185 protein-coding genes and 8 pseudogenes (2 of these 193 only partly in view) are annotated in these 230,686 nt (G+C 41.8%); 83 read left to right on the top strand and 110 right to left on the bottom strand.

Features of this window, described 5'->3' with window-relative positions; translation table 11 throughout:
• The 3 genes from AC3KVK_RS19050 to AC3KVK_RS19060 form a co-directional block, all read left to right on the top strand.
• Window positions 1-197, top strand: the final stretch of a protein-coding gene (locus AC3KVK_RS19050) for a transporter substrate-binding domain-containing protein (RefSeq protein WP_490310073.1). The gene continues 463 nt to the left of window position 1, outside the view; 197 of the gene's 660 nt are visible here — the last part of the coding sequence; the start codon falls outside the window, past its left edge; the stop codon is at window positions 195-197.
• A gap of 66 nt (window positions 198-263) precedes the next feature.
• A complete protein-coding gene (locus AC3KVK_RS19055) occupies window positions 264-887 on the top strand; it encodes a lytic transglycosylase domain-containing protein (protein WP_490310072.1) in 624 nt (207 codons plus the stop codon).
• Between the two features lie 218 nt (window positions 888-1,105).
• Entirely contained in the window at window positions 1,106-1,519 is a 414-nt protein-coding gene (locus AC3KVK_RS19060) for a DUF1801 domain-containing protein (RefSeq protein ID WP_490310071.1), read from the top strand.
• 86 nt (window positions 1,520-1,605) lie between these two features.
• On the opposite strand, the gene AC3KVK_RS19065 is transcribed toward AC3KVK_RS19060, so the two are convergent.
• Complete coding sequence (locus tag AC3KVK_RS19065; RefSeq protein WP_490310070.1) at window positions 1,606-3,333, bottom strand: amidohydrolase; 1,728 nt, start codon at window positions 3,331-3,333, stop codon at window positions 1,606-1,608.
• Between the two features lie 129 nt (window positions 3,334-3,462).
• On the opposite strand from AC3KVK_RS19065, the gene AC3KVK_RS19070 reads away from it, so the two are divergent.
• Together AC3KVK_RS19070 and AC3KVK_RS19075 are read left to right on the top strand one after the other, a co-directional pair.
• The gene (locus AC3KVK_RS19070) at window positions 3,463-4,128 is read left to right on the top strand and encodes a response regulator transcription factor (protein ID WP_490310069.1); all 666 of its coding nucleotides are present in this window, start codon (window positions 3,463-3,465) and stop codon (window positions 4,126-4,128) included.
• A complete protein-coding gene (locus AC3KVK_RS19075; protein ID WP_490310068.1) occupies window positions 4,121-5,368 on the top strand; it encodes a sensor histidine kinase in 1,248 nt (415 codons plus the stop codon). Before AC3KVK_RS19070 ends, AC3KVK_RS19075 begins: the two co-directional genes overlap by 8 nt.
• Before the next feature lie 16 nt (window positions 5,369-5,384).
• On the opposite strand, the gene AC3KVK_RS19080 is transcribed toward AC3KVK_RS19075, so the two are convergent.
• A complete protein-coding gene (locus AC3KVK_RS19080) occupies window positions 5,385-5,813 on the bottom strand; it encodes an organic hydroperoxide resistance protein (RefSeq protein ID WP_490310067.1) in 429 nt (142 codons plus the stop codon).
• Window positions 5,814-5,943: 130 nt separating this feature from the next.
• On the opposite strand from AC3KVK_RS19080, the gene AC3KVK_RS19085 reads away from it, so the two are divergent.
• Entirely contained in the window at window positions 5,944-6,381 is a 438-nt protein-coding gene (locus AC3KVK_RS19085; RefSeq protein ID WP_490310066.1) for a MarR family winged helix-turn-helix transcriptional regulator, read from the top strand.
• 59 nt (window positions 6,382-6,440) lie between these two features.
• Here the strand turns inward: AC3KVK_RS19085 and AC3KVK_RS19090 are convergent, their stop codons facing one another.
• The 3 genes from AC3KVK_RS19090 to AC3KVK_RS19100 form a co-directional block, all read right to left on the bottom strand.
• Entirely contained in the window at window positions 6,441-6,812 is a 372-nt protein-coding gene (locus tag AC3KVK_RS19090; RefSeq protein WP_490310065.1) for a hypothetical protein, read from the bottom strand.
• A gap of 14 nt (window positions 6,813-6,826) precedes the next feature.
• Window positions 6,827-9,943 carry a tandem-95 repeat protein gene (locus AC3KVK_RS19095; protein ID WP_490310064.1) on the bottom strand — a complete coding sequence of 1,039 codons (3,117 nt, stop codon included), beginning with the start codon at window positions 9,941-9,943 and terminating at the stop codon, window positions 6,827-6,829.
• Window positions 9,944-10,036: 93 nt separating this feature from the next.
• The gene (locus AC3KVK_RS19100; RefSeq protein WP_490310063.1) at window positions 10,037-10,621 is read right to left on the bottom strand and encodes a YceB family lipoprotein; all 585 of its coding nucleotides are present in this window, start codon (window positions 10,619-10,621) and stop codon (window positions 10,037-10,039) included.
• Window positions 10,622-10,803: 182 nt separating this feature from the next.
• On the opposite strand from AC3KVK_RS19100, the gene AC3KVK_RS19105 reads away from it, so the two are divergent.
• Window positions 10,804-11,883 carry an MBL fold metallo-hydrolase gene (locus AC3KVK_RS19105; protein WP_490310062.1) on the top strand — a complete coding sequence of 360 codons (1,080 nt, stop codon included), beginning with the start codon at window positions 10,804-10,806 and terminating at the stop codon, window positions 11,881-11,883.
• On the opposite strand, the gene AC3KVK_RS19110 is transcribed toward AC3KVK_RS19105, so the two are convergent.
• The 3 genes from AC3KVK_RS19110 to AC3KVK_RS19120 form a co-directional block, all read right to left on the bottom strand.
• On the bottom strand, window positions 11,870-12,205 hold the full coding sequence (locus tag AC3KVK_RS19110) for a DUF4156 domain-containing protein (protein WP_490310061.1): 336 nt from the start codon (window positions 12,203-12,205) through the stop codon (window positions 11,870-11,872). The two genes, AC3KVK_RS19105 and AC3KVK_RS19110, sit on opposite strands and share 14 nt — an antisense overlap.
• The gene (locus tag AC3KVK_RS19115) at window positions 12,205-13,551 is read right to left on the bottom strand and encodes a DUF3943 domain-containing protein (protein ID WP_490310060.1); all 1,347 of its coding nucleotides are present in this window, start codon (window positions 13,549-13,551) and stop codon (window positions 12,205-12,207) included. Before AC3KVK_RS19115 ends, AC3KVK_RS19110 begins: the two co-directional genes overlap by 1 nt.
• Window positions 13,552-13,822: 271 nt before the next feature.
• Entirely contained in the window at window positions 13,823-15,511 is a 1,689-nt protein-coding gene (locus AC3KVK_RS19120) for a pseudouridine synthase (protein ID WP_518526956.1), read from the bottom strand.
• 209 nt (window positions 15,512-15,720) lie between these two features.
• Here AC3KVK_RS19120 and AC3KVK_RS19125 point away from each other — a divergent pair, with 209 nt between their 5' ends.
• Window positions 15,721-16,206: a hotdog fold domain-containing protein gene (locus AC3KVK_RS19125; RefSeq protein WP_490310058.1), complete on the top strand. Its 486-nt coding sequence runs from the start codon at window positions 15,721-15,723 to the stop codon at window positions 16,204-16,206.
• Between the two features lie 65 nt (window positions 16,207-16,271).
• On the opposite strand, the gene efpL is transcribed toward AC3KVK_RS19125, so the two are convergent.
• Complete coding sequence (efpL, locus tag AC3KVK_RS19130; protein ID WP_490310057.1) at window positions 16,272-16,838, bottom strand: elongation factor P-like protein EfpL; 567 nt, start codon at window positions 16,836-16,838, stop codon at window positions 16,272-16,274.
• An 86-nt stretch (window positions 16,839-16,924) separates the two neighbouring features.
• Window positions 16,925-17,290: a RidA family protein gene (locus tag AC3KVK_RS19135; RefSeq protein WP_490310056.1), complete on the bottom strand. Its 366-nt coding sequence runs from the start codon at window positions 17,288-17,290 to the stop codon at window positions 16,925-16,927.
• A gap of 188 nt (window positions 17,291-17,478) precedes the next feature.
• Between AC3KVK_RS19135 and AC3KVK_RS19140 the strand changes: the two genes are divergently transcribed.
• Complete coding sequence (locus AC3KVK_RS19140; RefSeq protein WP_490310055.1) at window positions 17,479-18,087, top strand: glutathione S-transferase family protein; 609 nt, start codon at window positions 17,479-17,481, stop codon at window positions 18,085-18,087.
• 208 nt (window positions 18,088-18,295) lie between these two features.
• Here the strand turns inward: AC3KVK_RS19140 and AC3KVK_RS19145 are convergent, their stop codons facing one another.
• On the bottom strand, window positions 18,296-20,317 hold the full coding sequence (locus AC3KVK_RS19145) for an EAL domain-containing protein (protein WP_490310054.1): 2,022 nt from the start codon (window positions 20,315-20,317) through the stop codon (window positions 18,296-18,298).
• 263 nt (window positions 20,318-20,580) lie between these two features.
• The gene (locus AC3KVK_RS19150; RefSeq protein WP_490310053.1) at window positions 20,581-21,156 is read right to left on the bottom strand and encodes a TetR/AcrR family transcriptional regulator; all 576 of its coding nucleotides are present in this window, start codon (window positions 21,154-21,156) and stop codon (window positions 20,581-20,583) included.
• 161 nt (window positions 21,157-21,317) lie between these two features.
• On the opposite strand from AC3KVK_RS19150, the gene AC3KVK_RS19155 reads away from it, so the two are divergent.
• Window positions 21,318-22,505, top strand: coding sequence for an MFS transporter (locus AC3KVK_RS19155; RefSeq protein ID WP_490310052.1), 1,188 nt, complete (start codon window positions 21,318-21,320; stop codon window positions 22,503-22,505).
• 455 nt (window positions 22,506-22,960) lie between these two features.
• Here the strand turns inward: AC3KVK_RS19155 and AC3KVK_RS19160 are convergent, their stop codons facing one another.
• From AC3KVK_RS19160 to AC3KVK_RS19185, 6 genes are all read right to left on the bottom strand, one after another.
• Window positions 22,961-23,608, bottom strand: a complete 648-nt coding sequence (locus AC3KVK_RS19160; RefSeq protein WP_490310051.1) for a hypothetical protein — start codon at window positions 23,606-23,608, stop codon at window positions 22,961-22,963.
• 206 nt (window positions 23,609-23,814) lie between these two features.
• Complete coding sequence (locus tag AC3KVK_RS19165; protein WP_490310050.1) at window positions 23,815-24,804, bottom strand: DUF4097 family beta strand repeat-containing protein; 990 nt, start codon at window positions 24,802-24,804, stop codon at window positions 23,815-23,817.
• A 149-nt stretch (window positions 24,805-24,953) separates the two neighbouring features.
• Window positions 24,954-26,198, bottom strand: a complete 1,245-nt coding sequence (locus AC3KVK_RS19170) for a hypothetical protein (protein WP_490310049.1) — start codon at window positions 26,196-26,198, stop codon at window positions 24,954-24,956.
• Complete coding sequence (locus AC3KVK_RS19175; RefSeq protein ID WP_490310048.1) at window positions 26,155-26,937, bottom strand: outer membrane lipoprotein-sorting protein; 783 nt, start codon at window positions 26,935-26,937, stop codon at window positions 26,155-26,157. Before AC3KVK_RS19175 ends, AC3KVK_RS19170 begins: the two co-directional genes overlap by 44 nt.
• A complete protein-coding gene (locus AC3KVK_RS19180; protein WP_490310047.1) occupies window positions 26,909-29,236 on the bottom strand; it encodes an efflux RND transporter permease subunit in 2,328 nt (775 codons plus the stop codon). The genes AC3KVK_RS19175 and AC3KVK_RS19180 overlap by 29 nt, the downstream gene beginning before the upstream one ends.
• A 45-nt stretch (window positions 29,237-29,281) precedes the next feature.
• Window positions 29,282-30,067, bottom strand: a complete 786-nt coding sequence (locus tag AC3KVK_RS19185) for a TetR/AcrR family transcriptional regulator (RefSeq protein WP_490310046.1) — start codon at window positions 30,065-30,067, stop codon at window positions 29,282-29,284.
• 311 nt (window positions 30,068-30,378) lie between these two features.
• Here AC3KVK_RS19185 and AC3KVK_RS19190 point away from each other — a divergent pair, with 311 nt between their 5' ends.
• The gene (locus AC3KVK_RS19190) at window positions 30,379-30,807 is read left to right on the top strand and encodes a hypothetical protein (RefSeq protein ID WP_490310045.1); all 429 of its coding nucleotides are present in this window, start codon (window positions 30,379-30,381) and stop codon (window positions 30,805-30,807) included.
• Window positions 30,808-30,811: 4 nt separating this feature from the next.
• Here the strand turns inward: AC3KVK_RS19190 and AC3KVK_RS19195 are convergent, their stop codons facing one another.
• Entirely contained in the window at window positions 30,812-31,693 is an 882-nt protein-coding gene (locus tag AC3KVK_RS19195; RefSeq protein ID WP_490310044.1) for a LysR family transcriptional regulator, read from the bottom strand.
• A 118-nt stretch (window positions 31,694-31,811) separates the two neighbouring features.
• Here AC3KVK_RS19195 and AC3KVK_RS19200 point away from each other — a divergent pair, with 118 nt between their 5' ends.
• From AC3KVK_RS19200 to AC3KVK_RS19210, 3 genes are read left to right on the top strand one after another with little or no spacing between them, the layout of a single operon-like run.
• Window positions 31,812-32,900 carry an FAD-dependent monooxygenase gene (locus tag AC3KVK_RS19200; RefSeq protein WP_490310043.1) on the top strand — a complete coding sequence of 363 codons (1,089 nt, stop codon included), beginning with the start codon at window positions 31,812-31,814 and terminating at the stop codon, window positions 32,898-32,900.
• A gap of 25 nt (window positions 32,901-32,925) precedes the next feature.
• The gene (locus tag AC3KVK_RS19205; protein WP_490310042.1) at window positions 32,926-34,116 is read left to right on the top strand and encodes a pyridoxal phosphate-dependent aminotransferase; all 1,191 of its coding nucleotides are present in this window, start codon (window positions 32,926-32,928) and stop codon (window positions 34,114-34,116) included.
• A 1-nt stretch (window position 34,117) separates the two neighbouring features.
• On the top strand, window positions 34,118-34,984 hold the full coding sequence (locus AC3KVK_RS19210; RefSeq protein WP_490310041.1) for a DsbA family protein: 867 nt from the start codon (window positions 34,118-34,120) through the stop codon (window positions 34,982-34,984).
• Between the two features lie 147 nt (window positions 34,985-35,131).
• On the opposite strand, the gene AC3KVK_RS19215 is transcribed toward AC3KVK_RS19210, so the two are convergent.
• Window positions 35,132-36,070, bottom strand: a complete 939-nt coding sequence (locus AC3KVK_RS19215; RefSeq protein WP_490310040.1) for a LysR family transcriptional regulator — start codon at window positions 36,068-36,070, stop codon at window positions 35,132-35,134.
• Window positions 36,071-36,210: 140 nt separating this feature from the next.
• Here AC3KVK_RS19215 and AC3KVK_RS19220 point away from each other — a divergent pair, with 140 nt between their 5' ends.
• The gene (locus AC3KVK_RS19220) at window positions 36,211-36,867 is read left to right on the top strand and encodes a nitroreductase family protein (protein WP_490310039.1); all 657 of its coding nucleotides are present in this window, start codon (window positions 36,211-36,213) and stop codon (window positions 36,865-36,867) included.
• Window positions 36,868-36,962: 95 nt separating this feature from the next.
• Here the strand turns inward: AC3KVK_RS19220 and AC3KVK_RS19225 are convergent, their stop codons facing one another.
• From AC3KVK_RS19225 to AC3KVK_RS19250, 6 genes are all read right to left on the bottom strand, one after another.
• The gene (locus AC3KVK_RS19225) at window positions 36,963-37,178 is read right to left on the bottom strand and encodes a TIGR02450 family Trp-rich protein (RefSeq protein WP_490310038.1); all 216 of its coding nucleotides are present in this window, start codon (window positions 37,176-37,178) and stop codon (window positions 36,963-36,965) included.
• Between the two features lie 547 nt (window positions 37,179-37,725).
• Window positions 37,726-37,977: a hypothetical protein gene (locus tag AC3KVK_RS19230; RefSeq protein WP_490310037.1), complete on the bottom strand. Its 252-nt coding sequence runs from the start codon at window positions 37,975-37,977 to the stop codon at window positions 37,726-37,728.
• A 247-nt stretch (window positions 37,978-38,224) separates the two neighbouring features.
• Window positions 38,225-38,617, bottom strand: a complete 393-nt coding sequence (locus AC3KVK_RS19235; RefSeq protein WP_490310036.1) for a DUF4019 domain-containing protein — start codon at window positions 38,615-38,617, stop codon at window positions 38,225-38,227.
• 145 nt (window positions 38,618-38,762) lie between these two features.
• Window positions 38,763-39,221, bottom strand: coding sequence for a YccF domain-containing protein (locus tag AC3KVK_RS19240; RefSeq protein ID WP_490310035.1), 459 nt, complete (start codon window positions 39,219-39,221; stop codon window positions 38,763-38,765).
• 481 nt (window positions 39,222-39,702) lie between these two features.
• Window positions 39,703-40,161 carry a hypothetical protein gene (locus AC3KVK_RS19245; protein ID WP_490310034.1) on the bottom strand — a complete coding sequence of 153 codons (459 nt, stop codon included), beginning with the start codon at window positions 40,159-40,161 and terminating at the stop codon, window positions 39,703-39,705.
• A gap of 380 nt (window positions 40,162-40,541) precedes the next feature.
• Window positions 40,542-40,943, bottom strand: coding sequence for a helix-turn-helix domain-containing protein (locus AC3KVK_RS19250; protein ID WP_490310033.1), 402 nt, complete (start codon window positions 40,941-40,943; stop codon window positions 40,542-40,544).
• A 76-nt stretch (window positions 40,944-41,019) separates the two neighbouring features.
• On the opposite strand from AC3KVK_RS19250, the pseudogene AC3KVK_RS19255 reads away from it, so the two are divergent.
• The 7 genes and pseudogenes from AC3KVK_RS19255 to vioE all read left to right on the top strand — a co-directional run bounded on the left by AC3KVK_RS19255 (window position 41,020) and on the right by vioE (window position 51,029).
• Window positions 41,020-41,514: pseudogene (locus tag AC3KVK_RS19255) on the top strand (DUF2938 domain-containing protein).
• Between the two features lie 360 nt (window positions 41,515-41,874).
• Window positions 41,875-43,263, top strand: a complete 1,389-nt coding sequence (locus tag AC3KVK_RS19260; RefSeq protein WP_490310032.1) for an MATE family efflux transporter — start codon at window positions 41,875-41,877, stop codon at window positions 43,261-43,263.
• A gap of 387 nt (window positions 43,264-43,650) precedes the next feature.
• A complete protein-coding gene (gene vioA, locus AC3KVK_RS19265; protein WP_490310031.1) occupies window positions 43,651-44,937 on the top strand; it encodes a flavin-dependent violacein biosynthesis tryptophan-2 monooxygenase VioA in 1,287 nt (428 codons plus the stop codon).
• Window positions 44,938-44,974: 37 nt separating this feature from the next.
• Window positions 44,975-48,004, top strand: a complete 3,030-nt coding sequence (vioB, locus tag AC3KVK_RS19270; protein WP_490310030.1) for an iminophenyl-pyruvate dimer synthase VioB — start codon at window positions 44,975-44,977, stop codon at window positions 48,002-48,004.
• 2 nt (window positions 48,005-48,006) lie between these two features.
• Window positions 48,007-49,296: an NADP-dependent violacein biosynthesis oxygenase VioC gene (gene vioC, locus AC3KVK_RS19275; protein WP_490310029.1), complete on the top strand. Its 1,290-nt coding sequence runs from the start codon at window positions 48,007-48,009 to the stop codon at window positions 49,294-49,296.
• Window positions 49,296-50,429, top strand: coding sequence for a flavin-dependent violacein biosynthesis monooxygenase VioD (vioD, locus tag AC3KVK_RS19280; RefSeq protein WP_490310028.1), 1,134 nt, complete (start codon window positions 49,296-49,298; stop codon window positions 50,427-50,429). Before vioC ends, vioD begins: the two co-directional genes overlap by 1 nt.
• A complete protein-coding gene (vioE, locus tag AC3KVK_RS19285) occupies window positions 50,430-51,029 on the top strand; it encodes a violacein biosynthesis enzyme VioE (protein WP_490310027.1) in 600 nt (199 codons plus the stop codon). It begins immediately after the preceding gene.
• Between the two features lie 77 nt (window positions 51,030-51,106).
• On the opposite strand, the gene trpS is transcribed toward vioE, so the two are convergent.
• Entirely contained in the window at window positions 51,107-52,105 is a 999-nt protein-coding gene (gene trpS, locus AC3KVK_RS19290; protein WP_490310026.1) for a tryptophan--tRNA ligase, read from the bottom strand.
• A gap of 293 nt (window positions 52,106-52,398) precedes the next feature.
• Between trpS and AC3KVK_RS19295 the strand changes: the two are divergent.
• Window positions 52,399-53,396, top strand: a pseudogene (locus tag AC3KVK_RS19295) (IS3 family transposase); the annotation flags it as partial.
• Window positions 53,397-53,607: 211 nt separating this feature from the next.
• On the opposite strand, the gene AC3KVK_RS19300 reads toward AC3KVK_RS19295, so the two are convergent.
• Complete coding sequence (locus AC3KVK_RS19300) at window positions 53,608-54,636, bottom strand: IS110 family RNA-guided transposase (RefSeq protein WP_518526943.1); 1,029 nt, start codon at window positions 54,634-54,636, stop codon at window positions 53,608-53,610.
• 59 nt (window positions 54,637-54,695) lie between these two features.
• Window positions 54,696-55,163 (bottom strand): hypothetical protein, encoded by a 468-nt coding sequence (locus tag AC3KVK_RS19305; RefSeq protein ID WP_490313775.1) that lies wholly within the window; start codon window positions 55,161-55,163, stop codon window positions 54,696-54,698.
• 118 nt (window positions 55,164-55,281) lie between these two features.
• Between AC3KVK_RS19305 and AC3KVK_RS19310 the strand changes: the two are divergent.
• Window positions 55,282-56,402 (top strand): annotated as a pseudogene (locus tag AC3KVK_RS19310) (IS110 family RNA-guided transposase).
• Window positions 56,403-56,868: 466 nt separating this feature from the next.
• On the opposite strand, the gene AC3KVK_RS19315 reads toward AC3KVK_RS19310, so the two are convergent.
• Window positions 56,869-57,378, bottom strand: a complete 510-nt coding sequence (locus AC3KVK_RS19315; protein ID WP_490313760.1) for a hypothetical protein — start codon at window positions 57,376-57,378, stop codon at window positions 56,869-56,871.
• A gap of 530 nt (window positions 57,379-57,908) precedes the next feature.
• A complete protein-coding gene (locus AC3KVK_RS19320; protein ID WP_490313759.1) occupies window positions 57,909-58,598 on the bottom strand; it encodes a hypothetical protein in 690 nt (229 codons plus the stop codon).
• Between the two features lie 167 nt (window positions 58,599-58,765).
• Here AC3KVK_RS19320 and AC3KVK_RS19325 point away from each other — a divergent pair, with 167 nt between their 5' ends.
• Window positions 58,766-59,809, top strand: coding sequence for an IS110 family RNA-guided transposase (locus AC3KVK_RS19325; RefSeq protein ID WP_518526944.1), 1,044 nt, complete (start codon window positions 58,766-58,768; stop codon window positions 59,807-59,809).
• A gap of 540 nt (window positions 59,810-60,349) precedes the next feature.
• Here AC3KVK_RS19325 and AC3KVK_RS19330 read toward each other — a convergent pair.
• Together AC3KVK_RS19330 and AC3KVK_RS19335 are read right to left on the bottom strand one after the other, a co-directional pair.
• Window positions 60,350-60,907, bottom strand: coding sequence for an HNH endonuclease (locus AC3KVK_RS19330; RefSeq protein WP_490313762.1), 558 nt, complete (start codon window positions 60,905-60,907; stop codon window positions 60,350-60,352).
• A 335-nt stretch (window positions 60,908-61,242) separates the two neighbouring features.
• Window positions 61,243-61,716 carry a hypothetical protein gene (locus tag AC3KVK_RS19335; protein ID WP_490313761.1) on the bottom strand — a complete coding sequence of 158 codons (474 nt, stop codon included), beginning with the start codon at window positions 61,714-61,716 and terminating at the stop codon, window positions 61,243-61,245.
• Between the two features lie 331 nt (window positions 61,717-62,047).
• Between AC3KVK_RS19335 and AC3KVK_RS19340 the strand changes: the two are divergent.
• A pseudogene (locus AC3KVK_RS19340) lies at window positions 62,048-62,987 on the top strand (IS110 family RNA-guided transposase).
• A gap of 52 nt (window positions 62,988-63,039) precedes the next feature.
• Here AC3KVK_RS19340 and AC3KVK_RS19345 read toward each other — a convergent pair.
• Complete coding sequence (locus tag AC3KVK_RS19345) at window positions 63,040-63,960, bottom strand: histone deacetylase family protein (RefSeq protein ID WP_490313763.1); 921 nt, start codon at window positions 63,958-63,960, stop codon at window positions 63,040-63,042.
• Entirely contained in the window at window positions 63,957-64,403 is a 447-nt protein-coding gene (locus AC3KVK_RS19350) for a hypothetical protein (RefSeq protein ID WP_490313764.1), read from the bottom strand. Before AC3KVK_RS19350 ends, AC3KVK_RS19345 begins: the two co-directional genes overlap by 4 nt.
• 152 nt (window positions 64,404-64,555) lie before the next feature.
• On the opposite strand from AC3KVK_RS19350, the gene AC3KVK_RS19355 reads away from it, so the two are divergent.
• Complete coding sequence (locus tag AC3KVK_RS19355; RefSeq protein WP_518526945.1) at window positions 64,556-65,710, top strand: IS110 family RNA-guided transposase; 1,155 nt, start codon at window positions 64,556-64,558, stop codon at window positions 65,708-65,710.
• Between the two features lie 550 nt (window positions 65,711-66,260).
• On the opposite strand, the gene AC3KVK_RS19360 is transcribed toward AC3KVK_RS19355, so the two are convergent.
• From AC3KVK_RS19360 to AC3KVK_RS19370, 3 genes are all read right to left on the bottom strand, one after another.
• Window positions 66,261-66,674: a hypothetical protein gene (locus AC3KVK_RS19360; protein WP_490313756.1), complete on the bottom strand. Its 414-nt coding sequence runs from the start codon at window positions 66,672-66,674 to the stop codon at window positions 66,261-66,263.
• Between the two features lie 158 nt (window positions 66,675-66,832).
• A complete protein-coding gene (locus AC3KVK_RS19365; RefSeq protein WP_490313757.1) occupies window positions 66,833-67,372 on the bottom strand; it encodes a GrpB family protein in 540 nt (179 codons plus the stop codon).
• 121 nt (window positions 67,373-67,493) lie between these two features.
• A complete protein-coding gene (locus tag AC3KVK_RS19370) occupies window positions 67,494-67,805 on the bottom strand; it encodes a CPCC family cysteine-rich protein (protein ID WP_518526946.1) in 312 nt (103 codons plus the stop codon).
• A gap of 123 nt (window positions 67,806-67,928) precedes the next feature.
• Here AC3KVK_RS19370 and AC3KVK_RS19375 point away from each other — a divergent pair, with 123 nt between their 5' ends.
• Both AC3KVK_RS19375 and AC3KVK_RS19380 read left to right on the top strand, forming a co-directional pair.
• On the top strand, window positions 67,929-69,083 hold the full coding sequence (locus tag AC3KVK_RS19375) for an IS110 family RNA-guided transposase (protein ID WP_518526947.1): 1,155 nt from the start codon (window positions 67,929-67,931) through the stop codon (window positions 69,081-69,083).
• Window positions 69,084-69,754: 671 nt separating this feature from the next.
• A complete protein-coding gene (locus AC3KVK_RS19380) occupies window positions 69,755-70,705 on the top strand; it encodes an IS110-like element ISPtu2 family transposase (RefSeq protein ID WP_518526948.1) in 951 nt (316 codons plus the stop codon).
• A gap of 28 nt (window positions 70,706-70,733) precedes the next feature.
• Here AC3KVK_RS19380 and AC3KVK_RS19385 read toward each other — a convergent pair whose 3' ends face one another.
• From AC3KVK_RS19385 to AC3KVK_RS19405, 5 genes are all read right to left on the bottom strand, one after another.
• Window positions 70,734-71,039 (bottom strand): hypothetical protein, encoded by a 306-nt coding sequence (locus tag AC3KVK_RS19385; protein ID WP_490313543.1) that lies wholly within the window; start codon window positions 71,037-71,039, stop codon window positions 70,734-70,736.
• A gap of 106 nt (window positions 71,040-71,145) precedes the next feature.
• Entirely contained in the window at window positions 71,146-71,367 is a 222-nt protein-coding gene (locus AC3KVK_RS19390; protein ID WP_490313544.1) for a Tsi2 family anti-toxin, read from the bottom strand.
• Entirely contained in the window at window positions 71,360-71,836 is a 477-nt protein-coding gene (locus tag AC3KVK_RS19395; RefSeq protein WP_490313545.1) for a Tse2 family ADP-ribosyltransferase toxin, read from the bottom strand. The genes AC3KVK_RS19390 and AC3KVK_RS19395 overlap by 8 nt, the downstream gene beginning before the upstream one ends.
• Before the next feature lie 130 nt (window positions 71,837-71,966).
• Complete coding sequence (locus AC3KVK_RS19400; RefSeq protein WP_490313546.1) at window positions 71,967-72,281, bottom strand: CC0125/CC1285 family lipoprotein; 315 nt, start codon at window positions 72,279-72,281, stop codon at window positions 71,967-71,969.
• Window positions 72,282-72,404: 123 nt separating this feature from the next.
• Complete coding sequence (locus AC3KVK_RS19405) at window positions 72,405-73,496, bottom strand: putative endonuclease domain-containing protein (protein ID WP_490313547.1); 1,092 nt, start codon at window positions 73,494-73,496, stop codon at window positions 72,405-72,407.
• Between the two features lie 276 nt (window positions 73,497-73,772).
• On the opposite strand from AC3KVK_RS19405, the gene AC3KVK_RS19410 reads away from it, so the two are divergent.
• The 3 genes from AC3KVK_RS19410 (at window position 73,773) to AC3KVK_RS19420 (ending at window position 76,468) form a co-directional block, all read left to right on the top strand.
• Complete coding sequence (locus tag AC3KVK_RS19410; RefSeq protein WP_490313548.1) at window positions 73,773-74,702, top strand: IS1595 family transposase; 930 nt, start codon at window positions 73,773-73,775, stop codon at window positions 74,700-74,702.
• A 15-nt stretch (window positions 74,703-74,717) separates the two neighbouring features.
• The gene (locus AC3KVK_RS19415) at window positions 74,718-75,410 is read left to right on the top strand and encodes a hypothetical protein (protein ID WP_490313549.1); all 693 of its coding nucleotides are present in this window, start codon (window positions 74,718-74,720) and stop codon (window positions 75,408-75,410) included.
• Window positions 75,411-75,502: 92 nt separating this feature from the next.
• The gene (locus tag AC3KVK_RS19420) at window positions 75,503-76,468 is read left to right on the top strand and encodes an integron integrase (RefSeq protein ID WP_490313550.1); all 966 of its coding nucleotides are present in this window, start codon (window positions 75,503-75,505) and stop codon (window positions 76,466-76,468) included.
• A 271-nt stretch (window positions 76,469-76,739) separates the two neighbouring features.
• Here the strand turns inward: AC3KVK_RS19420 and AC3KVK_RS19425 are convergent, their stop codons facing one another.
• The 9 genes from AC3KVK_RS19425 to AC3KVK_RS19465 form a co-directional block, all read right to left on the bottom strand.
• Window positions 76,740-80,849 carry a collagenase gene (locus AC3KVK_RS19425; RefSeq protein ID WP_490313551.1) on the bottom strand — a complete coding sequence of 1,370 codons (4,110 nt, stop codon included), beginning with the start codon at window positions 80,847-80,849 and terminating at the stop codon, window positions 76,740-76,742.
• A gap of 353 nt (window positions 80,850-81,202) precedes the next feature.
• Window positions 81,203-81,925: a hypothetical protein gene (locus AC3KVK_RS19430; RefSeq protein WP_490313552.1), complete on the bottom strand. Its 723-nt coding sequence runs from the start codon at window positions 81,923-81,925 to the stop codon at window positions 81,203-81,205.
• A gap of 159 nt (window positions 81,926-82,084) precedes the next feature.
• Complete coding sequence (locus AC3KVK_RS19435; protein ID WP_490313553.1) at window positions 82,085-82,537, bottom strand: DUF2799 domain-containing protein; 453 nt, start codon at window positions 82,535-82,537, stop codon at window positions 82,085-82,087.
• A gap of 17 nt (window positions 82,538-82,554) precedes the next feature.
• Complete coding sequence (locus AC3KVK_RS19440) at window positions 82,555-83,925, bottom strand: tetratricopeptide repeat protein (protein ID WP_490313554.1); 1,371 nt, start codon at window positions 83,923-83,925, stop codon at window positions 82,555-82,557.
• Window positions 83,926-83,929: 4 nt separating this feature from the next.
• Complete coding sequence (locus AC3KVK_RS19445) at window positions 83,930-84,625, bottom strand: hypothetical protein (protein ID WP_490313555.1); 696 nt, start codon at window positions 84,623-84,625, stop codon at window positions 83,930-83,932.
• A gap of 4 nt (window positions 84,626-84,629) precedes the next feature.
• Window positions 84,630-85,037 carry an ExbD/TolR family protein gene (locus tag AC3KVK_RS19450; protein ID WP_490313556.1) on the bottom strand — a complete coding sequence of 136 codons (408 nt, stop codon included), beginning with the start codon at window positions 85,035-85,037 and terminating at the stop codon, window positions 84,630-84,632.
• Window positions 85,034-85,441: a MotA/TolQ/ExbB proton channel family protein gene (locus tag AC3KVK_RS19455; protein WP_490313557.1), complete on the bottom strand. Its 408-nt coding sequence runs from the start codon at window positions 85,439-85,441 to the stop codon at window positions 85,034-85,036. The genes AC3KVK_RS19450 and AC3KVK_RS19455 overlap by 4 nt, the downstream gene beginning before the upstream one ends.
• A 2-nt stretch (window positions 85,442-85,443) precedes the next feature.
• Entirely contained in the window at window positions 85,444-86,745 is a 1,302-nt protein-coding gene (locus AC3KVK_RS19460; RefSeq protein ID WP_490313558.1) for a MotA/TolQ/ExbB proton channel family protein, read from the bottom strand.
• Window positions 86,746-86,755: 10 nt separating this feature from the next.
• Window positions 86,756-87,526, bottom strand: coding sequence for a DUF3450 family protein (locus AC3KVK_RS19465; RefSeq protein WP_490313559.1), 771 nt, complete (start codon window positions 87,524-87,526; stop codon window positions 86,756-86,758).
• 222 nt (window positions 87,527-87,748) lie between these two features.
• Here AC3KVK_RS19465 and AC3KVK_RS19470 point away from each other — a divergent pair, with 222 nt between their 5' ends.
• The 3 genes from AC3KVK_RS19470 to AC3KVK_RS19480 all read left to right on the top strand — a co-directional run bounded on the left by AC3KVK_RS19470 (window position 87,749) and on the right by AC3KVK_RS19480 (window position 89,352).
• Window positions 87,749-87,994, top strand: coding sequence for a hypothetical protein (locus AC3KVK_RS19470; RefSeq protein WP_490313560.1), 246 nt, complete (start codon window positions 87,749-87,751; stop codon window positions 87,992-87,994).
• Window positions 87,995-88,255: 261 nt separating this feature from the next.
• Window positions 88,256-88,726, top strand: coding sequence for a DUF2753 family protein (locus AC3KVK_RS19475; RefSeq protein ID WP_490313561.1), 471 nt, complete (start codon window positions 88,256-88,258; stop codon window positions 88,724-88,726).
• Window positions 88,727-88,737: 11 nt separating this feature from the next.
• Window positions 88,738-89,352, top strand: coding sequence for a superoxide dismutase (locus AC3KVK_RS19480; protein WP_490313562.1), 615 nt, complete (start codon window positions 88,738-88,740; stop codon window positions 89,350-89,352).
• 91 nt (window positions 89,353-89,443) lie between these two features.
• On the opposite strand, the gene AC3KVK_RS19485 is transcribed toward AC3KVK_RS19480, so the two are convergent.
• The gene (locus AC3KVK_RS19485) at window positions 89,444-90,511 is read right to left on the bottom strand and encodes a DUF3083 family protein (protein WP_490313563.1); all 1,068 of its coding nucleotides are present in this window, start codon (window positions 90,509-90,511) and stop codon (window positions 89,444-89,446) included.
• Between the two features lie 206 nt (window positions 90,512-90,717).
• Window positions 90,718-91,317, bottom strand: a complete 600-nt coding sequence (locus AC3KVK_RS19490) for an outer membrane beta-barrel protein (RefSeq protein WP_490313564.1) — start codon at window positions 91,315-91,317, stop codon at window positions 90,718-90,720.
• 179 nt (window positions 91,318-91,496) lie between these two features.
• On the opposite strand from AC3KVK_RS19490, the gene AC3KVK_RS19495 reads away from it, so the two are divergent.
• The 4 genes from AC3KVK_RS19495 to AC3KVK_RS19510 all read left to right on the top strand — a co-directional run bounded on the left by AC3KVK_RS19495 (window position 91,497) and on the right by AC3KVK_RS19510 (window position 96,138).
• Window positions 91,497-93,362 carry a CHASE2 domain-containing protein gene (locus tag AC3KVK_RS19495; RefSeq protein WP_490313565.1) on the top strand — a complete coding sequence of 622 codons (1,866 nt, stop codon included), beginning with the start codon at window positions 91,497-91,499 and terminating at the stop codon, window positions 93,360-93,362.
• Complete coding sequence (locus AC3KVK_RS19500; protein WP_490313566.1) at window positions 93,344-93,817, top strand: SH3 domain-containing protein; 474 nt, start codon at window positions 93,344-93,346, stop codon at window positions 93,815-93,817. Before AC3KVK_RS19495 ends, AC3KVK_RS19500 begins: the two co-directional genes overlap by 19 nt.
• Window positions 93,814-94,692 (top strand): M48 family metalloprotease, encoded by an 879-nt coding sequence (locus AC3KVK_RS19505; protein ID WP_490313567.1) that lies wholly within the window; start codon window positions 93,814-93,816, stop codon window positions 94,690-94,692. The genes AC3KVK_RS19500 and AC3KVK_RS19505 overlap by 4 nt, the downstream gene beginning before the upstream one ends.
• Window positions 94,693-94,809: 117 nt before the next feature.
• A complete protein-coding gene (locus AC3KVK_RS19510; RefSeq protein ID WP_518526949.1) occupies window positions 94,810-96,138 on the top strand; it encodes an IS4 family transposase in 1,329 nt (442 codons plus the stop codon).
• A 12-nt stretch (window positions 96,139-96,150) separates the two neighbouring features.
• Here the strand turns inward: AC3KVK_RS19510 and AC3KVK_RS19515 are convergent, their stop codons facing one another.
• Genes AC3KVK_RS19515 through AC3KVK_RS19525 form a run of 3 tightly spaced genes read right to left on the bottom strand, consistent with a single transcriptional unit; the run spans window position 96,151 to window position 99,230 of the window.
• A complete protein-coding gene (locus tag AC3KVK_RS19515) occupies window positions 96,151-96,807 on the bottom strand; it encodes a hypothetical protein (RefSeq protein WP_490313383.1) in 657 nt (218 codons plus the stop codon).
• A complete protein-coding gene (locus AC3KVK_RS19520; protein ID WP_490313382.1) occupies window positions 96,797-97,387 on the bottom strand; it encodes a sigma-70 family RNA polymerase sigma factor in 591 nt (196 codons plus the stop codon). Before AC3KVK_RS19520 ends, AC3KVK_RS19515 begins: the two co-directional genes overlap by 11 nt.
• A 25-nt stretch (window positions 97,388-97,412) precedes the next feature.
• Window positions 97,413-99,230, bottom strand: coding sequence for a vWA domain-containing protein (locus tag AC3KVK_RS19525; RefSeq protein ID WP_490313381.1), 1,818 nt, complete (start codon window positions 99,228-99,230; stop codon window positions 97,413-97,415).
• A gap of 242 nt (window positions 99,231-99,472) precedes the next feature.
• Here AC3KVK_RS19525 and AC3KVK_RS19530 point away from each other — a divergent pair, with 242 nt between their 5' ends.
• Both AC3KVK_RS19530 and AC3KVK_RS19535 read left to right on the top strand, forming a co-directional pair.
• Window positions 99,473-103,198, top strand: a complete 3,726-nt coding sequence (locus AC3KVK_RS19530) for a response regulator (protein WP_490313380.1) — start codon at window positions 99,473-99,475, stop codon at window positions 103,196-103,198.
• Window positions 103,199-103,200: 2 nt separating this feature from the next.
• Complete coding sequence (locus tag AC3KVK_RS19535) at window positions 103,201-104,205, top strand: GGDEF domain-containing response regulator (protein WP_490313379.1); 1,005 nt, start codon at window positions 103,201-103,203, stop codon at window positions 104,203-104,205.
• 39 nt (window positions 104,206-104,244) lie between these two features.
• Here the strand turns inward: AC3KVK_RS19535 and AC3KVK_RS19540 are convergent, their stop codons facing one another.
• Complete coding sequence (locus AC3KVK_RS19540) at window positions 104,245-105,996, bottom strand: pyridoxal-dependent decarboxylase (protein ID WP_490313378.1); 1,752 nt, start codon at window positions 105,994-105,996, stop codon at window positions 104,245-104,247.
• Window positions 105,997-106,593: 597 nt separating this feature from the next.
• Between AC3KVK_RS19540 and gshB the strand changes: the two genes are divergently transcribed.
• The 3 genes from gshB (at window position 106,594) to AC3KVK_RS19555 (ending at window position 112,054) form a co-directional block, all read left to right on the top strand.
• On the top strand, window positions 106,594-107,628 hold the full coding sequence (gene gshB, locus AC3KVK_RS19545; protein ID WP_490313377.1) for a glutathione synthase: 1,035 nt from the start codon (window positions 106,594-106,596) through the stop codon (window positions 107,626-107,628).
• On the top strand, window positions 107,612-109,594 hold the full coding sequence (locus tag AC3KVK_RS19550; protein WP_490313376.1) for a flavohemoglobin expression-modulating QEGLA motif protein: 1,983 nt from the start codon (window positions 107,612-107,614) through the stop codon (window positions 109,592-109,594). Before gshB ends, AC3KVK_RS19550 begins: the two co-directional genes overlap by 17 nt.
• A gap of 123 nt (window positions 109,595-109,717) precedes the next feature.
• The gene (locus AC3KVK_RS19555; protein WP_490313375.1) at window positions 109,718-112,054 is read left to right on the top strand and encodes a TonB-dependent receptor plug domain-containing protein; all 2,337 of its coding nucleotides are present in this window, start codon (window positions 109,718-109,720) and stop codon (window positions 112,052-112,054) included.
• Between the two features lie 161 nt (window positions 112,055-112,215).
• On the opposite strand, the gene AC3KVK_RS19560 is transcribed toward AC3KVK_RS19555, so the two are convergent.
• Window positions 112,216-112,389: a hypothetical protein gene (locus AC3KVK_RS19560; RefSeq protein WP_490313374.1), complete on the bottom strand. Its 174-nt coding sequence runs from the start codon at window positions 112,387-112,389 to the stop codon at window positions 112,216-112,218.
• A 119-nt stretch (window positions 112,390-112,508) separates the two neighbouring features.
• Here AC3KVK_RS19560 and iscX point away from each other — a divergent pair, with 119 nt between their 5' ends.
• The 3 genes from iscX to AC3KVK_RS19575 all read left to right on the top strand — a co-directional run bounded on the left by iscX (window position 112,509) and on the right by AC3KVK_RS19575 (window position 120,521).
• A complete protein-coding gene (gene iscX, locus AC3KVK_RS19565; RefSeq protein WP_490313373.1) occupies window positions 112,509-112,712 on the top strand; it encodes a Fe-S cluster assembly protein IscX in 204 nt (67 codons plus the stop codon).
• A 164-nt stretch (window positions 112,713-112,876) separates the two neighbouring features.
• Window positions 112,877-113,299, top strand: coding sequence for a hypothetical protein (locus tag AC3KVK_RS19570; RefSeq protein WP_490313372.1), 423 nt, complete (start codon window positions 112,877-112,879; stop codon window positions 113,297-113,299).
• Window positions 113,300-113,450: 151 nt separating this feature from the next.
• Window positions 113,451-120,521 carry a BamB-related PQQ repeat family beta-propellar protein gene (locus tag AC3KVK_RS19575; RefSeq protein ID WP_518526950.1) on the top strand — a complete coding sequence of 2,357 codons (7,071 nt, stop codon included), beginning with the start codon at window positions 113,451-113,453 and terminating at the stop codon, window positions 120,519-120,521.
• 56 nt (window positions 120,522-120,577) lie between these two features.
• Here AC3KVK_RS19575 and AC3KVK_RS19580 read toward each other — a convergent pair whose 3' ends face one another.
• The gene (locus tag AC3KVK_RS19580; RefSeq protein WP_490313370.1) at window positions 120,578-120,934 is read right to left on the bottom strand and encodes a VOC family protein; all 357 of its coding nucleotides are present in this window, start codon (window positions 120,932-120,934) and stop codon (window positions 120,578-120,580) included.
• Window positions 120,935-121,155: 221 nt separating this feature from the next.
• Here AC3KVK_RS19580 and AC3KVK_RS19585 point away from each other — a divergent pair, with 221 nt between their 5' ends.
• Window positions 121,156-122,256: a hypothetical protein gene (locus tag AC3KVK_RS19585; protein WP_490313369.1), complete on the top strand. Its 1,101-nt coding sequence runs from the start codon at window positions 121,156-121,158 to the stop codon at window positions 122,254-122,256.
• A 310-nt stretch (window positions 122,257-122,566) separates the two neighbouring features.
• Window positions 122,567-123,220, top strand: coding sequence for a DUF1826 domain-containing protein (locus tag AC3KVK_RS19590; protein WP_490313368.1), 654 nt, complete (start codon window positions 122,567-122,569; stop codon window positions 123,218-123,220).
• Window positions 123,221-123,307: 87 nt separating this feature from the next.
• Here AC3KVK_RS19590 and AC3KVK_RS19595 read toward each other — a convergent pair whose 3' ends face one another.
• Complete coding sequence (locus AC3KVK_RS19595) at window positions 123,308-125,365, bottom strand: TonB-dependent receptor (protein ID WP_490313367.1); 2,058 nt, start codon at window positions 125,363-125,365, stop codon at window positions 123,308-123,310.
• A 241-nt stretch (window positions 125,366-125,606) separates the two neighbouring features.
• Here AC3KVK_RS19595 and AC3KVK_RS19600 point away from each other — a divergent pair, with 241 nt between their 5' ends.
• Genes AC3KVK_RS19600 through AC3KVK_RS19610 form a run of 3 tightly spaced genes read left to right on the top strand, consistent with a single transcriptional unit; the run spans window position 125,607 to window position 127,832 of the window.
• Window positions 125,607-125,933 (top strand): hypothetical protein, encoded by a 327-nt coding sequence (locus tag AC3KVK_RS19600; protein ID WP_490313366.1) that lies wholly within the window; start codon window positions 125,607-125,609, stop codon window positions 125,931-125,933.
• On the top strand, window positions 125,923-126,213 hold the full coding sequence (locus tag AC3KVK_RS19605) for a hypothetical protein (RefSeq protein WP_490313365.1): 291 nt from the start codon (window positions 125,923-125,925) through the stop codon (window positions 126,211-126,213). The genes AC3KVK_RS19600 and AC3KVK_RS19605 overlap by 11 nt, the downstream gene beginning before the upstream one ends.
• Window positions 126,210-127,832, top strand: coding sequence for a PepSY-associated TM helix domain-containing protein (locus AC3KVK_RS19610; RefSeq protein WP_490313364.1), 1,623 nt, complete (start codon window positions 126,210-126,212; stop codon window positions 127,830-127,832). The genes AC3KVK_RS19605 and AC3KVK_RS19610 overlap by 4 nt, the downstream gene beginning before the upstream one ends.
• A 67-nt stretch (window positions 127,833-127,899) precedes the next feature.
• On the opposite strand, the gene AC3KVK_RS19615 is transcribed toward AC3KVK_RS19610, so the two are convergent.
• Entirely contained in the window at window positions 127,900-129,951 is a 2,052-nt protein-coding gene (locus AC3KVK_RS19615; protein WP_490313363.1) for a TonB-dependent receptor domain-containing protein, read from the bottom strand.
• 156 nt (window positions 129,952-130,107) lie between these two features.
• On the opposite strand from AC3KVK_RS19615, the gene AC3KVK_RS19620 reads away from it, so the two are divergent.
• The gene (locus AC3KVK_RS19620; protein ID WP_490313362.1) at window positions 130,108-131,034 is read left to right on the top strand and encodes a LysR family transcriptional regulator; all 927 of its coding nucleotides are present in this window, start codon (window positions 130,108-130,110) and stop codon (window positions 131,032-131,034) included.
• 35 nt (window positions 131,035-131,069) lie between these two features.
• On the opposite strand, the gene AC3KVK_RS19625 is transcribed toward AC3KVK_RS19620, so the two are convergent.
• Window positions 131,070-131,447: a helix-turn-helix domain-containing protein gene (locus tag AC3KVK_RS19625; RefSeq protein WP_490313361.1), complete on the bottom strand. Its 378-nt coding sequence runs from the start codon at window positions 131,445-131,447 to the stop codon at window positions 131,070-131,072.
• Between the two features lie 195 nt (window positions 131,448-131,642).
• Here AC3KVK_RS19625 and AC3KVK_RS19630 point away from each other — a divergent pair, with 195 nt between their 5' ends.
• Window positions 131,643-134,567 (top strand): PKD domain-containing protein, encoded by a 2,925-nt coding sequence (locus AC3KVK_RS19630; protein WP_490313360.1) that lies wholly within the window; start codon window positions 131,643-131,645, stop codon window positions 134,565-134,567.
• 86 nt (window positions 134,568-134,653) lie between these two features.
• Here the strand turns inward: AC3KVK_RS19630 and AC3KVK_RS19635 are convergent, their stop codons facing one another.
• The 3 genes from AC3KVK_RS19635 to AC3KVK_RS19645 are packed head-to-tail and all read right to left on the bottom strand — an operon-like array spanning window position 134,654 to window position 138,427.
• Window positions 134,654-135,343, bottom strand: coding sequence for a response regulator (locus AC3KVK_RS19635; protein ID WP_490313359.1), 690 nt, complete (start codon window positions 135,341-135,343; stop codon window positions 134,654-134,656).
• A gap of 5 nt (window positions 135,344-135,348) precedes the next feature.
• Complete coding sequence (locus tag AC3KVK_RS19640; RefSeq protein WP_490313358.1) at window positions 135,349-136,899, bottom strand: ATP-binding protein; 1,551 nt, start codon at window positions 136,897-136,899, stop codon at window positions 135,349-135,351.
• Between the two features lies 1 nt (window position 136,900).
• Complete coding sequence (locus AC3KVK_RS19645) at window positions 136,901-138,427, bottom strand: cytochrome-c peroxidase (RefSeq protein ID WP_490313357.1); 1,527 nt, start codon at window positions 138,425-138,427, stop codon at window positions 136,901-136,903.
• 212 nt (window positions 138,428-138,639) lie between these two features.
• Here AC3KVK_RS19645 and AC3KVK_RS19650 point away from each other — a divergent pair, with 212 nt between their 5' ends.
• On the top strand, window positions 138,640-140,436 hold the full coding sequence (locus AC3KVK_RS19650) for a CocE/NonD family hydrolase (RefSeq protein ID WP_518526951.1): 1,797 nt from the start codon (window positions 138,640-138,642) through the stop codon (window positions 140,434-140,436).
• A gap of 247 nt (window positions 140,437-140,683) precedes the next feature.
• On the opposite strand, the gene AC3KVK_RS19655 is transcribed toward AC3KVK_RS19650, so the two are convergent.
• Both AC3KVK_RS19655 and AC3KVK_RS19660 read right to left on the bottom strand, forming a co-directional pair.
• A complete protein-coding gene (locus AC3KVK_RS19655; protein WP_490313725.1) occupies window positions 140,684-140,923 on the bottom strand; it encodes a hypothetical protein in 240 nt (79 codons plus the stop codon).
• Window positions 140,924-141,305: 382 nt separating this feature from the next.
• The gene (locus AC3KVK_RS19660) at window positions 141,306-141,755 is read right to left on the bottom strand and encodes a GNAT family N-acetyltransferase (protein ID WP_490313724.1); all 450 of its coding nucleotides are present in this window, start codon (window positions 141,753-141,755) and stop codon (window positions 141,306-141,308) included.
• 343 nt (window positions 141,756-142,098) lie between these two features.
• Here AC3KVK_RS19660 and AC3KVK_RS19665 point away from each other — a divergent pair, with 343 nt between their 5' ends.
• The 5 genes from AC3KVK_RS19665 to AC3KVK_RS19685 all read left to right on the top strand — a co-directional run bounded on the left by AC3KVK_RS19665 (window position 142,099) and on the right by AC3KVK_RS19685 (window position 148,576).
• On the top strand, window positions 142,099-142,791 hold the full coding sequence (locus tag AC3KVK_RS19665) for a response regulator transcription factor (RefSeq protein ID WP_490313723.1): 693 nt from the start codon (window positions 142,099-142,101) through the stop codon (window positions 142,789-142,791).
• Window positions 142,788-144,125, top strand: coding sequence for a histidine kinase sensor domain-containing protein (locus AC3KVK_RS19670; RefSeq protein ID WP_490313722.1), 1,338 nt, complete (start codon window positions 142,788-142,790; stop codon window positions 144,123-144,125). Before AC3KVK_RS19665 ends, AC3KVK_RS19670 begins: the two co-directional genes overlap by 4 nt.
• A 132-nt stretch (window positions 144,126-144,257) precedes the next feature.
• Entirely contained in the window at window positions 144,258-146,357 is a 2,100-nt protein-coding gene (locus AC3KVK_RS19675) for a TonB-dependent receptor (protein WP_490313721.1), read from the top strand.
• Between the two features lie 382 nt (window positions 146,358-146,739).
• Window positions 146,740-148,263: a PepSY-associated TM helix domain-containing protein gene (locus tag AC3KVK_RS19680; RefSeq protein ID WP_490313720.1), complete on the top strand. Its 1,524-nt coding sequence runs from the start codon at window positions 146,740-146,742 to the stop codon at window positions 148,261-148,263.
• A gap of 7 nt (window positions 148,264-148,270) precedes the next feature.
• On the top strand, window positions 148,271-148,576 hold the full coding sequence (locus AC3KVK_RS19685) for a DUF3325 family protein (RefSeq protein ID WP_490313719.1): 306 nt from the start codon (window positions 148,271-148,273) through the stop codon (window positions 148,574-148,576).
• Between the two features lie 19 nt (window positions 148,577-148,595).
• Here AC3KVK_RS19685 and AC3KVK_RS19690 read toward each other — a convergent pair whose 3' ends face one another.
• From AC3KVK_RS19690 to AC3KVK_RS19705, 4 genes are all read right to left on the bottom strand, one after another.
• Window positions 148,596-149,579, bottom strand: coding sequence for a questin oxidase family protein (locus AC3KVK_RS19690; protein WP_490313718.1), 984 nt, complete (start codon window positions 149,577-149,579; stop codon window positions 148,596-148,598).
• A 287-nt stretch (window positions 149,580-149,866) separates the two neighbouring features.
• Entirely contained in the window at window positions 149,867-150,214 is a 348-nt protein-coding gene (locus tag AC3KVK_RS19695; RefSeq protein ID WP_490313717.1) for a VOC family protein, read from the bottom strand.
• A 125-nt stretch (window positions 150,215-150,339) separates the two neighbouring features.
• Window positions 150,340-150,951, bottom strand: a complete 612-nt coding sequence (locus AC3KVK_RS19700; RefSeq protein WP_490313727.1) for a DUF998 domain-containing protein — start codon at window positions 150,949-150,951, stop codon at window positions 150,340-150,342.
• Window positions 150,952-151,208: 257 nt separating this feature from the next.
• Complete coding sequence (locus AC3KVK_RS19705) at window positions 151,209-152,408, bottom strand: serine hydrolase domain-containing protein (protein WP_490313716.1); 1,200 nt, start codon at window positions 152,406-152,408, stop codon at window positions 151,209-151,211.
• Window positions 152,409-153,031: 623 nt separating this feature from the next.
• Here AC3KVK_RS19705 and AC3KVK_RS19710 point away from each other — a divergent pair.
• Window positions 153,032-153,900, top strand: a pseudogene (locus AC3KVK_RS19710) (IS110 family transposase).
• Between the two features lie 38 nt (window positions 153,901-153,938).
• Here AC3KVK_RS19710 and AC3KVK_RS19715 read toward each other — a convergent pair.
• From AC3KVK_RS19715 to AC3KVK_RS19725, 3 genes and pseudogenes are all read right to left on the bottom strand, one after another.
• The gene (locus AC3KVK_RS19715) at window positions 153,939-154,793 is read right to left on the bottom strand and encodes a TIR domain-containing protein (RefSeq protein WP_490313747.1); all 855 of its coding nucleotides are present in this window, start codon (window positions 154,791-154,793) and stop codon (window positions 153,939-153,941) included.
• Between the two features lie 256 nt (window positions 154,794-155,049).
• Window positions 155,050-155,145: pseudogene (locus tag AC3KVK_RS19720) on the bottom strand (transposase); the annotation flags it as partial.
• A 365-nt stretch (window positions 155,146-155,510) separates the two neighbouring features.
• The gene (locus AC3KVK_RS19725) at window positions 155,511-156,395 is read right to left on the bottom strand and encodes a hypothetical protein (protein ID WP_490313746.1); all 885 of its coding nucleotides are present in this window, start codon (window positions 156,393-156,395) and stop codon (window positions 155,511-155,513) included.
• Between the two features lie 155 nt (window positions 156,396-156,550).
• On the opposite strand from AC3KVK_RS19725, the pseudogene AC3KVK_RS19730 reads away from it, so the two are divergent.
• Window positions 156,551-156,742, top strand: a pseudogene (locus AC3KVK_RS19730) (transposase); the annotation flags it as partial.
• A gap of 292 nt (window positions 156,743-157,034) precedes the next feature.
• Here AC3KVK_RS19730 and AC3KVK_RS19735 read toward each other — a convergent pair.
• The 7 genes and pseudogenes from AC3KVK_RS19735 to AC3KVK_RS19765 form a co-directional block, all read right to left on the bottom strand.
• Complete coding sequence (locus AC3KVK_RS19735) at window positions 157,035-158,096, bottom strand: serine hydrolase domain-containing protein (RefSeq protein ID WP_490313745.1); 1,062 nt, start codon at window positions 158,094-158,096, stop codon at window positions 157,035-157,037.
• A gap of 208 nt (window positions 158,097-158,304) precedes the next feature.
• Window positions 158,305-158,481: pseudogene (locus AC3KVK_RS19740) on the bottom strand (transposase); the annotation flags it as partial.
• A gap of 94 nt (window positions 158,482-158,575) precedes the next feature.
• Window positions 158,576-159,043 carry a hypothetical protein gene (locus AC3KVK_RS19745; protein ID WP_490313744.1) on the bottom strand — a complete coding sequence of 156 codons (468 nt, stop codon included), beginning with the start codon at window positions 159,041-159,043 and terminating at the stop codon, window positions 158,576-158,578.
• 499 nt (window positions 159,044-159,542) lie between these two features.
• The gene (locus AC3KVK_RS19750; RefSeq protein ID WP_490313743.1) at window positions 159,543-159,725 is read right to left on the bottom strand and encodes a hypothetical protein; all 183 of its coding nucleotides are present in this window, start codon (window positions 159,723-159,725) and stop codon (window positions 159,543-159,545) included.
• Window positions 159,726-159,882: 157 nt separating this feature from the next.
• Entirely contained in the window at window positions 159,883-160,152 is a 270-nt protein-coding gene (locus tag AC3KVK_RS19755; protein ID WP_490313742.1) for a Txe/YoeB family addiction module toxin, read from the bottom strand.
• The gene (locus AC3KVK_RS19760; protein ID WP_490313741.1) at window positions 160,145-160,399 is read right to left on the bottom strand and encodes a type II toxin-antitoxin system Phd/YefM family antitoxin; all 255 of its coding nucleotides are present in this window, start codon (window positions 160,397-160,399) and stop codon (window positions 160,145-160,147) included. The genes AC3KVK_RS19755 and AC3KVK_RS19760 overlap by 8 nt, the downstream gene beginning before the upstream one ends.
• Before the next feature lie 502 nt (window positions 160,400-160,901).
• Window positions 160,902-161,885, bottom strand: a complete 984-nt coding sequence (locus tag AC3KVK_RS19765) for a transposase (protein ID WP_518526952.1) — start codon at window positions 161,883-161,885, stop codon at window positions 160,902-160,904.
• Window positions 161,886-162,160: 275 nt separating this feature from the next.
• Between AC3KVK_RS19765 and AC3KVK_RS19770 the strand changes: the two genes are divergently transcribed.
• On the top strand, window positions 162,161-163,204 hold the full coding sequence (locus AC3KVK_RS19770) for an IS110 family RNA-guided transposase (RefSeq protein WP_518526905.1): 1,044 nt from the start codon (window positions 162,161-162,163) through the stop codon (window positions 163,202-163,204).
• A 510-nt stretch (window positions 163,205-163,714) separates the two neighbouring features.
• On the opposite strand, the gene AC3KVK_RS19775 is transcribed toward AC3KVK_RS19770, so the two are convergent.
• From AC3KVK_RS19775 to AC3KVK_RS19840, 14 genes are all read right to left on the bottom strand, one after another.
• Window positions 163,715-164,407 (bottom strand): hypothetical protein, encoded by a 693-nt coding sequence (locus AC3KVK_RS19775; RefSeq protein WP_490310663.1) that lies wholly within the window; start codon window positions 164,405-164,407, stop codon window positions 163,715-163,717.
• Window positions 164,408-164,418: 11 nt separating this feature from the next.
• Window positions 164,419-165,042 (bottom strand): hypothetical protein, encoded by a 624-nt coding sequence (locus AC3KVK_RS19780; RefSeq protein ID WP_490310662.1) that lies wholly within the window; start codon window positions 165,040-165,042, stop codon window positions 164,419-164,421.
• 528 nt (window positions 165,043-165,570) lie between these two features.
• Complete coding sequence (locus tag AC3KVK_RS19785; protein ID WP_490310661.1) at window positions 165,571-166,881, bottom strand: sensor histidine kinase; 1,311 nt, start codon at window positions 166,879-166,881, stop codon at window positions 165,571-165,573.
• An 11-nt stretch (window positions 166,882-166,892) separates the two neighbouring features.
• On the bottom strand, window positions 166,893-168,260 hold the full coding sequence (locus AC3KVK_RS19790; RefSeq protein WP_490310660.1) for a sigma-54-dependent transcriptional regulator: 1,368 nt from the start codon (window positions 168,258-168,260) through the stop codon (window positions 166,893-166,895).
• Between the two features lie 189 nt (window positions 168,261-168,449).
• On the bottom strand, window positions 168,450-170,858 hold the full coding sequence (locus AC3KVK_RS19795; RefSeq protein WP_490310659.1) for an ABC transporter permease: 2,409 nt from the start codon (window positions 170,856-170,858) through the stop codon (window positions 168,450-168,452).
• Window positions 170,855-171,562, bottom strand: coding sequence for an ABC transporter ATP-binding protein (locus AC3KVK_RS19800; protein WP_490310658.1), 708 nt, complete (start codon window positions 171,560-171,562; stop codon window positions 170,855-170,857). The genes AC3KVK_RS19795 and AC3KVK_RS19800 overlap by 4 nt, the downstream gene beginning before the upstream one ends.
• 33 nt (window positions 171,563-171,595) lie before the next feature.
• Entirely contained in the window at window positions 171,596-172,837 is a 1,242-nt protein-coding gene (locus tag AC3KVK_RS19805; protein WP_490310657.1) for an HlyD family secretion protein, read from the bottom strand.
• 204 nt (window positions 172,838-173,041) lie between these two features.
• On the bottom strand, window positions 173,042-175,480 hold the full coding sequence (locus tag AC3KVK_RS19810) for a TonB-dependent receptor (RefSeq protein WP_490310656.1): 2,439 nt from the start codon (window positions 175,478-175,480) through the stop codon (window positions 173,042-173,044).
• A gap of 368 nt (window positions 175,481-175,848) precedes the next feature.
• Complete coding sequence (locus AC3KVK_RS19815) at window positions 175,849-177,210, bottom strand: DUF3526 domain-containing protein (RefSeq protein WP_490310655.1); 1,362 nt, start codon at window positions 177,208-177,210, stop codon at window positions 175,849-175,851.
• On the bottom strand, window positions 177,203-178,645 hold the full coding sequence (locus tag AC3KVK_RS19820; RefSeq protein WP_490310654.1) for an ABC transporter permease: 1,443 nt from the start codon (window positions 178,643-178,645) through the stop codon (window positions 177,203-177,205). The genes AC3KVK_RS19815 and AC3KVK_RS19820 overlap by 8 nt, the downstream gene beginning before the upstream one ends.
• 12 nt (window positions 178,646-178,657) lie before the next feature.
• Window positions 178,658-180,652 (bottom strand): TonB-dependent receptor, encoded by a 1,995-nt coding sequence (locus AC3KVK_RS19825; RefSeq protein WP_490310653.1) that lies wholly within the window; start codon window positions 180,650-180,652, stop codon window positions 178,658-178,660.
• 26 nt (window positions 180,653-180,678) lie between these two features.
• Window positions 180,679-181,428, bottom strand: a complete 750-nt coding sequence (locus AC3KVK_RS19830; protein WP_490310652.1) for an ABC transporter ATP-binding protein — start codon at window positions 181,426-181,428, stop codon at window positions 180,679-180,681.
• A 115-nt stretch (window positions 181,429-181,543) separates the two neighbouring features.
• The gene (locus AC3KVK_RS19835) at window positions 181,544-184,681 is read right to left on the bottom strand and encodes an efflux RND transporter permease subunit (RefSeq protein ID WP_490310651.1); all 3,138 of its coding nucleotides are present in this window, start codon (window positions 184,679-184,681) and stop codon (window positions 181,544-181,546) included.
• The gene (locus tag AC3KVK_RS19840) at window positions 184,678-185,841 is read right to left on the bottom strand and encodes an efflux RND transporter periplasmic adaptor subunit (RefSeq protein WP_490310650.1); all 1,164 of its coding nucleotides are present in this window, start codon (window positions 185,839-185,841) and stop codon (window positions 184,678-184,680) included. Before AC3KVK_RS19840 ends, AC3KVK_RS19835 begins: the two co-directional genes overlap by 4 nt.
• A 126-nt stretch (window positions 185,842-185,967) precedes the next feature.
• Here AC3KVK_RS19840 and AC3KVK_RS19845 point away from each other — a divergent pair, with 126 nt between their 5' ends.
• The 7 genes from AC3KVK_RS19845 to AC3KVK_RS19875 all read left to right on the top strand — a co-directional run bounded on the left by AC3KVK_RS19845 (window position 185,968) and on the right by AC3KVK_RS19875 (window position 195,420).
• On the top strand, window positions 185,968-186,801 hold the full coding sequence (locus tag AC3KVK_RS19845; protein ID WP_490310649.1) for a nicotianamine synthase family protein: 834 nt from the start codon (window positions 185,968-185,970) through the stop codon (window positions 186,799-186,801).
• On the top strand, window positions 186,801-188,033 hold the full coding sequence (locus AC3KVK_RS19850) for an MFS transporter (protein ID WP_490310648.1): 1,233 nt from the start codon (window positions 186,801-186,803) through the stop codon (window positions 188,031-188,033). Before AC3KVK_RS19845 ends, AC3KVK_RS19850 begins: the two co-directional genes overlap by 1 nt.
• A 3-nt stretch (window positions 188,034-188,036) precedes the next feature.
• Window positions 188,037-188,489: a hypothetical protein gene (locus tag AC3KVK_RS19855; protein ID WP_490310647.1), complete on the top strand. Its 453-nt coding sequence runs from the start codon at window positions 188,037-188,039 to the stop codon at window positions 188,487-188,489.
• Between the two features lie 130 nt (window positions 188,490-188,619).
• A complete protein-coding gene (locus tag AC3KVK_RS19860; RefSeq protein ID WP_490310646.1) occupies window positions 188,620-190,758 on the top strand; it encodes a TonB-dependent siderophore receptor in 2,139 nt (712 codons plus the stop codon).
• 278 nt (window positions 190,759-191,036) lie between these two features.
• Window positions 191,037-191,474, top strand: a complete 438-nt coding sequence (locus AC3KVK_RS19865; RefSeq protein ID WP_490310645.1) for a GNAT family N-acetyltransferase — start codon at window positions 191,037-191,039, stop codon at window positions 191,472-191,474.
• Window positions 191,475-191,611: 137 nt separating this feature from the next.
• Window positions 191,612-192,175: an ECF-type sigma factor gene (locus tag AC3KVK_RS19870; RefSeq protein ID WP_490310644.1), complete on the top strand. Its 564-nt coding sequence runs from the start codon at window positions 191,612-191,614 to the stop codon at window positions 192,173-192,175.
• Window positions 192,175-195,420: a serine/threonine protein kinase gene (locus AC3KVK_RS19875; RefSeq protein ID WP_490310643.1), complete on the top strand. Its 3,246-nt coding sequence runs from the start codon at window positions 192,175-192,177 to the stop codon at window positions 195,418-195,420. Before AC3KVK_RS19870 ends, AC3KVK_RS19875 begins: the two co-directional genes overlap by 1 nt.
• Before the next feature lie 74 nt (window positions 195,421-195,494).
• Here the strand turns inward: AC3KVK_RS19875 and AC3KVK_RS19880 are convergent, their stop codons facing one another.
• The 4 genes from AC3KVK_RS19880 to AC3KVK_RS19895 all read right to left on the bottom strand — a co-directional run bounded on the left by AC3KVK_RS19880 (window position 195,495) and on the right by AC3KVK_RS19895 (window position 198,721).
• Window positions 195,495-196,826, bottom strand: coding sequence for a BamB-related PQQ repeat family beta-propellar protein (locus AC3KVK_RS19880; protein WP_490310642.1), 1,332 nt, complete (start codon window positions 196,824-196,826; stop codon window positions 195,495-195,497).
• A 257-nt stretch (window positions 196,827-197,083) separates the two neighbouring features.
• A complete protein-coding gene (locus tag AC3KVK_RS19885; RefSeq protein ID WP_490310641.1) occupies window positions 197,084-197,836 on the bottom strand; it encodes an MBL fold metallo-hydrolase in 753 nt (250 codons plus the stop codon).
• A gap of 89 nt (window positions 197,837-197,925) precedes the next feature.
• Window positions 197,926-198,243, bottom strand: a complete 318-nt coding sequence (locus AC3KVK_RS19890; RefSeq protein ID WP_490310640.1) for a heavy metal-binding domain-containing protein — start codon at window positions 198,241-198,243, stop codon at window positions 197,926-197,928.
• Window positions 198,244-198,322: 79 nt separating this feature from the next.
• Entirely contained in the window at window positions 198,323-198,721 is a 399-nt protein-coding gene (locus AC3KVK_RS19895; RefSeq protein ID WP_490310639.1) for a hypothetical protein, read from the bottom strand.
• A 246-nt stretch (window positions 198,722-198,967) separates the two neighbouring features.
• On the opposite strand from AC3KVK_RS19895, the gene AC3KVK_RS19900 reads away from it, so the two are divergent.
• From AC3KVK_RS19900 to AC3KVK_RS19920, 5 genes are all read left to right on the top strand, one after another.
• A complete protein-coding gene (locus AC3KVK_RS19900) occupies window positions 198,968-200,047 on the top strand; it encodes a zinc-binding metallopeptidase family protein (protein WP_490310638.1) in 1,080 nt (359 codons plus the stop codon).
• Window positions 200,048-200,116: 69 nt separating this feature from the next.
• Window positions 200,117-201,571: a circularly permuted type 2 ATP-grasp protein gene (locus AC3KVK_RS19905; protein WP_490310637.1), complete on the top strand. Its 1,455-nt coding sequence runs from the start codon at window positions 200,117-200,119 to the stop codon at window positions 201,569-201,571.
• The gene (locus AC3KVK_RS19910) at window positions 201,568-202,494 is read left to right on the top strand and encodes an alpha-E domain-containing protein (protein ID WP_490310636.1); all 927 of its coding nucleotides are present in this window, start codon (window positions 201,568-201,570) and stop codon (window positions 202,492-202,494) included. Before AC3KVK_RS19905 ends, AC3KVK_RS19910 begins: the two co-directional genes overlap by 4 nt.
• A 242-nt stretch (window positions 202,495-202,736) precedes the next feature.
• Window positions 202,737-203,609: an alpha/beta fold hydrolase gene (locus tag AC3KVK_RS19915; protein ID WP_490310635.1), complete on the top strand. Its 873-nt coding sequence runs from the start codon at window positions 202,737-202,739 to the stop codon at window positions 203,607-203,609.
• 2 nt (window positions 203,610-203,611) lie between these two features.
• Entirely contained in the window at window positions 203,612-204,724 is a 1,113-nt protein-coding gene (locus AC3KVK_RS19920) for an RNA polymerase sigma factor (RefSeq protein ID WP_490310634.1), read from the top strand.
• Window positions 204,725-204,799: 75 nt separating this feature from the next.
• Here the strand turns inward: AC3KVK_RS19920 and AC3KVK_RS19925 are convergent, their stop codons facing one another.
• The 4 genes from AC3KVK_RS19925 to AC3KVK_RS19940 all read right to left on the bottom strand — a co-directional run bounded on the left by AC3KVK_RS19925 (window position 204,800) and on the right by AC3KVK_RS19940 (window position 212,418).
• A complete protein-coding gene (locus AC3KVK_RS19925; RefSeq protein WP_490310633.1) occupies window positions 204,800-206,821 on the bottom strand; it encodes an alkyl/aryl-sulfatase in 2,022 nt (673 codons plus the stop codon).
• A 279-nt stretch (window positions 206,822-207,100) separates the two neighbouring features.
• Window positions 207,101-209,158 carry a S9 family peptidase gene (locus tag AC3KVK_RS19930; protein ID WP_490310632.1) on the bottom strand — a complete coding sequence of 686 codons (2,058 nt, stop codon included), beginning with the start codon at window positions 209,156-209,158 and terminating at the stop codon, window positions 207,101-207,103.
• Window positions 209,159-209,363: 205 nt separating this feature from the next.
• Window positions 209,364-211,505 (bottom strand): pre-peptidase C-terminal domain-containing protein, encoded by a 2,142-nt coding sequence (locus AC3KVK_RS19935; RefSeq protein WP_490310631.1) that lies wholly within the window; start codon window positions 211,503-211,505, stop codon window positions 209,364-209,366.
• Window positions 211,506-212,091: 586 nt separating this feature from the next.
• Complete coding sequence (locus AC3KVK_RS19940; RefSeq protein ID WP_490310630.1) at window positions 212,092-212,418, bottom strand: hypothetical protein; 327 nt, start codon at window positions 212,416-212,418, stop codon at window positions 212,092-212,094.
• A gap of 228 nt (window positions 212,419-212,646) precedes the next feature.
• On the opposite strand from AC3KVK_RS19940, the gene AC3KVK_RS19945 reads away from it, so the two are divergent.
• Complete coding sequence (locus AC3KVK_RS19945) at window positions 212,647-213,417, top strand: substrate-binding periplasmic protein (protein WP_490310629.1); 771 nt, start codon at window positions 212,647-212,649, stop codon at window positions 213,415-213,417.
• A gap of 19 nt (window positions 213,418-213,436) precedes the next feature.
• On the opposite strand, the gene AC3KVK_RS19950 is transcribed toward AC3KVK_RS19945, so the two are convergent.
• From AC3KVK_RS19950 to AC3KVK_RS19975, 6 genes are all read right to left on the bottom strand, one after another.
• On the bottom strand, window positions 213,437-215,017 hold the full coding sequence (locus AC3KVK_RS19950) for an ATP-binding cassette domain-containing protein (protein ID WP_490310628.1): 1,581 nt from the start codon (window positions 215,015-215,017) through the stop codon (window positions 213,437-213,439).
• 350 nt (window positions 215,018-215,367) lie between these two features.
• Window positions 215,368-216,906 carry an Ig-like domain-containing protein gene (locus tag AC3KVK_RS19955; RefSeq protein ID WP_490310627.1) on the bottom strand — a complete coding sequence of 513 codons (1,539 nt, stop codon included), beginning with the start codon at window positions 216,904-216,906 and terminating at the stop codon, window positions 215,368-215,370.
• A gap of 227 nt (window positions 216,907-217,133) precedes the next feature.
• Window positions 217,134-218,435, bottom strand: coding sequence for a S41 family peptidase (locus AC3KVK_RS19960; protein ID WP_490310626.1), 1,302 nt, complete (start codon window positions 218,433-218,435; stop codon window positions 217,134-217,136).
• A 168-nt stretch (window positions 218,436-218,603) separates the two neighbouring features.
• A complete protein-coding gene (locus AC3KVK_RS19965; protein WP_490310625.1) occupies window positions 218,604-219,041 on the bottom strand; it encodes a GNAT family N-acetyltransferase in 438 nt (145 codons plus the stop codon).
• 267 nt (window positions 219,042-219,308) lie between these two features.
• Entirely contained in the window at window positions 219,309-219,713 is a 405-nt protein-coding gene (locus AC3KVK_RS19970) for a YybH family protein (RefSeq protein WP_490310624.1), read from the bottom strand.
• A 251-nt stretch (window positions 219,714-219,964) separates the two neighbouring features.
• Window positions 219,965-220,579, bottom strand: a complete 615-nt coding sequence (locus AC3KVK_RS19975; protein WP_490310623.1) for a class I SAM-dependent methyltransferase — start codon at window positions 220,577-220,579, stop codon at window positions 219,965-219,967.
• 197 nt (window positions 220,580-220,776) lie between these two features.
• Here AC3KVK_RS19975 and AC3KVK_RS19980 point away from each other — a divergent pair, with 197 nt between their 5' ends.
• From AC3KVK_RS19980 to AC3KVK_RS20010, 7 genes are all read left to right on the top strand, one after another.
• Window positions 220,777-221,127: a DMT family protein gene (locus tag AC3KVK_RS19980; RefSeq protein WP_490310622.1), complete on the top strand. Its 351-nt coding sequence runs from the start codon at window positions 220,777-220,779 to the stop codon at window positions 221,125-221,127.
• A gap of 169 nt (window positions 221,128-221,296) precedes the next feature.
• Window positions 221,297-221,563 (top strand): hypothetical protein, encoded by a 267-nt coding sequence (locus AC3KVK_RS19985; RefSeq protein ID WP_490310621.1) that lies wholly within the window; start codon window positions 221,297-221,299, stop codon window positions 221,561-221,563.
• A 180-nt stretch (window positions 221,564-221,743) separates the two neighbouring features.
• Window positions 221,744-224,509: a family 20 glycosylhydrolase gene (locus tag AC3KVK_RS19990; RefSeq protein ID WP_490310679.1), complete on the top strand. Its 2,766-nt coding sequence runs from the start codon at window positions 221,744-221,746 to the stop codon at window positions 224,507-224,509.
• Window positions 224,510-224,578: 69 nt separating this feature from the next.
• Entirely contained in the window at window positions 224,579-225,115 is a 537-nt protein-coding gene (locus tag AC3KVK_RS19995) for an RNA polymerase sigma factor (RefSeq protein ID WP_490310620.1), read from the top strand.
• Between the two features lie 18 nt (window positions 225,116-225,133).
• On the top strand, window positions 225,134-226,171 hold the full coding sequence (locus AC3KVK_RS20000; RefSeq protein ID WP_490310619.1) for a FecR family protein: 1,038 nt from the start codon (window positions 225,134-225,136) through the stop codon (window positions 226,169-226,171).
• 83 nt (window positions 226,172-226,254) lie between these two features.
• The gene (locus AC3KVK_RS20005) at window positions 226,255-228,945 is read left to right on the top strand and encodes a TonB-dependent receptor domain-containing protein (protein WP_490310618.1); all 2,691 of its coding nucleotides are present in this window, start codon (window positions 226,255-226,257) and stop codon (window positions 228,943-228,945) included.
• 118 nt (window positions 228,946-229,063) lie between these two features.
• A protein-coding gene (locus AC3KVK_RS20010) for a TonB-dependent receptor (protein WP_490310617.1) crosses the window boundary here: on the top strand, window positions 229,064-230,686 show its 5' portion. It continues 900 nt past the right edge of the window; the window shows 1,623 of its 2,523 coding nt (coding positions 1-1,623); it begins with the start codon at window positions 229,064-229,066; its stop codon lies off the right edge, out of view.

The following is a 230,686-nucleotide window of genomic DNA, read 5'->3' on the forward strand; positions in this document are numbered from 1 at the left end:
TTGAGAAAGATCGGGTTGAGCTTGTGGTGTTACCTGAATTATTAGCATTTTTTACTGACAAAAATGTCAAACAGCTCTCTCCGCCTTTGCTGTCAGTACCACTTTATCATTTTTTACATCAACGCAACCAACACCTTGTCGCCCCATTAAGCAAAGCTCTACAAGCTGAATTTGAGCAAGAATCGGTACTTCCCTAAAACACGTTCCCTTTACATTATCATCTTGCCACGTAAAATTACGGGGTATAAAAATGAGTAGCCACTATGTATCGTTTTGTTTTAATTAGTCTGTTTCTAAGTTGCCAGATCTGTGAAGCGTCGGCTAGAAAAGTTGTGTATCAGTATATTCAGTCTGATGGCACCATAGCATTTACTGACCAGCAACCTCTGAAACAGCAATATAATGTGTTGTCTTTTGAATGCTTTGCCTGTGATCTCAGCTCGCAAGTTGATTGGTATCATACTCAGTTGTTTAATCTGCAGTATCAAAATGAAATCCTTCAAGCCAGTGTTGAACATCAGGTCCCGGTCGCACTCATTAGAGCGATGATCCACGCTGAATCCGCTTTTGACCCCAGCGCAGTCTCAAAAAAAGGCGCAATTGGTTTAATGCAATTAATGCCTGACACAGCTAATCAACTTGGGGTGCATAACCCACATATGCCTCGTGAAAATATTAAAGGCGGCGTGAAATACTTAGCTCAGCTTATCGATACGTTTAATGGCAATATTAAGCTCGCCACGGCAGCCTATAATGCAGGCCCAAGTGCTGTGAAAAAATATCAAGGGATCCCTCCTTTTGCAGAAACTCAAGCCTATGTAAAACGAGTCAATATCTTGCATAAGCGCTACCAACAAGCAACGAGCATTCATCGCAATAACAGCTAAAAACTTTTCGGTTAAGGGAAGATTCAGTTAACTACTGTATGCTCTGTCTGGTATTTAACTTATCCCTTGTAGTTTATTGCGATTGTGCTAATCACAATAAGCGCCCAAGCCAGCAACTCTCTGCTGGCTTTTTTATCTCGGTTAATTCACGCAATCAAGATCCCCGAATTACTCTACACTGTTACCTAAACCACTCTTAAATGTATCAAAAGCAAAATATGACAAAACTGAAGACAACTCCAACTCAGCAGTCAGTCGAACAATTTATTGACGCTCTGGACAACCCAAAACGACGCGCTGACTGCCTAGCATTACTGGCTTTATTTACGGCTGCAACCAAACTATCAGCAGTGATGTGGGGAGACAATATGATTGGGTTTGGGCAATATGAGTATCAGAATAGCGCAGGAAAAAACCAATGGTTTTTAACCGGTTTTTCACCTCGAAAACACGATTTAACAATTTATATTATGTGTGGATTCGAGCAACTCACACCACAACTTGAGTTACTCGGAAAACACCGCCACACAAAATCGTGCCTTTATATTAAGCAGCTAAGCGACATAGATTTGGATATTTTGCGGACAATCATTCAAGATTCCGTCGCACAAATGAAGCATCGTTATGGTTAGTTTTTCGCTACATGACGGTGGAAAATAAAAATCCGTTCACAACCGACACCGCACAGTGATACAACATGCGGTGTCAGATATTTAGATTATGGCTGCATTTGATACACAACCTCACCATCAAATACGGTCAGCGTAACTTGGGTATGTTTCAGCTGCTGGAAAGCCGTCGTGGTAATATCCCGATCAAGCACCACAAAATCAGCACGCTTGCCCACTTCGATTGACCCCACCAAATGCTCTTGTCTCATCGTGTAAGCACCATTAATTGTATAGGCACGAATAGCTTGGTCGAGCGTCAACTGCTCTGGCGCACGATTGACGGCATTATGAAGACCTAAAAATGGATTAAAGTGGCTGACACTCCAATCACTACTTAAGGTTAATCGAGCCCCCACATCAGTCAGTGATTTGATCGGCACTAAATGGTCGGCGCGCTCGTGTCCAAGCAACTCACTGTTTTCAGCCCAATGGGCTGGGTTGGTGAAGTCTCCTGCAACTTGTGCATCTGCAGTGACATTTAGTTGCGCAAAACGCTTATAATCTGCCGGATCAACCACTTCGACATGAGTAATACGGTGACGACCTTGCTCGTTGCTAGCATTTTCTACCGCATTAAGTGCCTCTGTGATTGCACGGTCACCAATTCCATGCATATGAAAATCAAATCCCAGCGGTTCAAGTGCTTTTATGTATTTTTCAATACGCGATTGGCTGAAATAGTTCAAACCTATGTTGCCGTACAGGCCGAGTAAATCGTATTGGTACGGTTCATGTAGCGCTGCAGTGCTATTAACTAAAATGCCATCAGAGTAAAGTTTTATTTGATTGATCTTGACTAATTTATCATCATTTTTTTGATAAAGTTCAGCTAACATTTTTAACTGCTTTTCATCATTCAGCTCAGGGTAAGCCCACAGGCCAAGATTCACTCGGACAGTCAATTGTTCTGCTTGTTCAGCTTTTTGCCAAACTAAATGTTGATCGCGTTGCCAATAACTACGCGCATCACTGATGGAAGTAATTCCGTATTTAGCAAATTCAGGTAAGGTGTATTCGATTAAACCTAAATACTCATTTTCTGCATTATGGCCAATGGCATTCAGCGCTTGCTGCATCACAATATTGCCAGCATTATCATATAAAATGCCATTTAATACGCCATGTTGATCTCGACCTAATACTCCTCCAATCGGATCTGGACTCGCATTGCTTAAATGTGCCAATTCCATCGCTTTAGAGTTCACCCACATAGAGTGTGATGTTTGTTCCATGATAATGACCGGCCGATTGGGGACCGCTTCATCTAAAATCTCTCTTGGTGAACGCTCGGCGTCATGCAACGTAGCAATTGAATGCCCATAGCCGATTAACCACGCAGTGCCAGGAAATGCCAAGCTTGCCTGTGCGATTGGATCGATAAAGCGCTCAGGATCTGTTTGTGCTTCATCTAAAGTAAATTGGGTGCTGTCTGAGCCACTTTCGAGAGGGTGAATATGGACGTCATGAAAACCCGGCATCAAAGTACGCCCTTTTAAATCAAAAACCTTAGTATGATCGCCAATATAGGCCTCAACTTGCGATGTCGACCCGACAAAAACAATCTTATTGCCTTTAACCGCAACTGCTTGAGCGAAGGGCTGATCTGAATTAACTGTATATACTTGTCCATCGAGATAAACCTGATCTGCAATCGTTGAGCTTGCATCTATCTGTTGGTTTTCTTGGTTTGTGTTTGATTGTTTCGTGCATGCGGCTAACGATAAACTGGTTATCGTGAGCAGCATCACACCGACGATGTGTGTCATAGTTTTCATTGCTAAACTCCCAATTAAATAAGCCTGAGTAACTTAACATAGCTAAGGTAACCGCAAGGTAACGGCTCAAAGAGCAACAGTGCTACAATTGAGACTATCGCCAACGTTTATCCATCGAGTCCCTGTGTAATGATAGTGTTACTTGCCGAAGATGAGAGCCATTTAGCCACTTTAATTATTGATTATCTTGAAGCCGAAGGTGTTGAGTGTGATTACGCACCCAATGGTCGGGTTGCACTTAATTTATTAAATAATCAACATTACGATGCTGCGATTTTAGATATCGAAATGCCCTATTATAATGGGTTCAGTGTCTGCGAACAGTTGGCAACATTAGCAACATGCCCGCCTGTGATGTTTATCAGTGCTCGCACTGACATTAAAGATAAGCTGACCGCTTTTTCGCTGGGCGCGGTCGACTATTTATGTAAACCATTCGATTTGGCTGAATTATCAGCACGGCTTAAAATTATCACGCGGGTCAAACAGCCTAAACAAACCAGCCAGTTTACCCTCGATACGTTATTGGTCGATTATGATCAGCGCCAGATTAGCCGTGGAAAAAGGGAGATCACTTTATCACCTAAACAATGGCAATTGCTTGCTCTGCTTAGTGATCACAGCCCAAATCTAGTCCCCAAAGAGCAGATAATGTCCATATTATGGCCTGATCAAAGTGACAACACAGATAAGTATAAAACCTTGCTTAATCGCTTAAGGCATAATTTACAACGTGATGGAGAAACGCTGATTTTACATACTCATCGAGGCGCAGGAGTGACATTAAGTGACTGAAAAAAATTCTTTTTTACGCTTTTTACATCAACAATTGAGCGTCATTTTTATTTTAGTCTGCGTGATTGTTATTTGTTTGCTCACCTATAGCCATTATGTTGGTTTAGATGATTCAACCCATTATTACATGCATTACGAAGCACAAACATTAAGTGAGGTGTATAAAAGTGGTGATGAAATTATCGAGTTTGATCCTGAGATCAAAGAATATTATTTTTCAGCCTCCACACTACCAATAGCATTACAGTCTTATCTCCCATTACCACTCAACGAAGTACACCTCATCGAGCGCCTCCATCAACTGGTTTATATTTTGCCTTATCAAGCCGAGACTGACACCCCGATTTTTTATGTACTCCACTACTTTGAAAATGAGGCGATCATTGCTGAAGCTCAGTGGTTAACTGTCATTTGTTTATTGATCTTACTGAGCTTTTTTATATACCTGTACTTTTTAGGCCATCATTTAGCGTCGCAACTCAATACCTTCACGCCTTGGATTAAACAATTAGCAACTCAGCATAACCCCTTACCACTGCCAAAAAATTTGCGCTTCAGTGAATTACTGACTCCCTTGCAGCTACTTAATAAAATTAAACAAGAAAATGCTGATCTCCTTATCCAACAACAGCAAGCTGCTGTACAACACACACTGTTTTTGCAATTTTTGGCTCATGAATTACGTACACCCATTGCGATTCAACAAGCTGCGTTTTCACGTTTAGCACAACTAGATGATATACATGAAGAAGTTTGGCAAACAATCTATAAAGCTGAGCTTGCGGCAGAGAAAATGAAACAATTGAGCCACCGCTTATTGCTGCTTTGGCAACATCAGCCTATCGACTCAGCTACAATCGATATACGAGCAAGTATTGAACGTACCTTGCATGGGATGCCACCCAGCCCACACAGGTTGCAGGTTAAGTATCAGCCTCACGAACAATTAGGAACCGTAGAGCACAACCCCGAACTTTGGCAATTGTTAATCGACAATATCATCCAAAATGCAGCCAAGTATAGCCAAAATGGCGTGCTAAATATTTGCCGACAAGACTCAAAACTTTGCTTTTCAAATCAGGTAGCTATGCCGAGCGATTCTCTGCAAGGCACAGCTAAAGGCGAGAGCTATGGAGTCGGTTTGTTTATCATAAAGCAAGTATGTCAGCGATTATCAATTTTACTTAGTATTGAGCAAAGCGCCGACACTTACCAAGTTAGTTTAACGATCAACAAGTAACCGGACCAACGTCCGACTATTTCAGTGATAATTCCACGCTAATATTGCCACGAGTCGCGTTAGAATATGGACACACTTGATGTGCTTGCTCAACCAATGCCTGAGCTTGATCTTTTTCCATTTCACCTAAGGACACCACCAATTTCACGGCAATACCAAAACCGGCAGGGATCGGACCAATCGACACTTCTGAGTCAATATGGGTATCTTTAGGAAGCGCAATTTTAGCTTGTCCTGCAACAAATTTTAATGCGCCGATAAAACAAGCAGCATAACCGGCAGCAAAAAGTTGTTCAGGGTTAGTGCCTTGGCCATCATCGCCACCCAAACCTTTTGGCGTCGACAAGTTCACATTAAGTCGCCCATCATCAGATTTTGCCGAACCTTCGCGACCTCCTGTTGCAGTTGCCGTAGCCGTATAAAGTACGTCATTTAATACATTCATAGTGATTCCTTAATTAACTGAGTTTTGAGTAGTGAGCAAAAAAATACTTTGCATGCAAAGTAATATACGCCGATTTTTAATGATTGCAAATACTTTGCACACAAAATAAAATATTTTTAAGGAGACGCTTATGACTTATTCACAGTTACAACTCGATAAACAGGTCTGCCATCGACTATACATGGCTTCAAATGCATTAATACGGGCATACCGGCCTTTATTAGACACGTTAGATCTCACCTACCCTCAGTACGTGGTTATGATGGCGCTATGGCAGCAAGATGAAGTGACTATTCATTCGCTGTTAGAAAAAACAGCCATAGATGGCGGGGCGATGACACTGATTTTGAAAAAAATCCAAAGCAAAGATCTGATTCAGATCGCGGCAAATAAAGACGATAAACGCCAAAAAGTGGTAAAACTTACATCTAAAGGAGCTGACTTAGCTCACCAAGCGGCAGTCATTCCTGAACAGATTAAATGTGCATTTCCCACTATTACTCAAGATAATATCAATCAGCTGATTGAGTTACTCGATAAAGTCTGCCATGACCTCAACCCGCGTTAATTCAGCATAAAAAAGGCGAGAATCTATCTCGCCTGCATAGTGTTAAACCCATATGCGCGCTATTTTAGACAATATGTCAGCATGCGCTCATTATAAGCTTTGGCGTAATCTCGGCCTTTGTTCCACCACTTTTTGTGTTCAGGGTTGGTTATCACATCTCCCATGCCCGGCATCATTCGCGTTTGGCATTGGGTTTGTGCCTGTGTGATTTGCTCATCGCTCAAGCCCGGAATTTTCATACCTCTGCCAGCTATCGCCCAAAGCCGGAAGTCTTGTTCAGCTATCGCATTTTCAAGGTCTGTATCAACATCAGCGTTTGCTAACCAATTCAATGATGCAATAGGACTCGCAGGTTCGCTGACGCTTGAGGCGGCTTGATCATCACAGCCAACTAACAGGAGTAAGTAAATAACAATGACGTAATTTTTCATACTGATCCCTTAAACTATTTTTTCATTGCGTTTGCATAGCGACGATAAACCAACAAAGCACATAGGTTAACCCACCACCAGCCTAAGCTGCCACCTCCCCCACCTTGATCAGTGTTTTCAACTGGGGTCGGTGTGGCTGTTACTGTGATGGTAACTTGTGCATTACTACTGCCGCCTTGGCCATCGCTGATGCTGTAATTCAATGTTTCAGTTCCTGTGAAACCACTTGCCGCTGTGAAGGAGACCTGAGCGCCATCATGACTAACGGCTCCGGCGCCACTCGTCGATGCACTGCTGATCTGAAGCGGATCACCATCTACATCAGTGTCATTAGCGAGTACATTAATCACCACGCTGCTATCTTGCACCATAGACACACTATCATTACCTGCGGTTGGCGCATCGTTTACAGCATTGACTGTTAGCGTAATACTGCCATTGCTACTGAGATCATCATCGCTGACCGTTGCATTAACAATCAGCTGGCCATTAAAGTTCGCAGCAGGAATGACTCGATTCCCCTCTAAAGTATAGTGTTCACCTGCTTGTAAACTCAAAGACAATTCAGCCAAGGTGTTATCTGGGTCGACAATTGAAATTAAGTTTTTATCTATGGTAATAGACGTATCTTCATCAAGCGAAATAATCGCTGAATCTTGGATCATCGGTGCATCATTGACGGCAGTCACAGTGACAACCATCGGAAAAATATTACTGTCTAACTCGCCGTCATTCACTTGGACATTCACACTTAAAAATCCTGTGTAATTTAACGCTGGGGTATAAGTCGCACCACTCAAAGTGTAATTATCACCGGCAACAATCTTCACTGTATGTTGCCCTTGGCTGGTGTCACTATCAATGATGGTGATTGCTGCAAGACCTATTTGGGCCGTAGTATCTTCATTAATAACTTGTGCTGTAATTGCTGAAATCATTGGCGCATCGTTAACCGGGTTAACCGTAACTGCCAAATTAAAAGTATTACTATTAAGTTGACCATCATTGACTGTCACTGGCACAGTTAAAACCCCACTGAAATTTGCACTGGCTGTGACTGATTGGCCACTCACGGTATAATTTTCACCCGCTGAAAGAAGCATTGTAAAACCTGTTGGGTAGTTACTGTCAGGATCGGTCACTTGGAGATCTGAAAACGCGATTTCAATGGTGCTATCTTCATCACCACTGATTGCTTGTTGACCTGTAATCACAGGCGGCTGCGCATCTGGATTCACACCTGTAATGGTAAATGCTCCTGCGTTGACAGCATAAAAAATATTGTCTGAACACTGGATTTTTAATCGCGCGTTATTGGTATTGACTTCCGGAACTTGTACATTTTCGCTGCCATCATTGGCTGTGTTTGTGGCAATAAGGTGGCTAAACGTCCCACCTCCATCTGACGACACATGAATATCCACTTCTGTACATGAAATTGGCGCATTGTGTGTGCCTGCAGGGTCCCAAGTGACTGTCGGGGTGGTATTATGCAGCCAGTTTTGCCCCTGACTTGGCACGCTCACTTTAAAAGGTCCGGCATTAGCCGTGACCGTCACTATCATGTCATCACTGGCGGTATTGCCCACACCATCTCGGGCAATTAACCGAAAGTTGAGCGAACGATTGGTCACCGCCATGGTTTCACCTATCGTTTTACTGGCATTTAAAACATCATTTAAGCGTGGCAAATAACGAACTGGGGAACTCGTTGGCAGCCACGAACGGAACAATGGACGACTGCCATCATCGACCATTTCAGCGAGACTGCTAGATTCAGTGCCTAAGTCAAATTGTTCCCATGAATACGTTAATGCATCGTTATCTGTTGCCGATCCCGTCAGTACAAATGGGGTATTCACTGGAATAGTATAATCGTTACCGGCACTCACTACAGGCGCAGGATTATTCAACGCAGTACTACTGGCACAACTACCCGATTGTGCAATGTATGCATTTATTTGTGCGACTGAATGTGAGTGGAAAAAAGCGTCACTATTATTTTGTAGGTTTTGCTCATCACAAATCCCTGCATAAGCCATAATGGTCGAGCCACTGCCCGGTTCATATGCATCGTTGGCTGAACGAGTACCACAATTACCTGATAAGCCATTAAAAGTATGCTGGCCACCAAATTGATGCCCGATTTCATGAGCAACATAATCAATTGAAAAAGCATCATTAATTGGGTTTCCTGAGCCTGTCATCCCTCCCCACTTAAGGTTACCGCAAACCACGCCTAAGTAAGCCACCCCCCCACCGCCAGTATTCATTACATGACCGATATCATAATTGCTACTGCCAATATTAGAATTCATCACAGACTCATTACTGTCTAAATCCGTGTCATCATTAGCATAGGGATCGGTATTAGCATCAGTAAACACCACACTGTCATTATTGCCAACAAGCTCTAAACGTACACCAAAATCATTCACGTACACTTGATTTACTCGGTTGATAATCGTCACAATAGCGGCGAGGCCTAATTCTTTTGTACCGCCATGAAAAGCTGTAAACTCACCGGCTGCAGCCACTGCAATCCGATAAGTTTTAAGGGTATCGTTACGTCCTTGCAAAACTGGATACTGACTCGCATGGCCATGACTAGGTGGCAAAAGCACTTCATCGTAACGCAGGCCATTATTTTGTATGAGGTTTCGTTTAAAATAACTGACATATTGCTGATTATTCCCCTTAATTAGCGGGTCGATCATCACCCACTCACCTTGATAAAAGACCATTGCATGAAAACCATGCGGGGTGATATCAAAACGGCCAACATTGCGGCTATCACCTACTTGTTGACCTGAAAAAGTCCGAATCGATGGGTAACGTTCAGCCAGTGCAGCTTGATAAACAGGATCATACGTCAATGTAAATAATTGAAAATCACCATCCGGCATAGGTAAGCGGAGAGTCAGTCTGGAAGAAACCAATAATTGCTGCTCTAACGAGCTAATATTGGCGACTAACAAGCGGTACTTTTTGGGAGCGACATTAACATTATTAATCTGTGTCAGCGGCTCGCGGCTTTCAATATCATGCCAAAGTGATGGCGTAGCATGGAGACCGGTTAAGGGGAGTGCAAATACACTAAGCAAAAAGAAGTTTAATATCAAACGAGTCATTTTATCACCGAACAAAAATTAAACAATATTCACCAGTGTAGGCGACGCTGACTCATTTAGGAGTAAAACTTAATAAAACCTTCAATCCGCCAATTAAGGAAGGCTGGGCGTCAACTCAACTAACCCGGCTTTAATCTGCATATCAAGAGGAATATTCATCAGCAGCTGCTCTGTCGAGTTACGGCCTTTCAGGGTATAAATTGGGTTTGCCTGCAAAAACTGTTCAACTAGCGCTTGAAAATTATCATCTAATGGTTTTAAGTTTCCTTTATATCCAGAAGCCTCTACCGAAGAATGTAAAATCACTAATTGTTGTAAATACACACTGTGATCTTGCTGGCGATACAGAGGCTTAGCTTCAAACGCTGAGTTCAATATTATTGGGTACCTTAACCCAAACATACTCACACTCGCTTGTGCTTCAACCGCTAAACGAACCACATCACGGCCATCTGGCCCAATGGTAAAATGTGCCTGTTTCACAACCAAAGTCACCGGGATCCCCATGATCCGCAGTTCATCGGTCAGACTCGATAGTTGAGTCGCAACTTGTTGATTAATTGTGTGTTCACTCACTTGATACAACGCCAGCGAATTGATGCTGTTACAACCAGCAAGACTCACAGCCCAACCAAGCAACATGCAATAAAAAAAACGCGTTTTAAAATAGCTTCTCATGGCCCATCTCTATTTAGGAATTGACGCTCTATCTTACCATTTAGTGTTAAGGTTTTAAGCACGCATACAACTAACCAAGCACTTTATAGAAACAATCGGAAACACTTAATTGTAATTGCTCGGTTGGTTATATGCTCTAGAAATTATATTATTATTAAAAAATACACAGACTTAAATTAAACATGCTTTCTTTAAAAAACAGTTCAACTTTAGTATGTGTGGCTCTTCTGAGTGCTTGCTCTAGCAATCACATCACTACCATCCCGACAGCGGACAATTTAGTACTTAAATCAGAGAGCCGCTACATCAACCAACATAAAGGCCATAAAGGTTACCCTGTTACTTGCTCACAAGCATGTTATAGTCCCCGTCCAGAGCTAAGTTGTGAAATCAATCAACCCGCCTCACAATGCCACTATACCGAGGCTCAAATCACGCCAAAGTTGGCCACTGGCTTTAGTGTTAAATGGCTAGGCCATGCCAGCTTTAAAATTACGACTCCCGATAACCAGCATATTTTAATCGATCCTGTTTTTGATCAATTTGATTGGCCTGTTGATGTGGCATTCAAATGGACTGGCGGTTTGTATCGACAAAAACCAAGCCAACTTAATGATGCAGAGCTGCGAGAAACAAATGCAGTGCTCTATTCGCACTTACATTATGACCATTTTAACAAAGCTGATTTACACACCATTGGCACACGCCCCACTTATTATGTGCCGCTTGATATGGCCAATTACTTCCCCGATGGAGGCTATAACATTACTCAAATGCCTTGGTATAGCCAACAAAAGCAAGGAGGGATCACCATACACTCCGTACCTGCTCATCACTTCAATAGTCGATATCTCATTCCGTTTTATAATGATAATGAACAAGCTTTATGGGGGGGCTGGATTATTGAAAGCCAGGGTAAAACACTCTTTTTTGCCGGCGATACCGGTTACTCACAGCATTTTAAAGACATCCAACAACGTTATGGCGACATCGATGTCTGTTTAATGCCCATCGCTTCCTACCATAGTGAGCAATACCCGAAGTGGTATCGTTATGTACATACCACACCCGAAGATGCACTCACAGCGGCAGCAGATCTAAACTGTAAGGTGATGATCCCCTGGGGGTATGGTAACGCGACATGGCAAATGGGTGACAAAAGTTCTCACTCAGCACTTGTCAGGCTGCTTAACATGTACGAACAAATGCTATCGCCTGTACCTCTGTATATTTTGAATGAAGGCGATGCTATTGGGCTTTAATATGCATATTTTTGCAAAAATAAGCTTGACCTATCGCTGTAGCGGATAAATTGAAATTCATCGTTTGGCGCCAGACAACCGTGTTTGCGCCCAAGCGAACTGCTTGATTATGCATATCGTTCATCATACCTTGCACCAACGCTTTATCGGAAGTAAACCAGTAGCTGAGCCAATTTCCTTGCGAGCCGATGACCTCGCCTTTTAGCTGACAATTGAGCCGCTCTTGCGCTGAAAAAACAAATTCAACAGACTGTGAGGCCTCTTTAGGAATGGTCTCACAGCCAACTAACAACAACCCAATCAAAATGACGAAATAGCGCATTAAAACCATTCACCTTTATTGAATCGATAAATCAAATTGATACTCGCTGTATCATCGAGTGTATCGTAGCGGGTGCTGATAAAGCGTTTCACTTCTGATTGCATCGCGAGTTTATTCGTGAATTGATAGTGAAGTCCAACCCCAAAACTTGAGGTGACGGTTTTACGGTCACGATCCTGATCACGCATTTCTTCACCAATGCCGACCATCACATAAGGACGTAAACGCGCTTCTTGATTGAAATAATACTGTCCATTCACGCTATAATTTTCATAGGCCAAGTTTTCACCTGTATGAACATCTTCGAGGTGAGCCCGGGCATAACTCAAGCGGGCCGAAAAAGCGCGAGAAAAATAAAGTCCTAACGAGGCTTCGATAAATGGGCCATTTTTAACCCCCCATTCAGGGTCTAACTGGGTATAACCAGTACCCAACCCAAGCCCTATGATGCTGGTATCAATCGGGTCTTGGGTATGCGAAAAGTAGTCTTGTGTATAAGGAGACGGACGATACGCTTTTCCTGAGCCGAGTTGATAATTCACCGATAATTCAAATTGCGTTTCAGTCTCACCATTGGGTGTTAACACAGTTTTGGGGCCAATATAGCCAGTGCCTGCTTGCACTATCTGTTTATCAAACAATGAATTAATTGAATCACCCAGGCCATCGACAGGGTCAAGTAAAAATAACGCGGTTTTACCTAAAAAATCCGATCCCCAAACCTGAGAACCTTCTTTCCTAATTTGTTGCTCTTTCTGAAAAGCCCACTCACCTACCGCCCAACCTAAAACTGGGGTCACCACTAAATCTTGAATAGCGGGCACTTCTGCAAACGCTTCAACACCATATTCCCAATAAAACGTCGACATGGTCAGCGCATATAAAAACGAGTCCCACTGGCGATAACCTGATTTACGAGCCACTTGATAATACACGCCACCAAAATAAGGGTGACCGATGTAGTTAATCCAAGCTGCATCGCGATCCCAGACCGGGCCTTTGGTGACATTACTGCCCCATTTGCGAAAGACTTCCCCCTCTTTATCCCAATTTGATACATCTTCAGGCAACAAATAGATAAAACCAATTACACCTAAACCATACCCAAAAATAGACTTGGTTTGAGACCATAAGCGATCACTGTTTTCACCATTTTGAGCATTAAATAAACTCACAGTGTAGGGATTTTCAAAAGCAATGGGCTGTGCTTCATTGTATTCAAAACTGGAGTTAGTAATCATAAACGCAGAGCGCTCAACCTGTTGAATCATTTCAACTTCATTGGCACTAACAAGAGGCGAGAACGTCAGTAAAATAGCCGACAGTGAAAGAGAAATCCGAAACATCAAGCGTTCCTTTGCAGTATTGAGTCTTTAGCTGATTGTGACATAAATATAAAAGATCACAATTAGCAGATTACTCTATTTTAAAATCAACAAAACAAACACTTGGTACAATTAAATGAAATTCAGCAGTCAATTTAGCGCCACTCCAACCGCCACCGACGACCTGCGTTTTCCTCACGCATGATAAGACCATTGCGACAATCAGTGAGAGCGGACACTCGTTTTCAGGCCACGAATGATAAAAAGTAACGCTCTCTTTTTAAACACACAACTAAAACTCGGCCGCCACGAAAAATGTCAGTATGGCGCCGCTGATAGGATGCACAAGTTCAAGTTGCTCAGCATGTAAGTGCAGGCGATCCGCTTTTTTACCGTATAAATCATCCCCTTTTATCGGGCTATTTAACCCTAAATGATGCGCACAATGCACTCGAAGTTGATGCGTACGACCGGTGTGAGGGTATAAATGCACACGGGTTACGCCCTGTTCATTACTGATGACCTCATAATGGGTTAACGCAGGTTTACCATGCTGCGTACAGACTAACTGCCGAGGGCGGTCATCTAAATCAACACGTAAGGGCAAGCTAATTTCGCCTTGTAGCGCTGATAAAGACCCATCAAGCAATGCCACATAGCGCTTTTTCACTGTGCGATTAATAAATTGCTGCTGCAAGCGTTGATGAGCGCGTTTATTGAGCGCAATCACCATCAGACCTGAAGTCGACATATCTAAACGATGCACAATTAACGGACCGGTAGCTTTAGGGAACAACTGGGCAATTCGAGTTTGCACTGAGTCAGTGATGGTTTTACCGGGCACAGATAAAAACTCTGCAGGTTTATTGACCACCAGCATATCGTCATCTTGATAAATAATCGGCAATGGTTGCCCTTTAGCTGGATTAATAATTAAAGGGTTGGGGTCAACCGCCATGTCGTCGAGCATGTGGTTTAAAATCGGGTGGCATTTGCTCATACACGCAGGGTAATAATTTTTATGCTGACGAACCTCTGATTTAGGCGAAGCACCCCACCAAAATTCGGCTAAGGCTAAAGGGGTCATCCCATGCCTAAATGCATAATGCAATAATTTAGGTGCCGCGCATTCACCAGCTCCAGCTGGAGGAATTGGATTATCCAAAGGCGAAAAAATATCAGCCAAGCTTTTCAATTGCTGATTACAGTTCAAAAATTGATATTGCTCGAATATCTTCTGCTGCAGTGCCGCAGACTCTTCTTTTCGAGTGTGTTGTAAGTGTGCGATTGCCTGCTCTAAGACCTGTAATTGCGAACTAACCGCATCTTTTTGTTGTTGCCAATGGAGTTTTAAGTCCCTTAATTTTAACTTTTGACTAATACTGCGTTGATCTAGTTGGTTATTTAAAACATTCAGCGCCTCAGCTTCGAATGCTTGTGCATCAAGTCGCTGTTTTTTACGAAGTTGTTTGTCTTTCGCCATTAGCGATTTGTGCGCAGCTACCTCCTCTTCCCCCAGTTGTGTGATCTGCTGTAATTGCTCACGTAAGCGAGTGAGATTGGGATCATTTTGCAAGTCTTCTAGCTGCGAGTTAAGACGGTTGATATAAGGTTGAGATTGCAGAAAAAACCCCTTCTCATCCAACAAATCAAAGACTGGCGGAACAAAGCCCGTAATGTGGTTGCTGTTTGCCAATTTGCCTGAGAAACCAGCTAAAAAGCCAATTTCCCCTTGTTGATCTCGAACCAGTAACACCCCAAACATTTTCCCAATCGCACCATCAAGCTGCCCAGTTAAACCAAAATTATGTGACCAAGTCGGCGAACTCAAATATTGCGCTTGCAGCTGCTCGGCCGCAAGTATACATAACGGGTGTGGCTCATAATAAAAAACGAAAGTGAAACGCTCTGGCAAAGTGATTTCAGCAATGGGTTGATCGAAGGGATGAAAGCAAGGGTCAGACTGTGGAATTAGGCTCATAAACATCAAAATACGCTCGTTTAGGCCAACCATTGGCCTAATACCAAGCTAGTGTAACTGTTTAAGCAATAAATCTCATTAACCTGCTCACCTTAAACAACAGATAAACCATTAGCATCAGGTTTAAAACGGTGCTGGCTTTTTTAATTATTTGAATGCTAAACTCATCAGACCAGATAACAACAAACGCAGTACAAATAGGTTTTAAGATGACAACATCACAGATCAAACCCAACAAAGTTATGGCGCTGTACAAAAAGCTCACCTCGCTTCCTTTTGGACGACGTGTGTTTACCTTGATGATCACTCGCATGGCACCTTACTTTGGCTCAATGGGACCATTAATCACTAATTTGCGGGTTAATCACTGCGAATGTCTGATCAAAAAACGCCGTAAAGTGTTCAATCACATTAAAACAGTTCATGTTATTGCCATTTGTAATGGCTTAGAAATGGCAATGGGGGTCATGGCTGAGGCATCCATTCCAAAACATTTACGCTGGATCCCCAAAGGGATGAGCGTCGATTATACCGCTAAAGCAGGAAGTGATATTCGCTGCGTCGCTCAAGTCACCCCCGAACAATGGGCCCCGGGTGATATGTTAGTGCCCGTAACAGCGTATGATGATCAAGGTACAATTGTGGTGCAAGGTCATATCAAGTTATGGATCACTGAAAAACCTAATCGCGAATAACAGAAAAAAAGCATAAAAAAACCTCACGCTTGTGAGGTTTTTTTATGCTGAAAATGGGTCGTTACTTATGCACGGCCCATGAATTTCACTTCTGCGGTGTTGATTTTTATGCGGTCACCCGTTGAAATATGCTCAGGTACTTGAATAGTCAAACCGGTCGTTAAACGAGCAGGCTTGGAACGTGCACTCGCTGAAGCTCCTTTAATTGAAGGATCCGTTTCTTCTACCACCAATTCAACACTACCTGGAAGATCAAGACCAACTGGCGCACCTGCAACAACGATGACATGTAAGCCTTGGGTGTCTTCATTTACAAATAACACTTCGTCAGCAATCGAGTCTTTGTTGAGGTTATATGGCGTGTAATCTTCGTTATCCATAAACACATACTGATCACCGTCAATGTATGAAAACATCACTTCACGACGAACTAAATCAGCAAGGTTTAGCATGTCACTGTCTTTGAAGGTTTCATCTACTTTAGCACCCGTGACGACATCGTATAAACGCATACGATACAAACTGCCACCAGCGCGGCCCTGTGGTACTGAACGGGTAATATCTTTCACAACTAGCACACGATTGTTATGCTCAATTGCATTATTTTTTTTGATTTCACTGGCCTTAGGCATAAGGAGCTTCCTATATATATTTAGCGGACAGAAACATACCATGAATCCGTTTTAGTTCAACTAGAATCTTGTGCTTTTTATTTTGTTCACACAGTTTTAGATTTTTCGCCCACAGCGGCGACAAATGCGATTTCAAGTAATAGCCGCTCATCAGCCAATTCCGCTTTCACACAAGCACGGCTTGGCGCGCACCCTGTTGGTAACCACTGCTCCCAAGCTTGATTAAATACTGCTAGATGCACAAAGTTAGTCAGATAAATAGTCACTGAAAGCAGTCGTGACTTGTCACTATCAACCGTCGACAACGACGCATCGGCTTGAGCAAACACTTGCGCAATTTGCCCTTCAATTGGCAGCGTTGCATCATCTGCCACTTCGACAAAATGAGCCATACCATTAAAAATCGTGGCATCAGACCAACGGGGGGACGGATTAATACGGGTAATATCCATTTTTACCTCTTTTGTAATGCGTTTAATTAAGGGGGTATTAGAGCCTATTTTACCTATTGCTTCTACAGCTATTACATTGCTAATAATTAAAAATCCATCAACTGAGTTTTATTTTGATCCTATCAAAGTACTTTGACGTATCAAGCTGATTGTTTAAAAACATCATTCCAACAAACTAAAGAGCGCTTATGATCACTTTACATCACCTAAATCAATCCCGTTCACAACGCATTGTGTGGCTGCTTGAAGAGCTCGGTACTCGTTACGATATTGTCCACCACCAGCGCGATCCCATCACACATTTAGCACCCGCAAGTCTGCACAAAGTTCATCCTCTCGGTAAAGCCCCCATTCTATCTGTCGACTCACTCATTTTATGCGAGTCAGCTGCTATCATCGAATATTTGCTTGATACTGAAGGAAATCACACACTCAGACCTAAGCAAGGGACTCGCGAATATTATGCCTACTTGCAATGGATGCATTTTGCAGAAGGGTCTTTAGCATTGCCCTTGATTACAAACATGTTAATGGGGATGGAAAAGCGAGAGGGTACACAACCAATGGACGGATACATCAGAAAAGAGCTCAATGTAGATGTAGCGTTTATCGAAATGACCCTGTCAAAACATGCGTATTTCTGCGGCGCGCATTTTAGCGCAGCTGACATTATGATGACTTTTTTATTAGAGATAGTAAAAAACGCTCAGCTACTTGACTCCTACCCGAACTCCCTCAGATACTTAGAAAAAATTAGGCATCGTCCTGCTTACTTGAATGCACTGCAACTTAGGTAAAACAGTTTCTGGCCTATTCTAACCAATAGATCGTACTATAGTATTTAACGGCAACTAGATCATTGCCGATAATAAAATCAGCCATTACTGTTCGAGAATTAAGCGACTAATAAAAAAACAACACCTGATAAAGCAGTTGATAGAGATAACATCACTGGAGTAACAAATAAAATGGATAAAAACACACGCTTCTAATTTTAAAACCTCCCTATATATTCACTGTATAATTCGTAACCTGTTCAAACGGCAACGCTTTTTCAAAATACCAACCTTGCCCGATAGGGATTCCCAGTTGCTTCACCCATGCAAGCTCATCTGGCGTCTCAATGCCTTCGGCAACAATTTGATAACCTAACTTGAGTAATAATTGTGTGACATGTTGGTAGAGCAATAAGCCTTCTGGCGTCTCAATTTGCATCAGAAACTGGCGGTCGAGCTTAACTTGTTTTACAGGCAAATTCGCTAGCATAAATAAACTCGAATACCCGGTACCAAAATCATCAATCACAGTATCGATGCCATGCTGATTGAGCAACTCGATGTGCTGGGCAACTAAAGCTTGATCTTCTAAGTAACTCGATTCGATAATTTCAACTTTTACTTGACCTTTAAATGGTGCAAACACCTCACATAGCTGATGCACCAAGCCGAGCTTCGTTAGCACATCAGGGTTTAAGTTTATACTCACCACAGGAGTGACACCTGCTGCTTGCCAAGCGGCTAAATCTTTTACCGCTTGCTGGATGACCCACAAGTCAATCAACTCAGTTTGATGATGCGCTAATAAAGCAGTTAAAAAATAAGGACCTTTTATCAAGCCGTCGCTCGTTTTTAAACGTAATAAGGCCTCAAAACCGCTCACTTTATTAGTCTGTAAGTCGATTTGAGGCTGATAATGCAATTGCAATTCACCCGCTGATATTTCAGCCAAGACAGATTGTAATTCAACCGTCGACTCGTGAGTTTGCTGTTGGCGAGAAATAAAACGGCTTTCGCTGTGCTCTGCAAATTGCTCAGACAATTTTAGCTTGCTCGATAGAGCCTCTACTGCGCTATGGTAGTCTGATTTCTTTGCACTCCAATGTAAAAAAGGCCAGTAAATAACCGCATTTATTGCAATTAAACTAAGTTGTAGCATCATGGCGCGCAAATCCGTACCGACTACATACCCATTAATTAATGTCGGTGTCATCCAGTTAATCGACACATCTGCGTAAACAATCCAACCAGACGATAAAAACAAGTAACTGAGTAAAAAATTAATGGTCGGGGCTAATAAAAAAGGGATCAGCAAAAGAGGATTAAAAAAGATAGGCAATGCAAATACAATAATTTCACAAAAATTAAATGCGGTGAACGGAATTGATAACTGAGCAATATTTCGCTCATGCGTGCCTTTTTTAAGCGTTAACGCTGCCAGAATCAAACCCGCGAAGCATCCCGTCCCACCAATTAAAACAAACACATCATAAAACGTTTTAGCGCTTAAGCCTGGTAAAATATCTTGGGTTAAATAACTTTGTTCAAACAACATACTAAACATATTGTCGCCATGAATTCCAACAAACCAGAGCAAATGTGTCACTAACATTCGCTTAAATGTTAATTGGGCCACCGACGAATTTTCAATGTCAGGAGATAATGCGAGTGTAATTTGCCCACCCACCCAATCAAAAAGTGGCATAATTAAAAACAAACTAAAAAATACCGCACTAAATGGCAAAATGAGTAAAAATTTATCTTTTAAAAAACCACTCAACGATCCTAACAAGCCACTAAACCGATTAAAAAATCGAACCCCGATACTAAACCACCAACTTGTCAGTGAAGGAAGCACCACGGCATAAGCACTTGATCCAGTAGGGTTTAATACAAATTGCTCATCGGTATATTGCAAAAAATGGCTATGAACACAAAAACAGAGCAACGCCAACATTGCCCCCACAATCCCATTTGCTCCTAAGTTTTTACTTAAATGAAAACCAATCGAGATGCTCACCATGATTGGAAACAACATTAAAATAATATTGGCCGCAGAAAACACAACCTCACTTAAAGACACGAAATCTTTGATCAAGGTAAGGTTACTCACCAAACTAAAAAGCAAGATCCCAAGGGCTGCACTGATAAAATATGGCAATAAAGCAATGAAAGACTCCCTTAAAGAGAGTAAATAGCGTGAGTGAAAAAAGCGCTGAATTGCGCCAAGGACTGAACGTTTAAAAGCCACCAATAGAAAAATCTTTATTGCATCATTTTTCATAGTATGGCAAAAAAAAATGGCTTTGCATTACATTGTGATTACCGAGTACCACATGAGTTAATCACAATGTAAAAGCGATTTTTAGTTGAGTTAGTCTTAACGTTATCTGTCAGATTCGAATAATAGAACTCGATCAAATCTGACAGCCATAAGCGGACATTGAAGATTTTTAATGTCTGAAGTCAAGATTTAACCCCATTCTTCTCCATTCTTGACATCTCAAAAAAGGCTTAAACCAAGAGCCCTTGCAACAACAGCTGCACTGTTGCCAACGAGCGTTCTAAGCGTCGTGCATCGTTCCGATCTTCAGCAACCCAAACAGCAGCCTCTTCGATACCGCCAAAAATAACTAACGCTAAGGCTTCAGCGTCTGCTTTTTTAATAACCCCTGCATCCATCATTTGTGCTAACTTCTGTTGCATTGTTGCAATGCACTTGGCTTGATCTCGCCCATCGCCACCGAGCACCCCACGAGCATCTCGAATAACTATTTGCTGATACTCCGTTTCCTGTGCAATTCGCAAATAGGTCTCGCAGCGGAAGCAAAAACCTTTCCAAATGGATTCAAACTGTGATTCTGCTGATTGCAAGCGCTGATCCATTTCTTCATCGAGCGTAGCGACGACTGCAGTGAGCAAGCCCTTTTTATCGCCAAAGTGGTGATAAAGCGCACCACGCGTTAAGCCAGCCTTGCCAGTTAAATCGTCCATTGAGGTTTTGGTAAAACCCAGCTCAGCAAAGCAATGACGGGCCGATGCCACCAATGCTTGTCTTGTTTCTTCTGATTCTGCTTGCGTTCTGCGCACTGTAAATCTCCATTAATATCAAATTATCGCTTTACATACGATGCGTATGGATGGAAAATCACTTACATACACGACGTATGAATAAATCATTTACATACATACGCGGCGTATTATTCCACAAAAACAAGCTATTAACATCAAACTTTATCGAAGGTAACCTTATGTCTAATCCATACCAAAACCTCTTTGCCGCTGACGAAACTATTGGCTTTTCGATAGCTGGCTTCATGGCTCGCTTACCTCTGCCTATGATCGGTATTGGGCTCATCGTTATGCTCAGTCACACCTACCAAAACTACGCGTTAGCAGGGCTCGTAGCTGCTATCTTTGTTGCAACCTACGCACTTCTTTCTCCTATGACTTCTCGCTTGGTTGACCAATATGGGCAGCGTAAAATTTTACCTATAGCCACCGCCATTAGCACATCGGGCCTTTTGCTACTGACACTTTTTGCGACCTTAAAACTATCTCCGTGGTTACTTTTCTTAGGGGCACTGTTAGCCGGGACCATGCCCAGTATTTCAGCTATGATTCGCGCTCGTTGGACTTACCTATATGAAGACAAGCCTCTACTTCAGACAGCGTTTTCACTAGAATCCGTTCTCGATGAATTGACTTTTGTTTTGGCACCGCCACTGGCCATAGGCTTAAATCTCGCGATTGCACCACAGGCCGCGATTATCTTTGCAGCGCTGCTACTCGCTTCAGGTTGCATTTGCCTATTGCGCTTTACTAACAGCGAACCGGCCATTTCCCCATCAACAACCAACGCCTCAGCACGCAGTCGCGTGATAACTCAAACCCCTGTCTGGTTAATAGCACTGCTTTTTATTTTTATGGGCATCATCGTCGGTAGCATCGATATATTTAGCGTGGCCTTTAGCAACGCTATAGACCACCCAATTAGCGCAAGTATCATTCTTTCGGCCTACGCCTTAGGCTCTTGCATTGCCGGTTTTTTCTTCGGTGTAATAAAAGTAAACTACCGACTATTACCTTTTTTACTATTAATTGGCGGCCTAGGTACCGGTTTATCTACCCTGTTGCTTTTTTCTGGCTCTACCTTAACGCTTGCCATCGCAGTCTTTGTTGCTGGTGCATTCTTCGCGCCGACCATGATCATCGCCATGTCGATCATTGAAAAAGTGGTGGACAGCGAACGACTGACAGAAGGAATGACTTGGCTATTAGCAGGTCTCAATATTGGAGTTGCGATCGGCGCTGGTAGTGCCGGAAAAGTAGTTGAACACTTCGGTGAGCTAGCAGCAGTTTACGTTGCTTGCAGCAGCGGCGCTATTGTATTGCTGCTTTCAGGTATGTGCTACCTACTACTCAAACGGCGACAATAAAGCTAATCTCGGCGCACCAATAAAAGATTAAGCCGTTGTTGACTCTTCAACACCGGCTTAAATATGGAGCAATGGGGTCACCCATTAGAAAGTTCCGGTCAAGCAGGCAGCTGAAACCAATGGAAACCAACGGGGTCTGGAAACCAACGGGGTCGGAAACCAACGGGGTCAAATCTTGACTTCATACATTATAATTTATTACTAACCGCTTTTCGCTCACACCTGCCTGTCAGATGACAGTCTAAACCTATTCATCTAAACTGTAAATCAGATATGAGCTACTACAATTTAGTGCCACATAACATGCTAAAATCAATTCACAATTTTAGACTCCCTTGCACTGCTATTGCGCTAATATGTAATATCACTGCCACATTATCGCTATCGTCCGCATAAAACCCATACGCTCACTCAGGCTGAGTAACCGTTTGAATTCAAGCAGAAACTTAAAAACGCTAGTCTAGGGTGACTTTTAGCTGAAACTCACTGGCAATTTGAAGGTTTGTTAATAAAGCATCACTTTGCACTTCTTTACCATACAAAACGTGTTCAAGTGCATCGACACCTTCGGCATTATGTCCTTTGAGTAAGGATTCTTTTTGCTCTTCTAAGTCTTGTTTTTCTTGTGAAATGCGGGTCAGCAAAGTATTTTTTTCCGCTGAGCTGAGCGTTGCAGAATGTTCAACATCTTGCTTGGCAAGACTCAGCATATCTATTTTCTCTTCGAGTTCTTTGACCTTTTCATAATCAATCCCTAAACGCGCAAATATAATTGAACGTTTCATTTCTTGAGCCGTCATCTTTATATCTATGGGTTCGCTGACTATTGCATCTAGTGTTTTAGCCATCGTCTGAAATTCTGAGCCCTGAGCGGCCTCTTGGAGCTGAGATGGTTCAACTGTGGTTTTAATGACCTGATACGACTGTTTTGCTTGAGCTGAAATATCAGTGGGCGCGTCTACTTGTTTCGAAAAAACCGTCGCTTGTCTCAGGGCAGCATTAAAAGGCGTTAATGCTCCTTGATGATTGACTTCTGGTAATTTTTTAGCTGATTTTTGTGGCTCTAAAGCAGAGTTTTCACCGCTCATAATTAAATTAAACATACACATCCCTTTACACGTTTTAAATGAGTCAAAAGTTCTGCATATAACAAGCCAATTTTTTAGTGCTAGGCTCACTGTGGGTTATTAAATTAACCTCCGTTCTGAGCCTGTTAGAGAATAAAATGACATTAATCGAAGGGCGTAGCTTCAATGCGGCCTCATTAATGATTAATGGAACCGCCTAAATACCGAACGAAACCCTTGTCTTAATTATCTAATTTAACCGGCCCATTAATATTATCGATACTAACCCCGCCGCTGCCTGATTCGATAATTGTTAAACCTTTGGTATCATTAACACGAATATTGCCAGAACCATCTTTTATGGTCACAGCCGCATCAATATGGTTAACATTGATATTGCCTGATTGATCGTTAATCACCACAGCTTTTGCAACATGCTCAACATCAATATTTCCAGAACCATCTTCGATGCTTACTTTACCCTGAACCCGCGATATACTGAGATCTCCCGAACCATCATCAATCACAGCCGATCCAGACACATCGCGTAACGATATATTTCCCGAGCCATCATTAATGACCGAATCCCCTTTAATGTGTGTCAAGCGGATATCGCCTGATTCGTCATCAATGCTCAGTGCTCCCGCAACATGGTTAAGTTCGATGTTACCAGACCCATCCTCAATCAAAATATCGCCTTGAATATTGTCGGCCTGAATTTCTCCCGATCGATCTTCAATCTTTAGACTTAAGCCGCCATTGATATCAATGTTGCCCGACTCATCTTTGACGACAATCTCATTGCTCATATTATTAATCACAATGTTTCCCGAACCATCTTCAATCATCAGCAATAAACGCGCTGGTATCCGTAATTTAACGTCAATATGCGGAGAGTCACCGTTATAAAACTGCATACCTATTGACGCATCATTTTTTGCAACTAACACCGCTTTATCATTGTTCGCATTCAAAGTTAACGTAAATGGATCCTCTTTATTGACCGTAACTATGGTGGCATCCAGCAAAATAGTGTCACGTTCTTCGCCAACGATTGTCAGCTCACCCGCCCCAGCTTCAATGACAAGTTGATTAATTGACTGCGCAGCTAAACTTAATTGCTGCTCACGTTCAACACTGGCATTACTCGGTGAGATATGTACAACACAGCCGCCAAACAAAAAAAGGCTACTGGCTAAGACGGTTTTACTGAATGATGAGAATGGTTGCATGTTTCTTGCTCTTATTAGATGGCGATTAACCAATTATCTAGCGATTATTTAAGGATGAACAGGCAAAAATTGTAACGCTAGATGAATGCCATCGCTGTGGCATGTAAAAAGCGCATTCATAAAATAAATGCGCTCACTCTGGAACTCCCTTAATGGCTAAAATACCAAAATAAATTGAGTTCAATCACATCTTGGTTTTCTAGCTGGTTCAAGTAATTATCACCTTTCGATTTAAAGTTATAGGCTGCCACTTCTAATTTGGTTTGTTCGCCTAGTCGCATTGTACCTTCCAAACGTAAGCTCTGACTCTGATCCGATAAATCATGCAATACGCCAAACACAATCTCAGAACTATCTGGATCGTTTAACGCTAAACGCAATCCTGCAAAAAGATCATTTTGCCCCAATACCTCGGAGCGATGTCGGCTGTCATATTGATATTCCAACAAATAACCTAAATCAAAACGACTCCCAAAAAGGCCAATCTGGCTATATTCAAACCCAGTAATATAAGCGTGGTTCTTCGAGCGTTTAATCGCATTTTTGGGATCACTAAGTGTTCTGCGTAGCAAAAACTCCCCTTTTAAAATCCAGGCGCCCATCAGGTATTGGGCCGTCGCCCCCAATTGTTCCATTTGGCCATAATAGGGAGTCATACCATTGTCTGTAGCTAAAAATTGTGTATCTCGGTTGGTCCCTCGAAACCCAGAAATAGTCCAATCGAGCGCTTGCCAACTTTGTGACAAGCGCAGTGCCATATCCAGGTGCTGCTGTTTTGCACTCGACTGATAAATTGCTGGACTATTAACCTCAAATGGCAACGCAAAACGATGATGCTCACCATAAAACTCTCGCTCATTGAAATATGGTAATGCAAACACTTCAACCTGACCATTTTCGACCCATTGGGTAAAATGAATCATGGCTTGACCAAGCTTATCTTCCCCATCAAGACCTTCTAGGTAATCAGTCTGATTAATCACATCCACTAGGTGTGCCGACTCAGTCACTCCCCAAAATACACGGGCGATGCCTACTTGCCATTCATATTGATCAGCAAAATTGAGCCAATATAATTCGCGTAAATCTAAATGATTGCGTTGGCTGTCACGTTGATCAGCACGCCACCACAGCTCACCTACCCACTGGTGGTTATCGCGACTGTGACTATAAAAGCTGTTCACACTCACTGCGCTGTAACTCTCAGTGTGTAACGTATTACTCGCTTCATGGATAAATTGCCGTTGCTGCATCCCCAGTTCATGGTACAGATCATGACCATGGACTGGGATGATTAGCAAACAAGAAATCAGTACTGCAATCCCTAACCTGCACATAAACACAACACCCTTACCTCGCACGTCGTAAGCTGGCTTGATTAAAGTCATGCTCATTTAAATCAATGCCAAAACGCAGTTCTTGTGTGAGTAAACGGGTACTTTTTTGCGTTAAGTGGTTTTTCATGGTCATCGAGTGTGCCCGCCAATACTGTCCCTTGTATTGCTGATAGTTCGACAAGGTCAGTGTTTTTAACAGGCTATTTTTACGGTCATAATATTGCACTTTGAACGGGCGATACTCGGCCTTATCTAGCCATACAATTTGCTTGCTATAACCTGAATATTTATCAGTCGGGATCTGCTCAATCACATACGTTGGCTGCGTTTCAAATACCGCTTCATTGAGAAAACGAAAACGGTACTTCTTCAATTCAAATGAACTCAAGTCTTCGTACGCAAACTCACTGCCCATAAACGGCCCTGATTTGTTTTGTGAAGCAATTCGCTTCACTCGCTTCAGTGCAGGTAAGAACAACCACTGATCATCGGCACCATCAACGTGACTATGGTTTAAAAAAGCGGTCCCTTTAACATCTAAAGGTTGGTCAAAAATAGTCAATCCTTTATCACCATCATTTTGTACTTCTAGGCTTTTAATTCGCAGTTGGCGAGTACTTTCATCCCCTTGTGCGTTTTGCAATATCATTTGCAAGGTTGATTCCGATGAGCCCCAGCCCATATCCCGCGCTTTTCGTTCGGTAGCAATCTTCACGCCTTGCTCTATATCGGTGTTTGCCAACACCCCATTTGAAAAGATGAATCCACTAAGCAGCAGTAACTTTAATACGTTCATGAGACGTCTCCGATTGTGTAGTACGATCAAATAACACTAAAAATGCAGGTAATAAGAAAAAGTCGACCAGTAAAGCAATTGAAATGACTAAGGCAGTCAGCTGCCCCATATCTGAGTTAAGCCTAAAGTCAGACATAGCCAAGATGCCAAACCCGGCCACTAAGACCACGGTCGTGATCCAAAGCGCTTTACCTACCGTGACAAACGCATATTGTACAGCGGCAACTGCATCGTTCCCCTTGCGTTTGGCGTATTGGTATTTCGATAAAAAGTGCACAGTGTCATCAACAATGATCCCCAGTGTCATCGAGGCCACAATCGAGAGTCCTAAATTAATTTCACCGCTGATCACCGCCCATAAACCAAAACCAGCCAAAGCAGGCACAATATTCGGCAATAAACTCATCGAGCCTAAGCGCCAATCTTTTAAGGCAAAAATCAACAACGCCGAAATTAATAACAATGCCAACGGCAATGATGTCAGCATACTTTTCATATTGCGCTCACCGATATGGGCAAACATTAGGTCTGGGCTCGAAGTTAAAAATGCATACTGACCTGCATGATGTGTCAGCCATGCTGTCATCCGTTGCTCAAATGCCATCATTTCTTTACTGCCAAGATTATTGAGCACCATCATTACGCGACTTTGTGATTTACCTATGTCGATTTGGTTATTTAAATCCAATCCGTAGGGCAAACTCATTTCATATAAAAGCAAATATTGAGCGGCTAAGTGGCGTGAATCTGCAATCGTATAAAAATCAGGATTATCGCCATTCATGCTTTTATTGAGTCGCTTCTGAATATCACTGATGCTAACGACATTATTCACTTCAGGTTGGGCACGCAACCACTGACTAAACTGGTCAACGGTATTAAGATACTCAGGTTCATTAATCCCCCCTTCTTGGCCGCTATTAATCGCAACACTTAAGGTGCTCATTCCAGAGATCCGTGCTTGCATAAAATCAGCCGCTTGGCGAAATTCGTTCGTATGATTAAAGTATTTCACAGCTTCATCATTGATTTTATTATTAGAAATAAAGCTCCCCGCAGCGATTACTAACGCAGCACTGACAACAAAAACGGGTTTTGCATGGTGCGTGATAAACCGACCGAACCGAGCTATCAACTGTGTTTTTTGTGCATTTTGGTCTTTAGGCTTGACCTTTTGTGGTAAGAAATATAACAGCGCTGGCAATAAACTAATCGATAGCAGCCATGCAATCATGACCCCTACCGCAGTTAAATTACCTAAGTCACGAATAGCTGGTACATCAGAAAAGTTCATCGTTAAAAAGCCAATTGCCGTGGTCGCGCTGGTGATAAATACCGGCATGTTGTTGACTTTAATTGCAAACGCAAGAGACTCATATTTACTATGGCCTTCGCTTAGATGGTGACGCATCGAAGCTATGATGTGCACACAATCGGCCACAGCAAGCGTCATCACTATGGTTGGCACATTGACCGATGCGGTGTTAAGGGCCATACCAAACCAGCCCGCAATTCCCAATGTACTGGCGATGGCAGCAATAAGCATCACAAAGGTCGCAACAATGGCGGTGAGCGAACGCAACAAGGCCCCCAGCACCAGCAGCACAATTAAAAACATCAGTGGAACCAAAGTGCTACTGTCTTTTTGTGCTGAGCTGAAAAAGCTATAGTTCATCATCACAATACCAGCACGATGGAATTCGACCTCCGGATATTGGGCCGAAAACTGAGCAATTAATTCTTTACTAAAGCTTTCAATTTCAAGCGCTTGCTGCGTCTTTTTCGCTTCTTCTAAATGGATTGTGACATTAATAACAGCCACATCGCCTGCAACCGACACCAAACGGTTAAGAAGTTCAGGTTGATTTAAGGCAATCTGCTGTGCTTTTTGACTATCTGCAGAGGTGATGACGTCAAATTTTGGCAATAAGTCAGCGACTAACAAATCATCCTCTACAGCCTCTGTATGTTGATAATTACTGATCGAATCGACACGTGTAGAGTAAGGCACTTGCCACGCAGCTTCGGTTAAATCTCGGATCAAAGTGAGGTATTTATCAGTGAATAACTGGTTATTAGGCGGCGCAACGATAAAAGTAAGGTTATCGTTTTTATTAAACGTACGTTCAATCGTATCAAATGCCTGTAATTGGGGATTATCGTCGGCAAAAAAAACGCGGTAGTCGCCACGAAAACTCAAGTTGCCACTGCCTGCAGCCACAATCACTGCAAAAAACGTAAACAACAATAAAAATATCCCAGGGCGTTTGAGCCAAGGGGGTAAGGACAAAGTCTCCATCTTCACTCCATAAAAGTGACGAAACGTCACTTAAGGTTAAAATATTTACAATTTATTTAACGTCTCATACTCAGCAGAAAAAATCTCTTGCTCGACACGTTGCCAAGTACGCTGGTAATCCCAAGCAGTTGAAAGCGGGTGCCAATTAAGTCCATCGAGTACACAGTTAATGCTAAACAAAAATGCATTATGATCTTTGACTCGCGTGATACTGTGACAAGCGCTGGCATTACTAAGCAACGAAATGCTACCAAAAGTCACAGCCCAATTAACGAATGACACACAATCCAAACCACTGCTCGAACTGAGCTTCAAATCACCACTTGCAAGGGCTGCACTCATTGCACCATCAATTAAATGTGCACATTGCTGCTCAAGATCTTCTTGAACCTGTAACCGTTCTTTTGATGCCTTTTGCATCACCCAGGGGGTTTTAGCTGTCATCAAACAGTTAAACAACACAGGTTCAACTTTTGCCGAAGTTACGTAAGCTATATGCAAAGCAAGTACTCGCTCACGTGAATTGCCTTCGAACGCTAACGCGCGTTTAAAGAAGCTCATTTCATGGCGTAATGCACTGGTACATAACGCAGTGATCACATCTTCTTTACTGGAAAAATGATTGTAAATAGTTCCTTTAGAGTAAGGGCTTGCAGCAGTGAGTTTATCCATAGTGAAGTTGTTAAAACCATCTTGCTCCACCAAGTGTTTAGCAATGTGTAAAAGTTCATGCTCACGATCAGCAATTTGCTGTTGTTTAGGGGTAAACCCGCGTTTAAACAAACACCCATTTGATTGCTCGAGATCGCTTTGACATAAAAATTTAAACATATTTTTCACTTCTACAAGATTCCTCCCTCTAGTTACCATAGTCATTATTATTTTTCCAGCCTTACGCGTTTGAACATCAAAACGCACACTAACAAAACGCATATTATGACGAAGCGTCATTAATGACGCTTCGTCATAATAGTTTATTTAAAAGACAATACAAGTATTATTTTCCATTAAAGGACCGACAACTTTAACTTGGTGTTCAAACCACTCAATCCTGCGTGTTAATGTTTAAAACAAATTGCAGTCTGGTTTGCAAAACGCTAAGTTAAACACATGGAGTCAGTACACACAGGTATCAAACAGTTATGTTTTGTGGACACGGTAGCTACAGTTTCACCATTGAAGCGCCAATCTTATATTTGGAGCTTTATGATGCGTTTAATGAAGAAGGGGCGCTTCAATTTCGACATGCAATGCTCGCTGAATATCAAAAACACCCCACGCTGTTACTCAACCATGCCATTGTCAACTTACATGATTGGCAATTAGGTACGCCCGAAAGCCAAGGTGAAGCACGTAAAATGTTTCAAAGCATGGCTGAACGCGGTTATAAGCAAGTCGACTATCTCGTCAATGGCAATATTATCGGTCAGTATTTATTAGCTAAACTGTGGCAAGATATCCCAGTGCAGGTCACCTTCCACTCAACGACTGAGGCATTTTGTCAACAAAACCCATTCGCAAAACAGTTAATTGTTCAACACCAGCAAGATCAAAAAAATCAGCGTAAATAAGCGCTTATAACTGGCTGGTTTGCGCTTTAATTAAACGCGTCACCGCTTGAATTTTGACGTCATCGCGCAAATCTTTATGGAACACACTCCACAAATAGTTATTATTCTTACATTCAATACTGCTCACTTTACATAACGGGCTATCGGCCATTACTTTGTTATCATCAATCGGTCCAATCCCTATGCCATGCTCAACTGCCGATTGGATATCAAAAAAGTGATTGCTTTGGTAACTAATCTGTTGAATATCGAGCTGCTGATTAATCGCTTTTACAAATGAAATATTTTTTTTACGCCCGCTTGGCATCACCCAACTATGGTATTTGTAATCTGCAATCGACTGAGGTAACCCGCGCCGTTCAACATAACTATTGGATGCATAATACGAATAATTTAATGAACTAATTTTGGTTGCAATTAAATCCGCTTGCATATCGCCAGCTTCACATGCACGAATAGACAAGTGTGCACTCCCTGTTTCTAACGGGACGATATCGTTGCTGACATCAACGAGTAAGCGCAATTCAGGGTGTAGTTGCTGGCATTTGAGTAAAACCGGATGCAAAAATGAAGAATATTCAGGTAAGGTGGTAATTTTTAGTGTGCCTTTAATTTCACTATTCAGCGCCGCCAAATTAGTATGTAATTGCGCAAATCGCAATTCAATTTCAGGCAAGCAGCTCAGGAGTTGTTGCCCCGCATCTGTCAGTTGGTAGCCCCGCTGATGTCGTATAAAAAGCTTACATTCCAATGACTTCTCTAATTGTTCAATGCGCCTTAGTACCGTCGAATAATTCACACCTAAGCATTCTGCCGCTTTGCTTAATGAACCCAGCTTTGCCGCTTGGTGGGCAATTTTAACATCGTCCCAATTAAAGTTTGCCACAATTACCTCCTCGTTAGTTATGCAATTTTGCATAACTATTATGTATGTACCCATATTACATAAATTTAATCTAATCGTTAATATAAAGTTAAGTAAAGAGCTAGAGATTGGGTGCACCATGCAACCACGGATCGTCATAATTGGCGGAGGCATTGCCGGCTTGGCATTTGCCGTGTATTACAAACAACTCGGTGGGCGAGTTGATATTTATGAACGCAGTCATATTAGCGGCCGTGAAGGTTTGGGCTTTATCATGTTAGAAAATGGTTTAAGTGCCTTAGCTGAACTCGACCTACTCGATGCTGCAAAAATGAACGGATATGCTTTGGATCACTGCCAAATAAAAGATAATCATAACCGTTCGCTTAAAAAACAAGCACTTCCAAACAGTTTCGGGACAACACGCAAAGCATTTGTTGATTGTTTGCTTGCAAAAATTCCGGCTGAGTGGCTACATTTTGATGCTCAATTTTCTCATTTTACTTACCATGAAAATGGCTTAGCTGACTGCGCCGTATTCACCAATGGTCAGCATGTTAGTGCGGATATTTTTCTGGGTTGTGATGGCGGCCGTTCACAAGTTCGGGAGCAACTTTATCCAAATGCAGCTAGCACTGGCGGCAAAGTGCATGAATTAGTATCGATTATCGACGATCCTGCATTAGTCAAAAGTTTATCTCATTCATTCGTCAAGTTTAAACAACATGCTGGCGGCCTGGCCGTCGGCATGGTGCCTGCGGCAAACAATAAGTTAGTGTGGTTTATCCAATATGCGTGTCAGATGTTTAGCGCACCTGAGCAAAGCGCCGAAAGTAAATGGCAATTTGCCCAACAAACTGTTGGTCATTGGCCTCAACCAATTCCACAGTTAATCAAATACACTAATTTTAATCATTCACATGTGTGGAAAACGCGTTATTTACACCCCCTTCCCCAATATCACCGAGGTAACGTGGTTTTATTAGGCGACGCTGCCCACACACTGTTGCCATTCACTAGCCAAGGGGTGAACTCAGCCATGGTTGATGCAATCGAGCTGGCTAATTCCTTGTGGCAAATTGATCTCATCATGCTGCCGCTTGCACTGAGTCAATTCAGTAAAAAACGCAAACTCATCGCCGATACGTATCTAGAACAAGGTATTGAGCTACAAGAAGAGTTTTTACAACCCCATCATCAAGCGCAAAAAGTACCGTTCGCGTTTTAATTAGTTAAGTCACAAGGACTTCATCATGCAAAAAACATCGTTATTTAATTGTGACGCCGTTCCTGTCGAGGTTTTAAAACAACGTGCCTTTAACTTTCGTTGGGCTGAAACCGCACTCGATGTCATCCCACTGACAGCCGCCGATCCTGACTTTCGCTGTGCGCCAGAAATTAGCCGAGCCATTACGGACTATGCCCAAGAAGGCGTATTTTCTTATGGGCCCCATCTAGGACTCAATAGCTTCAAACAGGCACTCAGTGAGGGCTTAGCACATCGAAAGGATTACCGCTTAAACCCTGAGCTTATTTTGCCCATCGACAGCGTTGCCAGTGCGATGTACATAGTGGCAAAAACCTACCTCAAACCTGGCGATGAGGCGATTATTTTTGATCCCGTCGATTTTCTATTTGAGCAAGCCGTCTTAGCTGCTGGCGCTGATGTTAAACGTTGTCGTTTCGACCCTCGGCGCGGGCAGTTTGACCTCGACTCACTGAGCGACTTACTCAGCGAGCGCACCAAATTAATTGGTGTCTGTAACCCACATAATCCGCTTGGCCGCCTGATGACCAAGCAAGAATTGACCACACTTGCCCACTTCGCCAACCAACATAATTTGATGATCCTTAATGATGAAATATGGTCTGATATTGTTTTCCCAGAGCACACCATGCACAGCTTTCATCACCTTGAGCCTGCGTTAATGCAACAAGTGATCACCGTTTATGGCTTCTCAAAATCGTTTGCTCTGGCAGGGCTAAGAGTCGGCGCTATTTTTTCACCGACAGCTCAGCATTATCAGCAAATAGTCACCACAGCTAATGTAATGACAACTGCAGGTGGCGTTTCAACAATCTCACAAGTAGCCGCCACTGAAGCGGTCTTAAACTGCTGGTATTGGGTCGATGAATTTATGATTCATTTAACAAAAATGCGCGATTACGCTGTCGAGCGTTTGAATAACATGCCCGGCGTGCAATGTGCCAGCCCACAGGCGACTTATTTGCTCTTTCCGGATATCAGCGCAACGGGCTTCAGCAGCGAGGCACTCACGCAAGAGTTATTAAAAGATAAACTCGCCGTCGTACCTGGTAGCCCACGATTTTTCGGCCCCGGAGCGCATGGGCATATCCGCGTTTGCTTTGCCACCAGCGCAACAATATTAAGTCAAGGCCTTGACCGAATGGAAGCCACCCTCTCACGATTAGGAGTGAAATAATATGCAATGTGAAACCCAGCAAGGATGTCTGCTGCCGAACCAATCCAATCAATCAGCGCATCAACCCAGTCACCTAAAACCAGCAGATATCATCTTTGTCACCGATCCAATTTGCTCACATTGTTGGGCTATTGAGCCTATGTGGCGACGCTTGAACTGTGAGTACCAATTCACCACGCGATATATTCACGGTGGTTTATTGCCCGGATGGGAAGGCTTTGGTGATGCCGGTAATAGAATTTCAGGGCCTTTAGATGTTATTCCTCACTGGCAGCATGTAGCTGAGATTTATCAGCAGCCAATTGATCCCTCCGTTTGGCAACATGATCCTATCTCCAATTCATATATTTTATGTAAAGCCGCTTTGGTGGTACGACAGTTAGCGCCTAGTCTAGAAAGTCTGTTTGTTCGCATGATGCGAGAACGGGTGTTTCTGCATGCAGAAAACCTCTCTAATGAACAGATTTTACGTCGTCATGTTGAAACATTTGGTTTTGATGCCGAAGCTTTTTTTTCCTTGCTCCATAGCGCGCAAATTAGCAGCCTCTTCAAGCGCGAGCAGCATGAGATGCATGCCTTAGGCGCTCGTGGTTTTCCTTCGCTGATATTCTTATCTGATCATCCTATCAAGCTAGTCGGTTCGGTCGGTTTTCAGGCATTAGAAGAAGCGTTACTGTCACAAAAAAAACCGACTATTAGGCCGCTTAACCTAAGTAATACTGACAAACTGCTGCGTTATAACAGCTGGACTATGCGTGAAGCGACCGAAGTACTGCAATGCGCAGCGCATACGGCACGCAACTTATTAATCGCTCAGGGCTTTTCAATGACATCTTTAGCAGATAGCGAGTTTTGGTACCGGCACTAACTTCAACGCGTTCCCAAGGCAACTCACCATTGCCACCTTTCAGCCGCTTTGCTCAGTGACACGCTGTGCCCCTAATTTGGCTGGTCAGGTGAGTACGTCCTGTACTCACCTTTTTTTCTCGCTTGGCTATTGCCATCAAGTTTAGCGCTACATCTCGATAGCACGTTTATTGATAATTCCTTTGTTAACAAGTTGATTGAGTAAGTCGCTGCTTTTTTGTCGGCACACATCACGCAACAGCCGTACAGCAGGTGTAATTGACTGTCGACTTGGACAAATTAACCATAACTCACAACTAATATGCGGGTAATCTGCCATGACTGCCACGACTTTTTCATCCAATAAGTCTTGCGCAAAATCCAAGGCTGATTTTACTGCCAACCCTTTTCCAGCAAGGCACCAACGCCTCACCAAATCGCCATCATTTGATGCACGGCGCCCCTGCATTTTCACTTTAAAAGTGGATGTTTCATCGGTGAAATGCCACACATTATTGATCCTATCTTGCAATTGATAAAACAGCCCTTGGTGATGTTGCAAATCATCAGGATGAGTCGGGTAACCAAACTCTTCAAGGTATTGAGGGGTTGCGCATAATAAACGCGGCACTTGGCAAATTTTAAACCCATACATATTTGCATCAGTGGGGGAACCGTAACGCAGTGCAATATCGACTGAATCACGATAAAAATCAATATTACTATCACTTAAGTGAGTACGAACACTGACCGCTGGGTAGCGGTCTATGATTTCATCAATCCAAGGGCTCACTATGTTACGCCCCAAATCCGAAGACAACGCCACCCGTAACTCCCCCTCAATGGCCCCCTCATCGCCTTTAAGGTTTTGTTTCGCGAGCTCAAGAACAGCGAGTGCTTGCTCACATTGCGGAATATAACGCTCACCGGCGGACGATAAACGCAAATGACGAGTCGTCCGAACAAAGAGCTCTGCACCTAATGCCGCTTCAACCCGTTTAATTGCAGCGCTTGCGGTGGCTGTTCTGATATCTAATTTCGCAGCTGCGTGGGTAATGCTACGAAACTCAGCCACTTTCAACACTAATTTTAAATCTTCAACCTGCATATTATCTAAAATTTTTTGATAATGATTCAATCATTATGAAGTTTATATTCTGTAAAGCAAACTCTACTATAACAACCAATCAGCCAACTTACGCTGAACATTCATAGGTCAAAGCGATTAAACACGCGAAGGAAAACATCATGACACACCCAATAATTCAAGATTTAAATAAGCGCTACACCACAAAAAAATATGATGCGACCAAACGCATCGCCGCTGAAGATCTGGCCATCCTTTATGAAGCTATGCGCTTATCTCCTTCATCAATCAATTCACAGCCATGGAAATTTGTGGTGATTGAGTCTGATGAGGCAAAAGAACGTATGCACTCGACCTTTGCTAATAATTTTCAATTTAATCAACCGCATATAAAAGCAGCATCGCATGTGGTTTTATTCGCGTATCAGCCAAAATATAGCCGCGACGATTACGCCAAAGTGATTGATGCTGATATTAAAAATGGTCGAACCCAAGAGCAAAATCGCGAGCAGGCCTTTGGCGCTTTTGCTTTCGTTGATTTAAACACAGACGAGCATGGTAACAATGCACCGTGGACGAAAGCGCAAACCTACATCGCATTAGGTAATACCATGCATGCAGCGGCACGTTTAGGAATCGATTCGACACCGATGGAAGGAGTGGATGCACAACTCATCAGTGACGTGTTCAAGGATGAATTAAATGGCTATGTGTGCGAAGTCGCCTTGGCCCTTGGCTATCATCTACCAGAAGAAGATTACAATGCCGCACTACCTAAATCTCGCCTTGCGGCTAAAGATGTATTACAGGTAATCTAGTCACTCCACGTTTTGCGCTTGCTGTAAAGCAAGCGCTGTTGCCCTCTTGATTCTTATCACTAAATAACCCAGTACGTGTATCGTTCTACGCTTATTTAACACCAACCTTGACGCCATATTAAAGGTTGTTTTAGCTCTCGCCAGTTGATCTCATATTGACTCTGAGTCAGTACAGCTTGTATCACACAACGAATAACTATTTTATTTTCATCTAATTCAACTTCTGTAATCGTAAAATGCTTCTCTTTATTTTGAGGCTGCTTTGCCGTCCATTTACTGTGTAACAAGGCTTTTGGATTCACGCGATTCATATTTTCATTCCTGTATGATTAAGTGGCACAAGCATAAAATTAAGTAATACATACCGCCATACTACGTTTTAAAACGCGATTAAACAGCCGTAAAGGTTTGATTTTCATTGGATCATTTAAACTGTAAAGGGGGTTGCCAGATGCAGCCTGCAACAAATGAAGCAATGCTGATACTGTAAATAATAAAGCTTTGCTGCAGCCAAGCTACTTGGGTAAAAAATACCCGCACACCTAAATAGCTAAGTTGCATTTGATGATAAGGAGGCATAGTTCTTACTCAATAAATATTTGTATTAGTCATGAATACGCGATAAAAGAAAAAGCGATCAACTCAGTCGTAAAACCAAGCCCGAAAGATTTATAAGAAACAGCGACTTTCACCCGAAAACTTGATTAGATGCACCTGTGAGCGAAAATACAAAAATGATCAGGTTAGCTGATGAATTTGCAAGAAATGAGATAACTTGCCTAGCAATTGAAACCAGCAAAAAAGTTCGCGGCCTCTACAGGAGTTAAATGTTTAAATACGAAGGGGTCATTGACCCTTTTATTTTATAAACGGGCCAAACAGTTTATTCATAAGTGACAAAAATAGAATGGGTAATACAAACCATAAAATAATCGGAGTGATCACCACTAACAATAGCGCCATCAAACCAGAAATCAGTATCCCGATTAATGGCAATAAAACGAATAACACCAAAGCAATCACGGCGCCAACCAAAGACAGCGCAGCCAGCATCATTAGCGCTATTACGATAGGGTTGTCGATTTTACGTTCATTGATTATTAGCAGCATACGTGCTCCCTTTGTGATAATTATTTATGTTTATCCCGTCACTTAGGGAGGCAGCCGCTAAACAATAACTGATGCTTAAATACACAGCTAATTCGAGTATCAATTAAAAAGTTAAAGTAAGGTCGAAAATAAGAAATCACCATTGATTGCAAACGGGTTTCACTGCGAAGTAAATACTCATCAACAAGTCGATCTAAGAATGACTATAATCCGACCTCAATACAAAAATGTCGTCAAAGCCACGCGACTACTTGATATAATAACCCGCAGCTTGCCATTGACCATCCGTTTCGGTTTGCATAAACGTGACCGTTTCTGTGGCAGTGCCTTCGGTAAACTTTGAGCTATAGATCATAACTGCATACTTGCCTGATGGGACCTTAGGCAGATTTGACACGACTTTAGAGTCAACCAACTCTCTCGAGACAAGCGTGCCGAACTGACTACGTGCAGAGCTAAGACTCGAAGCCCAGATTTTCTCTGTCACTTGAGATTGTAAATACCCCGACGATGCCTGCCAACTCTGTTGATATAAGCCATCATCAATCACAGTTAACCACTCCGTAACAGCCGATTTATCGATCTCAGCTTTAAGCATCAATGGCAACACTAATAATAAACCCAATAATACCTTTTTCATATTCACTCCATTTTTATCTTTTTTTTGTTAAATAAAATACAATACAGCACTTTATAAACATCGTCTGACGTGAGTCAGCATCTGTTTCGAGAAGTCATTAATTTACAGAAAACAACTTAACCTAATGCCAGTGCTTTACCTGTTATCAGTGCTCTCGCATTTTTTCGACCACGACTTGCGCATTCGCATTACGGGCTGCTGCCGCTACTTCTTTTGGCACAATTGTTTTACCAATCGGTGCAATTGAAATGCCGGCCAGTTTAAGGTGTTGAATCGCAAATGGGATGCCAATAATAGTGATAAAACAAGCAATCGCAGAAAGCACATGGCCGATTGCTAACCAAAGACCCGCGAATATAAACCAAATAATGTTCCCAACGACACCTAAATCCGAGGTACCAATATCCTCAGACTGCGTTAATTCATCACGGGCAATGGCTTCTTTGCCAAATGGGAAAAAAGAAAAACCAGCAATGACAAAACACGCTCTTCCCCATGGAATACCGATAATACTCACAAACGCTAACAGCCCGAACAAACACCAAGCAATGCCCATGAATATCCCACCGAATAAAAACCAAATTAAGTTACCAATAGTGCTCATACTACATCCTTATAATATTTAAAATTGAACAATAACAGCGATAAAACTCCTGCTATCTTATTGATTTAAAATCATATACCTAAAATATAACCAATACAATCGTTCAAGTAACCAAAAAGTCTGCGAACTATATAGATTCAATACAAGGCAAAAATTCCCCAGCCATCAGCTCCATCATCCACTGTATCACTAGTCAATAGCCGCATATCACTTAGCTGAGTTAATTAGTCTGAAGAATTAATTTCCAATTGAGCACGTTGATGAGGGGTTCTGAACTAAAACTCTCTTAATGGTCACAACTACATGCATATCATGATTACAAATAAGCGCACCTGATTGTTTGAGTAAGCCATATTCATCAGCGATCTTGATAAAAGCGATGCAGTTTTCTTTTAGCGTAATATACTTTTACACCTCATACGCTCTTGCCGACAATAAATAAACTTGATGAGCTCTTAGCGCACGTTTATATCCGATCAGGTCAACTCTCGTTATTCTGCTTCAATTTACCTGATTGAAATTGTGCAATGGCACCGATCGAAAAGCACACTCCAACATAGAACCACACTGAGCTGGCCACCAGCTGCCAAATATCTAAACCTGTCGGAGTTATCAAGGTTGGGAGGGCGATAAGAGCGCGTAGAATACACATGAAAGCGATGGTTATTAAAGCAGGTTTAAGTAAAGAAACCTGTCGAATAACACCAGCAGACGAAAAAGCAAACACAGAGCAAGCAAACATCAAGCATGCAACAACCACTGTGCCAATCGGTGCCAGTAACGTCCCTTGTTGCGCAGAAACAATAATTTGTTGTGGTGCACGAGCAAAAATAAACCAGCTAGGGCCGCCAACAATACACAATAAATGCCATATTGCAGACGCTGCCGCAATCAATCCAGCACTCATCATAAACTTAGATTGCCTTTTCACTAGCAACACTAACCTCCATAAAACGACTCCTTAGTTGACCCTATCGAATTGAAAACAATCACCTACAGTAATGAAAAGCTTTTAAGATGTTCAAATGATGACAACTAACTTCACTAAAGTAAACAGCTACTTATACTGACTTTAACAACTCGTTCGAGAAAAAAACTCTGTCTTATTTACCGAGAGATCTTCCCCTAAAGCTTTCAACAATATCAATTCATCAGATAACAACACGAGCAAATGTTACGAATAAAAAGCTTTATTGATACAAGCTAAGCACTCCCGATACTTGAAAAATTAGCGGCCCCATACAAATATATTTTTTAATTTAATACAATTACTTACAACAAAATTGGAGTGTAAAGGCTTATTTTTAAGTTATCTCTGCTTTACTTCAGTTTGTTCGCGACACGCATTAACTTTTTAAATTTAGGGCACTGTAAATGATGTTCTGCAGGGCATTCAGCAACATGAAGTAAACTATCTCGGGTGGCTAGCAAGCGCCTTACTTGTTCATCTATTTCCTTCGCTTTAAGTATTAATTTTGCTCTATTTATTTGTAGCTGCGCTTTATCTCCAAACATTTCTGATATTTCATCTAGCGAAAAGTTCGCCAATCGACCCAGTAAAATCAGTGTCAACTTTTCTAATACAGTACCATCAAACTGCCGGCGTAAACCTTTACGTGCCACAGCTTTGATCAGACCCCTTTGTTCGTAATATCTGAGTGTTGCAGCACTAAACCCAGATAACTTTGCAACCTCACCAATATCAAGTGTTTTATCTTTCATTATTACCTTGACTTAAAGTTAACTTTAAGTGGCATGCTATGAAAGTAAGATTAATTTTTCAACAGAGGTATATTATATGACCCTAGAAACTTTCTACTCTATTGTACTCATTGGTATTGGTGCTACGGCAAGCATGGACTTATATGCATTACTTATAAAAAAGGTCTTTGCTATCCCTTCTCTTAATTATGCACTGCTCGGCCGATGGATTTTATTCATCCCCCGCGGGCAACTCATGCATAACAATATTGGCACAACACAAAAAATAAAAGGTGAGTCAGTCATTGGGTGGTCAGCACATTATATTATCGGTATCATTTTTGCCTTTATATTTATCTATATGACTGGGTCCAACTAGTTAAATACGCCTGAGTTGTTTCCGATCTTACTGTTTTCATTTTTGACAGTTTTGCTACCCTTTTTTGTTATGCAGCCTTGTTTTGGTATGGGGATCGCTGCAGCAAAATTGCCATCAGTCAATCGCGCGAGATTAAAAAGTATTTGTACGCATATGGTATTTGGTTTGGGCGCTTATATTTGCGCACAACTACTTATTTTTATTAGCATTTAACTATTTTTAATCAAGGTAAGTCGAATGCCATCCGGCTTACCATAGGTTCAGAAGTTTGGACCTCCCAAGTTTCAAAAACAGGTTGTAACTCATAAAAATACGTTTGCTCAAATTTAAAAAATTTGTTTATTTAGCAATCGTTAAGTTGCCAGCAACTATCGAGTTGAAATTTTATCTACAATTGAGCAAACAAACTCTATCAATGCCTAACTCTTGTAACAAAGTAGTGTTTAAATGAGGCCGACGCCTATTAATAAGCTAAAAGCGTGTTGATTTATTTTCGCCTACTTAGAATAGAGTTTTACACGATAAAAATTTATGAGTACACTTGCGCTAAATTACTCATATTAGGTACAAGCAGTGACCACAAATACACTAGAGCTAGAAGTATCATCACAAAACAAACACTCGCCTTTAATAACCCGTTCTATTTTCAAGCAATTCGGATTTCTAGCGTTACCAGCTATTTTGGGCATGCTAATCAATGGCATGTATAGCTTTGTAGATGCTTTATTTATTTCTCAAGGCATTGGCGCCAATGCAATGGCTGCTGTTTCTGCTGTCTTTCCCATTCAAATGTTTTTAATCTCAATAAGTACCATGCTTGGAAGTGGTATGGCTTCGCTGGTTGCTCGTTATCTTGGCGCGAACAGGCAGCGCGATGCTGATGTTGTATTTTCAACTTCATTCTTATTATCAATAATTTGTGCTTTTATATTTTGTCTTTCTAGCTTTTTAGCTTTAGATCCTATCTATGAATTACTCGCAGTCCCCTTAACTTTGCGCGAGCAAGCAAGTAGCTACATTACACCTATTATCATTTTTTGGATCATAGGCTTTATTAGTAATCAACTAACAGAAGGCTTCAGGGCTTCAGGCAATCCAAAAGCCATGATGCAAGTGCTTTCAACAGCATCAATTTTAAACATTGTTTTAGATGCACTTTTTATATTTGTATTTGAATGGGGTGTCGCTGGGGCAGCATGGGCCACGATCATTGCAATAAGTGTGGGTTTGATGATGGCTATTGCGCTGCAAAAAAAAGGAGAAAGTGCTGTTGCGTTTTCATTTAACAACTTGATTAGTCCATTAAAAATCCATTTTAAGATGTTAAGCCTTGGTTTACCTGTTTTACTTTCTCATGGTGGCTTTTCGATTACCATTGCAGTGACTGTGTATTCAATTTCGACCGTCTTTACTGATATATCAGAGCCTTTGATCGCAGCTCATGGCATATTAATTAGGTGTTTCATGTTTTTGTTTTTACCAATTATAGGCATGATGGTCGCTTTACAAACGTTATCTGGATATAACTACGGCGCCAAGAAATATCAAAGAGTAAAACATGCGTACCTTGTTGCAATTGCAATGAGTGCAGCTTGGGGAGTCGTGGTTACAATTATACTGTGTTTCTATTCAGACATATTATTGGCAATGTTTACAAGCAACACGGACATCATAAAACTGGGAGCTAATATTGCGCCTATTTGTTTTTCTGGATTCATAACAGCGAGCTTTTGCATGATGTCTAGCGGATTATTTCAAGGCTTGGGAAAAGCATTGCCGGCTACATTATTAGACGCAGCTAGAACTTATGTTTTGCTTTTACCACTCATGTACTTTTTACCCAGCCTCATTGGGCCTAATGGTTTATGGCTTGCATTTCCTATCGCTGATGTCATGGGTGGACTATTTGCGTTCGCTTTTTCCCTTATTCATCTAAATAGTTTAATCAAACACTCAAATTAATAAAAAATTCATATTGGATAATTAAAACAATAACGTAATGGCGCTTATTATTTGTAATAGTGAGATTACGTTATTTTCGATCAAAAACAATTTTAAAAACATTAAAAAACAAACAGTTATAATTAATCACTTAAAAGCAAAGTGTTTCAGTGTTTGATAAATGAAAGATACATAACACGCTCTAATAAAACGGTTTTTTTAACTAAGCCTATAACTATTACAAAAAATCACCACTTCAGAATAGACAAGTAAGGCTAAATATCTTTTTTCTATTCCCTATTTAAGGAACATGTGTTAGTTTACATTCGTTTACACAGTACCTCATTGAGGTACCGAAGAATATAAAGTAATCATCATGCTATTTTTATTTTTCAGGGAATATGAAAGATGTCGAATCAAGAAAATACTATATCCATTGTAGGGGCTGGAGTTTCGGGAATTATGTGCGCACTCACGCTCGCTAATTTTCATTTAGGTAACAAAAAAACAATTCGTGTTTTTGAACAGAAAAAGCGGGTGGGTGGTAGAGCCCATGCAATAAAAATTCAAGAGCAATTTATCGACCTTGGGGCTGGTCGGTTTTCACCACAACTTCATAAAAATATTAATGAGCTTGTTGCACATTTTAATATTGAAAATGAAAGTTTTCCGTTTACTCAATTAACCAGACCACAAGAGCTGCATAGTCAATTAAAAGAAATTTTAAACAAATTGAAGCCCATGTGTGATGAACATAAAAATGACTCATTCATAAACTTTTTAACCGCTTATTTAGGTGAAGATCAAAGTAAAGACATCATTAACGCGCTTGGTTATGATTCTTTATCACTGCCCTTTATCACCCCTAATATTGCATACGACATAATAGAAAAGCACCCAGAGATCCAAGGGTTTTCTGATAATGCAGGTTATACCTGGCGTAACCTTAAAGAAGGGTTTTGTACTCTTCCACAAATATTGTATGACCGCGCAGTCGAATTAGGTGTTGAATTTCATTTCGATTATGAACTCATAACAATCGATAACCATTCAAAAACGCCCGCATTAACTCTAAAAAACAGCAATGATGATATTGTTCGCATCACTCACGGAGACATGATAGTCACCTTACCTCCTACTGCCATGAGTAGACTCAATTGTAATTTCCCACAAGATTGGACCCATTACACTTATGGCTCAATTCCGCTTTTTAAAGGTTTCCTTTTTTATGATAACCCCTGGTGGCAAGAGTTATCTTTAACTGATCATGTGATTATTACCAATAACCCAATCAGAAAACTCTACTTTAAAGACAATCGCTATATCTTTTTTTACACAGATAGTGATTTCGCTAATTACTGGCAAGAAACAATTCAACATGGCGAAGCCCATTACTTAAAAACCGTCAAAGAATTAATGGCTAGTGCAATTCAATGCGATATAGAACAAATCCCAGATCCGATTGAGCACACTCATAAATATTGGATACATGGCGTTGAGTTTTCAAAAGAGTGTAGCCCCACTCACCCACTGAGCTTTGTCCATAAAAAAAGCAAAATTATATCCGCTTCAGATGCATATACACCTCATTGTGGCTGGATGGAAGGCGGTGTTATGGCAGGAAAGAGCGCAGCACTTAAGTTACTTAAGCGTATTGAGGCTGAAGAAGAAAGCCAAACAGATAATCATAAATAAAAAATCAAGCAATGATCAATATAGGAAATGACATAAAATGAGTATTCTCGATTTACCCCGAGTTCATTTTAAAGGATCGGCGCGTGTTAACGTGCCCACAGCAAACAGAAATATCAAAAATACGCTTGATATCGCCACAAATACGGTTTTACAAAATGGTTCTGAATTTGATTTAAAACAACACCCAAGCAAATGCCATGAATATTTAAAGTCTTTTACTCCCAAATTTAATCATTTAGGTCAAGAAGATCCTGAGGGCGATTTTAATCAAGTAGCCGGGTATAACATGATGGGTAATAACCATTTTTCTTGGGAAAATACCTACATTACATCAGTACAGCTACATCATGGGCAACATCAAACAACCGACCCACTAGTAGGCAGCAAGTTGGGTTTATGGGGGCATTACAACGAATACTTAAGAACATCTTTTAATCGCGCTCGGTGGGTTGATAATAATCCCACACGGCGGGATTCCGCTTTAATTTATGCTGGTCAACTGACCATTAGTGATACAAATGCATCTGCAAATACAGCACATATTTTATCTGCAGATATAGATTGCACACATGGTGTTCGTTGGCTAAATCCTAGCTATATAATCGAACAGCCTAATCATTTCTTAAGTGATGAGATGGCTGAAGCAAGGTTATTTCAATTTTCTGTGTGTAAAAAGAATCAGAACTTTTTATTTAACCAGTTAAAAATCGACTCACCTTTTTTAGAACAATTGAAAATAGCACTTGAAGATCCAGATGTACTTGGCTTAACGGTGCAATATTGTGTATCGAATCTATCACCACCTCAACAACCCGATACCCCTGTGTTTTGTGATCTACATGGCACAATCGGTTTATGGCGTAGACATGAGATGGCTACGAATCCAACTGGCCGTATTTTGCAACCAGACAACCCATCTCAATTTTCACCAATTACAGTGAAGGTTCACAATGGCTGGGCAAGTTTAAATATGCCTATTAGCCTTCCACATAAAGCTTATGTAGAAGCGTTACCTGTAAAAAATGCTCAGCCGCCCAAACTCGCAGAGAAAATCTCTTTAGGAGATTTAGTTTTAAAATCAAATATGGGTGAAATTATTGCGATTTTACCTGAATCTATGTATCAACACTCAGATAACAACCATGTTTTTGATATCCCTTTAGTAACTGGCAATACACCCTTTGATCAACTGTCTCTGAGATTAGAGTCAAACCAACATACATGGCATGAATCGGATTGGCAGATACAAGCTGAACAAAACATTATCGCAATTGAGTCACCCAACCCTAACGACGACATTAAAAGCATCAAAGAAATTGATGTATTCAGTTACTTTAGGGGTAAACCTCAAGCAATTAATAATTTAATACCCTTTATAGCTTCACCGCAAACGATTAGATGTGATGCATATATTGAAACTGACCATCATGGTAAAGGAAGACTGAGGATTGAGAGTTTAGCAGCCGGTAGTGGAGAGCTTTTTTTAGGCGAACATAATAGTCCAATTCAAGTACGTATTCTCAGTGATGATTGGCATCTGCTCGATGTGGCAGATGAAGAGGTCGATTACGACTTTCTTTATCATAATGTGATGGGGTATTACGAACTACTTTACCCATTTATGGCTGACAAAGTATTTAGTATGGCCGATAAATGTAAATGTGAAACTTACGCGCGCTTAATGTGGCAGATGTGCGATCCAAATAATCGTGATAAAAGTTATTACATGCCCAGCACTAGAGAAATGTCGTCAGTAAAATCGCACCTCTTTCTAAAATACTTAAGTAATGTTGAGCAATCAGCAATTCCTAAACCCCTCCCCGAATTACAAAATCCAATCACTGTAAACGGGAGTATTAAAAATAAAACCCAATTAATTGCAAAGCTTCGTGATGCGGTCGATCTCGAGCTATCAATTATGCTGCAATATCTTTACAGCGGCTATTCTTTACCCACTTATGCAGCAGGCGAGCAACTCGTCAATTCTGGTCGTTGGACTCAAGAACAATTAGCGTTAGTCAATGGGACCAAAGACAGACGTAGAAATAGCGGCTGGCGAGGGGCTATTTTAGAAATTGCGCATGAAGAAATGATTCATTATTTGGTGATTAATAATATTTTAATGTCTTTAGGTGAACCTTTTTACCCTGGAGAGCCTATGTTTGGCCAAGCAGCAAAAGATAAGTTTGGTTTAGATACTGAGTTTTCTTTTGAGCCATTCTCGGAACATATTATTGCTAAATTTGTTCGTTTTGAATGGCCGCACTTCTTTGCTTCGGTAGGTAAATCAATTGCCGATTTTTATAATGATATTCGAATCGCGCTCAATGAGATCCCTAATTTATACACTGGTGAAATAAGTAAAAAAGGCGGCGAACATCATTTATTTTTAAATGAGATCATAAATCGTGCTTATCCTAATTACCAATTTGAGGTGTATGATAAAGAAACGGCATTATTTGCTATCGATTTTGTCACTGAGCAAGGCGAAGGGGCCAGTGCAGATTCACCTCAATTCGAATTAAGTCATTTCAATCGTTTAAGATCAATTTCTAAAAAGCTCACATTGAACGATATTCCATTTGAACCCGCATATCCAGTATTGAAAAACCCAGTCATTAGCGAACGCACGGGCTGCAATGTCGTCACCGATCCTGATAGCAGGGCTTTAATGGCTTTCTATCAAGGGTGCCATGAACTTATGTTCAAAATGATGATGCAACACTTTGCTCAAACAACACCCGTTAGTATGAGGCGATCTCGCTTAATGAATGCAGCCATTGATTTAATGACAGGAATTTTAAGGCCATTATCAGTGCATTTAATGACCCGACCTTCCGGTATTGCGGGTCGAAATGCCGGGCCTCCTTTACCGCGAGCAATCAATTTTAATGCGACCGAAGATTATCACCAAGGCTGTTTTACACTCGCACAAGAATGTAAAAACCTCGCAAAAATGGCCCAAACAGTATCGGCGACACCGCCAGAGACACAAATAGAACTACTCGAATTTTATCATAATCAAATGATCCAACTCGCAACCAGAAAATTATCAAGGGAAGGCTAATAATGAAAAAAATAATCATTGTTGGTGGTGGCCTAGCAGGCAGCCTAACAGCAATTTTTTTGGCTAATAAAGGACTTGAAGTACATGTCATTGAAAAGCGGGGTAACCCTTTACTCGATCAACATGATTACATAGATCAAGTCAGTTCAAGAGCTATCGGTGTCAGTATGACAGTCCGTGGCATTGAGGCAGTTGTTAGTGCCGGCATTCCACTTAATGAGCTGCAAGATTGTGGGATTGAGGTGTCTGGCATGTCTTTATTTGTTGGTGGTAAAAATAAAATACGAGAATTACCTCCATTAGATAAATTAAAGCCGCTCTCACTTAGTCGCAGTGATTTTCAGTTATTACTCAACAAGTATGCAGAAAAAGCAGGGGTTCATTACCATTACAACCAACGCTGTATCGAAGTTAATTTAGATAAATGTCACTTATTAACTCAAGATTTGAATAACAATTTTATTGAGCACGATGGTGACTTATTAATTGGTGCTGATGGTGCACGCTCTTGTGTCAGAGATGCCATGCAAACCCATTGCCGCCGCTTTGAATTTGAGCAGTCATTTTTCAAACATGGTTATAAAACTTTAGTGATCCCTGATGCAAAAACCGTTGGTTTAGCTCCTGATTTATTGCATTTTTTCGGCATGGATTCTAATGGACAATTTGCTGGACGAGCAGCCACTATTCCTGATGGCAGTATAAGCTTTGCCGTATGTTTACCTTTTACTGGCAAAGTGAGCTTACATACCGATGATAAAGAAGCAATGCGTGCATTTTTTGAGCGTTACTACAGTATGCTACCTCAAGAGATACGCACTGAATTACTTGAACAATTTATGGTTAAACCTAGTAATGACTTAATCAATGTCAGATCGTCTACTTTCCATTACAAAGACAAAGCCGTATTGATAGGTGACTCAGCTCATGCAACCGCGCCATTTTTAGGCCAAGGAATGAATATGGCATTAGAAGATGCCTACGTTTTAGCTGAATTATTTGATAAATGCGATGGTAATTTAACGGATATTTTACCTGAATTTACAAACTTACGAAAAATAGAAGCTGATGCAATGCAAGATATGGCGCGCGCCAACTATCAAGTATTAAGTTGCTCAAACCCTGTTTTCTTTTTACGAGCGCGCTATTTACGCTACATGGGACAAAAATTCCCTACGCTTTATCCCCCTGATATGGCGGAAAAATTATATTTCACCTCCATGAAATACAGCAAAATTAGACAGCTTCAACAAAAGCAAAATGTTTGGTACAAAATAGGAAGGTTAAACTAATGAATATTCTTGTGATCGGTGCAGGACCTGCCGGATTAATGTTTTCTAGTCAAATTAAACAGTTAAATCCTGATTGGGACATTAAGATTATAGAAAAAAACAACCAAGAAGAAAGCGTTGGTTGGGGGGTCGTGCTACCAGGGAGAGCGCCACATCACCCAGCTAATCCACTTTCATATTTATCAAATCATGAATCATTAGATGCGCAATATTTAGAGCACTTTAAACTCACTCACCACAATGAATCCGCTTTAACTAAAACAGGCGTTACATTATGTGGTGCTGAACGTAAATCAATGGTGCGCGAACTCAGGCAATTATGTATTGGATTGGGCATAGGCATCCAATATGAAAAGCCTGCATTAGCATTAAATGATTTAGAGTGTAATAACTATGATTTAGTGGTGGTGTCTAACGGCATAAATCAAACATCAACATATTATACAGACACATTAAAACCGACAGTTGAATTCGGTAAAAACCGCTATATGTGGTACGGAACAACTAAAAAGTTTGATGAAATGAACTTAATTTTCAAAACGAAAGCTAAAGGTATTTTTGTTGCTCACTGTTATAAATACTCCAGCAATATGAGTACCTTTGTTGTTGAATGTAGCGATGAAACCTATCGAAACTCAGGTTTAGGTGAAATGTCGACTCAAGATGCCGAATCCTTTATTGCAGCAGTGTTTCAAGAAGAACTCGATGGCCATGAAGTTATCTCTCCTAAGGGGTTGAAATGGCGTAAATTTATGACATTGAGTCATGAAAAAGCCTATAGCGATAATATTGTATTAATTGGCGATGCATTACAATCTGGGCACTTTTCTATTGGTCATGGCACAACGATGGCTGTTGTCGGTGCACAACTATTGGTTAAATCAGTGCATGACCATGCAAAAAACCTACCGAAGGCGCTAGAAGACTTCAATGAACAAGTCATGCCACTGATGCAGTTATTTGAACAGCATGCAAGCACCAGCCGTTTATGGTTTGAAACAGTGGAAGATCGCATGCATTTATCCACTCCTGAGTTAGCAAAAAGTTTTGCGACACGTCGAGACGCATTGCCACCTTTGCCACCCGCACTTGGACAAGCACTCGAAAAAGCGTTATCTAGAGGAGTGCAATAAATGCAACTGAGTAAAGTAACCAAAACACCACCTTTATTACCGGAACAATGGAGTAGTAGCTATATCTCATACTGGATGCCAATGCAGCCTGAGGATGATATTACTTCAGGTTATTGCTGGTTCGATTATACAAAAAATGTATGTCGTATTGATGGGATATTTAATCCTTGGTCAGAGATAAAAATGGGTAATAGATTATGGATGTCAGAAATAATGTATCCAAGTACTGACGAATCTTTTAAATCGAAAGTAGCGTATACACGTGACGATATGAAAAATACATCTGAATTTTCAGCGCAAGTATTAGATGATGCAATCGATCCGTGTCATGAATTAATACTTACACAAGATGTCTTAATTGTATGTGATGCGCAATATATGGGCATTGAAACAGTGTTAGGCCATCAAGCTGAAAAATGGTTTTTCCAACGTCCTGATAACAAAGGTCCAGCTACATATTATTTTATTAGTGGCACGAATCATCTGATACGTATGATTACCGGGGATCCAAAAGTATGTGCATCAGTCAGAGACTTTCCTAATTTTAATACTTATAAAATAGATACAAAAATTTTCAAACCAGAGCCGTTAAATAAATAACACTCTGGATGGGAATGAGGGCTAACAGCCATTAAAAATAACACATATTTAATGGCTGTTTTTATCGATTTACTCTTTCAAAATAAATTTAATCCAAAAGAGGTTTTAACACGCTGTACAACGGTTTGTGTTTGTTGATTAGCCAATTCAGTACCTGATTTTAAAATTGCAATAAGCTCACTTTGATCGGCTAAAAAATGCTCTCGCTTAACTCTTATCGGCGTTATTAAGCTGATTAAGCAATCAGCAAGAATACCTTTTAATTTACTATCTCCCAACCCACCTGCTGCATAATGGTTTTTCAATTGCGTAATAAAAGCTTTGTCTTCATAAAAGGCGTCTAAGTAAGTAAATACAACATTACCTTCAACTTGCCCTGGGTCATCAACTCTTACATGGTTGGGGTCTGTATACATCGCACGAACAGCCTTAACTATCATGTCATCCGTACTGCCGAAAGTAATTACATTACCCAATGATTTTGACATTTTAGCTTTACCATCCACTCCTGGTAACCTAGGCGTATCACTTAATAATGGCTTCGCTTGAGTTAACACAGTTTTTTGTGCAATGTTATTTAATTTTCTAACAATTTCATTAGTAATTTCGATCATAGGTAGCTGATCATCGCCTACTGGCACTAAAGTCGCGTCAAATGCCGTTATATCCGCAGCCTGACTGATTGGATAACTAAAAAAACCGGCAGGAATCGAATTGCCAAACTCTTTACTCGCAATCTCAGCCTTAACAGTTGGATTGCGCTCTAAACGAGACACTGAGACTAAGTTTGCGTAAAACATGGTCAGTTCAGATAAAGCAGGCAATGCAGACTGCAAACAAATCGTTGTTTTAGTAGGACAAATTCCGACAGCCAAGTAATCAGCTAATACATTTAAAATATTACCAGAAACCTTTTTTGGATTATGACTATTATCAGTCAACCCTTGTAAATCAGCGATTAAGATCGTTTGCGAATGTTGGTTTTGTAATTCGATTCTATTTTTTAATGAGCCAACATAATGGCCTAAATGCAGTGGCCCTGTAGGTCTATCGCCAGTTAAAATTGTGTGCTTCATGTGTATTTCCTTCAATTTAAGTAGCGACCGAAAGAAATAGTATGATATTCAACTGTTACCTTCCGGCAGCCGTTGAACAAATAGGTTCAAGTGCCGCTCTAACTAGAGCGCCACCAGCAAATTAGTGAGATAAAACAGAGTATTTTCATAGCGATAAACTAACACTTAATTTGTGAATAAACAATCTTGATGTACCTTTTTTGTGTATTTAAATTCAACTGAATAACACTGATCTGCTTTAATCAAACAGGACACTTTAATAATGGAATATAATCCAATTATTGAGGTGTTAAATGACAAAACGAACAAACAGAAGTTACACGGCAGAATTTAAACAAGAAGCTGTGGCATTGATAACCGAACAAGGTTATAGCGTACCAAAGGCAGCAGCGTCTTTAGGTATCACGGATAAGTTACTTTATAACTGGAAAGCTAAATTTGAATCAGAACAATCTGGAGCCAGTTTAAATGCGGATGAACGAGCTGAGCTGTTAAGACTACGCAAGGAAAATAAAGAGCTAAGGATGGCAAAAGAGATATTAAAAAAGGCCAGCGCCCTCCTGCTAAAGGAAACCAAGTAACGTTTAAAACGATTAAGCAGTTATCTTCAGTATTTCCCGTCGTTCAGCTCTGTAAAGTGATGAAAGTAAGCCGCAGTGCTTATTACGCTTGGCTCAAACGGCCAACTAAAATTATCACAGCGGATCAACTGAATTTATATCGACAGGCAAAGCATTTCTTCGAGAGAAGCAGAAATAGCTTGGGCTATCGGGAGCTTAGAAAGAAATTACGCAGAGAGGGCTTTAACGTCAGTGATTATGGCGTTCAAAAGTTAATGGCAACACTTGGCTTAGTGGTTACTCAACGAGTGGCTTACAAGGTAACAACCAAGCGTAAACACAGTGATGTCGTTGCTGATAACTTGTTGAACCAGAACTTTAACCCTGTGGCTCCAAATCAGGTATGGGCTGGTGATGTTACGTATCTTAGAACTGGCGAAGGTTGGATGTATCTAGCTATTGTCATGGATTTATATTCACGCCGTATTGTTGGCTGGCACATTGATAAACGGATGACGACTGACTTGGTGAGTAAAGCGATGATGAAAGCTTATAACTTACGCCAACCGACAAAAGGCTTAGTATTTCATAGCGATAGAGGCTCACAATATACCAGTAAACATTATCGTGGACTGTTAGCCAACTATGGCATTAGGGCGAGTATGGGTGACGTTGGTGCGTGTTGGGATAATGCTGTTGTAGAAAGATTCTTTGGCAGCTTAAAACATGATTGTAGTCTCTTATGTGGACTCCCATTTATCAACAACTATTTTAACTAAATATATTCGCTTTCTTATGTACGAGTTTTAAATGAGGCGCTACCTCGACTCCAAGATAATTTCGCGTGTTAGAGCACTCTTCTTGTTAACGAGCGTTTCGCTCTTGAGACTATACTGTGTCATCTAACATGTTATTAATTTAGCTAAAATTGATGTTTGAACTTTATAATAAAACAGCTCTATATTCTGTTTTATTATTGATTAAAGAAAAAGCGGTTCTAACTGTTTTATTGGCTAATGCGACAGCTGCACACTTTTTTCCTCGCCGTTCTATTAACGCCTTAAGCCAGCGCTCTTTACTCGTTTTTGCCTCTCGCTTAACGACTTGTTGGATCACAGCCATTGCACCTGTAATGAGTAAACTGCGCAATGTTGTATTTCGACGTCGGCTGATTCTACCTAAACTTACTTTGCCACCAGAGCTATGTTGAGTCGGTGTCAAACCAATACAAGCAGCAGCATCCTTGCCCGCTTTAAAGCGAGCTAATTCACCCGATGACAGATTAATAAAGAGATGAATAGCATTTAAAATCCCAACACCTTCTAATTGCATTAGTTTTTTACAGCTTGGTGTCTCATCAATCCATTTCGATAATGCTAAATCATAAGCCGCTATTGCTTCAGTTAACGTTAAATATAAATCCAATGACACTTTAAGCATTTTTCTAAATGCATCACAAAAACCATTTTCTGGATCTTCTAATGTATCTTGAATGGTACCGACAAACTGACTGATTGAGCGTCCACTGCTTATATTAAATTCTCGTAGTAAACCTGTGAGTTGATTTTTAAGCGCTACTTTTTGTTTAACACTGTGTTCTCTCAATTTGAGCATTGATTGAGCTTGTTGTTCATTCATTGATTTTGCGGTAATAAAATGTACGTCGGGTAACAGCGATGCTTGTAAAACGGCTAAAGCATCATTTTTATCTGTTTTTTGATTTTGACGAACAGACATCACTAATCGCGCTGATATTAATAAGGAATGATGACCAAGTGAAGTTGCAAATTGATGCCAGTAATTAGCACTGGCACAGGCTTCAAAAATAATCGTTGAAGGACTGAGTGATACTAAGTACTCTCTAAATTGCTGCAGTGTCATCTCATTATTTGAGTGCACTTTATTATTTGTAGAACTACAAACTTGTATTAATTTATGAGCTAAATCGACACCAATTCTTAACTTATTCACTATCGAACTCCGGAAATAATTTCTACTTCAGTGTAGAAGTTGGGAGTCCAATTATCTTGTTAGGTGTTTTGTTTGACCAAACTAGCTTTAATATTTTTTATACAGCTTAATGATAAGTCAATTGGATCCATACTATAACGAATGCCAGCGACATCACTTCTATTTGGAAAACTATAAGCTTTGATTAACTCCAATGTATCCAGATTTAACATAAATGTATATTCAATATTTTTAGCTGGATAAGTCGCTATGATATTAAAATATGGAGGTAATTTACTTCGAGTGTGATACCAAGAGCTTGAAAATGAAAGTTCACTTTTAACCAAAAATCTAGAAATACACTCAGGAATTAATAATTTTCGATTAGCTATTCGCAAACTTGAATTTTTAACTTTGAAAGTTGCAGGTAAATATTTTGAAGGTAACCCTTTCAAATTACCACTTTCATCAAGAGTAATACCTGTATCTTTGTGTGCGAAACAAAAGAAACTAGAAAACATTAATAATAGTAAGAAACTTAATCTCATCCTGAGAAATACCTAGACATAATGACTCCCACACGGTGCTAGCCTCCGCATTTTCGTGGGTTAGCTTAAAGCCAGAGCCATAATTAGTTTGTCAAATAACTAAACAGCAGAGGCTAGCATGACTAAACATAACATACTTTTCATTGGCTTAGATACTCATAAAGAGTTTGTGGAAGTGGCATACATTGAAGATAATCGCGGTGCAAAACCCATTCATTTCGGTCGTATTTCTTCTGCTAAAGTCGCTATTAAAAAGCTTATCAGGCAATTTGAGTCTAAATATCCCAGTGCAACTCTGCATTTCGTTTATGAAGCTGGCCCCTGTGGTTATTGGATTTACCGCTTAATTACTTCTCTTGGACATTGTTGTTACGTAGTTGCCCCTTCGCTTATTCCTAAAAAGCCTGGGGAGCGTGTAAAAACTGACAAACGTGATGCCCTTAAACTGGCTAAATTACTTAAGTCTGAAGACTTAACCCCTATTTATGTACCTGAGCCTGAAGATGAAGCTGTTCGTGATTTATCTCGTGCTCGAGAAGTTGCGATGAAAGACTTAAAAGATGCCAAATACCAACTAAAGGCACTGCAAACTGGTCTCTCAAACACTTACGTTGGCTCACAGAGCTGGTATTGCCACACCCCGCACAACAAATCGTTTTACAAGAGTTTATTCAAACTATAAACGAGCGAATTGCACGATTGGAGCGACTCGACAACGAACTCTCTCACCATGTTTATCAATGGCGATACTACCCTGTTGTTAAAGCCATTCAGGCTATGCGCGGTGTTCGTTTGCTTGTGGCCGCAGGTGTTGTGGCTGAGCTTGGCGATTTAACTCGTTTCGACCATCCGCGAAAACTCATGAGTTATCTTGGCCTTGTACCTAGTGAACACTCCAGCGGTGGTAAAAGGCATATTGGCGCCATCACAAAATGCGGGAATGGCCGTGCAAGGCGCTTATTAGTCGAAGGTGCTCATAGTTATCGCCATGCTGCCAACATCTCGACTGAACTACAAAAGCGACAAGAAGGCTTACCAAAACAGATTGTTGATATCGCATGGAAAGCGCAGTTAAGGCTCTGTAAGCGTTATAAAAAGCTCATTAATAAAGGCAAGCATTACAACCTCGTTGTCACCGCCATTGCCCGTGAAATGATTGCTTATATCTGGGCAATCGCAAAACAGATTGTACTCTCACCGGCAAATCCTAAATTAAGATTATCAAGAGTACCTGCTTAATATGAACGAATTAGAGTTAATGCATTGGGTCAAGCATCGGGTGTGGCACAACCACCGACGGCGTTAGGATGGCAATGTTGCTACCGTAACATTGAACCACGAACATAGACTGAAGACAGGTGCCACGTCGAGTTAAGTAAGGTCTGCTCTGCTCATGAAAGTGAGTAACCAACGACAAAATTGTCAGGAACAATTTTGAACTGCGTAGCTGATTCACGAAAGGCAGGACGCCTGTAGTCATACCAGCATGAAAACCGACGAAATTACTTGCTTCATCCTATGCGTTAACTCTCTCTAATTCGAGTGAAGAAATTATGGCTTAAAGTTAGGCAAGGATCAGTGTGTTTAACTTGACAGTGGGAGTCATACCAACGCCCACTTAAGCGGACAAAAATTGTTGGCTATAATGTGTAGCGGAGCGAAACGTAGCCAACTGTTTTTGTTCCGTTTAAAGTGCTTGTTAACTTTACAATATACCGAGTAACCCAGAGACTGCTCCACCTAGAATCGCGGCAACAGTTGGATTTGTTAGTAATGATTTAAGTTCACCTTTAGCTTTTTCCTTTTCAACAGGTGTAGCATCTGTTGAATCAATTTCAGCAGCTAACTGCTCAAATGAGTTCACTATATTTTGGACGTTACCATCACCAACTTGTACATTAGAATTATGAATATGAAATGTGTTACTTGCAGCCACTTTTTTCTCCTGCTCAATTTTTGAAGCTTTAGTTATTTGCAGAACATAGTGAGCTTTAATCATTCTCATGCCTGAGCTATATTTAACGTCCGTTACTTTAAATTGTTCTTCTCTACCATTTGGTAGTTTTTGAATGGCAAAGTCACCTTCATCTACGATCAATTTATCATTAAAAATTGTTAACTGATTAGCACCAAATTTAGTTTTAAATGGTCCACTTCTTTCACCAGATGCTTTTTCAAAAAACACATCGTCATTCATCATTTGTTGTAGAGACATTTGCACTCCGAAGTAAAGTTAACGCCGCAATAAGCGGCCAGATTATGGTTGGCTAAACTTGTTGAGGAACGAAACACCAGCCAACCGTTAGATGTCCGCTCTTAATTGCTTTGTTATTTGCCCGCTTTATACCTTGAGCTTTGCAAATATTGCTCTAGCTACCCTGAGTACAACCACATATACAATAATAAAAGTAACTAGTATTCCCGCTAGTCCCATGATGACTATTTGGGTTGGCATTTCTCTCAAAGGTTGCTCAACGTCAACGTTTAAGAGACCTCCCATATAGTGCGTAAAATAAACTACCGAGAAAGTGGCCAAAAACACAAGAATTGCATATACGATATGTCGAATTATTTTGGCCTTGAAATTAGGCGCTGCATCAATTCTATAGTTAAATTTATTCAAGAAATTCCGAATCCTTTCAGGGCATATAACGCCGCAAATAAACGGCAAAAAATAGTTGGCTAAAATTTGTGAGGTACGAACAAAGCCAACTGTTTTTTGTCCGCACTTTTTAATTTGCCTTGTTATGTTGCATTAACACAAGGGTAACCAATTTCTGAAATATCTTTTTTTAGCTGTTTTATTGATACTTCAGGGTTTACTTCTTTAACCAATTCTTCGGTTAAAGGTAAATGGTTATAAATCTTTGCAATAGTTGTAACATCCAGATCTAATTCATAATACTCTTGAGCAAATACCCTATATGTTTCAGGGTTACAGTCAAAGATTTCTAAAAGATATTCTGAACCATCAGGATCTTCGTCATCTGCAAATTCGAAGTCACCTTTATCCCAATAGTCTGCCGAATGAAGTTTCCAAATACAAAATGAAATATTATCCATAGAGAAAGCAGGTTCTTTAGAGGCAGTAACGAATTCAGAAGGCAATCCTTTTAATAAACCTGGCCATGGAACTTGCCCATCAGTACTCCAAGATGACATTGAAGATTCATGGTCAAAACCTTTAATAAAGCAGCCCTCTTGATTGAATAGTACATAGAAGTCATCACCACAACCATTCCTCATCGACCCCATTTGCTCATTAACGTCCCAATTTGAATTGAATGAATAAAAACGTTCATCCCATTCAGGGGACATAATTGCATCTAGCATTGCGAGTGATTGAAGTAGCTTTTTTAACTGCAATACTTCTGGCATTGAGTTTAAATTTTTAGTTGATATAGCATCCAATGCTGGAGACTCCTTTTGCAACATAACGCCGCCTTAAGCGGAACAAAAGTAGTTGGCTAAAATTGTTGAGGCACGAAACAAAGCCAACTGTTTTTGTTCCGTTTAAAGGCCTTGATAATCATTGAGCCTCCTCCCTAGCAAGCCGCATCAGCGGTATGCTTAAGGCAACCAAACCTACAGGAGAAAGCTCAATGAGATTTTATAATAACGCACATCCATACTACTGCGGTATCGATTTACATGCACGCTTACTTTATGTCTGCATCATTGATTCTCATGGCGAAGTAGTTGTCCATAAAAAGATTGGCGCTGATAAAAATGATTTATTACGCCTACTCGAACCTTACATCGGCAATGTGATTGTCGGCGTTGAGTGCATGCATTGTTGGTATTGGGTGTCAGACTGGTGCGCTGAACTCGGGATTGATTTTGTTTTAGGCTATGCCTTGTACATGAAAGCCATTCACGGTGGTAAAACCAAAAACGATAAAGTCGACTCATTTAAAATTGCCACTTTATTGCGCGGCGGTAACTTTCCTGTAGCTTATGATTACCCAAGTGAAATGCGCGCTACTCGTGATTTATTACGTCGACGATTGAAGATTGTCCGCCACGGGGCCATGCTCAAAGGTCATGTTGTAAACACCAACAGTCAATACAACCTGCCTGAAACTGAGTTAAATCTTAAAAATATTTCAACAAGACAAAAGCTTCGCGAGCAATATCACGACCCAATCGTGCAGCGCAATATCGATTTAGACATGGCACTCCTTGATTGTTATGCAAAAGAACTCGCACAGGTTGAATGGTTCATCGAAAAACAAGCTAAAAACCACAACCCTGTTTATTTAGAATTACTGAAAACCGTGCCTGGTATTGGCAAGATTTTATCGCTGACAATCTTGTATGAAATTGGCGAAATCCGTCGTTTTGAATCAGTACAAAAATTTGCTTCTTACTCACGGTTGGTCAAATGCAAAGCAGAGTCGGCCGGTAAAACCTACGGTACTCAAGGCAATAAAATCGGCAATGCACATTTAAAATGGGCTTTCTCTGAAGCCGCTGTACTTTATCTTCGGGGCAATGACAAAGCACGTAACTACCTCAATCGATTACAAAAACGAATGAGTAAAGCGAAAGCATTATCAGCACTGGCCCATAAGTTAGGACGCTGTGTCTATTTCATGTTAAAAAACAAAACGGTGTTTGATGAACAACGATTCTTAAAAGGATAAGTCGCGCAATAAGGTGAGCTGAACGTCTAACTAGATACTCTTGAAAAAGAGAAACGAGCATGACCGTGAATGAGGTGGCTAATGAAGCAATGACTTCTCAACATCATCACTATGCCAAATGCTATTTAAGCTACATCGCCTTGATTAGACACCTTATTGGCGCGCACTAATACAATCAACAAAGTCGTTTACACCTTAAATGAGCCTGAAACTAACTGTGCAAAAAGCACCTATGACTTGAATAGTGCCATCTTAGGGTTAACCGATAAATGTCTCGGCTTTGGCTTCCTGCGTCGCTCTACCTCCTAAATCCATTTAGTCGTAGTGCCCCTAACATTTCAATGGATTGAAAAGCGTTAGGCAGCGATAAGATCGCACTAAGAGAGCCTCTATATGTGTTTGCTGTAAACGACGATTTAACAGCTAACCGACAGACGAAGTAGATGAGTTTGTTGATTGATTTGGATTTGACCGCTTGCGCGGTCAAAAAGATAAGTAATGCCTATTGACGAGAGATCGGCTCATATGTGTTAGATTTATCTACCAAAAATTCGCAATCTTTCCAGTAGTTGTTGTTTTATAGCCACCTTTTTCTGTATTGCACTTTTGGCAGAGAATCTGCAGGTTAGTAGGGTCATTCACTCCACCAATATTTAGTGGAACAATGTGATCTACAGCTAGACTAACTCCATTAACGTACAAGCTACTTAAGTCTGTTTGGCAAATAGCACAGTGGCCTTTGTCTCTTCGGTATAAAGCTTGTTGTAGCCATGTAGGCCAATAAGTACACCTTAAGAAAACTCCATCACGCTTTAAATATTTAGGATACTCAATGAATTTAAGCTGTGATGTGTTTTTTGAGGCTTCTAAATGAAACTGTTTTAGCAATTCACGGTCTTGAAAAAGTAAATTGAAAATTTCATTTGTAAGATTTTTTACGACTTTCGTTTCGATTAAGTCTAACAGGTAACTCTCAAAATCATCGCCATGATAATCCTCACAAAAGGAGAAGTTTATCTCATATGCTTTTAGTATTTTGTAAATATCAGGATAAACAATTTCACCAGTTTTTCTCAAAGCATAATAGTAATCTTCCATGACATTTAACTCGATAAAGTCATGCAACATGCTCTGCTTGTCAGGCTTTATACCCTTTTCAAAAAAGGGGGCATAGTCATCAAAAAAATAATTTATATCGATTAAAGATCTTTCACCAAATATTCGATCTCTAATTACTGAAGAAAAAGCAAAAGCTTTTCCTGAGATGAAATCACTGAAAATGATATTTACTCCTAAAATCTAACGCCTTTAGCAGCGGCGCCTAACGCGTAGTTTGCTTTGTGTTAATTTGGAGCGAAGCGACAACACAAAGCAAACGGAGTATTGGGCGTCCTAGCGCACGTTTCTTTGTGCGCGATTGCTGCCTAAACTTGTTAGGTGTTTTTACATTCACCCTTGATTAAAATGTTTGAATCAATGGATTTAAAGCGGTTTTCCTTCGACCAGCCAATGATTTCATATGCCCACTCTTCTGCTTCACTATCTGAAGTTAACAATGAATGCGGTATTTCGATACGATTTTTCTTAAATCTATTAACGATATTAATTTTAAGCTCCGATCCTGCGTCTCCATTATAGCTACTAGAAATAGCGAAATAGCTAGGAGATAAGCCAGAGGACTTTTCTAACTCTTCAGATTGTTTCTCAGTCAGCTTAAAAATGTAAGGTGTACCGGTGTTGTCCGAGTTTGTTCGGCATAAATAGTAATAGTCAATCAAATATATTTGATCATCTGTTAATTGGAATTCTGTCTTTTCCGCTTCCGGAAAACGTCCGCTTGGATCAAACATATAACCATCAGAAAAAGCTATTGATGGTACTAATAGTAAAATGATAGAAAAGGCCAACCTCATAGGACACCTAACGCCTCGTTAAGAGGCAAAAAATTGTTGGCTAAAATTAGCGACGAAGGAGCAAAAGCCAACTGTTTTTTGTCCTTTTAAACGACTTGTATGGATAATAAACCCATCTAATTATTCTTTTAAACCGGGTTCGGGTAAGGTGAGACCCAGGCTTTAGCTGCAACTAAAGCTCTCTTTTGTGGTAGTTCGATTGAGCGATGGCTCCTCTGTTGAGAGACCGATAACAAGAATGAACGCCACAAAAGACTCCAAGCATCACACTCGAATAGTCTACTGGGTCTCGAACCCGCATTATGCAAGCAAGAGTTAGCTTATTATGAAAACAAATACTAATCAAAACATTAATGTCGGTGTCGATACCGGAAAATTTCAACTCGATATTTATATTCGCCCTCTTGATATCTATTTCACCGTTAAGAACGATGAAAAAGGGATTGCTGAGGCAATTAAAAAAATCAAAATTCACTCTCCAAAACGTATCATTATTGAAGCCACTGGCCGCCTTGAAATGCCCTTTATTATTGCATGTGCAAAGGCCAATTTACCTTTTGTCATTGCCAACCCAATACACATAAAACGCTTTGCTGGTGCCATTGGTCAACGCGCCAAAACCGACAAGCTAGATGCACAGTTAATTGCACATTATGGCGAGGCAATTAAACCCACACTCTCCACCCTAAAACCTGACATCATGCAGACTATGAGTGATTTGGTTGCCAGAAGAAATCAGCTGTTAGTCATGCAAACGATGGAAAAAAACCGCCTACAAATTTTACCAAAAGAGCTGATTTCAACCATCAAACCTATTTTAACGGCCTTTAAAAATCAGATTGAAAAAATTGAAAATAAAATTCTAAAACTCATTGAATCATGCCCTGAATATTCAGCCAAAAACACGATTCTACAAAGCATGAAAGGCATTGGTAAAATTGCCGCTGCCTCCATCATCAGTAACTTACCTGAGCTTGGCTATATGTCGAATAAAGAAGCCGGTGCATTGGTTGGCGTTGCGCCTATGAATCGCGAAAGTGGCCGCTATAAAGGGCTTCGAAAAATTCAAGGTGGGCGGCATCAAGTACGCACCGTTTTATACATGGCGATGATGTCAGCCATCCAATCTAACCCTGTTTTTACAGCGATTAGTTGCTACTGGGAAACCTAAAAAAGTAGCGCTTATTGCGTGTGTCAGGAAGATGATTGTGATCTTAAATTCGATGCTCAGAGACGGAGTAATGTGGGAAGCGCCAAAAGTTTAAAATTAGCTATTGACGCCATAGTCTCTTGTTAACTGGCTTTTGCAAAATAGAATTAAAATGAGCTCAATTCATTTATTGCACAAGATACAGCTTGAGCACTTTCTCGAGAGTAGCCACCACCACCTAGAAAAACGACAGGAATACCTAATGTTTTTAAGTGTTGCAATGTGGTCATTTCCCGTTTAACCACATCCTCTATCGTTAAACTCATGCCTCCGAGCTTATCTGTTTCTAATACATCAGTCCCCGCTACAACAAATGCGATTTTGTACTCACCAGTTAATTTATTTAAAGCATCTTGATAGCTAGCTAAATATACATCTCCAGTCACCTTTGCAGGCACTGGTACAGGTATATCAACACGCTCTCTAGTAGAATGGGTTAAAGGGTAAATAGACTCATTAAATACATCTAAAATTGTTACATTATGATTATCCATGAATGTCCGAGCATTGCCATTGCCATGATGGGCATCGGTATCAATGATGAGTAATTTATCAGAGGGATTGAGTTGATTACTTTTAATTAATTCTTGATATGTTATTCCAATATCATTGTAAACGCAGAACCCCTCCATACTATGCTGACTAGCATGGTGATAACCTCCTGCTAAATTCCAACAATTTTGACCTGCTAACGCTAGTTGAGCAGCTTTTAATGTGTTACTAACACCATAACGCATGGGCAAAAGGACTTTACGATCAATATAACTAAACTTAACAAATGGTATAGAAGGGACTTCTAATGCCCTCATTACAGGGACTTTCTCTGTAATGAGCATACCTATAAGTTCATTGGCAAATTCATCAATAACCTCTGGTGAAATAGGCGATACAGCTGAGTGAAATTTTAAATTTTTATTATCTAGTATGTCTTTGTATATTTTATAGAATTTCATCCCATCAAAGGGATGTAAGTAATTCAACAAGCCTAAGTCAATGTTTAGCTTTTCATCGTAGAATACATTTATCATGACAATTCTCTTGCGTACCTTAATACTTGTTCAGGAGTCCAAATACCATAACCTAAAATAGACCCTAATTTACCATATTCTTTAGCTGTTGGTGTAAAACTCGGCTTTACCGCACCAGCTTGTAAACATTGGGCAATTATATGAGAGCAATTATTCCGAGCCAGTTGGTATCTAGGTGTGTTAATTTGGATTTTTTTTACAAAAAGTAATATTTCTTTTTCATCTAGATTATTTAGAGTGATAGTAATTGGCTGTCTATTGCCTTCATTTCTAATATCATCGGCCAAACTAGTCATGAAAGTTCCCGGTTGGCTAGTCTTAATTTTTAAATCTTTTTTACCTGCATCTCCATCAGGCCAAAAGCTAATATAAGTTGTACCAATTGTTAAAGCTGCATGACCTACATGTTCTGAGTTTTTTGTCCATATATGTACTTTTACCACGTTATATCTTCCTTAATATTAATAAATACGAAACGATTAGAGCCAGTTAGACATAATGACTCCCACACGGTGCTAGCCCCCGCATTTTCGTGGGTTAGCTTAAAGCCAGAGCCATAATTAGTTTGTCAAATAACTAAACAGCAGAGGCTAGCATGACTAAACATAACATACTTTTCATTGGCTTAGATACTCATAAAGAGTTTGTGGAAGTGGCATACATTGAAGATAATCGCGGCGCAAAACCCATTCATTTCGGTCGTATTTCGTCTGCTAAAGTCGCTATTAAAAAGCTTATCAGGCAATTTGAGTCTAAATATCCCAATGCCACTCTGCATTTCGTTTATGAAGCTGGCCCCTGTGGTTATTGGATTTACCGCTTAATTACTTCTCTTGGACATTGTTGTTACGTAGTTGCCCCTTCGCTTATTCCTAAAAAGCCTGGGGAGCGTGTGAAAACTGACAAACGTGATGCCCTTAAACTGGCTAAATTACTTAAGTCTGAAGACTTAACCCCTATTTATGTACCTGAGCCTGAAGATGAAGCTGTTCGTGATTTATCTCGTGCTCGAGAAGTTGCGATGAAAGACTTAAAAGATGCCAAATACCAACTAAAAGCACTGCTTCTTCGCAATAATATTAACTACGCTGGTACTGCAAACTGGTCTCTCAAACACTTACGTTGGCTCACAGAGCTGGTATTGCCACACCCCGCACAACAAATCGTTTTACAAGAGTTTATTCAAACTATAAACGAGCGAATTGCACGATTGGAGCGACTCGACAACGAACTCTCTCACCATGTTTATCAATGGCGATACTACCCTGTTGTTAAAGCCATTCAGGCTATGCGCGGCGTTCGCTTACTCGTGGCCGCTGGCGTTGTCGCTGAGCTTGGCGATTTAACGCGCTTTGACCATCCGCGAAAACTAATGAGTTATCTTGGCCTTGTGCCTAGTGAACATTCCAGCGGTGGTAAAAGGCATATTGGCGCCATCACAAAATGCGGGAATGGTCGTGCTAGGCGCTTATTAGTCGAAGGTGCTCATAGTTATCGCCATGCTGCCAACATCTCGACTGAACTACAAAAGCGACAAGAAGGCTTACCAAAACAGATTGTTGATATCGCATGGAAAGCGCAGTTAAGGCTCTGTAAGCGTTATAAAAAGCTCATTAATAAAGGCAAGCATTACAACCTCGTTGTCACCGCCATTGCCCGTGAAATGATTGCTTATATCTGGGCAATCGCAAAACAGATTGTACTCTCACCGGCAAATCCTAAATTAAGATTATCAAGAGTACCTGCTTAATATGAACGAATTAGAGTTAATGCATTGGGTCAAGCATCGGGTGTGGCACAACCACCGACGGCGTTGCCTAAATGGATGTAGGTAAGGAGCGTGAGCAGGAGCGGAAGCTTTAGGATGGCAATGTTGCTACCGTAACATTGAACCACGAACATAGACTGAAGACAGTGTGTCGCTGTGAAGCAGCCACGTCGAGTTAAGTAAGGTCTGCTCTGCTCATGAAAGTGAGTAACCAACGACAAAATTGTCAGGAACAATTTTGAACTGCGTAGCTGATTCACGAAAGGCAGGACGCCTGTAGTCATACCAGCATGAAAACCGACGAAATTATTTGCTTCATCCTATGCGTTAACTCTCTCTAATTCGAGTGAAGAAATTATGGCTTAAAGTTAGGCAAGGATCAGTGTGTTTAACTTGACTGTGGGAGTCATACCAACGCCGCAATAAAGGGCGGCCAATACGTAGGCTGCTTTGTGTTAATTTGGATCGCAGCGACAACACAAAGCAACCGGAGTGTTGGGCGTCCAGCCGGTATGTCTTTACCGGCGATCTTTCATTGCCTTGTTAGCCATTTTACCGCTACAAGCTGAAATATGTAGCGAATTACTAGGTGCAATGAGATAGCTAAAAGGCAGACAATTATAGCTACAACATACTGAGATATTGTATTCCCTAAGCTAAGTCTACTATTGACCAGATACATAGCCACTGGAACAGTTGGAGCTAGGCCAATAAGCATGACGAGCAATGAGTCAAGGAAAGACCGAATCACTGTTTTTTTCTGCCACATCACCGGGCCAAAAGCGAGAAATGCTAGAAAAATACCGCCTCCAAAAGGAAGTGGGAAAAGCTGAGTGAAGATAGAGTTTGGAATTGTCTTAGTAAATACAAACTGAAATGGGAATCCAGCTACAAATAAGCTTAGTAAAATTAGGCTTGAAAATTTCGGATTGATATTTCGATTCACCAGACATTCCTTTTATGGCTAACGCCGCAATAAAGGGCGGCCAATACGTAGGCTGCTTTGTGTTATTTTGGAGCGGAGCGACAACACAAAGCAACCGGAGTGTTGGGCGTCCAGCCGGTGTGTATTTACCGGCGATCTTTCATTGCCTTGTTAGCAATTTACGCGCAAGACAAAACCTTATTTATGAATGGCCACTTTTCTAGCGTGTATTTCTCACGATCAGATTTGTGCTGTATTGCAAGACGCGATTTAAGCTCGGCATACTCGGCAGCTAAACTTATGTCGCTACGAAGAGCGTCTCGAAACTGTATACGCTCCATCCATAACGGGCCTTCATAGGGTACAAGGTGCAAGTGATGAGTTCGAAATTCGTTCGAAGGTCGGCAAAACCAATGCATTACATCTCCCTTATATGGAAAGTAACAATATCCATTGTTGCTCAGAATTTCGATAGCTGGCCTTGCTTGCTCAAGTGATTTGATACCAAACATAATATCTATTACGGGTTTAGCAATAAGACCTGGTACCGCAGTACTGCCAACGTGCTCAATGCTTCCATAATTGTATTCACCGACCAAACTCAGTAAACGGTTCTTCTCAGCTTCAAACTTAGCAGGCCATTCAGAAGAGTATTCAGATAATTCAATAGGTGCTTGCGCCATAGCCACGATTCTAGGTTTGATTGCTAACGCCGCCATCAACGGCGGCCAATACGTAGCTTCTTTTGTGTTATTTTGGAGCGCAGCGACAACACAAAAGAAGCGGAGTGTTGGGCGTCCCAGCGCGCGTGTCTTTGCGCGCTAATGTTGAATGGCCTTGTTATGCATTTTTAACCTCGCCGTTACTTGTAGCGACAAAGTCTGTTTTAGAATTCTTTAAACGTGACCCTTTTGATGGAGGCTCCAACAATTGCCACAGTGGATCTTTGAAGTACCCTTCAGTATCTACAGATTCTTTTAAGAATTCATGCTGGGCCTCACGAAGACAGATTCCGTTGGCACCACCTTCGTAGTCCGGATCTTCATTTTGCACCAAATCATCTTCCCAGCCACAGAGCTCACAAATATCGTATGTACCTTTAGCAGGCTCATCGAAAGTCTTGTAGCCGCAACAAGGGCAAGTATATTTCACCGATCTCTCCGTGATGCATAGACATAATGACTCCCACACGGTGCTAGCCTCCGCATTTTCGTGGGTTAGCTTAAAGCCAGAGCCATAATTAGTTTGTCAAATAACTAAACAGCAGAGGCTAGCATGACTAAACATAACATACTTTTCATTGGCTTAGATACTCATAAAGAGTTTGTGGAAGTGGCATACATTGAAGATAATCGCGGCGCAAAACCCATTCATTTCGGTCGCATTTCTTCTGCTAAAGTCGCTATTAAAAAGCTTATCAGGCAATTTGAGTCTAAATATCCCAATGCCACTCTGCATTTCGTTTATGAAGCTGGCCCCTGTGGTTATTGGATTTACCGCTTAATTACTTCTCTTGGACATTGTTGTTACGTAGTTGCCCCTTCGCTTATTCCTAAAAAGCCTGGGGAGCGTGTAAAAACTGACAAACGTGATGCGCTAAAACTGGCTAAATTACTTAAGTCTGAAGACTTAACCCCTATTTATGTACCTGAGCCTGAAGATGAAGCTGTTCGTGATTTATCTCGTGCTCGAGAAGTTGCGATGAAAGACTTAAAAGATGCCAAATATCAATTAAAGGCGTTGCTGCTTCGTAATAATATTAATTACAAAGGCACTGCAAATTGGTCACAAAAACATTTACGTTGGCTCACAGAGCTGGTATTGCCACACCCCGCACAACAAATCGTTTTACAAGAGTTTATTCAAACTATTAACGAGCGAACTGCACGATTGGAGCGACTCGACAACGAACTCTCTCACCATGTTTATCAATGGCGATACTACCCTGTTGTTAAAGCCATTCAGGCTATGCGCGGTGTTCGTTTGCTTGTGGCCGCAGGTGTTGTGGCTGAGCTTGGCGATTTAACTCGTTTCGACCATCCGCGAAAACTCATGAGTTATCTTGGCCTTGTACCTAGTGAACACTCCAGCGGTGGTAAAAGGCATATTGGCGCCATCACAAAATGCGGGAATGGTCGTGCAAGGCGCTTATTAGTCGAAGGCGCTCATAGTTATCGCCATGCTGCCAACATCTCGACTGAACTACAAAAGCGACAAGAAGGCTTACCAAAACAGATTGTTGATATCGCATGGAAAGCGCAGTTAAGGCTCTGTAAGCGTTATAAAAAGCTCATTAATAAAGGTAAGCATTACAACCTCGTTGTCACCGCCATTGCCCGTGAAATGATTGCTTATATCTGGGCAATCGCAAAACAGATTGTACTCTCACCGATAAATCCTAAATTAAGATTATCAAGAGTACCTGCTTAATATGAACGAATTAGAGTTAATGCATTGGGTCAAGCATCGGGTGTGGCACAACCACCGACGGCGTTGCCTAAATGGATGTAGGTAAGGAGCGTGAGCAGGAGCGGAAGCTTTAGGATGGCAATGTTGCTACCGTAACATTGAACCACGAACATAGACTGAAGACAGGTGCCACGTCGAGTTAAGTAAGGTCTGCTCTGCTCATGAAAGTGAGTAACCAACGAATACCAGCATGAAAACCGACGACATTACTTGCTTCATCCTATGCGTTAACTCTCTCTAATTCGAGTGAAGAAATTATGGCTTAAAGTTAGGCAAGGATCAGTGTGTTTAACTTGACAGTGGGAGTCATACCAACGCCCTGTTAAGGGGCTGATAATGTTTGGCTAAAATGTGTAGCGAAGCGAAACCGAGCCAAACTTTAGCAGTCCCACCTTAAACAGCTTGTATGGATAATAAACCCATCTAATTATTCTTTTAAACCGGGTTAGGGTAATGTGAGACTCAGGCTTTAGCTGCAACTAAAGCTCTCTTTTGTGGTAGTTCGATTGAGCGATGGCTCCTCTGTTGAGAGACCGATAACAAGAATGAACGCCACAAAAGACTCCAAGCATCACACTCGAATAGTCTACTGGGTCTCGAACCCGCATTATGCAAGCAAGAGTTAGCTTATTATGAAAACAAATACTAATCAAAACATTAATGTCGGTGTCGATACCGGAAAATTTCAACTCGATATTTATATTCGCCCTCTTGATATCTATTTCACCGTTAAGAACGATGAAAAAGGGATTGCTGAGGCAATTAAAAAAATCAAAATTCACTCTCCAAAACGTATCATTATTGAAGCCACTGGCCGCCTTGAAATGCCCTTTATTATTGCATGTGCAAAGGCCTATTTACCTTTTGTCATTGCCAACCCAATACACATAAAACGCTTTGCTGGTGCCATTGGTCAACGCGCCAAAACCGACAAGCTAGATGCACAGTTAATTGCACATTATGGCGAGGCAATTAAACCCACACTCTCCACCCTAAAACCTGACATCATGCAGACTATGAGTGATTTAGTTGCCAGAAGAAATCAGCTGCTAGTCATGCAGACGATGGAAAAAAACCGCCTGCAAATTTTACCAAAAGAGCTGGTTTCAACCATCAAACCTATTTTAACGGCCTTTAAGAATCAGATTGAAAAAATTGAAAATAAAATTCTAAAACTCATTGAATCATGCCCTGAATATTCAGCCAAAAACACGATTCTACAAAGCATGAAAGGCATTGGTAAAATTGCCGCTGCCTCCATCATCAGTAACTTACCTGAGCTTGGCTATATGTCGAATAAAGAAGCCGGTGCATTGGTTGGCGTTGCGCCTATGAATCGCGAAAGTGGCCGCTATAAAGGGCTTCGAAAAATTCAAGGTGGGCGGCATCAAGTACGCACCGTTTTATACATGGCGATGATGTCAGCCATCCAATCTAACCCTGTTTTTAAATCAACTTATCAGCGATTAGTTGCTGCTGGGAAACCGAAAAAAGTAGCGCTTATTGCGTGTGTCAGGAAGATGATTGTGATCTTAAATTCGATGCTCAGAGACGGAGTAATGTGGGAAGCGCCAAAAGTTTAAAATTAGCTATTGACGCCATAGTCTCTTGTTATACGTTTTTTAACTGCTTTATTATTTGGTTACAAGCAGTTACTACGTCGTTTCGATAATAAGCAATAGTTTTGCTTAACTCTCTATCTACTTTAGCAAGGTACTCGGCAGAACAGTTTGGCCTTACATGCTTAAGCGGAAGATGATCAGTTTCAGATGCAATCAGACCAAAAATGTGAAACTCGGTATCCCAAACTTGACCGTGAATATCACTTCCAATTCGCCATAATTCGATCACGTTTTCCAAATAGTTTTCATCGCTTTTCAACATTTGTTTTGCGATTTTTACTGCTTCTTCAGACATTTTAAAAACACCAAACTCTCGAAACGTATAACGCCCACAATAAGCGGCGCCGCTTGCGGCGTCCGGCCCCGTAGGGGCACGCTTAATTGTATTGTTACAAATATGTTTACACCAGATCTTCATATTCTGGAAAATTACTGCCCTCAGCGCGTTTAGACATGTAAGCTTTTTTCAAATCTCCAGCTGCCTGATCATAAGTAAGGAGCAACTCTTGAATTTCCGCTTTGTCTCTAACTGTCTCGGACTCCAACAATCCTTCAAAATACTCAATTTGCTTTTGAACTGACTGGATACTAATCATTAATGTAGATAATGCTAATTCAGACATTGGCTTGCTTCCGTTTTTGGCTAACTGCGTTTCTAGCTAATTGATCCAAGAGCTGAACGAATCGAGTTTTTGGCATATCATAATTTGGGCTAATAGAATAATGTGTAGCCTTAAAACGTTTGTTATAACTGTCTTTTGTAATGATGAGACCAGAAGGTATCTCTGTGCCCTCTGGAATTTCAAAATAAGTCCAATTATCTTCTCCGAACGCGCCGGGCCGATCAAACAAAGAAGTTCCCTGCCCCAAAACGGATTTAACTACTTCCATTCCGCCCTCTTGCTTCACTACCTCTACGTCCGGCGCCCTCAAAACTCCTGCTCTAATTTCCCTTTCTTCAAAATCAGGATATAGAGGATTTTTGCTTTTTGAACTTTTGTGTAGCGACCGCCATAGAAACAATTTCAGACTCCCTACATATATTCGATCCAGCTGACCTTTTGATATCAATAGACTTTCGATAGTTTTCATTTTGAGATTCTCCCTAATTTCGATGAATATTTGTAACGCCTACTTAAGCGGAAAAATATAGTTGGCTAAAATGTTGAACGGAGTGAAAACAGCCAACTGTATTTTTTCCGTTTGAAGTTCTTGTTAGCATTTATTTACACTGAATTTCGGCTTTTAACCAAGGATGATCTATAGAAGTAATACCACCAAGAAAAATACCACCGTCAGTTTTACCTTTATTTTCACCCATTACATCATAACCAGTGGGACACAATTCTGAAGCGCGTTTACTCCAAAATGTTTTAAGCATTTCAGTTGAAGTTGTGCCATTTCCATAGTATTCAACCATGTAATTGTTTTCGCCTAACTCTTTATCTTTGTAACCGCCAGACCAAGTATGAGCTTGATAGCCCGTTGCACATCCAGTTAATAATACACATCCTGTAATTAAGGCTAAATACTTCATTTTTACTCCATACTCGATTTGAATGCTAACGCCGCGTTAAGCGGACTAAAATAGTGGGTTATAATGTGGAGCGAAGCGAAACCTAACCCACTGTTTTAGTTCCGTTTAAACGCCTTGTTATACCTATTTTGCGATAAAGTCACGAATTCTTATAGCGCATTTTAACGGTGAGGCAACAATATCTGGTCCTGATATTCGAATACTGCGTATACCTATTTTTTCAAGTTTTTCATCTATTGCTTTGTCTTTAGCTATCGCTTCATCTGATGAGTGATGTGCAACAGAATCACAGAATATTGCAACTTTCTGTTCTTCAAAATAAAAATCTGCTTCAGAAATCATTTTACTTAAAGCTTTTGTTCTTTTGCCATTTTCCCACATTGACTGTAATGAAGGGAATGTTGTTCCGTCAGAAAAGATATTCATCTGTATTTTTGGTCTTAAAGATAAACTATTCATTGCTTGTAAGAGAAATAATTCAATTGGCGAATCACAACCCCATATTTTTACTGGTTTGATATCTGTAAATGGTTTGAAGTAACGAGAAAAACGATATTTTCTATAATCACCTAAGGCAGATTTATTATCACCAAGTAGAGATGTACACATACCAGGGTCAATTACATCATTTTTCTCATAATTGCTCGCTAAAAAATACATGTTATACACAAAGCCAACAACATCTGAACATAGATCTTCATTTAAATGGACGGGACCTGTGGCGTATAAGCCAAATGCATTAGTAAAAGGGTTAAATCCCATATAGTGAGGGGAACCATCTAATACTCTTTCTAGATTCATGTTTTTGATCCAGTCAGTATCTACACTTGCTGGCTTCCCCCTTTTTTGAGCTGGTCGTAGAGACACGTGATAAGGCAGACCAAACAATTGACCATCTATTTCCTCAAACCCATAACAACAAACAACTACATTGACCATTTGAAACTGTTCACTCCGAGCTTTATAGAACTCGATAGCATCTTCAGAAGGGTTTACTCCAATAACAGGCAGTCCATTATGTAATTCTTTTGAAAGCCCCATAATTTTACTTTCAATGGGTTGAGTTCCATCTAAATCAAAAATGTCATGTGCCAAGAACTCCCCAACAGATCCTGCTAAATCAATCTGAAAGCCCTTATCAGGTAAACACCCGTAGTTTGGTAAATCCCATAACTCTTTAGGTCTGTTTTCAATATCACTAGCAATATTAGCCATAATTATCTCTATAGGTATAACAGCTTATTCGATCCCATAATGGGGTGATACAATCCCCCAAAACGGCGTATAAAACATATCCACAATATTCACACCTTTTTTATCTTTAGTAAACAAGCAATTATGATATTTATCGTGACTGCGCTGTTATTATCCGACAAAACGGCGACTAATAATGTTATTGGACAACTCACCAAACACTGTCTATAAATGGCGCTGATCCATTTCTGTGTTGGTTTGCTATACTAAGTAAATCAAATCATGTAAGGAGCGTCTATGAATAATACTCAGTTTGCCAATCTTCAAACTACATTAGAAGAGCTAACTTTTGTTCAGTTGAAACGTCTCCGACAACACATCGAAGATATGATTTCTTCGAACCATGTTGGTAAAGCCATTGCTGTGCATGAGGAAGGCGTAGCTGAGTGTGCTCACTGTGGTAGTCACGAGTTCACAAAGTACGGAACAACTGCACGAGGTCAACAGCGATACAAATGCAAAGCCTGCACTCGGACGTTTAACTCACTTACAGGTACGCCATTATCTGGCATGAAAAAACAAGATAAATGGCATCAATATTCAGAAGGCATGTGGTTTACAGCCAAGATCAGAGAAGCAGCAAGTGAACTAGGTATTAATGTCAAAACGGCTTGGCGTTGGCGACATCAGTTATTATCTAAACCAAGACAAAGAAAGCCTTCAGAGCTTCATGGGATCATTGAAGCCGATGAAACCTTTATCAACGAGTCATTTAAAGGCAAACGCCAGTTAGATAGACCAGCACGTAAACGTGGGGTTAAGAGCCATGACATACCTAAAGTACCCGTTATGCTTGCATTAGATCGCAATGGTGCTGTCACTCACTGCGTTTTACAAAGAAACACTAGAGAAGAGCTAGAAAAATCACTAGCACCTGTATTAACGCCTGAGAGTGTATTATGTACAGATGGTAATTTGTCGTATCAAACAATCGTCAAGAATCTACCTTTTGAACTCGATCATAAACGCCTTATAGCTATTGATAATCAAAGAGTTATAGATGGCATCTACCACATACAAACACTAAACAATTGGATGATGCGCTGGAAGCAATGGCTTAGTCAGTTTAATGGTGTTGGAACTGCCTACCTTGATAATTACATTGCTTGGTTTAGGCAAATGGATCAGTCACAAGAAGACGATAGTTGGGTCGTTCTGGCGCTATAAATATTTGGAATTTTAATGAAGATACTTAAGATAATTACCACTGTTTTTATTACGTTTTTTATAGCTTCATTTGGCTACTTTAAAAAAGATGCCATTACTTGCGAACTGATAGGAATATCGCACTTCAATGAAGTGTCACCAGATTTTTATGTTGACCAAAGTATCGACAGCCCGAAGCAAGTTGAGCTATCACACTCTGTACAAGCCGCTATTAAAAGGGTTTCGGATATCTATGGCACTCCAACTTCTAACCCTAGAATCATTGCAACAGCCGAAACTAAATATGCAAAGTTCGGATTTAACCCTACAGGTATGCAAAATTCTGGTTTATTTAGAGAATGTATATTTTTAGGTCCCAAAGGACTAAACACTGACGTAATTGCTCATGAACTTGTTCATGCAGAAGTTAGATACAGAACAAACCTGTTTGTTGAACTAACTCAATTACCAGCTTGGTTTATTGAAGGGACAGGGATAAAAGCAGATTACCGCAAGCCCTTTTTATTAGAAAACATTGATGTAACAAGTGATGACGTAGCTGAGATCAAATCGGTTTTTTACCTCAGTGACTTTCCAAACACCAATGTTAAATATTATCAAGCATCTCTAGTCGCTGTAGAGCCAATGAACCCAAAGAATATGTATAGAGGCTTAGAAAGATTGAACAATGGTGAACAATTTGAAGACGTTTTTAATGAACTCTTTTAATTATTGATTAATCTTACAATTTTATTCTATCAACACAAAAATGGATCACAGCCCTATAAATACAGTGTTTATTTAAATAAAAGGTTGGTCATATGAAGTCCGCTTTTCTTATTATGATAAAAGAGCACATGTATAGCCGCCGCTACGCGAAGCGCACTATTGAGAGTTATCTATTTTGGATTGCCAGCTTTATCCGCTTCAGCGGGATGCGCCACCCTAACAACATGTCAGATCTTGAAGTAGAACAATTCTTAAGCCATTTGGTGCTCCAACAGAATGTGGCTGCAGCCACTCAAGCACAGGCCCTGAATGCATTAAGTTTTTTATACAAAGAAATTATCCAGCGCCCACTTTCCCTAAAGCTTAACTTTGTCAAAAGCAAGCGCCCAGCGAAATTGCCCGTTGTACTGACCGTTGAAGAAGTGAAACAATTTTTCCAGGCATGCTGCGCCAAGCATCATTTATCTTGCAGTCTGTTGTATGGGAGTGGTCTGCGTATTACCGAGGCGCTTCGTTTACGGGTCAAAGACATTGACTTTAATTATAAATGTATCCGCGTTTGGGACGCTAAAGGCGGGAAAAATCGCATTGTAACATTGGCTCAGGAGCTGATGCCAGCTCTGCTATCACAAATTAATATCGTTGAGCGCTACTTGGCTTTAGATCTCAACAATCCAGAATTTTCAGGTGTGTGGATGCCCCATCGTTTGCGCATAAAGTACCAAAGCCAAACGAAGGAATTAGGTTGGCAATACTTATTCCCTTCTCAGCAACTCAGCCAAGACCCTGAAAGTAAATTGATCCGTCGCCATCATATTGATGAAAAACAGATCCAACGCGCCGTTACAAAAGCCGCTTTTAATGCTCATATTAATAAACATGTTACACCGCATACTTTACGCCACTCCTTTGCCACCCACTTGCTACAAAACGGGGCGGATATTCGCACTGTGCAAGCCCAATTAGGCCACACCGATGTGAGAACAACACAAATTTATACCCATGTTTTACAGCAAGGCGCGAATGGTGTGGTTAGCCCGCTATCGAAGCTGCTTTAAAGAGATATACAGCACTATCCATCAACTTGTTACTGATCTTAAAAACTGAATTTCTAAGTTCTTTGTGGTTAAAAACCGCTCACCCAAAGGCTGTTGAATCACACTTAAACCCGACCTTATATCTCCATGACGCATACAAGCGCAGGGACAATATAGGTTCTTTCCAACTAAAAAAGCAGCACTGGGGGAGTGCTGCTTTGCATTGTTGTGTAGGAAAATGAATGGTGTAGTGGCGCGCCCTTTAAAGAAACACGCCATACACATTAGGGTGTTAGTTTACATCGACCTGCAAGGCGACCCCTGCGGCTGTGGTGTCAGCGGTAATGTAGTACCAACCCACACTAGGGTTACTGACCGTAATGCTTTGCACCGTTGTACCTGCTGTCGTCGACTTATACTGATATTGCGAGGCGCTTGCCCACGTAATATCTGAGTATAATTTCACTTCGCCTGCACCATGAGCAGTTTGAATGGTCACTTCGCTTTCGTTACCAGTAAAATAAATGTAGTAACTGTTATGGCCTTGACCGGTACAAATTGCTTTACCCGACTCAACTGCGCCATAAGTAAAGGCACTTTGCGTTGCACAGGCATTGGCAATCGCGGCGTCCACTGGCGGCTCAGTGCCACCGTTGCCTCCCCCGTCAGCCTGCCCTTCTGTGACTGTTAAACTCACTCCTTGGTATTGGCCACTCGTTTCAAGGCTGATATAACGCCATCCTCGATTTGCAGTCACGGCTAAGGTTTGCGCTGTGCCACTATTACCCGATTTCGCTTGGGCATTACTTTGTGTGGCCCATGTATCGGCATTAAAGTAAATGCCGACATCGCCCTCACCTCCTGCAGTGGCAATGACTAAGTCAGTATTGTCGTTTTCAACCCACACATAAAACGAGCCTCGGCCACCGGCTACACATTCTGTGCTGGCTAAGTTTAAACGGCCTGAACTAATGGTTGCCTCACCACAGTTGCTCACTGAGCCACCACCATTATCTGGATCGTTCGGGTAGGGATCACTGTTGTCACCTTGACCATCGCCATCAGAGTCGAGCCATTCTGACGCATCATTTGGAAAGGCGTCGCTGTTATCGCCATAGCCATCGCCATCACTGTCTTTGCTTTCGCTCGCATCCAGTGGGAAAGCATCACCATTGTCACCGACACCGTCACCATCGCTGTCTTTACTCTCGTTAGGATCAAGCGGGAACGCATCTTCTGAATCAATGACGCCATCGCCATCACTGTCAAGTGGGGTGGTGTCACCCACTGTTTCATTGGTGATCTCATAGCTATTGACCGAATTTTCTTCGCTCATGACCGCTACAGCTAAACACTGACCGGTTTCGGTCGTCACTGCTGCACGGCGATTACCAAACCATTTCCAACTGGTTGCGCTATCGTACGTATCGCCAGTATTGAGTGTTTTAAAGCCAAAGCTTTCACTCAGCTCGCCAGTTTCGTTATCAATGCGATAAATACGCACTGGGGTATTGCTGGTATTCACAAATGAAAAATCTGCTTCAAATGGGCCGGTTAAGTGTTTTTGCATCAAGTCACAGCTGCCTAACGTATTGGCGGCTGGAATGATTTCGGCTGGCTCTGCGGTGGCAACCATACTCTGATCGATTGTGAACGCTGCCGTTTGGTGATTAAGTACGCCCACACTTAAACAGTTTAAGCGCGCATCAGTCACCATAAGGCGACGATCGCCATACCAAACATCTGAGCTGTACGTTTCACCTTGCGCTAAAGTGCCATAACCAAAATCAAATCCTGTTGCTGCACTGGCATACATAGGTTTGCCGGTTAAGTTATCAATACGGAATAAACGCACAGGGGTATCTGTGGTGTTCGTAATACTAAAGCCATGCGAGGTATCTTTAATAACGTGCGGTTGCACTAACGCACAGCTGCCCATCTGGTTTTGCTCTGGGATGACTTCTGGCACGATGTTTTTAACGAGCTCTGCATCGATGTTAAAGGTGTTGTTTTGTTCACCCATAACTGCCATGCCTACACAGTTTAAATTGCCATCGCTAAGCATTAAGCGATCCCCTTCGCTCCAATTTGTGCCGCTATAGCTTTCGCCCTGATTGAGGGTTTGATAGTTTTTAGCAAAATTCGCTTTACCAGTATTATTGTTGACCCAAAACAGCGAGATCGGCGTGTTAGTGGTATTGCTAATGGTAAAATTAGTTTTTGCAGCATCCACTTTACGAACATATTGCTGGGCCAAATCACAGCTACCTATGCTATCGGGTGCAGGTAAGGTTTCTGCCTTCGGCGCAATGGCTTCTGAGTTGGCAAGTACAAATGCTTCGAAACCAGCTTGAGTTCGCGCTTCGATTGCTTTTAACGTACTCACATAATCAGTTTTGTTGCCTGAGCGCATCGCAGCGGTGAGTAAATGAATGTCGTCATTATGCTCTTCGGCTAAATAACGCATTGCAAAGTAACTCCACGGGTAGAGCTCATCATAGCCATACGCCATAAATAATAAGTTATATAAAGGGGGGATCACTTGCCCTTTTAACGATTCAAGGGTTCGAGAATGATCATTGCCGTTGGCCATGTATTCTGCCATGCCTTCTGACCACGAAACGTTGTAATCAAAATAGCCAAAAGACCCCGCTTTGATGTAACGCCCATCTAAGTAATGCACGTATTCATGGCGCAAGTTATAAATTTGATCTTCATATTGGCACGAGCCGCCGACCCAATCATCGGGGCACTGCATGGCTATAAAGCGCGCTTGATTGCCTTCGTTTTCGGGCGTGCCTTCTAAATACATGCCGCCGTTATCGGTATCGATGCCATAAAATTCAGGGGCATATTTTTTGTATTCATCAGGGCTAGCAAACGCAATCACTTCAAGGTGTGCATTTTTATCTCCTGCCACAGGATTGCCTTGGGTGTTGAAGAAGGCATGAAATTCAGATTCTTGTGTTGCCATGTCGGCGCACGATTGCGACAGGGTCGCTTGGCTAATCGAGCTTTGCGCACGAATAGTAATAAATTCATTACATTGGTGGCTAACCGTTAAAATGTCGCTTTCTTTGGGTGGCACAACACAATGGCCAAACAACGCATCACCCTGTGCGCATTCTCGCCCTGCTGATTCTAAGTAGTTTTTAGTAGTAATGGTTTCAATCGTTTCAAGGCTGAGCGAGTTTTGCAGCGTCGTTTGTGCTTCACGCACGGTACTATCAAAGCGGGCCTTGGCCTCATCAGTGGCAATACTGGCAATTTTACCCAGTGCAATAAAACTGTGTGGCACAATCCATTTACGATCCGCTTCACTCGTCCAGCGTAAATCAACAGCTGTTTCACCTAAATGCGCAAACGAACGCAGTACCGAAAGCACATCAAGCATACGATGATTAAATGCCGCCTTGGTCGGCGCATCACCATAATAAGCCGCAGAGCCCAAAGCACTTAACAGCGCCATGGTGGCATCGCCAGCATTAGTGGCTGCAAATGGATTACTTTGCATTGAGTGGTACTGAAGTGCCGCTAAAGCATGTGGCAGTAAATCTTGATAATGTTGTGCCCCTGCACCGCGTTCAAAATTATTCAGAGCTTTAGCAAACCCTTCTTGAATGACACCGCCTTTATTGGTTAAAAAATCAGTCATTTTAGCCACTGCAACCATCGCATCGCTGAGCGCTTGGGCTTCTGCCTCACTCATGGCTGGGGCATAAAATTTATACGAGCCTAAAAAGTACAACAACTGATTTAAATCAGGATCGCTAATATTATCAGCGCTTGCTAAATAATGGATGGCTTGAGTAACATCAGTCAGTGGATCGTTTGTTGCGCTGGCTAGGCCTTCAAAGTCGTCATATACCGCAGTTAAAATCGTTGGGATAATCGCGCCGTATTGGTTTTTTGAGTTAATTACCGGGCTTTTTACTGACACATTGATATCGGTATCGAACACAATGTAGTCACCCATTGGCGGTGGCACATCGCCGCCGCTGACCGTCACGAGCAGTGAAGTTTGCGCTATATTTCCGTTGATAGCGAAATAGCGATTTCCAGCGTGCGATACAAAACTGACACTTTCATCATTGGTGCCTGCATTGGCACTGCGAAGCTGTTCATTGCCACTCCAATCATCACCATCGTACAAGATAATCGTTGCATCAGAGCCTGTGAAGGTCCCGCCACTGGTGGTGATCGACACATCGCTGTTTTCGTAAGGCACATTAACATGTAAATAATGACCATAGTCGGTAATACACTGGGTTTGATTAGCGGGTACTTCGCCCTGACGGGGCAACGTTTTTTCGCCGCACAATTGCGCGGCATTGGCAGCACCAAGATTCAGCGACACTAAAATGGCACTGGCGAGGAATGATTTTCTGGTTGTTAGTTTCATAGTCATCAACTTTATCGGAATATTGCTAGGGTCGCGTTAACCAGCATATTGCTGGTCACTTCCTTTACTGCTCACTGTGATATACAACTGGGCGCAGCCCCTAAGGGATCCATCTGTCACTCAAACTTACATTTGCATTTACATTTAATTATCATTTGAGACACAACTGTTATACATTAAAATGTATACAATATCCAATGGTGATTTGTAAATTTATTACCAACATGGCTATAGAAAGGTAAATTTACATTATAAATTAATAGGTTATAATTTATTGAATTTTAATAAATACAAAAAAGCCAAGTTAAATATCAACTTGGCTAAACGTACACAAGGAAAATTGTTAAAAGGAATTAATCAATCTGGGCGTTTTTTACAACAAATGTCTGTGCCGCAAACTGTACATGATTGGACGATTGAGGAGCAATAAACACCACTTGTAGCTCGCCACTATCAGGGATTAAATGTGTGTTAATAAGTGGCTGGCTTATACTCGGTGATTCATTGGCTTTTACTATCACTAAATGGGTCTTTTCGGTTGACACCGTTATAAACCCCGTCCCCTTGCCATAGTTGAGATCTTCAGCAATCAACTTACCATTCAAGTACACATCAAGGGGAGCCAACATAGGGAAGTACGTATGTAAAACATGAAAACGATATTGATTAACCGCAATCTCATCGTTGTAGCGGTAAATAGCGCCAAGTTTGGCTTTTTGTTCACCGTCACTACTGGGATCACCATAAGCAAACACGTAATACGACTGCTGATCAGCCAATGCAAAACTGGTTGATTCGATTACTGTTTCAGTTAAGTAGTTTTGCGCATCAAACGTAAACACATTGCCTTGCAATTCATGATTCAAAAGTTTGTACTGATCGCTGATCTCACCATAACCTAGCGCATTGTCATTGAGCAGGAGATCGACCATTTTCTCTGTGTTTTTATCATGCCAACGCACAACAAGTTCATCACTGGCAACATTAACTACACTCACATTGGCGTGATAAGTTTGCTCATCACAGGCGGTTAATAGTGAGCATATTGTAATAAACAATACAATTTGGCTTTTCATTTAATAACATCATGGAGAGAAGATAGAGCCAGTTTACCGCACTGATTTGATTGGATTGTGAGGATTTGTAACCAGGCTAGCAGAAAGTGTAATTCGAGCAAGCTGGGTAAAACACGCTGAACTTAAACGACATTATGCCCTAAAGTTCAGCGTACTTGCCTAAAAGTCGCTTTGTTTACTGGTCGGAGTTTTTGCTTTTGCATTGCGCTCGTTTCGTTCAAGTTGCTCAACCATTTTTTTCTTTTCAGTAAACAGCCTTAGACCTTGATCATAACCATCGTTAAACTCGGCGCGTACTTCAAACGGGCAAACAGTCGGCATAAGCATATTCTTTTTGCCAATTTCATATCCGGTATCAAACGTACAATATTCAGTAATTCCTATGGTATACCCATCTAAGTAGTCTGATTTTGCTTGCTCAGAATAGTGAGGACAAGACTCTGCTAACTCTTCGATTTTTCTAACTGACACTCCTTTTAGCGCTGTTTCATATCCCACTTTATGCCAATCGCCACCTTGGCAAATATTGCGCTCTTGGGCGACTGTTTGATCGGTTGATTGACAACCACTCAATAAAGCTGCTGCGATCGCAAGCCACATTACTTTTTTCATCGTCTGTCCTTTTAGATTTAGATTGTTGAACTGTTTTCTAAGCGAATAATATTTTTAATGATTTCGATCTGTTCAGTTAATTGATGTAATTCTGGATACTTCAAACTGGCTTTTTGTAGTTGCTCAATGGCCGAAACATAGTCCTGCATATTAATGTACAGCTGTGCCTGACCGAGTAAGGCTTCCTTTTCAAATGCGGGCAGTGCTTGCGCGCGAATGTACATCAACTCGGCCACAATGTTATTTTTTTGTTCGCTGGCCAGCTTTGCATAATTGATCAGGGCATGGCCATTATTAGGGTTCGTCGTTAATGCCAACTTAAAATAGCGCTCTGCGGCCTGGTATTGCTCACGCTTAGCGCTTATTCGCGCCCGATGACTGTAGAGTACACTTTGATCATGCTGCGCAAGCGAATCAATCTGGGCTGATAAATTATCGAGTAAAGTAGAAGCTTGCTGCCACATTTGCAATTGATCTAACCAAATGAGGTATTCATTTACTGTGTCTATGTTCAGCTGGTTGTAGGTTAAGTCTTGTTCGATTAGCTCGATGGCACGATCATAACTTTGCTGCTGTAGATGCAGCTGTGCCGCGGTTTTTAAATTATTCGCATCGGTTTCACCCAATAAAATAGCCATTTCTAAACTCGCTAAGGCCAAGGTATCATTGCCACTATCGAGCGCTAAAATCGCTTGATTGAGCCAAAGGTTTTTATCGTTTGGATGTTTTGCAACCAGTTCGCTTAACAACGCCTGCGCTGCGGGAAACATTTTGGCTTGCGTTAACGCTAAAAAAAGTCCTTGTTGCCATTGCTCTTCATTTGGCTCTAAGCTCAGAGCCTGTTGATATGCTGCCACGGCGCTTAATGGCCCATGCAGGTTTAAATTCAAATAACCGAGTTGACCATAAATCGTGGCATCCATCGCACCAAATGAAATCGCTTTGGCGAAATGTTCACGTGCTTCAGTGTATTTTTCGGTCACTAAATACAATTGCCCTAAATCACGGTGCACGCGCACCAATTGCGGCATTCTTTTTAAAACATTTAAATAATATTTCTCTGCATTTTTATACTCTTCTATCGAAAAGTATATTTGCGCTTTGAGCGTCAGCATGGCAGGGCTCAATTCTAAATCATAAAATTTATTAAGCTCTGCAATCACTTCTTGTTTTTTATCCTCAGCAAGTAATAAGCGAAACTTTTCTGCTATTTCATATTCTTCTGGAGAGACGGACACTTCTCGTTGGCTATAAAAGCCAGAGAAATGAGGGATTTCAAACACCGGCGATTGTAATTTAAGTAAGATGGGCTTTTCTTGCCAAGCATAACTCGGTGACAGTGCTAAACAAGCAATTAAATAGAGTGAGTGAGACAATTTTTTAATCATTTCATTACCTACCGTGGTTGAAATTTAAACCGTAAATGTAAATAGCCTTTACGGGCTTACCATCTTTTTTAGGGACGGAAAACCGTGCATGTTCGACCCAGTTACGAATGGTAATTTCCATTTCAGGATACACAGGGTCAATAATCCGCTGGATAAAAGGTTTGCCTTGCTGATCAATAATTAAAGACACTTTGGTCGCAATTCGTTTAACCCCTCTTTGTGTGACGGATCTGGGCGGAGCAAAGTATTTTGAGAACACCACTTTAGGGACTTTATCAAGGCTCTTTACTTCCATTACGGGGAAATCAGAATCAAGTGTTTTACTAAAGTCTTTCATACTAAATTCAAATTTTGGCAACGATAATTGTGCGACTTTAGGTTGGCCTAAGCTGGGTTTATTACTGTAACTAATGGCCGGACCTGAACCGGCATGAGACAAGTTAATACTCGGCGCCATCGCCTCTGTTGCTGATTGCTTCATTTCTATCATCGGGGGCGGCGGAGGCGGAATGGGAAGGGCAACATCAATTTTACGTACCGTCACTAACTCCTCTTCTTGCTTGGGTGTATTCTTTAACATCAACACCCCAAGACCGAGTGCAGCAGTGAGTACAAGGCTTAAAATCCAAGGTAATATTTTTATTGTTTTGTTCGTCATCTGCGTAAAAAATGAATTCTCAGACGATAGTGAAGCAGACATAATGCTAAGGCCCTAACGTTGCGATACTAACATGACTGATCCCAGCCAATTTTGCTTGATCAATGACTTGTACCAGCAAATCCGTTTTGACTGCTTTATCTGCTTGGATAACCAGCGGTTTTGTATTGCTTTTAGTCAATTGACTCAGAGTGGTTCTAACACCTTTCACCCCAATATTTGTGCCTGCATACATCACTTCTTTATTGGCCGTAATGGCAATTAAAATAACTGACTTTTGCAATTGCTCGGTTGATACTGCACTGGGTTTATCAATATCTACCCCTGTTTCTTTGACAAACACCGTCGTGACAATAAAGAAGATCAATAAAATAAACACCACATCTAATAACGGAGCTAAATCGAGCTCTTGTCCTTTGCTCTGCTCTATCTTGGATTCAATCATGGATTTCATATGCGAGTCACTCCAAAACGTGTCACTTTACTGGTTAGCAAGCTCAGCATCAGTAAACCGGGTATAACAAAAACTAAGCCCAGCTGTGTGGTCAACATTGCCTGTGCGATTCCACCGCTGATGATTTGATCTTCGTCTAAACCTTGCTCGACTGACATACTAAAAAAGGTCACTAATAGCCCACTGATCGTGCCAAGCAAGCCCAATAAAGGTAAAGACGCTAAAATTGTTTTTAAGGTCGGGATCCAATGATGGCAGCGCCCTAACCAGAGCTGATCTTGACGGCTGACAAAACATAAATCGATTAACAGCCCATAACAAACGACTGCCACAATCAAAATGGCCCACACCACTGCATTGGTCAGTAAAAATAAGTAAGGCGTTAACTCCTGAATAATAAACATGCTTAAGCCAACTCTAACTTGCTCAATTTAATCGCATTACTTTCAAGCTTGGCGTTGTAACTTTTGGCTCTACGACTTAATAACGCGCTCATAATTAAAGAAGGGATCGCGACAATGAGACCAAGCTCTGTGGTAATGAGCGCTTCTGATATCCCCCCTGACACAGTGGACGCATCACTGGTGCCAAAGGTATTCATCATCATAAATGTGCTGATCATCCCTGAGACGGTGCCCAGTAAACCGAGTAATGGGGCAATTGCGGCACTGGTTGCGATGGCACCTAAAAAGCGCTCTATTTTATGTTTGTAATCATTTAAATAAGCCACCAGCAAGTCATCTCGTTGCTGCGAAACAGGATGAATAAGCGCAATATCAACCAGCTGCTTTTGTGCACCCGTGACCTTGTCTTCAATTGCTTTTTTAAGGCATTCATTATTGGCTTTGACTGTCTTCAAACGTTCAATGAGAGAGGCATCGATTTTTGGTAAACGTGTCAGTTGTACAGCTTTGAATAACGAAATAATAAACGAGAACACACCGAATAAAATGATCGGAATCGCCCAAGGGCCGCCTTTTTGAACATGCTGCCATAAACTTGCATCTTGCAAGAGTAACTTGTCAGCATTTCCGAGCGTCGGATCAAATAACACCGCTCCGCTTTTGTTGTTATAAAGTGCTGCAATGGCACTGACAGCTTGTTCGTCATATACATCACGATTAATTTGGAGATCTGATTCAAGTGGATTATGCAAAGGGCCGGCAATTTTGTCTTGAGAGTGATAGGCGATCACCGTTGGTCCAAGTGCCAACACATTAAAAGGAGTAAGCCGCCCGCTTTGGTTCACGACATTTTGAGTTTGCCAACTCGGCGATAAGCGTGTTTGCACATCAGCAACAATGTCTCCCAACTGAGTGGCGCTTACTTGAAAGCCTTCTTGGTTACTCAATGCTTGTTTGAGCGCATGATTGGATTCGATGTAGCTTGTTAATAACTGTTTTTGATAATGATCTTGTGATTGCCATTGCTCAACGCGTTTTTTTAATTGCTCTAAACTCAGTGCTTGCTCATCCGCGACACGCTGAATCGTGGCCGCTTGGGTACGCAAGGTAGCTATCTCTCTGAGCTGCTGATCTAATCGAGCGGTTTGCTTTTCACTGCGAGTATTTATTTGTTGTTGAATATTTTCTAGTTGTGCTTGTGAAGATGCAATGCGCTCAATTAAGACCTGTGCAGGCTCATCAGCAAAAGCATTAATCGAGCAAATTAACGCACACGCTGCCGCCATATTTTGAAGCATAGTCATGGTTCAACTCCTACTGAGACAAGGATACAGGTAAACTAAGGTACTGAGCTTGGGTGGGGTTTTCTATCACATGGCGTACAGCCAATAAGGCACTCGCATCAAGTGATAGGTTCAGCTCAGCTTCGGCACGTTCTTTATCAAACCACTGCCAACCCAATTTTTCACTGCGCCCATAGCCAACTGTTTGGCCATCGTCACTCATATACCAGCCCTGCGATAACCCAAGGTAAATTTGCGTAACAAAGATCTCTTGATCATGTTCAAGCTTCATCGATGTGCGATTGATAGCCACTCGTTGGTCAAACTCCGTAGCCAGTTTAAATAAACTTAAAATTCGCTCTAATTTTTCACTATCAGATGCACTGCTCTGAGTCAAAAGCAACATTTTTTCGCGCCATTGTAGTTGCAATGGCGGAGGCAATTGTGGAAGGAGAGAATTTAATGCATCGTGAGCCTGTTGTAATTTAACCGATATAACAGCTTGCTCGTGCTCTAAACGTGTTTGCTCTGTAGTTAATGCTAAGCGCTTTTCGTCAACCTCTGAGTTAGCCTCTTTTACTTGGTTAACACGTTCGAGTAATGCTTTTTTTTCAATGCTGAGTAGCTTTTCTTTTTGTTTTAATTGTTGCTCTTTCGTATTCCATTGGCGCTGTAGCAAACCTTTTTGTTGCTCAATGCTCAACCACTTCTCCATCAGTTGTGTTAATTGAGTGGTGTCAGAATTTGCGACACTTACAAATGACATCGCTGTCAAGGAAATTCCGAAAATGAGGAGTTTCATGGATACATCCTGTAAATAAAGCGTTAACAGTTTTTAGTTACAGTAATCTAGATGGCCAAATGCTGTCAATAGATGAAGTGTAAGTAACAGCCCCAAAATTATTAAACACGCTCATCTTGTGATAATAGGCTTAGCCCAGGGGGTAAACTTTATTTTAGGACGCCAAAAAGTACCATAAACCTGATAGCTTCTATAAAGAACCATCTTAAGGCTTACTTTCGCATGATTTCTGGCATGAAAAAGAGCGGTTCAACCCAAAAATGTTTATTTAAACCAGCTCCAAACGCCAAAAGAAAAGTTTGGAAAAATATCAATGCCCAAAGCAGATTTGATAATGTACAAAAAAAAATGCCAAATAAGGCACTGAAAATAATAAAGCCAGACACAAACAACGCCTGCACCATCAGTGCAAACTGTTTTTCTTGGCGAGAAAGCTCTCGGCGGTTTCGACCAGCAACAGATAAATAACTTCATTTGAAGATGCGCTAATATTTATCTGATAACCAACAGGCTAAATCGGCGTCCCGCTTTGACTCGAGTCTCACTGTCAATTTGTCAAAGTTCTCACCGTTTATCAGTCAAATTCACGTCCCGCCTTTAAGAGGTAAAATAAGCACAGCTGGCCACATTACCAATAAAAAAACACGCCTACAAAAGAAAATAGTTCTCATTTAGATTAAAGTAAGGTATTGTCTACGCAATTGAGAATCATTATCAAATGGAGTGGTTATGCAATCCCAGTTATCAACACAACTGCAAGCACATCAGCAACGCTTACTTGATTGGCAACAATTAATGCAAACTGCCAATAGAGCATTTATAGAACAGCACTACGAGCAAGCATTAGCGACCTATCAAAGTGCAGAGCTAGCTAGCGCCAATCAAATGAGCATGCTACTGAGCCAACCATTAGATGAATCGAGCATTGATACGTTTGCCCATTGTGCTGCAGCTTGGGTTGTGACCATGCATAACATTGCCGATTGCCTCAATGCTCAACAAAATACCGAACAAAGTATCCAACAGCTTTATCACGCCTATGAAGCGATGATGCGACTCACTCTGCATCGCAATACGGATATTGCTGAGATTGCTCGTCGTCAGAGTCGTCGTTGTTATCAACAATGGCTCTTGCACGGGGGGAATCAAGCAAAACCTTCTTCATTCCCGGCGCATCATGCACACACCGTTTTACATTAAAAAGGACGATCATGGCTTACCAATTACCCACGTTAACCTATCAATACGATGCACTTGAACCGCATATTGATGCTCGCACGATGGAGATTCACCATACGCTACACCACAACACGTATGTGAATAACATCAATGCTGCATTGGCTGGCACTGAGTATGAATCGCAAAAAATCGATACCATTTTACTCAACTTTGACTCGTTACCGGACACACTGAAGCCTGTAGTACGTGATCATGGCGGCGGCCATGCCAACCACAGTTTGTTTTGGCAAATTATGTCTCCACAAGGAGGCGGGCTCCCAACGGATGAAATTGCGGTTGCTATTGATAAAGAGTTAGGTGGTTTTAGCCATTTTAAAGACGCATTTACTACCGCTGCGTTAAAACGATTTGGCAGTGGCTGGGCGTGGTTATCAGTCACACCAGAAAAAACGCTCGTCGTAGAAAGTTCGCTCAATCAAGACAGTCCCTTGATGCATGGCAACACGCCAATTTTAGCGCTCGATGTGTGGGAGCATGCCTACTATTTGCAATACCAAAACCGCCGACCCGAATACATTAATGCGTTTTATAACGTGATTGATTGGCAAGAAGTCAATCGCCGTTACCTAGACGCAGTGGCTGCTTAAGCAGCCGACCCGAACTGTTTGGTTTCCCTTGAACCAATAGCAAACAGGCAGTGAATATACTGCCTGTTTTTTTTATCTCTTATAGCCGTTTTTAGGCGTGATAACTGACATGTTGATAAAAACGAACCGTTACATTTTGCTGTGTTGAGGGAATTTCAAGTCTATCAGCTAATCCACGCAGTGCCCCTTCAACGTTATTCATAAACTTGCCATAACCAATATCATTTTTGTCTTCATCACCTGCGGCAATAATAAAGTAAATCGTTTGCACTAATTTATCTTCATGCCAATAACCAAAGTATTGGCTGTCTTGATTGGCTGGATCAAAGCTGATTTTTTGTAGTTCACTATTTTGGTCATTGCGATCAACCTGGCTATTTCTCACTAATGGGATGTGATCATTGGCTACCATGGCGATACGATTGAGATTTTTTGCACCACAAACAGTTAAAAATGAGTCTTCAATATGACGGTATAGTTTGGCATATCCCGTGTCTGATTCTTTTAAAAACCGAGTTTTAATATTGCGTGTCAGTGGGATCCCAACTGTCACATACGTCATTTCGCTATGCGTATTGGGTAACGCACATGCTCTGGCTTGATAACGAGGCGCTAAACTGCGTAATTTGTAACCATAGCTTTCTTTGTTTCCCTTAGCATTCGCGAATAAATCATAGGTTAAATGCTGATGATCACGAATTTTTATCACTGTTGGGCAATGAGCTAATTCGGCTTTAAACAGACCAATAACTTTGGTGACTCGACGATGAAAATCAGCGGCATGCGAACGAAGCTCATCTCCTGTCGCTAAAAATACGATGCGAATTTTTCTCGCCTGATGACCCGGCTCAGTTAAACACGTATGTGACTCATGATGTTTTGGATTATAAAAAAACAACACCTGCTTTTTTGTTTGTAAACAATACGACTCTTCATGAAAACGCACAATCGGCAGTTTATCATTGGCTAAGATATGGACATTGTGAAGTGCATTTTCTTCACATAAGGTAAACAAAGTGTCAGAAATTTTCTGATAAGCCTCGCTTAGACTTGAAAAATGGTTGTAGAAGAGTTCATCGAGACGAAACTCTGCCAAAATATATTGGTTTGAACGCGCGTTGCTTGGGATATAAACACGATGCTGACTTTGAGAGGCCATGACTATTCCTTTAAAAATACATGAATAAGAAACCTGAACGCAGGGTCATTGCAGATTAGGTAATGGCGTCAGTGTATGAGCAAATTACGACGGTTTTATTGCGCTAGAACAAACTTATAGCCTAATAGTGATAAAAAAGGTGAAGCGTCATGCGTCCATGTAGCTTCACCTCTTGATTAATTCTGATTGCATCAGGCTGCTGATGCTTAAAATCGATACGCAACCCCGGATGAAAGCGTAAATGTCTCTAAATCGCCCATCCCAGTGTATTCGTAGCTCACTTGTAAGGCTAAGCCCGAATCCCATTGGTACTGCCAGCCAGCTTGTGAAATCAGGCCTATGCCGTCTTGTGACGCAACTTTTACCCCTGATTTGGCAATTTCATAATCATAGAAGTGCCCACCAATACGAACAAAAATACTATTGCGCTCACTCAGCGGGTATTGGCCTCGCACAGAAAGTGCATAGTTTTGATAATCGAGTTGGTTGGCATTTAAGTTAAACAGCAACTCATTATTTTGGTTACATTCATAACGATGGTCATTGATTCGGTCGCATTCCCAATCATCTGCCTCCATGCCTGCTTTTATCCCTGCTTCAAGCGCCAGCTCAGGCATAAATTGATAACGATAAAAACCATAAACCGCCACCACACCATCGCCATCCTTGTTCGAGCCTTTATATTCTGCTGCACCGACGGACACAGTCCCGCCTAAACTATGCGGGGTTTTGTTTTCCATTTTTGCATGTGCGCTTGCACCAGACAGCATTAACAATGCTGTGCTAATCAACGTTCTTTTAAACATGTTCATCATCCCTAGTTACGGTAAAAAGTTCTCGCAGGCAGTGTAAGCTTTGTTGCTGATTTAAACTGTCAGTAATCTGTAGGCAATTGTTAGTGAATGTAAGTTAGCTGTTCTGATATCAACACATTTTGCACCGTTGACGCCTACACTTAACGACAAAGATCTTAGCTAGAGCACTCATGAAATCTCATCAACAAAAACGACTCGTCATTATGTCTCTTAGTGCCACTTTGTGTCTTCTGAGTTCGTTAAGTGTGTATTTTAACTGGTTTAGTGCCCTCGATAACGCGTTGTTTGATTGGCAAAGCACCTTAATTCAATCAGAGTTAAAAAGTGACGAGGACATTGTGGTCATTGCGATTGATGACCTGAGTTTAAATGCCATGACCCCCATTGCTGGGCGTTGGGTTTGGCCAAGAAGTGTCCATGCGGAACTGATAGAAGGACTACAACCTTACGCTGTTCAAGCCATTGCATTTGATATTTTATTTATTGAGCCTGATATTTATCGCCCTGATGACGATCACTACTTTTATGAAGTATTGCAACACAGCCCACATGTGTTTTTACCGATTTTGGCTTTGCAAAGTCAAAGCCCTTTAGATAAACCTTTACACGAACTGACAGCCAATTTACCGCTATTTGCGACTCAGCCTTCAGCTCATTCACCAAATCATACGTTATTGTGGCCTACCCATTTTGACGTGAGCAAACAACGCTTAGGTGCAATCAATTTATTAAAAGATAGCGATGGTGTCGCCCGCCATTACGCATTGATTCATCCACTCAGCAATTGGCAAATCACGTCGTTGCCTGCGGCTATTTTAACCTATCTCAACGTCGAGTTACCGTCAGAAAAAACGCTCCGTTTACAGTGGCGAGGCAATCAGAATACGCCCTACAAAACATTCCATTACAGTGCAGTTTATCAAGCAATTTCTGAACAAAATGATGCTTATTTGCAGCAATTTAGTGGTAAAACAATTCTGATTGGCACAACATCAGCTGGCTTATACGATGCCCGCCATGTGGCCGTCAATGATAACTTACCGGGTATTTATATTTTAGCCACTGTGCTCGATAATATTTTGCATCAACATTATTACCAATCTATTTCTGGGCTTTGGATTAATGCATTATGTGTGTGCTTCATCTTTATGATGGCGCTCATTTATGGGTATTGTACGACCTATTCACAGCAAATAATTCGTGCTTGCCTATTGGTGAGTCTGATTTTGACGTTAGGCTTTTACACCTCCTTGTGGCTACTCAAACTCAGTATCTATGTGGCAAGTGGCACTGTAATGGCTCACACCTTACTGACCTTAATTTTATTCTGTGTGGTATTTGGATACATGGAATACCTCAGCCGGGCAAAAGCACAGCTATTATTTGGGCGGTTTTTAGATCCGAATGTGGTGAAACAATTATTAGATGAGGGAAAATTTAATACTGAGCAATTAAATCAAAAAAAGCAGGTTAGTATTTTGTTTTCGGATATACGTAACTTTACGACGTTATCAGAAATGCATGACGCTAACACAATATTAAATTTGCTCAATCAATACTTTAAGTCTCAGGTAAATGTCATTTTCGAACAACATGGTACGCTCGATAAATTTATTGGCGACTGTGTGATGGCTTTTTGGGGCGCACCGGTGGATGATCCTCGGCATGCGATTCATGCCGTGCATACCGCACTCGCCATGGAACGTAATTTATTGGCATTTCGAGCGTCACAGCCTGCTGCTTTTCAACAACTTGAAATTGGTATTGGCATTCATTGTGGTGACGCAATTGTAGGATTTATCGGCACTGAGCAGCGCGTTGACTATACTGTGCTTGGTGACAATGTCAATTTGGCCAGTCGCATCGAAGGGCTCACCAAAGATCACAATCGGATTTTAGTGTCCGAGCAGATCATGATGTTAGCCCGCAGTGAATTTACCTTTGAATATCAAGGCGAATTTAGCGTCAAAGGTCGACATGAAACTGTCAAACTCTATACACCTATTAGGAGTTTACCATGCTCAGAATCCCCTTAGTGGCTGCCTGTTTGTACCTATTCAGCTTCCCCCTTGTGGCGCAGATGCAACAAGGGGACACAGTCAAAGAGACCCCGGTTCATCAAGCAGCCACGATTAGCAGCCCAGTAATCAGCCACCTACCCGCAGACACACCTATTACCATATTGCAACGCCAACGAGCGTGGTACCACGTATCCCAACAAACCTCGCTCAACGGCTGGGTCAAAATGCTCAATGTGCGATTTGCCACCAGCCCAAAACGAGCGGGTGAAGTTGGGCTCGGACAATTATTACAATCCGTATCAGGGGTGCGCTCCACAGAATCCACCGGGATCAGAGGGTTTGATGCCGAATCGCTCAGTAATGCAGTGCCCAATCCAAGTGCAGTGTTACTGCTTGATGGATTCGTTATTACTTCAGCGCAGCAACACGCTTTTGTTAAACAAGGCCAATTAAAAGGTGCTAAACCATGAAACACTCACTCCCGTTGACACTGTTCGTTGCTTGCCTAATGCTGAACGGCTGTAATGCAACAGGACTTAAGATTGGCAGCCTTGATGTTGGCGCGTTAGTTAATAGCGGCACGGCACTGTGGGATGCTCACCAGATTGATGAACCTCAAGAAATTCAATTGGGCAAAAATATGGCCGCCGCATTACTCGGCACGCGTCCCCTATCTGACAATCGCGATCTGAATATTTACGTTAATCAAATCGGAACATTACTCGCCAGTCATTCAGAGCGTCCTCACCTGCCTTGGCGGTTTGGCGTCATTAATTCCAGTGCGATAAATGCCTTTGCCGCTCCAGGTGGCTATGTGTTTATCACCACCGCGATGTTGACAGAACTCAATGATGAAGCTGAATTGGCAGCGGTATTAGCCCACGAAATCATCCATGTTACGGCTATGCATCATCTCAAACACTTGCAAGATCATGCCTTGCGAAATGCGTTAACCGACACAGCGTTTGTTTCTGCTCAAGCCTATCAAAGTAATACTGGTGCTTCTTCATCTGAACAACAATATCGGCAATGGGCTCAAACAATTACTGAGTCCGCCCATGAACTTTATACCCAAGGTCTCAGTCGAGATGATGAGTTTTCGGCCGATCAACAAGCACTAACTTTGTTAGTCAAAGCTGGCTATGATCCATTTGCCATGTTAGCTAATTTACAGCGCCTTTCGGCAATCGCACCTGATGATTCTGCTTTAGCTTTGTTATATCAAACTCACCCAACACCGGATGAACGCTTACTTTATCTTGCAAAAGATGTCGCGCTATTTGAAACGCAAACAGGTCAAAGTTTAGCTGCACGCTTTGAGCAGACTGTGCGTCCGAAACCTTAACCAAGCTCGCATCAAAGAGGCCTAAGGCTAATGCCGATCAGTTAAGTAACAGATCGGTTGACCGATCAAAATGATCATGCAAAATCCGTAATCAGGTAACTGATTACGGATTTTTTTGTGAATATAGAACAAGCTCTGCATACAACTTTTGAAGAAAGCACTCGCTACCATACATTTGAAAAACTAAATGAAATACTATCGCCAGAAATAATCGAGCAAGGCTTCCAACAAGCAGGCATAGCTACACTTAGAAAGCGTCGGTTGCCATTAGAAGCTGTGCTGTGGTCAGTCATTGGTATGGCATTGTTTCGTAAAGAATCTGTCTGGAATATAGCAACTAAATTAGACATTATGCTACCAGGAAAAAATCAGTTAGTTGCACCTAGCGCGATGGTTCAGGCGCGTCAGCGGTTAGGTGAAGAATCGGTTAAACAAGTATTTAATAAAGCTGCCAAAGCTATGTACCATGAGGAAGAGTTTGAAACGTGGTGTGGCTTGAATTTATTGGCTGTTGATGGCGTTGTTTGGCGAACACATGACTCACCAGAAAACCGAGAGGCTTTTTCATCAGCCAACAATCAATATGGTGACACGGGCTTTCCACAAATTCGAATGGTTTGTCATATGGAACTTACCAGCCACCAGCTTATTACGAGTGAATTTGATAATTATAAAACCAATGAAATGAAGCTTGCTGAGCGCCTAATCGATAGAACGCCAAACCACTCAGTAACGATGTTCGATAAGGGGTATTATTCGCTTGGCCTGTTAAACCGATGGCACCAGGCTGGTGAAGAAAGACACTGGTTGATTCCCGCACGGTCAGATTTACAATATGAGGTTATCTCAACTGCTGGTAAAAACGACCAACTTATTTCGCTTCAAACTACTAAGCATGCCCAAAAGAATTTCTCGGATGTACCAGAGGTTATTGAAGCGAGACTAGTGAGTAAAACTATCAAGGGTAAGACCTATCGAATATTAACCTCTATGACAGATAGGTTGCGTTTCCCAAATAGTGAAATCGTAGATTTATATTGCCATAGATGGGAAATCGAACTTGGTTATCGAGAAATAAAACAAACGATGCTAGATAGTTCATACCACTTGAGAAGTAAACGCCCTGACATGGTTAGACAAGAAATATGGGGCGTACTTTTAGCGTACAATTTAATTCGACGGCTGATGACGATGGCTGCAACGCCTCAAGGGTTATGGCCTAACGAGCTGAGTTTTTCGAGCTGCTCTATGGCAGTAATCCAATACTTCTCCTCAATATCAATTATGAGCCCTGGGAATATTCCCATGCATTGGGAACATTTACTTAAAACTCTCGCCCTATTCAGATTGCCCGCAAGGAGGGAAGATAGGCGATACCCACGGTGCATAAAACCGAAGCCATCGAAGTATCCTAATAAAAAGAAAAATGCCAGTCAGCTTAACTGACTGGCATTAGGCCTAAGGCCTCTTTTCTTCGTCGAGGAGCTGCCGATGCTGCACTGACAAATGCGCGTTTAAATATGGGGCTTCTTTAAGCAAGGCTTTTAAGCGTTCAGCTGCCTGTATTGGCTTATTTTCAGCCAACAGCGTATCCACTTCAGCAAGAGAATCTGCATCTTTAGCTGAAAGCTCAAGTGTTTTAATATCTTGGATTTTTTCTTCTTGAAGCGCTCGGGCGCGCGATACAGGGCGCACTGCCTGCTCTTTTTTTAGCCGTAATGGCTCATTGAGTTCTCGAAGTGGCGCTTCAAGTTGAAGGGTTTCTAAAGTTGGTTTGCTCTGCTTGATTTGTCCGGCCTCATCTAAGGCTTCGTTGATTTGAGGCAATATCTGAGAAGGGGCTTCATCGGCGACGTGTGGCTCTTGGTGAAATACCGGAGTGTTTTGCCAATAGAGTAAAGCAACGAAAACCATCGATGCCACAGCCGATACGGGGGTAAACCAAGAACGAGACAGTGTTTTTAAAAACGAAGCCGTTCCTTGTTCGGCTGGAGCCGTTTTAAGTGCAGCTTTAGCTTGGCGTAAAATAGCCTGATCCAATTCAGGTGAAGGCATTTGTGTTGCACCTTGCCGATACAAAGCGGTGACTGCGTCATCCGTTAGTTTATTGCCCATAATCCGCTCCTAATTTATTGACCAAACAACGCTTCAATTTACTCATTGCATAGCGAATACGGCTTTTTACACCCTCAGGTAATTCGCCAATGATCTGTGCAATTTCACTGACACTCAGTTGCGCTTCATGCCTGAGTAAAAAGGCTTCTTTTTGTTCCAAGGGCAATAACGAAAGACAACCTTTTAGCATCTCAACGTGTTGATCTGTTTCGACTCGGTCACTGTTCGAAGGTTCATAGGCGACCAATTCAATCACATTACTGACCTGTTCCTCTGGGACCATCGACGCGACACGTTGAGTTTGTACCTTTTTTCTTCGCATTGCATCTATGAGTAGATGTCTGGCTAATTGATAGAGCCACGTTGTAAACTTAGCCGTAACTTGATAGGCACTGCGTGCTTTGATGATTTTATTCCACAGCTCTTGAAAGAGCTCCTCAGCCAAATGATGATCATCACATTGACGAGCAAAAAAACGAAACACGCTGTTTTTGTGTCGACGATATAATTGCTCAAACGCCTGTATATCGCCTTGACCATACTGCAACATCAGTGCCTCGTCTGATTGCGGATGTATCATTGAGTGTGTTGCTCCTGTCATCATATTATTGTTGCAACGCGTCAGCGTTTCGAACTAGTTGGACAAATTCACTGCGGTAGCCAAAGGGGTCGACGCCTTTGTTTGCCTTGGCCAATTCAATACAAGCTTGATACTGCCACTGCCCCGTATATTTTGCACCCTTTAATAACTGAGCAAATCCTGCGACGGCAGCGGCAAACTGAAAGTCTGAACTTGCTTGCGAAAAGTGCGATTTTGCTTCTTTGGCAAAAATAGCGTGGCTCATTAGTTTGCTGGTATCACTGTTTGGCGCTTTGTAGCGTAACTTTACAAAGGCCAGTTCATTGTGCTGCGCTGAAAAGTCTGAAGCGCTCGACATTGACTGCTTAGAAGCGGAATAGCGTAAGTCATCAATTTGTTTAGCTGTTGAGTTGGCAAGTGTAATTTCATACAACGCCGTTACAGTATGACCTGCACCAAGCTCGCCTGCATCCACTTTATCATTATTAAAATCTTCCGTTGCTAACAGACGATTTTGATAGCCAATCAGACGATATTCAGCAACCAAGTGAGGATTAAACTCTACTTGAATTTTTACATCTTTAGCTATGATCTGCATACTGCTGCTAAGCTCATCTACCAGCACTTTTCTTGCTTCATTAATAGTATCAATATAGGCATGCTGCCCATTACCTATATTGGCCAATTGCTCCATTAAACCATCATTGTAATTACCTTGACCAAAGCCTAAAGTCGTTAAAGCTATGCCCGATTTTCGTTTCTCTGCCACGAGACTTTTTAATTGTTCAATCGATTTCACCCCGACATTAAAGTCACCATCAGTGGCCAAAATCACGCGATTAATGCCCCCTTCTTTAAACTGTTTTTGAGCAATTTGATACGCCAGTTCAATCCCTTGACCCCCATTAGTTGACCCACCAGCACTGAGCTTATCTAGAGCATTAATGATCGCAGCTTGATCATTGCCTGCAGTCGCATCGAGCACAACACCCGCCGCGCCGGCATAAACGACGATTGCCACCGAGTCATCATTGTCGAGCTGTTTGGTAAGCATAATTAAACTCTGCTTGAGAAGTGGCAGTTTATCGACCGAATTCATTGAGCCCGAAACATCCAGTAAAAAGACCAAATTGGCTGCTTTTAGCTGAGATTTATCGATTTCATACCCTTTTATCCCTATTTTCATAAGCTGGCGATGTATATTCCAAGGCGCAGGTGCCACCTCACTGTGGACGTTGAATGGTAAATCTGCAGATTCCGGAGCAAGATATTGATAGTCAAAATAGTTAATAAATGCTTCTTCTCTGATCGCATCACTTGGCGGACGTTGTCCCATTTTTAACCAGCGCCGACTATTGCTATAACTGCCAGTGTCGACATCAATAGAAAAAGTCGAAACAGGCTCTACGCTTACTTGCTTAACAGGATTTGGCAATGACGATAAATAACGTTCTTGATTCTCTGGCAGCGTCAAATTCGGCGGCATTATCGGTGTTGGATGAATGGGGATTGGCATAGGAGGGTACAAAGCTGCCATTCGTTTACGCGTTTGTACACTCGTAGGAGCGGGGGCACTTTGCACGGGTGCCATCAATTGCCCATCAGCTGAGTGCCGATACTCCAAACTGCGTACAGACAGTTCACTCAATACTTGCTCCGATTTTTTTGGACTTTCTGCCGCCACTTTAGGCAACTCTTTTATCGGCTGATTTTGGCGGGTTTCTTTTTCTGGTTCAGATATGTCTGCGCGGTTACAACCAACAATGGAAGATAACGTTAACGCGATGAGTAAACCCATACGCAATGTGGGTACTTTTCGAATAATCAGTTTTTTCTTGGTCATGGGCGAATACACTCTAATTAACAAACATTATCTCTATAAACGCAGCACCTAATTAAACGGGGTTAACTATTTGAACAATATTTTCAGTAAATGAAATAACAGCTGAAAAATTTGTTTATTACACCGTATTACCACTTCTTGTTTAACTAACGTTGTAGACTAGACTTGAGAGAATAATAAAAAGTGACTGTTCAGTCATCACAACGACGAATTAGCATTTTTAAAATTCTGTTAGGAAATGTATGCAAGGAAGCACCCCAAAAGAGAGCGAGCAACAAACAGCTTTTAATTCAATCAAATTAAGAGATCGCTTAACCTCAGCCATGTTGCTGCAAATGTCTATTCGTTTAACTCTGATTGTAGTGCTCGTGTCAGCTGCTACCTATTGGCATATCACCACCATTTATGAGGGGCAGGTGGTTGAAACACTAGACAAATACATTAAAGAGCGCAGCGAAAAAGAAAGCGCTATATTTCAATTGGCGGCCGATAATCATGACACAATAAAACAACGTTTTCTCCTTGCCTATCAAAGTGGCCGTAATGTCAGCGACGCAGAATTTAATCAGTATTTTGTTAAACAAGACGATGGGACCACTCGTTTATTAACAGATGCTTTTTATGGTTTAGCTTACAACCATGGCGATCAACTTGAACACTTAACAGGTTTTGTTGGCCCTCAAGCACCAATTAATGACCAAGTATTTCGAAATAAATTAAATATCGCATATCACTTAATGGCGCAATACGGCCCAGCTTGGGTCAATCGCTTTGAGAGTGTGTACATCACCATGCCAGAAAACGTGGTGATCATTTACTGGCCAGGTTTGCCTTGGGCGATTAATACTCCAGCTTCTCTTGAAGTCACTCAAGAGCCGTGGTTTAGTATTGTTATGCCAGAAAATAACCCTGAACGCATCCCTGTTTGGACAGATTTATATTATGACTCAACGGCAAAAGATTGGATGGTTTCCTTAGAAACGCCTGTCGACTTGAATGGCGAAAACCTGATCAATATTGGCCATGATATTTTATTAAAAGACTTACTCGAACGGATCATTCATGAAAATTTAGAGGGTGCGTACAATTTTATGGTAAACCAAAAAGGCCAATTAATTGCTCACCCCGATATCGAAACCACCTTAAAAAACAGCCCAACTGACTACGCGTCCAAACTTAATCCCACCGGAGCATTAGGTGAAGCAATCAAAGCGATACAGCAAGAGTTTAAGGGTGAAAATACCATTATTTTCAATGAATCACTGCAAGCTTGGCTAGCCATTGGCCCCATAAAAGGCCCGCAGTGGTTATTAGTCACTGTGTATCCTGAAGATTTAGTCATGCAAGCGGCGCGCTCCACGGCAAGATTTGTTCTTATTATTGGCTTAGTGTCGCTCATAGTCGAAATGCTGATGTTATATGTCGTGACACTCAATAAAGTTGTGCGGCCTCTTAAAATGCTCGGCGAAGCCTCTGCCGAGATTGGTAAGGCAAATTATCAGCTCGTGGCCAATGGCCTCATTAAGTTACCCAATGATCGCAAAGATGAAGTTGGGATCTTAGCCAATGCATTTAAAGAAATGGCGACCCGTCTGTTTGACTATCACAATACCTTAGAGCACAAAGTCGCAGAGCGAACGACAGAGTTAGTCGAATCGCGTAAAAAGGCGGAGTCTGCCAGTAAAGCCAAGTCTAATTTTCTTGCCCACATGAGCCACGAAGTACGCACGCCAATGAATGCCATCATTGGCTTAAGCCAATTGATGCTCAAAACTAAGCTTAACAAACGTCAGCGTGACTTTATGGAGAAAGTGCTGTCTTCATCAGATGTATTACTCAATACCCTCAATGATGTTTTAGATTACTCAAAAATCGAAGCCAATAAACTAACTCTAGATTACGTGTCTTTTGATTTACGGGATGTCTTACGCAGAGTCACCAATATCAGTGCGTATAAAGCGCAATGTAAAGGGGTTGAATTATTACTCGATATCGATAAAAAAGTGCCTTTTTTATGGGTTGGTGACCCAATCCGCCTAGGGCAAATACTGATCAATCTTGCAAGTAATGCCGTAAAATTTACCGAACAAGGCGAAGTCATAATTCGTGTAAAACTGCTCGCTCAACAAGGTCAACAGCACACTTTACGTTTTAGTGTAATTGATACTGGCATTGGCATAGATCAGGAGCGAATCGACCAACTTTTTTCACCTTTTATTCAAATGGACTCCAGCATAACCCGAAAATATGGAGGTAGCGGATTAGGCTTAGCGATTTGCCGTCAGCTGACTGAATTGATGGGCGGGCGAATTTGGCTCGAAAGCAAGCTCAATGTCGGAAGTCAGTTTCATTTCACCTGTAAATTAACCATCAATGAAGATGATCCCATCCACGTTTGGCCAAAACAAAGCCGACTTAAAGGCAAACGCGCCCTCATCGTCGATGATAACGCGATGGCCCGTGAAGTACTCGCTGATATTCTCGATTCATTGAGTCTGCAAGTGACCCGAGTCGCTGATGGCTATGCCGCTCTCGATGAATTAGAAAAAGCCAGTCAGAAAAATACCCCCTATGATGCCGTTTTCTTAGACTGGAATATACCCGGTCTGAATGGTGTTGAGACCGCAGTGCGCATCGCCAGTAATCCAAAAATCACCTTACCCGCTGCGATGCTGATGGTTACGGCCTATGATGTCGACAAGTTTGAATCTGATGCACATGATGCCAATATCAAAAAAATCATTGCCAAGCCCGTAGACGCTTCTTCTATCCATGATTCGCTGATGGAAATTTTCTTTCAAGAAAAGGCACCCAGCACAGCGCTTGAAAAACGCGAGCTTAACTTAAAATCTAATCTAGATTTAAGCGCTTTAAGAGGCAAACAAGTATTGATCGTCGATGACAGTATTTTAAATCGTGAGGTCGCGACTGAATTTTTGAGTGACGTAGGGATTGTCGTCACCACTGCAAATAATGGGCTTGAAGCACTAGAAAAAGTGATGCAACAAGCCTTTGATTTAGTCCTGATGGATGTGCAAATGCCTATAATGGATGGATTAAGTGCCACTGCAGAAATCAGAAAAAATGCCAATTTGGCTCACTTGCCCATCATTGCTATGACCGCGCACGCATCTCCTGATGACTATAAACGCAGCTTAGATGCTGGCATGAATGACCATTTGAATAAACCCATAGATCATCAACTCCTTTATTTAACTATTACTCGCTGGATTGATGCCAGCGCCACGCTAAATCCTTTAAGTGCCGATGCTCCGATAGAATTTTCTCCTTACAATGAAACGGTTTGCTCTGATACATCAACACAATCTAACAATATCTGTCCCATCCAATTATCTGGCTTTGATACGCAATTTGGTCTCGAAAAACATCAAAACAAAATCGATCTCTACCTTAAAATGCTGACGATGTTTCACAACGAGTACCAGTACTTCGCACAGCAAATAGATAGCCTGCTCAAAATTCATGACTATGAATCTTTACATCGTTTTTTCCACACAGTTAAATCATCGGCAGCCAGCTTAGGTGAGCTCACACTCAGTGACCAAGCAGCTCAATTAGAGCAACAAAGTTTATCGCTTATAGAAGCCACCAATGAGTGTGACTTTGCACAATTTAACGCAACGCTCGCAGAGTTTTGTAAACAGTTTAATCATGCCATTGATGTTTTGACTTCTTTGCCAGATCGGAATTCTAAATTCAATCCCGCCCCAAAAACAGTAGATAACCAGCAAGATATTCAACAAATCATTTCCCAACTAAATCACTTTTTAGACGATGATGATGCCGCCGCAGAGCATTTGATAGAAAAGTTAAAAAATACCAGCCTTGGTGCTGAACATCAGGATGTGATTGATAAAATTTCAGCTAATATTCAAGAAATTGACTATCAAGCTGCCAGTCTGCACCTACAAGAACTAACCAGTAAAATGAAGGAATATGGGGTATAAATATGGATAACTCGCATCAACCACGCTCTGACCATAATCATTTAGAAATGCAGGCTGAGTCCAGTCTCACAATCGATGATACCAAAGACCCTTTTTCTTTAATGGACAACGATCCTGAGACTATTTTGATCATTGATGATGCCAAAGACAATCGCACTTTGCTCTCTGAATTATTGATGCCACAAAGAAAAATTATTTTGGCAAAAGATGGCGCTCAAGGACTCAGTCTTGCTCTAAAACACATTCCCGATTTAATTTTACTGGATGTAATGATGCCTGGGATCAGTGGCCACCAGGTGATCCGCTCTCTCAAAAGCGATGAGCGCACCATGCATATTCCAGTTATTTTCATTTCAGCTAAAATTTCCGCCGATGATGAAAAATATGGCTTAGATCTGGGAGCTGTTGACTACATCAGCAAACCTTTTCATCCTGCAATTGTAAAAGCGCGAGTCAAAAATGTTTTACGCGAACAACGCAATAAGAAGCTACTCGAAAAGCTGGCGTTGGTTGATAGCCTCACTGAAATTTATAACCGTCGTTTTTACGAACTTGATATTCGCAAAGTTTGGAATGCTTGTCGTCGTGATGAAAAACCCGTTTCAGTTGCGCTTATCGATATCGATTTTTTCAAAAGCTACAATGATGAATATGGCCATTTAAGCGGAGATGATGCCCTAAAAATGGTGGCACAACATATTAAACAGCAACTAAAACGTCCCCATGACATCATTGCCCGCTATGGCGGAGAAGAATTTGTTGTTGTTTTACCTGACACCCAGCGAGATGATGCGCAGCGCATCATGACTGAGATTTGTTTGTCAGTCGAGCAATTGGAGTTAGCACATTGCTCTTCAGCCATTTCCCATTACATCACTATCAGCATAGGAGGAGCCACGATCACACCCCAAGACGAAATCAGTCATGAAGGATTTGTAAAACAGGTCGATCAATTTTTATATCAAGCAAAAGCCCAAGGACGAAACCGCGTCTGTTGGCAACCTTAAAAAGAGTGAAACCACTGCTTTTAAGGTTGTTCCTTTACTCTAATCGCTTTGTTTAACGCCTTTTTCAGCTTGCAAATCAAACGCTTCTGGTTGAGAAATATCATGTAAAAACGCTTCTAACGTACTACTTTGTCTATCCCACAAACAGTACAAATGCACATAATGCCGATTGACCCTTTCAGATCCAACCATCACTTGCTCTTGTGCTTCGCATAATGAATATTTAAAACTAATAGCAGCATTGGTGCGACGAAACACCAAACATAAGGAAAACTGTGAACGGTGTAACCAAATATCAATGCCATCACGCTGGCGGATCATCTGTGCTAACTCGGTCATTTTTTGATGCAATGCAATCGCCATAGTAAGCGACTTAACCGCTCGAGACTGTAATTGCGCGTATCCCGCTTTGCCCAGTAAAGACCAAAGTGTTAATGCCGCCAACCCATTTCGAGACCCGGCGAGTGTTGAGTCTGCCGCACCTGTGTAGTCAGGGTTATTCATGGTAGCCAAATACTTTTGCTTACTCATATAAATACCACACGGTGTCGGCGCACCTAAAAATTTATGGCCACTGGTGACAATCGAGCTGATATAGGGCAAGTTAAAATCAAACTCAGGAAATTTCGCCCCATATTCTGCAAAATTATCCTGATTAAGCGCCCCCGACTTCATCGCCATATTAATAAATGGCATGAAAGAAGCTCCTAGTGCACCATCAACATGAATCCAATAACCTTGGCGAATATCAACATCACCAGAGTTATCACCAAAGCACACTTCTCGATTTACCAAACCATACCTGATAAAGATATCTTTAAGTGCTTTGTAAACACCTGGAATATCATCATACGCCCCTTTAAACGTGGTGCCATAGTTTAAGACGATCAGGATTGGGTGTTCTTTTTTCGCAAAAAACTCTACTAGTAGAGTCAGTTTATCAATATCTATCCGACCTGAGCCTAGTTGCCCGGTCCCCAACTCAACTGGCTGCTCCGATGGCACATGCCGCGGCCACGGACCCCCAAGCGGGCACTCGTGAGGATACAGCTCAGATCCTACATCGTAAAATGAAGCCACATTCATCGCATGAATTGCTTTGGAAATTGAATAATGCGTATCATCAGAGAAAAATGCGATTGGCGTATAATAATTGGGGTTACTTTTTCGTTTGGTTGATTTCACTAAATGATGATCATGCTGATCTACCACTAAACGATAACCCGACAAGTAATCTCGCGCATTTAATATCGCATATAAATTGCCTTCCGTACTGCCCATACTCATGACATACCCCCAATAACTTTCTGGGTGACCTGAGCGCTGTGATGGCCAATCAGCCCGCCACACCGAGGCATAAAAATCCAACACCGCTCGCTCTGCGGCTTTGCTATTGAGAGTAAAGAAACCATTAGTGAAAGGATCACCCAAGTTATTCACCATGGTATTCATTGCAGGAAACACATCACTATAGTCAGTGTTCACCACTATTTGATAACCTAAAAAATGTGTTTTTTGTTGTGCTAGGTAGGCTAATAGCTGCTGTTGAGTAGCTGTTTGCTCTTGTTGTAATCCCATAGCAGGCAACTGCATTGACAAATCATTGAGCGCATTTAATTGATGATAAAAATACTGATTTTGCTGCTGATAGACTTTGACTGGATCGGCACTGGGTGGAGTGACGAGCAGCTCGCCATTTAGGCTATAAGCTAACTCCGGAATTTGACTGATCCAAGGGTGAGACGCTTGGCCAAAAGCAATATTGACGTTACTTTTTTTATCGACATACATAAAAACATCATCCTTGTTACTGACCACTTTTTCAGTACCCAGCGTTAATTTTCCTGCTCTAAAATGTAGTCAATCGATTGCGGTTTGACAATATTAAACACTGCTATCGAATATTAATATTTCAGATATAAATTAACTGGTTAGATTCTGCTTACTTCACGCACATCACTATTTTTGATACCTTGGTTGAAGTTGATCAGCTGTTCGAGGGAAATAAATATAATGCTCGAAGTAAAATGCGCACTATTGGATCAAAACCCTTTTTTTAGATAGGACCATAAACCGAGCCATCACTTTATCAACCGCTATTACCATTACTAACATGAGAGATAGTAACCATAAAGATATTTCAAACACGGCTTTCATGTGAACCATGTAATGTCTGTGATTGAAACCAACAAAATTAAAAACGGCGCGACAAGATAAAGCGATAAGCATGCCATCGGCAACTCGAGTTATTTTCTCTCCTAGGACATATTTTTATACCTAATCTGAAAAAATCAGACTACAATCGCGAAAACTGTGTTTTTCTTAAATAGTAACTTTAAACTTAATCAGCATAATCAATAAGTTGCATAAAAACCAAGGCGTTTTGGCATGAATATTCTTTTTTTAATGTACCCGTGGGATCGCGTTGAGCCTGAAACAGACTCAACCTTGCGATTAATCCATGAATGTGTCACACGCGGCCATACAGTCGCCATCGCAACCACTAGCAATTTAACGATGCGGGACACTGAAGCAAGCGCATTTTGCCAACTATTTAAAAAAGATGTGGTACCGACCAATATCGTCAGCTTTTATAAAAAAGCGCAGTTTTCCCAAGCTCGATTACCACTGGCAGGGTTCGACACAATTATTATGCGCGTCAACCCGCCACTTGATGTCATCGCGTTAAACTTTTTAGATTCTGTTCGTGATGATGTGTTTATTTTTAACGATATCGATGGCTTACGCGTCGCCAACAATAAGCTCTATACAGCATCATTTAATGACGTGAATAACACTTTTATCCCAGTCACCCATGTCTCAAAGTCTCCGACATATTTAGAAGAAGTATTACGCGATTCTCCCAACGATAAAATGATTATGAAACCTCTCGATGGTTTTGGTGGTCAAGGCGTCATTTTAGTCGAAAAACATGCTCAAAAGAGTTTTCACTCGTTGCTCGAGTTTTATATCAACAGTGGCGAAGGGGGCAATTACGTTATTTTACAAGAATATGTTGAAGGTGCAGAACAAGGCGACGTGCGTATTTTAATGCTCAACGGTGAGCCGATTGGTGCAATGAAACGCATACCTGCTGAGGGGGATGTGCGCTCGAATGTCCATGCAGGCGGCAGTGTAGTCAAGCATGTGCTGAGCAAACAAGAAAAGGCCCTGTGCAAACACATTGGCCCTAAATTGGTGCGCGATGGTTTATTTTTTGTCGGCATCGATGTCATTAACGAAAAGCTCATTGAAGTGAACGTACAAAGTCCTGGCGGCATTGTCCGTATCAATAAACTCAACAACACCAAGTTACAAAGAAAAGTCATTGATTTTGTTGAGAATGTAATAAATGCGCGTGAAGCTTTAAGCCAACGTAAATCTGAATTTAAACAAGCGATCCAAGATGCTCATACTATCTGAACAAGAAGCCATTGCATATATCAACCAAGGGCGCTGCTTTCATGCGCTCGTTGAAGGTGCTTTTTCATTAAAAATTGATCAATACAGTCCATTAGTGTGTACTTCCCTACACAGTGGTCAGCAATTACGTGCCGAGCTAGCTAAGTCCATTAACCTAGATTTTTCCGAACGAAACCAAGATTCAAGCTTGTACTGCGATGAACTCATTTCGTCTTTTCCGATTACTTTAATCGCTCACGACAGCCATTTTGAATACGACTTAAGCCAAGTTAAATCTCGAGTGGGCAGCCAACCCGAACGAATCGAGAATAAAGTCTGGTCTAAAACCTGGTCAGCAAAACAACGCATGTTAAGTCAACAAAAGCATGATGCGTTTTACTCTGTGCTTAAAGTATTAGTCGCGCGACTAGAAAAGCAATTTAAGCACAGTTTAGTGTTTGCATTGCAAAGTCAAAGTGTTCAATCGCAGCACACAACGTTTACTATCGATTCAAGTCAGATTGATGCAGCCCGTTGGCAAAAAGTCAATCAACACTTTGAACGACAGCTCAATAAAATTAGCTTGCCAAACCTAGCGATCACCAGCGAAAGTGATGCTCAGCCAAGTATTACCAATTATCTGAGCACGCATATTTACGCGCATTTTGATAATACCTTAGCACTGCCTTTGACCGTGCAAAAGGTGTTTTTAAACGAAGAGAATGATGAACTCTATCACCTGGTTTTAGATGAGCTGAAAGTCGGCCTCAAGCAAGCCGTGTCTGAAACGGCCGCATTTTTCATGCGCCGATTTAGCCAAAGTAGCAAGACACGTCGTGGCGACATACTCTCTTCGGCGATCCCTCAAGAAGTGCTTGAGTTAGATAAAAAATTATTTTCGCTATGCAAAAATGTCGGCACCTTGAACTTCATCAACCCAGTTAACTTAGCCAGTGAGCGGAAAAAGTTTTTTGCACAAAAAACACGTTACACTCCGCAGTTTAAATATAAACAATTGAATATCAACCCACATCAGTTCCGTGAGCAACTATATAAGTTACCTGTGGAAGATATTCTTGATGCTGATGTGCAATTATTTTATCGCCGTTTTATTGATCATCTCGCGACCAAAATCGAGTTACTCACCTCCATTGGCACAGACGATTTTATATATAATTCATTAAAATATTATGGTGAGCCAAGTAATAACGATATTGCCAATGCTGAATTTTTATTACGAGCACCTGCAATCGCCAACCAAGAAGGCCCACTTGAACATGATGCTGATGCAGCAGTGGCCTATTTTAAACAACGGGCAAAAGATTGGGGGCTAGTGTGTAAAATTGAAAAGTCAGCCAAACTTGTCGCCAAAGCCATGGTAAATAACGAAAAGCATATTCTATACATTAATAAAGATACGCTCTTTTCAGATCAAGAGCTTAATGCATTTGCGCACCATGAGCTTGGGATCCACATGGTCACTACCTTAAATGCAAAAAAACAACCTCTCAAAGTTATGTCTTTGGGTTTGATTGGTGATACTCATACCCAAGAAGGCTTGGCCATTTTAAGCGAGTACAGCTCTGGTAGTTTAACACTCAGACGCTTACAAACACTGGCGATGCGAGTGATAGCAGTGAAGTTAATGCTCACTCAACGAGACTTTTCGCTGACCTTTAACACCTTACAGCAACGATTTGAGTTAAGTGACAACGATGCCTTTACCCTCACAACCCGAGTTTATCGCGGCGGCGGCTTTACTAAAGATTACTTATATCTTAAAGGGTTCCGTGACATGCTCAATTTAAGCGCGCAGCAGGATTTATCGGTGCTACTCGTCGGTAAAACCGGGATCAGCGATTTTACCTTACTCAATGAAATGGTTGAACGGGGTTTTATGCCCAAGCCTCAAAGCCTCTTTCCGCTTAAAGTCATTCCTTCTGATCCACCTAATGTGATGGATTATCTTGTTTCTGCCATTTATTAACGCAGACCGATACAGCTTGCAACATGCAAGTTGTATCGGCTGATAAATCTGTCGTTGTTTTTTGCCCCTTTACCCTCTGTTAACTATAGTTAATTCATGATTGTGCTTTCATACTGAGTCCACGTGTCCCAGTCACCTTTATGCCTTTATTCTCCTATCGCTTTACTCTTCACGCTTTTTTGCGTGCCTACTGCGTACGCCATAAACCCAGATTTAGATTTGTTTGGTGATATAAATATTGAAGAATTGCTCAATGTTACCGTTTCATCGGCTTCTGGTCTCAATGAAACACTGAGAAATGCTCCCGCTGCAATGATAGTCGTGAGTAAAAAAGACATAAAACAACGGGGCTATCGCAGCCTTGACGAAGTCATTATGAATTTACCTGGCTTTGATAATTCAATGACCTACGGTAACGGTAATCTAACGAGTTATCAGCGCGGCTATCGCACGCCTTACACACAACGCACCCTGATTTTAATCAATGGTATTGTCGATAATCACTTGTGGACTCAAGAGGCGACACTCACTAGTACTTACCCGATCAACAATATAGAGCGGATTGAAGTTCTCTATGGCCCTGCCAGCGCAGTCTATGGTGCAAATGCTTTTTCCGGGGTCATAAATATCATTACCCAGCGCGCTGCTGACACGCTTGAGAACGCACATACACAAAGCATTAAAGTCAGCAAAGGCAGCTTTAATAGTCATAATATTGAACTCTCATTAGCGGGCGTAAAAAAGGCATGGCAATATAATATCAGTGCGAACCTATTTCAAAGTGATGAGCCAAATATTGACGATTTCGCCCCGTGGGGTTACTTAAATAATGACTTACTGAGTAGCACAGAAATTTGGGGCCCGATTGTCGCGGATCAATCATTAGCGAATGACTGCACCGCCACCGCCTGTCCTCACCAAGGCTACAAAAATAGTTTGGGTCAATATCACGACACTAGCAAAAATTGGGGGATCCTAGCCGATACCACTTATGAAAATATCACGGTTGGCTTAATTTTATGGCAACTTACAAACGGGTATGGCATCTATTACCCCAATGATCGCGGCCAACCAGGCAGTGCATGGCAACGCCATTCAAAACAATACTACCTCAAACATCAAGGTCAACTAAACGAGACATTTAAACTAACCTCCTTGGCTCTTTATCGGGAAAACCGCCAATGGGGGGACTGGGCCGAAGCTTACCCTGTGAATCCAGATTTAAACAATGGCAATGTTTTATCTGCTGTGAGCCTATCAAGATGGAACTCCATCAGCGACAGTTACCTATTTCAACAAGACTACGAATGGCAACTCGATCCCTTACTGACTCTTAGCGCGGGGCTAAAATATCAACAAAAAACCCTCACTAAAGCCTATGAAGTTTGCGGCTATTGGGAAGGATCGTATTGTTCAAGTTCAACCTCTACAGAGCCGATGCTCAGTACCGAGCCCTCAATAGCCAAACCCAGTCACCCACCTAGCCAAATGGCTGCTGATAACCTTATCGATATCAAAGATAAAGGTCTTTATGTACAAGGTATTTGGCAATTAGAACAGTGGCGGCTCAACGCCGGAGCTCGGTACGATCATAACAGCCTTTATGGCGGCACATTTAACCCTCGGCTATCAGCCATTCACTTTTTATCAGAGCAAAGCACCATTAAACTAATTTATGGAGAAGCATTTCAGGAGCCTTCAGCCGCCCAGCTTTGGGGTGGGTGGAATGGCCGCGCTGCCAACGAAGCTTTAAAGCCAGAAGAAGTGAAAAACATCGAGCTGATTTATATGTACCAGCAACCACATTGGCTCCATGATTTATCGTTATTCTACTCGCGCTACGACGATGTGATCAAAGAGGAAGCCGAAAACGCAGGGCATAGACAAAATTATGGGATTGAATACCGAGGCCAATTTAAATTTGATAACCCTTGGTATTCACAAGCCATCAGTGGCCATGTTTATTATACTTATACCAAAGCACTCAGCAGTGTGAATTACGATCATCAATTGGCTACTTGGGTCGGTGAAGGCATCGCACAATGCGAGCAACTTGCATCGGCCAATACCAATCCATGTCAAGACTTCAATACCGATGTAGGAGACATTGCGCCGCATAAAGTCAATGCGAATATTAATTTACCGCTTAGCGAGCAGGCCAATATCAATCTCACTGCCAATTGGGTATCAAGTAAAAAGCTCTATATTCGCAATCCACTGCGTGAACAACAACAAAATAACGCCAGCTATTTGACTATTGAGACTAATTTCAATTACCAAATCGATAATATTTTAGTCAGCTTTAAAATTAAAAACCTGCTCGATAAACAACATTATCATTCTGGTGTGGAGGCTGCGAGCTCAGGAAATGACTTTAGCCAACGCTCTCAAGGATGGTATAATTCACAGCTTCCACAAGTAGGTAGAAACTTTATCCTAAGTGCGACCCTAACGTTTTGATTCAATTTAAATACGTATTTACAAATTGAAATATTTCGCGATTGAAACCACTCAACCATCTTTTGCCAATATCAAGTAAGCGTGATAATGCAACTGCGCTTCATTGGCTAATGACTCAAGTAAACCTGGGCCATGGTATCGACTCGAAAAATGAATGAGGGCTAATCTAGAGGGAGCTGTTGCCGGTTGGCAAATTGTGTCACCCGTTTGGCATCACAGTGACCTGTCACAGAGCCCAATTTTAATAAATCAGCACTGGTAAAAGTCGCTTCATGTACCAATAGGCCTATTCCTTCAGATGCTTGAGTTAGTAACTCTAGGTTTTCAAACACCATTTTATGGCCACTATTCTATTTAGCGGTATAGCTTCTATACTTAATCCCAGTACTGGTTAATCTTTTATCCCAAGACTGAGACTTCTTAATTTAATTTGAAACAAGCAAAGAGGCACACTATGACCTTGAGATGGACTGACTCACAAGATATCGCCCTTTCTCTGTTGGCGCACTATCCAACCGTTGACCCCAAAACCATTAACTTTGTTGATTTACGCGAGTGGATTTTGAACTTAGCAGAATTTTCAGATGACCCAAAACATTGTGGCGAACGGATTTTAGAAGCAATTCAAATGGCGTGGATCGAAGAATATGAAGACTAATACCATGAAATAATTTAATTTCCCTCCACATTAATGATTCGTTTTTAATTTTAAAAAAATGTCGACTTTTAGCTCACTCAGTAGCCCTACCGGTATTTTATTGATTGTTTTTTCTTCTAAACCACTGTAATGTACCGAAAAATAAAATAATAAAGGTATGCAGGATGCTAAAAAAATTGTCACTAATCACAGGGCTCTGTTTCATTTCGATGCACAGCCTAGCTGCCAATGATGTTTATGGGACGGTGAGTGAAATTCACCATAGGTCAAACACCGAACAACACGACCACGCAATTTATGTACGTTTTAATTTGGCGGAAAATGCAACTAGCATTGCTGAATGTGAGCAATCACCTGCTGATTTAATTTGGTTTTTAGATTTATCTTCACCGGTATCGCAGTATCAATACGAGCTATTGAAAACTTCCTACCAACAACAACTTCCGGTGCGTGTCATCGGTCAATCCGATATTTGCAGCAAGGGCCCAACACATACTGATACCATTATTGAAATCAGCCCATGGTCATGGCCATCAATTATACAGCAACGTAACACAGCTCCTGAAGTAACGGATAAATTTTTATAATTTTCTATTCATCCAAAGAGTAATCTATAGTTGAGAAGTTATTGATTACTCTAATAAATGTCATTTACAAATCTATATAATGTTTCATTGAATTCACTCTTTTAATTCAGTAACATGCGTCCCTTATTTATGTATATCAGGGAAGGCAGTCATGGCATCGGCCAAATTTATTTCACCTCTTTTACTCTCATTATTAGCGCTCACCGCCTGTGGAGGTGGTAATGACGCCCCCCCATCAAAAACCCCCATTGTAAAAGATACTGACCTAGATGGTATTGGTGATAATGTCGATACTGATGATGACAACGATGGGGTTTTGGATGAAAACGATGCCTTTCCGCTTGATGCTTCAGAATCCGTCGACACTGACTCAGATGGCATAGGTAACAACGCTGATACCGATGATGATAACGATGGGGTTTTGGATGAAAACGATGTCTTTCCGCTTGATGCTTCAGAATCCGTCGACACAGACTCAGATGGCATCGGCAACAATGCCGATACTGACGATGATAGCGATGGAGTCCCAGACGAAAGCGATGCCTTCCCACTTGATGCCACGGAATCCCTTGATACCGATTTAGACGGTATTGGTAACAACGCCGATACTGATGACGATAATGACAGTATTCCTGACGAAAACGATGCTTTCCCACTTGATGCATCAGAATCCGTCGACACAGACTCAGATGGCATCGGCAACAATGCCGATACTGACGATGATAACGATGGAGCCCCAGACGAAAGCGATGCCTTCCCACTTGATGCCACGGAATCCCTTGATACCGATTTAGACGGTATTGGTAACAACGCCGATACTGATGACGATAATGACGGTATTCCTGACGAAAACGATGCTTTCCCACTCGATGCATCAGAGTCTACAGACTCTGATTCAGACGGTGTCGGGGACAATGCTGATTTCTACCCAAACGATGGTCAGTGCGCTATCGAAACAGATGGTGACGGCAACCAATGTTACTTAACATGGATGGCTTCAGAATCCACAACGCTAATATCGATACAAGCCATTGAAAATACAAAAATTGTTTATCAACTTCGAACGCTCGATGGATTGACAGATCTTCTTGTACAAAATACTGATAATCATCACTTTGAACGCCTCATTACTTCTCTTGATATCAGTTCAATCTATTATCACTCGAATCATCAACGTTTATATGTAGGTGATCAAACAGGTGTTATTCGTTACTTTGACCAAGATTACCAACTCGCTGAATTTTCACAAATTAACTCAGGCGTCATTCGTTTAACTGGCGCAGGTAACTCTTTAATCAGCTATGACTATTCTGGCGCATGGGGAACTCTTTCATCCTTTAATACCGCAGGTGAATTACAAGACGCCAAAGAATGGCGAAATTATTCTCACCATTATGCATTTAATCAAACAAACCAGCGTCTTTACCATTTTAGAGATGGCACATCACCTAATGATTTAATCTCTGAAAAAGTAGATCAAACAACTGGTGAGTTATCTGACGAAAAAGACTCTCCCTACCACGGCGGTTACGTAATTAAAGGGCCGATTTTAGTCTCTCCAGATGGACTCACTATTACTCTTGGCAGTGGCGATTATTATGATGCGGACACCCTGTCTTATAAAGGTTCATTAGGGTATCAATTTAATTTTGCGACTTGGTCTTTGGATAATGAGCTTATCACAATAGCTAATAACAATGCTGTAGATGAACTTGCACGTTTAAATACAGATAAAAAAGTACTTGAACGAGTGGTTTTTAACGGTGAAGTGAAAGCCTTACTAACAGTCGATGACTATTATCTGATGGTGATAAATAGAGGCAGTCACTTTGAACTGCAAACTTATACTCCAAACAATGATAGCGACAACGACGGTGTGAATAATACTGATGATGCTTTCCCTCTTGATATTGCAGCATCTATCGATACTGATTTTGATAGTTTTCCTAATGAATGGAATGACGGCTTTAGTGAAGCTGATAGCACGACAGGCTTAACACTTGATGCATATCCAAATGATGCAGCTTGTTGGTTCGCCAGTCATGGTGAGAATGGGGTGTGCAATTACAGCAGCACCATGCCCATTTTTACACCTGAGCAAATCATTACTGACAATTTAGGTACTGTCTATTTGTTTAATAAAGATGACAATAAAATATACCGATGGTCAGCTGAAACAGAGTTATTTTTAAATCCTCTTATTTTACCAACAGACACCAGTACGATTACTAAGGTTGCCTACTCAGCTGAGCACGGCCGTATTTACACAGGCCATCAAGATGGCAGCATTTATGCCGTTGATTTAGCTAATGTAGACGCCGGTTTTACCCATCAATTAACCCTAGCACAATCAGTACGATCATTAGTATCTGCCGGTCAATTTATGTTTGTACAAGATGCAAGTGGCGTTTGGAATACCAATTACCTTTTCAATGAAAATGGTGTCGTCACCCAATCAGTTGATTGGCAAGAATACTCTCAAGGTTATACTTGGAATGCCTTAAACAACACCCTTTACGCTTATCCTGGGGAATTAATCAGCAAAGAGATTGACCAACAAACAGGTACCTTTCAAGCACAGAGTCAAGCGTATGGTTCAGGCAGCAACTCAAACTCAATTCCTATCAGAATCAGTGATGATGGCGAGTCAGTATTGCTCGCGAGCGGCCGTATTTATCGAAGTGATGACCTAACGTTTAAAACTGATTTAAATTGGTCTGCAAAAGACACGTTATGGCAGCCAAACACCCTCATCAACCTATCTGATCAAAATGGTACACAACTTGAGTTTTGGCGTGCTGCAACTTTCGATAAAGGCGCCCAAATTAACCTTAACGGTAATCCACTCTCAATTATCCCTTATGCGGGCGATATTTTTATCCTGACGCAAGACGAGAGCGGCTTTAATTTTCACTTCTATGAAGTAACCGATTCAGATCAAGATGGTTTACCCGGGTGGTGGGAAGCCCTATATGGCCTTGATGACAATAATAGCGGTGATGCGACTTTAGATACCGACGCTGACGGCTTATCGAACTTAACTGAGTATAATCTTCAAACCAATCCAACCCTTGCCGACACGGACAGTGATGGTCTCAGTGATGGCCAAGAAGTAAATGAAACACAAACAAATCCATTAGTAGCAGACTCTGACGATGATGGCTTGACCGATGGTGAAGAGGTGAATACTTATTTAACCAATCCGAATCAAAGGGATTCAGATAATGATGGCCTCACTGATTTTGATGAAGTCATTACCTATCAAACCAATCCACTATCTCAAGATTCCGATAATGATGGTATGACTGATTTGTGGGAAGTGACTTATCAGTTAAATCCAAATACAGACGATGCACAAACAGATTCTGATAATGATTCATTGGTAAATATGGATGAATTTACGCATCAAACTAATCCAAACATGGCAGACACTGACTTAGATGGTTTGTCGGATGGTGATGAAGTCCATATCCATAATACACTGCCGACTAGTAAAGATTCTGACAACGACCGTATGCATGATGGTTTTGAAGTGCAATTTACACTCAACCCATTATCGGCGAGTGATGCGAACCTCGATAATGATGACGATACATTTAATAATATTGAAGAGTTTTTCCTTAAAACGGATCCAACCAATATTAACTCCGTGCCAACAGCGTATACGTGGACTACTTTCCAAGGCAGCGCACAGCGTGCAGGTTTCATTGCAACACTCGTAGACCCTGCAAGTATCTCGGAGCGCTGGCGCTTCCCTAGCGGCTATCGAACTCAGCAGATTACGGCTTCGGATGGCCAAGTGTTTATTGCTAGTAGAAATAAATTATCTGTATTGAACGCAGTGAGTGGTCAATTAGCTATAGAGAGAACTTTTAATGAAGAATCTTTAAGGGTACCCACGCTCGATGATAACCATGTTTATCTGAAAACTAACAACTACATACGTGCACTTAACCGCACCTCGGGCACACTGAAGTATCGATTAAACAACTCAAGTAATTCATTGGGTAGCGATGGAATCACTATCAATGACACCATGCTCATTGATAATAGCACTGGGTCACTCAAAGCATATAATGTAAACAATGGTGAGCTGCTATGGAGCATTTATGGTCTCGCTAGCCGATTCAACATCGCGGTGGATGAACAATACATCTACGTACCCACTAATGGTTTGGCAATTTATAACCTAACAGATGGCAGCTTACACGCCATTATAGGTGAAGAAGAAACAAATTATTACAGTCAAAACGCTTTGCAAGCGCCAGTATTGGGCTCTGAAAACAATATCATTAGTGTGAGCAATGATAAATTGACTTATTTTGATCTCACAACACAGCAAGTACGCTGGCAACAGACATTAACGTCGAATAATCGCAATCAATTCTCTGTCGCCTATGGCCAAGTTTATATTATCAATAACGGTCTATTAAACGTGTTTGATGAGCGCAACGGAGAGCTATTATGGAGCTGGGAACCTGGTACCAACCAGTCACTCGATAGCAGTATTGTTCTCACCCGTAAGCATGCCTTCGTTAGCTCTTCTTCAGCAACCTATGCGATTGATTTAATAACGCAACAAGTTGTTTGGCAAACCGACATTACAGGTCACTTGTCTATCAGTAATGAGGGGGCGTTATTTATTGCCTCCGACAGTGAAGTGGTTGCTTTTTCTATCTCTGGCGATACCGATGCCGATGGCATGCCTGATTGGTGGGAGCAAAACTATAATTTAGACATCAACGATGCCTCTGATGCAAGCTTAGATATTGATAATGATGGGCTGAGCAATTTCAATGAGTTTTTAGCAACTACCAATCCTTCAATCGCCGATACAGATCAAGATGGTCTCAATGATGGTGATGAAGTCAATACCCATCAAACTAACCCAATTGAAATTGATACCGACAAAGACGGGCTCAGCGATGGCAATGAAATTCTAGTTCATCAGACCAACGCATTATTAGCTGACAGCGACAGCGATGGTCTTGACGATTTTATCGAGATCAATACCTATCAGAGCAACCCTAACCTCGCTGACTCTGATAATGATGGTATGCCAGACTTATTTGAAGCGACTTATCAATTAAATATCAATGAAAATGATGCTGCTGACGATGTTGATAATGATGGCCTGATTAATCTTGATGAGTTCACGGCCAACACCAACCCAAAAGTTGCTGATACTGATAATGATGGACTGAGTGATGGTGACGAGGTTCATCTTCATTTAACACAACCGACAAATCATGATTCTGATAACGATGGTATACCGGATGGCTGGGAGATAACCCATGGCTTGTCTCCTTTAGATAACAGCGATGCCAACCAAGACAGTGACAATGATTCATTTTCAAACCTTGAAGAGTTTTATTTGCACACAGATCCAAACAATTCAGCAGACTTAAAGCAAGCCAAGTCCTGGGTCACTTACCAAGCTAACGCTATGCATGATGGCTTTATTCTGCAGCTTATAAATGATGAAAATATTAATGAACTGTGGCGGATAGAATTACCCTCGTTTGTCACTACACTGACAGCTGCTAATGGACTGGCTTTTGTTCGTTCAGGTCAAGCAATCAATGGGATTGATGCGTCATCGGGATCAATACTTTGGAGTAGAACATTCAACGCAGATTCGATTAATACGCCTGCGTACAGTAATGGCCATGTTTATTTTCAAACCGGTGGACACAGTAATTCTTTTCTGAGAAGCCTCAACGCTCAAACAGGTGAATTAGTCTTTGCCAGTGCCTATGACAATCAGTGGAGTAGCTATTTAGAGCCAACGCCTTATGATAATCATATTTATATAGCAGGAGGTTATTACGGTGGAACCTATGGGTTTACTGAAACTGGCATTGAGCAATTTTTTACTTCGCTGCCGCAAGAAGATCGTTGGACACCCACAGTGGATGAGCAACATCTCTATGCCTGTTTAAATAATGCAGTAACATCAATTTTAAACAGAACAAATGGTGAATTAGTCGAAACTATCGAGCATGATAATTGGCATGGCTGTGCACCGCACACAGCAGGTTTTTTATCAAATAATGCGTTAATCGCAACCAACAATAGCATGACAAGCCGTTATGATTTAGGCAGCAAAGAAGTTACATGGTCAATTTCAAGTGCCAATCTACAAGCTTCTGTCGGCTATGGTAAAGTCTATATGCTTGAATCTGGGGTACTAAAAGCAATTGATGAGCTCACAGGTGAACTACTTTGGTCATTCGAAGCGCCTGAGAGTTTAAGCTCAAATATTGTAGTTACCCGTAATAAAGTAATCGTCGCCAGTGATCAAAACACCTATGTCATTGACATCGCCTCGCAAAATGCCACAACCTTAAATGCCGGAGGCCTCCTGACCCTCAGTAACGGAATTTTATATGTGACTCAACGCCAGACTATTGTGGCATTTAATGTCGATGGAGATGATGATGATGATGGCCTACCCAATTATTGGGAAACTCTTTACGGTTTAGATCCTCTCAACCCTTCAGATGCGCAGCAAGATACCGATAATGATGGGCTAACGAACCTACAAGAGTTTGAACATAAAACCCAACCCAATAACAGCGATACTGATGCAGATGGCCTTTCTGATGGTGATGAGGTTAATATACATTTGTCCAATCCAACCGTGTTAGATACCGATGCCGATGGCCTTTCTGATGGGGATGAAGTCAATACTTACGCCACATTACCTCTCGTAGTCGATACTGATAATGATGGTTTTAGTGATGGCGATGAAGTGAATCGTTATCAAACGGATCCTACTGACAGTAATTCAAAACCAGCGGCAATCACTGAACTGAACGAGCTGTTTGAAGCCAGTGACATACCGCCAATTTTTGCACACCCTGCGAACTCAAATGCTAATTGGGCACTGTCAACTGATTTTGCATCACAAGGGGATCAAAGCATACGTTCTGGTGAAATTGAAGATTCACAACAAAGTGAAATATCACTGTCAGGGCTATTTACCAGCGGCACGCTCAATTTTGATGCCATGGTGATAAGCGAAAGCTGCTGCGATGCATTAATCGTTGAAGTTAATAATGAAGAAAGATTAACCATAGTAGGTAACCAATGGCAAACCTTCTCTATTGATCTTCCATCTGGAGAAAATACGATTACTTGGCGGTATCGTAAAGATGATAGTGTTTCAGAAGGTGAGGACGCAGCGTGGATTGATAATATTCAATTTAAACGAAATTAATCCGTTTGAGAAACGCTCACAAAAACGCCCTAATTTAGGGCGTTTTTTGATTTTGGCTATTTATCTGACCACACCGCCAGCTCGTTGCCGCTGGGCTCGGTAAAGTGAAAACGTCGACCCCCTGGAAAACTAAAAATAGGCTGTTTAATTTGGCCATTTGCCGCAACAACAGCGGCTAAGGTTGTTTCTAAATCTGCGCTGTACAGTACCACTAATGCCCCGCCATTGTCGGTATTGCTGGTTTTATCTGATTGAAAAAAACCACCAAGCACGCCTGAATGACTAAAAGCCGAATATTCTGGGCCATAATCCGTAAACTGCCACGCAAATACCTCACTAAAAAACGCTTTTGTTGCTGCTAAGTTTTGTGCGGGTAACTCAATGTAATTAATATGGTGATGGTGTTCAATCATAATCAAATCCGATAGTTCAAAACGTATTCAATAGACTAAACCAATCTAAACAGTCGATAAAGCCTCTAATTAGAATAAATTAATTCTACCTAACTAACGATACTATCAAGTTGTAATGAGCCAATTACATATCTTAACTTATTCGGAACACTCCCTTACAGAACACACAATCAAACTCATTATACTGACCGCAATTCAAGCACGCTGTACAAAGGAAAATCATGAAAATACTGGCTCTAATGAGTCTCGCACTCATTTCAATGGCATTGATAACAGGTTGTGGATCTGACTCTAAAACCAACAAAATAAAAACCAGCAACCTTCCCGAGGCTGACTACCCCTTTTCACAAACTAACAAAGAAACAATACTCAATGAACGTCTGCCTATCCAGCAAGCACTACAAGTGACATTTAAGGGCCAACAATTTGACCATCTTCTATTTAGCCACCAAGAGGCACCGATCACATATTTTAAACTCGCGTCACAAAATAGTGAGCGCATTACCTTGATGCTTTATACCGGCGATCAATCAGGAAACTGCGGAATTTACCAAGCAGGCACCACGTTCGAGACGTTTGAATGTGGCCCATCGCGCTTAAGTGTGGGTGAAGACACCACAGTGTTATCTCAAGTTAAGACTTCCTTGGACCATAATGTAGCGTTTGAATATCAAAATGATCTATTAGAGTTTGCACCATACTTTGGTTCAACGGAGCTTGTCGTCAACAATAATAATGGGGGGGTAGAAATTCTAACGGCCTTCGCCTTTGACGACTTTTATAACAATATTTTGTGCGACGGCAACTGTGAAGACACCATTTACTCGGATTTAGGCGCATCGACGTATTTTGCGCTCGACAGAATTTTAGAACAAAATGGCAGTTTAAATGATGCGACATTGGTGTTTAACAATGCAATTGGCGGTTCTGCTGATGATGATATCAACATGTACACAGGTTTAATGATCCGAGACAACCAAATGAACACCCGAGTCAGCCAAACAGGATCTGTATTTTCGGGTGGCACTGATTTGTTTGCAGCCGGTGTCACACGGACTTTAGATGTGACAGGTGATACGTCAAACTTTGCCAATAACCAACAAATTGGTGTGCATAGTTGGTCTGAAGATGGAAAAACAGCGAAAGAGTTTCCCTATACCGATGAAAGTCATCGTAAACAAGCCACTTACTTTACCAAAATGTTGGCACAAAAAGGGATTGATTTTTATGTATTTACCCTCGATGCAGCACCAGCTGAAGGCGCGCACTATATGAGCCGTGACGAATTAGTAAAATACAATTTAGTGACCCATTTTAATTAAGCGACCAATCGCACAGGGTTTATAGTGATGTAAGCGGTCCATCAATTTGATGACCGCTTTATTGCCTCCCTTAACCCAAACTTAGTTTTAAAAGCGGACAAACCAACGGACACGCTACCAACATCAGCTTGTTAAATCATGCTTATTCACCAGTTGTGTTAGTACACTGCCCTCCACCACCACTTAAATTATTATGCTCTCAATCAATTCCGCCTAAACGGCTCGTATTTGATGAATAAACACTTTGAATTTAAACATATAAAATGATATTTTTGATACATTATCACATAACATTTAAGGTTCATTTTAAATGATTGCTCCGCAACAACATCAGGGCGTCGCGCAAGCTTGCTACCCCATCGGCCATGATGCCCATATCTTAAGCGATATCTACCAAACCAATGCCGCACTTGCTTGTTATTGCAGCCCTGCTGATTGGGCACTGTCAAACGCCGCCAAAAAAGTGGCTAATCAGCGCTCAGGTGAACTCCTTCGTTATCAAGGTAGTATTAATAATGAGTTAGCTGCGCAGGTGAGCGCTGTGTTTGATGCCGCCACTCATGGCAATTTAATTACCAACCACACCATGTTAATGCTCGATATGTTTGCTACGTTATTTGAGCCCAAAGAAATTGGCTTGAGGATCTTAAGTTGTGATCATGCCCACAGCCCTGCTTTTCATCAAAATCAAATGATTGTCCGCATGACCTCTGCTTTAGGTGGCCCTGGCGAACAATGGATCACTCATCAAGATGCCGAGTTTTTACCTTTGCAAGCTACGGATACCCGCCACCGTATTAAACAACCCAATCACGCTGTCGTTAATCATTTTTGTGATGGGGATATTGCGGTTTATAAAGGCATCAATTGGATTGATCAAGAAGTCCATGCGCTCATCACATCGTCTCCAAAATTCGAAGGCCACGATGCCAGGCTGTGTATTTATATCGATTTTTTAGCTTGACACACACGCTTTAAAAAACCGTAAAATAAAAAATACCAGCGACCTAATAGGTAACTGGTATTGAGTTCACGGGATCAAAACGTTCATTTAAAACGAATAAGTCACACTCATACCCACAGTACGAGGATCAACCACCCCCGCATAGCCATTTGGATACCAGCCTGGCGGCTCTTTTACTGTGACTGCTTTTTCATCAAACAGGTTATTAATATAAGCACTGATCCGCCACTGTTCATTTTCATAATCTGCATTGACACGCGTCAGCATGTAATCCCCTGCGATGCGATCTGCGCTGTTTTCAAAATCAGCATAGTAATCGTCTACATAGTTGCTGCTCAAGCCCATACTAAAATCTTCGTGAAGCCAATATGTCAACGCAACATTGGCCGTGACGGCTGGTGCGCTATTGAGTTCATTGCCTATTACGTCACCAAATGACGGATCAGCCTCTTTTATTTCTGACTTTAATAAACCAAATCCGCCTTTAAGTTGCAGATCAGCGCTCAACATAGTGTACAGTTCAAATTCAACACCACTGGTGACCACTTCATCAATATTTGTGATGCGGCGTAGTTTATTTGAAGACTGATAACCATCATAATTATTGTGAAACGCATTGGCGCTAATATTTACATTACCGTTATCTAGGCTACTTCTAAGGGTTAATTCGTAGGTATTAACTGACTCTTCTTCAAAATAATAATATTCATTTTCTCGAGACATCGCGCCACCAGCGGAGTTATAACCGCGACGTGCGCTGGCCGAAATAGTCGTATTATCTGAGTATAAATATTGCAGTACCAATTTTGGTAGTACGATGGTTTTGTCGGTATTGAGTTTATCGCCGACTAAACCAGTACGTGATTGCATCGCAAAATCACGGCGTTGTTTTTCTTTTTCGACTCGGCCGCCCGCAATCACACGATATTGCGCGCCAACATCCACACTGACTTCACCATAAATGGCATCAGAGTCACTGCGATCATCACCCGAATATACGGTGGCACCTTGGCTGCCAAAATCTTGAGTACGTTGGAAATGAGCAAAACCGATAAACCCTTTTAGGCCTGGTGTATCGAGTCCAAAGTTATATTTTGCATCAATCATGGTGCTATCATCGTCCATTCTGACGCTAGATTGATATTCAGGAAGTGGCTCATAACTGTCAAAGCCCCAGTCATAACCCATGATTGCGACAACTAAGTCGATTGAACTACTGTTATCTAATTGATAATCGACCTTGACTGAATGTGTGCCTGATTCTGTCGTCATATCACGCTGAAAAACCGGAATATAAGCCCAAGGATCTTGACCCTCAAAATATTTACGGCCCGAATCACCAGTTTCTTTATTAAAGGCATAACTATACATAATTTGTAAGTCATCATTTTGATTCGGCTGCCATAAAAATTTACTTCTAAAACGCTGGGTCTTAAGCTCATTTAAATCATACGTCGCAGGGTTAGTCTCATGATTCAGACCTTTATTGTAGGTATCGCCATCAACATTTTGCGCCGTAATACGAAAAGCCAGTTGATCGTCTAAAATCGGCCCCGTCAACATGATAGCGCTGTCAACAAAGTTAGATTGATTACGATAACCTAAGCGTGCCGCGCCATCCCAATCAAAACTTGGGTCATTGGTTTTAATAAATAGCGAGCCGGCAATGCTGTTACGGCCATTACTAGTCGATTGAGGACCACGAAACACTTCGATTTGCGCGATATCCCACAGACCAGTATCACCGGTTAAATCTGCGACAAACGGTTCAATTACGCCATCAACAATGGTTGAAACACGTGCTTTTGCACCGCCAGTGAACGAGTTGAAACCTGTTGCCGCACCATTACCCGATACACCACGAATATCAGGCACCGCTCCTGACAGCACCACTACGTTGGGGATTTCTGCTATTGCACTTGATACTGATAAATATTGGCCGCTGGCAAGTTGCTCAGCACTAATCACCGATACTGACGAAGTGGTATCTTTTAAAGATCGTTCTGTTTTTTCACCCATCACTGTAATTTTTTCAATAGACGAAATAGGATCGTCCGCGGCATCGTCTGCCCATACATAGCTACTGGATAAAACCGAAATAACTGACAGTGCCAAGGCACTTAACCGTAATACATTTGTCGTCATACATTCCTCTGTAAAAACAAATAAAAAAACCTAAGTGAATACTTAGCGTTAAAGTGGGATAAGAAAAAATCGGCGTTAATGTATCAAATCAAACACTCTAACTCAAACAATAATTATTAACATTTAGATTTGAGTTTTATAGTTAACTTCATCATAATGCATTGCTTTTTTCGATTTTATTGCCAGTGCTGATCCCCCTAATTCAGTCGTCACTCTGCCTGCGGCAGAAGTAGGCCCACTAATGAGCTTCGATCGATTAAGTGTTTTTACTAAATATGTTTTTCATGGAGTCGAAATTATCGTGTTTGAAATACTTGCTATCTTGCTAGCATTTTTTGCCGTCAGCTTGCTGTACCTCACCAATAAATATCAGCACATTCAACAAAAACCGGCACACAAAAAGTACCGAAAATGGGCATATGGATTAATAATGCTTGCCATGCTGAGTTTATTGTTAACCATGAGTGTCGTCAGCAGTGTGTTCTCGGTCCTCGTTGTATTAATGCTCATTGGGGCAATCTTGCCTTTTTGCGCCTTACTGTTAAAAGGAGCGAAAAATGAAAGCTGATCCACACTTCACCCCCCATTGGTGGAGCAAAACCCTGATTGGTGTGTTTTTTGGGCTGTTATTGGCCTATGGTCTGGTCGCCATTTTTGCTTGGTTTGGCCCCCATGGCATAGAGGGCAAAGACAAAGTGCAATTTAATATGTGGGTCGTTTCCCCCCTTTGGTTGACTTTTTTAAGCCTTGTCTATTTATTCGCAAATCGTCGCAGTGCATTACTGTATTTAGGTGGTGCTAACGGCCTCGTTTATTCGGTGTACTTTTTACTCTGGAGCCTCCAATGAGAATCCCCAGCCCTATTTTAAGAACCTACCAAAGCTTACACACTTGGACTGGCATTATTGCTGGGCTATTTTTGTTTATTGGTTTTTTTGCCGGTGCCTTAACCATGTTTAAAGCCCCAATCGATCAATGGACATCCCCCCCGAGTGCAACATTAAGCCACCCAGAACCCATCCATTATGATCGTTTAATCAAGCAAGCTGCATTGCAATTTCCTGACATGACAAACAGCTTTACGCTTGATTTAAACCCCGAGCAAAGCCCCCTTACTTGGTACGAATCTGGCAATGCTCGCGAGCCTGGCCTCAACGACCAGATGCGCCATGCAACGTTAGATCAACAAGGACAGCTCATTACAACCGCGCACACACCCAATCGATTGGGTACCCTAATTGACTACTTGCACCAAAGTGCAGGGATCCCAGGTAAAATTGGTCACCATCTCGCAGGTGGCTACCTAGTCGGAATTGCAGCCATTCTGTATTTTTTAGCCCTCGTTTCGGGGCTGATATTTTTACTGCCTACGCTGACAAAAAGCTTTTTTGCTCTGCGTACAACAAAAGGGGCCAGCCGCTTCTGGCTAGACACCCATAACCTACTGGGGATCACCAGTTTTCCCTTTCACGTCATCATCGCTTTCACTGCCGTCGTGTTTGCTTTTCATGATTTTTTTTACGGTGGCTTACTCCTGATCTACGGCGAAGTCGCACTATTTGCACGCCCCGCAGCGGCTGCAGTCGCCTATCAATTGGATGCCTTGCCAAGCTTGAGTGAACAGATAAACGTGGCGCAGTCTTATGTTGAAGGTTACCAAGTACAAGCCATGAGTTTTAGCGGCCTGACTTCCACCACTCCCTCACTCACCGTGACCTTATTAAACGAACACGAGATGATGCGTGGCCCAATGTATGACTATCTTTTTATGAACCCTTATACTTTAGAAATCGCGGGGTCGACGTTCAACCCCGGCAATGAAGGCATTTGGAGTCGGATCGTAGGAAGCTTTTTTGCCCTGCACTTTGGTAGCTATGGAGGCGAATGGGTCCGTTGGGTGTATTTTGCTCTTGGTATAGCGGGCGCAGCACTATTCTATACAGGAAATTTGCTCTGGTTAGAAAAAAGACGAAATAAACACTCCGTAGAGCAAAGCAAACGCTACACACGCATGGCTGCGCTTACTGTCGGGGTATGTTTAGGATCGATAGCGGGTATTATGGCTGCAATGCTCATCACTAAATGGGCAACCATTTCGTTACTTAATGTCAATGAGCTTTATATGTGGGTCTATTATGGCGTATTTTTAAGTGCGCTTTTCTATGCTTTTTGGCAAGGCGCAGCTAAAGCTGCGATTCATTTATTAGCGCTAATTACCCTTGTTTGTATCCTGATCCCTATCACGAGTTTAACGACGGCTATTTTCCTACCGACGCCTTGGTTAATCATGCAAGGGCAGGCTTGGTATGTTGAATTAATCGCTATTTTGTTTGCTGTGATCGCGTTTTATGGTCAACGAAAAGTGATCAAACGTGCCTATCAGGGCGAAGAAAATAGTATTTGGTTTATTGAAAACTCAACCTCGAACACACACGCAGCGCAGTTAACAATGGAAAAAAGCACTTAAATATCAACAGATTGACTCTAATAAAAAGCCGCAGCACTTAGCTGCGGCTTTTTATGTTGCTCATCAATTAGAATTGATAACTCACTGACGCTTTGATATTCCGACCGACTTCATTATCGTTATACTCGGCATTGCCCCAATACATGCCAAAACTCTTATGATGTTGGTAAGCTTTATCAAACATATTATCCATCGCGACATTGATACGAAGCCCAGCCACCGATTTTGGCTCGTACGATAGCCATAAATTCGCCACACCATACCCTACTTTTTCAACAACTTCTGTCACTAGCTCACCTTGGCGGTTAATGTAGGTATCACTCAGTGCCGCGTTATCAACCAATGCATTATCCCAACCGAGTAACCACTCATCAGTTGCTTGGTAAGTTAAGCCAATATTCACTTCGTGGCTACCTGAATATAAATCATCCGTTTTATAATCACTATAATCACGTTCACCATCGTTATAGCTGTAATTAATATAACCACTGAGCTGCTGATGACTAAATCGAAACCCCGCTTCTACCCCTGTGTTTTTTAGATCATAGCGACCACGAGTTAAAGTGGTATTTTTTGTTGGATGAAAACTATCATCAATTGTGAACTGGTAAACATTGGCATACACCGAGGCACTTTGCAGTGTAAGTGTTGTACTTAAATCATACTGACCTTGTAGCTCTAAATGATCGCCCGTTTCGGCTTTGACACCTTCACCTTGGCTAACTCGGTCATTCAACATCAATACTTCTGGTAAACCGGGGCCTTTAAAGATTTGACCGTAACCTAAGGTCAGGTTTAAATCTTGATTCGCTTGCCAACTAGCCGATAATTTAGGTGCTAGTTTGTTAAATGATAAATCATACACCCCACCCAACTGATAAGAATCATAACGGATCCCAGGCGTAATTATTAGCTCACCTAAACTGACTTCTGTTTGAATATACGCACCAATTAAACGCGCAGTAGGCCCATTTTTAACAGATAGGTCACGCGTACTGACTTCACCTTGCGCAGTGGTGGTTTTTTGTAATCCTTTGGCCTCAATTCGTTGTTCTGATTTAAATGACTCAAGACCATATGTCCATGCTAAACCATTGACTACCGAGGTATTGCGGATATCTAAACCTGTTGTCTGATAAAAGTAATCTCGCTCAGGATAAAAAGCGGTGCCATCTTCTTGCCACTGACCTTGATCGTCTCTGATCCAATTTGCACCAGTTGATTGCTCACGATTCATCGACTTTTCATTAAAATACGCATTTACGTATAAATCGAGCAGCGGATCTGCGCTGTCGTTAATATACATCAGGCTATATGTATCACGCTGATAACCGTTATAAAGTTCGTCTCTTTCGAGCTCACTCATGCCTGGTTTTTCGCCAGAAAATGCACGATTACCGCCATCTTTGACTGACTGCAGGTTAAGTGTCAGCGTTTGAGCATAATCAAAATCGTACACCACTTTCACTAAACCACTTTGTAATTCGCTGTGTTTATTAATAATCGGATCGGCATTCGGGGTGTCAATATCACCATTTTCGTTTGCGGTAATCATGGTAAGTAAACTCAATTGTTCATTGATTCGACCATAGCCATTGATATTCACTTGCCTAAATTCCGTCGCCGTATCCATACCCAAGGCGCCATTGGCACCAAAGTTGTCATCAGGTGCAAGTAAGTCGCTCGGATCTTTAGTTTGATACTTAATGGCCCCAGTAATCGCGCCGTAACCACTTAAAACAGACGCAGCACCTAGCTCTACCGAAACCGCTTTAAACATGTTTGTATCAACGACTTGATTACCTGAATGGTGAAATAGCTGACCATCTTGGCGCACACCATCAATGGTGATATTGGCTGAATGCTCTTCGACGCCACGCAGGTAAGTCTTTTGCCCATAACGTGCGCCATTACTGACCGAAACGCCTGCAATATTATTAAGCGTGCCTTTTAAGTCATTCACTTGCTTAAGCGCTAACTCTTCGCCAGAGACTTCAATTGCAGCACTTTGTTTGGTCTCTTCAACTTGGCTCACTTCAAGTTGTTTTACTTCATTTTCAGCTAACGCACTATGACTCGCAAATAATGCCAACGCTATGGCCGAGTATTTAACATTCATTTCGCTATCCCATTAAAATTAGCAAGACTTCATTAATGATATTGATTATCATTCACAAAATTAGAGTGTGCGTATGGTATAGAGTTTGGTTCAGCGCGAATAGACACCATTTCTAACAACACTTTTAAGCTGGACTTAACAATCTATGGGATACAAATGGACGGAAATTTTCTAGCGCGACTAAAACTCAATGGTATTTTTTGTCAGGTGGTCGATTGTGGCTCAATGGGCAAAGCCGCCCACTCATTAGGCATGACCACTTCGGCAGTGAGTCAGCACGTAGCTCGGCTTGAAGCAGAGCTCGGTATCACCTTACTCAATCGTACTACTCGCAAACTTAATCTGTCTGAAGCCGGTGAGCGGTATTATGCCAAAGGGAAAAAAGCCCTCGATGCAGCCAAAGCTGCTGAAAATGCAGTGCACGAAGTAAAAAAAACGTTAGCTGGTACATTGCGTATCGCCTTGCCGGTAGGTTTGTCAACTCAACCAATTGCACAAGCATTAAGTGCCTTAGTGATCGACAACCCAGACCTTAAAATTCGCATAATAGCTAAGGACGAATTCGTTGATCCGATCGCCGAACGCATTGATATTTTAATCAATGTAGGGACACCTAAAGATTCGCAATTGTATTTCTACCCGCTAGGTCACAGTGGCAAACACCTGTATGCCAGCCCTCTTTATCTGGCACGCAGAGGGTATCCAACCCACCCCAATGACTTACCACACCACACTTGGCTTGGTTTAGGTTTTAAAGGTGTACTCAGTGTGGTCACCTTAACCTCCAATCAGCAAGCTAAGGTGATCATAAAACCGACTCCGCAAATGGAATTTAACGATTTAAACTCATTGATTAGTCATGTCAGTCAAGGGCTAGGCATTGCTGTTTTGCCTGAACTCGAAATACAAGCACAACGTTCACGAGGAGAGCTTGTGAAAGTACTGCCAAATTGGCAAATGCCCGCACACCCAATCTATGCCCTCACTACAAGTAATCCAGCTTCATACAAAGTGAAAACAGTATTAGCTGTCCTTAAACAATACTTTTCGCAGCAAGATAAACCCTGCCACCAAGCGGCATAGACTTATATAGTGCACTTTATGTCAGATCTTTTGCTTCAATACGAATTCATATCCTTACAGTATTCTGATGGGGTGGCGCTTTGGCAACGCTTAAATGTGCTTGAAAACACTTTGTGCTCACCAAATGCCAACATCAAAGATACTTGCGAGGGTTTATTGCCACTAAGCAATAAATGCTTGGCTTTTTCAACCCGATAGTTAGCCAAATATTGACTCGGGTTTTGCTGCGTAAACTCAAGGCACCAACGCCGTAAAGTGGCCACATTGACATTAAATACCGCGGCAATTTCTGCCACCCGAATATCACTAAGCTCCTCATCAAATAAAGATTGTTTGTCTGCAATTAGCCGCTCAATTGCATGGTTGAGCCTTATTTCAAACAGTTCTGGGGTAAATCGTTTCGGTTTCGCCATTATTTTATTCAACCTAAAGTGACTCGGTCTTGCAATTTTGTCTAAAACGGAGCACTTCGCGAGCTACGAAAAAAAAGCAAAATTTTCCCAAATAATTTTAATTTTTTAATGCGCGATTCAAGGAAGGATGTGGATTTTTTTTGATGGTTAAATATACGCGTTCAACAAATAATGAAACTAAGGGAGTTTAGTTCGATGAAAAAATTGTCAACCGTCAGTATGGCTGTGATGTTTAGTTTAGGATTAGTTGCGTGTGGTGGATCATCTTCAAAAGATAACAAAGAGATCATTCTCCCCCCTGTCAATACTGCACCGGTCATCACCATAAGTAATGGCAGCGCGGATGAAAAAGAACCGGTAACCGTATCGGCGACTGTCACTGATAACGGGAGTGTCGCGAGTTACTCTTGGTCTCAGGTTTCTGGGATTGAGGTTGAATTTAGCGGGGGAGAAACAAGTACGATTAATTTTATTGCCCCGAATGTCACTCAAAATCAAGCGCTCGTCTTTCGATTATTAGCCACTGACAATGAAGGCGCAGAATCATCTGCAGAGGTCGTCATTAACATCACACAAAAACTGGTTAATTTAACGCTTTCTGGGATCGTCACAGATTCACCGATTGCCAATGCTGAATTAACAATCATGGTTGGTCAAAGCGACTACAGTGTGTCGGCCGATCCCGATGGACATTACCAGACAGATTTGGCAATTGATGATGATCAGCTTAATGACTTCGTCAGCATTATCGCACAAGGGCTCGATTCGCAGCAAAACGCGCGACTCATATCTCTTTTAGGTACTGTGGATGCACTCAAACAGGCTGCTGGTGACGATAACATTTTAGATAACAAAGAAAATTTCAATCTAAACGTAACCAATATCACCACAGCTAAAGCCGCCTTAATGCTTAAAGAAACATTAGGCGATGCCATTGTCTCTGATGCAAAACTCATCGAGTTAACTAATACCATTGATTCCAACAAAATGATCTCGTTAGCAATTGCCATCAAAGTCGCCATCGATAAATCAGCCAACAACCCTGCACTTGCATTACCTGCGGGCTTTAATAATACATTAGAGTTAGCTATGGATAGCCAAGCCGCAAATGACTACGTCAATGCAGTACAATCAACACCTGAGTACGCACAAGCCGCACAAGAAATGCTCGCCGATAGCAATGTCACTAACGCGGTAGATACGCAACTTTCATCTACATACTTTTTCGTTAATGAAGGTCAATACATCAGCTTGCAAGGTATTAGTAATAATGCAGGTGAGGGTAAGTTATACACTGATGTGGGCATTCAAGCGTTTGATTGGCAATTCAATAATGGCTTACTCACCCTGTCCTTTTCAGCTGGCGGATATCTTAGCTACACCAATTCTGAACAACGCATTGTTGATAATCAACTCCAACAAGTCACTTATGAGCATCGAGTAGTATCAAAAACACTCCAACCATTATTAACTGAAAATGGCACGACTACCTTTCGAGCAGAAACGCATGCTGTAAAACATTTTCCAAATCACGAGTTTGTCGATGAAAATGATACATATAGCGGGTCAAGCCAAGCGCTCAGAGCAGAAAACATCAGCGACTTTAGCTTACCAAACACACAATCAGCTACTTATACACTCCCAGTTCCACACGGGGTCTTCGAGCAGGATCACATCGTCAGTCAAACGGCAGACTCATTTACTTTTAATCGTGATGGTTCTGGAACCATGCAAAGCTCAAATCTGGCGTTTACCTGGCAGTATCAAACGCTAGACATGGCTGAGGGTAAGCAAAAAGTCGTGGTAACTTTAGCAAACAATACTCAGCTTGTGTTCACCCAGCTCACCACATCAAATCAGATGCAATATTATGCTGTGCAAGCTGAAAATGGCAGCGATTCTAAAACATCGATCAGCATTGGCGGAATGCATGATGAACACGACCAATTTGATTCAGCCAGTGTCGCCGGGGTATATGATTTTGATCTTACAGGCGATCCTCTGAATGAATTTTGGTGGGAGCTCTGGCCAACCGGTGAGGCCTACACCGTTTCAACTTATGATAACGATCAAAATGGTGAGATTTCTGCGCAAGAGATTCATGTGCAATATGGTGATTGGTCTGTTTCGCAAAACGGCGTATTAAGCATCACGCGGTGGCGAGTGCCTGACATGCCCCACTATTCGGGTTGCTTTGGAAACACAGGCGAATGTTTTTTATATAATCACCGCGAGTGGCAACTATTTGGTCAAGACAATAACCAGCTATACCTGAAAAATAGTAATTATTTTGATCCAAATAATGTCGGCACGTTTGAATATATTTATATTGATTCGCGTAAAGTCTATAAAGTAAACAAGCGCCCACTCTCTACTGAGGAGGTGTATTATTTACCTGAAACAGCACCCGTTTCACTCACCAATTTAATGGCACCCACTCCATATTTTGGTCAAACCTTGTATGGCATTAATGTCAACACGGTGTCTTCGGTTGAAACCCCTATCAATTCATTCATAGCCAACAGTGATGGTAGCTATAATCGAACCACGATTGATGGTGAACAAGACCTCGGTCAGTACCGACTCCTTAACGACAACTCCTTGGTACTGACTTCATCGGCAGGCTATCACAGCCGTTATGCATTGCTAATGGAATCAGAAAATACACTTTTGTCGGCATTTGGCGCTAACTTGTGGCCCACCTTTAAAACCGAGACACATGCGCAAGATTACCTTGCCAAACTCAAAGCAAAAACACCGGCTGCATCATTTGCAGACTGGCAAGATAAGGAAATCTATTGGGTCGATCAAGGGAGCGGCTGGGGAGTCAATTTCATTAAATTTACCGACTCTGAAATTCAAGTCTATCAAGATGAAACTTACAGCACGATGTTAGAAAGTGGCAGTTTTGAATTACAAGCTGATGGCAGTATTGTGTACACTATCGGTAACGAAACTGGTACGCTCTTTATCTCATTAGAAACTGATAAGTTTAGTCTCTCAGTCTCAGACGAACCCAGCAGCAATCACCTCGACTTTAATTATATTTTCAACGACCTCGCCACTGCAAACAATGTCGTTAATACATTAAATCAACTTGGCGTAACACATCATTATTAGCCTTTATTTTGTAAAGACTCAATGATGTTAAATTAAAAAAGCGTGTATCAATGCATTGATACACGCTTTTTTATCTGTCAGGTTTCTCAGTGAGCTATAGACTCGAACTTATAACCGACACCATAAATAGAATGAATAAAGTCAGTATGAGGCGCAATCATTGCCAACTTTTTACGCACTTTTTTGATATGACTATCGATGGTGCGATCACTGACGATCCGCGCATCATCATAAATACTATCCATCAGTTGTTCACGGTTATAAATTCGGCCCGGCTGCGAAAACAGTTTATTAAACAACTGAAACTCAACAGCTGTTAGGCTCACGGCTTGGCCGCAATAAATCGCATTGAGAGTGTGCTCATCCAATTGCAGTGCTGTCGCTTGCGCACTAGGATCTGCGAGTTGCATAAATGCGACTCTGCGCAATAAGGCTTTTACCCGAGCAACCACTTCGCGTGGGCTATAAGGCTTACAAATATAGTCATCAGCACCTATTTCAAGCCCCAGTAATCGGTCAACTTCTTCTACTTTGGCGGTCGTCATCACAATAGGCACTATGGAGTGTTGACGAATTTGCTGGCAAATCGTAACTCCATCAACATGAGGTAACATCAAATCCAATAAAATGAGGTCGGGTTTAACCCGTTCAAACGCCGCGATGGCATCTGCGCCATCATGCACAACGTCAACAGTAAATTCACTTTGGATTAAATATTTAGCTAAAATCTCCGCCAATTTCACTTCATCCTCGATTATCAAAATTCGCGACTGCACTGTGTTCACTCCTTTGCAAACTCTATTTTAATTGCCACACCACCTAATTCACTGGGCTTTGCCTGAATCTGGCCTTGATGTGCGCTGACTATACTGCGGCAAATCGCCAGCCCGAGGCCAGATCCCCCTGTCGCACGGTTACGATCGTCTTCAACCCGATACAAACGCTCAAACAGTTGAGCCAATTTTTCCTCTGCGACAGTGGGGGCGCTGTCTTGCCATAGTACGGTGATATTCTGGGCACTTTCGTGCACACTGACCCAAAGCCGACCAGGTGATGCTGGCGATGAATCAGTATAACGCACCGTATTTTGCATCAAATTATCAAACAGTTGCATCAGCCGCTCAGGATCACCCTGAATATTAATATCACTTTTAGGTAAAGCGCTGACTTCAAACCCTTGCTGATGCAGCATTCCTTGGTGTTTAGCGATCACTTTATTAAGCAAACTCACCAAATTGACCGCACCAAATGTGTAGGTCAATGCGCCTTTGTCAGCTAACGAAAGCTGATGTAAATCATCGACTAATCGCGTGAGTCGCGCCATTTCTTCATGCAATGAGGCAATGGCGGCATCATCAAAGGCAATAATCCCATCCATCATGCCTTCAAGTTCAGCGCGGATCACAGCAATGGGTGTACGAAGTTCATGGGAGATGTCTGCAATCCACTGACGCTGTGAACGTCGGTTCGCACTCAAAGTGTGTGCTAAACGGTTAATGTCTTTGACAAGCTCTCCTATTTCATCGTTGCTTCTCGGGGTTAATTGAAAGTCATAATGACCTGTCGCCAAATCACGCGCTTTTGCACGTAAAATCAAAATAGGCTTGACTAAAAATTTACTAAACGGCAGCGCCATCGCAAAAGACAAAATTAAGACTATTGCCGCAATATAACTGAACTGTCGAGATTGCTGCTGCTCAAATAACTGATCAAACTTCGCATTCATGCGTGAGCCATTTTCAACACCTAAATACCCCAGCACCTCACCGCTCCCGGCAGTGCTTGGATGATCATCCCCCGATCTTAACGGCAACCACAGTGCAGCCTGTGCCATCCGTCGGGTCCCTAAAAGAATTTCACCCGTCGGGGCTTTAAACATCAGCCGTTGATCATCACTGTTAGGGCTTTGCCGATTAGTTGGCGGTTGGCCAGAAGGTCGAGGGCGGCTTCTTTCCCCCTGAGCTTGGGGCGGCGGTGGATGCCTGCGTTCTTCACGTAGCGTTGCTCCATCACGCGAAGGAGGCGGTCGCTCTGCACGCTGCTGTGGAGGGTGCCGTGGCGACGTCAATTCCTTACCTCGCGGCCGATAAATCGCGACAATATCATGCAGAACCGCATTGCCAGGGCGCAACCAATCGAAATTGGGTTGACGTTTTAGTTCAGTGACCATGGCCTCTATCACCGGGGTCAGTGACACGCGAGTAGTATCTTGCACGTACTGGCTAAAACTCTTTTCAAACGCCAGTTGATTAGCCACATAAATCGCCAATACAACCAGCGTATTGGCGATTAAAATCATCAGTAATAACTTGGCTCGAATCGAGTTGAACATTTTAAAGGGGCTTACCTCGTCTATCAGTTGCTATCAGCCTTAAGTTATCAGGGTTAGTATGCTGATGACTAGGGGTAAATTTCGAAACACACTGAATATCTTTAGCACATTGGTCAGTCAGTGATTCTAAAAAGGCAACCAAATCTTGCTGTTGAACCACATTTAATCGCGCTGGTTGAAATGGTGATTGAGCAAGTAGCTGCAGTGCATGCTCACTATTTTGTTCGCCACCTTCATTGAGCCTTTCACACTCACTAAAACGATTAAATTGGCGTAAATGGCACGCCCCCCCTCGGGCAAAAAAGCCCTCAACACTCGCACGTGGATTCACATAATGTCGCACCACTTCAGCAAGGCTTTGGTAAGCGCCAGCATGGCCATAAGGAGCACTGAGTGACACATTAATCAAGCTTGGCACTCTAAACGCAAATTGCTCTAGTGCAGCGCCAGTGACTTGCGCACGACCACGATCGCTATGATCGCCTTGTGTCCCAGGGCCAAATTGTGGAAATGCTAAGTTGAAAAACCCCTCATTGGTAAAACGCTCACCACTGTGGCACGCTACACACCCAGCTCCGCCGCTCTCTTGCGGGGTAAAAAACAACAGCGCACCGCGTTTTTGTGCCTCGCTAAGCGAGCGCTTATCGCCGCGCACATAACGATGCCACTGAGTATCAACCAAAGTCATCGATTGTTGATAAATCCCCAGTGCCAAGGCAATGCTATCGAAGGTAATCAACGAAGTGGCTTCTTCTGTTGAGTTAAATGCCTCGCGAAATTCGGCCAACCAATCATTGGTTGCTAAGTCACCGGTTTGCTGGCCGTAATCGCCAATCCGCTCAGCAATGTGTTCACGAATTTGACTATTTGATATCGCGTTGGCAAAGCCCTCACCGCGCATTTCTTCTGTCGATGTGACAGGAAAGCGCGCTAACGCATTCACAAGATTGTTAGGCACCGAATCATCAATAACCTGAAAACCAGAATCAGGCGTACTCACACCTTCAACTTTGGTTCCATCTGGCGTGGTGAGGCTCACCCGCTCAACTCGCCCATCCCAAAATAAAGCTTGATTTGCCAACCCAACATTAAAAATAGTCGGAGAATTGCGTGGAATATTAATAAAATCATTGCTGGGTGTTCGGCCTGGACCGATGACATTTTCACGTTCTGCATTCACCCCGACGGCAAGCGACAAACCATCCGCACCTCCCAAACTTGGATGATGGCAACTGGCACACGCCACAGATTTTTCGCCTCCTAAGCCTTTGCTAAAAAACAACTTCATCCCAAGTTGCGCCAAGGGATCATGGATATCGGGCTGCGCACGCGCTTCGCTCACTTCTCCCGTTAATCCAAATTGACGGATCACCTCTGTCAATTGCACATCGAGAGGGCTCAATTTGGGTGGCGGTGGGGGCGAGGCAAACATGGGCGGCGGGGACCGTGTTGCTGAGTTTTCATTCGCGATACCTTGACCACACATTAGTACAATGGACACCCAACCTAATACACTGAGTTGATTCATCTTGCTCATCATCATTCTCCAACAGTAACCTAACCCTGAAGATGAATCACAAATGTGCAAACAATGTGTCAATAGCAAAAAAAACTAACCGAGCCTCAATAGACTACTGATAAGTTAATCACTCGATTCCTTTTGCTATGCTCAGATGTTTTTCATTTATTTTCTTAGTGATATCATAATGTTGAATTTAATAATAAAATCATAAGGACATTATGAAACCGCTCATTCAACTTGCATGCTTGATACTGGCATATGTGTTTAGTCCCCAAGCTTACGCCCAAGAAAGTACAAAAAGTAAAGTACACGTACTCTTAGGGCAAAAAATTCCAATGCGTGATGGCATTAGCCTAGATGCAACAATTTATAAACCCAAACACAGCCATGGATCGCTGCCCGTTGTGGTGTATCTGACTCCGTACGTGAATGATCATGCGACAAAACGCGGGTTTCATATGGCTGAGAATAACTTTGTGTTTGTGGCTGTAAACTCTCGCGGTCGCGGTGATTCTGAAGGCAAATTTGTTGCACTTGAAAATGAAGGCCGTGACGGCCATGACATTATAGAGTGGGCAGCAAAGCAAACTTGGTCAAATGGAAAAGTAGGCATGTTAGGAGGCTCTTATGTCGGTTATGTGCAATGGGCAACACTCAAAGAATTCCCCAAAGGACTGGCCGCTATACTTCCAATTGCATCAGTTGGCCCTGGGGTCGATTTTCCCATGTACAAAAACATGGCCTACCCCTATTCATTAAGGTGGTTAACATTTACTGAGGGGAAAACCAGTCGAATTGAATTATTTAGAAGTTACGAAAATTTCTGGAAAGACGCTGAGATAGCGCTTTACCAATCCCAATTACCACTTCCTGCTTATTCAGAAAAAACCGGTATAAAAAACGAGCTGTTTGATAAATGGCTCTCGCACAATACATTCAACGATTATTGGAAAAGCATGCACCCCACCCAAACAGATTACAGCAAAATCGATATTCCAATTTTATCACTAACAGGCTTCTATGATGCCGACTACCCTGGAGCCATGAATTATTACAATCAACATATGGCGCATGGCAACACTTCGGCCATTAACAATCACTTTTTAATTATGGGCCCTTGGGATCATGGCCAAACAAGACGCCCAAAAAATGAGCTTGGCGGTTTACAAACAGGCGATAAAGGCGTGCTCAACATGTTTGACCTCTATGTAGATTGGTTTAACTGGACTTTAAGAGACGGCAACAAACCAGAGATCTTAAAAGACAGAGTGGCTTACTATGTTATTGGCAAAAACGATTGGTATTATGCAAATAGCTACCAGCCGTTTCAACAACCAAACAACAAGTTTTACTTTTCTCACACAGAAAACCCAAGTTCAGTATTCAATGCAGGGGGATTACATTCTCAAAAGCCAACTAGGCCAACGATTGCCGAGTTTGAATCAAATCCATTGATTAATAAGCAAAGCATCGAAAGCAAAGATGATTATTTATTTGATCAAACAGCTGTGATGTCAATTGATGGTGACGGTCTGGTTTATCATACACAACCTTTCACTGAAAACATGGTCCTCAGTGGTGAAATTAAAGCGTCGCTTGCCGTAAGCCTGACTGCGCCAGATGCTGATATTGAAATTCAAGTCAGTGAAATTACAGCTTCTGGAAAAAGTATTCATTTAGCCAGTGATCGCACAAGAGTCAGGTACAGAGACTCATTAGAAAACGCCTCGCTATTACCAGTTGGTGACATCGCAAACGTAAACTTTCATCACTTTTTCTTTAATGGCAAATTACTCGAAAAAGGCAGCCGCTTACGTGTCATTATCAAACCCGTTAATTCACATGGTTCACAACGTAACTTCCAAACAGGCGGGGATATTAATAAAGAAAGCGGTCAAGTCGGCAAAAAAGCGACTATTTATCTTCATAATAGTGATGAGCACACAAGCTTTATTGCTTTTCCATTAATGAGTGAAGACGATTTTGATAAACACAAGAGCGTGGCCGCTGATTAAGTGGCCCGCTAAAAAGTTGTGAATAACCTGAGGCCTATTCTTCATTTTGATTGGATTGGTGATAGGCCGTAATAAATCACCAGAATTTTCGCCTTTATTGTTTCAATGTGGAATAGATAAAGGCGTTTCACGTACCGAACCTATAGCAAGCTCCTCGTGAGTACACTAACACAATTTGTTGAATGTATAATAAATTAGGCCTTTTAATCGTCGCTTCACATCTTTCTAGACTTATTTACCCTTTATATTAAAGGCCATCAATTTGATTGAAATAACGCCACAAAGCAAGGGTTAAAAGAGCGACAGCTGGCAATAAAACACTGGCGGCTGTTAAATATAAATCGGCACTTGTTTCAAATTTAGTTACTCCTAAAATGAGCCCTAACCCTACTCCCACCAATAACCCAAAAACAGGTAAAAGAACCAATAAAAGTTTCAACGTCGATTTAATATCTTTATTTTTATAATCTGTAACAGCAGTATTCAAATTAACCCCTCATTTCAACGAAAAAGTAACAGCCCATTCAGCGCCATATAGAATGGCCGCTAACATAACGATCACAACGAAGAAACACAACCTCACGCAGCAATACCTTGTAAATAAAAGTAAAACCGCATAAAAAGCCCATAACACACTAGGTTAGCGAAATGTGATAACACCAGACCTCATAACGGATCAGGTTTGCATTGATCATCAAGGGGGAGAGCAGCCAATTACTTAAATCCATTTTGCAGATATAAAGCCGAGTCACTGTAAATCATCATCATCTAAAAAGTGATGAATCACCCACAGCGGAGCTTTCCTTGGGTGAATAATTCAATTTTCACCCTACCGAAAATCCGATTAATAAGTGAAATAGAACAACAGCTTAGGCATACTGAAACACCATTATTGTTTCATCAAATTCATCTTGTTCAACAACTTGGAAGTTAAACTGCTCAAAGAACCTTCTCATTATGTCGTGTCCTTCGACATAACAAATAGACACCGAGTTAAAGCCATCTAATTGTTTAATTTCGTCTAACACCAGTTTGACTGCTGTTGAGCCGTATCCTTGCCCTTGTAGGCTGACATCAATGAGCAGTTGATCGATAAATATTTCGTTTGGCTTTCCATCATCAATATTCGGGTAATACTGAATAAAACCAATTGGTTTATCACCTAAGTAAACCCCACGGTTAACGTAATAATCATAAAATTTAGAAGCTGCAATCGCCTCGGCGGGAAGGGCGACAAATTGCTCTTGCTCTTTTGTAATCTCAAGGTCAATCATATCAACCCAATTTTCTTTACTTATTTCTTTTAACTTAATTTCCACGTTTTTCTTCCTCTGAACATAAGCCGAGCACTGCAAACATTTTAAACTTTTTATTTAGAATCAAACGATAACTGAGTCCCTATTTTGATTCAAACGTTTGTTGCTCTAATAGTTTAAAGTCTGATAAATCAAAGCACTGATGACCACAATCATCTGCTTGGTTGCTCAAACGAGGCAAACTAAATCTCTTTCGTTGGCTGTGTGTTCACTGCTAATCCGTTGATTTTTCGTTAAACCACGTGACCACACTTATGAAAATGACCAGATTAATAATTTACATTTATTCACCCGCACACTAACATGCGAATGAAAGTAGTAACTATTTTCATTAAATTGGTAAATTGTGTCAAAAATTAAAATACTGTTAATTGAAGATGATTGCACGCTCAGCGATTACCTGCGTGATTTATTAGTAAGATCCGGTTATCAAGTCGAGCAATGCCATGACGGCGAATTGGGTTTACAACGGGCTCAAACAGAGCAGCATCACCTCATTTTACTTGATAAAATGCTGCCCAAATTAGATGGCGTATCAGTATTAAAGAGATTACGAAAAACTAGCCAGCAACCTGTGATTATGGTTTCCGCCAAAGGAGCAGAAGAAGAAAGAATTTTAGGTTTGAGTCACGGTGCAGACGACTATGTGGCAAAGCCCTTTAATTCTCAGGAATTATTACTGCGTATAGAAAGCCTACTAAGACGAAGCCAAACCACAATCAAGTCAATTAATCAGCCCGACATGTGTATTGATATTGATGGGTTACAACTCGATGCCACCAAACAAATTATTAGTGTTAATCACCAAGAAATTGAATTTACCACCATCCAATTTAAGTTACTGTGGGAGCTTGTTTCTCAGCCGCATAAAATCATCAACAAAGCCGATTTATATGAAACGGTACTCAATAAAAAACTCGGAGCATACGACCGCAGCTTAGACATGCACTTAAGCCGAGTAAGAAGAAAGCTCAATGAAGCCAATTGGTTAGGTGACCGCTTACAAACAGTGCACGGCAAAGGGTATTGTTTCAAATGAACCGGAAAATTCTATGGAAATTATGTTTAATTGTTGCAACGGGTTTGGTCGGCTTCTTTTATGTATTAAGTGCTTTAACATCAAGAACAGAAGAAGGCATGAGCTTTATTGCAGAACAACACAGTCAAGAATTAAAGGCCTGGGGGCAAGAAGCTGAACGTTTATATGCACTTGGCGATAAAGACGCGTTAAATAACTGGCTCGAGGCACTTCAAAAGCAAGAGCAAACCTGGCTGTCGGTTGCACACTTTCAAGCGTCACATGTCGCCGGTGAGCAACTCGATAGTGCCATTATTGGTGGCTATCATTTTGGCCGAAGCACCGATTGGAAAATACATTTATATTTTGATGTGAACCCGATTATGGAGTTACCCTTTTCTCAAGGTAACACCAGTTTTTTAATCAAATTACCGGATCGAATGAGGCCAGGTACATACTGGCCAACCGTCAGAATTTGTTTGCAAGTGCTGATGCCGATGGCCCTATTAATTTTTTTATCGATTATTTTATACCACCATATCATTACCCCATTACAACGGTTAGATAAGGCCACATCAGCATTTAGTCAGGGAAATTTTGATGTCAGAGTAAGAAAATATTTAGGCAATCGCAACGATGAGCTTGCTCATCTGGCCTCAACCTTTGACCGCATGGCGAGTCGAATTGGCGAGCTCATAGCCAGTCAACGCCAACTTATATCTGATTTATCTCACGAATTACGCACCCCGTTAACCCGCTTGGATATTGCGGTAAATAACTTTGAACCGCACAAAAGTGATGAGCACCTAGGTCGTATTTCTCGCGAATCACACTGTATCCGAAAACTGATAGAAGATACCCTCACCTTAGCTTGGCTCGAAAACGAGCAGCCTATCATCCAACAAGAAAATGTCGATTTAGTCGATTTACTTGATGTATTAATTGAGGATGCGAAGTTTGAGTTTCCGGATCGCACCTTGCTATTCAGTTCCCCAAGCAATGCCGTGATCCTTAATAGCAGCCATAAAGCACTCGGCCCCGCGATTGAAAATATAATTCGTAATGCTTTACGCCATACACCCGCAGGAAAAACGGTACGCGTCAATTTAAATCAAACCGAACAGTCTTACTGCATTCGCATTATTGACCAAGGCCCGGGGATCCCAGAGCAGTATTTAGATAAAGTTTTCCATCCTTTTTTTAGAGTCGATAATTCTCGTATGGCTGGCAATGACAGTTTTGGCTTAGGATTATCTTTGGCAAAACGACACCTTAAAAGTGTTCGCGCCACCATCAGTGCAGCCAACGAACATCAAGGCGGCTTACAAGTAAAAATTTTGATTCCGACGTCGTAAATGTAACAAATGTAAAAGTGCTACACTCGCCAAAACTAAACAGTAATAATTCCCATTAACATTTAAAGTCAATTACCCGAGAAGTTGTCCATGTATCACATTTCCCCTAAAAAAAATCACCTGAAAAGAAATATGCTCCATTTAGCTATTATCGCCGCAGTCTGTGGCCCGGCTCACGCAGAGCAAACAAGTAGCAATGCGGAAATAAAAAAAGTCGAAAAAATAACGGTAGTCGGTGCGACCACCAACTCTGAAATTACCCCAGCCGAGCTGGCAAATTATCAAGCAAATGATTTAGAAGATATTTTTCGTCATACCCCCTCGGTAACCGTTGGCGGATCATTAGGGATCGCACAAAAGATTTTTGTTCGTGGCATGGAAGATTCACTGATCAACGTCACTGTCGATGGCGCCCCACAAACCAGTACGCTCTTTCATCACATTGGCCGCGTAGCAATTGAGCCTGAACTTTTACAAAGTATCGAAGTACAAGCTGGAGCTGGCGAAGCCACCTCTGGCTCTGGTGCAATTGGTGGCGCAATTCGGTTTAAAACCAAAAGCGCTGACGACTTACTGAGTGGCGATCAACAATTTGGTGGCATTGTTAAAGCGAGCTATTTTACAAACGATGGTCATAAAGAAAGTGTGTCTTTGTATGGCAAAGTGACTGACGCCGTTGGGGTGCTCGCATCGTATGTTAATGTGAATCGCAATAATATGGATGACGGCGACGGTGTAGAAATTCCCGGCACAGCTGCGGACCAAACGCTCGGCTTTTTAAAAGTAAATGCCGAACTTACTGAAAATCAATACCTCACCGTCAGTTATGAAAACCGCAAAGAAGAAGGTGAATTTGGTAAACAAACAAACTGGGCACCTTTAGCAGATGATCCACTTTTTGCCTCTTGGGGTGAGCGTGAAACAGGGGTATTAAATCATGCGTGGTATCTCAATAATATTGTTAACCTAGAAACAACCCTCTACCAAACAGAGTCTTCATTCAAACGAGCGCTTTATACTTGGGATGCATCGATTAAAACCACCGGATTTGATATCCGCAATACCAGCGATTTAGGTAATCACGCGCTGACTTACGGCTTAGAGCAAAAACGTGATCACGTAAACTCGCAATCCTATGAAGACTTTGGTGGCATTTTTGATGAAAAAGGCACCGTGACGGGGGTGTATCTGCAAGATCATTGGCAGTTAACCGATGCGTTGTTACTCAGTGCTGGTGTGCGTTATGACGCCTATGAGGTTGAGCATGATGGCGTAGAAGCAAACTGGGTCAAAGTGGATGGAAAATGGGTAGTTGAAACCGATAGTAACGGCCAACCAGTGACTTCAACAGATAGCTTTTCTACCGAAAAACAAGATGGCTTGAGCTTTAACCTAGGTTTTGCCTATGAACTGACTGACGAACTCACGCTCTCTGCGGGCTATGCCGAGGCATTACGAGGCAGACAAGTTGCGGATGCCTTTACTGTTGGTGAGTTAAGCCACAACAAAGATCTGCGTCCTGAAGAAGTCGACAATACTGAATTGGGTTTAATCTATAATGATGGGACTTGGTTGTTAGAGGCGTCAGCTTACCTGAGTGTCATTAACGATGTTGTTTTCGATAAATTCAAAGGCCGTGAAGGCGTGTATTACGAAAATGTTGGCGATTTAGAAACGCAAGGTCTTGAACTGGTTGCAGGCTATCAAGCTGATAATTTTGATGTAATAGTTAGTTATAACCATAACAATGTTGAGTTAAACAATGTGTCATTTTTATGGCCTGATGCAAACACCGAAACGGGTTATAGCACAAGAGTATTCGATGGCATTGAGCTTGCAGCCTATGAATATGGTGGTTTAGGTAATGCGATGGGTGACTCTATCAATGCTAATTTTAATTATGAACTGACTGAACAAGTTCAGTTCGGTCTCAATTACCATCATGTAGCAAGCTTAAATGACATTGAGGTGTTTCATCGCTCAATGGAACTTGGCTGGGTCACCCAATTAGAAACCATTAACAAGCCTGGTTATGATCTATTTGATGCCTATGTGACCTATGAACCTATGGCCAACCTCAGATTTGATTTATCTGTACAGAACTTATTTGATGAATCTTATCGCAGTCATGGCAGTGTCGCAGATTACGGACATATCCCTGGCTATGACAAAGTGGTCGGCATTAAAGAATCGGGTCGCGATATTCGTTTAAGCGTGTCCTATCAATTTTAATCCGATGTTATTCTGAAGCTTACCAGCTTGCTGTGTAAGCTTCAGAAATAGGCCAACCTGTTGTGATCACGCCCTGGGCTAAATGCCGTACAATTTTGAGTCTCTCATGCCGAATACTGATTGCCTTTGTAGGTGGTTATTTACTGGCAACCCTCAGTGCGATTCTCTTGGCTCAACAATTACCTGGAGAAGAAATAAATAGCATTATGACTGGGCTCATGCTGAGCTTTATTATTTATGCCGCCACCGTTTTGCTGGTGTTTTCGGCTAAAACAACTTTCAGATCGTGCCTTTATGTATTGAGTGCTTGCATTTCAATCTATTGTTTTATAATTTTTTTTAGTGGTCCCGGACGATTATGAAGCCCCGCTTTAGACAATCAATGAACTGGTTACATACTTGGAGCGGTTTCGCTTTTTCATGGTTATTATTTTTTATATTTATCACCGGCAGTGTGGGCTATTTTGAAAATGAAATTGACCGCTGGATGAAACCAGAAATACAAGCGGTCACTCAGCCCATCGATAGTTTGTCAGTGTTATCTCTGGGTCAGCAGCAATTGCAATTGTCTGCCCCTTCGGCCTCACAGTGGTACATCAGTTATCCATCAAATCGTAGCCCTTATATTGGTATATCATGGTTACAATTAGCCGACAGCCAAGCTGGCACGCCTAAACAATGGCATGAGACGACCCTCGCCCCCGATACCGGAGCAACAGTTTCGCACCGTGAAACCAGTGGGGGAGAAACCCTGTATCGACTGCACTACAATTTACATTATGTGCCTGAAAACGTGGCTTATTTAGTGACGAGTTTTGCCACATTGCTGATGCTAGTTGGCTTGATTACAGGTGTGATAATCCATAAAAAAATATTTATAGAATTATTTACTTTTCGTGCCAATAAAGGTCTGCGCTCATGGTTAGATATTCATAACATTTTTAGTGTATTGCCCTTACCTTTTCATCTAATGATTACTTATAGTGGCTTAATCTTGTTGATGGGGATCAGTATGTCTCCTGTAATAGATGCAACCTATGGTGAAGGGAAGGCAAAGCACCGTCAGTTTTATGACTTATCTCAAGCGGAGCAAGAAGAACAAGCGTTGATTGATTTACCCGCCTCAGAGTTAACACTCACTAGCGCTTTATTCGATGCTCAATCACGTTACCCAACACAATCTGTCAGCTACCTAGGAGTCATTGACCGTCAAGCAGAACAACCTGATTATGAAGTGTGGCTTGAAGCCAACGCGGGTGTTGAATTTGCCACATTATTGACCTACCGAGTCGTCAATGGCCAGGTGCAAATTGCACGCACAACCACAAAAGTGCACGAAGCGGCTAAAATTTACGATTTACTTGAGCACTTGCATGAAGGACTTTTTGCAGGTACCTATTTACGCTGGTTGTATTTTATTTCTGGGTTGCTTGGGGCAGGCATGATAGCCACAGGTCTGATCATTTGGGTGAACAAACGCCTAAAACAACCTAATCAATTAATAGTGGTGATAAATAAGTTAAACGCCGCTGTACTGATTGGTTTACCCATTGCGATCGCCTGTTACTTCTTAAGTAATCGCTTATTGCCCCTAACGATGGCCGAGCGTGCAGCTTGGGAAATTCACTGCTTATTTATTGCCTTAGCTGTCTGTATCTGCGTGTGTTTACTGCAAACCAATAAACATGTCTGGAAAAACATGCTTTGGGCAGCCACACTCGCCTATGGGCTCATTCCTGTCATAAACTGGCTAACGACAGAGCATAATCTCATCAACAGCGCCCTACACGCTGAGTGGATCATGCTTGGCTTTGACTCTAGCATGATCTTTTTTTCGCTGTGCTTTGGGCTAGCTGCAGGGATCGTTGGGCGTCGTATTACTCACTCCACCACAGACACAAACTAGTAATAACATGATGATTTTAATTGAAATACTTTTACTGAGCCTGAGTTTTGTACTTTTGAGTTTATCGCTCCCTCGCCATTATGGTCAGGTTACAAACAGGCGCAAAGCTCTGCCTAAACCAATAATATGGATAATCAGAGTAGTCGGCTATAGCTTGCTGATAAGCGCTTTGCTCTTTGCTGTCAATGTATGGGGATTGGCGCTTGGAGCAACTTACTGGTGTGCAACGCTTACTCTGGTCGCTATGCTACTCACGCTGGTTTTCACTTATGGTTTTGAGCGCTCACCTTCACGAAGCAATAAACCCGGTTAAATGGGTGGGGAATGATGTATTACTCACTCAATATCGCTCTTTGCGCAACCAAGTAATACAAAGGGTTGGAGTTTTCGCGATATTCACTCAAGCAACTGTAGACCAGTTTTATTACGTGAGAGTCATCGGATAACAGCGCTTTTTTTATAACTAAATCAAAGTTACATTCACACTTTTTCACTTCAATCACCGTATTCGGATACCCAATAGCTGTACTTAAATACGCAACGAGAACCGCTTGCCAAAATGCCCGTAGCGCTGATTCTTGATCGTTTAAAAAAGGCAAAATAATCGAAAGCGCATGGCAACCGGTCACCGTATGAAGCAATGTAAAATCATCACACAAATAAAATAGCTGCAAAGTGAACTGTTTCAGAGTTGCTAAATCTATACTCTCAGGTTGGAATACTGCTCCCTTGCACTTTAACAGCTCCCCTATTTCATCCATCCTATCGACGATAATACCGGGTGAAAAATTATGGCTTTCGCCCAAAGGAGATAACCGCGCGATTATCTGCTCTAACGCTTCGTTTGTGGTGTGCTGACTGAGTTCAAATGGCTGATATTCAGCACTCCAATAGGCTAACGCTACGGCTATTTCATTGAGGTTGTTCGCTTCAATGGCATAAGCTAGCCGAATGAGCCCATGAAAAGCAGAGGCCGCCACGCCCGGCATCAAGATTGGCAATGCATTTGCGAGCGTGGTTTTCACGCCATGTTTGGCCAGTTCCGTTTGGTAATACGTTAAGTAAGATTGATAGCTTTCAGCTTGACCTAATTGGCTTTCGACCTGTTCAACAGCCACCACAGAGGCAAAATCGCCGATAGGCTCCAGGTTAGTAATGCTAGTTTGAAAAGTACGCTGTAATTTATCATTAGAGGCACCTAACTGAGATAACGCAATAAGCACCATAGGTAAATGCGTCGCCAACCCCCCTCCATACAGAGGGTGATAGCGGCCTGCTTTTTCAAGCAATGAATTTAAAACCTGTCTGTCTTTCATCTTTTACCTATTCCTCCAAAGCAATCCTTGTTAAGGCTGAGTCAATCAAGTGACAAAAAATATTGGATTGATTTTTAATCCTATCTTGAATAAAAACCCAGATCAATTGGCAAAAAATAACTGATAAATTTGAGGGTTGCCATCAAGTTTGCGATTGGCAGCCTTTAGCCGCGCATTTGTTCAACAAGGTTGTTAATTAGGCCAATTAAAGATGAGCTAGACACCAAAACACACTGAGCAAACGTAGATCTGCCTTAAAATACCCGTATCACAGTGGCAACGGTGAGTTAGTGACTGAATTCAGTAACGTGCCAAAGCTCACCAGATGGCCCCCACAAATAAATAATTTTTCCCCAATGGGCGCTTTGGATTGGTTCATATTTAATATCAAACCCCTCTAGATTTGAAATAACGGAAAAAGCCTCGTTGATATCTAAAACCGATAACTGAAACATTAAATTTTTGGCCAGATCTTCGTTATAAAACCGTTGTAAGAAAAAAGCACAGCCACCGTTTTCAAATAAAGATAAGTCATCGGTAACGTAATCCATTTTAAAACCTAATGCTTGGTAAAATGCTTGAGATACATCGTAATCCTTACACGGAATAAAAGCCCTAATATCATCGACTTTCATTTTACTCTCCTTTAATTGTCTAATACTTATGTTTATGATTTGGTAATCGTTTAGTGAAGCTTTTTTTCCTCAAAATGATGATGTAATGGCCACTAAATCGGGGAAAACCAGCACAGTCTGTGAGTTTACACGTGCGCTAAGATTAACGAAAATGTGCTTAGCCAAAGTAGTTTAATCCAATAGGATAACCGCTGATAATAACCGGTTAATTTTTTAGTTTTAACTGCTTTAGCCATTCTCACTAAATAATAAATGGCTAATATCACGGTCAAGATTGAAACAATTCGAAACCAAAACGCTACATAAATAGAGCTAGGGCTCAACGCAACGAGAATAGGTGCAATTAAAAGTGATAAAAGCATTATAAAACCAGCCCAAGAGTGGATTTTACAATTCAGCGTCGGTGACTTTGTATACGGATCGTTATCCATAGGGAAATAGCCCGCCACCCAAGTTCCAATACCGTGTATGATAATTAGAATACCTGAGATTGTGATCGCCAGATTCGAATTATTAAGTTGAATTAATGCCCAACCAAATAAACAGAAAATGATACCAAGTGGGTAGTTATTGATAATGGGTGAGATTTTTTCAGTCGGGCTGCCAGTCGCCCCTAACTCACTACAGAATTGATTAAAGTGGTTGTAATTTGGGTAAAGCTTAGCAGCAAAATAAACCCCTAACGTAATCCAAATAGTCGCAATGACCCCTGATAATGTAGCGATACTTTCTAACAACACTAACCTCCCTGTATAAACGCGGCAATAAGCCATGGTTTTAAAGTCACTCTTTTACGATGTAAAAAAGGGCAAAAAGGGACACCAAAAAATATCTCTTTGATTTTAATCATTATATATCAAAATACAACTCAAAAATTGAGCGGGTTGTAGAAGTCGGCTAAAGTAAACAAAGCTTGATGAAATTGATGTGGCGGATTTAAACCATCCAAAACGATATGAGCCTAGTATTTTGATCTCGTAACAGCCATGGCTGGTTATATACCCTTTCTCATATTTAAAAATGAATCTAAAACTTCAAATGTAAAGTCTTGAAATTCTTCTTCGCATTGCTCATTAACACCACAGTTTGCAAATGCGGTTATACTTATATCATCCTCAGGTATATATATATTTTGCGTAAAATACCCAAACTCAGTGCCGCCGTGGTGATAGAACTTTTTTCCCTTTACTTCTTCAACCCAAATACCAAGCCCATAATAAAAATCAGAGAAACGATAAAAACGCGGCCCAAAAGACTCAACTAAATGGCTTTCACCTATCATTTCCTTTCTAACATTTTGATTAATAATATCATTATTAACTACGATAGCTCTTAATAGTTTTGCCATATCATTAACACTTGAAGCTAGTGGAGCATCGGAGGTTGCGGTTGTGCCAATGATCCCTTTAGTATCTACCCAAATATTCATTGGTATTGGAAAAGTAGGATCGGAATCATTAATAAAAAAACCCGATCCCAGTTCAGGCGCATGTTCTTCAACACCCTTTGAATAACTCGATGTCATTTTCAAAGGTGTTAAAATTTTATTTCTAATTGCAACAGATGGATGCTGTTTTAACACACGCTCTAAGATTACACCTGCCAATGCGTAACCAGAATTTGAATACGAGTGCCCTTTACCTGGTTCAAAGTCTGCTGGCTGGTTCAATGCAAAGCTTAATGGAAACACATCCGTTGTCACTTTCCCCTTATTGGCATATTGCGCTTTAAAAAAAGCGTACTCGCCAGCATCATTATATTCAAAAATCCCACTCGTATGATTTAACAGCTGCCTTAAGGTCATTTTGTCTGAATATTGAATTTGGTTAAGTAATTCACTTTCAAGATATCTACTTATTGGTGCGTCAAGACTAAGGACGCCTTCATCCGCTAACATCGCCACCAATAATGCGGTTAATTTTTTACCTGCACTACCATTGGGAATAACAATATCCGTTGTCATCGGCTTCCTTTTTTCCAAGTCTTTAAAGCCAGCATGACCGATGTAACGACCTATTTTTGTTTCGACCAAGAGTACCGCACCTGGGACATGCTCAGATATAAGGTTATCAAGCATAGGTTGATATTTATTTTGATAATTAACGTTAGGAGTTGGTTGATTATTCGCAAAAACAACGCTAGCCAATAAAAAATAAATAAGAATTAACAGCTTTATTAAACGGTTTTTATTCACAAAATTCATCCATGATTTAAGCGTAACGCCAAAAAGATAACAATCAAAAAGAGACACCCACTTTTAAATTTTAACTCGCTCTTATTCGAGCTGAAGTAATTATGGCTTAAAAAGTTAGGCAAGGATCAGTGTGCTTAACCTGACAGTGGAAGTCATACCAACGAGACTGTAGAAAAACTCCAACAGCCAAATTTAACTAAAAAACTAGCTCCTGTAATCAATTCTAAGCGCATTTAAGGCATTAGCTAATGCATTTGGAACCCAGAAAACAGCCTGTTTTTCTTAAAAAAGAGTAATTCTACAGCCTCAACGCTCGCTTAAGAGGTGAGTGAATGTGTGCCATGTCTGAGCGAAGCGAGTTCGGCACACGTTTACGAATCCTACTTGAAGCGTTTGTATGGATAATAAACCCATCTAATTATTCTTTTAAACCGGGTTAGGGTAATGTGAGACCCAGGCTTTAGCTGCAACTAAAGCTCTCTTTTGTGGTAGTTCGATTGAGCGATGGCTCCTCTGTTGAGAGACCGATAACAAGAATGAACGCCACAAAAGACTCCAAGCATCACACTCGAATAGTCTACTGGGTCTCGAACCCGCATTATGCAAGCAAGAGTTAGCTTATTATGATAACAAATACTAATCAAAACATTAATGTCGGTGTCGATACCGGCAAATTTCAACTCGATATTTATATTCGCCCTCTTGATATCTATTTCACCGTTAAGAACGATGAAAAAGGGATTGCTGAGGCAATTAAAAAAATCAAAATTTACTCTCCAATACGTATCATTATTGAAGCCACTGGCCGCCTTGAAATGCCCTTTATTATTGCATGTGCAAAGGCCAATTTACCTTTTGTCATTGCCAACCCAATACACATAAACGCTTTGCTGGTGCCATTGGTCAACGCGCCAAAACCGACAAGCTAGATGCACAGTTAATTGCACATTATGGCGAGGCAATTAAACCCACTATTTCCACCCTAAAGCCTGACATCATGCAGACTATGAGTGATTTGGTTGCTAGAAGAAATCAGCAGTTAGTCATGCAAACGATGGAAAAAATTGAAAATAAAATTCTAAAACTCATTGAATCATGCCCTGAATATTCAGCCAAAAACACGATTCTACAAAGCATGAAAGGCATTGGTAAAATTGCCGCTGCCTCCATCATCAGTAACTTACCTGAGCTTGGCTATATGTCGAATAAAGAAGCCGGTGCATTGGTTGGCGTTGCGCCTATGAATCGCGAAAGTGGCCGCTATAAAGGGCTTCGAAAAATTCAAGGTGGGCGGCATCAAGTACGCACCGTTTTATACATGGCGATGATGTCAGCCATCCAATCAAACCCTGTTTTTAAATCAACTTATCAGCGATTAGTTGCTGCTGGGAAACCGAAAAAAGTAGCGCTTATTGCGTGTGTCAGGAAGATGATTGTGATCTTAAATTCGATGCTCAGAGACGGAGTAATGTGGGAAGCGCCAAAAGTTTAAAATTAGCTATTGACGCCATAGTCTCTTGTTATACGAATTTAGAACGATATATCACCCAAGTCATCTTGTGGTATTGGCATGTATTGCTTCGGAGGTTTAGGTGACATTGCTTCGTCTATTTTGTCCTCATTTTCTAGCACATACTCTACGCCATCTTGAGTCAGTTTATAGCCATACCACTCATTACCGTTAAAGTCTGAATCTAGTACCCTCTCGACTAAACGGATTCTCTCAAGTTTAATCAGAGCTAAATTGAGTTGATGTGGCTGTAAACTGCTAGATAAGCTAAATGACGATACGCTATCGTTATCTGTCACCGTTGATAGCAAATTACCGAGGATAGTAATCATAGGTTCAGAAACAACGTGTTTAGGCGCATTTTTTGAGGAATTTAGAATATTTACTGGCGAATGCAAGTCGTCTCGGAACTTACTATGAAAGCTACCAAGTTCATTTATTTGTTTTAAAAACCTTGTACAAGCAGCGTTTACCGCGGACTCTAGATCACCATCACTACGATCTGGGTCATAGTCGTTGACATTAATCCCCAACAAGTCTGTTGGCATGTGAAGCACTTCGTTACGAGGCTTTAAGATAAAACAGCGCTCTTTTCCTAAGGCACCAATGAACAAACCTAACTCAAATATCACGTTATCTCTAACCGTGGGTTTAGGGTTGTCCCTCATTACCGTTAAATCTTCGGGACGGAAGATAAATAGAGCAAAATCGACGTCTTTAGCTTTGCTTGTGAGTGATGTGAGCGTGTCTCCACCAGAATTGAAAATTTTATCCCAAATAGTCACTTCCACTTTTCGATCAAGGCAAGCATTACATGCGCTTGCAACATCATAGCTTTCAGATGACGAACCAATAAATAGGCGAGGTTTTTTCATATAGTCACACCAGTTGAAATAATAAATTTAGTATATCACGCAGATACTTAGGATATAAAACTTAGCTAATTCGTATAACGAGCTTGTAGATTTACTCGTTTTAAATTTGTTTTTATTAATCAGCAAACCATAACTGAGTTCCTATTTTGATTCAATCATTTAGGCTGTTTTGAGGTGAGATTTTAAATCGGGGTTTTTGATGGATTCTCTTGCGGGTTTTGAGGCCTTTTTAAGGGTAAAAAGGGCCTTCCCCCCCTTAATGAATTCTGTTTTGCAGTTTTTCGATATTATGAACCAAGCAATACAGCTGCCACTAGGTATTCACTTTCGCTTGACCCCGTAAAGTGGACTTCTCACCATCATCACCATGCAAAAAGCTATTTAAGTATGACTTGAATAGTGCCATCTTAGGGTTAACCGATAAATGTCTCGGCTTTGGCTTCCTGCGTAGCTCTACCGCTTAAATCCATTTGGTCGTAGTACCCTGACATTTTAAAAAATGAAAAACGTTAGGCAGCATTCTTTTTGTTAAAGATTTCGCACTTTGAGAGCCTCTATTGGTGTTTGCATACTTTTATTAACGGTACGACGATTTGACAGCTAAATGACAGACGAAGTAGATGAATTTGTTGATTTATTTGGATTTGACCGCTTGCGCGGTCAAAAAGATAAGTAAATACCTATTGACGAGAGATCGGCTCATATGTGTGTTATGACTTATTTTTTTGGTCTCAGGTCTTCTATGATTTGTGCGTCCACCCAGTAGATATCACCTTCAATTCCACTACCATCCTTTGCCCGAATTGGATTTCGATTAAAAAAGAGATATTTACCATCTGGCGACACATATGCGCCATGATCGGCTCCGTTAGTGTTTATAGTATCACCTAAATTTATCGCCACTCCCCATGAACCATCTTGTTGACGAAAGCTGATATAAAGGTCTATACCGCCATATCCATCGACTTTTTCACTATCCCAAATTAAGTAAGACTCATCTCGTGCAATAAAGGGATGGGCAGTCCATTTCCCTGAGTTTATCTGTGGCCCCAATAGCTTCGGAGGCTGGCGTTTACCATTTTTAACTGTTGAAATTCGGAGCACATCATTGTTTTTATAATCATCAAAGACATAAGTGCCTTTAGCTGATGCAGACAGGCGCATAATACCCCAATCTTCCCGATCAAATATGGGTCCCAAACTTTTTACTTCTGACCAGCCTTCATTATTGCGCTCCATGTATTTATTGCCCAAATGCATTATCTTACCATCTGGTGCAAGTATAGGCCTCCCCACTCTAGGCCCCACAACGGACTCTTGCCACTGATTATTTTCTAACTTGAAACGGATTAACCACCATTTTTTAGTATAAACATCCTTTCTCGTAAAATAGAACTCTTTCATATCAGGGGTGAAAGAACCGCTATGGTCACGATGCTTAGTTGATACGTACTCCGGAGCAAATATTTTTGGGGTTAAGCCAGGTGGCTGTTGACCAAGGTAGGGGCCTTCCAAGGGTAAAGAGTCACCTTGGCTATGACTTTGACTACTGATAACTAGTATAGAAAAAAGCAGAATAATTGAATTACAAATATACTTCAAAATTTTTCCTTATTTTAAAATCAATGAATTATCTAACTTCGTTTAAATGTCATTGTACGAGTGGTCAGTTTAAGGATGTCAGCTTTAAATTACTGATCCGTACCAACACTTTTGGACATTAGCTAAGCGAGTACAATCGCTTAACGAGGTGAATAATGTCAACAAAGAAAATCCGCAAAATACATACCGCAGAATTTAAAGATGAAGCCCTGAAACTGGCTGATAATATTGGTGTTGCAGACACTGCAAGAGAATTAAAACTGCACGAATCTCAATTATATAACTGGCGTACTGCGGCCGAGAAAAAGTCTACCATCAGTGAACGAGAGTCGGCGCTTGCTGCTGAGGAATAAAATGTTTGACACTCATAAATATCCTAAATCCATTTAGTCGTAGTGCCCCTAACATTTCAATGGATTGAAAAACGTCAGGCAGCATTCTTTTTGTTAAAGATTTGCACTAAGTGAGCCTCTCTATGTGTTTGCATACTTTTGTGTTTGCATATTTTTATTAACGGCACGACGATTTGACAGACGAAGCTGATGAATTTGTTGATTAATTTGGATTTGACCGCTTGCGCGGTCAAAAAGATAAGTAATGCCTATTGACGAGAGATCGGCTCATATGTGTTAAGTTCCACTACCACTCAGAATTACGTCTTAATATTTCTGAAATCGATTTTGCTATTTCCCATCGAGGAGTATTACTTGAATTAGTTAGAAGAATCATTGCGTTTTTACTTTCTGGGTAAGTAAGAACTAGCGATTTATAGCCTCTGATACTACCTGGATGCCTAGCAACTTCACCATGTTCAGTTTTGTATACTTGCCAACCCAACGCCATATATATTTCACCCCAAGTAGTTTTTATTTGCGGCTCCAACATTTCATTATATATTTGCTCTTCTAAAATTGATGCATCACGAGCAAGGGTTAGTTTTAACCAATGACTTAAATCACGCACATTAGATACTAAGCCCTCACTTGGGTTAAATGATACATCATAAGGACGTTGATCAGTTTTGTTGATTAACTTGCCTTTGTAAGTTGGACTCGCTTCAGCAAAGTACTCATTCCCACCAAACGAATAATTACTTTTTTTCATCTGAGCAGGTTTCAATATATTGTCGTGTATGAACTTTTCATATTCTTGTCCAGAAGCCGCACTAATAACCGCACCTAAAATATTAAAATTAGTATCGCTATATTCAAACGCCTGCTCTTCTGAATGTTTTAATGCAAATTCACTCACAAGGCCAAGATAAGAAGAAATTGTTCTTTTCTCTTCAAAACTTACCGGTCTAATAATGTCACTCAGTCCTGATGTGTGGGTGAGTAGCTGCTTGATAGTGATATTAGATTTTGTAAGTGCTGGCAAATATTTTCCTACATTGTTACTAAGGTCTAGCTTATCATTCTGGACTAGTTTCATTATTGCTTGAGCAGTAAATAGCTTAGAAATTGAAGCTACACGAAACAAAGACTCTGAATCCGTAGATTTTTTCTGCTCTTCATCAACAAAGCCGAAACCTTTGATATAAGTTACTTCACCAGACGTAATTACTGCTACTGACATAGATGGGATATCATTATTAATTCGAATATCTTCTAACGTTGCTGTTAATTCGTCTTGTGTAATTGATTCATTGGCAAGTACGTTAAAAGAGATGGGAAAAAGCATTAATAATATTAATATATACACCGAACTTCCTTGTGGAACTTAACGAGCCTGTAGATTTACTCGTTTTTAATTTGTTTTTATTAATCAGCAAACCATAACTGAGTTCCTATTTTGATTCAATCATTTAGGCTGTTTTGAAGTGAGATTTTAAATCGAGGTTTTAGATGGGTTTTCTTGCGGTTTCTATGGGATTTTGAGGCTTTTTAAGGGTAAAAAGGGTTTCCCCAGCTTAATGCATTCTGTTTTGCAGTTTTTCGATATTATGAACCAAGCAATACAGTTGCCACTGGGCATTCACTTTCGCTTGACCCCGTAAAGTCAGTTTATTCATGCCTGTATTGACGGTGATATTCCCGAATACGGGTTCGATACAACCGAGTCGTTTGCTGTATTGTCGTCGCCCCATTCAGGGGCTGATAATAGCTTACTAAAATTGTGAAGCGAAGCGGAACCGAGCAAGCTGTTAGCAGTCCCGCTACTGTAATGGCTTGTTATGTGTTTTATTCGCCAAGCCATTTAAATTTGGCATCTTTGATTATTTTATTAAATTCAGCTTGAGTGATTTTGCTATTAGCTAAGTCATCTTCTGCTGGCCAAGCAACCTTCTGATATTCGTATTCTATCGCGGCAAGAATATAACCGAGCTTTCTTTCTGTAATGTTTCCTTTATGGAAGTGATGCATCGCTAATTTTTTATTCCACGACTTGCCTTCTGGAGGTTGTGGTAACTTAAAATCAAGAGTAAGAAGCCTTTCATCTGATATTGTAAAACCTTTTGCTATTGAACCTTTAGCACATTCATAGAGCATATAATCAATAGAGTCTTGAAGGCCATAAAAATGCCAATCAAAGCCAGCATTACAACCACCTACGATTTTTCCCTCTTTGTCAGTAATATCTATGACTCTTTCAGCGCAACCTGAAAGGCAAAATAGGACTACAATTGTTTTTAACAAATTTCGATACATCGATGAACTCTTCTAAACACATAACAATTTAGTATTTATGCGACACGCAGTTTGTTTTGCATAATCGCTTGTTGGGCTGAGGCACTACCTGCTCGGTGTTTGAGTGGGTATTGTTTATACTGTGGGAATTTGTTTTTCGTGATGTAGGCTACATCACGCTTACTTTATCGGATTAACGGTGCTTTCTTAGCCTTCCCTGCATGACTCAGCCATTTTTACGTCCCCATTACACCTAATTTTTTGCGCTGAGGCAATCTTATTTTTCGTGGGCACAGCGTCACCTTACCTGAACACTTAAACAGGTTAACCCGCTGATTTGACGAAGCTAGCATGGCCGCTGGTGAGAGTTGAGTGAATATACTTTTTGTTTAACACTGTGCTCTCTCAATTTGAGCATTGATTGAGCTTGTTGTTCATTCATTGGTTTTGCGGTAATAAAATGTGCATCAAGTAACAGCGATGCTTGTAAAACGACTAAAGCATCATTTTTATCTGTTTTTTAGTTTTGACGAACAGACATCACTAATCGCGTTGATATTAATAAGGAATGGTGGCCAAGTGAAGTTGCAAATTGATGCCAATAATTAGCGCTGGCACAGGCTTCAAAAATAATCGTTGAAGGACTGAGTGACACTAAGTACTCTCTAAATTGCTGCAGTGTCATCTCATTATTTGAGTGCACTTTATTATTTTTAGAACGACAAACTTGTATTAATTTATGAGCTAAATCGACACCAATTCTTAACTTATTTACAATCGAACTCCGGAAATAATTTCTACTTCAGTGGAGAAGTTGGGAGTCCAATTATCTTGTTAGATGCCCGACAGCTGGACCGAATTTAGTAGTGGTAACGACATGAAATTATTGTTATTGCTTGATCATCGACTGCGTAAACAAGTCTATTCGTGTCGTCAATGCGGCGAGACCAAAAGCCAGATAAGTTCTCTTTTAGCTGCTCAGGTTTACCAATACCCTCAAAAGGAGAACGCTTAACATCATTGATGAGTTTATTGATACGCTTGAGGGTTTTCTTATCTTGGGTTTGCCAATACAGATAGCCACTCCAAGCCTCATCAGTCCACGATAGTAAACGTTGGCTACTACTCATCGATTAACTCTCGTGCGGTTGTTTTACCTGCTCGGTACTGTGCTATTGAGCGGTTTAGGTGTTCAGCATTTTGAGGAGAGCGCAGCAAGTGCACTGTCTCCATAAGACTGTTGTAGTAGTCTAAAGACATAACCACAGCATCTTCAGAGTCACGACGTGTAATGACAGTTGTGTCTGCGTCATTAACTACACCATCTAAAACACCTTTAAGGCCATTTCTAGCTTCAGTAAAAGATACGATTCTCATAAGAACCTCCACATGTACATTTAATAGAACAAGTATAGTCTTCACTCATATACTTGTACAGTAAATTGAACATGCAATATTGATAAGGCAACTAGACATAATGACTCCCACACGGTGCTAGCCTCCGCATTTTCGTGGGTTAGCTTAAAGCCAGAGCCATAATTAGCTTGTCAAATAACAGACAGAAAGACATCAGCATCAGAAAGACATCACGAAAGACATCACGAACACGACGAAAGACATGAGGACATGAAAGACATGACACTCATAAATATCTCTCTGATTTTAAATAATTTATATTAAAAAACAATACAAAATCTATTTCAAAGGGAGTAATGGATTGATTAACGACTGCTTGAAATACATATATCTTGCGGTTTTATACCTGCAAAGCCGCTGATGAGTATTGAGTGAATATAAATTGATATGAAATATCAGATTTTCCGGCATGGTAAAACTAGGCCTATGCCTCGTTTACTTAAATACAGATTAATGATTGTGACTAGCCGACTCCGCGATACCAACTTTGTTGATGTTGATGGGCACATTGCCTAAGCGCACTCGGTTGGCCTGCGAAGTTGCTGTATTGTCGTCTAAAGTTTTGTACAGCTTCGAGCCAAACAGCAGTTTCTATTCCCAATTCGACCAGAATTTTAGGTTGAGTTTTACTTATAGCCCCGCGCTTTTTTGGGTCAATATGTCGCCCACTCCAATCAGCAAGTTCTAGATAATCTAATAACTTAAAGGGAATGGTTTGATTGTTTTGGTTACTGCCAAAGGCCATCAGTTGCTTTGGTTGCTTTGGTTGCTGGGTAGTGTGTTTGGTGTTTTCTGAAGAAGTGTGACTTTTGTAATGCTGAATGCGCTCTTGAATTGATGTAAAGTCGCTATCTTGCAGGTTTTTCGCCATTTTGGCTCTGATTGGGTTTAAATCGACGTACATCATACAACTGAGTACGGCTTGCTCGTCCAGTAGCGCTTGCGACTTAAAGCGCCCCTCCCAAAATCGGCCTGTGCAGTTATCTTCTTTATTGGCTTCTCTGGCAATAAACTCGTTAAGGTTACGCATATACCAACTGATGTCGTATAAACGATTTCGCCAAACTTCGACCGTTTTATCAACGCTGTACATATAGGCTTCATCGAGTTTTTCACCTTTACGGTAGCGGTCGACCAAGATTGTGCCGTGATACAACTGATACCAGCGTTCTATCACTTCCTCCTTTGACCAGTTTAATGCCCTACTTCTATCGACCCTAAGCACCAAATGGTAATGATTCGACATCACCGCATAGGCCGCAATATCAATGGCAAACACTTGCGATAGCCGTTTAAATCGCTCAACTAACCACACACGTCGATGTTCAAAATTTTGACCTGAGTATTTATCAAAACCCGCTAGAAATGCCCTGCGAACACAGCGACTGATGCAGTGATAGTAAGGTGTGGAATCTAAATCAATTAACGAACGTCTTGCTTGTGCCATGAGAATCACCAAAACTCGAAGTGATTAATTAAAATTAGACCCTCTATTGTGGTTTTTCAACGAGATATTTATGGGTGTCATGTATTTTATTTAACTTGACAGTGGGAGTCATACCAACGCCGCAATAAGCGGCTAAAAATTGTGGGCTAAAATCGCGAAGCGATAGCCCACTGTTTTTAGTCCGACTTAATTGCCTTGATAATCATTGAGCCTCCTCCCTAGCAAGCCGCATCAGCGGTATGCTTAAGGCAACCAAACCTACAGGAGAAAGCTCAATGAGATTTTATAATAACGCACATCCATACTACTGCGGTATCGATTTACATGCACGCTTACTTTATGTCTGCATCATTGATTCTCATGGCGAAGTAGTTGTCCATAAAAAGATTGGCGCTGATAAAAATGATTTATTACGCCTACTCGAACCTTACATCTGCAATGTGATTGTCGGCGTTGAGTGCATGCATTGTTGGTATTGGGTGTCAGACTGGTGCGCTGAACTCGGGATTGATTTTGTTTTAGGCCATGCCTTGTACATGAAAGCCATTCACGGTGGTAAAACCAAAAACGATAAAGTCGACTCATTTAAAATTGCCACTTTATTGCGCGGTGGTAACTTTCCTGTAGCTTATGATTACCCAAGTGAAATGCGCGCTACTCGTGATTTATTACGTCGACGAATGAAGATTGTCCGCCACGGGGCCATGCTCAAAGGTCATGTTGTAAACACCAACAGTCAATACAACCTGCCTGCAACTGAGTTAAATCTTAAAAATATTTCAGCAAGACAAAAGCTTCGCGAGCAATATCACGACCCAATCGTGCAGCGCAATATCGATTTAGACATGGCACTCCTTGATTGTTATGCAAAAGAACTCGCACAGGTTGAATGGTTCATCGAAAAACAAGCTAAAAACCACAACCCTGTTTATTTAGAATTACTGAAAACCGTGCCTGGTATTGGCAAGATTTTATCGCTGACAATCTTGTATGAAATTGGCGAAATCCGTCGTTTTGAATCAGTACAAAAATTTGCTTCTTACTCACGGTTGGTCAAATGCAAAGCAGAGTCGGCCGGTAAAACCTACGGTACTCAAGGCAATAAAATCGGCAATGCACATTTAAAATGGGCTTTCTCTGAAGCCGCTGTACTTTATCTTCGGGGCAATGACAAAGCACGTAACTACCTCAATCGATTACAAAAACGAATGAGTAAAGCGAAAGCATTATCTGCACTGGCCCATAAGTTAGGGCGCTGTGTCTATTTCATGTTAAAAAACAAAACGGTGTTTGATGAGCAACGATTCTTAAAGGGATAAGTCGCGCAATAAGGTGAGCTGAAAGTCTAACTAGATACTCTTGAAAAAGAGAAACGAGCATGACCGTGAATGAGGTGGCTAATGAAGCAATGACTTCTCACCATCATCACTATGCCAAATGCTATTTAAGCTACATCGCCTTGATTAGACACCTTATTGGCGCGCACTAATACAATCAACAAAGTCGTTTACACCTTAAATGAGCCTGAAACTAACTGTGCAAAAAGCACCTCTGACTTGAATAGTGCCATCTTAGGGTTAACCGATAAATGTCTAGTGCCCCTAACATTTCAATGGATTGAAAAGCGTTAGGCAGCGATAAGATCGCACTAAGAGAGCCTCTATATGTGTTTGCTGTAAACGACGATTTAACAGCTAACCGACAGACGAAGTAGATGAGTTTGTTGATTGATTTGGATTTGACCGCTTGCGCGGTCAAAAAGATAAGTAATGCCTATTGACGAGAGATCGGCTCATATGTGTTAGGCACTTGTTCATGAATACTTATCCCTATTTTCGCCAAAGTAAAATAGGGGAAGTATCAGGGGAAATTTTAGTTACAACGATCCAATCACTACCATCTCCGAATGCACCTTCAATATACCAATCCATTCGAATAAATATGTCTTGATAGCCGTCTCTATTAAAATCTCCTCTAGCAAGAATTACATAATTAACTACCGTTTCCCCGAAAGAAACTTTTATATTGTCTTTACCTGATTCGATTAATTTTAAATTTGATTCATATGACCCCAGATCTCCTCTGCGGCCATCTAAAGCCTGACCACCGAGATATGGGATAGATGTGGATGGAAAGGTTTTGAGTAAAGGTAAGTCAAACTCTAACGGCCAATAATTTAAGGCGTATTCAGGTGCATCATAAAAACGCCTTGCTGCCTCACAGTCAATTTTTAACAGATCCCAACGGGCAAACTCTCTTTCCAAAATTTCATTATCGCCTATAGATGTTACTTCTATGCAATTATGTACATTCAAAGTATTTCCATCAACGCTTGAGTATTGACTCTCGAACGTTAAGTCGTATAAATTTGTTCCGATTGAATCAATACCGACAAATGCGTTAACGTTATACCAACGCGATTCTTGCTTAACAACCTCTTGCTTGTTGGTGGTTGCTTGGCATGCAAATAAACTAAAAACAGATAGTATCAAAGGAAGACTTCGGGTTAATTTCTTCTTCATAATTGCTTCCTTTAAGGGATTTTAACTTGTAAATTTTGTTTCGAACTTAGAAGGTCATACACATATTTATTTCTTAACGGAGAAATACCTAAACGATTACTTTGCTTAGCTGCATCCGCCCACTTACCTAGCTTAATGAAGCCATTGAATTTAACATATTGTACTTTTAGCTTAGTAATACCTAAATTAAATACCATATCGAACAATGCTTTTTGTACGTTCACGGGCATAGTATCAAAGGGTTGAATAAAGCCGTTAGCTACAGAATAATAGCGTGAAAGTTCTTGGTAAAACGACTGTATATGTTTATCACGTTGTGCATTCATATCAAGGTCTTTCATTATCAGCGTAGTATGCTTTTTAAATGAGGCTGAACCATAGTTTCTACCATAAGGTTGCTTTTTTATTGAATCATACTCAGCATTTTTTTCTGCCATTGTAGCTAACACTGATGAATTATTACTAGAAGATTTTTTGTACATTTTCACAGTGCTCATTGAAGTTTTGTTAGGTATCATATGACCTATACCGACAGTGACCTTTCCCACCGTATCTAAATATAAGTGTGGGATGCGCCCTTCATAGTTTTCTATATTTTTACTAACTTCTGTTCTTACTTTTGCACTTAATGGCATAAATAAATTCCTTTTTAAGGTTAAGTTTTAAATTTATAAATTTTACATAAATAACAATGAGTTGAATTAGTGCCTAACAATTTTATAGTGCGCGCTTCGCGCATCTTTCTGCCGATGACACGCTCATAATTCATAATTTCATTTCTAACAAATAACTTAACTCATTGCCAGCTATAATTTTTTTATCGGTACTAAAGATACTCAGACAAGAGAAAATGCGCTCTTGGCTCATTTTCTTGAATATGGGAGCGCAACAGCCAAACTGTATATTTATACAGCTAATTTGTTAGTGATAAGATCAAAACGCGATCCCCATTAGCATACAGACTTTGTCGCGACGCAAAATACTTGCTACAACACAGGTGACTCCTTGTTCAGTTCTAAACGGGTTATTTTGCCCGTTAACCAATGCAGGGGCTGATCAAAAAACATACCCACGGTTAATTTAACAGCTTGTTTTGTTTTAAGTTTATCCAAAAAACACGATTTTTGTGTCTTTTTAATTCAGAAGCACGGATATCAAAATAGTCATTCAGATCGGTTGGCCGCGGCCAGTACCACGCTTGCAATCACACCTTTTGTTTCTTCGCGATTACTCACTTTTAGTTTGCCACCTTGTTGTTCAATCATGTTACGGCATAATGTTAACCCTATGCCTTTGCCTTGTGATTTTGTGGTATAAAAAGGCACAAATAGATTGTCAGGGTTAGCGATACCACAGCCGCTGTCGAGCACGGTTATTTCAACCCATTGCCCTTTTCGTACAGCCGAAATGAAAATTTTGGCGTTATCTTTACTGGCTTCGATAGCATTTTTGAGCAGGTTAACTAACACTTGTTCTAACAATACTTTGTCAGCACTGACGAACTCGGCGTTTAGCTGACTGTCGATAGGATAGTCAAATAAGGTGATGACTTTTTCTAAGCAATCAGCCACGTTCACGGCTGTTAAATGCACATCGTAATCGGTGGCTAAGCTGGCATATCGATTTACAAACTTCATTAAACCATCACTGCGCTCGCCAATCACACTTAATGCATGTAACACATCGGGCTCTTGCGCGACGAGCATTTGTTCAAGCGATTGCGCTAATGACTTGATTGGCGCAAGTGAATTATTGATTTCATGGCTCAGCACTTTCGTCATTTTATGCCAAGCGGCTTGCTCTGTTTGGTACACCACTTGCTCAATGTTTGTCAGTACCACCAGCTGGAATTGCTGACCTTGCATGCGCAATTGGCTGTGGCGTAATTGCCACTTAGCAGCCAATTGCGGATCCATAAAGCGCCACTGGTTGGCTTGATTGGACTGCTCATGCCACTGTAAACCCAGTTGAGTTGCGTGACTCGATTTTAAATTTCGCCACGGCTTTTGACACCACGATGAAAACGCATCATTGCCATGTTGTAATCGTCCAGCTTGATCAAATAAAGCAATCGGAGTGGCCAGCTGCTCGATTAAACCCAAAACCAACACCGCTTGTTGGTCGTACAGATGTTTTCTGACTTGTAAATCTCGGGCCAAAAACTTAACTTCATCACATAACGTATTCACTGCACCTTGGCTAAATTGTGAGTTAGCGCGCAAACTGTAATCTTCATGGCGAATAGCTTCGAGCATCGCCGATAAATTATAAAAAGGCTTCAAAATAGCCGTCTTACACAGCCAAGCCACCACTGTTATCGGGATCACGATGGCGACTAAAACGGTCGTAATCACTAAGCCAGATGCATCAACTAAGTAAAAAATGCTGGCCAATAACGTCACCAGCAGCAAACAAGTGGTGAACATTAAACCATTCAGTAACTGCTCTAAAGACTTAGGCGCCCATGACCTCATCAGTGATGACCTTATTTGGTTTTAATATTGAATTTATCGAGGCGTCGATAAATCGCGCTTTTACTGATCCCAAGCAACAACGCCGCTTCTTCGACTTGATTTTGACTTTGCGCCATGGCCATTTTGAGCAATTTAAGTTCAGCCTGCTCCAATGTCATTAAGCTCAGCCCGACAGGCTCTTCTTCGGTGGTTGTTTGGTCGGTGCGAAGAGATAAATCAGCCTCGGTAATTTCATCGTGATCGCTCATCAACACGGTACGTGCCATCATATGACTAAGCTCTCGTACATTGCCAACAAAAGGGTAATCGTGCAAAGCTTGCACCGCACACGCACTTAAAGTCGGAGTCGTGAGCTGATATTTTTTACTGTGGTGCCTTAAGAAGTGCTCGGCTAATACGGCAATATCTTCTTTTCGTTCTCGCAATGGCGGGATCACGAGTTCGATGGTGTTTAAGCGAAAATATAAGTCTGTTCGAAACCCGCCCGCGGCCATTAATTGCTCAAAGTCAGCATTTGAAGCACTGATCACCCGACAATCAGCAATCAAGGTGGTGTTATCGCCGACCCGCTCATACTGTTGGGATTCTAATACTCGCAGTAGCTTGGCTTGTTGGCTGAGGCCTAATGTGCCAATTTCATCCAAAAACAATGTGCCTGCAGAGGCGGCAGCAAAACGGCCCTGCCGATCTTGTTTGGCGTCAGTAAATGCGCCTTTTTTATGACCAAATAACTCACTTTCAAACAAGTTTTCAGCAATAGCGGCCATATTAACAGCAACAAAAGCGCCACTGCGAAGCGATTGCTGATGAATATATTCGGCAATGCATGTTTTTCCGGTGCCATTTTCTCCGCGTAAAAACACCGTCGCATCGGTTTTGGCGATGCGATCAATTTGTCGCTTAAGTTGCTGCATGGCAGCGCTGTGCCAAAGCAATTCATCGCTTGAAGGCGCTGTAAACTCATCAGTGGGCGCTGCTCCCCGAGCCGACTTATCCATATCAGCGAGCGCTAAGTGTTTTTTCACCATCATTAACACAGCGTGGTTATCCCAAGGTTTGGCAAAAAAGTCTTTCGCTCCAACTTGCATGGCTTCAACCGCTAGGTTGACACTCGACCAGGCGGTCATCGCAATAATCGGCGGCGCAGTGGTGCCTTGCATCCCTTTTAAAAAATTCAGCCCTTCGTCACCTGAAGTGGTGTCAAATTCATAGTTCATATCGAGTAAGACTAAATCGATTGTTTGGCTGTGTATTAGCTCTTTGGCTTGGCTTAAGTCACTGGCTTCGAGCACAGAAAACCCATGGTTTTTGAATAAAAATTTGAGGCTCAAACGAACATCGGCTTTGTCGTCGACAATTAAAAGAGTGTGTGCTTTCATCGCTGATAAACCTTAAATAATCCTTTAAAATTCATAATTTATGATGTGTTACATTAGGGTTTAAAACCGAGTGTATCATAGCTTGCGCCTAAACCTCATTGTGTGCCACCCAGCAGCTGTACCTTAATAAATCTCAATTCTGGATTATCTATCTTTGATCCAGAACTGAGATTCATCAGCAACGGCGGCTTATTCGACACGTAACGCTTGCAGCGGATCGCTCACCACCACTTTTTTGACCGGTAAATAACACGCAATCATGGCGATAAGCAGCATCAATGGTAATGCCACGAGCAGCGACCATCCACTGCCTGTAAATGTGATCTCCCACAGCCGAGTGCCCATTAAATAACCCAATAACGCTAAGGCACAGCCCACCGCCATCCCCAAGAATACTGGGCGCATACTTTGTTTTATTACCATGTTAATCATCGTTTGAGTATGCGCCCCCAATGACAGATGGATCCCAAGTTCATACCGACGCATTTGTACGCTGTAACTGAGCACGCCATAAATCCCTGCAGCCGCTAAACTAAGCGCTAACAAAATAAGGCTCACAGTCAAGCCTGCAACTAATTGTGTTTCTCTTAGGCGCAGGCTGATCAATTCATTTAAGCTTGTGTACTGCGACACCGTTAACTGCGGATCAACAGCTTTTAATACTTCATTGAGCAAAGTTTTGCTGAGCTCACTGTTTAGCTTCAACTTAAAACCCAAACGATCGGGTGTAAAAGGCAAGTAAAACCGCTCTTTCGCGTAGGTATCGCCCCTATCAGGCACGTAGATATCTTTCACCACACCCACGACCGTTAGTGGGGTATTCGGGCTGCTTTGCAGCACCTTGCCCACAGCGGGTTCACCTTTAAATACCCGCTTTGCGAGTGATTCGCTAATAATTATTTCAGCGCTGCCACCTTGATCACCACTGAACTCGGTAAAACTGCGACCACTGACCAACTCGTGTTCTAACAAATCAAAGCTATTGCTATCAAAATAACCAACACTGGCAATGCCAAGCATGGTATTGAGTTGATCATATAAATAAATCTCCCAACCCATGTGCAGCGGTGTGACAGCCGTTCGGGCCACATCATCGATTTGTGCAACGGGTTTGAGCGTCTCTTTTATTCGGCTAGACAAAGCCAACCATTGCGCAGGGTCAATGGTGCCGGTATCCACGCGTAAGTAATGTACAGATTCGGTAGTAAACCCAACCGGTTTGTTTAACCGTTCGATTGCCGGACTCAGCACCGATGTCGCCCCAATCAGCAGTAATGTCGCTAAACCTATTTGGCTGGCTATTAAGACATTACGTGTCAGCATCGAAATTTGCGTTCCCGCGCCTTTACCACTGGTTTGAAGCTGGGTAATAAGCTGATTATAATCAACTTTTTTGCTACTTAAGCCCGCCATAACCGCAGCGATTAGTACACTGACACAAACACTGGCTCCAATGGTGACCCGATCCAGTGTTACGTTTTGCAAGCGTGTAAATAAGTACTGCAAATCTTGCTCAAGCCCAACCAAGATCCAACCCGCCATCAATAGCCCCAAGACACAGGCAGCCACACACAACAGCAGACTTTCAGCAAATAAGTTCATAAAAACATGCTTAGGTTGTGCTCCCAATGAGGCTTGGATCGCCAGCTCGCGATGCTTTTGTGCTGCACGGGACAAAAATAAATTGGTCAGGTTCGTTATGGCAATTAATAACAAAGTGCTGACCCCTGCCAATAACAACAACGCCATATCACTGCTGTCACCGACAATTTTTTGTTTTAATGGCAAAAAGTGTGCACCAATCGCTGTGTTCACCGCCACATCTTCTCGGTTTTGATACAATTCGTTTATTTGTGCCCCTAATACCTGATCCGCTTGGGCGAGCGATACACCGGGTTTTAAGCGCGCAATACCGTTTGTTCCACCAGTAATGTCCCCCCAATGAGAGGTCGTCGAAATTTCCTCTGCAAAGCTAAAAAACGCGTCGATTGGAAAGCTACCAAATGTTTCTGGCGGCTCAAATTCAGCTGCCGTGACACCAATAATTTGATACGTGTTTTGGCCAAATTGGGTGTATTGGCCAATCACTTGCTCATTGGCTGCAAAGTGCTTTTGCCAATATGCAAAGCTGAGGATCATCACTTTTTGTTTATCGTTAATGCCTTCATCGTCATTAAAATGCCGACCTAAATGCATCGGCGTATCGAGTAATTTAAAGTATTCTGGTGTGACTCTCATGCCATCAACAAAGGGCTTGTCTTTTAAATCAGTTAAGCGATCGCCTGAAAGGCTCATAATCGCCATGGTGTCGATAAAGCGGGTATCATTGTATAAATGAAATTGCGCCGACATGATCTGAAAACCATATTGGGTCTCACCGTTTATGGTTTCACTTTGATCTGTGGTGATCAAAGCGTCACTATTGGGGTACGGCAATGACTTACCAAGCACCAAGTAGTTAATGTTGACCACTACCGCTAACGCAGCCAGCGTAACGGCTAACGTAGTGATCACCGTTAAGCTAAAGCCTGGCAGCTTAGCTAAACTCACCATCGCGAGTTTTAAATCGTGTTTAAAAAAGTGCTTCAACCATTTCATACAGCAAGCTCCAAATTAAATTCATCCGCCATGACACCATCGAGTAAATAGAGCTTACGTTTGGCCATATCGGCATAACGCGGATCGTGGGTCACCATGCAAATGGTGGTACCATTTTTATTTAATTCGCCGAGCATTTGCATCACCGCATCACCATTTTTAGAATCTAAATTCCCAGTCGGCTCATCCACGAGTAGGACATCAGGGTCGTTGACTAATGCCCGCGCAATCGCGACGCGTTGCTGTTGCCCCCCCGATAATTGATTGGGTTTATGTTTTGCGCGATGGCTCATCTGTACTTTTTCGAGACATGCACTGACTTTTTCGGCAATTTCTTTATCCGAAAGTGGAACGCGGCGATACCTAAGCGGTAAAGCGATGTTGTCAAATACACTTAATTCATCAATGAGATTAAATGATTGAAAAACGAAACCTAAGTGCTCATTGCGCACCGAAGCACGCTGATCCACACTGAGTTGGCTAACATCCCGATCGCCAATCCAATATTGTCCCGATGAGGCTGTGTCGAGTAAGCCTAAAATAGCCAATAAGGTCGACTTACCGCATCCGGACGGCCCCGAAATTGATACATAATCACCCGAAAAAATGTCCAAATCCACCCCTTGTAAAGCATGAGTTTCCATTTCACTAGAGACAAATTTCTTAGTAATATTGCGGAGTTTAATTTTGCTAACTTGAGTCATGTTGTGTCCTTAATTTTTGTTTTATCGCGCGGGTTAAATCACACTAAGCGTTGTAAAAGCCTGCCAACGGGACATATCCGATAGGATAAACTGGTCAGCGAGTTTGGCACCAGCCACAATTTCGATTTTGTCGTTGGTTTGGTGGCCAAATTGCAGGTGTTTGGCATTGGCACGGCCTTGATCTAGGTTGAGCTGAAACAAGGTTGCCTCAGAAAAAGGGCTCACATTAACTGGTTTGTCGATGAACAACACGTTCCGACGAATACCTGTTTGGATCTGCCCTTCAATATTCAGTTCGGGCCGAGCGTTATTAGTCAGAGCGCCTTGTAAAGCCACTTCTACTTGCACGCTGCCGTTGCGGATCATCGGATCAATTCGGCTGACTTGGCCAGCGATGAAGCCACTACGCGTGTTTATTTGTACAGTTTGCTCTAATGCCACTTGTTGCATTGTGGCTTGTGGCACGTCGAGTAAGGCATATAGCTCAGTCGTACTGCCAACCAGCGCTATCTGCTGACCAAAACTCACCGTTTGCCCAAGCTCAGCTTGTAATGATTGTAAGACCCCTTCAATCCCAGCGGTCACCGTTAAGCTGTCTTGGCGAGCTTGTGCATGGCGAAGCTCTACTTGCTGCGCATCGGTTGTTGCTTGGGCGATGGCTAAATTTGCTAAATGAAGTTGCTGCAGCTGTGCAATGCGTTGTTGTTCTATACCTAAACGGCGTTTAAGCTGACGCTCAGTTAGTAAAGAACGCTGATATTCAATATCTGAGACGATGCCTTTGGCGATGAGCTGATTTTGTGCATTCACTTGCAGCTCTGCGCTTTCTAGCTCTGCACGAAGAATTTCTAATTGTGCCTGCTGGGCGAGTAACTCGCGTTGTTGATTGATTTCTAATTGGCGGTATTGATTGCGGCTTTGATTTAGCGCCTGATGAGCTTGATTCAATGCTTGGCTCACTTGCGGATCAGACAAGCGTAGTATCACGCTTTGCGCCGACACAAAAGCCCCCGGCTTTAACACCACTTCTTCCACAGTGGCATTGCTTGGTGCGGTTAATAAGCGCACAGAGCGTGATTTTAAACGGCCATACCCGGAGACTTGCAGTTGTAAATCCCCTTGCTGAACCTGACCAGACCAAAAATCATCACTGGCGATACGCTGCTGAGCATTGGGCTGAAGTATTAACCAACCTACCCCGACCATGATTGCGATCACTAACCATGCAATGTTTCGATATGGAAAACGTTTTTTATTATCAATTAAAATATCCATTTGGCACCTTTTTTCATCTTGACCCTAAGAGTCAATCAAAGGTCATGCCAATTAGTACCTAATTGTTTTATATGGAATTTTTATTTTAACAGACGATTGTTGGTGTGTTTGATTTGTGATTTCGACACTCTGAATGTCGAAATCACAAAAAAGCCAGAATCTTGATTCTGGCTTGTTTGTCAGTTTACTCAGACCGAGACAAACTTAAAGCTGGTAACTTACAGTCAATTTCGCATTGCGTTCTTCGGCTGGCATACCGCCTAAAAACATCGCCTTACTGTAATAGACTTTGTTAAACATATTATTTAAATTAAGTTGCAGCTTCCAACGCTCAGCCTGGTAGCTGATTGCAGAGTCATAAATGGTATAGCTAGGTACATACCCGTCAGGAATACCAAAAGAAGTTGAGTTGGTGCTGCGATCATCCACATATTTTGCGCCAAGACTGAGCGTTAATGGGTGTTCAAGCTTAAACCAATCAGCTTCATAACTTAACCAAGTACTCGCAGTCACATATGGCACGCCTTTTTGGCGAGTATCAAAACTGCTGGCATGAGGGTCTTTCTTGTCACGGGCATCTTGATAAACCGCATTAACATTTAAGCGCCATTGCTGATCCAGCTCGGCATTTAAATCAAATTCAACCCCTGTGGTCTCTTCTTTACCGTTATAAAAATATTGCGGTACATCAGCAGCCGACACACCCGCTTCAAAATCAGGATTGGTATATTGTAAGTTCGTGCGCGCGCTTTCAAACACGACAATCGAGCCTAGGAGCTGATCTTCAAATGCTTTAAAACGCAGGCCAAGATCATTGCTCAGTGACTCAGAATCCTCACGGTCATTTTCAGTGCCACTTATGCTGCCTAAAATGCTATACGCTGTCCGTCCTTTTGCATGATTCACAAACACTGAGATATCATCCGTTGGCATATATGTTGCGCCAAGATTGTAAGTAAGACCACTATCAGAAGTATCTTGTTCAGGTTGAGGAGCCGCTGCACTGGCACGATAACGTGGATCGACACCTAAGTGGGTATACGCTTGTTTAATTTCATTAAATGCAACCCCTACGCGTGTAGTGAAACCATTATTAAAGTATGCAACATGTTGAACACCCGTGCCCCAAGCTTGGACTTTTTTATTGTAGTCGCTGGTTTTTAAAGGATCATGATCAGTAAAACTACCTTGTGCCCAGTTTGGATTACGAATATCAAAGATATAAGGCAACAAACCTTGATAAATCACTGCACCTTCTTTGTTTTTTATAACTTTATCTGCATCATAAATAGAGTATTGTTCAAACGCGATATCACGATCTTCATAGTTGGCATTGAGCAAGAACTCATGATCTATGCCAGCAAATGAAAAGTCATAACGTAAATCAAGAAAATACTGCCATGAACGTTCGTCCGCTTGAACTTGACGGTATTCTTGACGTCTGGCTGCGTATGGATACAACACATTATCGACGACCAAAGGCGCTCGAGGATCGGCATTAATGGTTCCTCTACGATCCCAATAGACATAGTTATATGCCCCCGTTTGACGTGCAAAACTGGTGTCATAATTTCGATATTGAAGCTGTTGATTTAAATACAAGTCATCGCTTAAGTAAGCATTATGCGTCAGCTTAAACCGGATCTCCTCACCTTTATTATCTTTGGCCATCGGTGAAATAATCCCTTTATGACCAAAGGTATAAGGTGTTAAACCATCTTGGTTAACTAACGAATCGGCCAGCTGTTGGCGTTGAACATCGGTGAGCTGTATTCCTTTCCCATTGGGATCATTGATCAAGTCTTGCCACGTCACTTCACCAGCCGTTTTTCCTCCTACCGATTCGGCATTATAAATACGGATCGGATGACCAATCGAATCAACAGCGATGGAATCGTTAATATAGGCGGCAGAGAGCATGACATCATGTGAATTATCCAACACATATTTCAACGATAAATAGGCTTCATCTCGATCGTCACTAAGATCACGATAACCATCACTTCGGGCCGACTTAGCCATAACTCGATAAGCTAATTTATCTGTAATTCCAGCTGTGCTGTCAAATGCAATGGAATACGAATTCCATTGGCCAATTTCAGCCTCGAGCTGATGCAGCTCAATAAATTGTGGCTTTTTTTCAATTAAATTGATCACGCCACCCGCACTGCCCATACCATACAGACCTGTTGCAGGTCCTTTTAACACTTCAACAGATTCTACGTTTGTTAAAGAGCGAGTCGGATTGAACGTATTTCCAAGCCCTGCGCCACCATACATTCCGTCGTAGGTATAGTTGGCACCTAAGCCTCGAACCACTAAATTATCACCAATTCCGTAGTTATTCCCCGCTTGGGTTACGCCACTAATATTGCGCACTAAATCTTGTAAATTATTGACGCCTTGTGCATTGATCAAGGCTTTATCAACGACCACAACGGCAGCAGGTGTTTCCATCAGTGACATGTTTGATTTTGTCGCCAGACCGGAGTCTTTAACAACATTATTTTGACGGCCATAAACCGTGATTTGTTCCAGCTCTCGTTCGGCTGATTCTGCGTTAGCAAAATCAGTATTTGCATAAACGGGGGTAAAGACAGTCGCACAAGCTAGGGCAACTAAGGAGTAAGAAAAGCGTGTCATAATGTATCCCAAGTACTAAATCAAAATACAATGATAATGATAATTACTATCACTTCAATTGGTATTTTTATTAATCATTATAATTAACACAGTACTAACAGCACGATGACAAAACCGTTGATTTTGTTTACTTATCAAACACAAATCACTACCAAATTAGCGATATAAAACATGTGAAACAACATAATGAGTTTTGGTAAATCACTGCTCATAAAATAGGGTTTGCAGCCTAAACTGATCTGCTTTAATCAAACGAGACATTTTAATATGGTATTTATTGCTGCTGAAAGACAGGATGGCTGGACCTACAAATAAAAAGCCAGTCAGGTAAGTGACTGGCTTGGATATGAAAGGTCAAACCCTATGAACTATACAAATTGTTGCTGTTTGAATCGTGTTTGGCTAATCAGGCCAAGTGCCAATATAAAAATCAGCAATAACCAACCCGAATTTGTACCTGGAGTGCTTTCTTGTAGCTCATTGTTATACGTAAATAACGGGAAGGTATCGACGTCTGCATGAGTAACAGGGGTATCATTAAATAGGTAAGGGTAAATGAATTCCCTAATTTGTTGATGATACGCACTCACTTGCGCCAAATAATGCCTATAGGCTTGATTGTCTGTACCCGCTTGTTGATTCAACTGGTTTTGAAAAAACAACGTCGGCGAGAGTAAGGTTAACTGGGTTAACCAACGCTGGCTTTGCTGTTGTTGCAACAAATAAGCTTGCCAATCAGCTTGCACAGATAAATCACTCAATTGGTGCATGGCGTAATACCATTTCCAATGAAAACGGCCTTCATACTCTGTTTTGTCAGCATATTGTGGGTACTGCTGGGTAAACTCGGCTAAAGCCGCTTGTTTATCTTGATCCCAACCGTCATTTAAAATGAGCCGCTGAGAGGTGGTTGCTTTAAGAGGAGCGCTATTATCAAACTGACTATTCAGGGTGAGATGAATAAACCCAGGAATAAGCACAGCAAACAACAGCCAAGTCCCTATAAACGCTAAACTATTAAATAATGATGATTGGTTAAAGCTCATGATCACCGTGGCAATTAAAAACCACAACAAAGCATACGCACAGCTCAAGCCATACAAAGTAAAAAACACGCCATCAAAGGGCAACTTCAACAACACTGCACTGACCAAAAACAGCACCGATACCATCAGAACGATTACGATATAACGCAATAAAATTGCACGAAAAATCAATTTTTTAGCGGTTTGATTGGCGAAAGCACTGAGCATTCGCCAGCGCCCTGATTGGCGCTCTTCACTGAGTAAATTAACGCTGAGCACCCCGATTAATACCGGTAACATATACGCCAGCACAAACCCTAAGTCGAATCCTCCGGCGCGGTGTTTAGCTGGGTTGATGGCTTCCTTGTTATGAATTTGCCCTTGTAGTGCTAATGCATTCACTTTCATCGCTACCAAGTTATTTTGGCTTTGGCCATTAAATAAAGCAGCCCAAGGTGACAACTGCCAGGCTGTTGGCGCTGACGCGTAATATGCAAGCGAGCCCATTTCAGGAAGAGTTGCTTGAGTTTTGATGTATTCTCGTTCTTTTTCAAAGACGATACTGGATTTTACTTGATCAATACGCAACGATTTATAACTGTTTGCACCTAAGTAAATGGCCAGTAGCCCACTCACAATAAACACCAATAAACTGATTTTGGTCGCAGTCCCTTGAAACAACCGCTTTAATTCAAACTTAAGCATACACCACCGCCTTACGTTGTAATTGACTACGAGTGAGTACCATAATGAGCGAGACCAACATTAATAAAGGCGCAAGCACAGCCAACCATAAACCGTGTAAAGACCAGGCTAAGCTTGGGGCATTGTATTCAAATGGTGAAAATTGCTGCCAGAAATTAGCCGAAACACGCTGATCTCGGTCGTTGTGAAAATGTACTTCTTCAGTATGTAACTTATTTAACTGTTGCGTACGTTCATAACGATGATGCTCTGCTTGACGCTCAAAATCAAAGAAGTGACGCTGATCGCTCGCACTCACCGCCATTGAAAAATCACGAATTGCTAAATACGGATTCAACCAATAAAAACGAGCGACAAATGCTTGTTGCGCGGTAAATTTCGCCAATTGTTGATCTGCATGACGCTGATAAATCTCGGCGGTGATCCGTTCGCCTTCTTGCATCACTAAACCACGGTAATTAATTGGTAGCTCAGCCACATCACTCACGCCGTATTCTGCCAATACTTTTTCTTTAAACGTATTAAAGTGTGGATCATTTGGGTTATGACTGTTGCCCACTTTACGTACATCTAATTTAACCGCCAGCGCTAAGTCATTGGCATTTTTATGAGGATAAAGATGCTCGGCAATATCCGCGACCGCTCGAGGAGTTAAAATAGTCAAAACAAACCAAATGGTAATAAGAACATTTAAGCTTTGTTTCGGAGCGCTAGTTAAACACGAACAGACTAAAATCAACACCACCCAAAATAAGCAGTACAAAGCGTAACTCATAAACAATAAAGCAATTCGGATCAGCACCTCACTGTTAAAAGCAACATCACCCGTCAGTGCTACCCCTAAAGTTGCGATAAACACCGGCACTAAAAACCCCATTGATAGCAGCCAGTAGGCTAACCCTTTGCCAATTAGAATATGCTTAAACTGCACGCCAATTGACACCAATTGCTTGAGCGTTCCGGCTTGACGTTCACCACTTATTGATGAAAAGGCCATGACAATCAATAACAAAGGCCAAACCAACAAAAGTAAATTAGCGACACTTAGCTCAGAAAACCGCAGCAAAGTACTCCCATGACTGTCACTGGCAAAATTAGCACTATTTTGTTTATGGGCTTCTAAAAACACACTGTGGCCGACCCAACTATTTACCCCAACATCAAAGTAACTCAACGCGCTGGGCGGTCGAAAAGCAAAGTGACCAAAATGCGCCACCCGATGTGGGTGACGGTCAGGCTGCGCATTCCATTGTTCTTCAACCATAGCTTGTGAAGTGTGTTGAAGTTGCTGGCTATTTTGATACTGCTGCCAGCTGGTCCAAAGTGCGACCGCAAGCAACAGTTGCATCAAAGCAAACAGCAACCATAAACTATTATTTTTAAGCTTTAAGCGCAGCTCGTGCTGACAGACATTAAAGCTCACTGAATTAATCATAGATACGTCCTTTTAAAAACGATAAGACAGACTCAAATTGACCGCACGACCACTGCTCGGTGAGTGAATGGTTTCACTGCCAACTAAATAAACATATTCGTGATAGCTATCAAACACGTTATTGATGCGCAGGCCCGCATTTCCCCAGCCCAAATCATAATCGAACGCTAAGTCTATGATGCTGTAATCACCATAGCGCTTGGTTTGAAGCACATTACTGACATAATAATCACCTTGAAAGTGGCCAAATACCGACACTTCCAACGCATCTAGTGGTTGATAAATTACCCCTAATGTAGCTGTGTACTCTGGTACGCCTCGTAACCAATTACCTTTACTCGCCACCTGTGATTCACCTGGTTCAACAAGCTTGGCCTCTTGGCGCGTATAGGCACCAAATCCTGACCATTGTTGATTGAAATGCGCACTAAAACCAACATCCCAACCATCGCGTTTCGTGCTCCCTAAGTTCTCAAAATCCCCTGAACCATCGGTTTTTTGTGTGAGCTCATCTTTGGCTTCTTGTTGCCAAACTGACAAACGGGTGTCAAGCCACGCAAGAGGTTGCCATTTCACGCCAGCTTCGTAGCCATAATTTTTAGAGAAGTCATAATCATTATTACTCTCTCCTAAATAGGCATCACTACCAGTAGGCGCCTGAAAACTCACGCCATAATTGGCAAACACGTTGAGCGTATCTTGCAGTTCGTACAACACATTAAATTTAGGTTGAACAGTGAGCCCCGGATCGTTAATACGCTTTTGCTGCCCTGAGAGTTGGTTGGTAAAATCACCATCAAAGCCATCAACACGCAAGCCACCACTGATCAGTAATTTTTCGCCGCGATATTGTGCTTGAGTAAATCCGCCATAGTTATTGTAATCAAAGTCCCAATATCGGCTTTGTTTTAATCGGTTTTGGCCTTCGGTAACAAAGCGTTCGTTGCTGTTGTCTTGCCCTTGATAATCAAGGCCTGCGGTCAGTAACCAATCAGGGCTTAATACATAACTTACAGTGGCTATCGCGCCAAATTGCTGATCTTTTTCAAGGCGTTCTTGCTGAAGTGATCCTGCGGTGTAACGAACAAAACGATGGCGATCAAATTGCTGCCAGTAACTTTTAACGCTCAGCGCGACAGCTTGGCTAAAGCTATGATCAAGGTGCACACTGACATGGCGAGTTTGTTTGTCACCAGAATCATCCTGCGCATAACTGGCTGATTGGCGTGGGTTTCGTTTGGCTTCTTGTTCAGTTAAGTAACCCGGTGCATCGGCTTCATAATCGAAGTAGCGTGCAATCACACCAATATCCGTTTGCGCATTTGGTTGATAAAACCATTTACCAGAAAAAGTATGTTTGTCTAAATCACCATGTTCGCGATAACCATTAGTGGTGCGCGCTCCTACAAAGTAATGTTGCGAGAAATTATCATCAACATCCCCAAAGTAGCCTTGCGCTTCGAGCGTATCAAAGCTGCCAAGTAAGACTTCGACTTCTTGGGCGTCGTCACGACGACTGTGCATATTAATATTGCCCGCTAAATTATGCAGACCATAGCGCGCATCATGGTTGCCTTTAACCACTTCAACCCATTCTAACTCCATTGGAAACAGCGCATCCATTTCACTGAGGCCAACATGCAAATTACTCGGGATCCCGTCAATAAGTAATTTTGTATGGGGCATCGATCCTTCAGCATTAAAACCACGAATTGCAATATCAGTCGAAATAATGCCTTGATTAAACCGAGAAAAGTACACCCCTGGAATCTTTTTGAGCAAATCCATGGTGACATCAACATGCTCATTTTTAATTTGGTCACGACCCAACACATCAACAGAGCCGACAAGCTGTGCCTCAGCGGCACGATTTTGGTTTGCGGTTACTTCAATCACGTCACCAATAAACAGTGTCGAATCTTGGCTTTGTTGATCATCTGCAAAAGCAATAGAACTGATTGAACAGGCACTTAAAATGGCTAAATGAAGAGGTTTGCGAGAAAACATAAACATACTACTAATACTTTCCTAAATTAGGCTAAATGAGGGGTGGCTGATAACGACTCTGCAGGGGCAGTTGAATGATCATTAATGTGCTGGTGATAATGGCTTTGTAAGCTTTCAAGGCTTAAGTTTTGATTTACGAGCAACGCTTTAAGCTGGCCTTGTTTCATGATACCAATCTGATCAGATAAGCAATGCGCACAATACAGATCGTGCGTCACCATTAAAATAGCGGCCCCACGCGCAGCCAAGGTTTCAATGATGCGAATGAATTCAAGCGTCGCACTCGGATCGAGTCCCGAAGTAGGTTCATCAAGCAATAGCACTTTCGCGCCACGGATAATTGCAAAGGCAATCCCTACTTTTTGGCGCATTCCTTTTGAGTAACTACTTAATGGCTCAAGCCATGCGCTTTGCTGTAAACCCGTTTCAGTAAGGGCATCACGGATTGTTTGTTCGGTGACGACATCACCACTGAGCTTGGCTAAGTACGTCAGGTTTTCCAGCGCATTAAACTCTTCATATAAGTTCACTTGCTCTGGTAAATAAAACAGCGCCTGCTTGCTTCGCTCTGGTTCATTTTGCACATTGAGCCCATCAATAATAATCTCACCGCTATCGGGCTCGATAAAATTGAGCAGTAAATTTAAGGTGGTGCTTTTACCCGCACCATTAGCCCCAAGTAAACACGTTACCTGCCCACTAGGTACCGTTAAACTCAGCGAATCAAGCGCTTTATGAGCGCCAAAAGATTTGCTCACGTTATTCATTTCAATCATAAAACATACCTTCATTTTATTTCTTAGATATAGCGGTGATATAACATAACACAACGAAATGTGATAACATAACAAAATGAATGATATTTATTATTATTTGTAACAACAGTGCCCATCAAGATGCCCTTAACCGTGTTGGCTTAATGGCTCTCATCGCCAAGAGCAATTTGGCCTTACACTCATACACAATGTCGATTAGACAGGGCAACAAAATTAATGAGGTAAGCGTGGAAAATAACACGGCAAAACTGAGTGACACCGCCATCGGGATCACAAACTGAGCTTGTAAACTGCTTTCAAACATCAGTGGTAATAAACCAATAAATGTTGTCAGTGACGTTAGCAAAATGGCCTTAAATCTCGAGATTGTCCCTTGGCAAATCGCATCATTTAAGGGCATAAAATCACGCAGTTGATTAACTCTAGTTAGCAGTACCAACGCATCGTTTATCACGACCCCAGCGGCTGCAATCATGCCAAAAACTGACATCATACTGAACGTATAACCTAACAATAAATGACCATAAAAAGCCCCTGCTGTGGCAAACGGAATAACCACAATGACGAGTAACGGCTGACGATAGCTCTTAAGTGGAATGGCTAATAAACTGTACACAGCTAAGAGCGCGATAATCGCAAATGCGACCATTTGGCTTTGTTCGTGCTGCTGCTCTTTTAAATGGGCACCTAAATCAAACGACACATCTGGATAACGGGCTTTTATGGCAGGTAATATTTGTGTATCAATTGTTGTACGAATCGCGGTAACGTGCGCTTTTTGGCTGGGCAGAATAAACGCTGACACAGTAAAAGTGCGCAGACCTTGCTCTGTATGAATTTCATGGCTGCTGTGAGTGGTAGTGAGCGTTGCAATATCTGAAAAAAGCACTTGCGCATCTTGATTAATACGGATCGGTAACGCCTTTAATGATGAAAGCGATTGGCGCTCATTAATGTCCCCGCGGACCATAAAGCGTACGGTTTGCTGCTGCGTCACGACTCGTTGCACTTCGATACCATAAAAATAAGCAAAAACCTGTTTTGCAACCTCACTTGAGGTTAACCCTAAATGGATCCCTTTAGGCGTAAGTTGGATCTGCCATTCTCGTTGGTTGGTATTAAGGTTTGAAGTTAATTGAGTTATCGCTTCGTGTTCGGCCAAAGCGCGACTTAAATCAATGGTGGCAGCCGTTAACGAGTTTAAATGATCGCTGTATAACTGATAACTGAGCTCAGGCTTTTGATTAATATCAATCACATCAGACTCGATAGTAATGGCTTTCACTCCCAGTAAATTCGGCATGGCCGCCTGCCAACGCCGTGCTAATTCAAATGCATCAAAAGGACGTTTATCTTCATCAACCAATGGTGCAAGCACTTCGCCTTCGGTGTCATTATCAAGCCAAATATAGGTGTCTTTTACCAGCTTTTTGCCGGTACTTTGCTGCGTTTGTTGCTCAACTTGCAGCACCATTTGTTCAATTTGTTTCACTGCCTGCAATGTGTGTTGATGAGAGGCATTGTTATCCATTTGAATATGAATCGATGGAAAATCATGGGGCACTTTAGGGACAGCTGTAAAACCAATGACGCCCGCTTTAACCAATAAAACGGCCCCAACTAAAAAGCCAATAAACAGCATTAAAATCGGGTACCTAAAATGAATCACCCGTTTGAGAACGGGCAAAAAGGTATACGTTAACCAACCTGAAAAAGCGTTATCGAACTGAGTTCGCCAGTGAGCTTGAGGCAGTGGCTTAATAGGGCTATGCGCTAGATGAGCTGGCAAAATCAGTTTAGATTCGATCAAGCTAAACAATAAACACAGTAACGCGACACCTGCTATGGCAATAAACTGCCCAGAATTTGGGCCTGTACTGAACATAAAGGGCATAAAAACCGCCATCGTGGTTAGCACGCCAAAAGTGGCTGGAGCCGCTACTTTACTGGCACCAACAATGATATTTTCAACATTGTGTCCCTTATCAGCAGCTTCGTGCGCAGCACTTTCACTGATCACAATGGCATCATCAACAACAATGCCTAACACCATAATAAAAGCAAACAGTGACACCACATTGAGCGTGACACCGATAAGCGGCATCAACCAAAGCGCGCCTAAAAAGCTCACCGGTAAACCCAACATGACCCACAAAGCTAAACGCACACGTAAAAATACACTCAACGCAATAAAAACCAACAAGGCACCTTGGGCTAAGTTGGTCAGCATCATATTCAGTCGCCCTTCTAGATAATAAGTCGTGTCAACTAATTGATAGAGCGAGTATCCGCTAGGCAACAAAGGTGTTTTATATGCTAAATATGCTTGTACACTTTGAGCCACAGCAGTAATAGATTGCGACTCGTCGGCTAAAATTCGCATATAAAATGCATTTTTGCCATTTAGTTGCGCTAAGTGCAGCTGCTCAGTCAGGGATTTTTTTATCGTGGCAATACTGCCCAAAGTCAGTAACTCGCCTTGCTCTGTGGTCAGTAAAGGCAATGCGTTTAAGCTGGTCGTGGTGTCTTTTCGTGCCGGGAGTTGCAGATTTATTTTGCCATTTTCAGTGGCTATTTGGCCGGCGCTGATATTTTGTGACTGCTGACGAATGAGCGCGGCAATATCCTGGAGTGACAAACCATAGCGCTGTAATGCATGGCGTGATACTTCAATAGAAAACTCGACATCGGGTAGATTGGTGGCTTGTACGTGATTGATCACTTCTCGAGCTAATAACTCTCTTTTAATGTGTTCACCAAATTGTTTCAAAGCGAGTTTATCATCAGGCCCTGTTAACACTAAGCTCACTGCATTTTGTAACTGAGGTTTGTTTTGTAGAATAATTGGTTCCATGGCGCTGGGTAAGTCTGCGATGGCATCGAGTTTATGTTTGATCTCATTGAGCCTTTGCTCGCTGGATTCATTGGCGTTTAACCCAATGATCATCTTGGCACTGTGCTGCCTTGCTTGACTTTCAATACGTTTAACACCGGTTTGACTATTAAGTGCATGCTCAATTTTTTTTACAACTTGCTCTTCAAGCTCCTTTGCTGATGCGCCAAAGTATTTTATCTGAATGTGGATTTCAGGATTTTTAGCAATGGGGAACATTTGCCGTTGAATACTGTTAAAACTCAGCAACCCCATCGCAATAATAAAAATCATCAGTAAGTTTGCGACCAGAGGACGGTGACAAAAAAAAGCAATCACTCTATTTTTATACGGCTCTTGGAGTGTATGTAACTTTGTCATAGTGATTGACCCTCAACAGATGCCAAAGCGGCATGAACAACATTGACCGCCATATTTTCTCTGACAATTTCGGGGCGCTTATCGACTAATAATAGCGGGTGCGGACTGGGCAGTTTAATGATCAAGTCATGCTTTTGGGTGCTCAAAATTTCAACGGGCACAGATCGTAATGTCTGATGTTCTGATAACGTCCAAATGCGCCCATCCGTGACCATGTGTTGTGCAACCAAAGCGGCATTTTCAAAGTTTTTTGTCGGTACGGAGACAACCACAAACTCACCAAATTCAATGCGCTTGCCTTGGTTAGTTAATCCGTACGGATCGGTAATTTCAACAATATAAGTGGCACTTCGCGTCGCACTTGAACGAGTACCAATACTGCGGGTTAAACGCCCAGTATGAACAACCTGATGATGATCTATGCTCACATTACTGATGGGTAAATCTGACAACAAAGATAATGCTTCATCAGCAATCGCAACATGAACATCGGCTTTGGCGACATTGGCTAAACGCCCGAGTGTTTGCCCTTGCGTAATGACTTGACCTAGGCCCACGTCGCGCTGTTGAATAAGTGCATCATAAGGCGCACGATACTCGCTTCGAGTCAGGTTGGCTTGGGCAATTTGCAATTGAGTTTGCGCGGCCAATAACGACGCTTTGGCGCTGTTAACCTGAGGCTCGCGTTGCGCTAGCGGATTATGAGCAGGAGAATTCGCCAGTAAAAGGGTCGATTTAGCGACGCTTGCCTTCGCTTTTTCTTCCTCAAACTCAGCACTGGCTTTGGCTACAGTTGCTTGTGCTAATGTCACTTTTGCAGCTAAATCAAAGGGATTAAGTTTGATCAACACAGTCCCTTTTTGCACAATGCCGCCTTCCACAAAGCTTGGGTGTAAATACGTCACTTTTCCTGCCACTTCGAAGGCAATATCGGTGTTTTCGATTGGCTTGACAACACCTGATAACTCAAGCTGAGTGCGCATGATATTAGGAGTGACCGACTGCACACTAATCAGTGGTAAAGGTTTTATTGAAACACTGTCTTTACTCGGTACCACCTTCGCTGAAGGTGTCATAAACCACCCTGTGAGCACGATTAAACCAATGATTGTGAGGGTTAAAAACCATCGACCTTTAATGCCGTCAAACCTATTAAGCATATACCTTACTTCCTGTAAACATTACAAGTACCCAATTTACAAACAAAACACTTGCATCGATTATTTTTGTTATGTTATAACATTTTTAGATGTAATAGGTAACACTTTTTCCCAAATTAGGTATTTATGATTCAGGCACTTTCTCCCAATCAATATGCATCAAAAATTTGCGATGCATTTCAGGCAATTAAAAATATACAGCGTGATTCATTTTCCGCTCCCAATATGGCTCTGTACACGCGGTTTATGGACTTATTGTCTAATCAGCAAGATGAAAATTTTGCAAGCCAAGTGCTCGCAGAGCCCTGTCTGAGTAAAATAAAAAATGACATCGCCTCGCTATTTGCCACGACGTCAGGACGTTATGAACACTTCTGGGCTCAACAGCTGCTGGGCTCATCCGACCCTATTGCCACTTTAACCTCTGATTACCCGTGGTTTAGTCATTACCAAAGAGCGGTTGGTTTAGAGTCAAATGCGATTTATGCGCTCTCAGGCAAACAAGAATTAACGGTCTTAATGGCGGGTAGCGGGCCATTACCCATCACCTCTTTGCTGCTTTGTTCACAAGGAATGAAAATCAATAACCTTGATATCGACCCACAAGCACTTTCGATTGGGAAGCAAGTACAGCAACACGTTTACCCCCAGCAAAACCAAACATTTAGTTGTGCCGATATTTGTGAATTTGACGACCTTGATCAGTTTGATGTGGTGTGGCTTGCCGCGTTAGCAGGATCAAGCGATGTAAAAAAACAAATAATCGCGCACTTATTTACCCACATGCGCGCAGGAAGTTTTATTGTCGTCAGAACCGCTTTTAATTTACGCCAATTACTGTATCCAAGCATTGCCTTGAACGACTTAATGCCGTTTATTCCAAAATTAAAGATTCAAACCTATAGCGATAATTTTCATTCAATTTTGATTGCGCAAAAACCACTGGATGGACAACGCTAATGCAACTGTTTGCACCACTTAGAGCGTTAACCCCTGAGTACAAACTAATGCTGTTTGCTGCGTTCGTGTTTAACTTAGGTTTTTACATGTTGATCCCGCTGCTTAGCCATTACTTAGCAGAGAATTTAGCGCTGAGCGCAACACTGATAGGTGTGGTGATGGGCGTACGCTCGTTTTGTCAACAAGGCTTGTTTTTAGCTGGGGGCGTCTTGGCTGACAAGTTTGGGGCCAAACCGCTAATCATTACCGGATGTATGTTGCGCGCAATCGGATTTGTACTGTTTTTATGGGCTGAACACACTGCCATTTTATTTTTAGCGGCCTTTTTAACTGGCTTTGCTGGCGCGCTATTTACCCCAGCTGCACAAGCCTACTTTGCCAATGCCAAAGCGATCAGTAAAGCTGAGATGTTTGCACTTGTAGGTGTTGCTAGAAATGCCGGTGAGCTGCTTGGACCTGTGTGTGGTTTAGCCCTCATCTCAAGCAGTTTTGCTTTGCTATGCAGTGTCGCTGCGTTTCCTTTTTTAGGTTTTGCCCTCGTGTTTATTTATCGTTTACCCGCTCCAAAAAAATCACAGCAAACCGCAGGGCTTAATGCCCATGATTTAATTAAAACGGTGTTAGGCAATCGCTCTTTTTTGCAACTATGCGCGGTGATGATGGGTTATTTTATGTTAATCAATCAAATATCGTTTGCGATGCCCATTTTTTTAGGGCAGTTAGCCATGCCGCTGCACACTATTACGTGGTTATTGAGCGCATGCGCACTGATTTCAATCATCATACAACTGCCTATTACGGCGCTCAGTGAGCGTATTAATAAAGACTCTGTGTTTATTTGTGCAGGGCTTGCACTCATGGGTTGTGGTTTTTTAGTCATGTTATTTAAAGTGCACAATCAATGGCAGTTGCTGATCCAATTAGGACTGCTTGCCTTCTTTTTTAGTGTGGCGACAGCCATGAGTTTACCCCTGATTATGAAACACATTGCCAACTCTGCCCCGCCAGGTACGGTCTCGACGCACTATGGGTTTTTCTATTTATTTGCAGGGATTGGATTAATCACCGGCAGTGCATTAGCCGGTTATACCTTAGATTTAGAGCAAACAATTCCGGGCTTAACTTGGTATGTATTTGCAGCAATCGGTATAAGCAGCGCACTGGCATTTTTATATGTCAATTCGCCAGCAAGCGAAGAAGCAACTCTTTCCCCACCACACGTAAAAGGATAACTGATGCAACAATTAAATACGCAACAGCAACAGGCACTGATGTCTGATTATTTGCAGACCGGCTGGAAACAAGAAGTGATGGAATTTTCCTCAGTTCAACTCGAAACAGGCTATATCAAAGGTTTAATTGATGTGAAACATTTTCAAATGCCCGGAGATGGAGAATTTCACTTCAGTGCACAAAGCGCGATGATTTGGATTTCACAGCTCGGAATAATTTATGGCTGTTGGGATAATCAATTAGCCACAAAAGCGGGCGAAGTCTACCTGAGAGATATTGATCTTAAGTTTAAACGGACCATTAACAAAACCGAGCAAGTGAGTTTTGAGGGTTATTTTCCTAAACATTGTAAAAAGAAATTATCCGATGATTTAGTGTATTACAAAGATGCAAAAATAATCGTTGAATCAGGCGCATTCATTGGCTGTGCCAGCTTTATGGTGCCGTTAAAGTGATCAATCAACACACTATTTTTAAACAATTCAAGAACTAATCATTAAATAAGCGCTTTACATTACAGCCAAACAAAATGTTATGATATAACAAATCTAAAATATCAACCCTCATATTGTTAAAGGAATTACAATGCACATCAGCCTCCGCTCATTTCGACTTTGCTCTATTCACCTTGGAGTTGCTCTGAGCTTATGTTCTGCTAGCGCTTATGCTAAAAATGATCCCTCAATCGAAACAATCGAAGTAACGGCTAAGCGCCAAGCTTACCGTGGTAATTTTGATGTATTAAAAACGCCTGAAGCTGTCTCTGAAATAAATCAGCAGCTCATTAAAAACACTGGTGTAACAGGATTAACTCAAGCGCTTGATTTGGCCGCATCTGTCTCTCGGCAAAATAGCTTAGGCGGATTATGGGATAGTTTCGCTATTCGCGGCTTTTTTGGTGATGAAAACGTCCCCAGCGGCTATTTAGTTAATGGTTTTAATGCAGGGCGTGGTTTTTCTGGGCCGAGGGATTTATCGGGTATTGAGCGAGTTGAAGTATTAAAAGGCCCCAAAGCGGCCCTGTATGGTCGGGGTGAGCCTGGAGGCACAATAAATTTAGTCACCAAACAACCCACTTTTGAGCAACAAGGCAGCATAGCGCTCGAACTGGGAAGCCGAGATAAGCGTCGCGTAGAGGCTGACTTCAGCGGAGGATTAACTGAGCAAGCCGCCGCGCGTATTATCGGTTTTTACGAAACAGGCGACAGCTTTCGTGACACCATCGAAATTAATAAAAAAGGCGTCATGGCCTCCGCTTTATTTGAGCAAAGCGCACGTTCAGTCTGGCAATATGAATTAGAAGCCGCTCGTCAAGAAATTCCATTTGATCGTGGGATTCTCGCGCTCGGTGGTGATTTTGATATGATGCCTATTGAACGCTTTTTAGGTGAACCTGGCGATGGCGCCACCGTCACTGAGGTGCTTGGACACCAGCTGCAATGGCAGTATGAATTAGCTAACGACTGGTTAGTTAATTCAGGTTTGAGTTATCGCTCCACACAATTAACCGGTACATCAAGTGATGCCGAAGTCTCGCCTTCACGACAAAAACTCTACTACGATGGCCGCACGTTGACTCGCCAAAGACGTCAACGAGATTACGATACGGATCAATTTGTCATTCGCTCTGAGATCTCAGGGAAGTTTGATACAGGCTCCATTGCCCACGAGTTAATTGTCGGGGTCGATTACGATTTATTTGATTATGATCGCGATTACCGTGTGTATCGCTCGCCGGCATTGTCGACCAATCCAAGCAATGAAATGTTGCATGCTATTGATATTTATCAGCCTATTTATGGACAGCATCCTCTACCGACCCCAGTTCCGGCCATTGTCAGAGTACAAAAACAAAGCGCTACGGGCTTATATTTACAAGATCAAATGCGTTTGACTGATAATTTGCATGTGCGAGTGGGCGGCCGTATTGATCGTTTGAAACAAACCCTCGATGACCAAATCAAACACGTCTCAGCAGAACAATCTGAAACCCATTTTAGCCCACAAGCGGGTGTAGTTTATCAGCTCAATGAACATTGGTCGTTATACTCAAGTTACGGTGAAGGATATCGCCTAAATTTTGGTACTGATGCCATGGGTCAAGGTTTTGAGCCTAATGAGAGCAACTCGGTCGAAATCGGCACTAAATTCAATCTGCTCGATAATAAACTGGGTGTCACTGTTGCCTATTTTGACAGTACACAAAAAAATATTATTGTGGCTGATGCAGCCAACCCGGGTTATCACAGTGCAATTGGCCAAGCGAGCAGTTCAGGGGTGGAGCTCGATATATCAGGACAGCTACCAGGTGATGTAGATGTCTGGTTCTCGTATGCATACATTGATGCCCAAGTAGATAAAGATGCAAAAGATACTGGCCTCGGAGTGGCTTTGAAAAAAGGCGATGAACTGCTCAATATCCCACAAAACACTGCAAGTATCCAAATTAGCAAACAACTGGCTGTATTTGAGCAAGCACTGACAGTGGGGATTGGGGCCAACTATGTTGATCAACGCTTAGGTCAACGAGGCTCAGATTTTTATTTGCCAGCCTACACCCTAGCTAATCTATTTGCTAAATATGATTTAACGCAGCAGTTTGAAGTGAAACTGCAAGTCCAAAATCTATTTGACCGTACCTACTTCCCCAACTCATACACGCAAATTTGGGTGCAACCAGGCGAGCCTCGCTCAATTGATCTAACCCTCAGCTATACATTCTAACCACTTTTTGGCTGCCACATCACCTGTGGCAGCCTTCACTCATTCACTCATTCACTCATTCACTCAGCTGTATTTTGATTGCCCTATTTAGCACGGCAAGAAAACAAACCAAAATTCATTCAGATTAGTGAGTCTCTGGTACATTACAAAATAATTTTCAACCATCATTAGAGATTTTAAGGTACATTAACGCAGGATGTGAGTGCCCGAAGATTACTCAATTCGACAAATTTATTTGCCCAATAAACAACACGACTATCTACCTAGCAGAGGTAAACATGAATATTGCGCTTAGAGCAGCAACACCTACTGACACTGATTTTTTACTGCAATTGCGGGCTAAGACGATGGGGCCGCACATTGCCGAGATGGGCCTGCCAACTAATGAAGAATCGTATCGCGAGCGCGTGATGTATCGATTTGACTGTGCGCAAATTGTCACGGTCGACAACCAAACTGCAGGACTATTCAAAGCCTGCTTTTTACCTGAGAAAAACCAATGGTTTTTAGTACAAATTCAGATCCATCCGGATTTTCAAAACCGTGCAATTGGCCGCACGCTAGTCAGTCAACTACTCGAACAGGCCAAAGCAGCTAGTGCAGATGTATATTTAACCGTGTTTAAATCCAACCCCGCACAAAACCTGTATTTACGTCTCGGCTTTCAGCAAGTCGGCGAAACAGAGCATGAATATGAAATGCTCTGGCAATGTTAAGACGTGACGATAGCGCTGCTGATTTTGTACATTTCCCCATAAATTCGCTGATAAAACTCATACTAATGAATTAGTACTTGTTATCAACTCGTTAGAATTGTACCTTATAGAACAATTCAACAAAGGGATTTGGATGCATGGAGTCATCACTCGAAGCGTTAATAACAGGCTGGCAAAATGGCTGTCATAAAAGTGCCGACGAACTAAAAGCGCGGCTTTATTATCATTTGCATGCTATTTGTCAGCAACATTTACAAAGCTACCGAGAAAAAATTGACTCGACGTATATTTTACAGCACTTACCCCATACAGGATCACTATTGCATCAATCGTTAATTGACTTGATCCCACCGCGACAAACCATTGAACACCAAACTCAGTTTAATACCTATCTCAGCCTCTTTATTCGTAATGTTTTACGAGACGAAATCCGAAAGTTCCAAGCCAAAAAACGCACTCCCGCAACCATCGAATTACACCACAATGCGCGCATTAAACGCCAAGATGATTTTTTAGCTTTAGACCAAGCCTTGAATCACCTTGAGCAAAGCCACCCACAAAAAGCCCATATTTTTTCACAACATTATTTTTTAGGCTTTGATCCCAAAGCGTTGGCAAAACAATTTGAGGTGTCATTAGCCACTATTTACCGAGAACTCGATGCAGCTAAAGCCTTTTTAAGACTTAGAATCAACGCATAATGATGACCTTAAATCCCCAATTCGAAGACGCGTTGAGCTGCTTTGAATATTTACTCGAACACCACAGCGATCACTTATCTCAAGGGCTTAGCCACTTAGGGCTGAGCAATGAAACCCTACTAAAAGAGGTACGAGCGTTAATACACAGCCATGAAGCTAACGCCGGCCACACCGTTTTTAGCGAGTTAATTAACGCGCAACTGCCTTTACTCAACCATGACGAAGCGCTGTTTGAGTTACACGGTCAGCAAATTGGTTATTTTAAGCTAACAACCTTGCTTGGTTCTGGCGGAATGGGCGCGGTTTATTTAGCGACTCGAAATGATGGTCAAATCAAGCAAAATGTCGCAATTAAGCTGTTTTACCCTTCGATCGTCAAACTGCACGGTGAAAAAAATGTCTTCCAAGAGGCACAATACCTTGCCACCCTCGCGCACCCTAATATTGCAAATGTGCTTGATGTCGGACAATCGCATTTAGGCACTTACATGATCATGGAATACATTGATGGCCACACGCTGCTCAATTATGCCCAACCATTGCCTCATGCGGCGCGCTTAAGTCTTTTTCAAAAAATTTGTGAGGCTGTTGAGTATGCGCACCAACACCGGGTCATTCATGCGGACTTAAAACCGGCCAATATACTCATCAACCATGCAGGAGAACCTAAACTGGTTGATTTTGGCGTTGCTCGCCCAAGTGTGATCAATCACGATACGCCATTAAACAATGCGTACATCAAAGCGCTGAGCCAAGAATACGCCAGCCCTGAACAATTGGCGGGTGAGAGCTTAACCACCCAATCGGACATTTTTAGCCTCGGCCGCATTTTAGAAAAACTGCTCATAACGCCAGTTGACCCTGAGCTTCAAGCTATTATTAATAAAGCTCAGGCACACAATCCAAGCGAGCGATTTACTTCGGCAGACAGTTTAAAACAAGACTTAACCACTCATCTGGCACATCGGCCATTGTTGTGGTTTAACCATTCTCATCGGTATATTCTTAGAAAATTTGTCCGCCGCTCTCCATTAACGGCTTCCTTGCTGGCTTGCTCTTTTATCTTGCTCAGTGTAGCTTGCGCTGGGCTCTACCTTTACCAAGATGAGCAAAAGTACGCTGCAATTCAACAAAATGAACTGCTGTCTTTTTATCAAAACTTACTGACTAGCAGCACACCCTTAGCACCCAATGGCACTAAGTTATCCGTGTCTGATGTGTTACTCGCTGGGGTTGAACAGGTCAAAGACAGTCAATTAAGCCCGCAAAATAAACACAGTGTATTAATGACTGTTTCAACCAGTTTGTATCGACACGGCAACTTTGCTGCAGCACTGGAAATACTCGCATTATGCGAGCCCAAACTCGATGTGAAAATTTTACAAGTGAAAAGCTTAATCAGCTTAGGTCATCTTACTGAGGCGCAAAGCCTATGGCGTACTTTAGCGCAACAGTATCCCAATCACGATGAGGTATTGCTGCTTGGTTGGCTCACTCAAACCCAATACGATGAACAAGAGGCCCGCTCAATCAAACAATTGATGCACAGTAACATCGCGTCAGAATTAAGATTTGAGTTGCGTAAGCATGTGTTTATTCTTCGTGCTAATCACCCGCAATTAAATCATGAGTTAGCCACTGCAGACGCGCCATTTTCGCCCGATTTCCTTGCCTATCAGGGGTGGTGGTCATTGATGCAAAGTAGCCAATTTATTCAGCATAAACAATTCAAAGAAGCGAAACATTTACTGGATGCGACCTTAACCAAAGCATCTGAAAACTTTCACCCTTTACACAGTGAATTAGCGAAAATCAATCATATCGCGGCGACTTTATATGCCGATTTGAATGCGCTTCTCGATCAGGAACAAGCGCTCAATAAAGCCATGTTTATTTATCAACAGTTGCAGCCACATTTCAAGCATGAGCTAATCACTGTGCTCAATGATCAATACCGTTATTACTTAAAAGAGCGAGACTTCCTACAAGCCCATAATTTTCTCAACAAACAGCTAGCACTTTGTAACGATAACTCAGCCTCGTGCACAGAGGCACGCTTCGACAGCTTAGCGCTTGGGCTCACAGTGCGAAAGTATTCCTCTGTTATTCTCCATGCGGATGAATTACTGAACGAGTCTTCTCTCTCCTCACCCCGATATTACGATATTTTGTTAGCAAAATATCAGGCGCAACACGCGCTGATGCAACTCGATACTAAAGTGTTATTTTCGGCCTTTGAGGATCTCAACGTCTTGACCCCTCAACAAGCAATAATTTGGCTCGAGCTAGTAAACCAATCAGGGCAGTTGAACCAGCTGAACGATGAACGAATCAACGCGTTAGTCAAGCACGCGCAGTCAACCCCCACTCTTGCGCATTTATTAAATCACACCCTCAGTACACTGCCAGAGCATTCCCGCCAGCAATGGCGAAGTGACTTAGCACCGCTGTTGCAAACGCCGTTTCTCAGCCCAAGCAATCATTTTAAACTCGCAGGTAAAAGCGGTGTCATTGAAGCGCAAAAACGGGTCAACGCCATTCACTCTCCCACACACAATGATACATTGAAAATAGGTTCTGAATTTGTATTGAAATGGGACAAAGAACGATTAATTGGCCACTCAATCAGTGTGCTTATTAACCATACGGTTCACTATGAAGTGAATAACTTTGAGTCTTTTGACAATATCAAACACATTGATTGGCACCCTGCGGCCGTTCAACTCGAGAATACCGGCCAAGCCCGTATCGATCCGTATATTTTTATGGCCAATGGCATTCATCGTTTTAAAATTATGCTAGTCAGCGACTTAGGATATTGGAGCCTATCTGACGGACTATTTAGTATTGCCTCAGGAGTGGCCATAGATAATGGCTTAGAACACTTTTTACGCCCAGAAACGCTGGTTACAGCCATCACACACCCCGCAGCATTTGATCTCTACCCCATTGGTCAACAAAAACCCATCAGATGGGATCACCATACTCTGTTAGGTCAAACCGTGGCGATGTATGTATTGCACGACGATCCCCGCGGGATAGGTGACAAACAACAGGTCGATTTAGATACATTACATAACAAACGCTGGTATCAATTTGCCCAAGCCCTGCCCAATACCGGAGTGTTTGAGTTTGACCCCGCACTTTTTAATGGTCGCGGTAGCAATTACAAACTGTTAATTGTTTCAGATAAAGGCTATTGGAGTGTCTCAGATCAGCGTTTTTCGGTGATAAATCCACTCTGATGACCTGATAAAAATGCACCGCAGCCACATTGATTGCTTTGGTGCAGGGTGGGGAGGAAGACGTTAACTCTTCATTAATTGGCAACGCCGCTGTTTTGGTTGTTTTGGTGTATCTTCGCCCAAGTATTTGCCATTAAACCGCTACTATCTGTTTGTAAGGCAATGAGTTTTCCGGTTGCTCCCGTTGATGACAAATCCGCTTCTGATAGCGTGCCGATATACAAGATCCCTTGGCTATCAATTGCCGGCGAAGACCAAGTGACATTGGCTTTTAAATCATATTGCCATGCTAACTCACCTGACGGTTTAAAGGCATAAACGAGGCTGGATTCTGAAGAAACATAGACATAACCATCATCACCAATTGCTGGCGAAACATAAACGTCGCCACTGATAGCCATTTGCCACTTTATCGCTTGGGTAGTGAGATCAAGGGCATAGAAGGTACTTTCTTCATTATTTTTAGTGCCAAAGTAAAGTGTGCCACGGGATTCATCTATCGCAACCGAGGAACGAATATGGGGCGCTTCAAAGACTTGTGGATTGGGTAATGAAAATTGCCAGCGTAAATCTAAATTGTCATCAAAACTGTATAAAATACCGGCTTCCGAGCCAAAATAGCTATTATTATTTGTATCAATTGCAGGCGTTGAAAAAACCAAATCCCCTTCAAACGCCGCGATATCTTTAAATTCACCCTGTAATTCATAATTGTTTAAATCAAGTTTCAGTACACGTCCTTCATCATAAAAAACCAGTTCCCCCTGGTAGTTAACTGCAGCATTAACAAAACGATCTTGACGCTCTGGGCAATTACACAGTCGTTCAAATACGCTTTCGCCAGTGTGTGTATTAAAGGCAAAAATATCCAGACCGGTATAAATAACCTGATCTTGATACGCCACCACTTTGGTTAAACCAGAGCCAGTTTGAAAGCCATATTCTGAAACCCGTTTACGCCAAATTTGCTGACCATCTTGATTTAACGCCACTAAATCGCGGTAGGTTTTTGTAAATTCTGCCGTGCGTTTATCAACAGTAAAATAAATATTTTGTTGATGAACAACAGGGCTTGAGCGCACTTCTTCACCATTGGGTAAGACATGGCGCCACTTTTCAGAACCATCTCGGTTGTACGCCACCATGGCATCATTGCCACTGGGGCTATTGCGGACATTTTTCGCTGTGCCGATATAAATTGTTTGTTCATCAGCGCTCAATGCAGGCGAGGAGTAATAAGCAAAACTGGCTACGGGTAAGGGCTTTTCCCACACTAAACGCGATTGCTCGACTTTATCGGGCTGTTTATTTTGCTCTAATTGGGTACTTTGCGGATCACTGCCTCCGCATCCGCTCAGAAGTGCACAAGCGGCAAATAGCGCGGCGAGTTGATATCTTAAAATCATGATTTTCCTAAATAAATAACTGCTGTTTTAATTTCATACAGCATGAAGGAAAAAAGCATGAAGCCTAGACACGAAACTTCGGCTAAATATTATCAATAAAAAATAATGTTTGTATTATTTATATTGAAAACTTGGTACCCACTTGAATTTAAATGCCTTTATAGCTAACAGCACCCATCAGTACTGAGTGTCATTTGAATAATTCAAGTCACCTCATCACCAGCAAAGTGAGAAAGGCAAAAAATAACAAAGTGCGATTATCGACGTGAAAAAAGGGCTTGTTTAAACTTTGATTTAATCGAGCGCCAATGCGTAACCGGGACTGTCGGTGCGCTGTCGATGAGGCCATCAAAGTCAATCTCAGAAAATAGCATTTCACCTTCATGGGCCAACAAAACAGATTGAGGTGCCAGTAACTTGATAGCAAGCAAAGAGTGGCAATAATGTTTAGGGTAAAAGAGCGGAAATGGCGCAATTAGTTTGCCTTTCACTTTGACCATTAAGTCGGCCACATAGATGCGCTTTGAAGGCAGATGAAGCACCGAAATATCACGGTCGGTATGCCCTGGAGTATGCAAAATTTGCCAGTCATCAAAGTCGGGCACTGTCATGCCATCAGCCAAATAGTAATCCGCTTTTAAATGACGAGGGTAATAACGTATTTGCCAGCGTTTTCCTTTACGCTGACCAACATACGCCGCGAGCAGCATGTCAGTCCAATGCATTAAGAGGCCATCAATGCCACTATACCATTGCCCCGGCGCATTACTTGTCGCTATTTTTGCATGACAACTTTTAGCTAATTGATGCACCCCTCCGGCATGATCAGGGTGCATATGGGTCACTAAAATAACAGTAAGCTCATAACGGCTACGGTTAAGCGTATGCTCGATATAGTCAATCACGCGCTGGTGATCTGCACGGCTACAACCATCTAGCAGCAGGAATTTATCTGGATATTCAACCAAGTAAATTGATTGAATAAACCCATCAATTGTATGTATCTTCATAAAGGTGCACGCTCCGAATATTGTTCACCTTTATAACTGATTAGACCAGTAAGTGCAAAAGTCTCCCAATCCTAAAATACTTCTTTCAATTAAGGCCCTAAGCGCACCGCCGTACCAAAGACCATAATTTCTGATGAACCGTCCATGATTGCACTGGTGGTAAAACGAATCCCCACCACCGCATCAGCTCCTTTTTCGTGCGCTTTTACCACTAAACGCTCAACGGCGACATTACGTGCCTCGGTGAGCATTTCGGTATAACCACGAATTTCACCACCAACAATGCTTTTTAGCCCAGCCATAATGTCACGACCTAAATGCTTTGATTGCACGACATTGCCAGTGATCACCCCTAAAATCTCAGTAATGTCACGCCCTGGTACCGTTTCTGTGGTGGTATAAATCATAGATAATCCTTTTCTTTTAGTAAGAAAATATATTGAACTCAGTACACTAAGCGACTTCGATTATAGCGGCTTGCGCGAATTAACTCTCAGTATTAATGGTTAATATGGGAAATTGATACTCACCAAATGTCACAGTTATTGATTGAGTTTCGCCCCCTTGAAAATTAAGCTTAAATTCATGCGGGCTGCGGCGTTCGCCATCAGCAAAAGTGGCTAATAAATGACTGTTCTCAAGTGTGCGGCTTCCTCGAGATGTGTTACTCAAGGTCAAAACAGCCCAGCGCTCTCCTTTGTCGTTACTCATCATGACATAATTGCTAATTTTAAAATCACTCGAATTTGCATAAATATTTTTATCATTAGGAAAAGCGAGATTTAATTCTTCGGTGACAACCCGTTCGACATTAATCACCTCGTTCTGAGCGGCAAACGCCTCTGAGACAGTCAGCAAACCAAGCAAAGCAATCCATTTTTTCATTTTTTACTCCTTAAAAATAACAGGAACAACACACTGTTAACCTGTAACAATAATGATTGTTATTATTAAGTTAACTATACCAAACCCAGCTTAACGGTGCAGCGAAAATCAGCGCCAAACGCCCCCTATTTTTATAAAAAACAAATCAATAAAGCTATCTACCTGCGCGCTATAATGATATGTATGTGGCAGGGTTACGACGCTGACACTCAGTGTCTTAACAATCAGTCAAATTAGGAGCTGCGCTTGAAAACTTTCACTTGCCAATGTGGAAACACACTTCATTTTGTGAATACTCAATGTGTACAGTGTTCGTCTGTGCTTGGTTTTGTCCCTGATGAGCTTCAACTTAAAGCCACGCTTCCTGTCGGAAATGGGCTTTACACAGTCGCAGATAGCACCAAGCGCTACAGACAATGCAAAAACTACTGGCAACACGATGTGTGTAATTGGCTTGTCGATGAAAACGATCCCCATGATTACTGCATCTCTTGTCGGCTCAATGTCGAAATTCCCAACTTACAAAAGCCGGGCAACAGTCAACTTTGGTACCGAATGGAAATTGCTAAACGGCGTTTATTGTTCACTTTGTTAAAACTAAATTTGCCAATCATAAGCCGAGCTGATGATCCAAAAACCGGGTTAGGGTTTTCATTTTTAGAAGATCAAACTCAAGATGAGTATGGCAACGAATTAACGGTAAAAGATTTTGTCGTCACCGGTCATGCCTCAGGATTAATTACTCTCAATCTCAATGAGGCGCAAGATAGCTCTCGAGTTGAAATGAGAGAAAAAATGAATGAGCAATATCGAACACTCATCGGCCATTTTCGCCATGAATCAGGGCATTATTTTTGGGACAAGTTAATCCACAACTCTGATCGACTAGCACAATTTCGCGCACTTTTCGGCGATGAGCGTCTCTGTTATACCGAATCACTCAATAACTATTATAAAAATGGTCCATCTGATCAATGGCAAAATGTGTGGATCAGTGCCTACGCCAGTATGCACCCTTGGGAAGATTGGGCTGAAACGTGGGCGCATTATCTCAACATGGTCGATACCCTCGAAACGGCCAATGACTTTAAAATGTGCTTAGCGCATCAAGATATTAAAAATCCATTGCAAAAATGCACCATCGTTGACGATGCTTATACGGCGATTAGCTTCACCCAACTTTTTGATGATTGGTGCAAATTGACTCGGACACTCAATGCGATAAACCGGAGTATGGGCCATGATGAAGCTTACCCATTTGTGATTTCGATTTCTGCATTAAATAAACTGCGCTTTGTCCATGAGACAATCAAACTTGCGAAATAGATTCAACCAATTGATTTTTAATTGTTTTAAACTAAGCTCAGACAGTGTCAACTAAAAAAGGAATACACGATGACCATCAACTGGAGCCATTATGAAGTTCAAAACTTCTATGATGAGCTTATTTCAGCCCCAAGCCAATCTCGCCCTGTTGCTCAGCACTTATCTGATTATTTATCCCATCTTAGCGATGCAGATATTAAAGAGTTTAAAGCCGCCTCTGACCTTGCTATTCAAACCATGGGGATCACTTTTCGTGTCTATAACGATGAAGAAGGCTCGATTGATCGGGCGTGGCCATTCGATATTATTCCTCGTTTAATCGACAAGAAACATTGGCTCACAATTGAGACAGGCTTGAAACAGCGCGTCAAAGCACTCAATTTATTTATTGATGATCTCTACAACGAACAAAAGATAATTAAAGATGGGGTTTTTCCTGCCCACTTGCTCGACAAGTCGAAAAACTTCTTGCCGCAATGTAAAGGCTTTTCTCCGCCCTTGGGGATCTGGGCCCATATTTGCGGCTCTGATTTAGTCCGTGACAACGACGGCACGTTTTATGTCTTAGAAGATAACTTACGTGTGCCATCGGGTGTTTCTTACATGCTCGAAAACCGCCAAGTTATGAAACGTGTTTTCCCTGATATGTTTGAAAAATATAATATTTTGCCAGTCGATGATTATCCATCGCAATTATATGACATGCTGGCAGCACTTTCTCCGCGGGATATCCCTGAACCTGAAATCGTGGTGTTAACCCCAGGGATTTACAATTCAGCCTACTTTGAACATGCTTATTTAGCACAACAAATGGGGGCTGAACTCGTCGTCGGTGATGATTTAGTTGTCCAAGACGATAACTGCGTCTACATGCGCACCATTGAAGGGCTATCGCGGGTCGATGTCATTTATCGCCGCATTGACGATTTATATTTAGATCCTGAAGTCTTTTTACCCGACTCAACCTTAGGTGTCCCAGGGCTAATGCGTGCTTGGCAAGCTGGAAACGTTGCTTTAGCGAATGCCCCAGGAAGTGGCGTGGCTGATGATAAGGTCGTGTATTCATTTGTGCCTGAAATTATTGAATATTACCTAGGCGAACAGGCCATTTTACCGAACGTACCGACTTATAAATGTATTAACCCAGATGATCTGGATTATGTGATCAACAACATCGAAAAACTGGTCGTCAAACCAGCGAACGAATCGGGGGGTTATGGCATGCTGATCGGCCCCCATGCCTCGCCCGAGGAGCATGAAGAGTTTCGTCAACGTGTCAAAGACGATCCTCGCAATTACATTGCCCAACCTATGTTGATTTTATCGACCGCGCCAACATTTGTAGAACAAAAAGTGGAGCCTCGTCATTTGGATTTACGTCCATTTATTCTCAGTGCTAAAGACATCACCGTCACCACGGGTGGCCTCACACGTGTTGCTTTGGTGAAAGGTTCAACGGTGGTCAATTCATCACAAGGTGGTGGTAGTAAAGATACTTGGATTGTCGATATGGAGTCTGTATGAGTATGCTCTCACGTGTTGCTAGTAATATTTATTGGTTAGGTCGTTATCTCGAACGCGCAGAAAATACAGCGCGCATTATAAATGTGAACACTAACTTACTTCTCGACTTACCCAAACATATCAAATTGGGTTGGCAACCACTTTTGGAAATCACTTCAACCACCGATGCATTTAATGCTGTTTATGCGCAGGTCAATGAAGCCAATGTCAGTGCATTTTTGATGGTTGAGGCCAATAACCCCAGTTCCATTTTAAACTCTCTTATGGCTGCTCGCGAAAACGCCCGCACCATTCGTGAAATAATTCCCCGCGAAGTATGGGAGCAAATAAATAGCCTGTATTTAACCGCAAAAGAACAGTTGTCTCACCCAAAACACAGCCGGCACAGATACGATAACTTGAACAAAATCATACAAGCTAATCAAGCAATAACAGGAACACTTGCAGGCTCAATGACCCATGATGAAGGTTACGACTTTCTTCGATTAGGTCGAAATATAGAACGTGCAGATATGACCACACGGATCATCGATGTCCGCTCAGCGACCTTATTACCCAATGTCGATCAAGACAGCGCACCGTTTGAAAATATCCAATGGATGAGTGTGCTCAAATCGTTAACAGGTTATCAAATGTATCGCCGACAAATGCGTTTAAGAGTTAACCGCCATGACGTGCTACGCTTTTTACTCCTTGATGAGCAGTTTCCTCGTGCGCTTAAACACACGCTAAAGCAGGTGGAGTATTGTCTGAATGATTTACCTAACAGCACAGCAATCACCACTGAATTGTCAGATTTATATCAAGAATTAGCGCAGGCCCAATTAAAAACGCTTAAACAAGATTCCTTGCATGAATTTATCGATGAGCTGCAGCTAGGCATCCATTCATTACACAATACCTTGTCTAAACAATACTTTTAACTAACATCCATACCGGGCTATTCACGCATTGAAGAGCTCGGTATAACTTGACCAAACTAGCAATAACCTCACACTTTATTGTACGCTTTTTCATTAATGGTAAATGTGTGTCAAATCATGCCATTTTTAATAAACGGCCTCTCCTATAATTATTTTTGTCTTTATAAACACTTTTTTGTCACAGCTTATCGATTTGAAGTGTCTTGGTTAGTAACTCACACTCATTATTAAAAGGCCAACACATGAAAATCATTGTAATCATACTGTCTATTTTTTTATTTATAAGTACCGCAAGCAAAGCAGCTAACGACTCCTGCATCAAAGTCACCGTCTCCGGGCAAGGCCCTAACGTGATGTTACTGCCTGGGTTTATGAGCGATGGCCGAGTATGGCAAGCAACGCAGCAGGAGCTTGCCAAAAGTCATCGGGTGCATTTAGTTGAGATAGCAGGCTTTGGTGACACGCCCCCTTGTGATGCTAAAGACACCATTTTACCGAGCGCTAAATCGGCACTATTACACTATTTAAACCAACCAGAGATGGCTGATACACAAGTGATGGGCCACAGCCTAGGTGCATTTATGGCTTATTGGCTGGCTCTTGAGAGTCCGGCTATTTCACGCATCATTGCCGTAGATGGTTTGCCGTATATAGGCCCCATTTTTACCCAAAATAAAGAAACACAAGTCAGCGATCTGGCTGCTCGAGTTCCTTTTTTAACCCAAATGTATCACAATGCCTCTCGCGCACAGCTTGAAACATTGACGCAACAAGGAGTTCAAAGGCAAGCCACATCGCATGCCGACCAACAGCGCATTGTTGAGATGGCTGCGCTATCCGATGCGAGCACTGCGGCATCAGCATTGGAAACCTTAATGCTGACCGATTTACGCTCGCAGGCCTCTTTGATTAACGTGCCCGTATCATTACTGGCCGCACTCGGTGGATTATCAAGACCAGAGGACATAAAGGCTGCGACCGCGCTATACCAAGCTCAGGTGAGTTTATTCCCACAAGGCGAATTAATCAGCAATATCCATGATCGCCATTTTATGATGTGGGATGATTTTACAGGATTTATGCAAGTCATTAAGCCACTGCTAACAGGAAAATAACAATGAATATTTCACTACGCGAGCAACAGATGCATACGTTTGTTGAACATGCTCAACAAGGTGACAAAGCAGCCATGTCGGAACTGATTTCGTTAAGCATCACCACCGTTAACAGCATTGCACTGGCCATCACCCACGATCTTGATACCGCCCATGATGTCAGCCAAAAAGTATACATTAAAATCTGGCAAGACATTAATCAGCTCAAGCAAAGCCATAGCTTTTTGCCTTGGGTGAGGCAAATAACTCGTTACATGGCACTCAATTCATTGCGCGATAAGCACAGTAGCCGTTTTGCCTCTCAAAGTGAGACCGAACAAATACTTGAACAACTGGTGTGCCAAAAAACCACTCTTGATGAATCATTAATCAAGCAACAGCAAAACCAAGTACTCGGCTCATTGCTGGCTGAGCTCCCTGCCGAAAGCCGTGAAATACTCGTGCTGTTTTATCGCGAGCAACAAGATAGCGAAGCGGTCGCGCAGCTTTTGGGGCTCAATCGTGCGACAGTCAGAAAACGCTTAGAGCGTGTGCGGGCCTTAATCAAAAACAAAATGCTCAAACAATATGGTGAGGTTTTACTGGCCACAGTCCCCACCTCCATTAGTGGTTTTTTAGTAATGAGCACACTGGCATCAACGCCAGTTGCAGCAGCGAGCGTTACTCATTCCGTCACCACTAGTCAAAGCTCTTGGTTCGTAAAACTCTTCATGTTGCTTGGTGGCGCGATAATTGGTGCTATGCTCGCTGTCAGCGCTCACTTGCTCAGCATGCATTGGGTGCTGAAAAAAGTCACCGATAATAACCTTCGTCAGCAATTATTAACCCTTCGAAATCAAACCACCATCGCCATTATTGTCGGGGCGCTGTTAATGACGGTGGGGTATGAATATACCGAGGGATGGCTGGTGATCTGTGTCAGTTTTTTGATGATGTTTGGTGTGATTGCTCGTAATGCGCTGTTGGTTCATAAAGCCGTGTCAACAACACCAAGCTTGTCAGCTCATTCATCGTTCATCGGCTGTCTTATTGGCTTGACGGGTGGTTTGCTTGGCGGCGGTGGAGGATTAGTGATGGGCTTATATCAAAGCGGGCGTTTTCTCAGTGTCATTTAATTGCTTGAATAATCAAGCTGGATAAAAAGAGAGCCTAATGGCTCTCTTTTTAGGATTGATGGCTAATAGAAACGGTTATTTTTTATAAAAACCACCATCCACTTGTTTCTCACTAAATGGAACAATCTCAAAAGCAGAATTGAATTCAACTAATGATGAAGCCAGCTTATTCACAACATTCTCATCACCTTTAAAGCCGACTTTATTTTGCGACACTAAATCAGCTAATTTAGCTTGTCCGAACAAAATTTGCTTAAATGCTGCATCGTCAAGCACTAACTCTGCATCGGCTGGCTTTAGTTTATCAAGCTTAATGTTGCTTAAGTTACCGTTCGACATCTCTACATAATAAAAATCATTGGTACCTTGTAACTGCACACTCATAGTAAAGGGCGTGTGTTGCGCCTTCATTGAGTCGACTTGTACGGCAATAAAGTCCAGTAGCATACCAATGTCCATTTCTGACACGACATCAGCTGACGCTGATTTTGGTGCACCCGGTGACACTTTACCTAAACGAAGCTCTTGTGCGCCAGTTAGGTAAATATTACGCCAACCCGCCCCTTCAGCTTGATAACCTAACTGCTCATAAGTGTCGGCTAATAACGCACGCGCTAACATGTTATCAGGCTCCGCCATCACGACTTTATTGAGTGCCGTCGCGACAAAGCGGTATTCACCTTGGTTGAAATCCTTTGTCGCACGAGACAACACTTCTTTAGCACCACCCATATATTCAACGAACTTTCTCGATTCGGCTTTAGTTGGTAATGGGTTTAAATTAGCTGGGTTCATATCGAAGTAACCCAAGTACATGTTATACACCGCTCGCGCGTTGTGTGAATACGTACCGTGATAACCATTGGTATGCCATGACTGGTAAATGCTGGTTGGCATCACGTCATAAATAGCATCGCCTAAGTCTTGTAACACCGCACCATTATTAGCTAAGCGTAACGTTTGGTTATGGGTAAACCCATACGCATCGCGCTGCATTTTCAAATAATCTTGGATTTCTTCATTACCCCAAATCGGTGCAGAGTGAGAACCAAACAAAGTTTGTGCTTCGCCACCAAAATAATGCAGCATTTCATTGATGGTTTTTGACCATTTCAATGAATCACGCACCTTGGCACCACGTAACGTATACACATTGTGCATGCCTTGATACGTCACCTCACCTGTCCAAAGAGCTTTGATCGATGGGATATAAGTCACCATTTCTGAGGGGGCTTCAGTACCAGAAGCATCTAAGAACACCATTTCAACACCATCAATGGTCAGTGTTTCGATTTTCCCTTTATGATTTAACTCATAATCAGGCTTCACGTAGGTGATTTCACCATATGAAATCCCCTTTGCTAGGGCGGCATCAACGATCCCTTGTTCATTACGATCGAGTGTTGCGCCATATTGATAAGCAGCACGACGAGACATCGCGTTTCCTGCTAACACATTTTCATCTACGGCTTCTTTGGTGATGTTTTTTGAGCCATACACTTTCACATCTGGAAACGCTTCTTGAATTGCACGTGCGCCGCCAAAGTGATCAGCATGAGAATGAGAATAAAGCATGGCGACTATTGGTAAATCTTGACCATCAGGCACATTTTTGAAGAAAAATTTGAGCACTTGTGCAGCCGCTTCTTTTACTGTTAGCACATCGTAAACTATCCAGCCCGTCTCGCCTTTGATAAAAGTTAACGAGGCTAAATCTGCACCACGTACTTGATATACTTTGCCAGGAAGCACTTCATATAGACCTTGTGCGCCTTGATTGAGAACAGCTTGGCGCCAAAGAGAAGGATTGACTGTATCGGGGGCATTATCAGCACTATCAAGATTAATAAAATCAAAACTATTGCGAATGATGTCGCCAGTTTCTTTGTCAAATGGCGCAATTAAGCCTTTTTTATCGTTTTCAAATGCCCTTGTATCATTAAAATTAAGAGAGGCAGCTAATTCCTTATTAGCTTTTATTGTTGCGGCTGTCGCAGCTTTACCATGGGTATTTTTTAAGTTAAGTGCATGCTCATCTGCTTGAATTGATGGCACGCATAAAGCGAGGGTGATACTAAGAGTTAACAGTTTCTTCATTGTTGTTTCCTTTTAACTGACGAAATTTAATACGGTATTCCTCTGGGATCGATCACTAAAAAACACAGGAATCAGCCCCAATATAATAAGACTTTTCCAGCAGATAAAGCGAAAAAGGGTTTTTATTTCAAGAAAAACCGCGAGTTTTACCTGTTTTAACATGATTAAATTAATCGCGACTGAATACTCCCAAAGCGTAAATAGATAAGTAGATGTTTATTGATCTCAATCACAAAAAAGCCCGCTAACGAAGCGGGCTTGGTATGTATATCAATTTAGTTATTCTTTATTGGCATCTTTTACTGCTTTGAGTTTAGCAGCATGATCGATTTCGTATGCAGGCATGTCTTTTTTACCTTCAATCAGGTAGTTATCCATCCAGCGCATTAAACGTAGGCTGTAGTCGTACTGGGCAGCCACTTTACGGTTACCATGGCCTTCACCTGGGTAGTACACTAAACGGACATCTTTACCTTGCACTTTCATGTAACGATACAGTTCCATTGATTGCGCAGGGTGTACACGTGGGTCATCTTTACCATGCATAATCAGCAGTGGTGTTTTAGATTGACCCGCCCAGTAAATTGGGCTGCGCTCTAAGTACCATTGCCATTTATCCCAAGGGTATGAACGTGCATGCACTAAGTACATTTCGTTAGAGATATCGGTCGTACCAAATTTTGATAATTGGTTTGTTACACCGACAAACATTACACTGGCAGCAAAGTGCTCAGTTAACTTAGTCGCCCCCCAAGCCGACGCATAACCCCCATAAGAACCACCGGTAATGCCCACACGCTTAGTATCAACCAGACCCATTTCCACTAAGTGGTTTTTAGTGTCGACTAAATCATCAAACTCTTTACCGGCATAATCGCCTTGGCCTAGTTTTGAATAATCCACGCCTTTACCCGTTGAACCACGGTAGTTCGGGTAAAACACTGCATAACCGCGCGCAGCCCCCATTTGACCTGGGCGAGAATAATTTGTCACCCAACCATCTTTATCATGGCTTTCTGGGCCACCATGCACACTCATGATTAATGGGTAACGGGTGCCCTTTTTATAATCAAGCGGGTAAACAAGTACCCCACCAATCTCAACACCGTCACGCGCTTTGAAAGTAATGTTCTCTTGTTTTGCAAAACGCTTATCGTTTAACCAAGGGTTTGAATCCGAAAGACGCGTCGCTTTTTTGCCGCGTAGCATAAACACTTCATTGGGGTGCTTCGCTGTATTGGCTTTTAACGCGATGGTTTTATCTGAATCAGAGACCGATAAGTTAGAAGCAATTAGCTCACCTTCGCTAATTAACTTTTTGTATTTTGCAGAGCCGACTTTTATTTGCGCGACAAAGCTTTCTGCACCGACATTACCAATAAAATTGAGCACATTTTTACGGTTCAACCACTCAAAATCGCTAATGTGGCCCATAAAGTTAGGGATCCACTCTTCTATTTTTCCGGTTTTAGCATTGGCGATATAAAGTCGGCCTGTTGCTGGATCGTGCTTATCTTCAGCCCCTAAAATCGCAATATATTCGCCATCATGAGAGAATTCTGCGGTGCCTAATTTGCCTTCGGTTTTAAAACTGGTGGTGATTTTTTTGCTTTCTACATCCATCACATGCCATTGTGATTTCATGTATTGATCATCAATCAACGCAGTCGGCTGAGTTTTCACTAACAATTGTTTAGCATCATCAGACCAATTAACCGCACTCACATACCCTTCAACCTCAATTTCGGTTGGTGAAAGTGGTTTATCAGATGCAGCTAAATCAACAATAAATAACTGCTTATCTTTAAGACCTAGCTCATACACTTCAGCCATAAAACCGAGTTTTTTGAGCTCTTTTTCTGATTTTTCTTGAGCTGGCATCGCAAGCAACGCCACCGATTGACCATTCGGGCTCAACTGATAACTTGAGATTGAGGTGCCTTTGAGTGACAACACCGCTTGCGCTTCACCACCGTTAACCGAAATACGGTATAAAGTACGGAATTTGTCTTCTTTCTTTTTCGTTAGAAAGTAAACGTGCTCGCCATCAGCAGACCACTGAATGCTCGAAATATTCACTTTGCCAGTAATAAAAGGGCGTTCAACCCCCTCGTCATTAACTAAAAATAATTCAGTAAAATTGGTGCCGTTTTCATCAACATATAATTCACGCGGAACCGAGCGAGTAAATGCAACCTGCTCGCCATCCGGGCTCACGACAGATTGAACGACAGACTGGATATTAGGAATATCATCGATGGTAAGAGTATCGTTTGCAACGGCCTGTGCACTGGATAAACCGATCGCCAACGCAATGGCTGATTTTATTAGTTTCATTTTTATACCTAAATGGCTTCTCTTGTTGTAATCACCCCATAGTTTACGCAACTAAAAATGCAAAACCACTGTTTGCGATTAAGAACCAAAAATGTACGATAAATTCTGCCTAAATGAAGGGAACTCTGATGAGTGGAGGGGTTAAAACACCTAAATAAATCGGGCGCAACGTTTTTTTTGCGCTACGCCCTTTTTTAATGCTCAGCTAGTTTACAGTGGCCACCACTTTGACCCAGTCGTAAGCAATCACACCCAATAAACCAATATCAACCGTTTGCCCTGCGCGAACAGCCAAAGTACAACTTTCGTTATTACCAGTGGTGTTTGACTGACAATCAAATTGTTTATCAGTTACTTGACCATCGGCTTTTACATAGAGGCTCATGTCACCGATTGAACCGCTCGTCGTTACCGTCAGAGACGTTTTTCCAGTTGGAACAGTAAAACTAGAACGGTTCCAAAAGCCCGGAAAACCAAACGCGCGTTCGGTGATTACTGTGCTATCACCATCGACAGGCGGAGGTGTGGTATTCGTTGTGTAATCAGCCACAAGCTTCACACCTGAGTATGCACGATAGCCTTTTAGCATCACAAAATAACGCCCTTCACCTCGGTTCACGGTACAATTTTCTGTATTGCCATTTTTATACGGGCGACAATCATAGCTCGCGCTCGACGGCTTTTCTCCTTTTTTGACGTATAAGTCGGCATCGCCAGTGCCTCCTGAGATCGTCACGTTCAGATCTGTCGCCCCCGCTGGGAGGTCGATGTAATAAAAAGACTCCTGATTAGCAGCCCCATTTTGATCGGTTAAAGCGTGCCCTTTGACCAGTTGCTGTTCAGGTGCAGGACCACTTGAGATAACGACTTGCTGGGTCAAAGTATTAGTAAGATTATTACTGTCTTGTACTGTCAGTGATACATCAAAAGTGCCTGCATTAGCAAAGGTATGAACGGATGTTACACCGCTATCCGTTTGGCTGTCACCAAAGTCCCACTGGTAGCTGTTTATGGTCGCGTTTGAACTCGAAGTGCTGCCATCAAAGCGACATTGAGTGACATCGCAACGATAGGTAAAGCGAGCCGTTGGCGGAGTTGGGTTATTGCCATTATTATCCCCTATTGGCACCACTCCATTAAAGTAACTCGCGACTTGTGGCCAAATTTTACTAATTTTAGCGCCTTTATTGTAACAACCACCTAAGTGATGAAGCGCAATCACGCTATTGCTTGTTGCAGCCAAAACAGGCGAGCCTGATGAACCACCTATGGTGTCGCAGTTATAACCAATATCGGTATTACTGCCTCGACCATTTACTGACGCAGCATTGACTTGGCATAAGCCATTGCTGTCTTGGTCGGATTCGATTGCCAACTCTTTGGGATTGCCAGCACCATGCTGAGGAATATAAATACGCTCTCCTTGCACCGCGTTTCGCACATCCAAGCCTAAATAACCAAACTGGCTAATAGATGCAAAATCATTGACGCTAAATAAGGTGTAATCTAGAGTGTAATCGGTTTTGAGGAACTCATTTCCTGTCACTTTAACAACTGTTTCTTTGCTACTTCCATTGCAACTCGTATGTTGGTAATTAAACCATACTTCTGTTGCAGCCAACTCGGCAGCACTCTCAACACAATGATTATTAGTGAACAATTTGTTGTCACTGCCAACACGCCAGCCCGTACATAAGCTGCGCCCACCAATAATCAATCGCGCCACAGGGCGGCTGCGGTCAAACTCTGTTGGGTGAGAATTTGCCCAGCACTGCACATCTTTACGTTCATTGACTCCACACGTCGACAATGGCGAAAGATCAGTGCTGTTATTTTCAACTGAGCCGTTCTGGCTTTCAGTGCCATAAAAATAGCTATCTATTTCGCCAAATTTTGTGTGCTCAGAGCCACTGGCTTGATCGGGATAATACTCAATGATAACGCTGTCATTTGATACCGACATAGCAGAAAAAGAGTGCACACCATCATCACCTGTCGTTGCGTCTTGCGTCGCGGCTCGCATATTATCTGCACTGTACTCATAACGCTCAGTGTTACTTTCGTTTCGCACCACTAACTTTGCATTACCGTTGAGCTGCACTTGTTTGAAATGCACCTTGATGTAATCTGCACCAGGGTGGTTGATAGTATGGCTGATCACTTCACCTTGCTCACTGGCCACACTCAATTGGGCTGATAAAGTTAAATGAGCACTGGCTTGCTCACCGATTGTGGTTTTTTCCGCTGTGCTGGTGTATTGCAGCATCGTCAGCTCATTGGCATCGGCAAAGCTGTATTGCCCATACAACCCGATTGCAATAAGTGCGGCGCATTGATGTAATTTCATATTTAGTTCCTGTTTGAATAATTTTCGATTTCGTCACACGGATATTCGCTGTAATGCCATAACCAAGACAGTCCAGCATCAACAAACCCAAAATGGGTACTTAATAAAACTAAAGGGAAATATTCGAAAGTCCAACAATCACGATGAAAAAATACCGAACACAATTAATGCTAAAAAAGCAACAATCCGGATTTATAAAAAACCTAAAAAAGGAACTTGTAGCTCATAAAAAACTCAAAACCGGGCAGTTAGGTTCGTTTTACTATCCTTATTTAGTTAACGAAGTGTAAACAAGTTAGTACAAAATACGATCTTCACCATGGTTATACCGAAAAATACATCACCTAAGTGACTGTGAGTCTGACTGGGTTAACTTCCTTGCAGCTTATGGCTCTTCAACAAAAAAACCTATCAATTGGAGTCGATAGGTCTTTCAATTAGAAATGAATAATAATGGCTTTGGGCTCACTAGTGCGCTTTAGAGAGCGAAAAATCCACCTTTAAATTTTCAATGGCGCAGCCGAACTTTGCAGTATAGAAACGGTAATAACCTGTATTTTCTGATACGGTTAAGTCAACTTAGAATTCATCTTGTTGAGCTTATGCGGCTGTAGCTCCGGTTAAGAGTATGAAATGTTTGCACTTTAACTTGTTCATTCTCGAATGGCCAAAACCGATCAATGTGAGCGATGGCTGTTTTTGAGAGCCGATACTGCTTGCTTTGTTTACCACTTGGCACATTATCGGCAATACAGTGATGTTCATTCATGCTCGAGCAAATTATCAGTGCCCCACCAATCAATATTACAGTCTGTTCGAGTGGTTTTGCTTTTAAATGAGGAGAAAATGACGACATAAACAGCGAAATAACAACTAAAAATAAACTATTTAAAGTAAGAACAGATCGTTCCATAGTGTTAGACTCTTCAAAACAATTCAAATAAACAACAGGAATGCCAGAGCGGCCAAGTAAAAATGCAGAGATTTAAAACGCGGGTAAGCTAGCACCATGTTACTGGCTTTATCAAAAACACCGGCATTATTAAGCTGTTGATGACATCTTAAAAACACTGTATTTATTAGTGCCATTACGCCCATTTGGTCATAAAATAAATAAATGATGAAAAGAGCTCGTTTACTGATGCGCGACAAAATTTTAAATTATGCTGTGTTGCTTGTTATCTCAACACTTTTTACTGTGTTAAGTTTTAACTTACAAGCTAAAAAACAACGCTTATCTGTTGCTATCGACCATACACCGCCCTATGCCTTTATCGATGAGCGAGGCCGCCCATCTGGTATGATTATCGATGTAATGCAGCAGTTAAGCTCTCGCTTACCTTATGACTTTGAATACATCGAATGCCCTTGGGTACGGTGTGTAAAACTGGTAGAAAGCGGTGAAGTCGACCTCCTACCAGGGATCACAAGGACTCGCTCACGCGAGCAAGTATTTGTTTTTATCGAGCCACCCTTTATTGCACGAAATGAAGTTGACCAATTTCGTTTTTATTCAAAGAAACAACACATCTCGATCAATTCTTATTCCGATTTATTCCCATTAAATATTGGCACCCTAAGAGGTTCAAGCTACAACGAACAATTTGACAATGACGAAAGAATCATCAAAACCACCTTTGTGGATATAAAAACCATGTTTGAAGCCCTCGATAAAAACCGTATTGATGCATTCATTTACTACGACGATACCGTCGTGCCCTTACTCAAAGAATTTGATCCAAGCAATAAAATTCGTGCATCTCAGCTTGGTTTAGCAACCAAGCAACATGCTTATATTGTGATGTCAAAACACTCAAAGCACCTCGCAAAATTAGAGAATATCAGTATGCAATTACAGGCTTTGATTGATGAAGGCAAAGTTAACCAAATCTTTAAACGCTATGGCCTTTAACATTAAGCGTAAACCCCCTTTACAGCTGTAATACATGTGTCACAGCGCACGTTTTAACAAATTCTTCATCATGACTGATTAACAAAAAGGTGCCTTGATACGAATACAAAAGCTCGGCGAGCTGCTGCTTGGCGGCTAAATCAAGGTGGTTATCGGGCTCGTCTAACAGTAATAACGGTTGGCGACTTTGCTGACTCACGATCAACATAGCAAGTTTCATCTTTTGCCCGCCGCTGAGTGTGCCAACCTTTTGCTGAACAGCCTGACCACGAAAACCAATTCCAGCCAATAAAGTCCTGATTTGACTCTCATCGATATGTGGGCAAGACAACTGGCACTGAGCAAACAAGCTCAGATGGGCATCCAATAAACTGGCATGTTGGTCTAAACACATCACTAAACCGTTACAAAATATAGCCCCTTGGAAAACAGTTGCTTGCCCTTGGATCACGCTAAACAAGGTCGATTTACCAGCACCATTGTGACCACATACCAGCCATTTCTGGCCACTTTTGACATACATATCTATCAGGTTAGTCGTACCAAATGGCAATTGGCATTGTTCAATCCGCAGCAGTGCTTTTGTGTTCTTCCCGGCCTCTGGAGCCTTCATATAGAGTGTATTTTTAATCTCTAGGGCTTGACGCGCTTTCAGCGAGATCTCATCTTTGAGCAAACTTTGCTGGCGGTTATCGGCTAATTTTGCGCCGCGCGCTAATTGTGCCCCAGCGTTGTTCCGTTTAAAATCTTGCAGCACTTTTGGCTGACTGCCCTGCCGGGACTCTTTTTGCCCATGCTGTGCCCGTTGTTGAGCTTTTTCTTTGCTTTGCTGCGCATTGCGGGCAAGGGCTTGTTGCGCTCGCTTGGTGTGCAACAATTGGCGAGACACAGCGTGTTGCTCCAGCTGTTTTTGTTGCTGGTAGCTAGCAAAATTGCCCGCATAATGATGAAGCCCTCGGTTATCCAGTTCATAAATATGCTCAGTGTGCGCCAGAAGTTGCCGATCATGACTAATTAATAAAATCGCACCTTTAAAACATTGCATGTGCTTAAGCAGCCACGTTTTACCGATTTGATCGAGATGATTTGACGGCTCATCCAAAACCAGTAAGGCCTCGGTTTGATTAAATTCATTAAATAAACGCCATAAAGCTAATCGCGCTTGTTGCCCCCCGCTAAGTTGTGAAATGTGTAGGTTTAAGTTGTCTGGCAAGTTTAGTTCTGCCAGTAAAGCTTTAAGCTCATCCTGCAATAACCAACGTTCATCAATAACATCAAACCACTGCGGATCTATGCTGCCGCTGGCGACCTGCTCAAGGGCATACAGCACTTTGTCTACGGCTAAAAGTTGCGCGACTGTCTGCGTTGAGGTGGCAAGTGCCTGAGTCTGCGCAAAATACCCGACTCGATTTGCACACCTCACGACACCTGAGCTAGCGGGAAATTGCCCAACAATTAACTGCGCTAAGAGCGATTTACCAACGCCATTGCGTCCTATCAAAGCGGAGCGATGGTGATGGTGGTGCCAATTTAATTCGCTAAAAAGTGTCCGTCCGCAAGGTAATTCGAGCGTAACATGTTGAAGATGAAATGATGGCATGAATAGCCTCCTGTAAATTGATACACAGGAGTCGTGACCGAGCAAAATAAATCAGTGTCGTGGTTCAAAAGACACGCATTTATTACTGACCAAACAACACTTGGAGAGAATAAAACATGACAAACGACATAAAAAGGTATTGAGCAACGCCCACTCACCCTGTTGGTCCAAAACATTAAATACATAATTGGAAAACAGGATTTAGTTGTTCATGGCGGCGTCAATCTCAAAACTAATAGTGGGAGTATTTAAACAAATACGCTTTATGAACTCAAGAAAAAAGGGGCTACAATATAGTCAAGCAACCCACACTGAATTTGGAAGGGCTAAAATAGCCCTTTCATAAAAACCTACAAAGAAGTGTATTGATAGATTGCTGTACCATAATGAGAGGTGTAAACCCCACCAACAGACAATAAACCATTTGCATAGCTAACTGCCTTGAAATCACGTAAATAAAATGTTTGTGTATCTTGAACTTCCTTTGCAAATGGATTAATTGGTAAGTTTCTCCATTGCATCTGTTCAAAATCAAACTCAAGAAACTCTTTAGCGCTTAAAAGGTGTAACTTACTTCCAACAATTGCTAAGTCATAATACGCATCGGCTGTAAAATTAGGGATTAATTCCGCATTAATAATATTTGTGGCTGCTAAATCAAGCTGACCTAATAATAAGTCCGCTCCTTGGCGTTGAATCACATACAACCCATCTCCCTTATTAAAGCAATGTTGGACTTCATTGAAATTTTCAGGGAGGTCTGTCGTATGCCAACTATTATCTACTGTATTTAAGCGATTTAGTTGTGTCCTTTGACCATTTTTAGAAAAGACAATGACCTCATTATTAAATGAGCAACTAGCTTGCAATTGATTACCAAAGGGTGTAAAAGTCGGCGCAGTAAAGGTATGCCAAACCTGCTCTTTTGTATCATAAACCTCCATATTTTCTTGCCCATTTGAGCCACTTGAACACTGTTCAGTCCCCCCAAAAAGAAACAGTTTATTGCCGACAAGTTCTGATTGGTAATAATAGCGATTAGATTGAGGTGAACTTAGTTGTTGCCATTCATTTTGTGTAATATTCCAATGAGAAAACTTAGGCGGGCTAGGCTCTGCACCGGCACAAGACATTGATGACGCTATCGCAAAGTGGTGCGTTAAGGCATACAAAGAATCACCCGTTGATAGCGCATTCAAATGCGATCCTTCAAAGCCAGGTAAATCACCACGTTTAACCCAAGGCTCCGCAATTACCTCAATATCGAACGCAGGCAAAGCTGTAGTAAGCTCCCCGTCAGACACACTAATTACAATATCCTTTGCTTTACCTACATGCTCGTTCGAAGGTACACCTCTGAGTATGCCCGAACTCACATCAAACATCGCCCAATCTGGTTTGTTAACAATATTAAAACTCAATTGTTCTGAGTCAATATCACCAGCTGATGCTGCGAAGTAATAAGTATCATTCGCTCGAATCGTTTCATTTGCGGTACCGGTAATTGTCGGGGCATCATTTACTGCAACTAAAGTGATATTAGCGATTACGGTCGCACTTTCTTTGTTGCCTTTTTTTAGCTTAAAACGGAAGGTGTCGTCACCAAATTGATCCGCTGTGGGTAAGTAACTTAAATTCGGATAATCACCTGATATTTCACCAAGGGTAGGTTGACTCAACAACTCATATATTACATTTCCAGCCCCATCAGGGACTTTATTGGCATTGATCGTCACGGTTAATGGGCTATCTTCCGTGCCATTGACTGTAATGGTCGGGTTTACTTCAAACTCACTTTGGGCTTCAGATGCGGCTTTTTTATTATCAGATCCTCCGCAAGCAGTTAGCACTAAAACCGAGATTGCTAAACTCAGTACTTTTACTTTCATAATATTAAACACTTCCTATGTAAAAATGACCCTACTGCTTTTTCTTCTTTTATCTTTAGCGATGTGAAGATAAGTATGGAGGTTTGGAACAATTAAAACAGCGATGCTGTTCCATAAACAAGACAAAATTAATTTACCACAATGGATTTAGAGTTATTGATTTTTATTTAATAAATATTGTTATGTTTGCACTTTGTACAAATAAACTAATTTGAGCTAGCTCTCACTTACAAAGCCCTACAGCTTGTTATTTTAATGGCTTCGAACGACTTGAAGCCAATAGAAATAGCACTTTTGAGGTCTTTTTTATCAGCAAAATTGGCTTGTTGAGTCATTTGCTCAATACCATTGCCTAAGGTGTAGCGCATCTTCGCGCTGCCGTGGCCATAATATCTGAGCTGATAGGCAAACTGATAACGTTCAGTATTGGCGTTATACATTGGCTCTGAGAGTCGGTATTCAAGCGCACAGTCACTGCCGTAAAACCGCCAATCCGAATAACTAATTTGTGCTTTGTTTTGCGAAAACGTTTCTTGTGGCGTGCCCCGCCCTTGTAAAACTCGGTACTCAATCGCAGACTGTTCAGCCAAAGGTTGGGTTTCATTAAACGCCAAAAATGAAGTCACAAGCAAGTCAGGTTGTACTAATGGATTCTGGCTAACAGTTTGTCCGTTTAACGCCCCCTCCGAGTTGGCTGGTAAAAATACACCGATTGGTTGAGTCAGCGTGAGCGATGAATGAAGCGTGATGTCTTGAGTCTCATTGACACGCCCAGCGGTGGGCTCACCAACAATGTAAGCACGCTTAAGATGCTGTAACACCATTGCAAATCGTTCTGCGGCGATACCTGTTTGTGCACTCGTGAGAATATACACAGGTACATCGGGCCGTTTTTCACCACCGACTTTATCTTCGGTACCCACACGTTTAATCTGTTGCATCGCAGGCATCGTTACCTGATACAGCGCCGTTGCATCACCAAATAAATAACTCACAATGTACACCAATGAGTCAGTGGCTCTCGTCGCAGGCGAATAGCTATTACGTAAATCAAACACCAGCACATCAACGTCTTTCACTTGGTTAAATAACGTATCGATTTGAGCGTGCGTGCTGTGTAAATCGAGTTCAATCAATGCTATTTCATCATTAACGATATTAATCGTATTGCTAGCAGGAGTTGTACTGTTGGTTGAGACTGTATTGAACTCATCACTCGCTCGTATTATAAAAGATGGGTCATTTAACAAAGCTTGTATATCATCGCTCAGCTTACGAGCAAAATCAGTCGGTTGTTCAAACCCTAAATATTTATATGCATCATAGTTTTTTGTTAATTGAACAACTAGCTGCTTGCCTGTTTGAGGTACAATGCTGCGCTGTTCAATATGTCGCGATAAGGTCTGAATCACAGCAAGCTGTTCTTCTTCGCTTAGCAATGACGAGACTTGTGGTTCCTCGGCTGAAACCAAGGTCACGACACAGGCTAATATCCCAGCCACCCATCCTTTGCCACTCTTTACAGCCATTCGCTCCACTCCGGTATTCGTGATTTTTTCCTATTGCACATCAAAAATTAGAACACTTTTCAAACAAACGGTCAGCAAAAAAACACTTTGATTTGTAAGAGGATATTGCAGATATAAAGCTGAAAATCACCGTGCCTTCTTCCATGGGCAAAGTAATGCGGCTTTCGTTTAAAGCCGAATAAGTGCGAGCATATCGTCACCCTCGTCATCCATACCGACCTCTTGAAACCCAAAGCTTGAGTAAAAGTCTTTAGCAACAGGATTTTGCGGCTGATAACATATTTCGATTTCTTTTAATGCTGGCACTTGTTTAATTGCATCAAGAGCCAACGCAAGTGCAACTCTGCCTATGCCCTTTTTTTGGTGATGTTTATCAACCATAAAACGCCAAATAGAGACTTTTTCTGGGGTTTCTTGCACCCACATGAAAAACCCCACAGGTTTACCATCACAATAGATGGCTTGACAGGTATAGCCATGGTTGTAATGCGATTCGACAAGTGACCACATATTGCAAGCCACATATTCTTCTTGTTCGTCTGTTACATCTAAGTCACATACAGACTCGTAATTCGCTTTATTGATCTCTTCCAGTGAAATATTCATATCTTTCCAAGTTTATTATACGTATTTAAGGCTTATTTAACTGGCGAAAGATAGCAAAATATCTATTTTTAAACAATCGGTTATCTATTTTTCGTTGAAATGTAAAAAGCGAAACTTATGCAGCGTGATTACGAAATCAAAAAGGGGTTTTGCGAGCCTTATTAAAAAGCGACAAAGCTTTTTTGGCATTACTCGTGAACCGAACAATGACGGACAAGCAGGCTAAACCTCACAAATAATTTGGCCACACTCGCGGCCAAATTATAATTAAATACACTCTTGAGGTAAGACGGTCATCGTATTCGCATCTCGAATAATCTGCCAACGATGCTCTCGCTTTTCTAAAATAGAAAGAGAATGCCCGGCCATTTTGCTTGCCGGATCACCATTTTTTGGCGTGCATAGCAAAGTCGATTCGGCCCAGAGGTAGGCATGGTCACCAAATATTTTTATTTCTCGTACCTGACAGTCCAGCTCAAACACTAACGGCGACTCCTCAGGTGAGCTGCCAGCGGCACCTTGCGCAAAGGTTTCTTTGTCTAACTCACCAATACCGGGAACCAAAAACACTGCGTCATCAGCAATGCACTGATACGCCAATGCCAAATTGCCTTGTGTAGTAGATTCAACCCAATCCTTGAATAAATCTCGTATTTGTTGTTCATCACTCATTTTTTGACTTCCTCTATTTTGGCGCTCACTCAATTAAGAACTCAAAGCTTAGATCTGCTCTTTCGCCCAATACTTACTTGGGTTAAAACAGCGCTAAACGTGTGTGTTTCCCCTTTTATCGAGTGTAGTATGGCTAAGTAATAACGCCCTTCTAAAGTACGAGACTCCGCTTCAATTCTAGGAGATGAGAATACATAATGTTCGATTTAGCTGCTTTAACACTATGGAATTATGAAAACCCAAACACAGCATTAAGTACGTTTTACCGCGACCACAGAATAAGTATGCCAATGCTTTATTCTCCCGATGGATGTTTGGCCTTTTTCGTCGCGCTCAGTAAAGCTAATAATTTCAAAACTTGCAAACAACGCTCTGACTTGTGATTCAGACAAAGGCGAAGTCGGACTGCGGTAATTGTCAGCCCAACTATCTTTAAAACCCATAAAGTCACCAGCAAACACACCGCCCGCAACGATAGACGACTTAACTTTGTTCCAAGTCGCAGCAAATTGCTTTGGATCAGCAAAAAACAAACTTGAATTTGCAATGACCACTCCTGCCTTTGGGTAATTAAAAAGTTCAAAAGAAGAGTCAGATACGTCGACTAATGGCATCCCTGCAAATCTATTTCGACAAATTTCAACTGCATCTGGGTTAATATCAAAACCAGAAACCTGAAAGCCTTGTTGCATTAGGTAAAGCATATCACTGCCTGTTCCACAGCCACAATCTATCGCGACACCCAGATTTGATTCATTTAGTTGAACAGCAAGCTCTGTTCGTTTGGAGTGAGGACGAGATAGCGCCTGTTTGTAATATTGGCGCCAGATTGCAACGTTTTCACCCATAGACTTATGATTTTCCAAAAAAATACCTACCCGATTACATAAAAAGCAAAGCCGAGTTAACACTTTAAGCATACGTTAGCCCGACTACCAGCCAAAAAAGCAGAACGAGCTGGTATTGCGGTGATGAAACACAAATAACTCAAGTTCAGCGTGACTCGCACATGAACCTAATTTAATATCCGTGTTTTGTGTCGTTCACTATTTCGAGCTGTGCCATGAACCCCATTTTTATCAGTATATCGTTATTAATATGCAGCAATATATTTATGACCTTTGCATGGTACGCCCATTTAAAAGAGCTCAATAATAAGCCATGGATTATTGCAGCCTTGATTAGCTGGGGCATCGCGTTGTTTGAATATTTACTGCAAGTGCCAGCGAATCGAACTGGTTACACGGTACTGAATGTTGGACAACTTAAAATTTTACAAGAAGTCATCACCTTAATGGTTTTTGTGCCCTTCTCTGTTTTTTATTTGAAAGAGCCATTAAAACTTGATTATTTATGGTCTGGGTTATGTTTAGTGGGAGCCGTATATTTTGCCTTTCGCAGCCACTTTTCCTGACAAACCTAAAAGCCAACGAGCTGATAGAAATGCTTTGAATATTCAAAACCTTTCGCTGGAACAACGGGTGAAATCTGAAACCAATTGAATCACATATTGACCTCATACATCAAAGGTCTAGGTTTAAAGTTGATTGATCTGATCCAATAGTTTTGGATATCTCATATAAGTGAGTAAAGTAATTCACAGAGGTGAAAAAGCGACATCCCAAAAGAGTACCAGAAAAACCCATTCAGCCGAATTTAAAGAAGAAGCCTTAAAGCTGGCAGCTAAAGTCGGTTTAGCACAGGCAACGCGAGAACTTCACGTTTATGAATCCCAGCTCCATTTGAAGCTAAAATCAGAACAAAAGAAAACATCAACATCAACATCAACATCAACATCAACATCAACATCAACATCAGAGCGAGAAAATTGGATTAGTGGCCATCTGTAAGTAAATAAAATAATAAGTGGCTGCTTTAAAACAACGACTTTAGCTCAATTCAATAAAGGTATTGCTCTCTTTTCAAATATATTCTCTTTTTTATCTCACTTTTTATTCCCAAAATCGCGCCATAAAACGTTTCCTTTAATAGCAATTAATAATAATTAAACCAACAGGAAACAACCCGTGATGATTAAATCAGCAATAAAACCTATTTCGCTTGCGATTGGCTTAGTATGCGCGGCAGTCGTACCGAATGCGTTTGCGGCACTCTCTGGTAGTGATATTAAGCTTGATTGGCATGTCATTGACCATGGCATTGGCGAAAATATCTTCTTAGGCAGCCTGACAATTCATAACAATGGTCTTGAACCTTTAACCGACTCAGATTGGGCGCTGTATTTTAATTCAGTCCGTCCTCCTGCATCGGTATTACCAGAAAATGATGCTAATGGTGTGCGTGCCCGAGCAGCACTTGCAGAGCAAAACGTATCAATCGATAACGCCGACAGCGCTAAAAGTGGCGATTATTTTGTGCTCAAACCCACAGCAGGATTTGACGCTATACCCTCAGGTGAAAGCCGAAAAATCGAAATTATTGCGCAATATTGGCAAATGCTTAAAAATGATTCACCTGGTGGATTTCACTTAGTTGTCGGCAATCAGGCTCCGCAAGCGGTATTGGTTGATGTACACATGGACCCGAACGATCCAAAACAAACCACTCAAACCGCAACTGATATAAAACCGGTGCAAACACCGCAAATTCGCTACCTCGAAAATCAACAACAATTTGAAGCATTAGCGGTTAAGAATCGTTTAGTACCTCAACCACTCACAGTACAAAGCACCGACGCGCATTTAAATTTATTAAGCCAACACACACAAATTGTCAGTGCTGGTGTTTTAAATCAAGAAGCGCTGTATCTGCAAGCAGCATTAAAAGACTTAATGCCCGGCCAATTTGCAATACATCAACAGCCAACAACGGCCGCTTCAAATCAAATTCGCCTCCAGCTAGACCCAACGCTTAACGTTGACAGCGACAGTGCGCCAGACAACGAAGGGTACATGCTGACCATTGATCCTTTTAACGGTATCACCATTACAGGTAAAGATGCCGCTGGGGTGTTTTATGGCATTCAAACCCTGCGCCAGCTTATTCCAAAAGAAGTGTACGCGGCATCCGTGACCACCACGCCTTATCAACATGCGACGTTACCCGCGACCGTGATTAAAGATGCGCCTCGTTTTGAATATCGCGGCATGATGCTTGATGTGGCACGTAACTTTCAAAGTAAAGAAACCATTTTAAAGCTCATCGACTTATTAGCACTGTATAAAATTAATCAATTTGAAATGAATGTAGCAAATGATGAAGGCTGGCGTTTAGAAATCCCCGGTATTCCTGAGCTGACTGAGTTTGGGGCAAAACGTGGCTTTGATCTGACCGAACAAACCATGCTACATGCGTTTATGGGTGCATCAAACGGCTTTTTACCTGGTGATGGTATTGATAATAAACCAGCCAACAGTACCGAAGCAAATTTAGGTAAAGTACCAGACTTTCAAGGGTTTGAAGTCGCACAACAAAACTTTCTTGGTCAAGGTTGGGGCTATTATACTGTTGATGATTTTAAAGAAATTTTAAAATATGCAGCCGACCGTCATATTAACGTGATTTTAGAATATGACTTTCCAGCCCATGCACGTGCCGCCATTAAAGCAATGGAATATCGTTACAACAAATATAAAGACACCGATTTAACCGAAGCCCAGCGCTATCGCTTAATCGACCCGCTTGATACCTCAAAATATTACACTCCGCAGTTTTATACCGATAACTTTATAAATCCGGCACTACCCAGCGCGTTTGTTTTCTTAGATAAAATCATTTCAGAAACCAAAGCAATGTACGATGCAGTCCCTAATGCCAAAGTAACCCGCTTACATGGCGGTGGCGATGAGCTACCTCATTTAGGCCCTAACGAGTGGTGGGCACAATCGCCCGCGGTGCAACAAAACCCAGAAACCGCTGGTAAAACCGATGCACAATTATTTGATTTCTTTTTTATGAAATGGAAAGCAATCGTCAACACACATGGTTTTGAAATGGCAACTTGGGGCGATGTCTTATCGCATAATGGCACTGGTAATGTCGATTATGGCCAAATTTATCCTATTTTTTGGAATAACGTCTGGGGCTGGGGGAACGAACATCAGGCCTATAAGTTTGCCAATCAAGGCTATAAAGTGGTGCTCTCACATGCTACCAACTTATATTTAGATTTAGCTTATAACAAGCACCCAGATGAAATTGGCTATCATTGGGCAGGTTATACAGATACAAAAAAAGCATTTGAATACCGTCCATTTAATATTTATGCCAACGCTGATCTCGATAAACTGGGCAATCCTATTCCATGGAACCCTGCTTGGATCACTCTAAGTGAGGCAGGCAAAGAAAACGTGGTGGGGATCCAAGCGCAGCTTTTTGCTGAAAATCAAAAATCGCCAGAAATTTTAGATTACATGGTTTTTCCTAAATTATTAGGTGCTGCTGAGCGTGCTTGGGTACAAGAAATGCCCGCACTAACGCCATTAAACGCTCAAGGTATCTCTCCGATTGACGCCGCATGGCATACTTTTACCAATACCCTTGGCCAGTATGCCCTGCCGTTACTCAATTATGTGAAACCCGTTGATTTACAAAACCAAATTACCAATGTGTCTGGTGTCAATTTTCGTATCCCACTGGCTGGGGCGAAAATTGAACACGGTACACTATTGGCTAATACGCGTTTTATAGGAATGCAAGTAGAGTACTCTGTGGATGAAGGTCAAACTTGGCTGCCTTATTATCAACCCGTTGATATTGCACCCACAGATAAAGTGATGGTGAGAACCAAGAATCACGCAGGGAAAACAAGCCGTGCTGATTATGTTATGCCGTAATCGTATTTAACAATGGGGCAGCATGTTTGCCCCATTAACGCACGTTTTCTATCCAAATAGGAGTCTTAGGTGCAGCTCAATTTGAACAAACCACAAGATCAGGTATCACAAAATGAACAAGTGCGGCAGCTTTATAAGCAGCATCACCAAAAACTGATTCATCACATAATGAAAAAAGGCTTAGTACAAAGAGAAGCCGAAGACATTGCTCAAGAAGCCTTTATTAAACTGTTAGGGTTAGACAAACCAGAAATCGAAAGTTACATTGCGGCCTATTTATATAAAATTGCCAATAATTTAACCATAGATAGATTACGCAGTCAGGCCCGCAGCCCCATTGAATTTGATGAACAGCTGCAAATCAATTCAATTGATACCTTATCCGGTCCAGAGCAATCAAACCAACATCATCAGTTACTGGGTCAGATGGCGGTATTAATAAAACAATTACCGATAAAGTGCCAACAAGCCTTTATTTTATATAAAGTAAAAGAATGCAGTTATGAGCAAATTAGTGAACAACTCGACATTTCCCAAAGCATGGTTCGCAAATATGTGTTACGTGCTATTCGTCATTGCTATGACCATTTGCAACATGAACTTTGAGACAAGCAGTCTATGAATATGAAAACAACACCTGAGCCCAACCGCATTGCAGATGAAGCTGTGAACTGGTTATTAGCATTAGAAGAAGATAACAGCACTCAAACTGAGCAAGCTTTTAAAGCATGGCTTGAACAAGACACTCGCCATCAGCAGGAATTTAACAAGCTACAAATCATGTGGGGGTTGGCTGGCGAACTCCCAACAGATTGCCTAAACGAATTACCAAAGCCGAATGCTAAAACCTGGTGGCAAACAGTTCGCCAGACAATTAAAAGTCGTTTTTCCTTAGCACCGATGTGGCCTGCGGGCATAGCGGCGTGCGCCTTGTTTGTTATCACGTTTAGTTTTATACCATTTGAACAATCACAATTAATTGATAAACATAGTCCGACTCCAATTTTGGCTGCCCACAGCCCCATTATTTATCAAACCACAACGGCCACTCACCAAAGCTGGCAATTAGCCGATGGCAGCCAAGTCACGCTTGGCGCTGATAGCAAAATGAGTGTCGCTTTTGACCCCAATAAACGGGCCATCGAGTTACTGCAAGGTATCGCTGTATTTAAAGTAGCCAAAGATCCAAAGCGCCCGTTTGTCGTGAGCCACCAAGGGCACAGCGCCACCGCAATTGGCACCGAGTTTGTCGTTAAAGCTCATGTTAATCATGTCAATGTCGCGGTGTTAGAAGGAAAAGTAGCGGCGATGCCAGCAAACAGCACACACAGTGTGACGCTGAAATTGGGTGAACAAACCGAGCTTAGCCAAGCGTTAATCCCAACAAAGCAGCCTTATGATGTACATCAAGTATTTGAATGGCAAAGCCCATTATTAGAATACCATGATGTACCACTGGGTGAGGTCTTGCATGACATTAGACGCTTTACCACTCTCAATATTTATCTAGCCGACAACGACATTGCAAGCTACAAATATTCGGGCCAAGTCCATCACGATAAGGTCGAGCAATGGTTAAGCTCGCTTGCCCATTTATATCAAATAAAATTGGTGAAGGTCGACAATACCCGCATCCTGCAAAAGCGGGCGTCACAAGAGTAAGACTTAAGTTCAATCGCTCAATGACATAAACTCACACACACTGAGCAGTCAAAACTCTCACCTGACTGCTCAAAAAAGGGAACATGGCCAAACAACAGTATTCATCGTTTTTACACATTTTCTCACGCTGCGCCTTTATGCTGTGCATCAGTGTGTGGCATCTCTCCGCCCTCGCGACAAGCACACTCTCCCTCACTGACGCCTTATTTAATGTCGCCAAACACCATCATTGGCAACTGAGTATGGCCCCCCTTGATGCCGAACCTAGGGTGCGCAGATTAACCCAACCTGCAAGTTTAAGCGCTGAGCTTGACCACCTCCTGACGCATACACCTTGGACATACACCTTATACCCTGAGCTCAATACCGTGGTGATCACCACACGGCCATCGGCAGTAGATGAGGGTAATCAAAATGCCTCTGTCTTTGAGCGTATCTTAGTATCAGGTCAAGGCAGCTCAAATAGATCTATTTTAAGTTCCTCATTATCGATTACGCATTTAAATTCTGACCAGCTTTACAATCAAGTACCGTTTAGTACCGCCGATACCTTTAATAACGCCCCAGGATTTTGGGTCGAAAACTCAGGCGGAGAAACCAACAATAATGTCGCTCCCAGAGGGCTGCGTGGTGGTGAAGGGTTTCGTTTTATTAGTTTGCTTGAAGATGATTTGCCTGTTGTTTACGACGGCATATGGCCTGATTTTTTCTTACGCCAAGATTTTACCACCGCCGCCATTCAAATTGTGCGCGGCGGCAGCAGCGGTATTTTTAGCGTCAATGGCCCTGCGGCCAACGTTAACTTTATTGGCCAAACTGGCGACAGTGACCAGAAAAAATTAAAATTAACCCATGCTATTAATTATGGTTATCAACGACTTGATGGCGTATATAGCCATTCACTCAGTGATAGCTGGTACGTATTATTCGGTGGATTTTATCGCCAATCAACGGGCATTCGTGAACCTGGTTTTACCAGCGACCAAGGTGGTCAATTCAGCATTCGAATCAATCAAATGGCGGCGCATTATACCCAACAATGGGTGGTGAAATATCTGGATGATAAAACCAGTTTCTTTTCACCTATTCCGATGCAAAACCAAAAAAAACCCTCTGCCATTACCTCGTTAGATGCAGGCACCAGTACCTTATTAAGCCCAGAACTACGCTATTTTTTTGCACCCCATGATGGAAAAGAACGCCGTTATGATTTGGCCGATGGACAAAAAACCCGCGCGATGAGTCTGACTCACTTACTTGATTTATCGCTGAGTGACACACTGAAACTGAGTAATAAAAGTCGACTTTCTGATTTATCCACTACGTTATATACCTTAATGAATCAAGGGAATGAAACACTCTTACCTGCCAAAAATTGGTTAACCAGTGCATCCGTAAACCAATTTTTAGCCCACTATCCTGATACAACCGCTGCGCTTTATTCTCCTGTGACGCAGCAATATCTTAATCCCGGACAACTAAACAATAATGGCTTAGTGACATTTTCTTACCCTTTGTATGCTGAATATCAGCAAATTCAGTGGATTAATCGCCTAAGCCTTAATTGGCAAATCAATGAACACACTGAACTTATGCTGGGCTCTTTGTATGCCTATAATGACTTTTCAGAGCTACCTCATGATCGCTGGTTAGGGCAAATTTTAACAGATGTCACCCATCAACCTAACCCAATCGAAACCGTTGCAATTGATTCATTTAACCAAAAAGTGGCAACGCTTAATCCGGCGGGTATTTTATCCTTTTCGGGACCCGCTTATATAACAGGCCAAGGCGAAGCCAAGTCTCATTCGGTTTATGGCAATGTCCGCTACTCAATGACCGACACACTGACGGTTGATTTTGGCGCACGAACTGAGTGGTTACATTTAACCTCAAGCGCCAAGACTGATCAGCAAAGCCAATATTCGCAGCATCAAACCATCAATCAAAGTAGTCCTTATAATTTTGAAAAATCCGAGCAATTTACCAAAACCGCCATCAGTGCAGGGCTTAACTGGCAATTTGCTGATGCGGCTGCAACCTATGTTCGTATGGCCAATGCCTTTGAAATGCCCAAATTACTCAACTTTGGTAATACCCTCGGTTATGGCCCTTATCTTGATTCCATTCCTGAAACTCTTGGATTTGGCCAGCCGGTTGAGCTTCATTTTATTGAGTGGGGTACGCGCATTGCCGACACCTCGGGATTCATCAGCGCCAGTTTGTTTGAAACCCAATTCGATCCATTGCCTTTTACTGTTTATCAAGGCAACCAAAATACCCAACTGGGGATTTTTATTAGCACACAAACCTATGGCATGGAGCTTGAATTTGCGAAAAATTTTTCGGAACATTGGTCCGTCAGTGGTGTAGCTGTATGGCAAAAAGGACGTTTTAAAGGCATTCCAACCACACTCTCAGAAAGCCAATATAACAATAACCAAATTACCCGCACCCCTAATTCCCAATTGCGAATTACACCTAAATATCGCTTTTCGCAGGGCGAGCTGGCGCTCACCGCTTCGTATATCGGCACGCGTTATTCTGATGTGGCCAACCAATTTGCACTGCCTGCTTACTACGTTGTTGATGCAAGCGCACAATGGGCACTGAGTGAACAGCTCACTTTTGGGCTCAGTATCACTAACCTTTTTAATACCATAGGCTTAACCGAAGGCAACCCACGAAGTGGCTTAATTCATCAACAAAATCAATATTATGCCCGCCCTATTTTTGGCCGCGCTTTAAGCTTAAGTATGAGTTATCAATTTTAAGCGCAGCATTTTTTGCAGATAAACGTACTTTTATATTCCCAAATTGAGTTGTCCGAGCGTTTAACAAATAACCGAGTTTAAAAATCGGGGTTTTATTATCGTCAACTAGGGAAATTACATGTCTAATCAACAAAAAAAACAACCACGCTTTAATCGTTCATGTCTTGGCTTGGCCATCAGCAGCGCGTTACTCTGCTGCGCTGCAGCTGCCGAGCAAAATGCCCCCGCTGAAGAGGGCAAAAAATTACTCGATCTTGAAAAAATCATCGTCACCGGTACTACTCGTCGTGGCCAAACCAAACTTGAGTCATCAGTCTCCATTACAACCTTAGATGAAAAACAACTCGAACGAGAGCAACCCCTTGGCACTGCCGACTTACTCGAAGTCGTGCCTGGTTTTTGGGTCGAAGATTCCGGCGGTGAAACCAATAACAACGTTGCACCTCGCGGCCTACGCGGCGGTGAAGGGTTTCGGTATATTGGCGTAGAAGAGGATGGCTTGCCTGTCGTGTACGATGGAGTCTGGGTTGATTTTTACCAGCGCCAAGACATCACCATTCAAAATATGGAAGCGGTACGAGGCGGCACATCGGGTTTACTGACGGTCAATGGCCCAGCAGCTCTGGTCAACTTTATTACCCGTAAACCCGATGATATCGAAGAAGGCACACTTCGCGTATCGACTGCTGATTACGGCATGATCAAAACCGAACTGTTTTACGGCACGCCAATTAGCGACAATTGGAAAATGGCGGTCGGTGGTTTTTATCGTCATTCTGAAGGTGTGCGAGATACGGGCTTTACAGCTGATCATGGTGGCCAAGTCCGCCTGACCTTGGTGCGAGAATTTGAACAAGGCCAGTTAACGCTATCAGCCAAACACCTCAATGATCACACCACTTTTTATGTGCCAATTCCATTACAAGATCAACAAAATCCAACTGGGATCCCAGGAGTTGATCCACAAAGTGGCACTTTGATTGGCAACGACCAACGTTTATTAAGCTATCGCAAAGCGGATGGCAATTACGTAACACGCGACCTTAAAGATGGCCAGCATACCCAATTTTCAACCCTTGGTTTTAATTTAGATTGGGAGTTTAATGATAATTGGTTAATGAACGTCGCTGGGCGTTATTCAAAGTTTGATAACGACATGTACATATTGCTCAACTTTGATAATTCAACCTTAATGAATGCAAACGAGCGCTTAACACAACCCGATGTACAAGGCATGTTGAGCCGCTTTGCTGATGACGGTGCTGTGCGCGCTATGTATCGGTATGTGGGAGACGAGCAATTAATTAACGACCCAAGCCAACTTAATGGCAATGGCTTAGTGACAACGAGTTACCCATTATTTTCAAGCTACCAAGCAGAGCAGTTTGTAAATAAAGCCTCGTTCACTTACGAAGGCGAGCAAAACAACCTTACCTTTGGTTGGTTGTTTGCTTATGTTGATGCCGATACCCTACCTGTTGACAAATGGGAATCACAATTTTTAACTGAAGTACGTTCTAATGCCCGTCGCCTTGATATCGTTGCAGTCAATAACAGCGGTGAGGTTGTCGGCCAATTAACCGATAACGGTTCAACAGGTTATGCTCCGGGCTGGGGCCAAGCCACCGCATTTGGTACTTCAAGCTCACACTCCTTATTTATTAATGATGAATTTCAAGCCACCGATGATTTACGCCTTGATGCCGGTATTCGTATTGAATGGCTTAATTTGGATAGCACC

It is taken from the genome of Pseudoalteromonas sp. J2K-J979 (assembly GCF_058169715.2).

What these genes read in the sequence shown, in the direction of transcription:
- AC3KVK_RS19055 (WP_490310072.1), top strand. Translation starts at nt 264, where the DNA reads ATGTATCGTTTTGTTTTAATTAGTCTGTTTCTAAGTTGCCAGATCTGT.
- AC3KVK_RS19060 (WP_490310071.1), top strand. Translation starts at nt 1,106, where the DNA reads ATGACAAAACTGAAGACAACTCCAACTCAGCAGTCAGTCGAACAATTT.
- AC3KVK_RS19065 (WP_490310070.1), bottom strand. Translation starts at nt 3,333, where the DNA reads ATGAAAACTATGACACACATCGTCGGTGTGATGCTGCTCACGATAACC.
- AC3KVK_RS19070 (WP_490310069.1), top strand. Translation starts at nt 3,463, where the DNA reads ATGATAGTGTTACTTGCCGAAGATGAGAGCCATTTAGCCACTTTAATT.
- AC3KVK_RS19080 (WP_490310067.1), bottom strand. Translation starts at nt 5,813, where the DNA reads ATGAATGTATTAAATGACGTACTTTATACGGCTACGGCAACTGCAACA.
- AC3KVK_RS19085 (WP_490310066.1), top strand. Translation starts at nt 5,944, where the DNA reads ATGACTTATTCACAGTTACAACTCGATAAACAGGTCTGCCATCGACTA.
- AC3KVK_RS19090 (WP_490310065.1), bottom strand. Translation starts at nt 6,812, where the DNA reads ATGAAAAATTACGTCATTGTTATTTACTTACTCCTGTTAGTTGGCTGT.
- AC3KVK_RS19095 (WP_490310064.1), bottom strand. Translation starts at nt 9,943, where the DNA reads ATGACTCGTTTGATATTAAACTTCTTTTTGCTTAGTGTATTTGCACTC.
- AC3KVK_RS19100 (WP_490310063.1), bottom strand. Translation starts at nt 10,621, where the DNA reads ATGAGAAGCTATTTTAAAACGCGTTTTTTTTATTGCATGTTGCTTGGT.
- AC3KVK_RS19105 (WP_490310062.1), top strand. Translation starts at nt 10,804, where the DNA reads ATGCTTTCTTTAAAAAACAGTTCAACTTTAGTATGTGTGGCTCTTCTG.
- AC3KVK_RS19110 (WP_490310061.1), bottom strand. Translation starts at nt 12,205, where the DNA reads ATGCGCTATTTCGTCATTTTGATTGGGTTGTTGTTAGTTGGCTGTGAG.
- AC3KVK_RS19115 (WP_490310060.1), bottom strand. Translation starts at nt 13,551, where the DNA reads ATGTTTCGGATTTCTCTTTCACTGTCGGCTATTTTACTGACGTTCTCG.
- AC3KVK_RS19120 (WP_518526956.1), bottom strand. Translation starts at nt 15,511, where the DNA reads ATGAGCCTAATTCCACAGTCTGACCCTTGCTTTCATCCCTTCGATCAA.
- AC3KVK_RS19125 (WP_490310058.1), top strand. Translation starts at nt 15,721, where the DNA reads ATGACAACATCACAGATCAAACCCAACAAAGTTATGGCGCTGTACAAA.
- efpL (WP_490310057.1), bottom strand. Translation starts at nt 16,838, where the DNA reads ATGCCTAAGGCCAGTGAAATCAAAAAAAATAATGCAATTGAGCATAAC.
- AC3KVK_RS19135 (WP_490310056.1), bottom strand. Translation starts at nt 17,290, where the DNA reads ATGGATATTACCCGTATTAATCCGTCCCCCCGTTGGTCTGATGCCACG.
- AC3KVK_RS19140 (WP_490310055.1), top strand. Translation starts at nt 17,479, where the DNA reads ATGATCACTTTACATCACCTAAATCAATCCCGTTCACAACGCATTGTG.
- AC3KVK_RS19155 (WP_490310052.1), top strand. Translation starts at nt 21,318, where the DNA reads ATGTCTAATCCATACCAAAACCTCTTTGCCGCTGACGAAACTATTGGC.
- AC3KVK_RS19160 (WP_490310051.1), bottom strand. Translation starts at nt 23,608, where the DNA reads ATGTTTAATTTAATTATGAGCGGTGAAAACTCTGCTTTAGAGCCACAA.
- AC3KVK_RS19165 (WP_490310050.1), bottom strand. Translation starts at nt 24,804, where the DNA reads ATGCAACCATTCTCATCATTCAGTAAAACCGTCTTAGCCAGTAGCCTT.
- AC3KVK_RS19170 (WP_490310049.1), bottom strand. Translation starts at nt 26,198, where the DNA reads ATGAGCATGACTTTAATCAAGCCAGCTTACGACGTGCGAGGTAAGGGT.
- AC3KVK_RS19175 (WP_490310048.1), bottom strand. Translation starts at nt 26,937, where the DNA reads ATGAACGTATTAAAGTTACTGCTGCTTAGTGGATTCATCTTTTCAAAT.
- AC3KVK_RS19180 (WP_490310047.1), bottom strand. Translation starts at nt 29,236, where the DNA reads ATGGAGACTTTGTCCTTACCCCCTTGGCTCAAACGCCCTGGGATATTT.
- AC3KVK_RS19185 (WP_490310046.1), bottom strand. Translation starts at nt 30,067, where the DNA reads ATGTTTAAATTTTTATGTCAAAGCGATCTCGAGCAATCAAATGGGTGT.
- AC3KVK_RS19190 (WP_490310045.1), top strand. Translation starts at nt 30,379, where the DNA reads ATGTTTTGTGGACACGGTAGCTACAGTTTCACCATTGAAGCGCCAATC.
- AC3KVK_RS19200 (WP_490310043.1), top strand. Translation starts at nt 31,812, where the DNA reads ATGCAACCACGGATCGTCATAATTGGCGGAGGCATTGCCGGCTTGGCA.
- AC3KVK_RS19205 (WP_490310042.1), top strand. Translation starts at nt 32,926, where the DNA reads ATGCAAAAAACATCGTTATTTAATTGTGACGCCGTTCCTGTCGAGGTT.
- AC3KVK_RS19210 (WP_490310041.1), top strand. Translation starts at nt 34,118, where the DNA reads ATGCAATGTGAAACCCAGCAAGGATGTCTGCTGCCGAACCAATCCAAT.
- AC3KVK_RS19215 (WP_490310040.1), bottom strand. Translation starts at nt 36,070, where the DNA reads ATGCAGGTTGAAGATTTAAAATTAGTGTTGAAAGTGGCTGAGTTTCGT.
- AC3KVK_RS19220 (WP_490310039.1), top strand. Translation starts at nt 36,211, where the DNA reads ATGACACACCCAATAATTCAAGATTTAAATAAGCGCTACACCACAAAA.
- AC3KVK_RS19225 (WP_490310038.1), bottom strand. Translation starts at nt 37,178, where the DNA reads ATGAATCGCGTGAATCCAAAAGCCTTGTTACACAGTAAATGGACGGCA.
- AC3KVK_RS19230 (WP_490310037.1), bottom strand. Translation starts at nt 37,977, where the DNA reads ATGCTGCTAATAATCAATGAACGTAAAATCGACAACCCTATCGTAATA.
- AC3KVK_RS19235 (WP_490310036.1), bottom strand. Translation starts at nt 38,617, where the DNA reads ATGAAAAAGGTATTATTGGGTTTATTATTAGTGTTGCCATTGATGCTT.
- AC3KVK_RS19240 (WP_490310035.1), bottom strand. Translation starts at nt 39,221, where the DNA reads ATGAGCACTATTGGTAACTTAATTTGGTTTTTATTCGGTGGGATATTC.
- AC3KVK_RS19250 (WP_490310033.1), bottom strand. Translation starts at nt 40,943, where the DNA reads ATGAAAGATAAAACACTTGATATTGGTGAGGTTGCAAAGTTATCTGGG.
- vioA (WP_490310031.1), top strand. Translation starts at nt 43,651, where the DNA reads ATGTCGAATCAAGAAAATACTATATCCATTGTAGGGGCTGGAGTTTCG.
- vioB (WP_490310030.1), top strand. Translation starts at nt 44,975, where the DNA reads ATGAGTATTCTCGATTTACCCCGAGTTCATTTTAAAGGATCGGCGCGT.
- vioC (WP_490310029.1), top strand. Translation starts at nt 48,007, where the DNA reads ATGAAAAAAATAATCATTGTTGGTGGTGGCCTAGCAGGCAGCCTAACA.
- vioD (WP_490310028.1), top strand. Translation starts at nt 49,296, where the DNA reads ATGAATATTCTTGTGATCGGTGCAGGACCTGCCGGATTAATGTTTTCT.
- vioE (WP_490310027.1), top strand. Translation starts at nt 50,430, where the DNA reads ATGCAACTGAGTAAAGTAACCAAAACACCACCTTTATTACCGGAACAA.
- trpS (WP_490310026.1), bottom strand. Translation starts at nt 52,105, where the DNA reads ATGAAGCACACAATTTTAACTGGCGATAGACCTACAGGGCCACTGCAT.
- AC3KVK_RS19305 (WP_490313775.1), bottom strand. Translation starts at nt 55,163, where the DNA reads ATGAGATTAAGTTTCTTACTATTATTAATGTTTTCTAGTTTCTTTTGT.
- AC3KVK_RS19315 (WP_490313760.1), bottom strand. Translation starts at nt 57,378, where the DNA reads ATGTCTCTACAACAAATGATGAATGACGATGTGTTTTTTGAAAAAGCA.
- AC3KVK_RS19320 (WP_490313759.1), bottom strand. Translation starts at nt 58,598, where the DNA reads ATGTTGCAAAAGGAGTCTCCAGCATTGGATGCTATATCAACTAAAAAT.
- AC3KVK_RS19325 (WP_518526944.1), top strand. Translation starts at nt 58,766, where the DNA reads ATGAGATTTTATAATAACGCACATCCATACTACTGCGGTATCGATTTA.
- AC3KVK_RS19330 (WP_490313762.1), bottom strand. Translation starts at nt 60,907, where the DNA reads ATGGAAGATTACTATTATGCTTTGAGAAAAACTGGTGAAATTGTTTAT.
- AC3KVK_RS19345 (WP_490313763.1), bottom strand. Translation starts at nt 63,960, where the DNA reads ATGATAAATGTATTCTACGATGAAAAGCTAAACATTGACTTAGGCTTG.
- AC3KVK_RS19355 (WP_518526945.1), top strand. Translation starts at nt 64,556, where the DNA reads ATGACTAAACATAACATACTTTTCATTGGCTTAGATACTCATAAAGAG.
- AC3KVK_RS19365 (WP_490313757.1), bottom strand. Translation starts at nt 67,372, where the DNA reads ATGGCGGCGTTAGCAATCAAACCTAGAATCGTGGCTATGGCGCAAGCA.
- AC3KVK_RS19375 (WP_518526947.1), top strand. Translation starts at nt 67,929, where the DNA reads ATGACTAAACATAACATACTTTTCATTGGCTTAGATACTCATAAAGAG.
- AC3KVK_RS19380 (WP_518526948.1), top strand. Translation starts at nt 69,755, where the DNA reads ATGAAAACAAATACTAATCAAAACATTAATGTCGGTGTCGATACCGGA.
- AC3KVK_RS19385 (WP_490313543.1), bottom strand. Translation starts at nt 71,039, where the DNA reads ATGTCTGAAGAAGCAGTAAAAATCGCAAAACAAATGTTGAAAAGCGAT.
- AC3KVK_RS19390 (WP_490313544.1), bottom strand. Translation starts at nt 71,367, where the DNA reads ATGTCTGAATTAGCATTATCTACATTAATGATTAGTATCCAGTCAGTT.
- AC3KVK_RS19395 (WP_490313545.1), bottom strand. Translation starts at nt 71,836, where the DNA reads ATGAAAACTATCGAAAGTCTATTGATATCAAAAGGTCAGCTGGATCGA.
- AC3KVK_RS19400 (WP_490313546.1), bottom strand. Translation starts at nt 72,281, where the DNA reads ATGAAGTATTTAGCCTTAATTACAGGATGTGTATTATTAACTGGATGT.
- AC3KVK_RS19405 (WP_490313547.1), bottom strand. Translation starts at nt 73,496, where the DNA reads ATGGCTAATATTGCTAGTGATATTGAAAACAGACCTAAAGAGTTATGG.
- AC3KVK_RS19410 (WP_490313548.1), top strand. Translation starts at nt 73,773, where the DNA reads ATGAATAATACTCAGTTTGCCAATCTTCAAACTACATTAGAAGAGCTA.
- AC3KVK_RS19415 (WP_490313549.1), top strand. Translation starts at nt 74,718, where the DNA reads ATGAAGATACTTAAGATAATTACCACTGTTTTTATTACGTTTTTTATA.
- AC3KVK_RS19420 (WP_490313550.1), top strand. Translation starts at nt 75,503, where the DNA reads ATGAAGTCCGCTTTTCTTATTATGATAAAAGAGCACATGTATAGCCGC.
- AC3KVK_RS19425 (WP_490313551.1), bottom strand. Translation starts at nt 80,849, where the DNA reads ATGAAACTAACAACCAGAAAATCATTCCTCGCCAGTGCCATTTTAGTG.
- AC3KVK_RS19430 (WP_490313552.1), bottom strand. Translation starts at nt 81,925, where the DNA reads ATGAAAAGCCAAATTGTATTGTTTATTACAATATGCTCACTATTAACC.
- AC3KVK_RS19435 (WP_490313553.1), bottom strand. Translation starts at nt 82,537, where the DNA reads ATGAAAAAAGTAATGTGGCTTGCGATCGCAGCAGCTTTATTGAGTGGT.
- AC3KVK_RS19440 (WP_490313554.1), bottom strand. Translation starts at nt 83,925, where the DNA reads ATGATTAAAAAATTGTCTCACTCACTCTATTTAATTGCTTGTTTAGCA.
- AC3KVK_RS19445 (WP_490313555.1), bottom strand. Translation starts at nt 84,625, where the DNA reads ATGTCTGCTTCACTATCGTCTGAGAATTCATTTTTTACGCAGATGACG.
- AC3KVK_RS19450 (WP_490313556.1), bottom strand. Translation starts at nt 85,037, where the DNA reads ATGAAATCCATGATTGAATCCAAGATAGAGCAGAGCAAAGGACAAGAG.
- AC3KVK_RS19455 (WP_490313557.1), bottom strand. Translation starts at nt 85,441, where the DNA reads ATGTTTATTATTCAGGAGTTAACGCCTTACTTATTTTTACTGACCAAT.
- AC3KVK_RS19460 (WP_490313558.1), bottom strand. Translation starts at nt 86,745, where the DNA reads ATGACTATGCTTCAAAATATGGCGGCAGCGTGTGCGTTAATTTGCTCG.
- AC3KVK_RS19465 (WP_490313559.1), bottom strand. Translation starts at nt 87,526, where the DNA reads ATGAAACTCCTCATTTTCGGAATTTCCTTGACAGCGATGTCATTTGTA.
- AC3KVK_RS19470 (WP_490313560.1), top strand. Translation starts at nt 87,749, where the DNA reads ATGATTTCTGGCATGAAAAAGAGCGGTTCAACCCAAAAATGTTTATTT.
- AC3KVK_RS19475 (WP_490313561.1), top strand. Translation starts at nt 88,256, where the DNA reads ATGCAATCCCAGTTATCAACACAACTGCAAGCACATCAGCAACGCTTA.
- AC3KVK_RS19480 (WP_490313562.1), top strand. Translation starts at nt 88,738, where the DNA reads ATGGCTTACCAATTACCCACGTTAACCTATCAATACGATGCACTTGAA.
- AC3KVK_RS19485 (WP_490313563.1), bottom strand. Translation starts at nt 90,511, where the DNA reads ATGGCCTCTCAAAGTCAGCATCGTGTTTATATCCCAAGCAACGCGCGT.
- AC3KVK_RS19490 (WP_490313564.1), bottom strand. Translation starts at nt 91,317, where the DNA reads ATGTTTAAAAGAACGTTGATTAGCACAGCATTGTTAATGCTGTCTGGT.
- AC3KVK_RS19495 (WP_490313565.1), top strand. Translation starts at nt 91,497, where the DNA reads ATGAAATCTCATCAACAAAAACGACTCGTCATTATGTCTCTTAGTGCC.
- AC3KVK_RS19500 (WP_490313566.1), top strand. Translation starts at nt 93,344, where the DNA reads ATGCTCAGAATCCCCTTAGTGGCTGCCTGTTTGTACCTATTCAGCTTC.
- AC3KVK_RS19505 (WP_490313567.1), top strand. Translation starts at nt 93,814, where the DNA reads ATGAAACACTCACTCCCGTTGACACTGTTCGTTGCTTGCCTAATGCTG.
- AC3KVK_RS19515 (WP_490313383.1), bottom strand. Translation starts at nt 96,807, where the DNA reads ATGGGCAATAAACTAACGGATGACGCAGTCACCGCTTTGTATCGGCAA.
- AC3KVK_RS19520 (WP_490313382.1), bottom strand. Translation starts at nt 97,387, where the DNA reads ATGATACATCCGCAATCAGACGAGGCACTGATGTTGCAGTATGGTCAA.
- AC3KVK_RS19525 (WP_490313381.1), bottom strand. Translation starts at nt 99,230, where the DNA reads ATGACCAAGAAAAAACTGATTATTCGAAAAGTACCCACATTGCGTATG.
- AC3KVK_RS19530 (WP_490313380.1), top strand. Translation starts at nt 99,473, where the DNA reads ATGCAAGGAAGCACCCCAAAAGAGAGCGAGCAACAAACAGCTTTTAAT.
- AC3KVK_RS19535 (WP_490313379.1), top strand. Translation starts at nt 103,201, where the DNA reads ATGGATAACTCGCATCAACCACGCTCTGACCATAATCATTTAGAAATG.
- AC3KVK_RS19540 (WP_490313378.1), bottom strand. Translation starts at nt 105,996, where the DNA reads ATGTATGTCGATAAAAAAAGTAACGTCAATATTGCTTTTGGCCAAGCG.
- gshB (WP_490313377.1), top strand. Translation starts at nt 106,594, where the DNA reads ATGAATATTCTTTTTTTAATGTACCCGTGGGATCGCGTTGAGCCTGAA.
- AC3KVK_RS19550 (WP_490313376.1), top strand. Translation starts at nt 107,612, where the DNA reads ATGCTCATACTATCTGAACAAGAAGCCATTGCATATATCAACCAAGGG.
- AC3KVK_RS19560 (WP_490313374.1), bottom strand. Translation starts at nt 112,389, where the DNA reads ATGGTGTTTGAAAACCTAGAGTTACTAACTCAAGCATCTGAAGGAATA.
- iscX (WP_490313373.1), top strand. Translation starts at nt 112,509, where the DNA reads ATGACCTTGAGATGGACTGACTCACAAGATATCGCCCTTTCTCTGTTG.
- AC3KVK_RS19570 (WP_490313372.1), top strand. Translation starts at nt 112,877, where the DNA reads ATGCTAAAAAAATTGTCACTAATCACAGGGCTCTGTTTCATTTCGATG.
- AC3KVK_RS19575 (WP_518526950.1), top strand. Translation starts at nt 113,451, where the DNA reads ATGGCATCGGCCAAATTTATTTCACCTCTTTTACTCTCATTATTAGCG.
- AC3KVK_RS19580 (WP_490313370.1), bottom strand. Translation starts at nt 120,934, where the DNA reads ATGATTGAACACCATCACCATATTAATTACATTGAGTTACCCGCACAA.
- AC3KVK_RS19585 (WP_490313369.1), top strand. Translation starts at nt 121,156, where the DNA reads ATGAAAATACTGGCTCTAATGAGTCTCGCACTCATTTCAATGGCATTG.
- AC3KVK_RS19590 (WP_490313368.1), top strand. Translation starts at nt 122,567, where the DNA reads ATGATTGCTCCGCAACAACATCAGGGCGTCGCGCAAGCTTGCTACCCC.
- AC3KVK_RS19595 (WP_490313367.1), bottom strand. Translation starts at nt 125,365, where the DNA reads ATGACGACAAATGTATTACGGTTAAGTGCCTTGGCACTGTCAGTTATT.
- AC3KVK_RS19600 (WP_490313366.1), top strand. Translation starts at nt 125,607, where the DNA reads ATGAGCTTCGATCGATTAAGTGTTTTTACTAAATATGTTTTTCATGGA.
- AC3KVK_RS19605 (WP_490313365.1), top strand. Translation starts at nt 125,923, where the DNA reads ATGAAAGCTGATCCACACTTCACCCCCCATTGGTGGAGCAAAACCCTG.
- AC3KVK_RS19610 (WP_490313364.1), top strand. Translation starts at nt 126,210, where the DNA reads ATGAGAATCCCCAGCCCTATTTTAAGAACCTACCAAAGCTTACACACT.
- AC3KVK_RS19615 (WP_490313363.1), bottom strand. Translation starts at nt 129,951, where the DNA reads ATGAATGTTAAATACTCGGCCATAGCGTTGGCATTATTTGCGAGTCAT.
- AC3KVK_RS19620 (WP_490313362.1), top strand. Translation starts at nt 130,108, where the DNA reads ATGGACGGAAATTTTCTAGCGCGACTAAAACTCAATGGTATTTTTTGT.
- AC3KVK_RS19625 (WP_490313361.1), bottom strand. Translation starts at nt 131,447, where the DNA reads ATGGCGAAACCGAAACGATTTACCCCAGAACTGTTTGAAATAAGGCTC.
- AC3KVK_RS19630 (WP_490313360.1), top strand. Translation starts at nt 131,643, where the DNA reads ATGAAAAAATTGTCAACCGTCAGTATGGCTGTGATGTTTAGTTTAGGA.
- AC3KVK_RS19640 (WP_490313358.1), bottom strand. Translation starts at nt 136,899, where the DNA reads ATGTTCAACTCGATTCGAGCCAAGTTATTACTGATGATTTTAATCGCC.
- AC3KVK_RS19645 (WP_490313357.1), bottom strand. Translation starts at nt 138,427, where the DNA reads ATGAATCAACTCAGTGTATTAGGTTGGGTGTCCATTGTACTAATGTGT.
- AC3KVK_RS19650 (WP_518526951.1), top strand. Translation starts at nt 138,640, where the DNA reads ATGAAACCGCTCATTCAACTTGCATGCTTGATACTGGCATATGTGTTT.
- AC3KVK_RS19670 (WP_490313722.1), top strand. Translation starts at nt 142,788, where the DNA reads ATGAACCGGAAAATTCTATGGAAATTATGTTTAATTGTTGCAACGGGT.
- AC3KVK_RS19675 (WP_490313721.1), top strand. Translation starts at nt 144,258, where the DNA reads ATGCTCCATTTAGCTATTATCGCCGCAGTCTGTGGCCCGGCTCACGCA.
- AC3KVK_RS19680 (WP_490313720.1), top strand. Translation starts at nt 146,740, where the DNA reads ATGAACTGGTTACATACTTGGAGCGGTTTCGCTTTTTCATGGTTATTA.
- AC3KVK_RS19685 (WP_490313719.1), top strand. Translation starts at nt 148,271, where the DNA reads ATGATGATTTTAATTGAAATACTTTTACTGAGCCTGAGTTTTGTACTT.
- AC3KVK_RS19690 (WP_490313718.1), bottom strand. Translation starts at nt 149,579, where the DNA reads ATGAAAGACAGACAGGTTTTAAATTCATTGCTTGAAAAAGCAGGCCGC.
- AC3KVK_RS19695 (WP_490313717.1), bottom strand. Translation starts at nt 150,214, where the DNA reads ATGAAAGTCGATGATATTAGGGCTTTTATTCCGTGTAAGGATTACGAT.
- AC3KVK_RS19715 (WP_490313747.1), bottom strand. Translation starts at nt 154,793, where the DNA reads ATGAAAAAACCTCGCCTATTTATTGGTTCGTCATCTGAAAGCTATGAT.
- AC3KVK_RS19745 (WP_490313744.1), bottom strand. Translation starts at nt 159,043, where the DNA reads ATGTATCGAAATTTGTTAAAAACAATTGTAGTCCTATTTTGCCTTTCA.
- AC3KVK_RS19755 (WP_490313742.1), bottom strand. Translation starts at nt 160,152, where the DNA reads ATGAGTAGTAGCCAACGTTTACTATCGTGGACTGATGAGGCTTGGAGT.
- AC3KVK_RS19760 (WP_490313741.1), bottom strand. Translation starts at nt 160,399, where the DNA reads ATGAGAATCGTATCTTTTACTGAAGCTAGAAATGGCCTTAAAGGTGTT.
- AC3KVK_RS19765 (WP_518526952.1), bottom strand. Translation starts at nt 161,885, where the DNA reads ATGGCACAAGCAAGACGTTCGTTAATTGATTTAGATTCCACACCTTAC.
- AC3KVK_RS19770 (WP_518526905.1), top strand. Translation starts at nt 162,161, where the DNA reads ATGAGATTTTATAATAACGCACATCCATACTACTGCGGTATCGATTTA.
- AC3KVK_RS19775 (WP_490310663.1), bottom strand. Translation starts at nt 164,407, where the DNA reads ATGAAGAAGAAATTAACCCGAAGTCTTCCTTTGATACTATCTGTTTTT.
- AC3KVK_RS19780 (WP_490310662.1), bottom strand. Translation starts at nt 165,042, where the DNA reads ATGCCATTAAGTGCAAAAGTAAGAACAGAAGTTAGTAAAAATATAGAA.
- AC3KVK_RS19785 (WP_490310661.1), bottom strand. Translation starts at nt 166,881, where the DNA reads ATGAGGTCATGGGCGCCTAAGTCTTTAGAGCAGTTACTGAATGGTTTA.
- AC3KVK_RS19790 (WP_490310660.1), bottom strand. Translation starts at nt 168,260, where the DNA reads ATGAAAGCACACACTCTTTTAATTGTCGACGACAAAGCCGATGTTCGT.
- AC3KVK_RS19795 (WP_490310659.1), bottom strand. Translation starts at nt 170,858, where the DNA reads ATGAAATGGTTGAAGCACTTTTTTAAACACGATTTAAAACTCGCGATG.
- AC3KVK_RS19800 (WP_490310658.1), bottom strand. Translation starts at nt 171,562, where the DNA reads ATGACTCAAGTTAGCAAAATTAAACTCCGCAATATTACTAAGAAATTT.
- AC3KVK_RS19805 (WP_490310657.1), bottom strand. Translation starts at nt 172,837, where the DNA reads ATGGATATTTTAATTGATAATAAAAAACGTTTTCCATATCGAAACATT.
- AC3KVK_RS19810 (WP_490310656.1), bottom strand. Translation starts at nt 175,480, where the DNA reads ATGACACGCTTTTCTTACTCCTTAGTTGCCCTAGCTTGTGCGACTGTC.
- AC3KVK_RS19815 (WP_490310655.1), bottom strand. Translation starts at nt 177,210, where the DNA reads ATGCTTAAGTTTGAATTAAAGCGGTTGTTTCAAGGGACTGCGACCAAA.
- AC3KVK_RS19820 (WP_490310654.1), bottom strand. Translation starts at nt 178,645, where the DNA reads ATGATTAATTCAGTGAGCTTTAATGTCTGTCAGCACGAGCTGCGCTTA.
- AC3KVK_RS19825 (WP_490310653.1), bottom strand. Translation starts at nt 180,652, where the DNA reads ATGTTTTCTCGCAAACCTCTTCATTTAGCCATTTTAAGTGCCTGTTCA.
- AC3KVK_RS19830 (WP_490310652.1), bottom strand. Translation starts at nt 181,428, where the DNA reads ATGATTGAAATGAATAACGTGAGCAAATCTTTTGGCGCTCATAAAGCG.
- AC3KVK_RS19835 (WP_490310651.1), bottom strand. Translation starts at nt 184,681, where the DNA reads ATGACAAAGTTACATACACTCCAAGAGCCGTATAAAAATAGAGTGATT.
- AC3KVK_RS19840 (WP_490310650.1), bottom strand. Translation starts at nt 185,841, where the DNA reads ATGCTTAATAGGTTTGACGGCATTAAAGGTCGATGGTTTTTAACCCTC.
- AC3KVK_RS19845 (WP_490310649.1), top strand. Translation starts at nt 185,968, where the DNA reads ATGATTCAGGCACTTTCTCCCAATCAATATGCATCAAAAATTTGCGAT.
- AC3KVK_RS19850 (WP_490310648.1), top strand. Translation starts at nt 186,801, where the DNA reads ATGCAACTGTTTGCACCACTTAGAGCGTTAACCCCTGAGTACAAACTA.
- AC3KVK_RS19855 (WP_490310647.1), top strand. Translation starts at nt 188,037, where the DNA reads ATGCAACAATTAAATACGCAACAGCAACAGGCACTGATGTCTGATTAT.
- AC3KVK_RS19860 (WP_490310646.1), top strand. Translation starts at nt 188,620, where the DNA reads ATGCACATCAGCCTCCGCTCATTTCGACTTTGCTCTATTCACCTTGGA.
- AC3KVK_RS19865 (WP_490310645.1), top strand. Translation starts at nt 191,037, where the DNA reads ATGAATATTGCGCTTAGAGCAGCAACACCTACTGACACTGATTTTTTA.
- AC3KVK_RS19870 (WP_490310644.1), top strand. Translation starts at nt 191,612, where the DNA reads ATGGAGTCATCACTCGAAGCGTTAATAACAGGCTGGCAAAATGGCTGT.
- AC3KVK_RS19875 (WP_490310643.1), top strand. Translation starts at nt 192,175, where the DNA reads ATGATGACCTTAAATCCCCAATTCGAAGACGCGTTGAGCTGCTTTGAA.
- AC3KVK_RS19880 (WP_490310642.1), bottom strand. Translation starts at nt 196,826, where the DNA reads ATGATTTTAAGATATCAACTCGCCGCGCTATTTGCCGCTTGTGCACTT.
- AC3KVK_RS19885 (WP_490310641.1), bottom strand. Translation starts at nt 197,836, where the DNA reads ATGAAGATACATACAATTGATGGGTTTATTCAATCAATTTACTTGGTT.
- AC3KVK_RS19890 (WP_490310640.1), bottom strand. Translation starts at nt 198,243, where the DNA reads ATGATTTATACCACCACAGAAACGGTACCAGGGCGTGACATTACTGAG.
- AC3KVK_RS19895 (WP_490310639.1), bottom strand. Translation starts at nt 198,721, where the DNA reads ATGAAAAAATGGATTGCTTTGCTTGGTTTGCTGACTGTCTCAGAGGCG.
- AC3KVK_RS19905 (WP_490310637.1), top strand. Translation starts at nt 200,117, where the DNA reads ATGACCATCAACTGGAGCCATTATGAAGTTCAAAACTTCTATGATGAG.
- AC3KVK_RS19910 (WP_490310636.1), top strand. Translation starts at nt 201,568, where the DNA reads ATGAGTATGCTCTCACGTGTTGCTAGTAATATTTATTGGTTAGGTCGT.
- AC3KVK_RS19915 (WP_490310635.1), top strand. Translation starts at nt 202,737, where the DNA reads ATGAAAATCATTGTAATCATACTGTCTATTTTTTTATTTATAAGTACC.
- AC3KVK_RS19920 (WP_490310634.1), top strand. Translation starts at nt 203,612, where the DNA reads ATGAATATTTCACTACGCGAGCAACAGATGCATACGTTTGTTGAACAT.
- AC3KVK_RS19925 (WP_490310633.1), bottom strand. Translation starts at nt 206,821, where the DNA reads ATGAAGAAACTGTTAACTCTTAGTATCACCCTCGCTTTATGCGTGCCA.
- AC3KVK_RS19930 (WP_490310632.1), bottom strand. Translation starts at nt 209,158, where the DNA reads ATGAAACTAATAAAATCAGCCATTGCGTTGGCGATCGGTTTATCCAGT.
- AC3KVK_RS19935 (WP_490310631.1), bottom strand. Translation starts at nt 211,505, where the DNA reads ATGAAATTACATCAATGCGCCGCACTTATTGCAATCGGGTTGTATGGG.
- AC3KVK_RS19940 (WP_490310630.1), bottom strand. Translation starts at nt 212,418, where the DNA reads ATGGAACGATCTGTTCTTACTTTAAATAGTTTATTTTTAGTTGTTATT.
- AC3KVK_RS19945 (WP_490310629.1), top strand. Translation starts at nt 212,647, where the DNA reads ATGCGCGACAAAATTTTAAATTATGCTGTGTTGCTTGTTATCTCAACA.
- AC3KVK_RS19950 (WP_490310628.1), bottom strand. Translation starts at nt 215,017, where the DNA reads ATGCCATCATTTCATCTTCAACATGTTACGCTCGAATTACCTTGCGGA.
- AC3KVK_RS19955 (WP_490310627.1), bottom strand. Translation starts at nt 216,906, where the DNA reads ATGAAAGTAAAAGTACTGAGTTTAGCAATCTCGGTTTTAGTGCTAACT.
- AC3KVK_RS19960 (WP_490310626.1), bottom strand. Translation starts at nt 218,435, where the DNA reads ATGGCTGTAAAGAGTGGCAAAGGATGGGTGGCTGGGATATTAGCCTGT.
- AC3KVK_RS19965 (WP_490310625.1), bottom strand. Translation starts at nt 219,041, where the DNA reads ATGAATATTTCACTGGAAGAGATCAATAAAGCGAATTACGAGTCTGTA.
- AC3KVK_RS19970 (WP_490310624.1), bottom strand. Translation starts at nt 219,713, where the DNA reads ATGAGTGATGAACAACAAATACGAGATTTATTCAAGGATTGGGTTGAA.
- AC3KVK_RS19980 (WP_490310622.1), top strand. Translation starts at nt 220,777, where the DNA reads ATGAACCCCATTTTTATCAGTATATCGTTATTAATATGCAGCAATATA.
- AC3KVK_RS19990 (WP_490310679.1), top strand. Translation starts at nt 221,744, where the DNA reads ATGATTAAATCAGCAATAAAACCTATTTCGCTTGCGATTGGCTTAGTA.
- AC3KVK_RS20000 (WP_490310619.1), top strand. Translation starts at nt 225,134, where the DNA reads ATGAAAACAACACCTGAGCCCAACCGCATTGCAGATGAAGCTGTGAAC.
- AC3KVK_RS20005 (WP_490310618.1), top strand. Translation starts at nt 226,255, where the DNA reads ATGGCCAAACAACAGTATTCATCGTTTTTACACATTTTCTCACGCTGC.